Origin of the sequence: Streptomyces bicolor (assembly GCF_000719285.1) — a bacterium.
Lineage (GTDB): Bacteria > Actinomycetota > Actinomycetes > Streptomycetales > Streptomycetaceae > Streptomyces > Streptomyces bicolor.
Window position 1 is genome coordinate 57672 of sequence record NZ_JOFS01000002.1, and the last position, 227685, is coordinate 285356.

At 69.9% G+C, this 227685-nt stretch carries 210 protein-coding genes, 7 tRNA genes, 7 pseudogenes and 1 riboswitch (2 of these 225 running past the window's edge); of the genes and pseudogenes, 116 read left to right on the forward strand and 108 right to left on the reverse strand.

The window, feature by feature from the left end; all coding sequences use genetic code 11:
• A protein-coding gene (locus tag IF78_RS49405) for a hypothetical protein (protein WP_234439751.1) crosses the window boundary here: on the forward strand, nt 1-106 show its 3' portion. The gene continues 131 nt to the left of window position 1, outside the view; the window shows 106 of its 237 coding nt (coding positions 132-237); its start codon lies beyond the left edge, outside the window; it ends in the stop codon at nt 104-106.
• A 49-nt stretch (nt 107-155) separates the two neighbouring features.
• On the opposite strand, the gene IF78_RS48235 is transcribed toward IF78_RS49405, so the two are convergent.
• From IF78_RS48235 to IF78_RS0102400, 5 genes and pseudogenes are all read right to left on the reverse strand, one after another.
• Nucleotides 156-237, reverse strand: a tRNA-OTHER gene (locus IF78_RS48235).
• A 68-nt stretch (nt 238-305) separates the two neighbouring features.
• Entirely contained in the window at nt 306-572 is a 267-nt protein-coding gene (locus IF78_RS0102390) for a transposase (RefSeq protein ID WP_158751248.1), read from the reverse strand.
• 15 nt (nt 573-587) lie between these two features.
• Nucleotides 588-1065, reverse strand: a pseudogene (locus IF78_RS49410) (hypothetical protein).
• A 238-nt stretch (nt 1066-1303) separates the two neighbouring features.
• Nucleotides 1304-1486: a DUF397 domain-containing protein gene (locus tag IF78_RS45635; protein ID WP_078662278.1), complete on the reverse strand. Its 183-nt coding sequence runs from the start codon at nt 1484-1486 to the stop codon at nt 1304-1306.
• Between the two features lie 7 nt (nt 1487-1493).
• Nucleotides 1494-2345 carry a helix-turn-helix domain-containing protein gene (locus IF78_RS0102400; RefSeq protein WP_031478263.1) on the reverse strand — a complete coding sequence of 284 codons (852 nt, stop codon included), beginning with the start codon at nt 2343-2345 and terminating at the stop codon, nt 1494-1496.
• Between the two features lie 232 nt (nt 2346-2577).
• Here IF78_RS0102400 and IF78_RS0102405 point away from each other — a divergent pair, with 232 nt between their 5' ends.
• The 4 genes from IF78_RS0102405 to IF78_RS0102420 all read left to right on the forward strand — a co-directional run bounded on the left by IF78_RS0102405 (nt 2578) and on the right by IF78_RS0102420 (nt 7123).
• Nucleotides 2578-3045, forward strand: coding sequence for an ATP-binding protein (locus IF78_RS0102405; protein WP_037639496.1), 468 nt, complete (start codon nt 2578-2580; stop codon nt 3043-3045).
• A gap of 172 nt (nt 3046-3217) precedes the next feature.
• Entirely contained in the window at nt 3218-4192 is a 975-nt protein-coding gene (locus IF78_RS0102410; RefSeq protein ID WP_031478266.1) for a hypothetical protein, read from the forward strand.
• 248 nt (nt 4193-4440) lie between these two features.
• Nucleotides 4441-5823 (forward strand): nitrate/nitrite transporter, encoded by a 1383-nt coding sequence (locus IF78_RS0102415; RefSeq protein WP_031478267.1) that lies wholly within the window; start codon nt 4441-4443, stop codon nt 5821-5823.
• A gap of 148 nt (nt 5824-5971) precedes the next feature.
• The gene (locus IF78_RS0102420) at nt 5972-7123 is read left to right on the forward strand and encodes a uroporphyrinogen-III synthase (RefSeq protein ID WP_031478269.1); all 1152 of its coding nucleotides are present in this window, start codon (nt 5972-5974) and stop codon (nt 7121-7123) included.
• Between the two features lie 81 nt (nt 7124-7204).
• Here the strand turns inward: IF78_RS0102420 and IF78_RS0102425 are convergent, their stop codons facing one another.
• Nucleotides 7205-7735 carry an anthrone oxygenase family protein gene (locus tag IF78_RS0102425; RefSeq protein WP_078662279.1) on the reverse strand — a complete coding sequence of 177 codons (531 nt, stop codon included), beginning with the start codon at nt 7733-7735 and terminating at the stop codon, nt 7205-7207.
• 207 nt (nt 7736-7942) lie between these two features.
• Here IF78_RS0102425 and IF78_RS0102430 point away from each other — a divergent pair, with 207 nt between their 5' ends.
• From IF78_RS0102430 to IF78_RS0102455, 6 genes are all read left to right on the forward strand, one after another.
• Entirely contained in the window at nt 7943-8539 is a 597-nt protein-coding gene (locus tag IF78_RS0102430; protein WP_031478272.1) for a CGNR zinc finger domain-containing protein, read from the forward strand.
• Between the two features lie 319 nt (nt 8540-8858).
• A complete protein-coding gene (locus IF78_RS0102435) occupies nt 8859-9380 on the forward strand; it encodes a sigma-70 family RNA polymerase sigma factor (protein ID WP_010039908.1) in 522 nt (173 codons plus the stop codon).
• Nucleotides 9381-9439: 59 nt separating this feature from the next.
• Complete coding sequence (locus tag IF78_RS0102440; RefSeq protein ID WP_031478274.1) at nt 9440-10210, forward strand: zf-HC2 domain-containing protein; 771 nt, start codon at nt 9440-9442, stop codon at nt 10208-10210.
• Nucleotides 10211-10280: 70 nt separating this feature from the next.
• Entirely contained in the window at nt 10281-12668 is a 2388-nt protein-coding gene (locus IF78_RS0102445) for a HelD family protein (RefSeq protein ID WP_031478276.1), read from the forward strand.
• A gap of 345 nt (nt 12669-13013) precedes the next feature.
• Nucleotides 13014-14438: an NAD-dependent malic enzyme gene (locus IF78_RS0102450; RefSeq protein ID WP_031478279.1), complete on the forward strand. Its 1425-nt coding sequence runs from the start codon at nt 13014-13016 to the stop codon at nt 14436-14438.
• 360 nt (nt 14439-14798) lie between these two features.
• Nucleotides 14799-15080 (forward strand): HU family DNA-binding protein, encoded by a 282-nt coding sequence (locus tag IF78_RS0102455; RefSeq protein ID WP_004000874.1) that lies wholly within the window; start codon nt 14799-14801, stop codon nt 15078-15080.
• A gap of 314 nt (nt 15081-15394) precedes the next feature.
• Here the strand turns inward: IF78_RS0102455 and murA are convergent, their stop codons facing one another.
• The gene (gene murA / locus IF78_RS0102460; RefSeq protein ID WP_031478280.1) at nt 15395-16735 is read right to left on the reverse strand and encodes a UDP-N-acetylglucosamine 1-carboxyvinyltransferase; all 1341 of its coding nucleotides are present in this window, start codon (nt 16733-16735) and stop codon (nt 15395-15397) included.
• Nucleotides 16736-16987: 252 nt separating this feature from the next.
• Here murA and IF78_RS0102465 point away from each other — a divergent pair, with 252 nt between their 5' ends.
• The 13 genes and pseudogenes from IF78_RS0102465 to IF78_RS0102525 all read left to right on the forward strand — a co-directional run bounded on the left by IF78_RS0102465 (nt 16988) and on the right by IF78_RS0102525 (nt 30431).
• Entirely contained in the window at nt 16988-17560 is a 573-nt protein-coding gene (locus IF78_RS0102465; protein WP_031478282.1) for a YqgE/AlgH family protein, read from the forward strand.
• 29 nt (nt 17561-17589) lie between these two features.
• Nucleotides 17590-17877: a DUF3039 domain-containing protein gene (locus IF78_RS0102470; protein ID WP_031478284.1), complete on the forward strand. Its 288-nt coding sequence runs from the start codon at nt 17590-17592 to the stop codon at nt 17875-17877.
• A 186-nt stretch (nt 17878-18063) separates the two neighbouring features.
• Complete coding sequence (locus IF78_RS0102475; protein ID WP_031478285.1) at nt 18064-19356, forward strand: extracellular solute-binding protein; 1293 nt, start codon at nt 18064-18066, stop codon at nt 19354-19356.
• Nucleotides 19353-20243: a carbohydrate ABC transporter permease gene (locus tag IF78_RS0102480; protein ID WP_031478287.1), complete on the forward strand. Its 891-nt coding sequence runs from the start codon at nt 19353-19355 to the stop codon at nt 20241-20243. Before IF78_RS0102475 ends, IF78_RS0102480 begins: the two co-directional genes overlap by 4 nt.
• A 14-nt stretch (nt 20244-20257) precedes the next feature.
• Complete coding sequence (locus tag IF78_RS0102485) at nt 20258-21091, forward strand: carbohydrate ABC transporter permease (protein ID WP_425314594.1); 834 nt, start codon at nt 20258-20260, stop codon at nt 21089-21091.
• Nucleotides 21092-21106: 15 nt separating this feature from the next.
• Nucleotides 21107-22717 carry a beta-N-acetylhexosaminidase gene (locus IF78_RS0102490; protein ID WP_031478290.1) on the forward strand — a complete coding sequence of 537 codons (1611 nt, stop codon included), beginning with the start codon at nt 21107-21109 and terminating at the stop codon, nt 22715-22717.
• Nucleotides 22718-22943: 226 nt separating this feature from the next.
• Entirely contained in the window at nt 22944-23837 is an 894-nt protein-coding gene (locus tag IF78_RS0102495) for an FAD binding domain-containing protein (RefSeq protein WP_031478291.1), read from the forward strand.
• A complete protein-coding gene (locus tag IF78_RS0102500) occupies nt 23834-25495 on the forward strand; it encodes a 2Fe-2S iron-sulfur cluster-binding protein (protein WP_031478292.1) in 1662 nt (553 codons plus the stop codon). The genes IF78_RS0102495 and IF78_RS0102500 overlap by 4 nt, the downstream gene beginning before the upstream one ends.
• Nucleotides 25492-27801, forward strand: a complete 2310-nt coding sequence (locus IF78_RS0102505; RefSeq protein ID WP_031478293.1) for a xanthine dehydrogenase family protein molybdopterin-binding subunit — start codon at nt 25492-25494, stop codon at nt 27799-27801. The genes IF78_RS0102500 and IF78_RS0102505 overlap by 4 nt, the downstream gene beginning before the upstream one ends.
• The gene (locus tag IF78_RS50355) at nt 27798-27920 is read left to right on the forward strand and encodes a hypothetical protein (protein ID WP_004000885.1); all 123 of its coding nucleotides are present in this window, start codon (nt 27798-27800) and stop codon (nt 27918-27920) included. Before IF78_RS0102505 ends, IF78_RS50355 begins: the two co-directional genes overlap by 4 nt.
• Nucleotides 27921-27954: 34 nt before the next feature.
• A pseudogene (locus IF78_RS0102515) lies at nt 27955-28386 on the forward strand (phosphotransferase); the annotation flags it as partial.
• A 330-nt stretch (nt 28387-28716) separates the two neighbouring features.
• Nucleotides 28717-29922, forward strand: a complete 1206-nt coding sequence (locus IF78_RS0102520; protein WP_031478297.1) for an SUKH-4 family immunity protein — start codon at nt 28717-28719, stop codon at nt 29920-29922.
• Between the two features lie 20 nt (nt 29923-29942).
• The gene (locus tag IF78_RS0102525) at nt 29943-30431 is read left to right on the forward strand and encodes a GNAT family N-acetyltransferase (protein ID WP_031478299.1); all 489 of its coding nucleotides are present in this window, start codon (nt 29943-29945) and stop codon (nt 30429-30431) included.
• Between the two features lie 63 nt (nt 30432-30494).
• Here the strand turns inward: IF78_RS0102525 and IF78_RS0102530 are convergent, their stop codons facing one another.
• The 5 genes from IF78_RS0102530 to IF78_RS0102550 all read right to left on the reverse strand — a co-directional run bounded on the left by IF78_RS0102530 (nt 30495) and on the right by IF78_RS0102550 (nt 35233).
• Nucleotides 30495-31733, reverse strand: coding sequence for an LPXTG cell wall anchor domain-containing protein (locus IF78_RS0102530; RefSeq protein WP_031478300.1), 1239 nt, complete (start codon nt 31731-31733; stop codon nt 30495-30497).
• Nucleotides 31734-31873: 140 nt separating this feature from the next.
• On the reverse strand, nt 31874-32632 hold the full coding sequence (locus IF78_RS0102535) for a type VII secretion target (RefSeq protein WP_078662280.1): 759 nt from the start codon (nt 32630-32632) through the stop codon (nt 31874-31876).
• Between the two features lie 52 nt (nt 32633-32684).
• Nucleotides 32685-33236: a hypothetical protein gene (locus IF78_RS44845; RefSeq protein ID WP_051827467.1), complete on the reverse strand. Its 552-nt coding sequence runs from the start codon at nt 33234-33236 to the stop codon at nt 32685-32687.
• Nucleotides 33237-33254: 18 nt separating this feature from the next.
• Nucleotides 33255-34889, reverse strand: coding sequence for an alpha/beta hydrolase (locus IF78_RS0102545; RefSeq protein ID WP_051827468.1), 1635 nt, complete (start codon nt 34887-34889; stop codon nt 33255-33257).
• A gap of 272 nt (nt 34890-35161) precedes the next feature.
• Nucleotides 35162-35233: transfer RNA gene (locus IF78_RS0102550), tRNA-Cys, on the reverse strand.
• A gap of 211 nt (nt 35234-35444) precedes the next feature.
• On the opposite strand from IF78_RS0102550, the gene IF78_RS0102555 reads away from it, so the two are divergent.
• From IF78_RS0102555 to IF78_RS0102590, 8 genes are all read left to right on the forward strand, one after another.
• On the forward strand, nt 35445-36893 hold the full coding sequence (locus IF78_RS0102555) for an MFS transporter (protein ID WP_031478306.1): 1449 nt from the start codon (nt 35445-35447) through the stop codon (nt 36891-36893).
• A gap of 49 nt (nt 36894-36942) precedes the next feature.
• Entirely contained in the window at nt 36943-37140 is a 198-nt protein-coding gene (locus IF78_RS0102560; RefSeq protein ID WP_031478308.1) for an Arc family DNA-binding protein, read from the forward strand.
• Entirely contained in the window at nt 37141-37524 is a 384-nt protein-coding gene (locus IF78_RS0102565) for a type II toxin-antitoxin system death-on-curing family toxin (protein WP_031478309.1), read from the forward strand. It begins immediately after the preceding gene.
• Nucleotides 37525-37639: 115 nt separating this feature from the next.
• Nucleotides 37640-39433, forward strand: a complete 1794-nt coding sequence (locus tag IF78_RS0102570) for a DEAD/DEAH box helicase (protein WP_031478311.1) — start codon at nt 37640-37642, stop codon at nt 39431-39433.
• Between the two features lie 417 nt (nt 39434-39850).
• A complete protein-coding gene (locus IF78_RS0102575) occupies nt 39851-40492 on the forward strand; it encodes an IclR family transcriptional regulator (protein ID WP_031478313.1) in 642 nt (213 codons plus the stop codon).
• A gap of 65 nt (nt 40493-40557) precedes the next feature.
• The gene (locus IF78_RS0102580) at nt 40558-41331 is read left to right on the forward strand and encodes a chorismate synthase (RefSeq protein WP_031478314.1); all 774 of its coding nucleotides are present in this window, start codon (nt 40558-40560) and stop codon (nt 41329-41331) included.
• Complete coding sequence (gene menC / locus IF78_RS0102585; protein ID WP_031478316.1) at nt 41328-42437, forward strand: o-succinylbenzoate synthase; 1110 nt, start codon at nt 41328-41330, stop codon at nt 42435-42437. Before IF78_RS0102580 ends, menC begins: the two co-directional genes overlap by 4 nt.
• An 88-nt stretch (nt 42438-42525) precedes the next feature.
• Nucleotides 42526-43317 carry a YlbL family protein gene (locus IF78_RS0102590; protein WP_031478318.1) on the forward strand — a complete coding sequence of 264 codons (792 nt, stop codon included), beginning with the start codon at nt 42526-42528 and terminating at the stop codon, nt 43315-43317.
• Here the strand turns inward: IF78_RS0102590 and IF78_RS0102595 are convergent.
• From IF78_RS0102595 to IF78_RS0102625, 7 genes are read right to left on the reverse strand one after another with little or no spacing between them, the layout of a single operon-like run.
• Nucleotides 43314-43499, reverse strand: a complete 186-nt coding sequence (locus tag IF78_RS0102595; protein ID WP_031478320.1) for a hypothetical protein — start codon at nt 43497-43499, stop codon at nt 43314-43316. The genes IF78_RS0102590 and IF78_RS0102595 overlap by 4 nt on opposite strands.
• Nucleotides 43500-43512: 13 nt before the next feature.
• The gene (locus IF78_RS0102600) at nt 43513-44097 is read right to left on the reverse strand and encodes an ArsR/SmtB family transcription factor (protein ID WP_031478321.1); all 585 of its coding nucleotides are present in this window, start codon (nt 44095-44097) and stop codon (nt 43513-43515) included.
• A gap of 55 nt (nt 44098-44152) precedes the next feature.
• A complete protein-coding gene (locus IF78_RS0102605) occupies nt 44153-45112 on the reverse strand; it encodes a glycine betaine ABC transporter substrate-binding protein (protein WP_031478323.1) in 960 nt (319 codons plus the stop codon).
• The gene (locus IF78_RS0102610; RefSeq protein WP_051827469.1) at nt 45109-45954 is read right to left on the reverse strand and encodes an ABC transporter permease; all 846 of its coding nucleotides are present in this window, start codon (nt 45952-45954) and stop codon (nt 45109-45111) included. Before IF78_RS0102610 ends, IF78_RS0102605 begins: the two co-directional genes overlap by 4 nt.
• The gene (locus IF78_RS0102615; protein WP_031478325.1) at nt 45951-47201 is read right to left on the reverse strand and encodes a betaine/proline/choline family ABC transporter ATP-binding protein; all 1251 of its coding nucleotides are present in this window, start codon (nt 47199-47201) and stop codon (nt 45951-45953) included. Before IF78_RS0102615 ends, IF78_RS0102610 begins: the two co-directional genes overlap by 4 nt.
• Nucleotides 47194-47841, reverse strand: coding sequence for an ABC transporter permease (locus IF78_RS0102620; protein WP_031478328.1), 648 nt, complete (start codon nt 47839-47841; stop codon nt 47194-47196). Before IF78_RS0102620 ends, IF78_RS0102615 begins: the two co-directional genes overlap by 8 nt.
• 22 nt (nt 47842-47863) lie before the next feature.
• Complete coding sequence (locus IF78_RS0102625) at nt 47864-48346, reverse strand: Lrp/AsnC family transcriptional regulator (protein WP_031478330.1); 483 nt, start codon at nt 48344-48346, stop codon at nt 47864-47866.
• 128 nt (nt 48347-48474) lie between these two features.
• Between IF78_RS0102625 and hppD the strand changes: the two genes are divergently transcribed.
• A complete protein-coding gene (gene hppD / locus IF78_RS0102630; protein ID WP_031478332.1) occupies nt 48475-49620 on the forward strand; it encodes a 4-hydroxyphenylpyruvate dioxygenase in 1146 nt (381 codons plus the stop codon).
• A gap of 144 nt (nt 49621-49764) precedes the next feature.
• On the opposite strand, the gene IF78_RS0102635 is transcribed toward hppD, so the two are convergent.
• Nucleotides 49765-51204 carry a tetratricopeptide repeat protein gene (locus tag IF78_RS0102635; RefSeq protein ID WP_037639504.1) on the reverse strand — a complete coding sequence of 480 codons (1440 nt, stop codon included), beginning with the start codon at nt 51202-51204 and terminating at the stop codon, nt 49765-49767.
• A gap of 103 nt (nt 51205-51307) precedes the next feature.
• On the opposite strand from IF78_RS0102635, the gene IF78_RS0102640 reads away from it, so the two are divergent.
• Nucleotides 51308-52714 carry an FAD-binding oxidoreductase gene (locus IF78_RS0102640; protein WP_031478335.1) on the forward strand — a complete coding sequence of 469 codons (1407 nt, stop codon included), beginning with the start codon at nt 51308-51310 and terminating at the stop codon, nt 52712-52714.
• A 23-nt stretch (nt 52715-52737) separates the two neighbouring features.
• Here IF78_RS0102640 and IF78_RS0102645 read toward each other — a convergent pair whose 3' ends face one another.
• Nucleotides 52738-53151, reverse strand: a complete 414-nt coding sequence (locus IF78_RS0102645; protein WP_031478336.1) for an SsgA family sporulation/cell division regulator — start codon at nt 53149-53151, stop codon at nt 52738-52740.
• 274 nt (nt 53152-53425) lie between these two features.
• On the opposite strand from IF78_RS0102645, the gene IF78_RS0102650 reads away from it, so the two are divergent.
• Both IF78_RS0102650 and IF78_RS0102655 read left to right on the forward strand, forming a co-directional pair.
• Nucleotides 53426-55036: an RDD family protein gene (locus IF78_RS0102650; RefSeq protein ID WP_031478337.1), complete on the forward strand. Its 1611-nt coding sequence runs from the start codon at nt 53426-53428 to the stop codon at nt 55034-55036.
• A 153-nt stretch (nt 55037-55189) separates the two neighbouring features.
• On the forward strand, nt 55190-55837 hold the full coding sequence (locus IF78_RS0102655; RefSeq protein ID WP_031478339.1) for an RDD family protein: 648 nt from the start codon (nt 55190-55192) through the stop codon (nt 55835-55837).
• A gap of 28 nt (nt 55838-55865) precedes the next feature.
• On the opposite strand, the gene IF78_RS0102660 is transcribed toward IF78_RS0102655, so the two are convergent.
• Entirely contained in the window at nt 55866-56120 is a 255-nt protein-coding gene (locus IF78_RS0102660) for a hypothetical protein (protein WP_031478341.1), read from the reverse strand.
• A 392-nt stretch (nt 56121-56512) separates the two neighbouring features.
• On the opposite strand from IF78_RS0102660, the gene IF78_RS0102665 reads away from it, so the two are divergent.
• Nucleotides 56513-58861: an immune inhibitor A domain-containing protein gene (locus tag IF78_RS0102665; RefSeq protein ID WP_031478342.1), complete on the forward strand. Its 2349-nt coding sequence runs from the start codon at nt 56513-56515 to the stop codon at nt 58859-58861.
• A 158-nt stretch (nt 58862-59019) separates the two neighbouring features.
• On the forward strand, nt 59020-59364 hold the full coding sequence (locus IF78_RS0102670) for a hypothetical protein (protein ID WP_031478343.1): 345 nt from the start codon (nt 59020-59022) through the stop codon (nt 59362-59364).
• A 102-nt stretch (nt 59365-59466) separates the two neighbouring features.
• On the opposite strand, the gene IF78_RS0102675 is transcribed toward IF78_RS0102670, so the two are convergent.
• Together IF78_RS0102675 and IF78_RS0102680 are read right to left on the reverse strand one after the other, a co-directional pair.
• Complete coding sequence (locus IF78_RS0102675; RefSeq protein WP_031478345.1) at nt 59467-60057, reverse strand: isochorismatase family protein; 591 nt, start codon at nt 60055-60057, stop codon at nt 59467-59469.
• 136 nt (nt 60058-60193) lie between these two features.
• Nucleotides 60194-61552 (reverse strand): nicotinate phosphoribosyltransferase, encoded by a 1359-nt coding sequence (locus tag IF78_RS0102680; protein ID WP_031478347.1) that lies wholly within the window; start codon nt 61550-61552, stop codon nt 60194-60196.
• 103 nt (nt 61553-61655) lie between these two features.
• Between IF78_RS0102680 and clpS the strand changes: the two genes are divergently transcribed.
• From clpS to IF78_RS0102715, 7 genes are all read left to right on the forward strand, one after another.
• Entirely contained in the window at nt 61656-61973 is a 318-nt protein-coding gene (gene clpS / locus IF78_RS0102685) for an ATP-dependent Clp protease adapter ClpS (protein WP_031478349.1), read from the forward strand.
• 12 nt (nt 61974-61985) lie between these two features.
• Nucleotides 61986-62594 carry a DUF2017 domain-containing protein gene (locus tag IF78_RS0102690; protein ID WP_031478350.1) on the forward strand — a complete coding sequence of 203 codons (609 nt, stop codon included), beginning with the start codon at nt 61986-61988 and terminating at the stop codon, nt 62592-62594.
• A gap of 374 nt (nt 62595-62968) precedes the next feature.
• Nucleotides 62969-64405, forward strand: a complete 1437-nt coding sequence (locus tag IF78_RS0102695; protein ID WP_031478351.1) for an amino acid permease — start codon at nt 62969-62971, stop codon at nt 64403-64405.
• Between the two features lie 136 nt (nt 64406-64541).
• A complete protein-coding gene (locus IF78_RS0102700; RefSeq protein ID WP_031478352.1) occupies nt 64542-64964 on the forward strand; it encodes a M67 family metallopeptidase in 423 nt (140 codons plus the stop codon).
• Nucleotides 64965-65075: 111 nt separating this feature from the next.
• Entirely contained in the window at nt 65076-65171 is a 96-nt protein-coding gene (locus IF78_RS50610; RefSeq protein ID WP_324617258.1) for a putative leader peptide, read from the forward strand.
• A 113-nt stretch (nt 65172-65284) separates the two neighbouring features.
• On the forward strand, nt 65285-65563 hold the full coding sequence (locus IF78_RS0102710; RefSeq protein ID WP_031478354.1) for a MoaD/ThiS family protein: 279 nt from the start codon (nt 65285-65287) through the stop codon (nt 65561-65563).
• Between the two features lie 5 nt (nt 65564-65568).
• Nucleotides 65569-66519 carry a PLP-dependent cysteine synthase family protein gene (locus IF78_RS0102715; protein WP_031478356.1) on the forward strand — a complete coding sequence of 317 codons (951 nt, stop codon included), beginning with the start codon at nt 65569-65571 and terminating at the stop codon, nt 66517-66519.
• A gap of 28 nt (nt 66520-66547) precedes the next feature.
• Here the strand turns inward: IF78_RS0102715 and IF78_RS0102720 are convergent, their stop codons facing one another.
• The gene (locus IF78_RS0102720; protein ID WP_031478357.1) at nt 66548-67000 is read right to left on the reverse strand and encodes a type II toxin-antitoxin system PemK/MazF family toxin; all 453 of its coding nucleotides are present in this window, start codon (nt 66998-67000) and stop codon (nt 66548-66550) included.
• A gap of 262 nt (nt 67001-67262) precedes the next feature.
• On the opposite strand from IF78_RS0102720, the gene IF78_RS0102725 reads away from it, so the two are divergent.
• On the forward strand, nt 67263-68015 hold the full coding sequence (locus IF78_RS0102725; protein ID WP_031478359.1) for an MBL fold metallo-hydrolase: 753 nt from the start codon (nt 67263-67265) through the stop codon (nt 68013-68015).
• Nucleotides 68016-68095: 80 nt separating this feature from the next.
• Here the strand turns inward: IF78_RS0102725 and IF78_RS0102730 are convergent, their stop codons facing one another.
• Nucleotides 68096-69349 (reverse strand): PTS transporter subunit EIIC, encoded by a 1254-nt coding sequence (locus IF78_RS0102730; protein ID WP_031478360.1) that lies wholly within the window; start codon nt 69347-69349, stop codon nt 68096-68098.
• A gap of 124 nt (nt 69350-69473) precedes the next feature.
• Nucleotides 69474-70766, reverse strand: a complete 1293-nt coding sequence (locus tag IF78_RS0102735; RefSeq protein WP_031478362.1) for a PTS transporter subunit EIIC — start codon at nt 70764-70766, stop codon at nt 69474-69476.
• Between the two features lie 150 nt (nt 70767-70916).
• Here IF78_RS0102735 and IF78_RS0102740 point away from each other — a divergent pair, with 150 nt between their 5' ends.
• From IF78_RS0102740 to rdgB, 4 genes are all read left to right on the forward strand, one after another.
• Entirely contained in the window at nt 70917-71150 is a 234-nt protein-coding gene (locus IF78_RS0102740; protein WP_031478364.1) for a PTS sugar transporter subunit IIB, read from the forward strand.
• A gap of 83 nt (nt 71151-71233) precedes the next feature.
• On the forward strand, nt 71234-71971 hold the full coding sequence (rph, locus tag IF78_RS0102745) for a ribonuclease PH (RefSeq protein ID WP_031478366.1): 738 nt from the start codon (nt 71234-71236) through the stop codon (nt 71969-71971).
• Nucleotides 71972-72117: 146 nt separating this feature from the next.
• Nucleotides 72118-72522 (forward strand): hypothetical protein, encoded by a 405-nt coding sequence (locus IF78_RS0102750; RefSeq protein WP_031478367.1) that lies wholly within the window; start codon nt 72118-72120, stop codon nt 72520-72522.
• Nucleotides 72523-72571: 49 nt separating this feature from the next.
• Entirely contained in the window at nt 72572-73174 is a 603-nt protein-coding gene (gene rdgB, locus IF78_RS0102755) for an RdgB/HAM1 family non-canonical purine NTP pyrophosphatase (protein ID WP_031478369.1), read from the forward strand.
• A 50-nt stretch (nt 73175-73224) separates the two neighbouring features.
• Here the strand turns inward: rdgB and IF78_RS0102760 are convergent.
• The 3 genes and pseudogenes from IF78_RS0102760 to IF78_RS45640 form a co-directional block, all read right to left on the reverse strand.
• Nucleotides 73225-73308, reverse strand: a tRNA-Leu gene (locus tag IF78_RS0102760).
• 44 nt (nt 73309-73352) lie between these two features.
• Nucleotides 73353-73481, reverse strand: a complete 129-nt coding sequence (locus IF78_RS50775; protein ID WP_425314595.1) for an HNH endonuclease — start codon at nt 73479-73481, stop codon at nt 73353-73355.
• 201 nt (nt 73482-73682) lie between these two features.
• Nucleotides 73683-74295: pseudogene (locus tag IF78_RS45640) on the reverse strand (HNH endonuclease signature motif containing protein); the annotation flags it as partial.
• A 148-nt stretch (nt 74296-74443) separates the two neighbouring features.
• On the opposite strand from IF78_RS45640, the gene IF78_RS0102765 reads away from it, so the two are divergent.
• Nucleotides 74444-74956 (forward strand): GNAT family N-acetyltransferase, encoded by a 513-nt coding sequence (locus IF78_RS0102765; RefSeq protein WP_031478370.1) that lies wholly within the window; start codon nt 74444-74446, stop codon nt 74954-74956.
• On the opposite strand, the gene bcp is transcribed toward IF78_RS0102765, so the two are convergent.
• A complete protein-coding gene (bcp, locus tag IF78_RS0102770; protein WP_031478372.1) occupies nt 74937-75404 on the reverse strand; it encodes a thioredoxin-dependent thiol peroxidase in 468 nt (155 codons plus the stop codon). The genes IF78_RS0102765 and bcp overlap by 20 nt on opposite strands.
• Nucleotides 75405-75499: 95 nt before the next feature.
• On the opposite strand from bcp, the gene IF78_RS0102775 reads away from it, so the two are divergent.
• From IF78_RS0102775 to IF78_RS0102785, 3 genes are all read left to right on the forward strand, one after another.
• A complete protein-coding gene (locus tag IF78_RS0102775) occupies nt 75500-75829 on the forward strand; it encodes a DUF3618 domain-containing protein (protein WP_031478374.1) in 330 nt (109 codons plus the stop codon).
• 67 nt (nt 75830-75896) lie between these two features.
• The gene (locus IF78_RS0102780) at nt 75897-76253 is read left to right on the forward strand and encodes a GroES family chaperonin (protein ID WP_031478376.1); all 357 of its coding nucleotides are present in this window, start codon (nt 75897-75899) and stop codon (nt 76251-76253) included.
• Between the two features lie 54 nt (nt 76254-76307).
• Nucleotides 76308-76370: riboswitch (guanidine-III (ykkC-III) riboswitch) on the forward strand.
• A 33-nt stretch (nt 76371-76403) separates the two neighbouring features.
• Complete coding sequence (locus IF78_RS0102785; protein ID WP_031478377.1) at nt 76404-76724, forward strand: DMT family transporter; 321 nt, start codon at nt 76404-76406, stop codon at nt 76722-76724.
• A 16-nt stretch (nt 76725-76740) separates the two neighbouring features.
• Here the strand turns inward: IF78_RS0102785 and IF78_RS0102790 are convergent, their stop codons facing one another.
• Nucleotides 76741-79122, reverse strand: coding sequence for a transglycosylase domain-containing protein (locus IF78_RS0102790; RefSeq protein ID WP_031478379.1), 2382 nt, complete (start codon nt 79120-79122; stop codon nt 76741-76743).
• Nucleotides 79123-79378: 256 nt separating this feature from the next.
• On the opposite strand from IF78_RS0102790, the gene IF78_RS0102795 reads away from it, so the two are divergent.
• Genes IF78_RS0102795 through IF78_RS0102810 form a run of 4 tightly spaced genes read left to right on the forward strand, consistent with a single transcriptional unit; the run spans nt 79379 to nt 82740 of the window.
• A complete protein-coding gene (locus IF78_RS0102795) occupies nt 79379-80179 on the forward strand; it encodes an ABC transporter permease (RefSeq protein ID WP_037639512.1) in 801 nt (266 codons plus the stop codon).
• On the forward strand, nt 80172-80993 hold the full coding sequence (locus IF78_RS0102800; protein ID WP_031478382.1) for an ABC transporter permease: 822 nt from the start codon (nt 80172-80174) through the stop codon (nt 80991-80993). The genes IF78_RS0102795 and IF78_RS0102800 overlap by 8 nt, the downstream gene beginning before the upstream one ends.
• Before the next feature lie 9 nt (nt 80994-81002).
• Entirely contained in the window at nt 81003-81989 is a 987-nt protein-coding gene (locus tag IF78_RS0102805) for an ABC transporter ATP-binding protein (protein ID WP_031478384.1), read from the forward strand.
• Between the two features lie 58 nt (nt 81990-82047).
• Entirely contained in the window at nt 82048-82740 is a 693-nt protein-coding gene (locus IF78_RS0102810) for a DUF1707 SHOCT-like domain-containing protein (protein WP_031478386.1), read from the forward strand.
• A gap of 99 nt (nt 82741-82839) precedes the next feature.
• Here IF78_RS0102810 and IF78_RS0102815 read toward each other — a convergent pair whose 3' ends face one another.
• Nucleotides 82840-84177, reverse strand: a complete 1338-nt coding sequence (locus IF78_RS0102815) for an SGNH/GDSL hydrolase family protein (protein WP_031478387.1) — start codon at nt 84175-84177, stop codon at nt 82840-82842.
• Between the two features lie 244 nt (nt 84178-84421).
• Between IF78_RS0102815 and IF78_RS0102820 the strand changes: the two genes are divergently transcribed.
• Nucleotides 84422-85789, forward strand: coding sequence for a DUF445 domain-containing protein (locus tag IF78_RS0102820; RefSeq protein WP_037639515.1), 1368 nt, complete (start codon nt 84422-84424; stop codon nt 85787-85789).
• Between the two features lie 88 nt (nt 85790-85877).
• Here the strand turns inward: IF78_RS0102820 and IF78_RS0102825 are convergent, their stop codons facing one another.
• Nucleotides 85878-87356: an alginate lyase family protein gene (locus tag IF78_RS0102825; protein WP_031478389.1), complete on the reverse strand. Its 1479-nt coding sequence runs from the start codon at nt 87354-87356 to the stop codon at nt 85878-85880.
• 136 nt (nt 87357-87492) lie between these two features.
• On the opposite strand from IF78_RS0102825, the gene IF78_RS0102830 reads away from it, so the two are divergent.
• The gene (locus IF78_RS0102830; RefSeq protein WP_031478391.1) at nt 87493-87855 is read left to right on the forward strand and encodes a VOC family protein; all 363 of its coding nucleotides are present in this window, start codon (nt 87493-87495) and stop codon (nt 87853-87855) included.
• A 1-nt stretch (nt 87856) separates the two neighbouring features.
• Here IF78_RS0102830 and IF78_RS0102835 read toward each other — a convergent pair whose 3' ends face one another.
• The 5 genes from IF78_RS0102835 to IF78_RS0102855 form a co-directional block, all read right to left on the reverse strand.
• Nucleotides 87857-88159, reverse strand: coding sequence for a hypothetical protein (locus tag IF78_RS0102835; RefSeq protein ID WP_031478392.1), 303 nt, complete (start codon nt 88157-88159; stop codon nt 87857-87859).
• Nucleotides 88160-88220: 61 nt separating this feature from the next.
• Nucleotides 88221-89138: an LLM class flavin-dependent oxidoreductase gene (locus tag IF78_RS0102840; RefSeq protein WP_031478394.1), complete on the reverse strand. Its 918-nt coding sequence runs from the start codon at nt 89136-89138 to the stop codon at nt 88221-88223.
• A gap of 206 nt (nt 89139-89344) precedes the next feature.
• On the reverse strand, nt 89345-89572 hold the full coding sequence (locus tag IF78_RS0102845; protein WP_031478395.1) for a hypothetical protein: 228 nt from the start codon (nt 89570-89572) through the stop codon (nt 89345-89347).
• A 133-nt stretch (nt 89573-89705) separates the two neighbouring features.
• On the reverse strand, nt 89706-90491 hold the full coding sequence (locus IF78_RS0102850) for a DUF6585 family protein (protein WP_234439752.1): 786 nt from the start codon (nt 90489-90491) through the stop codon (nt 89706-89708).
• Nucleotides 90488-91633 (reverse strand): AfsR/SARP family transcriptional regulator, encoded by a 1146-nt coding sequence (locus tag IF78_RS0102855; RefSeq protein ID WP_063762142.1) that lies wholly within the window; start codon nt 91631-91633, stop codon nt 90488-90490. The genes IF78_RS0102850 and IF78_RS0102855 overlap by 4 nt, the downstream gene beginning before the upstream one ends.
• Nucleotides 91634-91818: 185 nt before the next feature.
• Here IF78_RS0102855 and IF78_RS0102860 point away from each other — a divergent pair, with 185 nt between their 5' ends.
• Nucleotides 91819-94350, forward strand: a complete 2532-nt coding sequence (locus IF78_RS0102860) for a helix-turn-helix domain-containing protein (protein ID WP_037639519.1) — start codon at nt 91819-91821, stop codon at nt 94348-94350.
• Nucleotides 94351-94482: 132 nt separating this feature from the next.
• A complete protein-coding gene (locus tag IF78_RS0102865; protein WP_051827471.1) occupies nt 94483-95250 on the forward strand; it encodes a PE-PPE domain-containing protein in 768 nt (255 codons plus the stop codon).
• Nucleotides 95251-95349: 99 nt separating this feature from the next.
• Here the strand turns inward: IF78_RS0102865 and IF78_RS0102870 are convergent, their stop codons facing one another.
• Nucleotides 95350-96231: a class I SAM-dependent methyltransferase gene (locus tag IF78_RS0102870; protein WP_078662281.1), complete on the reverse strand. Its 882-nt coding sequence runs from the start codon at nt 96229-96231 to the stop codon at nt 95350-95352.
• Between the two features lie 107 nt (nt 96232-96338).
• On the opposite strand from IF78_RS0102870, the gene IF78_RS0102875 reads away from it, so the two are divergent.
• Complete coding sequence (locus IF78_RS0102875; protein ID WP_031478403.1) at nt 96339-96806, forward strand: Lrp/AsnC family transcriptional regulator; 468 nt, start codon at nt 96339-96341, stop codon at nt 96804-96806.
• 56 nt (nt 96807-96862) lie between these two features.
• Here the strand turns inward: IF78_RS0102875 and IF78_RS0102880 are convergent, their stop codons facing one another.
• Nucleotides 96863-97282 (reverse strand): SsgA family sporulation/cell division regulator, encoded by a 420-nt coding sequence (locus IF78_RS0102880; protein WP_031478405.1) that lies wholly within the window; start codon nt 97280-97282, stop codon nt 96863-96865.
• A gap of 255 nt (nt 97283-97537) precedes the next feature.
• On the opposite strand from IF78_RS0102880, the gene IF78_RS0102885 reads away from it, so the two are divergent.
• Nucleotides 97538-99262, forward strand: a complete 1725-nt coding sequence (locus IF78_RS0102885; RefSeq protein WP_051827472.1) for a sigma-70 family RNA polymerase sigma factor — start codon at nt 97538-97540, stop codon at nt 99260-99262.
• A gap of 339 nt (nt 99263-99601) precedes the next feature.
• A complete protein-coding gene (locus IF78_RS0102890) occupies nt 99602-101122 on the forward strand; it encodes a hypothetical protein (RefSeq protein ID WP_031478407.1) in 1521 nt (506 codons plus the stop codon).
• Nucleotides 101123-101307: 185 nt separating this feature from the next.
• Here the strand turns inward: IF78_RS0102890 and IF78_RS49420 are convergent, their stop codons facing one another.
• The 6 genes from IF78_RS49420 to IF78_RS44855 form a co-directional block, all read right to left on the reverse strand.
• Nucleotides 101308-101514, reverse strand: a complete 207-nt coding sequence (locus IF78_RS49420) for a hypothetical protein (protein WP_031498010.1) — start codon at nt 101512-101514, stop codon at nt 101308-101310.
• A gap of 336 nt (nt 101515-101850) precedes the next feature.
• Nucleotides 101851-102579 carry a YqeB family protein gene (locus IF78_RS0102900; protein ID WP_051827473.1) on the reverse strand — a complete coding sequence of 243 codons (729 nt, stop codon included), beginning with the start codon at nt 102577-102579 and terminating at the stop codon, nt 101851-101853.
• 313 nt (nt 102580-102892) lie between these two features.
• Nucleotides 102893-103138, reverse strand: coding sequence for a hypothetical protein (locus IF78_RS0102905; RefSeq protein WP_031478411.1), 246 nt, complete (start codon nt 103136-103138; stop codon nt 102893-102895).
• A 527-nt stretch (nt 103139-103665) separates the two neighbouring features.
• Nucleotides 103666-104079 (reverse strand): hypothetical protein, encoded by a 414-nt coding sequence (locus tag IF78_RS44850; protein ID WP_051827474.1) that lies wholly within the window; start codon nt 104077-104079, stop codon nt 103666-103668.
• An 88-nt stretch (nt 104080-104167) separates the two neighbouring features.
• Nucleotides 104168-104605 carry a glycine-rich domain-containing protein gene (locus IF78_RS0102915; protein ID WP_031478414.1) on the reverse strand — a complete coding sequence of 146 codons (438 nt, stop codon included), beginning with the start codon at nt 104603-104605 and terminating at the stop codon, nt 104168-104170.
• 229 nt (nt 104606-104834) lie between these two features.
• The gene (locus tag IF78_RS44855; protein WP_051827475.1) at nt 104835-105326 is read right to left on the reverse strand and encodes a hypothetical protein; all 492 of its coding nucleotides are present in this window, start codon (nt 105324-105326) and stop codon (nt 104835-104837) included.
• A gap of 189 nt (nt 105327-105515) precedes the next feature.
• Here IF78_RS44855 and IF78_RS0102925 point away from each other — a divergent pair, with 189 nt between their 5' ends.
• On the forward strand, nt 105516-106790 hold the full coding sequence (locus IF78_RS0102925; RefSeq protein ID WP_031478417.1) for an NsdA family TPR-like regulatory protein: 1275 nt from the start codon (nt 105516-105518) through the stop codon (nt 106788-106790).
• On the opposite strand, the gene IF78_RS0102930 is transcribed toward IF78_RS0102925, so the two are convergent.
• The 3 genes and pseudogenes from IF78_RS0102930 to IF78_RS50780 form a co-directional block, all read right to left on the reverse strand.
• Entirely contained in the window at nt 106771-107433 is a 663-nt protein-coding gene (locus IF78_RS0102930) for an HAD family hydrolase (RefSeq protein WP_031478419.1), read from the reverse strand. The genes IF78_RS0102925 and IF78_RS0102930 overlap by 20 nt on opposite strands.
• A 182-nt stretch (nt 107434-107615) precedes the next feature.
• Entirely contained in the window at nt 107616-107753 is a 138-nt protein-coding gene (locus IF78_RS48240) for a hypothetical protein (RefSeq protein ID WP_158751251.1), read from the reverse strand.
• A gap of 110 nt (nt 107754-107863) precedes the next feature.
• Nucleotides 107864-107976 (reverse strand): annotated as a pseudogene (locus IF78_RS50780) (transposase); the annotation flags it as partial.
• 370 nt (nt 107977-108346) lie between these two features.
• Here IF78_RS50780 and IF78_RS0102940 point away from each other — a divergent pair.
• Genes IF78_RS0102940 through drmB form a run of 4 tightly spaced genes read left to right on the forward strand, consistent with a single transcriptional unit; the run spans nt 108347 to nt 119538 of the window.
• On the forward strand, nt 108347-113065 hold the full coding sequence (locus IF78_RS0102940; protein WP_031478421.1) for a DEAD/DEAH box helicase: 4719 nt from the start codon (nt 108347-108349) through the stop codon (nt 113063-113065).
• On the forward strand, nt 113062-114579 hold the full coding sequence (locus IF78_RS0102945; protein ID WP_031478422.1) for a nuclease-related domain-containing DEAD/DEAH box helicase: 1518 nt from the start codon (nt 113062-113064) through the stop codon (nt 114577-114579). The genes IF78_RS0102940 and IF78_RS0102945 overlap by 4 nt, the downstream gene beginning before the upstream one ends.
• Nucleotides 114576-117755: a helicase-related protein gene (locus IF78_RS0102950; RefSeq protein WP_031478424.1), complete on the forward strand. Its 3180-nt coding sequence runs from the start codon at nt 114576-114578 to the stop codon at nt 117753-117755. The genes IF78_RS0102945 and IF78_RS0102950 overlap by 4 nt, the downstream gene beginning before the upstream one ends.
• The gene (gene drmB, locus IF78_RS0102955) at nt 117736-119538 is read left to right on the forward strand and encodes a DUF1998 domain-containing protein (protein ID WP_031478425.1); all 1803 of its coding nucleotides are present in this window, start codon (nt 117736-117738) and stop codon (nt 119536-119538) included. The genes IF78_RS0102950 and drmB overlap by 20 nt, the downstream gene beginning before the upstream one ends.
• A gap of 171 nt (nt 119539-119709) precedes the next feature.
• Here drmB and IF78_RS45645 read toward each other — a convergent pair whose 3' ends face one another.
• From IF78_RS45645 to IF78_RS0102970, 3 genes are all read right to left on the reverse strand, one after another.
• The gene (locus IF78_RS45645; protein ID WP_234439753.1) at nt 119710-120876 is read right to left on the reverse strand and encodes a DNA cytosine methyltransferase; all 1167 of its coding nucleotides are present in this window, start codon (nt 120874-120876) and stop codon (nt 119710-119712) included.
• Between the two features lie 78 nt (nt 120877-120954).
• Entirely contained in the window at nt 120955-121926 is a 972-nt protein-coding gene (locus IF78_RS0102965) for a DNA cytosine methyltransferase (RefSeq protein ID WP_031478428.1), read from the reverse strand.
• Between the two features lie 91 nt (nt 121927-122017).
• Nucleotides 122018-122413 carry a very short patch repair endonuclease gene (locus tag IF78_RS0102970; protein ID WP_031478429.1) on the reverse strand — a complete coding sequence of 132 codons (396 nt, stop codon included), beginning with the start codon at nt 122411-122413 and terminating at the stop codon, nt 122018-122020.
• A gap of 835 nt (nt 122414-123248) precedes the next feature.
• On the opposite strand from IF78_RS0102970, the gene IF78_RS0102975 reads away from it, so the two are divergent.
• Complete coding sequence (locus IF78_RS0102975; RefSeq protein ID WP_234439754.1) at nt 123249-124577, forward strand: HNH endonuclease signature motif containing protein; 1329 nt, start codon at nt 123249-123251, stop codon at nt 124575-124577.
• A gap of 136 nt (nt 124578-124713) precedes the next feature.
• On the opposite strand, the gene IF78_RS0102980 is transcribed toward IF78_RS0102975, so the two are convergent.
• The 3 genes from IF78_RS0102980 to IF78_RS0102990 all read right to left on the reverse strand — a co-directional run bounded on the left by IF78_RS0102980 (nt 124714) and on the right by IF78_RS0102990 (nt 127884).
• The gene (locus IF78_RS0102980; protein ID WP_031478433.1) at nt 124714-125736 is read right to left on the reverse strand and encodes an SEC-C domain-containing protein; all 1023 of its coding nucleotides are present in this window, start codon (nt 125734-125736) and stop codon (nt 124714-124716) included.
• Between the two features lie 155 nt (nt 125737-125891).
• On the reverse strand, nt 125892-126362 hold the full coding sequence (locus tag IF78_RS48245; protein WP_078662282.1) for a hypothetical protein: 471 nt from the start codon (nt 126360-126362) through the stop codon (nt 125892-125894).
• Between the two features lie 49 nt (nt 126363-126411).
• On the reverse strand, nt 126412-127884 hold the full coding sequence (locus tag IF78_RS0102990; protein ID WP_031478436.1) for a glycoside hydrolase: 1473 nt from the start codon (nt 127882-127884) through the stop codon (nt 126412-126414).
• Between the two features lie 307 nt (nt 127885-128191).
• On the opposite strand from IF78_RS0102990, the gene IF78_RS0103000 reads away from it, so the two are divergent.
• The 4 genes from IF78_RS0103000 (at nt 128192) to IF78_RS0103015 (ending at nt 131345) form a co-directional block, all read left to right on the forward strand.
• The gene (locus IF78_RS0103000; RefSeq protein ID WP_031478438.1) at nt 128192-128989 is read left to right on the forward strand and encodes a class E sortase; all 798 of its coding nucleotides are present in this window, start codon (nt 128192-128194) and stop codon (nt 128987-128989) included.
• A gap of 82 nt (nt 128990-129071) precedes the next feature.
• The gene (locus tag IF78_RS0103005) at nt 129072-129383 is read left to right on the forward strand and encodes a DUF6412 domain-containing protein (RefSeq protein ID WP_031478440.1); all 312 of its coding nucleotides are present in this window, start codon (nt 129072-129074) and stop codon (nt 129381-129383) included.
• Between the two features lie 230 nt (nt 129384-129613).
• Nucleotides 129614-130327 carry a YidC/Oxa1 family membrane protein insertase gene (locus IF78_RS0103010; RefSeq protein ID WP_031478441.1) on the forward strand — a complete coding sequence of 238 codons (714 nt, stop codon included), beginning with the start codon at nt 129614-129616 and terminating at the stop codon, nt 130325-130327.
• A 160-nt stretch (nt 130328-130487) separates the two neighbouring features.
• Entirely contained in the window at nt 130488-131345 is an 858-nt protein-coding gene (locus IF78_RS0103015; protein ID WP_031478443.1) for a fumarylacetoacetate hydrolase family protein, read from the forward strand.
• Nucleotides 131346-131429: 84 nt separating this feature from the next.
• Here the strand turns inward: IF78_RS0103015 and IF78_RS0103020 are convergent, their stop codons facing one another.
• Nucleotides 131430-131945 (reverse strand): heme-degrading domain-containing protein, encoded by a 516-nt coding sequence (locus IF78_RS0103020; RefSeq protein ID WP_031478444.1) that lies wholly within the window; start codon nt 131943-131945, stop codon nt 131430-131432.
• A complete protein-coding gene (locus IF78_RS0103025) occupies nt 131945-133018 on the reverse strand; it encodes a Gfo/Idh/MocA family protein (RefSeq protein WP_031478445.1) in 1074 nt (357 codons plus the stop codon). Before IF78_RS0103025 ends, IF78_RS0103020 begins: the two co-directional genes overlap by 1 nt.
• A gap of 77 nt (nt 133019-133095) precedes the next feature.
• Here IF78_RS0103025 and IF78_RS0103030 point away from each other — a divergent pair, with 77 nt between their 5' ends.
• The 11 genes and pseudogenes from IF78_RS0103030 (at nt 133096) to IF78_RS0103075 (ending at nt 142968) form a co-directional block, all read left to right on the forward strand.
• The gene (locus tag IF78_RS0103030; protein WP_425314591.1) at nt 133096-134391 is read left to right on the forward strand and encodes an ROK family transcriptional regulator; all 1296 of its coding nucleotides are present in this window, start codon (nt 133096-133098) and stop codon (nt 134389-134391) included.
• Between the two features lie 140 nt (nt 134392-134531).
• The gene (locus IF78_RS0103035) at nt 134532-135335 is read left to right on the forward strand and encodes an LPXTG cell wall anchor domain-containing protein (RefSeq protein WP_037639526.1); all 804 of its coding nucleotides are present in this window, start codon (nt 134532-134534) and stop codon (nt 135333-135335) included.
• Between the two features lie 65 nt (nt 135336-135400).
• Complete coding sequence (locus IF78_RS0103040) at nt 135401-136156, forward strand: GntR family transcriptional regulator (RefSeq protein ID WP_031478451.1); 756 nt, start codon at nt 135401-135403, stop codon at nt 136154-136156.
• 192 nt (nt 136157-136348) lie between these two features.
• Complete coding sequence (locus IF78_RS0103045) at nt 136349-137473, forward strand: TIGR03364 family FAD-dependent oxidoreductase (RefSeq protein ID WP_031478452.1); 1125 nt, start codon at nt 136349-136351, stop codon at nt 137471-137473.
• Between the two features lie 5 nt (nt 137474-137478).
• Nucleotides 137479-138183, forward strand: a complete 705-nt coding sequence (locus tag IF78_RS0103050; protein ID WP_031478454.1) for a phosphonatase-like hydrolase — start codon at nt 137479-137481, stop codon at nt 138181-138183.
• Nucleotides 138180-138413, forward strand: a pseudogene (locus tag IF78_RS45650) (ATP-binding cassette domain-containing protein); the annotation flags it as partial. The gene IF78_RS0103050 and the pseudogene IF78_RS45650, both read left to right, overlap by 4 nt.
• A pseudogene (locus IF78_RS0103055) lies at nt 138397-139014 on the forward strand (extracellular solute-binding protein); the annotation flags it as partial. The pseudogenes IF78_RS45650 and IF78_RS0103055, both read left to right, overlap by 17 nt.
• A 127-nt stretch (nt 139015-139141) precedes the next feature.
• Entirely contained in the window at nt 139142-140671 is a 1530-nt protein-coding gene (locus tag IF78_RS0103060; protein WP_031478458.1) for an alkaline phosphatase family protein, read from the forward strand.
• A gap of 81 nt (nt 140672-140752) precedes the next feature.
• Nucleotides 140753-141532 (forward strand): HAD-IIA family hydrolase, encoded by a 780-nt coding sequence (locus tag IF78_RS0103065; protein WP_031478459.1) that lies wholly within the window; start codon nt 140753-140755, stop codon nt 141530-141532.
• A 133-nt stretch (nt 141533-141665) separates the two neighbouring features.
• Nucleotides 141666-142253, forward strand: a complete 588-nt coding sequence (locus tag IF78_RS0103070; RefSeq protein WP_051827478.1) for a hypothetical protein — start codon at nt 141666-141668, stop codon at nt 142251-142253.
• Nucleotides 142254-142302: 49 nt separating this feature from the next.
• Nucleotides 142303-142968, forward strand: a complete 666-nt coding sequence (locus tag IF78_RS0103075) for a class F sortase (RefSeq protein ID WP_031478462.1) — start codon at nt 142303-142305, stop codon at nt 142966-142968.
• Nucleotides 142969-143226: 258 nt separating this feature from the next.
• Here IF78_RS0103075 and IF78_RS0103080 read toward each other — a convergent pair whose 3' ends face one another.
• Entirely contained in the window at nt 143227-144006 is a 780-nt protein-coding gene (locus IF78_RS0103080; RefSeq protein ID WP_031478464.1) for a GAF and ANTAR domain-containing protein, read from the reverse strand.
• 181 nt (nt 144007-144187) lie between these two features.
• Here IF78_RS0103080 and IF78_RS0103085 point away from each other — a divergent pair, with 181 nt between their 5' ends.
• The gene (locus IF78_RS0103085; protein ID WP_031478466.1) at nt 144188-145219 is read left to right on the forward strand and encodes a glycoside hydrolase family 6 protein; all 1032 of its coding nucleotides are present in this window, start codon (nt 144188-144190) and stop codon (nt 145217-145219) included.
• Nucleotides 145220-145306: 87 nt separating this feature from the next.
• Here IF78_RS0103085 and glxA read toward each other — a convergent pair whose 3' ends face one another.
• From glxA to IF78_RS0103105, 4 genes are all read right to left on the reverse strand, one after another.
• On the reverse strand, nt 145307-147244 hold the full coding sequence (gene glxA, locus IF78_RS0103090; RefSeq protein WP_031478468.1) for a radical copper oxidase GlxA: 1938 nt from the start codon (nt 147242-147244) through the stop codon (nt 145307-145309).
• On the reverse strand, nt 147241-149253 hold the full coding sequence (locus tag IF78_RS0103095; protein WP_031478469.1) for a glycosyltransferase family 2 protein: 2013 nt from the start codon (nt 149251-149253) through the stop codon (nt 147241-147243). Before IF78_RS0103095 ends, glxA begins: the two co-directional genes overlap by 4 nt.
• Before the next feature lie 324 nt (nt 149254-149577).
• Nucleotides 149578-150294, reverse strand: coding sequence for a FadR/GntR family transcriptional regulator (locus IF78_RS0103100; RefSeq protein ID WP_031478470.1), 717 nt, complete (start codon nt 150292-150294; stop codon nt 149578-149580).
• Nucleotides 150295-150428: 134 nt separating this feature from the next.
• Nucleotides 150429-150502: transfer RNA gene (locus IF78_RS0103105), tRNA-Lys, on the reverse strand.
• Between the two features lie 185 nt (nt 150503-150687).
• Here IF78_RS0103105 and IF78_RS0103110 point away from each other — a divergent pair.
• The 5 genes from IF78_RS0103110 (at nt 150688) to IF78_RS0103130 (ending at nt 156317) form a co-directional block, all read left to right on the forward strand.
• Nucleotides 150688-152037 (forward strand): peptidoglycan-binding protein, encoded by a 1350-nt coding sequence (locus tag IF78_RS0103110; protein WP_031478472.1) that lies wholly within the window; start codon nt 150688-150690, stop codon nt 152035-152037.
• A 115-nt stretch (nt 152038-152152) separates the two neighbouring features.
• On the forward strand, nt 152153-153277 hold the full coding sequence (locus tag IF78_RS0103115) for an SPFH domain-containing protein (protein ID WP_031478473.1): 1125 nt from the start codon (nt 152153-152155) through the stop codon (nt 153275-153277).
• A 119-nt stretch (nt 153278-153396) separates the two neighbouring features.
• Nucleotides 153397-154002, forward strand: coding sequence for a lytic polysaccharide monooxygenase auxiliary activity family 9 protein (locus IF78_RS0103120; protein ID WP_031478475.1), 606 nt, complete (start codon nt 153397-153399; stop codon nt 154000-154002).
• A gap of 97 nt (nt 154003-154099) precedes the next feature.
• A complete protein-coding gene (locus IF78_RS0103125; protein ID WP_063762144.1) occupies nt 154100-154615 on the forward strand; it encodes a DUF3592 domain-containing protein in 516 nt (171 codons plus the stop codon).
• A 40-nt stretch (nt 154616-154655) separates the two neighbouring features.
• The gene (locus tag IF78_RS0103130; RefSeq protein ID WP_031478478.1) at nt 154656-156317 is read left to right on the forward strand and encodes an AMP-binding protein; all 1662 of its coding nucleotides are present in this window, start codon (nt 154656-154658) and stop codon (nt 156315-156317) included.
• A gap of 101 nt (nt 156318-156418) precedes the next feature.
• On the opposite strand, the gene IF78_RS0103135 is transcribed toward IF78_RS0103130, so the two are convergent.
• The 6 genes from IF78_RS0103135 to ehuB all read right to left on the reverse strand — a co-directional run bounded on the left by IF78_RS0103135 (nt 156419) and on the right by ehuB (nt 160664).
• Nucleotides 156419-156492: transfer RNA gene (locus IF78_RS0103135), tRNA-Lys, on the reverse strand.
• A 119-nt stretch (nt 156493-156611) separates the two neighbouring features.
• Nucleotides 156612-157370, reverse strand: coding sequence for an IclR family transcriptional regulator (locus IF78_RS0103140; protein WP_031478480.1), 759 nt, complete (start codon nt 157368-157370; stop codon nt 156612-156614).
• A 208-nt stretch (nt 157371-157578) separates the two neighbouring features.
• Complete coding sequence (gene ehuA / locus IF78_RS0103145; protein ID WP_031478481.1) at nt 157579-158370, reverse strand: ectoine/hydroxyectoine ABC transporter ATP-binding protein EhuA; 792 nt, start codon at nt 158368-158370, stop codon at nt 157579-157581.
• The gene (ehuD, locus tag IF78_RS0103150) at nt 158360-159010 is read right to left on the reverse strand and encodes an ectoine/hydroxyectoine ABC transporter permease subunit EhuD (RefSeq protein ID WP_031478483.1); all 651 of its coding nucleotides are present in this window, start codon (nt 159008-159010) and stop codon (nt 158360-158362) included. Before ehuD ends, ehuA begins: the two co-directional genes overlap by 11 nt.
• Nucleotides 159007-159726 carry an ectoine/hydroxyectoine ABC transporter permease subunit EhuC gene (gene ehuC, locus IF78_RS0103155; protein WP_031478484.1) on the reverse strand — a complete coding sequence of 240 codons (720 nt, stop codon included), beginning with the start codon at nt 159724-159726 and terminating at the stop codon, nt 159007-159009. The genes ehuD and ehuC overlap by 4 nt, the downstream gene beginning before the upstream one ends.
• Nucleotides 159723-160664 (reverse strand): ectoine/hydroxyectoine ABC transporter substrate-binding protein EhuB, encoded by a 942-nt coding sequence (ehuB, locus tag IF78_RS0103160; protein WP_425314592.1) that lies wholly within the window; start codon nt 160662-160664, stop codon nt 159723-159725. The genes ehuC and ehuB overlap by 4 nt, the downstream gene beginning before the upstream one ends.
• Before the next feature lie 23 nt (nt 160665-160687).
• Between ehuB and IF78_RS0103165 the strand changes: the two genes are divergently transcribed.
• The gene (locus IF78_RS0103165) at nt 160688-161182 is read left to right on the forward strand and encodes a DUF3830 family protein (RefSeq protein WP_031478487.1); all 495 of its coding nucleotides are present in this window, start codon (nt 160688-160690) and stop codon (nt 161180-161182) included.
• Here the strand turns inward: IF78_RS0103165 and IF78_RS0103170 are convergent.
• Nucleotides 161163-162563, reverse strand: coding sequence for an amidase (locus tag IF78_RS0103170; RefSeq protein ID WP_031478488.1), 1401 nt, complete (start codon nt 162561-162563; stop codon nt 161163-161165). The two genes, IF78_RS0103165 and IF78_RS0103170, sit on opposite strands and share 20 nt — an antisense overlap.
• A 23-nt stretch (nt 162564-162586) precedes the next feature.
• A complete protein-coding gene (locus tag IF78_RS0103175) occupies nt 162587-163546 on the reverse strand; it encodes a D-2-hydroxyacid dehydrogenase (RefSeq protein ID WP_031478489.1) in 960 nt (319 codons plus the stop codon).
• A 182-nt stretch (nt 163547-163728) separates the two neighbouring features.
• Here IF78_RS0103175 and IF78_RS0103180 point away from each other — a divergent pair, with 182 nt between their 5' ends.
• The 3 genes from IF78_RS0103180 (at nt 163729) to IF78_RS0103190 (ending at nt 166701) form a co-directional block, all read left to right on the forward strand.
• The gene (locus tag IF78_RS0103180) at nt 163729-164565 is read left to right on the forward strand and encodes a maleate cis-trans isomerase family protein (RefSeq protein ID WP_031478491.1); all 837 of its coding nucleotides are present in this window, start codon (nt 163729-163731) and stop codon (nt 164563-164565) included.
• A complete protein-coding gene (locus IF78_RS0103185) occupies nt 164562-165293 on the forward strand; it encodes a maleate cis-trans isomerase family protein (RefSeq protein ID WP_031478492.1) in 732 nt (243 codons plus the stop codon). Before IF78_RS0103180 ends, IF78_RS0103185 begins: the two co-directional genes overlap by 4 nt.
• A 304-nt stretch (nt 165294-165597) precedes the next feature.
• On the forward strand, nt 165598-166701 hold the full coding sequence (locus tag IF78_RS0103190; RefSeq protein ID WP_031478494.1) for an LLM class flavin-dependent oxidoreductase: 1104 nt from the start codon (nt 165598-165600) through the stop codon (nt 166699-166701).
• A 21-nt stretch (nt 166702-166722) separates the two neighbouring features.
• On the opposite strand, the gene IF78_RS0103195 is transcribed toward IF78_RS0103190, so the two are convergent.
• The gene (locus IF78_RS0103195) at nt 166723-168543 is read right to left on the reverse strand and encodes a putative bifunctional diguanylate cyclase/phosphodiesterase (RefSeq protein ID WP_037639532.1); all 1821 of its coding nucleotides are present in this window, start codon (nt 168541-168543) and stop codon (nt 166723-166725) included.
• Between the two features lie 345 nt (nt 168544-168888).
• Here IF78_RS0103195 and IF78_RS0103200 point away from each other — a divergent pair, with 345 nt between their 5' ends.
• On the forward strand, nt 168889-170295 hold the full coding sequence (locus tag IF78_RS0103200) for a M6 family metalloprotease domain-containing protein (RefSeq protein WP_031478496.1): 1407 nt from the start codon (nt 168889-168891) through the stop codon (nt 170293-170295).
• A gap of 150 nt (nt 170296-170445) precedes the next feature.
• Here the strand turns inward: IF78_RS0103200 and IF78_RS0103205 are convergent.
• The 7 genes from IF78_RS0103205 to IF78_RS0103235 form a co-directional block, all read right to left on the reverse strand.
• A tRNA-Lys gene (locus IF78_RS0103205) sits at nt 170446-170519 on the reverse strand.
• Entirely contained in the window at nt 170510-171202 is a 693-nt protein-coding gene (locus IF78_RS45380) for a bifunctional DNA primase/polymerase (protein WP_078662283.1), read from the reverse strand. The genes IF78_RS0103205 and IF78_RS45380 overlap by 10 nt, the downstream gene beginning before the upstream one ends.
• A 132-nt stretch (nt 171203-171334) precedes the next feature.
• Nucleotides 171335-171700, reverse strand: coding sequence for a hypothetical protein (locus IF78_RS0103215; RefSeq protein ID WP_031478499.1), 366 nt, complete (start codon nt 171698-171700; stop codon nt 171335-171337).
• Nucleotides 171701-172142: 442 nt separating this feature from the next.
• Nucleotides 172143-173477 (reverse strand): AAA domain-containing protein, encoded by a 1335-nt coding sequence (locus tag IF78_RS0103220; protein ID WP_031478500.1) that lies wholly within the window; start codon nt 173475-173477, stop codon nt 172143-172145.
• Entirely contained in the window at nt 173474-175123 is a 1650-nt protein-coding gene (locus tag IF78_RS0103225) for a hypothetical protein (protein ID WP_031478502.1), read from the reverse strand. Before IF78_RS0103225 ends, IF78_RS0103220 begins: the two co-directional genes overlap by 4 nt.
• Entirely contained in the window at nt 175114-176256 is a 1143-nt protein-coding gene (locus tag IF78_RS0103230; RefSeq protein ID WP_031478504.1) for a hypothetical protein, read from the reverse strand. The genes IF78_RS0103225 and IF78_RS0103230 overlap by 10 nt, the downstream gene beginning before the upstream one ends.
• Entirely contained in the window at nt 176207-177277 is a 1071-nt protein-coding gene (locus IF78_RS0103235; RefSeq protein ID WP_031478505.1) for a phosphatase PAP2 family protein, read from the reverse strand. Before IF78_RS0103235 ends, IF78_RS0103230 begins: the two co-directional genes overlap by 50 nt.
• A 185-nt stretch (nt 177278-177462) precedes the next feature.
• Between IF78_RS0103235 and IF78_RS0103240 the strand changes: the two genes are divergently transcribed.
• Nucleotides 177463-178059 carry a histidine phosphatase family protein gene (locus IF78_RS0103240; protein WP_031478507.1) on the forward strand — a complete coding sequence of 199 codons (597 nt, stop codon included), beginning with the start codon at nt 177463-177465 and terminating at the stop codon, nt 178057-178059.
• A gap of 139 nt (nt 178060-178198) precedes the next feature.
• Here IF78_RS0103240 and IF78_RS0103245 read toward each other — a convergent pair whose 3' ends face one another.
• Nucleotides 178199-179686 carry an NsdA family TPR-like regulatory protein gene (locus IF78_RS0103245; RefSeq protein WP_031478509.1) on the reverse strand — a complete coding sequence of 496 codons (1488 nt, stop codon included), beginning with the start codon at nt 179684-179686 and terminating at the stop codon, nt 178199-178201.
• Nucleotides 179687-179964: 278 nt separating this feature from the next.
• On the opposite strand from IF78_RS0103245, the gene IF78_RS43285 reads away from it, so the two are divergent.
• Together IF78_RS43285 and IF78_RS0103255 are read left to right on the forward strand one after the other, a co-directional pair.
• Nucleotides 179965-180402: a hypothetical protein gene (locus IF78_RS43285; protein ID WP_234439755.1), complete on the forward strand. Its 438-nt coding sequence runs from the start codon at nt 179965-179967 to the stop codon at nt 180400-180402.
• A 46-nt stretch (nt 180403-180448) separates the two neighbouring features.
• Entirely contained in the window at nt 180449-181318 is an 870-nt protein-coding gene (locus IF78_RS0103255; protein ID WP_031478512.1) for a spermidine synthase, read from the forward strand.
• 30 nt (nt 181319-181348) lie between these two features.
• On the opposite strand, the gene IF78_RS0103260 is transcribed toward IF78_RS0103255, so the two are convergent.
• On the reverse strand, nt 181349-181879 hold the full coding sequence (locus IF78_RS0103260; RefSeq protein WP_031478514.1) for a hypothetical protein: 531 nt from the start codon (nt 181877-181879) through the stop codon (nt 181349-181351).
• A 146-nt stretch (nt 181880-182025) separates the two neighbouring features.
• Here IF78_RS0103260 and IF78_RS0103265 point away from each other — a divergent pair, with 146 nt between their 5' ends.
• From IF78_RS0103265 to IF78_RS0103275, 3 genes are all read left to right on the forward strand, one after another.
• Complete coding sequence (locus IF78_RS0103265; RefSeq protein ID WP_031478516.1) at nt 182026-182730, forward strand: response regulator transcription factor; 705 nt, start codon at nt 182026-182028, stop codon at nt 182728-182730.
• Nucleotides 182727-184130, forward strand: coding sequence for a sensor histidine kinase (locus tag IF78_RS0103270; protein ID WP_031478517.1), 1404 nt, complete (start codon nt 182727-182729; stop codon nt 184128-184130). Before IF78_RS0103265 ends, IF78_RS0103270 begins: the two co-directional genes overlap by 4 nt.
• 116 nt (nt 184131-184246) lie before the next feature.
• On the forward strand, nt 184247-185731 hold the full coding sequence (locus IF78_RS0103275; RefSeq protein ID WP_031478519.1) for a glycoside hydrolase family 18 protein: 1485 nt from the start codon (nt 184247-184249) through the stop codon (nt 185729-185731).
• Between the two features lie 118 nt (nt 185732-185849).
• Here the strand turns inward: IF78_RS0103275 and IF78_RS0103280 are convergent, their stop codons facing one another.
• The 4 genes from IF78_RS0103280 to IF78_RS0103295 form a co-directional block, all read right to left on the reverse strand.
• A complete protein-coding gene (locus IF78_RS0103280) occupies nt 185850-187280 on the reverse strand; it encodes a GH1 family beta-glucosidase (RefSeq protein ID WP_037639536.1) in 1431 nt (476 codons plus the stop codon).
• A gap of 162 nt (nt 187281-187442) precedes the next feature.
• Nucleotides 187443-188339, reverse strand: coding sequence for a carbohydrate ABC transporter permease (locus tag IF78_RS0103285; protein ID WP_031478522.1), 897 nt, complete (start codon nt 188337-188339; stop codon nt 187443-187445).
• Entirely contained in the window at nt 188336-189364 is a 1029-nt protein-coding gene (locus tag IF78_RS0103290) for a carbohydrate ABC transporter permease (protein WP_031478523.1), read from the reverse strand. The genes IF78_RS0103285 and IF78_RS0103290 overlap by 4 nt, the downstream gene beginning before the upstream one ends.
• Nucleotides 189361-190683 carry an ABC transporter substrate-binding protein gene (locus tag IF78_RS0103295; protein WP_031478524.1) on the reverse strand — a complete coding sequence of 441 codons (1323 nt, stop codon included), beginning with the start codon at nt 190681-190683 and terminating at the stop codon, nt 189361-189363. The genes IF78_RS0103290 and IF78_RS0103295 overlap by 4 nt, the downstream gene beginning before the upstream one ends.
• A gap of 379 nt (nt 190684-191062) precedes the next feature.
• Between IF78_RS0103295 and IF78_RS0103300 the strand changes: the two genes are divergently transcribed.
• Nucleotides 191063-192118, forward strand: coding sequence for a LacI family DNA-binding transcriptional regulator (locus IF78_RS0103300; RefSeq protein ID WP_031478526.1), 1056 nt, complete (start codon nt 191063-191065; stop codon nt 192116-192118).
• A gap of 70 nt (nt 192119-192188) precedes the next feature.
• Here the strand turns inward: IF78_RS0103300 and IF78_RS0103305 are convergent, their stop codons facing one another.
• Nucleotides 192189-192989, reverse strand: a complete 801-nt coding sequence (locus IF78_RS0103305) for an alpha/beta fold hydrolase (RefSeq protein ID WP_031478527.1) — start codon at nt 192987-192989, stop codon at nt 192189-192191.
• A gap of 137 nt (nt 192990-193126) precedes the next feature.
• Between IF78_RS0103305 and IF78_RS0103310 the strand changes: the two genes are divergently transcribed.
• Nucleotides 193127-194161, forward strand: a complete 1035-nt coding sequence (locus tag IF78_RS0103310; RefSeq protein WP_031478528.1) for a sulfotransferase family protein — start codon at nt 193127-193129, stop codon at nt 194159-194161.
• Between the two features lie 59 nt (nt 194162-194220).
• On the opposite strand, the pseudogene IF78_RS0103315 reads toward IF78_RS0103310, so the two are convergent.
• From IF78_RS0103315 to IF78_RS0103335, 5 genes and pseudogenes are all read right to left on the reverse strand, one after another.
• Nucleotides 194221-194559 (reverse strand): annotated as a pseudogene (locus IF78_RS0103315) (GNAT family N-acetyltransferase); the annotation flags it as partial.
• A 144-nt stretch (nt 194560-194703) separates the two neighbouring features.
• Nucleotides 194704-194776 (reverse strand) — tRNA-His (locus tag IF78_RS0103320).
• Between the two features lie 116 nt (nt 194777-194892).
• Nucleotides 194893-195495, reverse strand: a complete 603-nt coding sequence (gene orn, locus IF78_RS0103325) for an oligoribonuclease (protein WP_031478531.1) — start codon at nt 195493-195495, stop codon at nt 194893-194895.
• Nucleotides 195496-195653: 158 nt separating this feature from the next.
• The gene (locus tag IF78_RS0103330) at nt 195654-196892 is read right to left on the reverse strand and encodes a helix-turn-helix domain-containing protein (protein WP_031478532.1); all 1239 of its coding nucleotides are present in this window, start codon (nt 196890-196892) and stop codon (nt 195654-195656) included.
• Between the two features lie 377 nt (nt 196893-197269).
• The gene (locus tag IF78_RS0103335; RefSeq protein ID WP_031478534.1) at nt 197270-197605 is read right to left on the reverse strand and encodes a hypothetical protein; all 336 of its coding nucleotides are present in this window, start codon (nt 197603-197605) and stop codon (nt 197270-197272) included.
• A 338-nt stretch (nt 197606-197943) separates the two neighbouring features.
• On the opposite strand from IF78_RS0103335, the gene IF78_RS0103340 reads away from it, so the two are divergent.
• Both IF78_RS0103340 and IF78_RS0103345 read left to right on the forward strand, forming a co-directional pair.
• Entirely contained in the window at nt 197944-198471 is a 528-nt protein-coding gene (locus IF78_RS0103340) for a universal stress protein (RefSeq protein ID WP_031478535.1), read from the forward strand.
• Between the two features lie 150 nt (nt 198472-198621).
• Nucleotides 198622-199188: a GPR1/FUN34/YaaH family transporter gene (locus IF78_RS0103345; protein WP_031478536.1), complete on the forward strand. Its 567-nt coding sequence runs from the start codon at nt 198622-198624 to the stop codon at nt 199186-199188.
• Nucleotides 199189-199339: 151 nt separating this feature from the next.
• Here the strand turns inward: IF78_RS0103345 and glmS are convergent, their stop codons facing one another.
• Both glmS and IF78_RS0103355 read right to left on the reverse strand, forming a co-directional pair.
• Nucleotides 199340-201157: a glutamine--fructose-6-phosphate transaminase (isomerizing) gene (gene glmS / locus IF78_RS0103350; RefSeq protein ID WP_031498015.1), complete on the reverse strand. Its 1818-nt coding sequence runs from the start codon at nt 201155-201157 to the stop codon at nt 199340-199342.
• A 46-nt stretch (nt 201158-201203) separates the two neighbouring features.
• Nucleotides 201204-201461, reverse strand: a complete 258-nt coding sequence (locus IF78_RS0103355) for a hypothetical protein (RefSeq protein ID WP_031478539.1) — start codon at nt 201459-201461, stop codon at nt 201204-201206.
• A 196-nt stretch (nt 201462-201657) separates the two neighbouring features.
• Between IF78_RS0103355 and IF78_RS0103360 the strand changes: the two genes are divergently transcribed.
• Nucleotides 201658-203253 (forward strand): purple acid phosphatase family protein, encoded by a 1596-nt coding sequence (locus IF78_RS0103360; protein WP_031478540.1) that lies wholly within the window; start codon nt 201658-201660, stop codon nt 203251-203253.
• An 18-nt stretch (nt 203254-203271) separates the two neighbouring features.
• Here the strand turns inward: IF78_RS0103360 and IF78_RS0103365 are convergent, their stop codons facing one another.
• Entirely contained in the window at nt 203272-204126 is an 855-nt protein-coding gene (locus IF78_RS0103365; protein ID WP_031478542.1) for a DUF4429 domain-containing protein, read from the reverse strand.
• Nucleotides 204127-204221: 95 nt separating this feature from the next.
• Between IF78_RS0103365 and IF78_RS0103370 the strand changes: the two genes are divergently transcribed.
• Nucleotides 204222-205808: a beta-N-acetylhexosaminidase gene (locus IF78_RS0103370; RefSeq protein ID WP_031478544.1), complete on the forward strand. Its 1587-nt coding sequence runs from the start codon at nt 204222-204224 to the stop codon at nt 205806-205808.
• A gap of 75 nt (nt 205809-205883) precedes the next feature.
• On the opposite strand, the gene IF78_RS0103375 is transcribed toward IF78_RS0103370, so the two are convergent.
• The 6 genes from IF78_RS0103375 to IF78_RS0103400 all read right to left on the reverse strand — a co-directional run bounded on the left by IF78_RS0103375 (nt 205884) and on the right by IF78_RS0103400 (nt 212970).
• Entirely contained in the window at nt 205884-207656 is a 1773-nt protein-coding gene (locus IF78_RS0103375; RefSeq protein WP_031478546.1) for an IucA/IucC family protein, read from the reverse strand.
• Nucleotides 207653-208195, reverse strand: coding sequence for a GNAT family N-acetyltransferase (locus IF78_RS0103380; protein ID WP_031478547.1), 543 nt, complete (start codon nt 208193-208195; stop codon nt 207653-207655). The genes IF78_RS0103375 and IF78_RS0103380 overlap by 4 nt, the downstream gene beginning before the upstream one ends.
• A complete protein-coding gene (locus tag IF78_RS0103385; RefSeq protein WP_031478548.1) occupies nt 208192-209469 on the reverse strand; it encodes a lysine N(6)-hydroxylase/L-ornithine N(5)-oxygenase family protein in 1278 nt (425 codons plus the stop codon). The genes IF78_RS0103380 and IF78_RS0103385 overlap by 4 nt, the downstream gene beginning before the upstream one ends.
• Complete coding sequence (gene desA, locus IF78_RS0103390; protein ID WP_031478549.1) at nt 209453-210895, reverse strand: lysine decarboxylase DesA; 1443 nt, start codon at nt 210893-210895, stop codon at nt 209453-209455. Before desA ends, IF78_RS0103385 begins: the two co-directional genes overlap by 17 nt.
• Nucleotides 210896-211003: 108 nt before the next feature.
• Nucleotides 211004-211813, reverse strand: a complete 810-nt coding sequence (locus tag IF78_RS0103395) for a siderophore-interacting protein (RefSeq protein WP_031478550.1) — start codon at nt 211811-211813, stop codon at nt 211004-211006.
• A gap of 110 nt (nt 211814-211923) precedes the next feature.
• Nucleotides 211924-212970, reverse strand: coding sequence for an ABC transporter substrate-binding protein (locus IF78_RS0103400; RefSeq protein ID WP_031478552.1), 1047 nt, complete (start codon nt 212968-212970; stop codon nt 211924-211926).
• Nucleotides 212971-213328: 358 nt separating this feature from the next.
• Here IF78_RS0103400 and IF78_RS0103405 point away from each other — a divergent pair, with 358 nt between their 5' ends.
• Together IF78_RS0103405 and IF78_RS49095 are read left to right on the forward strand one after the other, a co-directional pair.
• Nucleotides 213329-213517, forward strand: coding sequence for a hypothetical protein (locus IF78_RS0103405; RefSeq protein WP_158751254.1), 189 nt, complete (start codon nt 213329-213331; stop codon nt 213515-213517).
• A gap of 279 nt (nt 213518-213796) precedes the next feature.
• Nucleotides 213797-213970 carry a hypothetical protein gene (locus IF78_RS49095; protein WP_244889787.1) on the forward strand — a complete coding sequence of 58 codons (174 nt, stop codon included), beginning with the start codon at nt 213797-213799 and terminating at the stop codon, nt 213968-213970.
• Nucleotides 213971-214284: 314 nt separating this feature from the next.
• Here the strand turns inward: IF78_RS49095 and IF78_RS0103415 are convergent, their stop codons facing one another.
• Genes IF78_RS0103415 through IF78_RS0103430 form a run of 4 tightly spaced genes read right to left on the reverse strand, consistent with a single transcriptional unit; the run spans nt 214285 to nt 219967 of the window.
• Complete coding sequence (locus IF78_RS0103415; protein ID WP_031478556.1) at nt 214285-215445, reverse strand: acyl-CoA dehydrogenase family protein; 1161 nt, start codon at nt 215443-215445, stop codon at nt 214285-214287.
• Nucleotides 215446-215451: 6 nt separating this feature from the next.
• The gene (locus tag IF78_RS0103420; protein WP_031478557.1) at nt 215452-216399 is read right to left on the reverse strand and encodes a hydroxymethylglutaryl-CoA lyase; all 948 of its coding nucleotides are present in this window, start codon (nt 216397-216399) and stop codon (nt 215452-215454) included.
• Nucleotides 216396-218339, reverse strand: a complete 1944-nt coding sequence (locus tag IF78_RS0103425; protein WP_031478559.1) for an acetyl/propionyl/methylcrotonyl-CoA carboxylase subunit alpha — start codon at nt 218337-218339, stop codon at nt 216396-216398. The genes IF78_RS0103420 and IF78_RS0103425 overlap by 4 nt, the downstream gene beginning before the upstream one ends.
• Before the next feature lie 11 nt (nt 218340-218350).
• A complete protein-coding gene (locus tag IF78_RS0103430) occupies nt 218351-219967 on the reverse strand; it encodes a carboxyl transferase domain-containing protein (RefSeq protein WP_031478561.1) in 1617 nt (538 codons plus the stop codon).
• A 95-nt stretch (nt 219968-220062) separates the two neighbouring features.
• Between IF78_RS0103430 and IF78_RS0103435 the strand changes: the two genes are divergently transcribed.
• The 5 genes from IF78_RS0103435 (at nt 220063) to IF78_RS0103450 (ending at nt 223355) form a co-directional block, all read left to right on the forward strand.
• Entirely contained in the window at nt 220063-220656 is a 594-nt protein-coding gene (locus IF78_RS0103435) for an SACE_7040 family transcriptional regulator (RefSeq protein ID WP_031478563.1), read from the forward strand.
• Nucleotides 220657-220707: 51 nt separating this feature from the next.
• Complete coding sequence (locus IF78_RS50615; RefSeq protein WP_324617259.1) at nt 220708-221025, forward strand: hypothetical protein; 318 nt, start codon at nt 220708-220710, stop codon at nt 221023-221025.
• Nucleotides 221022-221183: a hypothetical protein gene (locus tag IF78_RS50620; protein ID WP_324617260.1), complete on the forward strand. Its 162-nt coding sequence runs from the start codon at nt 221022-221024 to the stop codon at nt 221181-221183. Before IF78_RS50615 ends, IF78_RS50620 begins: the two co-directional genes overlap by 4 nt.
• A gap of 101 nt (nt 221184-221284) precedes the next feature.
• Nucleotides 221285-222442 carry an acyl-CoA dehydrogenase family protein gene (locus IF78_RS0103445; protein ID WP_031478564.1) on the forward strand — a complete coding sequence of 386 codons (1158 nt, stop codon included), beginning with the start codon at nt 221285-221287 and terminating at the stop codon, nt 222440-222442.
• Nucleotides 222443-222488: 46 nt separating this feature from the next.
• Nucleotides 222489-223355 carry an acyl-CoA thioesterase gene (locus IF78_RS0103450; protein WP_031478565.1) on the forward strand — a complete coding sequence of 289 codons (867 nt, stop codon included), beginning with the start codon at nt 222489-222491 and terminating at the stop codon, nt 223353-223355.
• A 61-nt stretch (nt 223356-223416) separates the two neighbouring features.
• Here the strand turns inward: IF78_RS0103450 and IF78_RS0103455 are convergent, their stop codons facing one another.
• The 4 genes from IF78_RS0103455 to IF78_RS0103470 all read right to left on the reverse strand — a co-directional run.
• Nucleotides 223417-224082 (reverse strand): DedA family protein, encoded by a 666-nt coding sequence (locus IF78_RS0103455; RefSeq protein WP_031478567.1) that lies wholly within the window; start codon nt 224080-224082, stop codon nt 223417-223419.
• Nucleotides 224083-224139: 57 nt separating this feature from the next.
• Nucleotides 224140-225258 (reverse strand): acyltransferase family protein, encoded by a 1119-nt coding sequence (locus IF78_RS0103460; RefSeq protein WP_037639541.1) that lies wholly within the window; start codon nt 225256-225258, stop codon nt 224140-224142.
• A 58-nt stretch (nt 225259-225316) separates the two neighbouring features.
• Nucleotides 225317-226108 (reverse strand): phosphatase, encoded by a 792-nt coding sequence (locus IF78_RS0103465; RefSeq protein WP_031478570.1) that lies wholly within the window; start codon nt 226106-226108, stop codon nt 225317-225319.
• Between the two features lie 102 nt (nt 226109-226210).
• On the reverse strand, nt 226211-227685 hold the 3' portion of the coding sequence (locus IF78_RS0103470) for a helix-turn-helix domain-containing protein (protein WP_031478572.1). The gene runs 28 nt beyond the window's last position; 1475 of the gene's 1503 nt are visible here — the last part of the coding sequence; its start codon lies beyond the right edge, outside the window — the gene reads right to left on this strand; the stop codon is at nt 226211-226213.

A 227685-nucleotide genomic window follows, 5' to 3' on the forward strand; every position in this document is an offset into this window, starting at 1 on the left:
TGTGCGCTCGCGGGTGCGGCGGCTGGCCGCGCGGGGCTGGGCCCCGGAGGTGCGGCAGAACGTGTTCGCGGCGGTAAGGGAGACGGTGCCGGTCACTGAGATGTGAGGCCCCGTCTCAGCCGTGCCTGTGGGGCAGCGCCAACCCCGTGATAGATAGCCATCGCCCGGATTTGAACCGGGGTTTCCTCGTCGGGGCGAACCCGAGCGCGGTGTCCTGGGCCGCTGGACGACGAAGGCCAGGCGGAGCGTACCTCCCGAGCACTTGTTCCGCCTTCTGTTTCTCCCGCGGCGGCCCCGGCGCAAGGTCAGTGAGGGTTCAAGGGCGTGCTCTGAAGGCGCCCGGGTGGCGTCCGGGCGAGACGGCCGCTCATGAGCATGGTCATGGACCACAACACCATGGCCTCGTGCATGGTGGGGAGCGTCTCGTAGTCGCGCACCAGACGGCGCGAGCGCACCAGCCAGCTCAGCGTTCTCTCCAGCACCCAGCGCCTCGGCAGCACCACGAACATCTTGCGCAGCCGCGCCTGCCGCGTCCAACTCCCGTGTGCCGCCCTTGGGGGTTCCTCCTTCAAGACGTGTCGTGCACCCTACGGGCCGCCACTGACAACGCAGGGATGGTCGACTTCGGGGATTCTCGGGGTATCCGGACAGGCCAGTTCGGGCTTCGAGCGGTTCGGGGAGCACGTCACCAGTGCCAAGGACAGGTACGAGGGACGCTCGAGGTAGAAGCCCAGTGACACATCCGCGCCTGACTCCAGCCGCTTGGCAACGGAGTTGAGCAGCACGGCCAGACGGCTGGGACCACGGTCCCTCTCCGAGGCGAACCGGGGCGCGTACTCCGCCAACCGTTCGCCGAGCCAGGTCGCCGCGTCCTTCGGTTCATCCCACGTGCCACGAACCAGTGAGCGCGGCTTGATGAGCCAGTACGCGGTTTCCAGCGGCGGCAGATCACCGGTCGGAAACTCAGCTGCTACTTCCCGGTAGCGCTGGATCAGTTCTGGCTTGCTTCCAGCCGGCGGCGGTTCGGGACTCCTGATCGAAGCACTCTCTCGTCCCGGTCCACAGCTAGCCGTGATGGTGCACCAGTCGTTCCCATTCGGGATGTTGGGAGTTGAAGGGGAGGCCGGTCGGCCCACCCGGTGGAGAAAGGGGAGGGGGAGGTTGACCGGAGGGGGAGGTCAGACGGACACGCCGAACCGCGCCGGGTCGATGACAGCCGGGTCCAGCTCCGCCGTGGTGAACCGCAGCGGTGTTGCGTCCGACCGCTTGCTGTCACCTTCACTCGAGCGAGTGTGCCTCGTGCTCAGAGCCTCGCGTGCACCGCGTGCGCGAGGAAGTCCGCCCAGGTGGTGGGTGGGAATGTGAGGTGGGGTCCGGTGGGCGTTTTGGAGTCGCGGATGTGGATGGTGGTGGGGGTGGTGGCTATCTCGACGCAGTTCGAGGCGTCGGGGCTGTAAGTGGACTTCTTCCAGTGGAGTTCGGACACGGTTACCTCAGACGGTCTGGGCGATGCGGTGGATCAGGTCACGGGACTCTGCGGGTTTGAGGGCGTTCGCCTCCATGCGGTCGAGTACGAGGCGGTACTTCTCCAACTGGGCCTCCGCGTCCAGGAACTCGCAGCCGTGGTGGGTGTCCAGTTGAACAGTGTCGAGCTGTGGAACCGGCCCCGCCAGATAGTCGACGGACTGTCCGGTGCCGGGAAAGGAGCCCTTGCCGAACGGGATGACCCTTACGGTGATGTGGTCCAGCTCGCTCATGTCCAGGAGGTGCTGGAGCTGAGCGCGCACGGTGGCGGGGCCGCCGTACCCCATGTGCAGCGCGCACTCGTGGATCACTGCCGTGTACGGGGGCGGGTCTTCGCGGTGGAGGATCCCCTGTCGCTTGATCCGGTGGCTGACGCGATGTTCGATCTCGTACTGCCGCAGTTCAGGCACCGCCTCTTTGAAGAGGGCACGGGCGTGGTCGGTCGTCTGGAGCAGAGCAGGGATGTGAATGACCAGGGCGACGCGCAGGGCCGTGGCGTGGTGTTCCAGCTCGGCGAGGTCGATGAGGCCGACCGGCAGGTGATCGCGGTAGCTGTCCCACCAGCCGCGCGTCTGGCGTTGCGCCATAGCGGCAAGGGCATCCACGAGGCGGGGATCTCCGCAGTCGTAGGCACGTGCGAGTGAGCGGACGCGGTCGGCACTGAGGGGGCTGCGCCCTGTCTCGATCATGCTGACCCGCCCTTGGTTGACGCCGAGCTTTGCGGCTGCGCCGGTGGCCGTCAGCCCCCCTCGCTCGCGAAGCTTGCGCAGCTCAGCACCCAGACGCCGTTGTCGCAGGGTGAGTGTGCTGACGGGTGGCACGGGGCCTCCTTTCCGGCCGCGGCGCGGCGTTCGGGTACCTCACACGAGGTAATCGCTGATGCATTTCCCAGGATTCGCTGAGAAGTATCTCAGTAGCGCGCTAGCGTAGCGCTGCATCGCCCAACTCCCCGCGCCCATAAGCCGGAAGCGCACCACCCCAGGCAATGCCACCGCCGAGCACGGCAGTTGAGCGAACCCCACCCCCCTCCCTGTGAGACTCCTGGAGGTTTCCATGCGCACCGTATCCCCGGCCGACACCTGGGTGTACGCCCTCCGTCTGCCCCACGACCCCCGCGCGGCACGGGTCGCACGTATGACCGTGCGGTCGGTGCTGAGCGGCCACGGGAGACTTGAAGTCCTGGACGTCGTCGAGCTGCTGGTCTCCGAGATGGTCTCGAATGCCTACCGGCACACCAACGGCCCCGCGTCCCTACGCCTGACCGCCCTGAGCGACGGGCGACTGCGGGTGGGCGTCTGGGACACGAGCCCCTACATCCCCGCCCCTTTCGATCAGCCGCCCGGCATTCGCCGCCCGCCCGCACCTGCGGACGCCCTCGGTGGGCGTGGGCTTCTCCTCATCCAGGAGTACGCCGACTGCTGGGGCGGCGTAGCCCTCGGTGAAGGACTTCTCGACCGGGGTGCTGGGAAGCTGCTCTGGTTCGAGGTGGGTGGGAAGCGGGTGCGGGACGTGGCCGCATGATCCGCAAACCGGCACAGCATCCCCCGTGGCAAGGTTCCACCAAGATCCTGTGAAGCACGCCCACCCAGGTACCGACTGTCAGACCCCCATGGAACACTGACCGAGTTGCGCAAGTGAACGGGGTGGCCCAACGGGCGGAGCGGCCCAAGTGGTCGGTGGGGAGCGGACGGCGATGAGCAAGCGGCAAGTGCAGAAGATGCTGCAGTTGATGGCGAGCGGGGAACCGGTCGAACTCACCAGCCCCCTGGCCTCGGTGAAGAAGCTCGCCACGCTCGCCTTCATCGCCCAGCAGTTCGGGTACGAGTACGTGGACGTACGGCAGAGCGCCGGGCGCAACAACGCCCTCGTCATGCTGATCGCGCCCGACCCCAGCCCCCACGCCCGCGCCCGTGCCGCGCAGAACTGGGCGCAGTACCCGAACGCCGGCGATGGGGTGTCCGTACCGCCCCTCGTGCCCGACGCCTTCGAGCTCCTCAAGGCTCGCATCAACTTCGATCTCACCGGCAAGAGCGCCGAGAAGCGGATGGGCTACGGGGCCATCGGCCTCACCATCGGCGCCGGCATCATCGGAGTGCGGCTCGGCGGGGACGCCGGTGCCTGGCTCGCGGCGTTCATCACGTGGGCGCTCTTCATGGCGATCATCGGCTTCGGCTTCGCCTTCAACCGCAAGCGCAACGCCAAGTTCGCGGCCCGCCTGCAGGCCGCCGGGTTCACGCCGGTCACCGACGAGACCGGGCGGGTGCGCTACCTGCCGCCCGGCGCACAGCTGCCGGGACACGGCAACCCCTTCGCGTCCGGACCCTACGGTCACCAGGCCGCCGGGCCGTACGGCCAGCCCGCGGCGCCGGGTGCGTATCCAGCGCAGCCCGCGGCGCCGGGTGCCTATCCGGCTCAGCCCGCCGCCCCGGCCCCTGGTCCGTACGGCAATCAGCCCGCTCCGGCTCCCTACGGCGCTCCCCAGAACCCGGACCCGTACGCCCCGCCGCAGCAGCCCCAGCCTTCGTACGGCCAGCCGCAGCCCCAGCCGCCGTACGGCCAGCCGCAGCCCCCCTACCAGCCACAGCCCCACCCCCAGCAGCAGAACCCCCAGCAGCCTCAGCGGCCCCACCCCCAGCAAAACCCCCACTGGCAGCCCCCACAGCGCTGACCTAGGGGCGTTCCCTTCGCCCCATATATCCTTCCTTCCTGGGGCACCTCCATCCGTCCCCACATCCCGCCCTCATACAGCGACGTATATAGGGACGGCCAACCCAACCTCTCATCGGCCCTCCCCGCCGGGTGAGAGCAAAGTTCCTTTCCGGTCACCCGGTGCCACAGACCGGAAACGCGCCCTCCCTACCTTCGGGATCAGCCACTCGAAAAGCGCGACCGAGCCCCGAAGACCGTGGAGGCGTCATGACAGCCCCTAGCACAGCCCCCGCCTCGAGCAGGGGAGGCCGCTGGATAGACCACTGGGACCCCGAGAGCGAGACCTTCTGGAACGAGACCGGTGAGAAGGTAGCCCGCCGGAACCTGTTCTTCTCCGTCCTCTCCGAGCACATCGGGTTCTCGATCTGGACCCTGTGGTCCGTGATGGTGCTCTTCATGGGACCGGAGTACGGGCTCACCCCGGCCGACAAGTTCACGATCGTCTCGATGGCCACGCTGGTCGGCGCCATCGTCCGCGTGCCCTACACCTTCGCCGTCGCCGTGTTCGGCGGCCGGATGTGGACGGTGATCTCGGCGAGCCTGCTGCTCCTGCCGACGGTCGCCGCGTTCGCCGTGATGGAGCCGGGGACGTCGTTCACCACGTTCCTGCTGTGCGCGATGCTGGCCGGTGTCGGCGGCGGAAACTTCGCCTCCAGCATGACCAACATCAACGCCTTCTTCCCCCTCCGTAAGAAGGGGTGGGCGCTCGGGCTCAACGCCGGCGGCGGCAACATCGGTGTGCCCGTGGTGCAGCTCGTCGGTCTCGCGGTCATCGGCGCCAGCGGGGGCCCGCGCGTGCTGCTCGGGATCTACATCCCGTTCATCGTGATCGCCGCCGTCCTCGCGTGGTTCAAGATGGACAGCATCTCGTCCGTCAAGAACGACACCGGCGCGGCCAAGGACGCCGTGAAGGACGCCCACACCTGGATCATGTCCTTCCTCTACATCGGTACCTTCGGATCCTTCATCGGGTACAGCTTCGCCTTCGGCCTCGTCCTCCAGACCCAGTTCGGCCGTACGCCGCTGGAGTCCGCGTACGTCACCTTCATCGGCCCGCTGCTCGGCTCCCTGATCCGCCCCCTGGGCGGCTCGCTCGCCGACCGGTTCGGCGGCGCGAAGATCACGCTGTGGAACTACGTCGCCATGGCCGCCGCGACCGCGGTCATCATCGTGGCCTCGATGGAGAAGTCGCTGGCCCTGTTCACCACCGCGTTCATCGCCCTGTTCGTCCTGTCCGGCCTCGGCAACGGCTCGACGTTCAAGATGATCCCCGGCATCTTCCACAACAAGGCCCTCGCCAAGGGACTCACCGGTGACGAGGCCGCCGCGTACGGCCGCCGCCTCTCCGGCGCCTCCATGGGTCTCATCGGCGCGGTGGGCGCGCTCGGCGGACTCGGCATCAACCTCGCCTTCCGCCAGTCCTTCCTCACCGTGGGCTCCGGCACCGGCGCCTTCGTCGCCTTCCTCGCCTTCTACGGCGCCTGCTTCGCGGTCACCTGGGCCGTATACCTTCGCCGCCCGGCGGCCTCCGAGACCCACGCCACATCGGCGACCGAGGCAAAGCCGCAGCTCAGCTACGCCGAGGTGTGACGTAACACTGCCGACATGAAGCCGAACCGAGCCTGTCACGCACCGTTGACAGGCTCGATCGGCATGCAGGTGCGAGCACCATCGGAAATAGCCACCCGGTATGCGATCACCTGGGCAAGCACCACAACTCGAGTGCGGGACGAGAGTTATGTACGACGAACAGCAGCAACCGGAACACGGGCCGCTCGCGGGGTTCACCGTGGGCGTGACCGCCGCGCGCCGGGCCGACGAGCTCGGGGCGCTGCTTCAGCGTCGCGGCGCCGCCGTTCTGCACGCCCCTGCCCTGCGCATCGTGCCGCTCGCCGACGACAGCGAGCTGCTCGCCGCCACCAAGGAGATCATCCAGCGGACGCCGGACGTCGTGGTCGCCACGACCGCGATCGGCTTCCGGGGCTGGATCGAGGCCGCCGACGGGTGGGGACTGGGCGAGGACCTGCTGGCCAGGCTGCGCGAGGTCGAAATGCTCGCGCGCGGGCCGAAGGTCAAGGGCGCGGTACGGGCCGCCGGGCTGACCGAGGACTGGTCGCCGTCCAGCGAGTCCATGGCCGAGGTGCTGGACCGGCTGCTGGAGGAGGGCGTCGACGGACGCCGTATCGCCGTACAGCTGCACGGTGAGCCGCTGCCCGGGTTCGTGGAGGCGCTGCGGGAAGGGGGAGCCGAGGTGCTCGGGGTGCCGGTCTACCGGTGGCTGCCGCCGGAGGACATCGGGCCGGTCGACCGCCTGCTGGACGCCACCGTCTCCCGCGGCCTGGACGCCCTCACCTTCACCAGCGCCCCGGCCGCGGCGTCCCTGCTGTCGCGGGCCGAGGAACGCGGGTTGCTGCCCGAAGTGATCTCCGCCCTTCACCACGACGTCCTTCCGGCCTGCGTCGGTCCGGTCACCGCGCTGCCGCTGCAGGCCCACGGAGTCGACACGGTCCAGCCCGCGCGCTTCCGGCTCGGGCCGCTGGTCCAGCTGCTGTGCCAGGAGCTGCCCGGCCGGGCCCGGTCGCTCCCGATCGCCGGGCACCAGGTGGAGATCCGGGGTCATGCGGTTCTGGTCGACGGGGTGCTGCGGCCCGTGCCGCCCGCCGGTATGTCACTGCTGCGGGCGCTGTCCCGGCGGCCGGGGTGGGTGGTGGCTCGGGCGGATCTGCTGCGGGCGCTGCCGGGCGCCGGGCGCGATGAGCATGCGGTGGAGACGGCGATGGCTCGGCTGCGGACGGCTCTCGGGGCGCCGAAGTTGATCCAGACGGTGGTGAAGCGGGGGTATCGGCTGGCGCTGGATCCGGCGGCCGACAGCAAGTACGCGGACGTGTGAGTCAGGCACCCGGCGTTGGTGCCGCCCTCGCTGGGGGCTCGCAGCCCCCAGACCCCCGCTTCGGCCTGAACGGCCTCGTCCTCAAACTCCCCCAGATGGGGTGCCCCCAGACGGGCCGGAGCTGCTCGACCGGCGCTGACTACCCCCGTATCCCACCAGCGCCCTCGCCAAGCACCCCAACGCAACCGTCGACAACACCCCCCGCACCACATTCCACGCCACCCACGGACCCTCGAACTCCTCCCGCTGCGCCCCCGGATCACCACCCCCCTCAAGCCCGTCGTTCAGCGGGATGTTGAAGGCGACCGTGACCAGGAAGGCCAGGCCGTACGCCACCGCCGCCGCCCACACCCACCGCCGGTACGGCGTCCCGCGCAGCCGCCATGCCGAGACCCCCGTCAGCACCAGCGCCCCGAGGAAGCCCAGGAGGAACACCGGGTTCTGGATCACGTCGTTGATGTCGCGCATGACCTCGACGTACACCCGGTCCTCGCTCCGCGCGAGCCCCGGCATCACCGCGCAGGCGAACACGTAGAAGGCCCCGGCGATCAGGCCCATCGCGACGGTGGCCGCGCCCAGTACTGCTCCGGCGACTGTGTTGTTCCGTGTCATGCCGTCCAGTCAACGGGCCAGACCGCGCCCCGAACATGGCCGTCACGCGCAGGCCCATATGCGGTCGTCCAGGGCCCGCCGACCGGTACGAGGGGTTCCGGCCCCGGGAGCGGGCAGGCACTGTTAGAGGGAACGGTTCCCCAGCCCTCCTCACGGCACCTCACCGACCCCTCCTGACCGGGGTGACTCCTAGGCGGTGACAGGCACATGGCACTGGGTACGGCCACGGACGCGTACGAGCTGCGGTTCGACGCCGGGCGGATCTGTCTGGATCTTCTCGCGACCACGCATCCCGAGGAACACCTCGACTCCCTCGAGGTGTTGTGCGCCTGGATCACCGGCGCCGGCCTCGTCCCACCGGGCACCTCGCTCGCTCACGCCGACGCCTCCTGGCTCGTCGCCTTCCGTGAACTGCGCGGACGCCTAGGGCAGTTGGTGCGGGGAGGTCTCGCCCCCGAGCCCTGGCCGTCGTACGACATCGCGCTCGCCCGGGTGAACGACATCGCCCTCGCCGCACCACCGGCACCCCGCGCCGTACGGAGTGAAGACGGCACCCTCGTACGGGAGTTGGACCGCCCACCCGAGTGCTGTGCCCTGCTCGGTGCCGTCGCCCGGGACGCCGTGGAACTGCTCACCGACCCCGTCGCGCGGGCCGCGCTGAGGGAGTGCGAGGGCGACAACTGCCCGATCGTCTATCTCGACACCTCCCGGGGGCGCAGGAGGCGCTGGTGCTCCAGTGAGGTCTGCGGGAACCGCGAAAGGGTCGCCCGGCATCGCCGGCGCGCGGCTCTCTCGCGCGCCTGACAGTCCGTTATGTGGCTTCTGTGGGTTGGCTGTCGAAGTGATTTCGATTACATCTCGTTTACCTACGCACCCGTAGGGAAGCAGCGAATCGATCTTGCCGATGTGGTGGAAATGTAAAGATCGCACGGTGGGAATGTGCTGTCATGTCCCGCTCGTCACGTCACTCCGCAGAAAACTGTCGCCTCACTTTGAACATCCAACGCGCCGCTTGCGTACGGGTGGTCGAGCGACCGACTGGGGGAACCCCCGGACATCGGAGGTGGGCGTGCGCAAGGATTCCGTCGTGGCCAATGAACGTGGATCGAGGGCCCGACATCGCATGTCCCAGCCCTCGGAACCTGATGAGGAGCTGATGCGTGCGCTGTACAGAGAGCACGCCGGACCTCTCCTTGCGTATGTCCTTCGGCTGGTCGCCGGTGATCGGCAACGAGCAGAGGACGTCGTGCAGGAGACGCTCATCCGTGCCTGGAAGAACGCCGGACAGCTCAATCGAGCGACCGGATCGGTACGCCCCTGGCTGGTGACGGTCGCGAGGCGCATCGTCATCGACGGCCACCGCAGCCGGCAGGCCCGGCCGCAGGAGGTCGATCCGTCGCCGCTGGAGGTCATCCCCGCGGAGGACGAGATCGACAAGGCGCTGTGGCTGATGACGCTGTCGGACGCACTCGACGACCTGACCCCCGCACACCGGGAGGTGCTGGTCGAGACGTACTTCAAGGGGCGTACGGTCAATGAGGCGGCGGAGACGCTGGGCATACCCAGTGGCACCGTCCGCTCCAGGGTCTTCTATGCCCTGCGGTCGATGAAGCTGGCTCTGGAGGAGCGGGGGGTGACGGCGTGATGAGTGTTTACGGGGGAAACCAGGGATTCGGGATGGGCGGTTCGGGTATGTCTGGACCCATGACGGGACATCCGGTTCCGAGCGAGCACGAGACCGTCGGCGCCTACGCCCTCGGGATTCTCGACGACGCCGAGGCAACCGCTTTCGAAGCCCACCTCGCGACCTGCGAGTGGTGCGCCCAGCAGCTGGACGAGCTCGCCGGGATGGAGCCGATGCTGGCCGCGCTCGCGGACCTGCCCGGTTCCGGCTCACCCGCCATCGGCGAGTCCCTCTCGGCGAAGCCCAGCCCGCGGCTGGTGAACAAGCTCGTCGACGAGGTCGCCGAGCGCCGCGCCCAGAAGCGCCGGCGCAGCTTCTACATGGTGGCCGCGGCGGCCGCGCTGATCGTCGGCGGTCCGTTCGCCGCGATCGCGACGACCGGTGACGACAGCGGGGGCGGCCGGACGAACCAGGCGACCACGCTGACCAACTCCGCCAAGGACCTGTTCACCAGCATGAAGACCAAGGTCTCGGGGACCGACTCGACGACCGGGGTCACCGCCACCGTCGGCATGGAAGAGAAGCTCTGGGGCATCGAAACGGGCCTTGAGCTCAAGGGGGTCAAGGGTCCGCTCAAGTGCTCCCTGATCTTCGTCAGCAAGGACGGCGAGCGTGAGACGGCCGCCTCCTGGTCCGTCGGCAAGTGGGGCTACGGCATTCCGGACGCCAAGACCGAGCAGGCCCGGAACCCGCTCTACATCACCGGCGGTGTGTCCATGTCCATGGACGAGGTCGACCACGTCGAGGTCATGGACTTCGACGGAAACAAGCTCGCCGAGGTCGACGTATAGCGAGCCGTAGCTTTTCCGGGTCCCCTTCGCGTACGGTTGACGGCTGCCCAGCACGTCAGAAGGGGGCCCGGTGGCCGCTCAGGCTCAACAGGAAACCGCGCTCGAAGACTCTCTGAGAGACCGAGAGATCAGCGTCGAACAGGAACACCTGGACCGGGTGTACAGGCGCCTCGAGGAGAAGATCCACGAGGCCGAGTTCCTGATGAACGACGCGGCCAAGCGCGGCCAGGTCGGCACGCCCGGCGCGCTCGCCGAGCGGGACGCACAGGTCTTCCGGGCGGGCGTCCACCTCAACCGGCTCAACAACGAGTTCGAGGACTTCCTCTTCGGCCGTATCGACCTGCTGCTCGGCAAGGACGGCAAGAAGGGGCCGGACGGCGCCTACACCGCGGTCGAACCCGCCGAGGGCGCGGTGCGCGACGACAACACCGCCGACATCGCCGAGACCCTGCACATCGGCCGCATCGGTGTGCTCGACCAGGACTACGCCCCGCTCGTCATCGACTGGCGGGCCCCGGCCGCGGCGCCCTTCTACCGCTCCACCCCGGTCGATCCGGGGCGGGTCGTACGGCGCCGGGTCATCCGCTCCAAGGGCCGCAAGGTGCTCGGCGTCGAGGACGACCTGATGCGCCCCGAGCTCAAGGCCTTCCTCGACGGCGACGAGCTGCCCGTCATCGGCGACGGCGCCCTCATGGCCGCCCTCGGCCAGGCCCGCACCCACACCATGCGGGACATCGTCGCGTCCATCCAGGCCGAGCAGGACCTGGTCATCCGCGCCCCCGCCGCCTCGGTGACCTACGTCGAGGGCGGCCCCGGCACCGGCAAGACCGCCGTCGCCCTGCACCGCGCCGCCTACCTCCTCTACCAGGACCGGCGCCGCTACGCGGGCGGCATCCTGATCGTCTCGCCGACCCCGCTGCTGGTGGCGTACACCGAGGGCGTGCTCCCGTCGCTGGGCGAGGAGGGCCAGGTCGCCATCCGTGCGATCGGCTCGCTCGTCGACGGCGCCGAGGCCACGCTGTACGACTCCCCGGCCACGGCCCGCGCCAAGGGCTCGTACCGCATGCTCAAGGTGCTGCGGAAGGCGGCGCGGGGCGCGCTGGAGCTGGGGCCGGGCGACGGAGCCGCTGCTGGGCGGCCGGTCTCCGGTGACACGGGGCAGCTCGCCTTCGGCGGCGACGACGCCGACGCGCCCGCCCGGACCCCCGCCGGACCTCCCACCCGTCTGCGCGTGGTCGCCTTCGGCCGCCGGCTCGAACTGGAGGCCGGTGAGCTGGAGCGGATCCGCCGCACCGCCCTCAGCGGCACCGCCCCCGTGAACCTGCTGCGCCCGCGCGCCCGCAAGCTGCTGCTCGACGCCCTGTGGGCGAAGTCGGGCGGCGCCTCCCGGCACACCGACCCGGAACTCGCCGCCGAGCTGCGCTCCTCCTTCGACGAGGACGTCACCTCGGAGGACAGCTTCATCGCCTTCCTCGACGCCTGGTGGCCGGAGCTGACCCCGAAGGCCGTTCTGGCGGCGATGGCCGACGAGCGCCGCCTCGGCCGCTGGGCCCGCCGGATCCTCAACCCCGGCGAGATCCGCAAGGTGGCCCGCTCCCTCAAGCGGGACGGCCTCTCCGTGCACGACATCGCCATGCTCGACGAGCTCCAGGCGATCCTCGGCGTCCCGGCCCGCCCGAAGAAGAAGCGCGAACTGGACCCGCTCGACCAGCTCACCGGCCTGGAGGAGCTGATGCCGGTGCGCGAGGAGTCGCAGCGCGAGCGCGCCGAGCGGCTGGCGGCCGAGCGTGTCGAGTACGCCCACGTCATCGTCGACGAGGCCCAGGACCTCACGCCGATGCAGTGGCGGATGGTCGGCCGCCGGGGTCGCCACGCGACCTGGACGATCGTCGGCGACCCGGCCCAGTCGTCCTGGTCCGACGTGGACGAGGCGGCCGAGGCGCGCGACGAGGCCCTCGGCACCCGCCCGCGCCGCCGCTTCCAGCTCACCGTGAACTACCGCAACCCGGCCGAGATCGCCGAGCTCGCGGCGAAGGTGCTGGCCCTCGCCATGCCGGGATCCACGGCCCCGTCGGCGGTCCGCTCCACCGGCGTACAGCCCCGCTTCGGTGTCGTACGGGACTCCCTGGCACAGACCGTCCGCGAGGAGGCAGCCCGGCTGCTCGACCAGGTCGACGGGACGGTCGGCGTCGTCGTCGCCATGCAGCGGCGCGAGGAGGCGGCCAAGTGGCTCGCCGGACTCGGCGACCGGGTCGTGGCGCTCGGCAGCCTGGAGGCGAAGGGCCTGGAGTACGACGCGACGGTCGTCGTCTCCCCGGCGGAGATCGCGGACGAGTCGCCGGCCGGACTGCGGGTGCTGTACGTCGCCCTGACCCGGGCCACCCAGCAGCTGACGGTGGTCTCGACGGAGCGCGACGAGCCGGACGCGACCGGGGTGCCGGACCTGCTGAGGGACTGACCGGGGCCGAACGGGGGCACTGTGGACGGCCCGGAAACGAACTCGCGGTACGGGAATGGCCCTACGGGATCTGTTTGTTAGCCTGGGTGTGACACCGGCTCGATCCAAGCCCCCGGGCCCAACCTTCGTCGCTACGAGCGACCACTTGCCGCGAGGCGAGCATGGCGGGTCGGTGTCATGAACGTAAGAGAGGCCCACGTCACGATGTGACGTGGGCCTCTCTTCTTGCACAGACGTGGCGAACAATACGTTCGCAATTCAAGCCCGGCTAACTCCTACTCAGCGGTAGGTGCGACGATCGGACGGCATACCAGCGACACACGGTGAAAGCAGAGGAAGTCGGCCATGGCAACGGCGCCCAGCGTCTCCTACTCGATGACGGTCCGGCTGGAGGTGCCCGCGAGCGGAACCGCGGTCTCCCAGCTCACCACGGCCGTCGAGTCCCACGGAGGCTCGGTCACCGGCCTCGACGTCACCGCATCCGGGCACGAGAAGCTCCGGATCGACGTCACCATCGCCGCCACCTCCACCGCGCACGCCGACGAGATCGTCGAGCAGCTGCGCACCATCGAGGGCGTCACGCTCGGCAAGGTCTCCGACCGTACGTTCCTCATGCACCTCGGCGGCAAGATCGAGATGGCGTCGAAGCACCCCATCCGCAACCGTGACGACCTGTCCATGGTCTACACGCCGGGTGTGGCCCGCGTCTGCATGGCGATCGCCGAGAACCCCGAGGACGCGCGGCGTCTGACGATCAAGCGGAACTCCGTTGCGGTTGTGACGGACGGTTCGGCCGTGCTGGGCCTCGGCAACATCGGCCCGAAGGCCGCCCTTCCCGTCATGGAGGGCAAGGCGGCCCTCTTCAAGCGGTTCGCCGGCATCGACGCCTGGCCGATCTGCCTCGACACCCAGGACACCGACGCGATCGTCGAGATCGTCAAGGCGATCGCCCCCGGGTTCGCCGGCATCAACCTCGAGGACATCTCCGCCCCCCGCTGCTTCGAGATCGAGGCACGCCTGCGCGAGGCCCTCGACATCCCCGTCTTCCACGACGACCAGCACGGCACGGCGATCGTCGTCCTCGCCGCCCTGACCAACGCACTTCGCGTCGCGAGCAAGGCGATCGAGAACATCCGCGTCGTCATGTCCGGCGCCGGCGCGGCCGGTACGGCCATCCTCAAGCTGCTGCTCGCGGCGGGCGTGAAGAACGCCGTAGTCGCCGACATCCACGGTGTCGTGCACGCCGGCCGTGAGGACCTGCGGGAGGCCCCCGCCGACTCGCCGCTGCGCTGGATCGCCGACAACACCAACCCCGAGGGCCTGACCGGCACGCTGAAGGAGGCCGTGCGCGGCGCCGACGTCTTCATCGGCGTCTCGGCCCCGAACGTGCTCGACGGCGACGACGTGGCCGCCATGGCCGACGACGCGATCGTGTTCGCGCTCGCGAACCCGGACCCCGAGGTCGACCCGGCAATCGCCCGTCAGACGGCGGCAGTTGTGGCCACGGGCCGCTCCGACTTCCCGAACCAGATCAACAACGTGCTGGTCTTCCCGGGCGTCTTCCGCGGTCTGCTGGACGCGCAGTCCCGCACGGTCAACACCGACATGATGCTCGCGGCCGCGAAGGCGCTGGCGGACGTGGTGACCGAGGACGAGCTGAACGCGAACTACATCATCCCGAGCGTGTTCAACGACAAGGTCGCGGGCGCGGTCGCGGGTGCGGTGCGGGAGGCGGCGAAGGCGGCGTCCGCGGTGACGACGGCCGAGTAATCACCTGGAATCGGTGCCTCACAGCCCCGAGATGTGTGTGTGGGCTGTGAGGATCGCCACGGCAAGCCCTTGTAACGGCGCGTCGTGGAACCAAGGGCCTGTGACCGCCGTTTATGGTGACGGCCAAGTTCAGGCCCTCTCTTCGTGTGACTCCCAAGGGTGTTCTCACGACTCCTCCGGGTGCCGGATTGGCTTTCCCGCCGCAGGTAGGGGCAGGATGCGTCTCTGGGCGCGAGGGTCTGACGACGGACCCGGGTCCCGGGTCTCACCGAGGACCCTGGCAGCATCGACATCGCTGTGCCCGACATGCGGCTCCGCCGCGTGGCACGCCTCAAGGCAAATGAACACGGGAGTAACAACATGAACCGCAGTGAGCTGGTGGCCGCGCTGGCCGACCGCGCCGAGGTGACCCGCAAGGACGCCGACGCTGTGCTGGCCGCTTTCGCCGAGGTCGTCGGCGACATCGTCTCCAAGGGCGACGAGAAGGTCACGATCCCCGGCTTCCTGACCTTCGAGCGCACCCACCGTGCCGCTCGCACCGCGCGCAACCCGCAGACCGGCGACCCGATCCAGATCCCGGCCGGCTACAGCGTGAAGGTCTCCGCGGGCTCCAAGCTCAAGGAAGCCGCGAAGGGCAAGTAAGCGCTCCGCTTTGAGCGCCGGGGACTGAGCGCCGTCGGTGTCTGAGCGCCGTTCGTGTCCGCCGGTCCGTTGTGGCTGGTCGCGCACAGTTCCCCGCGCCCCTTTGGGGCGCTGCACCAACGCCGCTGGGGCGGCCACCCGAACTCGGGTGGCCGCCCCAGCGGCGTTTCGGCAACGTCAGCCGAGTGCCTTCCCGGGCAACTCCACCTTCGCGCCCAGCTCGACGAGCTTCTCCATGCTGTGTCTATCCGGGGGATAACCCCCGGACCCCCAGCCGGAGGGCGTTGTCGCTGGCCCGGGCCGGGAGCCTGGCGTCAGCCGAGTGCCTTTCCGGGCAACTCCACCTTCGCGCCCAGCTCCACGAGCTTCTCCATGAAGTTCTCGTAGCCGCGGTTGATCAGGTCGATGCCGTGGACCCGGGACGTGCCCTGGGCCGCCAGGGCCGCGATGAGGTACGAGAAGCCGCCGCGCAGGTCGGGGATGACGAGGTCGGCGCCCTGGAGCTTCGTGGGGCCCGAGACGACCGCGGAGTGCAGGAAGTTGCGCTGACCGAAGCGGCAGTCGGAGCTGCCGAGGCACTCGCGGTAGAGCTGGATGTGGGCGCCCATCTGGTTCAGCGCGGAGGTGAAGCCGAGGCGGGACTCGTAGACCGTCTCGTGGATGATGGAGAGGCCCGTCGCCTGCGTCAGGGCCACCACCAGCGGCTGCTGCCAGTCGGTCTGGAAGCCGGGGTGCACGTCCGTCTCGAGCGCGATGGACTTCAACTGGCCACCGGGGTGCCAGAAACGGATGCCCTCGTCGTCGATCTGGAAGGCACCGCCCACCTTCCGGTAGGTGTTGAGGAACGTCATCATCGAGCGCTGCTGGGCGCCACGGACGTAGATGTTGCCCTCGGTCGCGAGCGCCGCGGACGCCCAGGAGGCGGCCTCCAGGCGGTCCGGAAGCGCGCGGTGGGTGTAACCGCCGAGCTTGTCCACACCGGTGATGCGGATCGTGCGGTCGGTGTCCATCGCGATGATGGCGCCCATCTTCTGCAGGACGCAGATCAGGTCCTCGATCTCCGGCTCCACGGCCGCGTTCGAGAGCTCGGTGACACCTTCGGCGAGGACGGCCGTCAGCAGCACCTGCTCGGTCGCGCCCACGGACGGGTACGGCAGCCGGATCTTCGTGCCGCGCAGCCGCTGCGGGGCCTCCAGGTACTGCCCGTCGGCCCGCTTCTCGATCGTCGCGCCGAACTGGCGCAGCACCTCGAAGTGGAAGTCGATGGGCCGGCCGCCGATGTCGCAGCCGCCGAGGCCGGGGATGAACGCGTGCCCGAGGCGGTGCAGCAGCGGACCGCACAGGAGGATCGGGATACGGCTGGAACCCGCGTGGGCATCGATGTCAGCGACGTTCGCGCTCTCCACATGCGAGGGGTCCATCACCAACTCCCCAGGTTCCTCACCCGGGCGGACCGTCACCCCGTGCAGCTGCAGCAGACCGCGTACGACACGCACGTCACGGATGTCCGGCACGTTGCGCAGTCGACTTGGCTCGCCGCCCAGCAGAGCGGCGACCATTGCCTTCGGTACGAGGTTCTTCGCACCGCGGACACGGATCTCGCCCTCCAGCGGGGTTCCGCCGTGGACAAGCAGGACATCGTCGTTGACGGTCATGTATCTCGCGTTCCGATGAGTTGGGCAGGGGCCAGGAGGGAAAGGGTAATCGCCGCCGACCCCCCTTCTGTAAGCCCGAGTACGGCTCAGGAACGTCATAGCTCTGTCACAACACGAACGGTTCTCCGCCGGGCACGAACGGTCACCACGGCGCCAGTGCGCCGGGGGCGCTCCTTTCTGCCCTGAGCTGCATTCACTCCCGAACCCGCATTGCCTCCCCACACGAAGGGAAGATGCGGGATCATGTCTGGCATGACCGAGGTGTCCTCGCTCACAGGGCGGCTGCTCGTGGCAACGCCCGCCCTGGCGGACCCGAACTTCGACCGCGCGGTGGTGCTCCTTCTCGACCACGACGAGGAGGGCTCCCTCGGTGTCGTCCTCAACCGTCCGACCCCCGTGGAGGTGGGCGACATCCTGGAGGGCTGGGCGGATCTCGCCGGTGAGCCCGGCGTCGTCTTCCAGGGCGGCCCGGTGTCCCTCGACTCGGCGCTCGGCGTCGCCGTCATCCCCGGCGACGCGAACGGCGAGAGCGCCCCGCTGGGCTGGCGCCGGGTGCACGGCGCGATCGGGCTCGTGGACCTGGAGGCGCCGCCGGAGCTGCTCGCCTCGGCCGTCGGCAGTCTGAGAATCTTCGCCGGGTACGCCGGCTGGGGCCCCGGCCAGCTGGAGGACGAGCTGGTGGAGGGCGCCTGGTACGTCGTCGAGTCGGAGCCGGGGGACGTCTCCTCGCCGTCCCCGGAACGCCTGTGGCGCGAGGTGCTGCGCCGCCAGCGCAACGAGCTCGCGATGGTGGCGACGTATCCGGACGACCCGTCGCTCAACTGAAACATGTGAGCTTCAGTACTCTTGGCGTTATGAGCACTCTCGAGCCCGAGCGCGGGACTGGTACGGGGACCCTCGTAGAGCCGACGCCACAGGTGTCCCACGGCGACGGCGACCACGAGCGCTTCGCCCACTACGTCCAGAAGGACAAGATCATGGCGAGCGCCCTCGACGGCACCCCCGTCGTGGCGCTCTGCGGCAAGGTCTGGGTGCCTGGTCGCGACCCGAAGAAGTACCCCGTGTGTCCCATGTGCAAGGAGATCTACGAGTCCATGGGCGCGGGCGGTGACGACAAGGGCAAGGGCGGCGACAAGAAGTAGTCCTGCCTTCGGTCTGAGCTTCTCACCGAGGCCCCCTGGGCGCGTTCCAGCGCGCCCCGGGGGCCTTTGTTGTGTCACGAAGTGGTTGAGACCTCTTGTCGGCATGTTCATGTAGTCCATAGCCTCCGTTGTGCACAGCGAAACAGTCATTGCATATTCTGCAACGCACTCTCGGAGGGCCCCTCCATGAAGCTGTCCCCGCGTCTCGCCGTCCTGCTCTCGGCCCTGGTCGTCACGGCCTGCGCCCCTCAGACGTCCACCAACTCCTCCTCCGACAAGGACGACAAGACCGGCACCCTGCGGGTCTGGCTCTTCCAGGAAGTCGGCAACAAGCCGAAGGAGAAGGCCGTCGACTCCGTCGTCGCCGCCTTCGAGAAGGAGCACGAGGGCACGAAGGTCGAAGTCGAGTACATCCCGATCGAGACCCGCGCCCAGCGCGTCAAGGCCGCCTTCAACGACCCCGAGTCCGCGCCCGACGTGATGGAGTACGGCAACACCGACACCGCCGGCTATGTGAAGGACGGCGGACTCCTCGACGTCACCGAGGAGTTCGGCGACTGGAGCGAGACGAAGGACACCGACCCCACGGCCAAGCAGTCCGTCACCGTGGACGGCAAGATCTACGGTGCGCCCTTCTACGTCGGCGTCCGCGCCCTGTACTACCGGACCGACGTCTTCGAGGAGCTCGGCCTCGAAGTCCCGAAGACCATGGACGAGTTGGCGACGACGGCCCGCGAGATCCGCGCCGCCAAGCCGGAGTTGTACGGGCTCGTGGTGGGCGGTGCCTACACGTACGGCGCGATGCCCTTCGTATGGGCCAACGGCGGTGAGATCGCCACGGGCAAGGGCGGCTCGTACGCCTCGGCGATCGACAGCGCGGCCGCCCAGAAGGGCATCAAGGCGTACACGTCCCTCTTCTCCGACGACAACTGTCCCGCCGCCAAGTGCGCGGGCATGGGCGGCAATGACACGGTGACCGCGTTCGCGGCCGGCAAGGCGGGCATGGCCATCGGCGGCGACTTCAGCCACACCGCGGTGGAGGCCGGGAAGGTGAAGGGCAAGTACGCGGTCGTCCCGCTGCCGGGGGTGAAGGCGGGGTCCATCGCACCGGCGTTCGCCGGGGGCAACAACATCGGGGTGCTGAAGAGCACGTCGCACCGGACGCTGGCGGTCGAGTTGATGGAGCAGCTGGCCTCGAAGAAGACGCAGGCGTCGATGTTCGAGGCGATGGGGTTCCTGCCGACGTTCTCCGACGTCAGGCAGCAGGTTGCGGCTGAGGAGCCGTATGTGAAGCCCTTCGCGGAGACCCTCGCCGCGGGGACCAAGTTCGTCCCTGCCTCGCCCGCATGGGCGCAGATCGACTCGTCGCTGGTGCTGCCGACGATGTTCCAGGAGGTCATCAGCGGCAAGAAGGACGTGGCGGCGGCCTCCAAGGAGGCTGCGAAGAAGATGGACGACGCGTTCGGATCCATCGGGTGACCTCAGTGACCAACCGCACCACCTGGACCCCCTGGCTCTATCTCGCCCCCGCTCTCGTCGTTCTCGGCGGGCTGCTCGTCTACCCCGTCTATCAGCTCGGGCTGATCTCGTTCTTCGAGTACACCCAGGCTCAGGTCAGCGGCGGGGAACCGACGACGTTCCAGGGGTTCGGGAACTACTCGGAGCTGTTCTCGGACGCCCAGTTCTGGCAGGTACTGCTCGCCACCGTCGTCTTCGCGGCGGCCTGCGTCGTGTCCACCCTCGCCGTCGGCTGCGCTCTCGCCGTGCTGCTCACGCGCGTGCGTGCCGTGCCGCGGCTGGCGCTGATGCTGGCCGCGCTGGGGGCGTGGGCGACCCCCGCCATCACCGGGTCGACGGTGTGGCTGTTCCTGTTCGACCCGGACTTCGGGCCGGTGAACCGGGTGCTGGGCCTCGGCGACCACTCGTGGACGTACGGGCGGTTCAGCGCCTTCTTCCTCGTCCTGCTCGAAGTGGTGTGGTGCTCCTTTCCGTTCGTCATGGTGACGGTCTACGCCGGCATCCGCGCCGTGCCGGCCGAGGTGCTGGAGGCCGCCGCGCTGGACGGTGCCTCGCAGTGGCGGATCTGGCGGTCGGTGCTGGCGCCGATGCTGCGGCCGATCCTGGTGGTCGTCACCATCCAGTCGGTGATCTGGGACTTCAAGGTCTTCACACAGATCTACGTCATGACGAACGGCGGCGGCATCGCGGGACAGAACCTCGTGCTGAACGTGTACGCCTACCAGAAGGCCTTCGCGTCCTCCCAGTACAGCCTCGGCTCGGCGATCGGCGTGGTGATGCTGCTGATCCTGCTGGCCGTGACGCTCGTGTACCTGCGGCTGTTGCGCAGGCAGGGGGAGGAGCTGTGAGGTCCGTGAGTTCCGTGACGTTCGTACGGCGGCCCTGGCGGCTGCTCGCGGAGGCGTCCGCGTTGCTGATCGCCGTCGTGGTCGCGTTTCCGCTGTACTGGATGGTGCTCAGCGCCTTCAAACCGGCCGGGGAGATCGAGTCGAGCGAGCCGCGGCCGTGGACTCTGGCGCCTTCCCTGGATTCCTTCCGGCGGGTCTTCGAGCAGAACGAATTCGGCCGTTACTTCCTCAACAGCCTTGTCGTCGCGTGCACCGTCGTGATCGCCTCGGCGTTGATCGCGTTTCTCGCGGCGACCGCGGTGACACGCTTCCGCTTCCGCTTCCGGACCACGCTCCTGATCATGTTTCTGGTGGCCCAGATGGTGCCCGTGGAAGCCCTCACGATCCCCCTGTTCTTCCTCATGCGGGACTTCGGCCAACTGAACACGCTGGGCTCGCTGATCCTGCCGCACATCGCCTTCTCGCTGCCCTTCGCGATCTGGATGCTGCGGGGGTTTGTGAAGGCCGTTCCTCAGGCCCTGGAGGAGGCCGCGTACATCGACGGGGCGAGCCGGTCGCGATTCCTGTGGCAGATCCTTTTCCCGCTGGTCTTCCCGGGGCTCGTGGCCACCAGCGTTTTCTCCTTCATCTCCGCCTGGAACGACTTCCTGTTCGCCAAGTCCTTCATCATCAGCGACACCTCCCAGTCGACCCTCCCGATGGCCCTGCTCGTCTTCTACAAGCCGGACGAGCCGGACTGGGGCGGGGTGATGGCGGCGTCTACGGTGATGACGATTCCGGTGCTGATCTTCTTCGTACTCGTGCAGCGGCGCCTGGTGTCCGGGCTCGGCGGCGCGGTCAAGGACTGAAAGGTCTGATCATTCATGGATCTCATTCCGGCACCTGACCGGATGGAGCGGGCCGAGGGCTTCCTCGACCTCGGCGACGGCTTCGGGATCGAGGCCGGGCCGGGCACCGAGGACGCCGTGCGATGGCTGCGCACGACGCTCGGCGCGGCGACCGGGCTCGCGCTGCCGCCCAAGAAGGGGAGCGAGTACGACGTCCTCCATCTGTCCGTCCGGCCCGGACTCGACGCCGAGGCCTACCGCCTCGTCATCGCCCCCCATGGCGTCCACATCCAGGGCGGCTCGCCCGCCGGTGTCTTCTGGGGCGCCCAGACGCTGCGCCAGCTTCTCGGCCCCGACGCCTTCCGGCGCGCACCCCTTCCCGGCCGCACGTGGCGGCTGCCCCTGACGGAGATCCAGGACTCCCCGCGATTTGGCTGGCGCGGCCTCATGCTCGACGTGGCCCGGCACTTCATGCCCAAGGACGGAGTCCTGCGCTACCTCGACCTGATGGCCGCCCACAAACTCAACGTCTTCCACTTCCACCTGACGGACGACCAGGGCTGGCGCATCGAGATCGAGAAGTACCCCCGGCTCACCGAGGTCGGCTCCTGGAGGGCGCGTACGAAATTCGGCCATCGGGCCTCCCCGCTGTGGGACGAGAAGCCGCACGGTGGCTACTACACCCAGGACGACATCCGCGAGATCGTCGCGTACGCCGCCGAGCGGCATATCACCGTCGTCCCCGAAATCGACGTACCCGGCCACTCGCAGGCGGCCATCGCCGCGTACCCGGAACTCGGCAACACCGACGTCATCGATACCTCCGCCCTCTCCGTATGGGACACCTGGGGGATCAATCCGAACGTACTCGCCCCCACTGACAACACCCTGCGGTTCTACGAGGGCGTCTTCGAGGAAGTCCTGGAGCTGTTCCCCTCGGAGTTCATTCATGTCGGGGGTGACGAATGCCTCAAGGACCAGTGGCGGCAGTCACCCACCGCGCAACAGCGCATCAGGGAACTCGGGCTGAAGGACGAGGACGAGCTACAGGCGTGGTTCATCGGCCACTTCGACACCTGGCTCTCCGCGCGCGGGCGCCGGCTCATCGGCTGGGACGAGATCCTGGAGGGCGGGCTCGCGCCGGGCGCGACGGTGTCGTCCTGGCGTGGATACGCGGGGGGCATCGCGGCGGCCCGCGCGGGCCACGACGTCGTCATGTGCCCCGAGCAGCAGGTGTACCTGGACCACCGTCAGGACCCGGGCGCGGACGAGCCGGTCCCCATCGGCTACGTCCGCACCCTGGAGGACGTCTATCGGTTCGAGCCCGTTCCCACGGAGTTGACGCCGGACGAGGCCCGGCACGTGCTCGGCACCCAGGCCAACGTGTGGACCGAGGTGATGGAGGACCACGCGCGCGTGGACTACCAGACGTTCCCGCGCCTCGCCGCCTTCGCCGAGGTGGCCTGGAGCAGCCTGCCCGCCCCGGACCAACGGGACTTCGCCGGCTTCGAGCGGCGGATGGCCGCCCATTACGGGCGACTTGACGCCCTGGGAGTCGCATACCGCCCGCCGGCCGGACCGCGGCCCTGGCAGCGGCGCCCCGGTGTGCTCGGCTGCCCGATCCAGGGCCCGCCCCCGAACAGGTAATGGAAAAAAACCGGCAAGGTGTCACCGAAGAGTGTCAATCGGAACGCACAGGTGATGCCGTACGAAAACGGACCATCTACGCGATGAGGTGGGCGAATGCCTCCTAGCGGACCCCCGTCCTCGGGTCCTGCGAAGATGTGCCAGAGTTGCCACGTCCGCCCTGTCAGCACGTACCGTACGGCAACACAGGTGGGACCAGGTGGGGCAGCGGGAAGGGGCAGCCGGTTTGACCACGAGCGCACCGCAGACGGCGCAGGCCGTCACGCTGCCCACGACGCTGGACGAGGCCGTGGCGGCACTCACCGCCATGCCCGCCGCCGTACCGGTCGCGGGCGGCACCGACCTCATGGCCGCCGTCAACTCCGGACAGCTCAGGCCCGCCGCGCTGGTCGGCCTCGGCCGGATCAGCGAGATCCGCGGCTGGCAGTACCAGGACGGTCACGCCCTGCTCGGAGCCGGCCTCACGCACGCGCGTATGGGCCGCCCCGACTTCGCCGCGCTGATCCCGGCGCTCGCGGCCGCCGCCCGTGCCGCGGGCCCGCCGCAGATCCGCAACGCGGGCACCCTCGGCGGCAACATCGCCTCGGCCTCCCCGAACGGTGACGCGCTGCCGGTCCTCGCCGCCCTCGAAGCGACCCTGATCATCGCGGGCCCGGGCGGAGCCCGCCGGGAGATCCCGGTGTCGCATCTGCTGGCCGGCATGGAGATGCTGCGCGCCGGCGAACTCATCGGCTACGTGCGCGTGCCGCTGCTGCACGCCCCGCAGGTCTTCCTCAAGGCCACCGGCCGCACCGGCCCGGGGCGTTCGATGGCGTCCGTCGCCGTCGTCCTCGACCCCGCGCGGCGCGGAGTCAGGTGCGCCGTGGGTGCCATAGCGCCGATGCCGCTGCGGCCCCTGGAGGCCGAGCACTGGGTCGCCCAGCTGATCGACTGGGACAACAGCCGCGCGATCGTCCCCGAGGCGCTGCACGCCTTCGGGGAGTACGTCGCCGCGGCCTGCATCCCCGATCCGGTCCCGGCCGAGGACGGCTCCGTGACCCAGCATCCGCCCGCCGTACTGCACCTGCGGCGCACCGTCGCCGCGCTGGCCCGACGAGCACTCGGGAGGGCGCTGTCGTGACCGACGACCAGCACGGAGAGAGCACGCCTCAGGGCGCGGGCCGTTGGGACCCGCTGCCCCAGGGCGAGTACGACGACGGCGCCACCGCCTTCGTCAAGCTCCCCGAAGGGGGCATCGACGCCCTCCTGGCCTCCTCCGACAGCCCGCTCGCCGCGCCCGGGCACGGGTATGTGCCGCCGCAGATAACGTTCGCGCCCGGCTCGGCCGCGGGCACCGACCCCGCGGCCGCCGGTGGCTGGCCGGTCGCGGGCGCGCCCGCCGAGGGCGCCCAGTGGCCCGACCCGAACGCCGCCCCGCAGGACACGGGCGGCGACCAGTTCGCGTACCACCCCGGGGCCACCCAGCAGTGGAACTTCTCGGAGACCGCGGCGGGTCAGCCGGGCCACGATGTCGCCGCGGGTCCCGGTCAGGACGTCACCGGACAGTGGTCGATTCCCGTCGCCGACGGTGACCTTCCGGACGAATCAGGCGAGTTCACGACATCGTCGCTGGTCGAGCAGTGGGGCGGAACCCCTCCGGCCACCCTGCCGGGCGGCGCACCCGCACCGTGGGCGACGCAGGCCACGGGGCAGCCGTGGGGCCAGCAGGCCGCCGCGCTGACCGAGGAGACGGCCGGGTCCGGGCACGCGCCCGGGCAGCACGGAGCGCATGCCGACGACCAGTCCGCCGTAGCCGCCGAACAGCCCGACCCGAACCCGCATGAGCAGCCCGCCGAGGCCGCGCCCGGGCCGGACGCACACGCACGCGTGCCCGGTTCCGCCGCGCCCGCCTCCGAGCGGCCGGCCGAGATCTCCGTCGAAGCCGCATCACGGCCCCCGCAGGCCGCTCGTGAGCCGGGCGCGCCCGGCGAGGCCGCCACAGACGCCCAAGGCGCCCCAGAGGCCGCCGAGCGCCCCGCAGAGGATCCCGCCGAGCCCACCCCGGCCGAGGGCGACTCCGGCCCCGAGACCGCCGCGGAACCCACGCAGGCCGCCGCCTCCGACGACGCGCCGCCGCCCCCCGGTGAGGAACACCCCCTCGCTTCCTACGTCCTGCGCGTCAACGGCGTCGACCGGCCCGTCTCGGATGCCTGGATCGGCGAGTCGCTGCTCTACGTGCTGCGCGAGCGGCTCGGTCTCGCGGGTGCCAAGGACGGCTGCTCGCAGGGCGAGTGCGGCGCCTGCAACGTGCAGGTCGACGGACGGCTCGTCGCCTCCTGCCTGGTGCCCGCCGTGACCGCCGCCGGCGCCGAGGTCCGCACGGTCGAGGGCCTCGCCGAGGACGGGCAGCCGTCGGACGTGCAGCGCGCGCTCGCGCGGTGCGGCGCCGTGCAGTGCGGCTTCTGCGTGCCGGGCATGGCGATGACCGTGCACGACCTGCTGGAGGGCAACCCGGCGCCCACCGAGCTGGAGACCCGCCAGGCTCTGTGCGGCAACCTGTGCCGCTGCTCCGGTTACCGGGGCGTGGTGGACGCCGTCAAGGAGGTCGTCGCCGAGCGCGCGGCGCAGACGGCGGCCGACGAGCCCGAACAGGACGGCGACGAGCCGCGTATCCCTCACCAGGCGGGCCCGGGGGCCGGCGGGGTCAACCCGTCGGCGTTCGAGGCGCCCGGGGCCATGAACCCGAGGCCTGCGGGACCGCATGACCAGGCGTACGGCCAGGACGGAGGCCAGGCGTGAGCAACGAAGCCGCCACCGCGACCACAGCCGCGGAGGCAGCACCCGCCCCCGAGCCGATCCCGCACGGCATCGGCGCCTCCCTGCCGGCCGCCGACGCCCGCGCCAAGACCGAGGGCACCTTCCCGTACGCGGCCGACCTGTGGGCCGAGGGCCTGCTGTGGGCTGCCGTACTGCGCTCGCCGCACCCGCACGCGCGCATCACGTCCATCGACACGTCCCACGCGCGTGAGATGCCCGGCGTACGGGCCGTCGTCACCCACGAGGACGTGCCGGGCAGCCCGCTGTTCGGCCGCGGCAAGGCCGACCGCCCGGTCTTCGCCTCCGAGGTCGTACGCCACCACGGCGAGCCCATCGCCGCCGTCGCCGCCGACCACCCCGACACCGCGCGCCTGGCCGCCGCTGCCGTCATCGTCGAGTACGAGGTGCTCGACCCGGTGACCGACCCCGAGCAGGCCTTCGAGGCGGAGCCGCTGCACCCCGACGGCAACCTGATCCGCCACATCCCGCTGCGCCACGGCGACCCCGACGCGGCCGGCGACATCGTCGTGGAGGGCCTGTACCGCATCGGCCGCCAGGACCCGGCCCCCATCGGCGCCGAGGCGGGCCTCGCGGTACCGCGCCCCGACGGCGGCGTGGAGCTCTACCTGGCCTCGACCGACCCGCACACCGACCGCGACCGGGCCGCCGCCTGCTACGGCCTGGAACCCGAGCGCGTCAAGGTCGTCGTCACCGGCGTCCCGGGCGCCACCGCCGACCGCGAGGACCAGGGCTTCCAGCTCCCGCTCGGACTGCTGGCGCTGAAGACCGGCTGCCCGGTGAAGCTGACGGCCACGCGCGAGGAGTCCTTCCTCGGCCACACCCACCGCCACCCCACCCTGCTCCGGTACCGCCACCACGCGGACGCCGACGGCAAGCTGGTCAAGGTCGAGGCGCAGATCCTGCTGGACGCGGGCGCCTACGCCGACACGTCCTCCGACGCCCTGGCCGCCGCGGTCGCCTTCGCCTGCGGCCCGTACGTCGTACCGAACGCCTTCATCGAGGGCTGGGCCGTACGCACCAACAACCCGCCCTCCGGTCATGTACGCGGCGAGGGCGCCATGCAGGTCTGCGCCGCCTACGAGGCGCAGATGGACAAGCTGGCCAAGAAGCTCGGCGTGGACCCGGCGGAGCTGCGCCTGCGCAACGCCATGGCGACGGGCGACGTACTCCCGACGGGCCAGACGGTGACCTGCCCGGCCCCCGTGGCCGAGCTCTTGCAGGCCGTACGGGACTACCCGCTTCCGCCCCTCCCCAAGGACACACCCGAGGACGAGTGGCTGCTGCCCGGCGGCCCCGAGGGCGCGGGCGAACCGGGTGCCGTGCGGCGGGGCGTCGGCTACGGCCTGGGCATGGTGCACATGCTCGGCGCCGAGGGCGCGGACGAGGTCTCCACGGCGACGGTGAAGGTCCACGACGGCGTCGCGACGGTGCTCTGCGCGGCCGTCGAGACGGGCCAGGGCTTCACCACCCTCGCCCGGCAGATCGTCCAGGAGACGCTGGGCGTCGACGAGGTGCACGTGGCGCCCGTCGACACCGACCAGCCCCCGGCGGGCGCGGGCTGCCGCGGCCGCCACACCTGGGTGTCGGGCGGCGCGGTGGAACGGGCCGCCAAGATGGTCCGCACGCAACTGCTGCAGCCCCTGGCGCACAAGTTCGGCATGTCCACGGAGCTGCTCCAGATCACCGACGGCAAGATCACGTCGTACGACGGCGTCCTGTCGACCACCGTCACCGAGGCGCTGGACGGCAAGGAGCTGTGGGCGACGGCCCAGTGCCGCCCGCATCCGACCGAGCCGCTGAACGAGACCGGCCAGGGCGACGCCTTCGTCGGCATGGCCTTCTGCGCGATCCGCGCGGTGGTGGACGTCGACATCGAGCTGGGCTCCGTGCGTGTGGTCGAGCTGGCGCTCGCCCAGGACGTCGGCCGGGTGCTGAACCCGGCCCAGCTGGAGGCGCGCATCGAGGCGGGCGTGACCCAGGGCGTCGGCATAGCGCTCACGGAGAACCTGCGCTCCGCGCGCGGTCTGATCCGCCACCCGGACCTGACGGGCTACTCGCTGCCGACGGCCCTGGACGCCCCCGACATCCGGATCGTGAAGCTGGTCGAGGAGCGGGACGTGGTCGCGCCGTTCGGCGCGAAGGCGGTGAGCGCGGTGCCGGTGGTGACCTCGCCGGCGGCGGTCGCGTCGGCCGTGCGCGCGGCGACGGGCCGCCCGGTGAACCGCCTGCCGATCCGGCCGCAGGCGGCGGTGGTGACGGGGCAGTGACCGAGCCGGATCCGCCGCGCTACGAACCCGCCCCCGGCGTGGGCAGGCCGGCGCTGTGGATCCTGCTGTTCCTGCTTGCCGCGATCGCCGTCGTCCTGGGCGGCGTGTACCTCACGTGATGCGCGGGGTCGTGCTCCTCACCGGGGTCATGGCGGCCGGGACGTCTTCCGGCGCATGATCGTCTCTGGACGCGAGGAGTACGAACCTGGCGCCGGGGGCGAGGGCGAGGCCCAGCTCCGGCTGCGGTACCGGCTGTCGGCGGCGACGGCGGACGCGTACGCGGAGGCCGGGTCCACCGCGGTCGTGCAGGACGTGGTGCTGGGCGCGGACCTGGCGGAGTACGTACGGCTGGTGCGCACGCGTCCGCTGTACGTGGTCGTCCTGGCGCCGAGCGCCGCGGCCGTGGCGGCGCGGGAGGCCGGGCGGGCGAAGACGGGGTACGGGGCCTGGACGGTCGAGCGGTTGGACGGGGAGCTGCGGTCGCGGACGCCGCGGATCGGGCTGTGGGTGGACTCCTCGGAGCTCACCGTGGGGGAGACCGTGGAGGCGATTCTGGCGGGGCGGGAACGCGCGAGGGTTGTCTGACGTCTTCTCTGGTGAAGCGGTTTCTGCGGGGGAGCGGTTTCCTCTGGAGCGGCTTTCCCGCGGGAGTGGTTTCCCTGTGGGAGCGGTTTCCCTGCGGGAGAGGTGTCCAAGGCGGCTCGCACTCAAATGAGTTGCCGGTGGCGGTGTGGGCCCGGAAGAGTTGCCGGTGGTGGTGCCGTTCGCGGCGTGTCCGGCGTTGTCGCTGGTCCGGGGCGTTGTCAGTGGTGGCGCGTAGTGTTCTGAGCAGTGGGACGGCCGCCGAGCCCGGTGGGTCGGCCGATCGGCTGTGTCCTGCCCGGGGGCTGTGAGCGAGCACATGCGGGGGAGTTCATGAGCACGACCATTACGACCTACGCCGGTGACACGGCGATCGTCCTGACCGAGACCGAGCTGGATCCGTACGTCACGCACGCGTCGACGCGGCGATGGCTGACGGGACCCGGACTGCCGTGCGACAGCGGCGTGTTGAGCTTCGCCGAACTGTGCCGCGAGGGCCTGCGGACGGTGGCCGACTCGACGGGAGGCCCGGTCGACCGGCTGGCCGCGGAGCTGCGGGACCAGTTGGTGATAGGCGGACTGCTGGGCCCCGGCGCCCTGACGACGGAGTCGGTCCTGCTGGACGGCACGACGGGCGAGATCTCGACGACGCACTTCCTGCACGACCGCCCCGACCTGATGGACCGCCGCCCGCTGGCCCCGTCACTGCGCACACTGGTCCGCTTCGCGGAGGCCACGGACGAACTGGCGGGCCTGCGCGGCCAGTTCGCCTCCCATGTCGGCCGCTACGGCCCGAAGGCGGTCGCGGAGGCGTCCCGGCACCTGCTGGCGGTGTTCGAGGAGGGCACGGACGGCCGGCCGGCGCCGTTCTGGAAGATGGCGGCCCTGATCCGCCCGCTCGCGCTCGTGGCGGGCCGGGCCGGAGAGTCGGGCCTCGCCCTGGACCTGCCGCGGCGCCTCCTGGACCAGGAGTTCGGCCCGCGCAAGGTGGTGCGCTTCGAGGAGGTCGACTTCCCCGCCACGCTCACCCACGAGCCGACCCGCCGTTTCCTGCGCGAGATCGGGCTGCCGGAGGGCGCCCACCTTTTCTCCCTGGACCTCGACACGGACGTCCCTCTGCCGACGCTGACCGAGCACTACGCCGACGTCGACCCTTCGGCAGAACTCCCCTACCGCGCCGACCACTTGATACGCCTCGGCCGCCTCGACGAGGACAACAGCCTGGTCGTCGACGGCGCGACGGGCGCGGTCCTGAACTGGAACGAGCCCGAGGCGAGGCTGTTCCCCCTGAACACCGACGTCTCGACCCTCGCCTTCACGCTCTGGCTGCTCCACCGCGAGCAGGCGATCGACGCGGAGTCGGGCCACGAGCTGACGACCGACACCTACGACCAACTGGCCATGACGATGCTCCAGGTCCTGTCGACGGTCGACCCGACCGGCGTCGCCGCGGCGGGCAGGGACGGCCGGCACTACTGGACGGAGGTGTTCCAGGACACGGCGAGCGGGGTGCTGGAGTCGGTGGGCGGCGGGCGGTGAGCCTGATCGACGATGCCCACGTGGACGACGTGATCGTCCGCCCCGCTGAACCGGGGGAGTTGTCGACCGTCGCGGAACTGCGGTGGCAATGGATCCTCGAGAACGACGGCACCGCACCGACGGCCGTCGACCGCGAGGACTTCGTACGCCACTTCGTCGCCTGGGCCGAGCGGAACGTCTCCTCGCACCGCTGCATGGTCCTCGTCAGCGGTGGCCTGGGGATCATTGGCATGGCCTGGCTGGCCGTAGTCCACCGTGTCCCGACGCCGCACGCGCTGCACCGGGCGTCCGGTGACCTCCAGTGCGTGTACGTCGTCCCCGAGTCGCGCGACGCGGGGCTGGGCGGCCGGCTGATCACCGAGACGCTGGCCAGGGCGAGGGACCTCGGACTGGAGCGGGTCACCGTCCACTCCTCGCCCCGGGCGATCCCCGCGTATGCCCGTCAGGGCTTCGAAAACTCGCCGCGACTGCTCCAGACGCATGTCGCGAGGGCGACACCGCGTCCCTGAGACCGGTCGGGCACATCCGCCCGACGGGCAGCTGTACCGGGAGGGCCTCAGGGACGCGTGCCGTCAGGAGGACTCGGCGCTCGCGCGGCGACGGCGTACGGCGATGACCAGGACGCCGCCGAGGGCCGCCGTGGCGGCTGCGGCGCCGGCGATGAGCGGGGTGCCGTCGGAACCGGTGCTGGCGAGGTTGCCGTCGACGGAGCCGGTTCCGGAGCCGCCGGTCGTGGCGCCAGCCGAGGTGCCGGACGAGGTGGAGCCGGTGCTGCCCGTGCCGCCGGTGGACTGGCCGTCGGGGTCGTTGCCGTTCCCGCCGTCCGTCGAGCCGCCGCCGGTGCCGGAGCCGCCGGAGGGGGAGGGGCCGGGTTCGTAGTCGGTGGGGATGGCGATGCGGATCTGGGCCTTGTCGTTGGCGGGGTTCTTGTCGAAGGCCGGGTGGATGTCGTAGACGGAGGTCGCCTTCACCTCACCGGTGGTGGTCTTCGCGTCGTCCTTGATCTCCAGCATGAAGGTGAAGGAGAGGGACTCGCCGACGTCGATGGTGTGGTCGGCGGGCCAGCAGACGTACTTGGCCTTGCGCGGCGTCCCACCGGGCCCGGACGGGCCGTCGATCCCGAACGGCGCGCATTCCTCGGGCACTTCGGCGGCGACCGTGCCCGGCGGGATCTGCACCATGAGCGCCGTCTGGTCGTCGCTCTCCTGGTTCTGGATCCAGCCGGGTCCGTCGTTGCGGAGCGTCGCCGTGACGGACTGCTTGTCGCCCGCGAGCGCCTCGGTGTCGTCACCGACGGCGACGAGGTCGGCGGAGTTGTCCGCGGTCAGGGTCAGCCGCCGGTGACTGTCGCCGAATCCCTCGCCCGGGGCCTCGCCGGTCGGGCCGGTGCCGTACTCGATGGCCTCCATCAGCGCGTTGGGCAGCGCCTTGAACCGCACGGGCGTCTCGATGGACGCGCCGGGTTCGATGACCGTGTCGAGTTCGCAGAGCGCCTGCCTGACCTGGTCCTCGATGGTCGAGTAGGTGCAGCCCTGCACGGCCTCGGGGAAGTCGAGCCCCCGGGTCAGCCGGACCCGGAAGGTGACGCCGTCCGCGGCCGCGGTGCCCTTGTTGGTGACGACGACGGACTCGTCGTACACCTCACCGGGTTTGGGAGACGTACCCGGCAGATTCGAGATCACCAGGGAGGGCTCGCCCTCCTCGGCGAACGCCGAGGGCGCGACGGCCACGGGAACGGCCGCGACGACCGCGGCGGCGGCCACGAGGGCCGCCGAGTGACGGATGTGCGAGGGGCGGATGCGCTGGCGCACGGATGGATCTCCTCGTCGGGACAGAAGCACGGCGACTGGAGTTTTCCTTCCAGTCATGTTCTGGACAGCCGGAGGGTGCCCAGGGTTGTGCCGCCGTTTGGGGAGATCCTGTGACCGCACCCACGAAGCAGCCAGGGAGGTCAGCCGAACGGATTCGCCCCGGGAGTCGGCCGCGTCCCTATCTCCGGCTCGCCCGGAGTACTGCCCTCCTGCCCGACCGTGGGCCCCGCCGGACGCTGCTCCCCGGGAGCCGGCAGATCAGTCGAGTCGGGCTCGGGGAACTGATGCGTCGGAGACTCGTCGATCGGAGTGCGCTGACCGTCCGGAAGCAGATGGGGCCCGCCCTGGATGTTCTCTCCCGGGAACGGGGACGCGAAGCCCGGGTCCCGCGCGACGGGTGGCTGGAATCCCCGGTCGAACGGGGTGATGCCGTTGTCGACCGGATGCGGGCCCAGCGGGCGCACGTCCCCGCCGACGCTGCCCGGGAACCTGGGGTCGAGGCCGGTGTTGGGGTACGGACCCGATCCCACCGCACCGCCGCCCGCCATGGGGGCCGACATGACCCCGACCCCGACTCCCCTCGCCGACGCGGTCTGCAGGCCCAGCTTCTCGAAGTCCTGGGAGACCAGGTCGTCGTTCCACTCGTGACCGTCCGCGGACTTGCGCAGGTTGGTCGCGCCCGCCTTCGTACGGTCGTGGAGCCCCTTCAGAGCCTTGCCCCAACTGCTGGAGATTTCCTGGAGGGCCGGGCCTATCGACCATCCCGTCATCGTGGAGCCGGCCGTCGCCGCCTCCTTGACCGCCTTGTCCGACGGCTCCTTCATGTCATCGGCTATGCCGTCGGCCGCACCTGCCGAGCCGCGCAGCTCGTTGGGGCTGACCGTCAAATTCCCTGCCATGGAGTGGTTTTCCTTCCTGAGGGAGAGATATTGGACCGAGCGCGGGCCGGTGCTAGAACTTCTGCTGTTTCACACCGGGTGGGAGGAAGCAGGTGGTGTCGACACTGAATTGCAGTTCGTCGGGTTCCTTGCCCTGCGCACCGTCCAGGCTGTGCACGTCGAGGTCGTACCACTCGCCTCCGTCCTCGGCCTCGAAGTTCCAGATGATGGGGCGCTCGTCGCCCGGCCGCTCGTTGCCACCGAGATCCTTGAATCCCTGCTTCTCGAGGGCCTTGCGGAGCTTTCTCACAGTCTGGATGTGCTGATCGCGCGGAAGGTCCGCCCTTACGCGGTACCTGAGGTAGAAACGGCCGTCGTCCGCGACTTCGTCATGCTCGCCGACACAGTCGTAGAAGTGGACGATTTCTTCTTTGGGCTTGAGCTTCACGTCGGCAGGGCCCGCCATTTGCTCGGTGAAATCGCGGGCGAGCCCCAGTGCGGCGTCCCGCGTCTTGCGGGGCAGTGGATCGTTGATGTCCCTGCCACCGTCGGATCCGCAGGCCGTGACCGCGAACAGGAGCAAGGCGCCGAGCGCGCACAGAGGTGTGCGGATAGTGATCATCATCGTCTTCCTCATCGCGGTCTACCAGGGCACCATCGGTATGTCGTTGTCCTGCTTGGGCTCTGTCTCCGGCTGCCTGCCGGCGATGATCAGGCCTTGGTTGGTCAGGGCGTCGCCCTTCCAGTAATCGCTGTGCCCGCCGTTGTGGTCGACCTTGAAGTTGTTGCCTCCGAAGGGCTCCTCGGTGGGGTTGTCGCCGAGGTTGAAGTCGGCGAACCCGTTGGCGACGCCGTCGCCCTGGGACGTTCCGATCCAGACGTGGTCGGGGTCGATGTTGAGGTCCTCGGCCTTGTTGACGTGCATACCGGGACTGCCGACAGCCACGATGTCGTCCGCGCCCAGGCCACCGTCCATGGACGCCGCGTTGCCGACCACGGTGGATCCATAGCTGTGCCCAAGCACGGTCAGGTGGGAGGGCTCTCCCTCGTGCGAGGCCCGGACCCCTTGGACGAAGTCCCGCAGCCGCGGAGCCGCCTCCTGGGCCCTGTCCTCGTCGGTCACACCGCCGCCGGCCAGTCCCATGCCGTTCTCGAACTCAGGTGCGTCGTAACCCAGCCAGAAGATGGTGGAGACGTCTCCGTTCGGCTTGCCATCGGCGTACGCGGAATCCTGCAGGTCACCGATGCGGCCCAACTGGCCGGGGACGCTGTCCATCGTGGTGTCGGTGCCCGGAACCTGGATGGCGGTGTGCGCGGCCGTGTCCGGGTTGCCCATCGCGATGACGGCCCTGCCGTTGCCGCTGCCGTCGAAGTCGAGCAGATAGAGCTGCTTTCTCTCCTCGGTCTGGCCGTCGTTCTTTTCCAGCTCGTCGCGGAGCAACGCCAGCTGGTTCTGCCGGTTGTTGAGCTCGTCGTTGCTCGCGCCGGGGTTCTCCGCGCGGGCGTCACCGTTCACCAGCGCGTCGTACTCCTGGTCCAGGGCGATGCGGTTGGCTTCGTTCCGTACGAAGGAGGGGAGGCCATTCGTCGACCCGATCTCCTTCGGGTACATGGTCATGTACTCGCGCTGTTCCGTCGGGCTCAGCGCGTCCCACCACTTGGCGGCGTCCTTGGGGTCTTCCGGTATCTGCGGCCCCTGGATGCCGAGGGCCTTCATGGCGGCCTTCGCGTCGTCGCCGGACTCGTCGACCGCCCCGGCCCGGAAGCGGTCCATGATGTCGCCGTTCAGCCCGGACAGGGCCTTGGTTCCCTGGTCGCTGGCTTCACGGGCGTCCTTGAGGGCCTGGTCTATCCACTGCCGGTACTCACCGAGCGGGCCGCTGCGCTCGCGAACGAGGTCCTGGTAGTCCGGGTCGTGCCGCGCTCCCTGATCGGTGGGGAGGCTGGCGTCGGTGACGTTGCCCTCGTCGTCGACCGCGTAGCCGTTCTCCTCGGCCCTGCGAACCGCGTTGCGCAGAGCGTTCTGCGCCTGCTCCATCCGGAAGCGGGTCTCGTCCATGACCTCCGCGATGGTCACGGCCTCGGTGCGGGCGATGCCGATACGGGACTCGACGTCCTCGAGGTAGAAGAGTGCGGAATCCGCGTCCTTGCCCGTCCATTGGCCGTGCAGCGGACCCGTGACGTTACGCCGGTGTCGCTGCTGCAGGGACTCCATCGTGCCGCCGAGCTTCTCCCACGCCTTGGCCGCGCCCTCGAAGTCCGAAAAGTCCTGCTTCATCAAGCGTGCGAAATCTGACGCCACGCCAACTCCCCCGATATGCCCGATTTGAACTTATATAACTGATCATCAGCTGAACGCGATCATGTTAGCGGGCATGTGAGCACAGGGGATGAGTCGAGATACTCAGAAGCGTGCCCGGGAAGGGGAGATGGAAGGGGAGGCCGTGGCGGGATTCGAACCCGCGTAACTCCCCGCGAGCGGAGCTCGCTGATGGGTGCAGTGCAGGCGAGCCCCTGAACCACTCGGGCACACCTGCGCGCATTGATGAGAGGCCGTGGCGGGATTCGAACCCACGTAACTCGCTTTGCAGGCGAGCCCCTGAACCACTCGGGCACACGGCCGTCGACAAGTCCGGTGGATCGAGCTTGATCGGGCTTGGTCGGTGCATTGAACGTACGGGCCGGCGGGTGGGCCGCTCAAGGGAATCGTCGGCCCTGCAACGGGACTGCCACACCGCGTTCATGAAACGCGGCGGTCGTACGACCAAGGTCCCAGCGCGGGGCCGTCTCTCGACAGGGGTAAAAGTCGGTTGTGGCCCTTACGCTGGCGTGCATGAGTGTCCTTGAGCCGCGTGACGCCGATGTGGCGAAGAGAGCCGATGTCTCCTCGGGCGACGGGTCCGGGGTGAGCGTGCTGAGCCGGTCCTATCGGGCCCTCAGTATCGGGATCGTCTCCGTCGTGCTGCTCATCGCCTTCGAGGCGACCGCCGTCGGGACGGCCATGCCGGTCGCCGCGCGGGAGCTGGACGGGGTGTCGTTGTACGCCTTCGCGTTCTCGGGGTACTTCACCACCAGTCTGTTCGGGATGGTGCTCGCGGGACAGTGGTCGGACCGGCGGGGGCCGCTGGGGGCGCTGACGAGCGGGATCGCCGCCTTCGGGGCCGGGTTGCTGCTGTCGGGGACCGCCGGGGTCATGTGGCTGTTCATTCTCGGGCGGGCCGTGCAGGGGTTCGGGGGCGGGCTGGTGATCGTCGCCTTGTACGTCGTCGTGGGGCGGGCCTATCCGGAGCGGCTCCGGCCGGCGATCATGGCGGCGTTCGCGGCGAGCTGGGTCGTGCCGTCGATCGTGGGGCCGCTGGCCTCCGGGGCGGTGACCGAGCATCTGGGGTGGCGCTGGGTGTTCGTCGGGATTCCGGTGCTCGTCGTCTTTCCGCTCGCGCTCGCGCTGCCGCAGATACGGCGCCGAGCGGGGGGACCGCTCGATGACTCGGCCGGCAGCGCCTCCTTCGACCGGCGGCGCATCCGGCTCGCCCTCGGCATCTCCCTCGGCGCGGGGTTGCTCCAGTACGCCGCCCAGGACCTGCGGTGGCTCTCCCTCCTCCCCGGCGCCGTCGGTGCCGCGTTCCTCGTGCCGGCCGTGCTCGGGCTGCTCCCGCGCGGCACGTACCGGGCGGCGCGCGGGCTGCCGTCCGTGGTGCTGTTGCGCGGCGTCGCCGCGGGGTCCTTCATCGCCGCCGAGTCCTTCGTGCCGCTGATGCTGGTCACCCAGCGGGGGCTGTCGCCGACGCTCGCCGGGTTCTCGCTCGCGGCCGGTGGCGTGACGTGGGCGCTGGGGTCGTGGGTGCAGTCGCGGCCGCGGGTGGAGCCGTACCGGGAGCGTCTGATGACGGTGGGGATGGTGCTGGTGGCGGCTTCCATCGCCGCCGCGCCGAGTGTGCTGATCGACTCGGTGCCCGCCTGGACCCTCGCCGTTGCGTGGGCGTTCGGCTGCTTCGGGATGGGGCTGGTGATCGCCTCCAGCAGCGTGCTCCTGCTCCAGCTCTCCGCTCCGGAGGAGGCCGGCACCAACTCCGCCGCCCTGCAGATCTCCGATGCCCTCTCCAACGTGATCCTGCTGGCCGCGGGCGGCGCGGCCTTCGCCGCGCTGGGCGGGGGTGCGGTGAGCCATACGGCCACGGCGGCGTCCGGGTCGCATCCGGCGGCGTTCGCGGCGGTGTTCCTGCCGATGGCGGGGGTGGCGTTGGTAGGGGCCTGGGTGACTACGCGGTTGCGGACCAGATGACCATTCGGTACCACGATGGCCCCATGAGTGGTACCGTTTCGGTATGGCTATGAACCTTCGTCTGCGTGACGACCAGCAGGAAGCTCTGAAGCTGCGGGCCGAGGAGGAGGGACGCAGCATGCACGCCATAGTGCTTCAGGCGATCGACAGGTATCTGGAGCAGGAGGCGGACCGCGCCACGGTGCGCCGTCTCGGGGCGAAGTACGCAGCGGCTCACGCCGACCTGCTGCGGAGGCTGGGGGAGTAGATGAAGTACCTCACGGTCCAGGAGGTCCTGGACCTGGCGGAGCTGGCGTGCGGGGGGCAGCAGGTCGCGGTGCGTGACCTGGGGCTGCTCAGCTCCGCCGTCCATCGTCCCCAGTCCCAGATGTTCGGTGTCGAGGCGTACACCGACTTGTTCGAGAAGGCCGCCGCGTTGCTTCAGTCGCTCGCCGTCAATCACCCCCTGGTGGACGGCAACAAGCGCATGGCGTGGATGTCCACGGTCGTGTTCCTCGACTTCAACGGAAGTGAGATGGTCGGCGTCGATCAGGACGAGGCGTACAAACTCGTCGTCGAAGTGGCGTCCGGCGGCTTGGAGGATGTGGGGATGATCGCTCGGCGTCTGAGGGCGCTCCATGAGGCGATGTGAGCTGAGTCCCATCCCTGGGTGACTCGGCATAGTCCGCGCGTTGACACCGCCGGCCCGCCGGTAGGGTGGCCCGGTTGTCATACGTAGCCGAGCCGCCCGACCCCCTACGGAGACCGTGACTACCACCGCCGCCTCCTCCTCGCACCACCTCTCACCCGCCTTCCCCGGCCGCGCCCCCTGGGGCACCGCCAGCAAGCTGCGTGCCTGGCAGCAGGGGGCGATGGAGAAGTACATCCAGGAGCAGCCGCGTGACTTCCTCGCGGTCGCCACGCCCGGCGCCGGGAAGACCACGTTCGCGCTCACCCTCGCCTCCTGGCTGCTGCACCACCATGTCGTGCAGCAGGTCACCGTGGTCGCGCCGACCGAGCACCTGAAGAAGCAGTGGGCGGAGGCCGCCGCGCGCATAGGCATCAAGCTGGACCCCGAGTACAGCGCCGGACCGCTCGGCAAGGACTACCAGGGCGTCGCCGTGACGTACGCGGGTGTCGGCGTGCGGCCCATGCTGCACCGCAACCGGGTCGAGCAGCGCAAGACCCTCGTCATCCTCGACGAGATCCATCACGCCGGTGACTCCAAGTCCTGGGGCGAGGCCTGCCTGGAGGCCTTCGAGCCCGCCACGCGCCGGCTCGCCCTCACCGGTACGCCCTTCCGGTCCGACACCAACCCCATCCCCTTCGTCACGTACGAGGAGGACAACGCGGGCATCCGGCGGTCCGCCGCCGACTACACCTACGGCTACGGCTCCGCGCTCTCCGACGGCGTGGTGCGGCCCGTCATCTTCCTCTCCTACAGCGGCAACATGCGCTGGCGGACCAAGGCGGGGGACGAGATCGCCGCGCGTCTCGGCGAGCCCATGACCAAGGACGCCGTCTCGCAGGCCTGGCGTACCGCCCTCGATCCGCGGGGCGAGTGGATGCCCAGCGTGCTGCGCGCCGCCGACCAGCGGCTGACCGAGGTGCGCAAGGCCATCCCGGACGCGGGTGCGCTCGTGATCGCCTCGGACCAGGACTCCGCGCGCGCGTACGCCAAGCTGATCCGTGAGATCACGGGCAACAAGGCGACCCTCGTGCTCTCCGACGACGCCGGCGCGTCCGGCCGTATCGACGAGTTCAGCAACAACAACGACCGGTGGATGGTCGCCGTCCGGATGGTGTCCGAGGGCGTCGACGTGCCCCGGCTCGCCGTCGGGGTGTACGCCACCACCATCTCCACACCCCTCTTCTTCGCCCAGGCCGTCGGCCGTTTCGTACGGTCCCGGCGGCGCGGCGAGACCGCGTCCGTCTTCCTGCCGACCGTCCCCGACCTGCTCACCTTCGCCAACGAGATGGAGGTCGAGCGCGACCACGCCCTCGACAAGCCGAAGAAGGAGGGCGAGGAGGACCCGTACGCCGAATCCGAGAAGGAGATGGAGGAGGCGAACAAGGAGCAGGACGAGGACACCGGCGAACAGGACATGCTGCCGTTCGAGGCGCTGGAGTCCGACGCCGTCTTCGACCGGGTCCTCTACGACGGCGCCGAGTTCGGCATGCAGGCCCACCCGGGCAGCGAGGAGGAGCAGGACTACCTCGGGATTCCCGGGCTGTTGGAGCCCGATCAGGTCCAACTCCTGCTCCAGAAGCGGCAGGCGCGGCAGATCGCACACAGCCGCAAGAAGCCGGACTCCGAGGCCGACCTCCTGGAACTGCCTGCCGAGCGGCGGCCCGTCGTCTCGCACAAGGAGATGATGGAGCTGCGCAAGCAGCTCAACACGATGGTCAGCGCGTACGTCCATCAGAGCGGCAAGCCGCACGGTGTGATCCACACCGAGCTGCGGCGCGTGTGCGGCGGGCCGCCGAGTGCGGAGGCGACGGCGGGGCAGTTGCGGCAGCGCATTGCCAAGGTGCAGGAGTGGGCCACCCGCATGCGGTGACGGACGCTGGGCGCTGTGCCTGGGCCGGGTTTGCTCTGGGGGTGCTCGTGGTGCGAAGGCCGCGGGCCGGTGGGGGCTGGGCGCGCCCACGCGGGGGAGCCGCATATCGACACAGCCCCGCGCCCCTTCAGGGGCGCCCCGCGCGCCGTACGTTCCAGGGCAAACCGGAGCCGTCCGCACCCGCCGCTGCCCGGATTCTGGACGGAGCCTTCCGCTCAGCGAACCGTCTTCGCTAATGTCCGCCTACGCACACGCCCCGTGGCAGCGCCGCCGCGGAGCGCAGCCGTGAAGCGACGCGGTCCGGTACAGGCCGGGCCGCCGGCCGATCGGCGGCCTCTGAAGCGCGTCACTGGACGGGACTCCGTGACGCACCCGCCGCGAGGGGGCTGCCGACCTCACCACTAAGGAGTGGGCGTCGTGACCGCGGAGACCTCTCAGACGCTCGACCGAGGACTGCGCGTCCTCAAGCTGCTGGCCGATACGGACCACGGGCTGACCGTCACCGAGCTTTCCAACAAACTGGGCGTGAACCGGACCGTCGTGTACCGGCTGCTCGCCACGCTCGAACAGCACGCACTCGTACGCCGTGACCTGGGCGGCCGTGCCCGGGTGGGGCTCGGGGTGCTGCGACTGGGGCGGCAGGTACACCCCCTGGTCCGCGAGGCCGCGCTGCCGGCGCTGCGTTCGCTGGCCGAGGACATAGGTGCGACGGCCCATCTGACGCTGGTGGACGGCACCGAGGCGCTGGCCGTCGCCGTCGTCGAGCCGACCTGGACCGACTACCACGTGGCCTACCGGGCGGGGTTCCGGCACCCCTTGGACCGTGGGGCCGCGGGGCGGGCGATCCTCGCCGCCCGGCAGCAGACGACGGAGGAGCCCGGGTACACCCTGACCCACGGTGAGCTGGAGGCTGGGGCCAGCGGGGCGGCCGCGCCGTTGATCGGCGTCACGGGCGTCGAGGGCAGCGTGGGCGTGGTGATGCTGGCGGACGCGGTGCCGGAGCGGGTGGGGCCGCGGGTCGTCGACGCGGCGCGGGAGGTCGCGGACGCGTTGCGCTGACGCGGGTGAGCCGGTGGCGGTGCGGCACCCTAGGCAGGGCGGGCACCGGCTCCGACACTCGGTACATGACCTTACTCACCATCCGCACCGTCCACGACGTCGCCGGGTTCGCCGCGGTCGCCGACTACTTCAGTGACGTATGGCAGACACCCCGCACGGCGCCGCCGTTACTGCCGGAGACGCTGCACAGCCTCGCCCACGCGGGCGGGGCCGTGCACGCGGCGTACGACGGGGAACGGCTCGCCGGTGCCTGCGTCGCCGTGTTCGGGCCGCCCGCGGCGAGAGAGATCTACTCCCTGCTGGCCGCCGCCGAGCAGGGGCTCGGGGTGCGCCTCAAGCAGGCGCAGCGGGCCTGGGCGGTGGAGCACGGTGCGCGCACCATGCGCTGGACCTTCGACCCGCTGGTCGGCCGCAACGCCCGGTTCAACTTCGTCAAGCTGGGCGCCGAGGGCACCGAGTACCTCGTCGACTTCTACGGCCCCATGGCGGACGGCGTGAACGACGGCGACGAGACGGACCGGCTGGCGGTGACCTGGGACCTGATCGCGCCCGGGAGCGCCCATGACAGCGCAGACACCCGCGATCGCGACGCCGCGCCCACCACGGACACCGCGCCCGACGGCGGACCGCTCGCCAGAAGGGACCCGCGGGGCCGGTACGTCTGGTGCCGAGTCCCCGACGACATCGTGGCGCTGCGGGCCGCCGATCCCGCGCCGGCGCTGGCCTGGCGGCGGGCCGTACGGGACGTCTTCACCAAGGCCTTCGCCGACGGGTTCACGGCGACGGGCATGTCCCGGGACGGCTGGTACACGCTCACCCGCCGGGAGGCCTCCGCATGAAGCTCGAACGCGTCGAGATCGTGCACGTCGCGATTCCGCTGGTCACCCCCTTCCGTACCTCCTTCGGCACGATGACGACGAAGGACACCTTCCTGCTGCACGTCGTCACCGACTCGGCCGAGGGCTGGTCGGAGTTCGCCGGCGACCCCGAGCCGCTGTACTGCTCCGAGTTCGTGGCCGGCGCGGAGATCGTGCTGCGGGACCTCTTGGTGCCGCGGATCGCCGCGCTCCCTGTGCTCGCTACGGCCTACCTCGCCCCGGCGACGGAGAAGATCAAGGGGCACGAGCTGGCGAAGGCGGCGCTGGAGACGGCCGTCCTCGACGCGGAGCTGCGGTCGTACGGGATGCCGCTGGCCACGTATCTCGGGGCGGTGCGGGAGCGGGTGCCGGCCGGGGTGTCGGTGGGGATCAGGGAAAGCGTCGGCGAGCTGCTGAACGACGTGGAGCGGTATCTCGCCGAGGGCTACGTCCGGATCAAGCTGAAGATCGAGCCCGGCCGGGACCTGGAACCCGTACGGGCCGTGCGCGACCGCTTCGGGCCGGACCTGCCGCTCCAGGTCGACGCCAACACGGCGTACACGCTCGCGGACGCCGAGCATCTGCGGCGGCTGGACGAGTTCGGGCTGCTACTGATCGAGGAGCCGCTCGCGGAGAACAACCTGTACGCCCACGCCCGCCTGCAGCAGCGCCTCGCGACCCCCGTCTGCCTCGACGAGTCCCTGCACAACGCCCGCGACACCGCGTCCGCGATCGCGATGGACGCCTGCCGGGTGGTGAACGTGAAGCCGGCGCGGGTCGGGGGATACCTGGAGGCCCGGCGGGTACATGACGTGGCGCACGCCCACGGGGTGCCGGTGTGGTGCGGGGGCATGCTGGAGACCGGCATCGGCCGGGCCGCGAACCTGGCACTCGCCGCCCTGCCCGGTTTCACGCTGCCCGGGGACACCTCGGCGTCCAGCCGCTACTTCGCCGAGGACATCACCGAGCCGTTCGTGCTGGTGGACGGCCACCTTCCGGTCCCGCGGTCGCCGGGGATCGGGGTGGAGCCGCTGCCGGAGGTGCTGCGCCGCTTCACGAAGGAGCGGCGAGACCTCCACGTGACCTGACCAGGTCTCGTACGTGACCTTGGTGGGGCAGCCTTGGCAGCTCCGACCTGCGCCTGGCCGGAACTCACCGTCACGTTAGATTGATCCCGTGTTCTCTCGTCTCACGCGCCCCCGGGCCGTCGCCGTCTGCGCCCTGCCGGTCGTGGCCCTGCTCGCCACGGCGGCCTTCGCGCCGCTGCCGTTCTCGCTGACGCAGCCCGGGCTGACGGCCGATGTGCTCGGCGAGAACAAGGGGGAGCCGGTGATCACGATCTCCGGTGCGCCGACCCGGGACACCAGCGGCGAGCTGCGCATGACGACCATCGAGGCCACCTCCCCGGACACGGACGTGCGGCTCGGCGATGTGATCGACGCCTGGTTCCGTACGGACAAGGCGGTCATGCCGCGCGACTCGGTCTATCCGAGCGGCCGCAGCACCCGGGAGATCGAGCAGTACAACACCGAGCAGATGAAGGAGTCCCAGGACGACGCGACGCAGGCCGCGCTGAACCACCTGGACCTGACCGGCAAGAACATCAAGGTCACCCTGAAGCTCGCGGATGTGGGCGGCCCCAGTGCCGGTCTGCTCTTCTCCCTGGGGATCATCGACAAGCTGAACGGCGACGGCGAGGGCGGCGACCTCACCGGCGGCCGCACCATCGCCGGCACGGGCACGATCGACGCCGCCGGCAAGGTCGGCGCGGTCGGCGGGGTGTCCCTGAAGACCCAGGCGGCCAAGCGGGACGGGGCGACGGTCTTCCTGGTCCCCGAGGCGGAATGCTCGGACGCGAAGGCGGAACTGCCGAAGGGACTGCGACTGATCCCGGTGACCACGCTCAAGGGCGCGGTGAGCGCGCTGGAGGCGCTGGAGAGCGGGAAGGGCTCCGTCCCGAGCTGCTAGGGATTGAACACCGGCCTCGGGGCGGTGAGGCGCAGGCCCACTTCTATGAGGGTCCAGCCGAGGCGGGTTCGGATGTCGTACGGCTGCCTGGCCTGTTCGGTGAGGCGGTGGGCCGAGGCCTGGGCGCGGAGCTCGGCGGCGCGGGCGTGGTGCAGGGCGAGGCGGGTCTCGGGATGCTGCATCGGCTGCTGCCTTTCAGTCCGTGCTGATGGGGAAGGTGCGGCTCTGGACGCGAACGGTGCTCGCCTCGGGGTGGTTCTCGACGTCGGTCCGGTCGCGGTAGCTGTCGACCAACTCGTGCATTTTGTGGGCCAGTTCGCCGGCGAGCTGCGGAGTGAGGCGGAGCGTGAAGCTGCTCATGTCCGTGCTGCGGTTCCATGCGTCCGACCACTCCGCGCGGGTGCCGAGCCAGGTCGACAGCTCCTGGGTCTGCGCGGTGGCGACCTCGTGCAGATACAGGTCGGCGGCCCCGCGCACATCAGGACTGGGATCGCGTAGGAGGGCGTCGTCGAACCGCAGCCCCTGCACCGCCGCCTTCCACCAGCGCTCCCGCCCCTTGCCCCGCTCGGGGTCGTCCTCGACAAAGCCGTGCGCCGCGAGCTGCCGTAGGTGATAGCTGGTGGCTCCGCTGGACTCGCCCAGTTTCTCGGCGAGCTGGGAGGCGGTGGCCGGTCCGCCGAAGCGCAGGGCGTCGAGCAACCGCATGCGCAGGGGATGGGCGAGCCCGCGAAGGGAACGGGCGTCGAGGTCGTGAACCTTGGGCTGGTCGGGCTCCGTCATGCATGCAAAGATAGCGTTGCAAAGAATCCTTTGCAACAAGTTCTTTGTAAGCCTCCTACTCCACGAACCCTTCCCCCTTCATCCAGTCCAACGCCACCTGATGCGGATCCTCCCCGTCCACATCCACCTTCGCGTTCAGGTCCTGCGCCACCGTGTTGTTCAGCTTCCTGGTGATCGGGTCGAGGACCTCGCGGATGGCCGGCCACTTCTCCAGCGTCTTGGTGTTGATCACCGGGGCGGCGTTGTAGTTGGGGAAGAAGTGCTTGTCGTCGTTCATGACCACGAGGTTCATGGACTTGATGCGTCCGTCCGTCGTGAAGACCTCGCCGTAGGTGCAACTCCCCTTCGCGACCTGCGTGTAGATGATCCCGGTGTCCATCTGGGTGATGTTCCTGGTCGGCACGTTCATGCCGTACGCCTTCTGCATGCCCGGCAGCCCGTCCGCCCGGTTGGCGAACTCGACCTCCACGCACAGCGTCACCGCGGCGGGGTCGGACTTGGACAGGGCGGCGACCTCGGAGAGGTCGTTCGTGCGGTACTTCCTGTGGTTCTCCTGGTTCATCGCCAGGGCGTAGGTGTTGTCCAGCGCGGACGGCGGAAGCCAGGTCAGGCCGTTCTTCGCGTCCTCCTTGCGCACCGCCTCCCACTGCTCGTGCGGGTCGGTGATGGGATCGCTGTGCCCCAGGTACGTGATCCAGGCCGTGCCCGTGTACTCGTACCCGGCGTCCGCGTCGCCCTTGCGGACCGCCTCGCGGCTGCCGATGGACCCCTGGATGCCGGTGCGGTCGAGCACCTCCGCGCCGGCCGCCTCGAACGCGATGCCCATGATCGCGCCGAGGATGAGCTGCTCGGTGAACGACTTCGACGTCACCGTCAGTTCGGCGCCCTTCAGGGGCTCGCCCCGTCCGATCGTGCCGGGCCGTACGTCGTCGACCATCGGGGAGCCGCTCGTCAGGCCGCACCCCGAGGCCGCCACCAGCAGCCCCGCGGCCAGCAGGGCCGCACCCCGCCTCATGTCTCCAACCCCCGCGGCCGCAGCAGCAGTTCGGCCAGCGACGCCAGCCAGTCCACCAGCAGGGCGAGGGCGACCGTGAGGATCGAGCCCAGCACCAGCACCGGCATCCGCTGGTTGGTGATGCCGGCCGTGATCAGCACGCCCAGGCCGCCGCCCCCGCCGAAGACCGCCAGGGTCGCCGTACCGACGTTCAGGACCAGGGCCGTACGGACGCCCGCAAGGATCAGCGGGACCGCCAGCGGCAGCTCCACCCGCGTCAGCGCCCCCGTCGGGGACATGCCGATGCCGCGCGCGGCCTCCAGCAGGGTCGGGTCGTTCGCCTTGAGGCCGGCGATGGTGTTGGACAGTACGGGCAGGACGGCGTAGGCGATCATGCCGATCAGGGCGGCCCGGCGGCCGATGCCCAGCCAGATCACCAGCAGGGCGAGGAGACCGATCGCCGGGGTCGCCTGGCCCATGTTGGCGATCGCCATGGCCACGGGGGTGAACTTCCGGAACGCCCGCCTGGTGAGCAGGATGCCCAGCGGGATCGCGATGATCAGCACGAAGAACGTGGAGATCGCCGTGAGTTCGATGTGCTCCCACAGCGCCTGGGAGACCTGCCCGTTCGACAACGCGTTCTCGGAGACCGAGTCGAGGTCGGCCTGCTGGAACCACAGCCAGGTGGCGAGCAGCATGGCGACCAGGAAGGCCGGCACGAAGGTCAGCTTCTGCGGGCTCACCCTGCGGGCAGGGGGCTTCACCGGAGCGGGTGCGGTCTCCTGCTCCATACCCTCCTGCGCCGTACCCTCCTGCGTCCCCTCCGCCGTCTCCTCCAGGTCGGGAGCCTCGGGAGCGCTCACGCCTTCCGCCCCCCTCCCTCGCCCTCCTGCTCGGCGTGCGTGCGGTCGGACCGGGCGACCTCCAGCTCGTGCTGGGCCTCCAGCGCCTCCAGCCGGTCGGCCTCCAGCAGCTCGTGCACGGAGTTCATGAGCGTCTCCATGTCGACGACGCCCGTGTACTCGCCGCGCCGCCCGGTCACCGCCACCCGGCCCGCGCTGTCCGTCAGCACCGCCTCCAGCGCGTCCCGCAGGGTCGCGTCCCGGGTCACCGTGTCGTGCACGAGCGTGCCCGCCCGCGCCAGCGAACCCTTGGCCCGCATCATGTCGCCGCGCCTGAGCCACTTGTACGGCCGCCGGCGCCGGTCGAGCAGCAGGACCTCGTTCGTCCCGCTCGCCCGCAGCCGGTTGAAGATCTCCTGGAGCGGGTCGTCGACGCCGGCCGTCGGATAGTCGGTGATCTCCACATCCCGTACCCGGGTCAGGTTCAGCCGCTTCAGCGCCGCACCGGCCCCGACGAACCCCGAGACGAAGTCGTCCGCCGGGTTGGTCAGGATCGCTTCCGGGGTGTCGAACTGCGCGATGTGCGACCGCTCGCGCAACACGGCGATACGGTCACCGAGCTTGATCGCCTCGTCGAAGTCGTGCGTGACGAAGACGATCGTCTTGTGCAGCTCGTGCTGGAGTCTGATCAACTCGTCCTGGAGATGATCGCGGGTGATCGGGTCGACCGCCCCGAACGGCTCGTCCATCAGCAGGACCGGGGGATCCGCCGCCAACGCCCGCGCCACCCCCACCCGTTGCTGCTGACCGCCGGAGAGCTGGCGCGGATAGCGGCCGTGGAACTCGCCCGGGTCGAGGCCGACCAGGTCGAGCAGCTCCTCCACCCGGGAGCGGATCCGCGGCTTCGGCCAGCCGATCATCTTCGGTACGAGTGCGATGTTCTGCGCGACCGTCATGTGCGGGAAGAGCCCGGCGGACTGGATCGCGTAGCCGACCTTGCGGCGCAGCTTCACCGGGTCGATGTCGGTGACGTCCTCGCCGCCGATGCGGATGCGGCCACCGGTCGGCTCGATCAGCCGGTTGATCATCTTGAGCGTGGTCGACTTCCCGCAGCCCGACGGTCCGACGAAGATGACCACCTCGCCCGCCTTGATCTCCATGCTCACGTTGTCCACGGCCGGCTGCGGATTGCCGGGATACCGCTTGGTCAGGTTCTCCAGCTCGATGGAGGCGCCGTGATCGCCGTCCTCATGGCTTGTCTCAGACACGGATCCCCCTGGGAATGGTCAGCCGTCCGAGCAGGACGTACGCCGCGTCGAACAGCAGCGCCAGGACGATGATCCCGAGCGTGCCCGCGAGCACCTGGTTGAGCGCGTTCGCGCTGCCCAGCGAGGCGAGGCCGCGGAAGATCACATTGCCGAGGCCGGGTCCGGAGGCGTACGCCGCGATCGCCGCGATGCCCATCAGCATCTGCGTCGAGACCCGGATGCCGGTCAGGATCGGCGGCCAGGCCAGCGGCAGCTCCACCCTCAGCAGCCGGACCAGGCGGGACATCCCGATGCCCCGGGCCGCGTCCACCAGCGACGGGTCGACCCCGCGCAGGCCGACGATCGCGTTGCGCACGATCGGCAGCAGCCCGTACAGCGTCAGCGCGATCACCGTGGGCGGTACGCCGAGGCCCACGACCGGGATGAGCAGACCGATCATGGCGAGCGACGGAATGGTCAGAATGGTCGACGTCGACAGGGTGGCGAGATTGCCGGCCCACCCGCTCTGATAGGTGGAGACACCGATCAGCACCCCGAGCAGGGTCGCCACGACCATGCACTGGAAGACGGCGCCGGCATGTTGGTAGGCGTCGGCGAGCAGCTGCTGGTGACGGTTGCCCAGGTACTCCCAGAAGTTCACAAGCGCACCAACCCCGGGTCGGCTAGGTCGTCCTCTCCCTGTCCTCGGCCGCCTGCTCCACCAGCGGGATGATCCGCAGCGGAACGGGGTTCTCCATCACGATGGCGGTGGAGGCCCGGACGATTCCATCGAAACCGACAACCCGGTCGATCACACGCTGGAGATCGGCGTTGGAACGCGCCACGAGACGGCACATCATGTCCCCGGTCCCGGTGGTCGTGTGCAGTTCCAGCACCTCCGGCACGGTCGCCAAGTGCGCCCGTACGTCGGCCCCTTGCCCCTGCCGGATCTGCAGCGTGGCGAAGGCGGTGACCGGATACCCGAGGGCCGCCGGGTCCACCTCCGGGCCGAATCCCCGGATGACTCCGTTCGACTGAAGCCGGTCCAGCCGCGCCTGCACCGTCCCCCGGGCCACCCCCAGCCGCCGGGACATCTCCAGCACCCCGATCCGCGGCTCGCGCGCCAGCAGCACGATGATCCGCCCGTCCAGATGATCGATCGCCACAGCAGCCTCCCTGGTGGGGTGGTCATCCTGTACAGACAGCCCGCAGAAACGGACACTTCACTGAACATATTGCCCAGCGAAAGAGCCAACTATTGCGCACCTTGCCGCATCGGAGTGAGGCTGCGCCTATGACGCAGACCACACACCACACTCCCGACACCGCCCGGCAGGCCGACCCCTTCCCGGTCAAGGGAATGGACGCGGTCGTCTTCGCCGTGGGCAACGCCAAGCAGGCGGCGCACTACTACTCCACCGCCTTCGGCATGCGGCTGGTCGCCTACTCCGGACCGGAGAACGGCAGCCGCGAGACCGCGAGCTACGTGCTGGAGAACGGCTCCGCCCGGTTCGTCCTCACCTCGGTGATCAAGCCCGTCACCACCTGGGGCCACTTCCTCGCCCAGCACGTGGCCGAGCACGGCGACGGCGTCATCGACCTCGCCATCGAGGTCCCGGACGCCCGGCGCGCGTACGCCTACGCCCTGGAACACGGCGCCCGCTCGGTGGCCGAGCCGTACGAGCTGAAGGACGAGCACGGCACCGTCGTCCTGGCCGCCATCGCGACGTACGGCGAGACCCGCCACACCCTCGTCGAGCGCACCGGCTACGAGGGCCCCTACCTGCCTGGCTATGTCGCCGCTGCGCCGATGGTCGAACCGCCCGCCCAGCGCACCTTCCAGGCCATCGACCACTGCGTCGGCAACGTCGAGCTCGGCCGGATGAACGAATGGGTCGGCTTCTACAACAAGGTCATGGGCTTCACGAACATGAAGGAGTTCGTGGGCGACGACATCGCGACCGAGTACAGCGCGCTGATGTCGAAGGTCGTCGCGGACGGGACCCTGAAGGTCAAATTCCCGATCAACGAGCCCGCCATCGCCAAGAAGAAGTCCCAGATCGACGAGTACCTGGAGTTCTACGGCGGCGCCGGCGTCCAGCACATCGCGCTGAACACCAACGACATCGTGGCCACGGTCCGCACCATGCGCGCGGCCGGCGTCCAGTTCCTCGACACCCCGGACTCGTACTACGACACCCTCGGCGAGTGGGTCGGCGACACCCGCGTGCCCGTCGAGACCCTGCGCGAGCTGAAGATCCTCGCCGACCGCGACGAGGACGGCTACCTGCTGCAGATCTTCACCAAGCCGGTCCAGGACCGTCCGACCGTGTTCTTCGAACTCATCGAGCGGCACGGCTCGATGGGCTTCGGCAAGGGCAACTTCAAGGCGCTGTTCGAGGCGATCGAGCGGGAGCAGGCGAAGCGCGGCAACCTCTGAGGCTGGTGCGCGACCTGTGAATTCGTAGAAAGCGTGCGGGCGCCACGGGGGCGCCCGCACGCGGCTCACGGAGGGGATGGGTGAGGAGAAACTGGCGGGGCGGTGACACGCAACGCGCTGATCGGTACGGCGGTGCTGTAGCGCTCACTCCCGCCCGGTCCTGCCATCCGTCTTCGGCACGTCCACCGCCGGCGGCTCCCCCAGCCCGCGCAACACCGCCTCGGCCACCGGCGCCCGCACCGGCGAGAAATGCGGATTGATCCGCAGCGCCTCCTGCAGATGGCGGCGCGCGGGCCACACCATCCCCAACTCCCGCTCGATCATGCCCCGGTGGTACACGTACAGCGCGTTGCGCACCTTCCCCCCACGCTCCCGGTCGGTCGCCGCCCTGGCGAATTTCAGGGCCTCCTCGTCCTTGCCGGCCCGGTGCAGCGCCCAGCCCAGCGCGTCGGCCACCGCGGTGCCCGGCTGGCGGCGCCACTCGGCCCGCAGGCGGCGTACGGCGGACTCCGCGTCGCCGTGGTCGGCCTCGAAGAGGCCCAGGACGAGCTCGTCGTCGACCCCGGCGGCCGAGGCCCGCGCCACCCGCTCCCGCAGCAGGTCGTACTGCACCCGTGCCGCCTGCCCCAGCCCCAGCGACTCGTACAACTCGCCCAGTTCCAGGGCGTACTCGGGACGCGGCTGCTTGGCGAGCGCCACCCGGTACGCGTTCAGCGCCTCCGTCGTGCGGCCCAGCGCCGCCAGCGTCCGCCCCTGCCCGGCGAGCGCGGCCCGCTGGTCGGGGTCGAGGCGTACGGCTTCCTGGAAGTACCGCAGGGCGACGTCCAAGTCGCCGCGCTCCCAGGCGAGTTGCCCGGCACGTTCGAGGTACGCCGCCCGCTCGGCGGGGGTTTGCGCCGCGGCCGCCGCGTCGGACAGCGCGGCCGCCGCGTCCTCCCGCCGGCCCCGGTCCCGGTAGACGGCCGCCGCCCACGCCTGCACCGCCGGACCGGAGTTCAGCGCGAGGAGCCGGTCCAGGGTGCGCTTGGCCGCCTTGTGGGCACCCAGTCCCGTGTACGCGTCGATCAGCTGCGGATACGTCGTCCACCGCTTGCGGTCCGTCTTCAGCGCCGCCTCGCCCCAGGTCCGCGCCGCCAGGAAGTCGCGCCGCGCGTTCGCCAGCGCCGCCATCCCGTCCAGCGCCGCGGCGTTCCTCGACCGCACCCTCAGCGACGCACGCAACGCCTTCTCCGCCTTCGGGTAGTTCTCCGGCTCCGCGGTCCGCCGCCCCAGTTCCACATACGCCGCCCCCAGCACCGCCCACGCCTTCGCGTCCCGGGGATGCGTCCGCAGGTGGGCCTCGTGTTCGTCGATCAGCACCGCCAGATCGGGCAGCGCGGCCGGCACCCCCGTCGTGACCGCGGTGAGCGCCTGCGACCCCGGCGCCGACGCGGGCGCCCGCCCCCCGCCCGACCCCCACGGCAGCAGCGTCAGCAGACCGCCGAGCACGGCACACCCCGCCACCGAGGCGATCAGCACGCGTCGCCGGACGCGCGGGCGGCGGTCCGGCGTGCCCTGTTCGTTGCGCGAGGCGTCGTTCTCCATGGCGCTCACTGTGCGTGAAAGGCGGCGTCAATACGACGACCACACCCGCCTTACTGCGGCTGCCGTACACGGGGTTCACACCGATGGCCCCGGGTGTCACGCTGTGATCATGAGCCGTATCGAAGCCGCACCCGACCAGGCCCGGGGTGACCTCACCGAGCGGCTGCTCGCGGGCCTGCCCGCCGAGGCCGTCCTGACCGACCCCGACGTCACCGCCTCCTACGCCAACGACATGGCGAGCTTCTGCCCGGCCGGCGCCCCCGCCGTGGTCGTGCTGCCGCGCACCGTCGAAGAGGTCCAGCACGTCATGCGCACCGCCACCGAACTGCGCGTCCCGGTCGTGCCGCAGGGCGCCCGCACGGGCCTGTCGGGCGGCGCCAACGCCTCCGACGGCTGCATCGTGCTGTCCCTGACCAGGATGGACCGCATCCTGGAGATCAACCCGGTCGACCGGATCGCGGTCGTCGAACCCGGCGTGATCAACGCGGCCCTGTCCCGCGCGGTGACCGAACTGGGCCTGTACTACCCGCCGGACCCGTCCAGCTGGGAGATGTGCACGATCGGCGGCAACATCGGCACCGCCTCCGGCGGCCTGTGCTGTGTGAAGTACGGGGTGACGGCCGAGTACGTCCTCGGCCTCGACGTCGTCCTCGCCGACGGACGCCTGATGTCCACCGGCCGCCGTACCGCCAAGGGCGTCGCCGGATACGACATGACGCGCCTCTTCGTCGGCTCCGAGGGCTCGCTCGGCATCGTCGTACGGGCCGTCCTGGCGCTCAAGCCGCAGCCGCCGCGGCAACTGGTCCTGGCCGCCGAGTTCGCGTCCGCGGCCGAAGCCTGCGACGCGGTGTGCCGGATCATGGCCGGCGGGCACGTCCCGTCACTGCTCGAACTGATGGACCGTACGACGGTCAAGGCCGTCAACGACATGGCGAACATGGGACTGCCGGAGACGACCGAGGCCCTCCTCCTGGCCGCCTTCGACACCCCGGACCCCGCTTCCGACCTCGCCGCCGTGGGCGCGCTGTGCGAGACGGCCGGCGCCACCCAGGTGGTCCCGGCGGACGACGCGGCCGAGTCCGAACTCCTCCTCCAGGCACGGCGGTTGTCCCTGACCGCGCTGGAGGCGGTGCGCGGCGTGACGATGATCGACGACGTGTGCGTGCCCCGGTCCCGGCTCGGCGACCTCATCGAGGGCGTCGAGCGGATCGCCGAGAAGCACCAGCTCACCATCGGCGTCGTCGCCCACGCCGGCGACGGCAACACCCACCCGACCGTGTGCTTCGACGCGACCGACCCCGACGAGTCCCGGCGCGCCCGCGAGTCCTTCGACGAGATCATGGCCCTCGGCCTGGAACTCGGCGGCACGATCACCGGCGAGCACGGCGTGGGCGTGCTGAAGAAGGAGTGGCTGGCGCGCGAGATCGGCCCGGTCGGGATCGAGATGCAGCGGGGGATCAAGCAGGTCTTCGACCCGCTGGGCATTCTCAACCCGGGCAAGCTGTTCTGACCCGGCCTTCCGTCCCGTACGGCTCACTGGGCGAGCAACTGGTCGAGCGCGTCGTCGATCCCCAGCTGCTCGCCCTCGGTCCCCGGGGGCACCATCCGCAACGTCCGCTCCAGCCAGGCCGACACCGGGGCCGCCGGTGCCTCCAGCAGCGCGTCCCCGTCCGGCGAACTCAGCGCCATCAGCACGACGCTGCGCCCCTCGACCTTCGTCGGCCACACCCGCACGTCCCCGTGCCCGCACGGCCGGAACACGCCCTCGACGAGCAGGTCGCGGGAGAAGGTCCAGTACACGGGGTGCTCGGAGTTGATGTGGAACGTGATGTGCACGGCGTACGGATCGTCGCTGTGATAGCTCAGCCGAGCCGGCACGGCGACACCGCGCTCCGGCGACAGGACGAGCCTCAGCTCCAGTTCGCGCTCGATGACGGTGCAGTGCATGGCGTGGATGTCCTCTCCCGTGTCGTGTGCGGGCCCTGGGGCGGGCCCGTACGAGTGGAGAGGGCATAGGGGGACGGATCATTACGCGGGTTCGCGAAGATTTTTTCCGGGCCTGTTCCCGCACCTGCTTTCGCGGCGTTCCGTTCCTTGTGAAGTACGTGTACGAGGTTGCCCGGAAAGGGGTGGGTCCTGCGGGACCGGCGGTGCTTGTTGCGTGCGTCTGATAGATGTGGAGGCCCCCAATAGACCCTCGAGCAGATACCGGACGACGGACATGAGCGCCCCAACCCCGGCCCCCGGTGACGACAGGCCCCGCGAAGGGTATTACCCGGACCCGTCCATTCCTGGATATGTCCGGTACTGGAACGGCGCCTCCTGGGTGCCGGGCACCAGCCGTCCGGCACCGACGGACGGCGAAACGCTCGCCCCGCCGCCGGGCACGCAGCCGGACCGGCCCGCGGCCGCCGCGGTCACCCCTGCCACCCCGGACACGCCTGCCGCCCCGGCCGCCTCGGTCGAGGAGACGGGCCCGCACTTCTTCGACGAGGAGCCGGCCCAGGAACCCGCATCGGACGGCGGCCCGCACGGCAACCGTCCCGAGCCGGCGTCCGCCTGGGGCGCCGACCCCTCGCGCCAGTCCGGCTTCGGCGGCGACCAGGACCACCGCGTCTCCTGGGGCGCCCCGCAGGGCGCCGACCCGCGCGCGGCGGCCGCCCGGCCGGAGGGCCACGCCGCCCGTACGGACGGCACGGCGGGGAACCCGCCCGCCGGGCCGGACACGGATTCCGCAAGCCTCGCCTCCGGCGACACGTTCATGATCCGCCGGCCCGTCGCGGGGGCCGCGGGAGCACCGTCCGCCGGCACGTCCGGGCAGGCCACTCCGCACATCCCGAACCCCGCGGGCCCCGCGCCCGTCGACGGCACCATGGCCATCCGCGCGCTGTCCCCGCGCACGGGGCAGCAGGGCGGGGCGGCCGGGGCGCAGGCCGGGAGCACGGGCGCGTCCGCCGGCCCGGGCGCCGCGCGTCCGGACGCGGACCGCCCCCCGGCGGCCGGCGCCCCGCAGGGCCCCGGCTTCGGCGCCGGGAAGGCCGCCGCCGAGCGTGCCGCGGGGGCCGAGGCGCAGGCTCAGGCGGGCGCTCAGGCCTCTGCCGGCACCGCGGGGGCGGCCGCCCCCGCGACGGGTCCCGCGGGCCCGCAGCAGGCCTCCCCGGGCGTCCCCCAGCAGGGCGGCCGGCAGCCCGTGGCCGCCGCGTCCCAGGCGCCCATGACGGCCGGGCCCGGTGGCGGCCAGTCGTCCTGGGCCCAGCAGGTCCACCGGCTCGCGGGTGACGACCAGCCGGTCGCCCCCTGGAAGCCCCCGGTCGAGGACCTCTTCCAGGCCGCCGCGCGGCGTCAGGCCTCCGCCCGGCCCGCGAACCTCGGCAAGCGGCTGGCGGCCCGGATGCTGGACAACTTCGTGGTGGCCGCCGTCACCTCGGCCGCCGCCGTGCCGTTCGGCATCAAGGCGATCGACCATGTCAACGGGAAGATCGACGAGGCCAGGCTCTCCGGCGAGACGGTCACCGTGTGGCTGCTGGACGGCACGACGTCGGTGTACCTGGGCATCATCCTGGCCGTCCTGCTGCTGGTCGGGCTCGTCTACGAGGTCCTGCCCACCGCCAAGTGGGGCCGCACGCTGGGCAAGAAGCTGCTCGGCCTGGAGGTGCGGGACATCGAGGCCCACGAGCCCCCGGAGTTCGGCGCGGCCCTGCGCCGCTGGCTCGTCTTCACCATCCCCAACCTGCTCGTCATCGGCGTGGTCGGCGTGGCGTGGTGCCTGTTCGACCGGCCCTGGCACCAGTGCCTGCACGACAAGGCGGCACGCACGTTCGTCGCCGGCTGAGCCGTCGGCCGGACGGCATCCCGGGGGGCTGCCGTACGTCCGTCCTACGCCTGTCGTGGGGTCGGCCCATGAGGCGAACGGCCCGGACGATTCCGTACTCCGGACGGCCCCGTGCCGGATGCGATGCCGCGGGGTTCGCGGTCGACTCGGGCCATGAGCAGTGAACCGCCTCCCGGCTCCGGTCAGCCGCCCCCGGAAGACGACCCGTTCAGGAAGCAGCCCCCGCCGCCCGGGGGCTCGGGTTCGCCGTACGGCGATCAGCCGCCGTACGGCAGCCAGCCACCGCCGCCCTACGGCGGTGGCGGTGATCCGTACGGCGGCGGCGGTTATCCCACCGACCCGCTCGCCGGGATGCCGCCGCTCGCCGACAGCGGCAAGCGCACGCTGGCGCGCATCATCGACATGATCCTCGTGGGCGTCGTCGTCTGGCTGCTCACATGGGGATTCGGCGTCACCGAGTACGACATGAACACCGACGAGGTGGAGTACGGCAAGTCCGTCGTGCAGTCGGTGGTCGCCGCCGTGCTCTTCATGGGCTACGACACCGTCCTGACCGCCAGGACGGGGCAGACGCTCGGCAAGAAGCTGCTCAACATGCGGGTGGCCAACCTCGACAACGGCGCCACACCGTCCGTGCAGGCCTCGCTGACCCGGGCAGCGGTGCTGTGGATCCCGTTCGCGTTCTGCTGCGCCTGTTTCTGGACCGCGATCTGCGGCGGCTGGAGCTTCTTCGACAAGCCCTACAAGCAGGGCCTGCACGACAAGTCGGCGAAGACGGTGGTGGTCAGCACCAGCGGCTGACGCACGCCGGGACCGCGCAACAGGTGCGTCAGGACTGGGTCAGCACGGGTTCCTCGGTCTGTTCCCGGTCCACGGCGGGCTTGCGCACCGTCACCACGCGGGACTTCTTCGGCATGGGCACCGTCATGGCGACCAGCAGCCCGAGCAGGAGCGCCGCGACGGCGATGACCGCGATCCCCACGCCCGAACTCGTCTGGGACAGCAGCAGCATGGCGAGCGTCGAGAAGATCACGGTGCACGAGCCGTAGGCGAGCTGTGCGGCAGTCGGACGAGGCATGATCATCGTGTCCTCGGATTCGGGGGTGCACGGGGGGCTTCGGCCTGGCTTTCCGCCGACGTCCGGGCGTTCCGCCATCCGACTCTAACCGCGTGCATGCCCGAGGGGAACAAACCGTAAGCGTGACCTAACCAACAGTGCCGGAGCATGGGGGGCGCACTGGTTCATACCGTCCACCAAGTGGACGGGAGCACGCGCCCGTTGGGGGAGAGTGGTTGTCCGTTAAATGAACATTGACTCCGCATAGTGCACTTGACCTGTTCAAGTCAAGGTCTGTTTTTTCTGGTTAACCTCTAGTCAAATGTCGTCACTTGACTACACGCGTTGATCAGGCGCGCGCGGACCCTCCATGACCAGGACCCTTCATTCCGCGCGCCCAAACGCGGGGGAGGAAGCAAGTGACCAGTAGACCCTGGACGTTCAGAGCGGCGGCAACAACCGTCGCGCTCGCGACGGCAGCGGCGACGTTCTCGACCTTCGCGGTGGCTCAGGCCGACGAAGGCGAGCCGGCGCCGGCCGTGGAGCGGCACGACCCGGCGGAGCACACTCACGTCGACCACGACCTGGAAGGCCCCCTGACCAAGACCCGGGAGGCCCAGCGTGAAGAAGCCCTGAACCAGGTCATATCCGGCAAGGCCAAGGTGCAGGAGCGCGACGGCTCGCAGGTCGTCCAGCTCAAGAGCAAGAAGGGCGACAGCAAGTACGTCGAGCTGGGCCGCGAGAAGACCGACAAGATATTCACGATCCTGGTCGAGTTCGGTGACCAGATCAGCGAGTTCGGCGGCACGGCCGGCCCGGCCCACAACCAGATAGCCGAGCCCGACCGCGCCAAGGACAACTCCACGGCCTGGCAGGCGGACTACAACCGCAAGCACTACCAGGACCTCTACTTCGGCACCGGCAGCAAGACCGAGTCGCTGAAGAAGTACTACGAGAAGCAGTCCTCGGGCCGCTACTCGGTCGAGGGCGAGGTCACCGACTGGGTCAAGGTCCCGTACAACGAGGCCCGGTACGGCAACAACGCCTGCGGCCAGACCAACTGCTCCAGCGTCTGGAACATCGTCAGCGACGGTCTGAACGCGTGGGTCTCCCAGCAGAAGGCGGCTGGGAAGACCGACGCCGAGATCAAGGCCGACGTCACGCGGTTCGACCAGTGGGACCGCAACGACTTCGACGGCGACGGCGACTTCAACGAGGCCGACGGCTACATCGACCACTTCCAGGTCGTGCACGCCGGTGAGGACGAGTCCGCGGGCGGCGGCGCGCAGGGCACCGACGCCATCTGGGCGCACCGCTGGTACGCGTTCGGCACCGACGCCGGCGCCACCGGCCCCGCGAACAACAAGATGGGCGGCGCCCAGATCGGCTCCACCGGCATCTGGGTCGGCGACTACACCGTCCAGCCGGAGAACGGCGGCCTCGGCGTCTTCGCCCACGAGTACGGCCACGACCTCGGTCTGCCGGACCACTACGACACCGCGGGCGGCGAGAACTCCACCGGCTTCTGGACCCTGATGTCCTCCGGTTCCTGGCTCGGCACCGGCAAGGGTGAGATCGGTGACCTGCCCGGCGACATGACCGCCTGGGACAAGCTCCAGCTGGGCTGGCTGAACTACGACCGGGCCAAGGCCGCGACGGTGTCCGAGCACAAGCTGGGCGTCGCCGAGTACAACACCCGGCACAAGCAGGCCCTCGTGGTCGAGCTGCCCAAGAAGAAGGTCACCACCGAGATCGTGGTCCCGGCCCAGGGCGCGAACCAGTGGTGGAGCGGCAGCGGCGACAACCTCGCCAACACGCTGACCCGTTCCGTGGACCTCACCGGCAAGTCCAAGGCGTCGCTCACCCTCGACGGCTGGTACGACATCGAGGCCGAGTACGACTACCTCTACACCGAGGTCTCCACCGACGGCGGCGCCAACTGGACCGCGGTCGACGGCACCGTCGACGGCGCGGCCCTGCCGAAGGACGCCAGCGGCAAGCCCGCGCTGACCGGCACGGTGGACGCGTACAAGAAGCTGGTCTTCCCGCTCGACGCCTACGCCGGCAAGAAGATCGACCTGCGCTTCCGCTACCAGACCGACGGCGGCGTGGCCCAGAAGGGCTTCGCGGCCGACCAGATCACCGTGACCGCCGACGGCACGGCCCTGTTCTCCGACAACGCCGAGAGCGCGGACGCCGCTTGGGCGACGAAGGGCTTCAAGCGCATCGGCGCGTCCATCACGGACGACTACGCGCAGTACTACATCGCCGAGAACCGCCAGTACGTCTCGTACGACAAGGTCTTGAAGACCGGCCCGTACAACTTCGGCTTCTCGGGGACCCGTCCGGACTGGGTGGAGCACTACGCGTACCAGAACGGCCTGTTGATCTGGAAGTGGGACACCTCCCAGGCCGACAACAACACCAGCAAGCACCCCGGTGTGGGCCTGGTCCTGCCGGTCGACTCCCACCCGACCCCGCTGAAGTGGGCCGACGGCACGCTGATGCGCAACCGCATCCAGTCCTACGACGCGCCGTTCAGCCGGTATCGCACGGACGGCATGACGCTGCACAACGCGGACGTCGCGATGAGGATCCCGTCGCGTGCGGGGGTGCCGGTCTTCAACGACCACACCAACACGTACTACGACGCGGCGACCCCGGCGGCGGGTGTCAAGATCACTGACACCAACACCAAGATCAAGATCATCAAGGAGGCCTCGAACGGCTCCACGATCACGGTCGAGGTTGCTCCCGCGGTGAAGTAATTCTCGTTTTCGCAGGTCAGAGCAGTATCGGCGGCAGCCCCCTGGCGGGGTTGCCGCCGGTCGTGTTTAGGTGCACCCTGTGCTTCCGTTATTGACACCGGTGCCGGCCAAGGCACCGGCCCCGACCCTGACACCGACTCGCACGGGGGTGTGACCGCATGGCCGCAGGAGGTTTCTGCAAGCTGCCGACCGGCAGCGTGGTGGTGGCGCTGAACCTGCCCAGACCCACCGCCGACGGCACGGGCTGCGTCCGTGTCCTCGTCCACGCCCAGAACCGCGCCCGAGCCCTGACCAGGCTCCGCAACCTGGGCATGCGCGCCGTCTACCTGCGGGGCAACGCCGCCCCGCCGACCCCGGACGAGATCACGGCGGTCCTGCACCACCCGGACGGCCTGATATGGCGTACGGCACCCGACAACGGTGTCGTCGCGGGACCGGAGCTGGCGCAGGAGCTTTGGCATCCGATCAGAGCGCTGCTGAGGAGGCCGGCGGCAACGCCGTAAAGGGGCGCGGGGCCGTATCGATATGCGGCTCCGCCGCGCGGGCGCGGCCAGCCACGACGGCGTCGCAGCCGCCGACGGTCAATCGCGGCACCCCGCGGAGCGCTACGCCACGACCGGCTTCCCGGCCAGCTCGACCCCGGCGTCCCGCATCTCCTCCAGCGCCCGCTCGGTGGTCTCCGTGGCCACCCCCGCGGTCAGGTCCAGCAGCACCTGCGTACGGAAGCCTTCCCGCACGGCATCCACGGCAGTGGCTCGCACACAGTGGTCCGTGGCGATGCCCACCACGTCCACCTCCGAGACCTGCCGGGCCCGCAGCCAGTCGGCCAGCTTCACCCCGTTCTCGTCGGCCCCCTCGAACCCGCTGTACGCCGCCGCGTACGCCCCCTTGTCGAACACGGCGTCGATCGCGCCCGAGGCGACCGCCGGGGCGAAGTTCGGGTGGAAGCCGACGCCCTCCGTGCCGGCGACGCAGTGCGCGGGCCAGGAGTGGGCGAAGTCGGGGTTGGTGGAGAAGTGGCCGCCGGGGGCGATGTGGTGGTCGCGGGTGGCTACGACGTGCTGGTAGCCGGAGCCGGCCGCCTGCCCGATCAGCTCGGTGACGGCGGCGGCCACATCGGCACCGCCGGCCACCGCGAGGCTGCCCCCCTCGCAGAAGTCGTTCTGCACGTCTACGACGATCAAGGCGCGGCGCATGGTCGGTGTCCTTCGGTTATGGACGCTGAGGTCGGGACGGTGAAAGCGTGCGGGCCCGGCCGTGAACTTCCGAGCCTAGAGACTTCGAGCACGGTGCGGGAGGGGGCATGGAGTGAGCGCGCCGGGCGCACTCGCTTCACGACCCCGTCCGGCTCCCCGAGCGCCCGTTGACATACTCCGTCGGAATGACCGGTTCCCCGCGCGAGAGCTGTGTCGCGGACATCGGCAGCTTCGCCCGGGCGGCCTCATGCCGGTCCCGTACGACGTCCAGCGGCTCACGGGCCACCACGTCACCGCCCTTGATCAGCTCGACCAGCAGCTGCCGTTCGGCGAGCTCCGCCGGAACCGCCCCCGTGCCGACGACCTCGGCCTCCGCGACGCCGTACTCGTCGAGGCGCCGCGCCGCCCACTTGCGGCCGCCGATGGAGGTCTTGCCGCCGCTGGACTTCTTCGCCACCGGCACCAGCGGGGCCTGCGGGTCGGCGGACTCGGCGCGGGCGACCAGCTTGTAGACCATCGAGCAGGTCGGATGCCCGGACCCGGTCACCAGCTGGGTGCCGACGCCGTACGCGTCCACCGGGGCCGCCGCCAGCGAGGCGATGGCGTACTCGTCCAGGTCGGAGGTCACGATGATCCTCGTGCCGGTGGCGCCCAGCTCGTCCAGCTGCTGGCGGACCCGGTGCGCGACCAGCAGCAGGTCGCCCGAGTCGATCCGGACGGCGCCCAGCTCGGGCCCGGCGACCTCCACGGCCGTACGGACCGCCTCGGCGACGTCGTAGGTGTCCACGAGCAGCGTGGTGCCGCGGCCCATGGTGTCCACCTGGGCCTGGAAGGCGTCCCGCTCGCGGTCGTGCAGGAGGGTGAAGGCGTGGGCGCTGGTGCCGACCGTGGGGATGCCGTAACGGAAGCCGGCGGCCAGGTCGGAGGTGGAGGTGAAGCCGCCGACGTACGCGGCCCTGGAGGCGGCCACCGCGGCCAGCTCGTGGGTGCGCCGGGCGCCCATCTCGATGAGGGGGCGCTCCCCGGCGGCCGCCGACATGCGGGAGGCGGCCGCGGCGATCGCGGAGTCGTGGTTGAGGATGGAGAGGACCACCGTCTCCAGCAGCACGCACTCGGCGAAGGTGCCCTCGACCCGCATGATCGGCGAGCCCGGGAAGTAGACCTCGCCCTCGGGGTAGCCCCAGACGTCGCCGGAGAAGCGGTAGCCGGCGAGCCACTGAAGGGTCTCCTCGTCGACGATCCTCCGCTCGCGCAGGAAGCCGAGGACGCCCGAGTCGAAGCGGAAGTTCTCCACGGCGTCCAGCACCCGGCCGGTGCCCGCGACCACGCCGTACCGGCGTCCGTTCGGCAGCCGCCGCGTGAAGACCTCGAACACGCTCCGCCGCTCGGCGGTGCCCGCCTTCAGGGCGGCCTGCAGCATCGTCAGCTCGTACTGGTCCGTGAAGAGCGCCGTCGAGGGAACGTCCACCGGCAGCCCAAGGTCCGCTGTGTTCATGACTGGAGATCGTACCCCCATTTCGTCAGTTTGACGATTTACTCCCGAGGTCTGCTCCGGGGTTCGACGAGGATTTGTGCGACCACCCCCCTCCGGTGGCAGCATGGGCACTGTGACGTCACCCGCTCCCGTAGAGATCGAACGTACCGAAGCGGCGGAGGAGGCCTTCGCCGTCCCCGAGCCGGACGTCCCCTGGGTCACGATCGTCCACAACGACCCGGTCAACCTCATGAGCTATGTGACCTATGTCTTCCAGGCGTACTTCGGGTACAGCAAGGACAAGGCCACCAAGCTCATGCTCGACGTCCACCACAAGGGCCGGGCGGTCGTCTCCAGCGGGTCTCGCGAGGAGATGGAGCGCGACGTGCAGGCGATGCACGGCTACGGGCTGTGGGCCACCCTCCAACAGGACCGGAAGTAGCGAATCGTCTCCATGCCAGGAACCTTCGAACCGCTCCCCGGCGGCGGCGCGGCCGTCGCCCTCGACGACGTCGAGATCTCCATCATCCGGTCGCTGGCCGTCCAGCTCCTGGAACTCATCGGGCCCGGCCCCGCCGAGGACGCCCCCGACGACCCGCTCGCCGAGCTCTTCGCCGAGGGTCCGAGCGAACCGCCGGCCGACCCGGTGCTCAAGCGCCTGTTCCCGGACGCCTACAGCGACCCCGAAGGCGCCCCGCAGGCCAAGGAGGCCGAGGAGCAGCGGGCGTACTCCGCGGAGTTCCGGCGCTACACCGAGAACGACCTGCGCGCCGGCAAGCGGGACAACGCGCTCGCGGTGGTCCGTTCCCTGGACGAGCTCAGCTCCGCCTCGGCCGGGGAGGGCGGCGCGGTGCTCAAGCTCTCCGCCGAGGAGTCCCAGCAGTGGCTGCGCGCCCTCAACGACCTGCGCCTGGCCATCGGCTCCCGTCTGGAGATCACCGACGAGGACGACACCGACCTGCTCTACCGGCTCCCGGACGAGGACCCGCGCAAGCCGATGGTGATGGCGTATCTGTGGCTGGGCGGGCTCCAGGAGACGCTGGTCGCGACGCTGATGCCGTAGCTCGCAACCGTACTTGCGACCATTCTGTGCCGGAATGTGACGGATTCGTGTTCGCTCAGCGGACGCTCAAATCCGGATAACGATCGTGTCACCGCCGCCGCCCCCTCTGGGCGGCGGCGATTCGTTTGTCCGGTTCTTCCTGTGTGATGCGCCACATGTTCCGTACCCGATCACTATGAACGCCGTGATAAATCTTCACGACGCCCGGCGAGCACCACCCGAATGTTCGGCCGGGTGCGCCACGCGGCCGGCGGATCGCCGGTCAGGCACGAGCGGGCTCGCGAGCTCGCTCAACTCCAGCAATCCGGGGGGATCGAGACCCGATCCGAGGCCGACGAAGGGCCCGGGTCGGCATGGAGAAAGGCGCACTACACATGACCTCTTCGAAGGTCACTGACGCGAAGGCCACGGACGCTCCCGAAGAGGGCTATGAGCGCGGCCTCGGCAGCCGTCAGGTCCAGATGATCGCGATCGGCGGTGCCATCGGCGTCGGTCTGTTCATGGGTGCCGGAGCGAACATCGCCAAGGCCGGCCCGAGCATCATCCTCATGTACGCCCTCGCGGGCGTCGTCATCTTCTTCATCATGCGGGCCCTGGGCGAACTGCTCCTCTACCGGCCCGTCTCCGGCTCCTTCGCCGAGTACGCCCGCGAATTCCTCGGCCCGTTCTTCGGTTTCGTCACGGGCTGGACGTACTGGCTCATGTGGGTGGTCACCGGCATGGCCGAACTCACGGCCGCCGCGATCTACATCCACTTCTGGTTCCCCGAGATCCCGCAGTGGGTCAGCGCCCTGGTGTTCCTGGTGGTGCTCTTCGGGGTCAACCTGATCTCGGTCAAGATCTTCGGCGAGGTCGAGTTCTGGTTCTCGATGATCAAGGTCACGGCCATCATCGGCATGATCGTCATCGGCCTCGGCGTGCTCACCCTCGGCTTCTCCGGCGCCGGTGACACCGCCACCGTCTCCAACCTCTGGGCGCACGACGGCTTCTTCCCGAACGGCATCGGCTCCAGCCTGATGACGCTCCAGGGCGTCATGTTCGCCTACCTCGCCGTCGAGCTCGTCGGCGTCACCGCGGGCGAGTCCGAGAACCCCGAGAAGACCCTGCCCAAGGCCATCAACACGCTGCCCTGGCGCATCATCGTCTTCTACGTCGGTTCGCTCCTGGTGATCCTCTCCGTCGTCAAGTGGACCGAGTTCTCCGCCGGCGAGAGCCCGTTCGTCCACGCCTTCGGCAAGATCGGCATCCCGCTCGCCGCCGGCATCGTCAACTTCGTGGTGCTCACCGCGGCCCTGTCGTCCTGCAACTCGGGCATGTACTCGACCGGCCGGATGCTGCGCGACCTCGCCGCCAACAGCGAGGCACCGCAGGCCTTCGGCAAGCTGAACTCCCGCAAGACGCCCGCTGTCGGCATCACGGTCTCCGTGGCGCTCATGGGCATCGGCGTCGTCCTGAACTACGTCGTCCCGGAGAAGGCGTTCCTCTACGTCACCTCCGTCGCCACCGCGGCCGGCATCTGGACCTGGATGATGATCCTCGTCAGCCACATCCGCTACCGCGCCGCGGTCGACGCCGGCCGACTGCGTGCCTCGTCCTTCCCCGCTCCCGGCGGGGCGCTCTTCAGCTGGGTCGCACTGCTCTTCCTCATCGGCGTGACCTGCATGATCGCGTACGACAAGGACGCGCGGGTCTGCCTGTACGTCGCGGCCGGCTGGGCCGTCGCCCTGGGCATCGGCTGGGCGATCCTCAAGAGCCGCAACCCGCAGATCACCGACCGCGGCGGCGAGCCGGAGCTCGAAAAGGTCGGCTGAACGCTTCACCGCAGGGACGCCCAGTGGCAGGGAGCTCTCGTGGTGCCCCCTGCCGCTGCCGCTCAGGGCGTCCGGCATATGGGCCGTCCCGTACCACCCTTCGGTACGGGGCGGCCCTCTGCTTATCCTGACCGACATGCTGACCATCACCCAGGCCCTCGTCGACCAGATCGTCGCCCACGCGCGCAAGGACCACCCCGACGAGGCCTGCGGCGTCATCGCGGGCCCGGCGGGCTCGGACCGCCCCGAGCGCTTCATCCCCATGCTGAACGCGGCGATGTCGCCCACCTTCTACGAGTTCGACTCCGGCGACCTGCTCAAGCTCTACCGCGAGATGGACGACCGCGACGAGGACCCCGTGGTCATCTACCACTCCCACACGGCCACCGAGGCCTACCCCTCCCGCACCGACATCTCCTACGCCAACGAGCCCGGCGCGCACTACGTCCTGGTCTCCACCGCCGACACCGACGGCCTCGGCGAGTTCCAGTTCCGCTCCTTCCGGATCGTGGAGGGGGAGGTCACGGAAGAGGAGGTCAAGGTCGTCGAGGCGTACTGATTCGTCGTACGGAGTCGGCCTGAACAGCGCGGTCTCACTCCCCGGCCCTCATCCGTCCGCGATGTGGGATCACATTCCAAAAGCCGGACCGGGAATCGATACGATGACCCCATGGTTTCCCACGACGTGAGCGAAAAGACGCCGGGCTTGCTGCTCGTGGCGCGGCTGCACGTCGATCTGTGCAGGCTCGCCAGCGCCATCTGTTGACGCGACACCCTGCCGCCGTACGGCCGTGAGCCGCGGCGCCTCACACGCACCACCCCGCTGCACTGCGCTGCCGCGCGCCCCCGACTGACTACTCCCGACAGGAGCCCTGAGCCATGGCCATCGAGGTCCGCATCCCGACCATCCTCCGCCAGTACACCGACGGTCAGAAGGCGGTGGAGGGCAGCGGTGACACCCTCGCCGAGCTGTTCGCCGACCTCGAGACGCGGCACGCGGGCATCCACGCCCGCATCGTGGACGGCGAGCAGCTGCGCCGCTTCGTCAACGTCTACCTGAACGACGAGGACGTCCGCTTCCTCGACGGCATCAACACCAAGCTCTCCGACGGCGACAGCGTCACGATCCTGCCGGCCGTGGCCGGCGGTATGGCCTGATCCAGATGCGCTACGACTCCCCGCTCGCCGCGGTCGGCAACACCCCCCTGGTGTGCCTGCCGCGGTTGTCGCCGTCCGAGGACGTCCGCATCTGGGCCAAGCTGGAGGACCGCAACCCCACCGGCTCGGTCAAGGACCGCCCCGCCCTGCACATGATCGAGCAGGCGGAGAAGGACGGCCGGCTGACCCCGGGCTGCACGATCCTGGAGCCGACCAGCGGCAACACCGGCATCTCGCTCGCGATGGCGGCCAAGCTCAAGGGCTACCGCATCGTGTGCGTGATGCCCGAGAACACCTCGCAGGAGCGCAGGGACCTGCTCGCCATGTGGGGCGCGGAGATCATCTCGTCCCCGGCCGCGGGCGGCTCCAACACCGCCGTACGCGTCGCCAAGGAGCTGGCGGCCGAACACCCCGACTGGGTGATGCTCTACCAGTACGGCAACCCGGACAACGCCGGCGCCCACTACGCCACGACCGGCCCGGAGATCCTCGCCGACCTCCCCTCGGTCACCCACTTCGTCGCGGGCCTCGGCACCACCGGCACCCTGATGGGCGTCGGCCGCTTCCTGCGCGAGCACAAGCCGGACGTCAAGATCGTCGCGGCGGAACCGCGCTACGACGACCTGGTCTACGGCCTGCGCAACCTCGACGAGGGCTTCGTCCCCGAGCTGTACGACGCCTCCGTCCTGACCACCCGCTTCTCGGTCGGCTCGGCCGACGCGGTCACCCGCACCCGCGAACTCCTGCAGCAGGAGGGCATCTTCGCGGGCATCTCCACCGGCGCCGCGCTGCACGCGGCGATCGGTGTCGGCAAGAAGGCGCTGAAGGCGGGAGAGCCCGCCGACATCGTGTTCGTCGTCGCCGACGGCGGCTGGAAGTACCTCTCGACGGGTGTCTACACGGCGCCCACGACAGAGGAAGCGATCGAGACCTTGCAGGGTCAACTCTGGGCCTGAGCGGCGCCCGCCCCGCCCGGCGGAGCGCTTACGTCGAGAGGTGACGGACCTGGTCCCACACGACCGGGTCCATCACCCCCACCCGCCGCCGGAAGTCCCACACCGGTACGTCCCGCAGCTCATCCGTCTCCAGAAAGCTCGCCCGCCCACGGGCGTCCCCGACCGCCCCCGGCGGCAGCGGAATCACCCCGTACCGCTCGTCCCGGTACTTGCTGGTGATCTTGGCGACCGTGACCCGCTGCCCCCGCACCGCGAGCACCAGACAGGGCCGGTCCTTGGCCCCCGGCCCGTCCTCGTACGGCACCCGCGCCCACCAGATCTCCGCGGGCTCCGGACGGCGCCCCTCACCCCGCCCCCGGGGCCTCCCGGGCGGCCGAGTCCGCCGCCCCTCGGGGCGTCGCCGCCCCCAGCCGTCCACGAGCACGGCGACCAGCGCGAGCAGTACCACCGCCGCGAGCGCGAGCCACCAGGACGTGTCCATACGCACGAAGGTACCGGCGCACACCCACCCCCGCGCGCCTTCGCACCCGCCTCACGCTTCCCCACAGTCCGAAACACGTGCGAGTTCCCCCGCCGCGTCCAGCCGAACGCGTGACACCACAGGTGAGTTCGCCCACAACAGCCCTTGGCGGAGGAGCGACCGGAGGTTTTGCGCCTTACGCTCGACAAACCGCACGACCCCCGACGCCCCATTCCCGATCTTCTGGATTCTCTGGATATCCGCCAGCGGAGGTTTCTGTTTCATGAAGCTCACCGTCGTCGGCTGCTCGGGGTCGTTCCCGTCCGCGGAATCGGCCTGCTCGAGCTACCTCGTCGAGGCCGACGGCTTCCGGCTGCTTCTCGACCTGGGCAACGGCGCCCTGGGCGAGCTGCAGCGCCACTGCGGTCTCTACGACCTCGACGCGATCTTCCTCAGCCATCTGCACGCCGACCACTGCATCGACATGTGCGCGTACTTCGTGGCGCGCTACTACCGGCACGACGGCGGCCGGTGCGACCCGATCCCGGTCTACGGACCCGAGGGCACGGAACATCGCCTGACCACCGCCTACGCCGACACCCCCACCGCCTCGTCCATGAGCGAGGTCTTCGACTTCCACACGGTCAAGCCGTCCACCTTCGAGATCGGCCCGTTCACGGTGCACACGGAGCGCGTGGCCCATCCCGTGGAGGCGTACGGCATCCGGATCGAGCACGGTGGCAAGGTCCTGACCTACTCCGGCGACACGGGCATCAGCACGGCCCTGGACGAACTCGCCCGCGACGCCGACCTGTTCCTGTGCGAGGCCGCGTTCACGCACGGCAAGGAGAACATCCCCGACCTGCACCTCAACGGCCGCGAAGCGGGCCAGACGGCGTCCCGCGCGAACGCCCGCCGCCTGGTCCTCACCCACATCCCCCCGTGGACCGACCCCCAGGTCAACCTGGCCGACGCGCGTGAGGTCTACGACGGTCCGGTGGAGCTGGCGGCGCCGAGGCAGACGTACGAGATCTAGCCCGTACGGGGTTCAGGCCCGTATGCGCGCGAAGGCCCCGGAACCTTCCCGGTTCCGGGGCCTTCGTCCTGTCGTCGGGCCTACGCCTTGGTGAGGTCCTCGACCTCCTCCTCGGGCTCGCGGCCCGGGGTGGTGAGGTTGAACCTGATGATCGCGAAGCGGAAGACCGAGTAGTAGATCGCCGCGAAGACCAGGCCGATCGGAATGATCAGCCATGGCTTGGTCGCGAGGTTCCAGTTCAGCGCGTAGTCGATGAAGCCCGCGGAGAAGTTGAAGCCCGCGTGGACGCCCAGACCCCAGGTGACGGCCATCGACACGGCGGTCAGGACCGCGTGGATGACGTACAGCAGCGGGGCGATGAACATGAACGAGAACTCGATCGGCTCGGTCACACCGGTCACGAAGGAGGTCAGCGCGAGGGAGATCATCATGCCCATCACGGCCTTGCGGCGCTCGGGCCGGGCGCAGTGGGCGATGGCGATCGCGGCGGCCGGCAGGCCGAACATCATGATCGGGAAGAAGCCGGACATGAACATACCGGCGGTCGGATCGCCGGCCAGGAAGCGGCTGTAGTCGCCGTGGACGACCTCGCCAGCGGCGTCCTTGAAGTCGCCGAGCTGGAACCACGCCACCGTGTTCACGAACTGGTGCATGCCGATCGGGATGAGCGCGCGGTTGATCGCACCGAAGAGGGCGGCGCCGACGGAGCCGAGGCCCGTCATCCACTCGCCGAAGTCGCCGATGGCCTCACCGATGGGCTCCCAGACCAGCCCGAAGAAGACGCCGACGGCGACGCCGACGAAGGCCATGATGATCGGGACGAGACGCCGGCCGTTGAAGAAGCCGAGCCAGTCCACCAGCTTCTTGCGGTGGTACCGCTGCCACAGGACCGCCGAGAGCAGACCCATGATGATGCCGCCGAGGACACCGGGGTTGTTGTACGTCGCGGCTATGTCCTCGCCGGCCTGGATCTTGGCCTCGGTGACCGGGAACGACTCAAGGACCTTGCTGTAGACCAGGAAGCCCACGAGTGCGGCCAGGGCGGTCGAGCCGTCGGACTTCTTCGCGAAGCCGATGGCGACGCCGATGCAGAAGAGCATCGGCAGTGCGCCGGTGATGGCGCCGCCCGCGTTGCTGAACACCGAGGCGACCTTGTCCCAGCCGAGGCCGTCCTTGCCGAACACGTCGTCCTGGCCGAGGCGGACCATCAGTCCCGCCGCCGGCAGCACGGCGATGGGCAGCTGCAGGCTGCGGCCGACCTTCTGCAAACCTTGGAAAAGACCGGATCCCCACTTCTTCGTGGGGGCCGCCGTTGGCGCGGTGGCGGTGCTCATAGACTTCCTCCATCGGGTGGTGGTCTACACCACTCAGTGGTGTAGACCTGTTGTAGCACGATGAAGGCGAGATAAGGAACCCGCGATTCCCGGGGATTTACCGGACCCGTTTCAAGGCCTTTTGTCAGACCTTTGTGACGTCCTCGACCTCTTCCTCCGGCTCCCTACCCGGCGTCTTGAGATCGAACTTCGTGATCGCGAAACGGAAGATCGCGTAATAGACGACGGCGAAGCACAGGCCGATCGGAATGATCGCCCAGGGTCTCGTCGCCAGGTTCCAGTTGATGATGTAGTCGATCAGCCCGGCCGAGAAGCTGAAGCCGTCGTGCACCCCCAGCCCCCACGTCACCGCCATCGAGACGCCCGTCAGCAGCGCATGCACCACGTACAGCAGCGGGGCGACGAAGAGGAACGAGTACTCGATCGGTTCCGTGATGCCGGTGACGAAGGACGTCAGCGCCACCGAGAGCATCAGGCCGCCGACCTCCGCCCGCCGACTCGGCCGCGCGCAGTGCGTGATGGCGAGGGCCGCCGCCGGCAGGGCGAACATCATGATCGGGAAGAAGCCCGAGGTGAACTGGCCGGCGTCCGGGTCGCCCGCGAGGAACATGTTGATGTCGCCGTGCACCACCTCGCCGTCCGGCGTGGTGTAGCTGCCGAACTGGAACCAGATGGGCACGTTGAGGAACTGGTGCAACCCCACGACCAGCAGCGCACGGTTGGCGACGCCGAACACGCCGGCGCCCCAGGCGTCCAGGCCGTCCATCCAGTCGCTGAAGCTCTCCAGCGCGTCACCGATCGGCGGCCAGACCCATAGGCACAGCACCGCGAACACGATCGCCACGAACGCCATGATGATCGGCACGAGACGCCGGCCGTTGAAGAAGCCCAGCCAGTCCACCAGCTTCGTCCGGTGGTAGCGCTGCCAGAAGAAGGCCGCCAGCAGGCCGATGACGATGCCGCCGAAGACCCCCGGATTCTGGTACGTGTACGCGCTCACCGCCCCTTCGGCCGCGGCGCAGCCGATGTCGGGGATCTCCTTCGTCCCCTCCGGGCAGCCCTCCGGGAACTCCCGCAGCACGTTGTAGTAGACGAGGAACCCCGCCACCGCCGCGAGCGCCGTCGAACCGTCCGCCTTCCTCGCCATGCCGATGGCCACCCCGACGCAGAACAGCAGGGGCAGCCCGAGCGAACCGTCCAGCAGCGCCCCGCCCGCGCCGTCCATCACCTTCGAGACGTTGTCCCAGCCCAGCCCTTCGTCCCCGAACACATCAGGCTGCCCAAGCCGGTTGAGGATGCCGGCGGCGGGCAGGACGGCGATCGGGAGCTGAAGGCTGCGGCCCATCTTCTGCAGGCCCTGGAAGAGGTTGTTCCAGCGAACCCGCACGGGGCCGGCGGCAGCGCTGTCGGCACTCATGGACGCCCCTCGGTAGGGTGGTGTAGACCAGTTGGCGGACGGTTCCGCTGTCGTGAACGCCATCCTTCGGTACGCACGACATGACCGCTCGCAAAGATGGGCCAACTGTGGGTTACTGCGACAAAGCGGTTCGGATCAGGGAGTGGGAACATGGCCAGCAAGGCTGAGAAGATCGTCGCCGGACTCGGTGGCATCGACAACATCGAGGAGATCGAGGGCTGCATCACCCGGCTCCGCACCGAGGTCAGCGACCCCTCGCTGGTCGACGAGTCCGCCCTGAAGGCCGCCGGCGCCCACGGCGTCGTGAAGATGGGCACGGCCATCCAGGTCGTCATCGGCACCGACGCCGACCCGATCGCGGCGGAAATCGAAGACATGATGTGAGGCCGGGCCACCGCGCCAGGCCCCTGAGGGCCCCTTCCCACCGGGGGAGGGGCCTCTTCCCTTTCTGCGGCTAGGCTCTCGGCATGTCTCGATTCGACGGCCGCACCCCCGAACAGCTCCGCCCGATCACCATCGAACGCGCCTGGAGCAAGCACGCAGAGGGCTCCGTCCTCGTCTCCTTCGGCGACACCAAGGTCCTGTGCACCGCCTCCTTCACCGAAGGCGTCCCGCGCTGGCGCAAGGGCAGTGGCGAGGGCTGGGTCACCGCGGAGTACGCCATGCTGCCCCGCGCCACCAACACCCGCGGCGACCGCGAGTCCGTGCGCGGCAAGATCGGCGGCCGCACCCACGAGATCAGCCGCCTCATCGGCCGCTCCCTGCGCGCGGTCATCGACTACAAGGCGCTCGGCGAGAACACCATCGTCCTCGACTGCGACGTCCTCCAGGCCGACGGCGGCACCCGTACGGCAGCCATCACCGGCGCGTATGTGGCGTTGGCCGATGCCGTCTCCTGGGCCCAGGGCAAGAAGCTGATCAAGCCCGGCCGCAAGCCGCTCACCGGCACGGTCAGCGCCGTCTCGGTCGGCATCGTCGGCGGCGTCCCGCTCCTCGACCTCTGCTACGAGGAGGACGTGAAGGCCGAGACCGACATGAACGTCGTCTGCACCGGCGACGGCCGCTTCGTCGAGGTCCAGGGCACCGCCGAGGCCGAACCCTTCGCCCGCGAAGAGCTCAACTCCCTTCTGGACCTTGCCGTTTCCGGCTGCGGGGAGCTGGCCGAACTCCAGCGCAAGGCACTTGATACGGTCCTCGAAAGGTAAAGGACACACCAAGAGAAGCCGCAGCTTCGGGCAACCGCGCCACCATCCCCGGCGTCCCTAGGAGTACGGGCGTACAGCACACCGCTGTACGCCCGGCCAGTGCACAACGGGGGCCCGCGGGCCTGAGGCAGGGAGGAACGTCAACCATGGCCACGAGCCGACGCCGCCGGAGCCGTATCGCCATAGCCGCCGCGACCATCGCGGCAGTCGGGCTGACGGCCGGGTTGACCACCGGCTGCGACGCCGTCAACACGGCGCTGGACTGCGTCCAGACCGCCGAGACCATCGCCGACAGCGTGACCGAACTCCAGCAGGCCGTGGAGAACGCGTCGAACGACCCGACGCAGATCGAGGAGTCCGTCCAGTCCATCGGGGACAACCTCGACAAGATCGGCAGCAAGACGGACAACGCCGACCTCGACAAGGCGACCGAGGACATGCGCAAGGCCTTGACCGAGGTCCAGACGGCCGTCGAGAACGGCGACGAGACCCCCGACATCAGCGGGGTCACGGACGCGGCCGGCGAACTGACCAAGGTCTGCACGCCGTAACGACCAGGACAGCGAACCGGGGCGGGCGGGGGCCGGGATACTGGACCCCATGACCCGCCTCATCCTCGCCACCCGCAACGCCGGAAAGATCACCGAGCTCCGGGCGATCCTCGCCGACGCAGGTCTCGGTCACGATCTCGTCGGCGCGGACGCCTACCCGGACATCCCCGACGTCAAGGAAACCGGCGTCACCTTCGCCGAGAACGCCCTGCTGAAGGCCCACGCCCTGGCTCAGGCCACCGGTCTGCCCGCCGTCGCCGACGACTCCGGCCTGTGCGTCGACGTCCTCAACGGCGCCCCCGGCATCTTCTCGGCCCGCTGGGCGGGGCGGCATGGGGATGACCGGGCGAACCTGGAGCTGCTGCTGGCCCAGCTGTCCGACATCGACGACGCGCATCGGGGGGCGCACTTCGCGTGCGCAGCGGCGCTCGCCCTGCCGGATGGGACCGAGCGCGTGGTCGAGGGGCAGCTGCGGGGTGTCCTGCGGCACGCCCCCGTGGGCACGAACGGCTTCGGATACGACCCGATCCTCCAGCCGGAGGGGGAGACACGGACGTGCGCCGAGCTGAGCGCCGAGGAGAAGAACGCGATCAGCCATCGGGGGGAGGCATTTCGGGCGCTGGTGCCGGTGGTGCGGGAGCTGTTGGGCTGACAATTGACGAAGGTCCACCCGAACTCGGGTGGACCTTCGAATCAAAGATGTGCGGCCGGAGGGACTCGAACCCTCAAGGGATTTCTCCCACAGCATCCTAAGTGCTGCGCGTAGGCCAGTTCCGCCACGGCCGCCCGCGCGCTCATGCTACCCGGCTGGGCGGCTGCTTAGTCGACGCCTATCGGGCTCTGCGGCCGCCTCGGCACCAGGTGCTCGTAACCGCGTGGCAGTTGGGACACAGCAACCGCAGGTTCTCCCGTCGGTCGTCGCCCCAGTCCCCGTTGATGTGATCGACCTCCAGCGTCATCGGCTTGCCGAGCCACTCGGGGCCTGTTCCGCACTCGCTGCACTCCTCGGGCACGCCCACTTCCAAGAGTGCCCGGCGTAGCAGGTGGGTTCTGGTCCGACGGGTGCCGTCATGCCGGACCAGGATGTCCTGTGCCCGCCGGAGCGGCGTGGTGCCCGGCCCGCCGCGAGATGGCGGCGCAGTTGGCCGTATGGCCGGGTTTCGGTAACTGTCCGTCGTCGAATGGCAGTTGGGGCACAGGAACCGCAAGTTCTCGATCCGGTTGTCCCGCCAGTTGCCGTCGATGTGGTCGACCTCCAGGGGGGAGCGGGTGCCCTCGCCACACCGCTTCCGTGCCGCACATCGCACACCGCTCTGGCATGCCTGTGGTCGTCATCGCCCACCGGAGCCGATCACTTGGGATGCGCCGAGCCCGGCCGCTCGGCTGCTCGACGAGCAGGGCCTCTGGCGTTCGAGGCCTCCAGACCCTGCCCCGCTGGGTCGGCACCTGGAAGTGTGACGTGTCGATCCCGTGCGCCTTGATCCGGCGGCTGATGTGGGTGTGGTGACCGCCGACCACCTCAAGCCCAAGGCGCCGAAGTACCTCGCACATGTTCGTCGACGCCGAAACCGCCTCCTGGAGGATCTCACGCGTCCACTTCACACCCTCCCGTTCGAAGTGCGAGACATCAACCCCCAGCTTCTTCATCCGCCCCAGCACATACCGCCGCGTCGAACTCCCCGGATCCACCCCCAACCTCCCCAACGCCTCCGACGTGCGCGCCCCCCGAGCCGCCTCCTCCAGCCGCTCCTTGGTGTACGCGCTGGCCCCCATCGAGCCCCCTCCGTCTCCGGCCGCACGTTCGCAGTACGCACAGAGCAACGAACCGCTTATCGGACGGTCACGGCGCGGCTGATATGGTCTGGATCACCAGGCAAGCCTTCCGGGCTCGGGCGACCGAGCACCCCGGGAGGCTTTTTTCATGACCATTCACAGTGCCGTGCATGTGCGACCGGCCACCCCCGACGACCGTCCCACCATCGAACGCCTCTGGCTTCTGTTCCGGCACGACATGTCCGAGTTCGGCGGGCAGTTGCCCAACCCGGACGGGACGTTTCGGAAGGAGTGGCTGGAGGCGGCTTTCGCCGGTGGTGGCGGCTGGGTGCCGTATCTCTTCAGCAGGGGGGAGCAGCCCGTCGGGTTCGCCTTTGTGCGGGCGGTCGGTGGCCCTGTCCGTGTGCTCAACAGCTTCTTCGTCGTGCGGGGAGCGCGACGGGCCGGAGTCGGGTTGTGGGCCGTGCGGGAGGTGGTGCGGCGGCACCCCGGGGATTGGGAGGTCGCTTTTCAGGACGGCAATCCGGGCGCCGTACGTTTTTGGCGGCGGGTCGCCGAGGAGCTTGCCCCGGGGTGCTGGACCGAGGAGCGCAGGGCGGTGCCGGACCGGCCCGACCTGGCCCCTGACGTCTGGCTCTCGTTCAGATACCCAAGTCCTTGATGATCTTCGCCACGTGCCCCGTCGCCCGCACGTTGTACAGGGCGCGCTCGACCTTGCCCTCCTCGTCCACGACGATCGTGGAGCGGATGACGCCCATGTAGGTCTTGCCGTAGTTCTTCTTCTCGCCGTAGGCCCCGTAGGCCTCGGTGACGGACTTCTCCGGGTCCGCGAGCAGGGTGATCTTCAGGGACTCCTTGTCGCGGAACTTGGCGAGCTTCTCCGGCTTGTCTGGGGAGACGCCGATGACGTCGTAGCCGGCGCCGGCCAGGAGCTCCAGGTTGTCCGTGAAGTCGCAGGCCTGCTTGGTGCAGCCGGGGGTCAGGGCGGCCGGGTAGAAGTAGACGATGACCTTGCGGCCCTTGTGGTCCGACAGGGACACCTCGTTGCCGTCGGCGTCGGGCAAAGTGAAGGCGGGGGCCACGTCCCCCGGCTGGAGTCGCTCGCTCATCGAACCAGCGTAACCGGGGAGCCTGACGGTGCGGTTCGGCGTGGAGCTGACAGACTGTCCGGAAACAGCATCAGCTTCACTTCGGAGGCCGTACGGTGGCGGACACGTCGGACACCAGAACCCCGGCGCAGATCGAGGCGGACATCAGGGCCCGCCGCGCAGCGCTGGCCGAGACGCTCGACGAGATCGGGGTGCGGGTGCACCCGAAGACGATCGTCGGCGACGCCAAGGCCAAGGTCGTGTCGAACATCGACCACACGCTCGGACGGGCCTACGTCGGGGTCAACCGGGCCGTGAGCGATGTCAAGGGAAAGTTCATCCACGAGGACGGGGCGCCCCGCCTGGAGCGGATCGTGCCCGTCGCGCTCGTCGCCGTCGGCCTCGTGGGGCTGCTGGCGCTCGGCACCCGGCGCCGCAGGGGCTGAGGGCTGTGTCCGAGTGACGGCGGACCCGGCGGCGTACGGACGCGGCGAAGGCAGGTAAGTTCGAGGCGTGAGCGCCAACAGAAACGAGCACAGCACCCACCACGACAAGCTGCCCATTCGGATGCTGCACGACCGTGTACTCGTGCGGCAGGACACCAGCGAGGGCGAGCGGCGTTCCGGTGGCGGCATCCTGATCCCCGCCACGGCGGCGGTCGGCCGTCGGCTGGCCTGGGCCGAGGTCGTCGCGGTGGGGCAGAACGTACGGACGGTGGAGCCCGGCGACCGGGTCCTGTTCGACCCCGAGGACCGTGCCGAGGTCGAGGTGCGCGGGGTCGCGTACGTGCTCATGCGCGAGCGCGATCTGCATGCCGTGGCCGCAGACAGGTTCGAGGGGTCGGAGGACTCGACCGGCCTCTACCTCTGAACGACGGTTCGAAAGGGCTGGTGAGCCTTGTCACCAGCCCTTTTCGTTGTTCTTTGCTACCTTTGCAAGGAACCCGACGAGACGCGCCGTACCGGGTGAAGGCAAAGACGACGCACCGCCAGGTTTCCGTCTTTGCGAAAGGTGCTCGTCATGGCCTGGGTTCTGCTCGTCGTCGCCGGTCTGCTGGAAGTCGGCTGGTCGATCGGGATGAAGTACACGGACGGCTTCACCCGGCTCGTCCCCAGCCTGTTCACCGGCGTCGGCATCGTCGCCAGCATGCTGCTGCTGTCGTACGCCGCGAAGTCCCTGCCCATCGGTACCGCCTACGGCGTCTGGGTGGGCATCGGCGCGGCCGGCGCGGCGGTGGTCGGTATGGCGGTGCTGGGGGAGCCGGTCACCGCCGCGCGGATCTTCTTCGTCTGTCTGCTGCTGGTCGCCGTGGTGGGGCTGAAGGCGACCAGCGGTCACTGATGCGGTCGGCCGGCGGTCACTGATCCTCCCCGCCCCCGGTTCCCGAGGACCCTCCTCCGCCGCTGTCCGTGCCGCCGGAGGAGGTGTCTCCGCCCGTGCTGCCGCCGGTGTCCATCCCGCCGATGATCTCGCCGGTCGTGCCGCCGCCGGAGGTCGTGCCGCCGTCGTCGCTGCCGCCGGTCGTCGTGTCGCCCGTGGTGCCGCCGTCGGTGGTGGTCCCTGCGTCGGTGGTGCCGCCGGTGGTCGTGTCGCCGGTGGTGCCGCCGTCCGTCTGGCCCGGGGTCTCGCCGCCGGTCTGGCCCTCGCTGTCCTGGCCGCCGGTGGTCGTGTCCCCGGTGGTGCCGCCGTTGTCCTGGCCGCCGGTTTCGGGGTCGCCCTTGGTCGGGTCGGTCGTCGGGTACTGGGGCACCTCCGCTCCCTCCTGGAGTTCCAGGTCGAAGTCGGTGACCGGCTTGCCCTTCAGGGCCTCCTCGGTGAACTGGGCCCAGATCGCGGTGGGCGGGCCGCTGCCGTTCATGCGCTCCGCGCCCAGCGCGCCGTACAGGGGCTTCTGTTCGGCCGTGTCGGGGTCCTGGCCCATGACGGCGACGACGGTGGCGAGCTCGGGGGTGTATCCGGCGAACCAGGCGGCCTTGTCGTTCTCCGCCGTGCCCGTCTTGCCGGCCGCCGGACGGCCCGCGGCCTGGGCGGGGGTGCCGGTGCCGTTCTCGACGACGCTCTGCAGGACCGAGGTGGTGGTGTCGGCGGCCTCGCGGCTGATGACCTGGGTGGTCTTGCGCTTCGGCAGTTCGATGACGTCGGCGCCGTCCTTGGTGACCCGCTCGATCATGGTGTACGTGCCGTGCCTGCCGTGGTTGGCGAGGGTCGCGTAGGCCTCCGCCATGTCCAGGACGCTGGCGGTGGCGGTGCCGAGTGCGACGGACGGGACGCCCTGGAGTTCGGGGGTGTCGGTGGGCAGGCCGAGCTCGATCGCGGTGTCCTTCACCTTTTCCGGGCCCACGTCCACGGCCATCTGCGCGTACACCGAGTTGACGGACTTGTCGGTGGCCGTGCGGACGCTGATGTCGCCGTAGGAGACCTGGTCCTCGTTCTCGGGGGCGTAACTGCCGCCCGACCAGCCCTGGACGGGGCGCTTGTTGGTGCCGTCGTAGATCGTGTTCGGGGTGATCGGGCGGCCGTCCTGCGTGGTGGAGTCGTTCTCCACGGCAGAGGTGAACACGAACGGCTTGAAGGTGGAGCCGACCTGGTAGTCGCGGCGGGTGGCGTTCGGGGTGTACTGCTTCACGTAGTCGATGCCGTTGTACATCGCGACGACCTTGCCGGTCTTCGGGTCGACGGAGGCGCCGCCCGCGCGGACGTAGGTGTCGACCTTGTTGTTCTTCTTGTCCAGCTTGGAGATCAGCTGGTCGTTGACGGCGTCGACGAAGGCGTCCTGCTTGTCCTTCTGCAGCGTGGTGGTGATGCGGTAGCCGCCGGCCTCCAGGTCCTCCTCGGTGGCGATCTTGTTCTGGATCAGGTAGTCCTTCACGATCCGCACGATGTACCCGCGCTGCCCGGACAGGTTGGTGGAGACCGTGGCCTCCTTGGGCATCGGGAACTTCATGCCCGCCCGTTCCTTCTCGGGCAGCCAGCCCTTGGTCACCATGCCGTCCAGGACGTAGTTCCAGCGGGCCACGGCCGCGGCCTTGTTCTCCGGGTGGGCGACGACGTCGTACTCGCTGGGCGCGTTGACCAGCGCGGCCAGATAGGCGGCGCGGGCCGGGTCGAGGTCCGCCGCGTCGATGCCGTAGTAGGCCTGGGCGGCGGCCTGGATGCCGTAGGCGTTGCGGCCGAAGAAGCTGGTGTTGAGGTAGCCCTCGAGGATCTCGTCCTTGCTCTTCTCGCGGTCCAGCTTGATCGAGATGAAGAACTCCTTCACCTTGCGGGTGACGGTCTGTTCCTGGCGCAGGTAGTAGTTCTTCACGTACTGCTGGGTGATCGTGGAGCCGGACTGCTTGCCCTTGCCGGTGGCCGTGTTCCAGGCGGCACGGAGCATCGCCTTGGGGTCGATCGCGGACTCGGTGTAGAAGTCGCGGTCCTCGGCGGCGAGGATCGCGTGCCGGCCGTCCTTGGAGATCTGCCCGAGGGTGACGTTCTCCCGGTTGACCTGGCCGTCGCGGGCGATCACGGAGCCGTCGGCGTACAGATAGACGTTGGCCTGCTTGGTGGCGAGGGCGTTGGCCGGCGGGATCTTGACCATGGAGTAGCCGAGGAAGAACAACCCGAACAGCAGCAGCGCGCCGATGACGAACGTGCCGAGCACCGTCCGCCAGGTCGGGATGATCCGCCGCCAGCCGGTCCGTTTCGACCGCCCTGATCGCTGGGCCGGCTGCTGTGGCGGCTGCTGCTCGTCGCTCATGTCGTGCACAGACTCCTGTTATACGTCTTTACGGACGTACGTTCCCGTACGCCTCGTACGCCTACTGCGCCCCCATTGAAGACTCTCGCACCGGTCGTTCCGTTCCCGGAAACCGGCGGGCGTCCGCGGAAAGTGAGCGGACTCTCTCGCCGGCGTCCCCGGAGATCCCGTCCCGGAAATCCGCTGGCAGCTCTCCTCGTGCGCGCACTAGGCTCCTGCGCTTCGGTGTCGGGCGCGGGCGAGGAGGGCCGTGGATGTGGGATCGGGGCGGTTGTACTTAGCCGTCGCGGTGGGCGGGTTCAGACGATACGCGACATATCGGGCGGCTACGGCGGCCGGTGTGTTCACCAACACCGTCTTCGGCGTGATCCTCGTCTACACGTATCTGGCGCTGTGGGACGAGAAGCCGCACCTCGGGGGCTACGACCAGGCGCAGGCGGTCACTTATGTGTGGCTGGGGCAGTGCCTCTACGCCACCTTGGCCATCCAGGGCGGCGGCGCGGAAAAAGACCTGATGGAGCGTATCCGCACCGGGGAGATCGCCGTCGACCTGTACCGGCCGGCCGACCTCCAACTGTGGTGGCTGGCGGGCGACATGGGGCGGGCGCTGTTCCAGATGCTGGGGCGGGGCGTGATCCCGTTCGCGTTCGGCGCGCTGTTCTTCCCGATGGCCCTGCCGACGGAGTTCACCGCCTGGGCGGCCTGTCTGGTCGCGCTCCTGCTGGCGATGCTCGTCAGCTTCGCGATCCGCTATCTGGCGGCGCTGAGCGTGTTCTGGCTGCTGGACGGCATGGGCGTCAACCAGGTCATGATGATCACCGGAATCTTCTTCTCGGGCATGGTGCTGCCCCTGAACGCCTTCCCCGGCGTCTTCGGCGACATCGTGCGGGTACTGCCCTGGGCGGCGCAGATCCAGATGCCGGCGGACGTGCTGATGGGGGAGACCGATCCGCTCGCGGCGTTCGCCTTCCAGGCGGCGTGGGCGGTGGTGCTGCTGGCGGCGGGGCGGCTGCTGCAGTCGGCGGCGACCCGGCGGGTGGTGGTGCAGGGTGGCTGAGCGGAACGCTCTGCTCGACGGGCTGCGGGCCTACCGGCTGATCGCCGGGATGTGGGTGCGGTCCAGCATGACCTACCGCACCTCCTTCGTGGTCACGGTGTTCGGCAACCTGCTGGTGACCGGCCTGGACTTCGTGGCGATCCTGCTGATGTTCTCGCAGGTCGACTCGCTGGGCGGCTGGTCGCTGGCCGAAGTCGCCTTCCTGTACGGGCTGTCGGTGACGGCGTTCGGGATCGCCGACCTGGTGCTCGGCTCGATGGACGTCCTGGGCGCCCGGATGCGCGACGGCTCGTTCGACACGCTGCTCGTGCGTCCCGCACCGGTGCTCGCCCAGGTCGGCGCGGACCACTTCGCGCTGCGCCGACTGGGCCGGATCACCCAGGGCGCGGTCGTCCTCGGGTACGCGCTGGTCGCGGTGGACGTCGACTGGAGCGCGCCGAAGGTGGTGCTGGTGCCGGTGATGGTGGTCAGCGGTGCGGCGATCTTCTCGGCGGTGTTCGTGGCGGGCGCGGCCTTCCAGATCTTCGCGCAGGACGCCGCCGAGGTGCAGAACGCGTTCACGTACGGCGGGACCACGCTGCTGCAGTATCCGCCGACCGTGTTCGGCAAGGACCTGGTGCGCGGGGTGACCTTCATGCTGCCGCTCGCCTTCGTCAACTGGGTGCCCGCCGCCTATGTGTTGGGGCGGCCGTACCCGATCGGCCTGCCCGAGTGGACGGCCTTCGCCTCGCCGCTGGTGGCGGCGGTGTGCTGTGCGCTGGCCGGTCTGGCGTGGCGGACCGGGCTGCGCTCGTATCGGAGTACGGGGAGTTAGGGGCAGCTCATGCAGGACGACGCGTTCATCGAACTCGACGGTGTCGAGAAGGTCTTCGACGTGCGTAAGAAGACGGGGTTTCTGAAGCGGGAGCGGCGGCAGGTGCGGGCCGTCGACTCGATCTCCTTCACCGTCGCGCGCGGTGAGATGGTCGGCTACATCGGCCCGAACGGCGCCGGCAAGTCGACCACGATCAAGATGCTCACGGGGATTCTGACGCCGAGCGCGGGCCGGCTCCGCGTGGCCGGCATCGACCCCTCCCGCGAGCGCAAACGGCTCGCGCACCGTATCGGGGTGGTGTTCGGGCAGCGTACGACGCTGTGGTGGGACCTGCCGCTGATCGACTCGTACAAGCTGATGCACCGCATGTACCGCATTCCGGACGGGCGTTACCGCGAGAACCTGGAGCGCCTGGTGGAACTCCTGGACCTGGGCCCGCTGTTGGACGTCCCGGTGCGTCAGCTCTCCCTCGGCCAGCGGATGCGCGGGGACATCGCGGCGGCGCTGCTGCACGATCCCGAGGTGCTCTACCTGGACGAGCCGACGATCGGGCTCGACGTCATCTCCAAGGCGAAGGTGCGGGAGTTCCTGCGGGAGGTGAACGCCGAGCGCGGCACGACGGTGCTGCTGACCACGCACGACCTGCAGGACGTCGAGCAGTTGTGCTCACGGGTGATGGTCATCGACCACGGGCGGCTGATGTACGACGGTCCGCTCGCCGGGCTGCACGAGGTGGGGGAGAGCGAGCGCACCCTCGTGGTCGACCTGGAGCGCGAGCTGCCGCCGATCGAGGCGGCGCCGGCGCGGGTGGTGAAGGTGGAGGGGCCGCGGCAGTGGCTGGCGTTTCCGGCGGGCGAGTCGGCGGCGGTGCTGGTGGCGCGGATCGCGGCGGAGTATCCGCTGGTGGACCTGTCGGTGCGGGAGCCGGACATCGAGGCGGTGATCGCGAAGATGTACGGGGAACAGGCGGAGAAGGCTCAGCGGGCGGTCTCGTAGAGACTCGTGGAGAACGCTCTCGTAGCCCCCGGGCAGGGTTGCTCGTAGGCTGCTGTACATGACCGACGATGCCCCGGAGCTGCGTGCCTCCGACGCCGATCGTGAACGAGTCGCCGAGGTCCTGCGGGACGCCCTCGCGGAGGGGCGTCTCGACATGGAGGAGTTCGAGGAACGCCTGGACGCGACGTACAAGGCTCGGACGTACGGTGAGCTGGCGCCGATCACCCGGGACCTGCCGGTCGGGACGGTGGCCGTGCCGAAGGCCGACATGATGAAGAAGCCCGGTTCCCTGGAGGGGAGTTGGGGTGATCGGATCGTCGGCGGCGAGGGGTCGTCGACGTGGGGTGTCGCCGTGATGGCGGGGTTCCAGCGCAAGGGGCGGTGGACGGCGCCGAGGCGGTTCAACTGCTTCGCCTTCTGGGGCGGCGGGGAGATCGATCTGCGGGAGGCGAACTTCGCGGACCGGGAGATCGAGATCAACTGCGTCGCGATCATGGGCGGGGTGCAGGTGATCGTGCCGCCCGGGGTCGAGGTGGTGGTGCGGGGGATCGGGATCATGGGGGGCTTCGATCACCGTGAGGACGGGGTGCCGGGGGATCCCGGGGCGCCTCGGGTGATCGTGACCGGGTTCGCCTTCTGGGGTGGGGTCGGGGTCGAGCGGAAGATGACGCGGGCGCAGCGGCAGGAGCTTCGCGAGGAGCGGCGGCGGGAGAAGCTGGAGCGGAAGGCTGGGCGGCGGGAGCTTGACTGAGGTGCCGTTGGCTGTGTGCTGCCCGGCGTTGCGGCCGGGCGGTGGGTCGCGCAGCCCGGCGCTGCGGGGTGCCGCCAGGTCAGGCCGCCGCCCGTGCCTCTACAGCTCCGCCGGAGCCGCCCCCTTCAGGTCCTCCAGGTCGAAGGCTTCCGCCATCCGCTCGTAGCCCTTGTCGCTCGGGTGGAGGTGGTCGCCCGAGTCGTAGTCGGGGCGGAACTTTCGGGGGTTGTACGGGTCGCGGACGGCCGCGTCGAAGTCGGCGACCGCGTCGAAGACCTTGCCCGCGCGGATCTCGGCGTTGATCTGCTGGCGTACGCCCTCGCGGGCGTCGGTGTAGCCGCGGTGGCCCTGGAACGGCATCAGGGTCGCGCCGATGACCTTCAGGCCGCGGGCGTGGGCCTGGCGGACCAGGGTGCGCAGGCCGTCGAGGATGCGGTCGGGGTCGGCCAGGTTCGGGTTGCGCAGGATGTCGTTGACGCCGAGGTCGATGACGACGACCTTGACGTTCGTACGGGAGAGGACGTCGCGGTGGAAGCGGCCGACGCCCGCCTGGTTGTCCGCGGGGCGCCCGGAGCCGCTGGCGAGGATCTGGTTGCCGCTGATCCCCTGGTTGACGACGCTGTAGCGCGGCACGTCCGCGCCGGTCGCGACCGCCTCGCGCAGCCGGCGTGACAGGAAGTCCGTCCAGCGGCGGTTGGCGTTCTCGGTGGACGTGATGCCGTCGGTCAGCGAGTCGCCGAAGACCACGACGGTGCCGTCGGACTCGTTGCTGAGCACGTCCAGCGCGGTCAGGTACCGCCAGGACTCGACCTGCCCGGTGTACGCCACGCCGGTCGCGTCCTCGGTGAGGTCGCCCTCGGCCACGTAGCTGATCTGGCGGGAGTGGGGGTGGTAGGTCACCGGGCCGGACGGCGTGGGGGAGTAGGTGGTGACCAGGACGTCGGCGTCCGCCTGGATCGCCAGGCGCACGGCGTCGCTCAGTACCTGTTGCCCCGGCGGGATGACGACCGTGGTGTTGCTGCCGAAGGTCAGCCGCCGCATGGTGTCCGCGACGGCGGCCGCGGTGCCGGTTCCGGCGGCCACGGCGATCGACGCGTGCGTGATCGTCAGCGGCGACTGGCCGTACAGGTTGGACAGCGTGATGCGGGCACTCGTACCGCCGACGCTCGTGTGCACGACGTTGCGCACCGAGCGGCCCGCCAGGCCCTCGACCTCGGTGCCGGGCTCGGCGCCGACGGGGGAGGCGGACCAGGCGCCGACCCAGATGCCGGTGGAGGCGGGGGCGGCGGGGCCGCGCTGGGTGCCTTCCCTGGTGGGGGCGCTCTGCGCGGTGGTCGTTCCACCGTCGGAGGCGACTCCGACGTATATGGCGACCGAAACCGCCACGATCAGGGCGATAATCCCAGAAAGCAGGGCATAACCGTTTCGCCTGGTCATGCGGTGCGTGTCTCCTCGGGCGGATGGGAGCCCGAGGCTCCGTTGTGATCACCTCATGATGCGTCATAAGGCAGAGGGGAGTTGCACAGACCCCCCGTTGGGCCGCCGAAGTTCATCCGGAGTTCGGAGTTCGGAGTTCACCATCGACCTCCCCCACCGGACAGACGCCGGGAACTCCTGATTCGTTCCAGGAGTCGGTCAGGTAGGGACAATGTGAGCGGGGGATCCTGGACGGGTGGAGCGGATGGAACGTACGAATCCGGATGAAACGGGTGCGAGCGTCGTAGAGCAGCATGCCCGGCCCGATGCCGCCGATAACCGGCGCGTCCCCGCGTCGGCCGTACGTGCGATGACGACGTTCAGCGCCGCCGACGAGGAGAAGCAGCGTGGCGTACGGCGGATGAAGATCACCGCGACCGGGCTGCTGCTGTTCGTGGCGCTGGTGTACGTCCTCGCCAAGGTGGCGTCGAACCAGGGCGCCGGCGAATGGGCGAACTATGTCGCCGCGGCGGCCGAGGCCGGCATGGTCGGCGCGCTCGCCGACTGGTTCGCGGTCACGGCTCTGTTCCGCCATCCGCTGGGCATCCCCATCCCGCACACCGCGATCATCCCGAACAAGAAGGACCAGCTGGGGGTGTCGCTGGGCGAGTTCGTCGGCGAGAACTTCCTCTCCGAGGACGTCGTACGGCAGCGGCTGCGCTCCGTCGGCATCGGCAGCCGGCTCGGCGCCTGGCTGGCGGAACCGGAGCACGCCGACCGGGTGACCGCCGAACTGGCGACGGCGCTCAGGGGCGCCCTGACGGTGCTGCGCGACTCCGACGTCCAGGCCGTGGTCGGCGAGGCGATCACCCGGCGGGCCGACGCCCGCGAGATCGCGCCCGGCATAGGCAAGATGCTGGAGGGGATCGTCGCCGACGGCGGCCACAAGCGGGCCGTCGACCTGATCGTGACCAAGGCGCACGACTGGCTGATCCTGCACGACGACGAGATCATGGGCGCGGTTCAGGGCGGCGCGCCCGGCTGGACGCCGAAGTTCGTGGACCGCAAGGTCGGCGAGCGCGTCTACAAGGAACTGGTCCGTTTCTGCGCCGAGATGCGCGACATGCCCTCCCACCCGGCCCGCGGCGCCCTCGACCGGTTCCTCATCGACTTCGCCTCCGACCTGCAGTCCGACACCGACACACGCGCGCGCGTGGAGCGGCTGAAGGGCGAGGTGCTGGCCCGGGGCGAGGTGCAGGACCTGATCGCGTCCGCCTGGACCGCCGTCCGCGCCATGATCGTGTCGGCGGCCGAGGACGAGCGCAGCGAGCTGCGGCTGCGCGTGCGGTCCTCCCTGCTGTCCCTGGGCGCCCGCATGGCCGCCGAGACCGCGATGCAGAACAAGGTGGACCGCTGGGTCGAGGACGCGGCGGTGCACGTCGTGACGACGTACCGCAAGGAGATCACCCTGCTGATCACCGACACGGTGGCGAGCTGGGACCCCTCGCACACGACGCGGAAGATCGAGGCGCACATCGGGCGTGACCTGCAGTTCATCCGGATCAACGGCACCGTGGTGGGTTCGCTGGCCGGGCTGCTGATCTACACCGTGTCGCGGGCGCTGGGGGCATAGAGAGCGCAGGGGGCATAGGAGGAGGGCCGGTCCCGGCGCCCTCGTGGCGGGAGCCGGGACCGGAGATCATGCCCCTTTCGCGCGTCCCCTACTGCGACTCGCGCCGGGCCCGGTCGCGGCCGCGCAGCAGGAGCAGGCCGCCCGCGAGGGCGGTGACACCGGTGGCGGCGGTCCAGCCGAGGATCTCGTTTGAGCCGGTGGCGGCGAGGTCACCGCCGGCGGGGGAGGAAGCGGCGGACGCGGAGGGAGCGGCCGTGCTCCCGGTCTGCGGCCGGGCATCCGACCCCGAGCCAGACCCCGACCCCGAACCGGCCCCCGTGGACGCCGACCCAGACGCCGCCGGACTGGGCGAGCCGCCCGTGCCCGTCCCCGCGGCCTTGTCCCGCGTGAACGCCAGCGTGCCGAAGCCCAGCTGGTCGTAGCCGCCGCTGTTCGGGCCGTAGTCCCCGCCGCCGCCCTCCGGTGCGGACTTCGCGGCGATCTGCGTGAGGTACGACGCCGACAGGCCCCGGCGTTTGGTGTAGTGGTTGGCGATCATCGCCCAGATCGGGCGGGTCATCGCCGGGTCCACGGGCGCGGCCTCGGTCACGGTCTCCGAGCCCGACCAGCCGTTGATCGCGCCCTTCTTACGGGTGTTGGCGGTGAACGGCACGTCCCCGCCCATGGCCCACTTGGCGACGTACTGGGCGCCCTTGAGGAAGCGGTTGTCGTCGTAGCCGTAGAGGTCGATGCCCTGGTTCCAGGCCATCTCGCAGAACGTGCCCATCAGGCCGACGCCGAGCAGGGCGTGCCCCTGGTCGCGGCCGGCCTCCAGCCACTCGGCGAGCCCGTCCTCGTGCACGACGGGGATGGCGTTCCTGATGGAGCCCAGCCCCTCGCCGTGCTTGAAGTACTCCACGGCACGCGCGACCTGGGCCCTGTCGTCGCAGAAGATGCCGGCCGCCAGAACGCAGCACATGGCGGCGAGGTCCCAGTTGGTCCAGTAGTTGGAGACGACCGCACCGTTGTGCCGGACCAGGAAGTCGTCGCCGGCCGCCGCGAAGACCTTGGTCAGCATCTCCTGGAACCGGCCGAGCTCGAAGTCGGGGTGGTCGCGGACGAGCTCGGCGGCGTTGGCGATCTGGTAGCCCTGCAGGCCGGCGGCCAGGAAGCGGTCGGCGTTGCCGCCGATCGTGGTCAGCTCGGCCGACCAGGCGTTGAGGATCGCCACGGCGGTGTCGAGATGCGCACCCTCACCGCTGACGTGTCCGCGCAGGGCGTTCTGGTAGGCGGCGTGCACGTCTCGGAAGAGGATCCCGTAGTTCTGGCCGTCTCCTCCCCGGATGACGGTCGTCTGCGGGTTGGCCGTCCAACTGCTCTGCGCGTGCCGGTTGGCGGTCAGCTTGGCGAACCCGGTCGTGTAGGGAGCGGCGCCCGCCTTCACCTTCGCGGCCATACGGTCCAGGTCGGCGCCGGTGTGCAGAAGGCCGGGGTGCGCGTAGGCGCCGGCCGCCACGGCAGGGGCGGCGGGCAACACGGCCGTACCGATTCCGACGGCTCCGGCTGCCGCGCCCGCGGCCTTGAGCATGCTCCGGCGGCTGATCTGTCGTGTCACGTCGTCAATTCCTCGCGTGCCTGCGGCTGGGGACGGTGAGGAGACGGGGGGACACTGCGGGGGATAACAAAAAGTCCGCGTGCCGATCAGCCGATCAGGAGCCGTGCCCATGACCATCCGCAGGATCGTCCCCAACATCCAGATCGAGTCGGCGGAGGGGATGGGTACGAGCAAGGACTTCTACGGTCTGCTCGGCTTCGAGGAGGCGATGGACATGGGCTGGGTGGTGACCATGGCGTCCCCGGCCAACCCCACCGCCCAGATCAGCTTCTTCACGGAGGAACGCACCGCCCCCGTCGTCCCCGACCTCAGCGTGGAGGTCGAGGACGTCGACGCCGTGTACGCGCGGGTGGTGGCGTCGGGCGCGGAGGTCGTACGGGAGCTTCGGGACGAGGAGTGGGGCGTACGGCGTTTCTTCGTACGGGATCCGAACGGGCGGGTGGTGAATGTCCTGACCCACCGCCCGGCGTAGCTCACCCCCGCCGGTCAGCCACCGCCCAGGACGCCAGGGCGACCGCCCCCGCCACCCCGAACACGGCGGGCCAGGCGCCCACCTTCTTGGCCAGCGGATGAGACCCGGCGAAGGCGGCGACATACGCGGCGGTCAGCGCCCCCGCCGCCGTACCGCCCGCCTGCTGCCGCCACCGCTGCGCGGCCGCGGCCCCAGCGACGGCCAGTACGGCACCGCCGAGCGGCCGCTTCTTCGTCCAGCGGGCCACGCTGTACCCGCCGACGAGGCCGCCTGCCGCGACCGCGGCGCTGGGGATCCTGGCCATGTCTGCCTCCAACCACTTCTGCCGAGCCTTGGAACACCGAGGCTAACCGGCCCGCCCGGCGTCACACGACGTCGGCCAACCGGTCCACCTGGTCCGGATCGAGGCCGTAGCAGTAGAGCATGACCTCGTCGGCGCCCAGGTCGGCGAACCCGGTGAGCGCGGCGCGGATCTCGGCGGGGGTGGTCAGCAGGCCGGCCACCATGCGGTCGGGCATGCCGGTGAAGGCGTAGTACGCGTGCATGCGGGCCCGGGCGTCGTCGAGCACGTGCCGCGGGCCGAGCGCGACGTTCACCTGGGCCACCAGACGGGGCTCGCCGTCGCGGCCGTACTCCTTCCAGAAGCCGCGGACGGTGTCGAACAGGCCGCCCGCCCAGGAGGGCGCCGCCGCCGCGAGGAAGCCGTCACCCCAGCGGGCGACGCGCTCGAGGGCGGCGGGTTTGAAGCCGCCGAAGAGGATCTCGGGACCGCCGAGACGGGCGGGCACGGGGCCGATGGGACCGACGCCGACGCCGACGCCGACGCCGACGCCGACGCCGACGCCGATGCCGTCGCCGTCGTCATCGCCGTCGTCGAAGGGCTCGCCGTGCCACAGGCGGCACATCGTCGCCATCTGCCCGTCCAGGCGGCGGCCCCGGGTACGCGGGTCGGTGCCCGTGGCACGGTGGTCGTCGTCCCGGCCGCCGATGCCCAGGCCGAGGGTGAGGCGGCCGCCGGTCATCCGGTCCAGGGTGGCGGCCTGCTTGGCCAGCAGGGCGGTGTCGCGCAGCGGGGCGAGCAGCACCTCGGTCTGGACGCGGATGCGGGTGGTGGCGCCCGCGAGGACGGACAGGGCGACCAGCGGCTCGGGGTTGTCGTACACGAGCCGGTCGAGCAGCCCGAGCGTGCTGAAGGGACCGGCGTCGGCGCGTCGGGCCCAGGTGAGCAGGGCGGCCGGGTCGCCGATGGGCAGACCGAGGCCCACGTTCGTACCGACGTTCATGGAGGGAACCTCCGAAATGAGGGGTCGACAAGGACAGTTGCCGCCCCTCCCGCACCTCGGTGAGGTGGGACGCTCCCGCTCTGCGGCGTGTTTCCGGGGGAACGTCTCTTCGAAGTCGGCTCACTGTAGGGCGAGCCGACTTCGCGGGACAAACCATTTCCTGCTGCGGCTGACGGGTCTTGGGGTTGGGGTGCTCAAGGGGTTCGTCAGTTGCGGGAAGCGATGATCAGCAGCAGGACCACGATGGCCAGAGCGATCAGGCATCCGGTGCCGCCGCCCGAGGAGCCCTTGCGGAACTCGACCATCCCGCCGGGGGCGATGCGCGGATGGCGTCGGGCGTAGTGGTTCTCGATCGACTGCTCGCCCTGGGACTCGCTCGCCCAGGCGGTGCGGTGCCCGCACTCGCCGCAGCGGAATCGGTAGCTGTCGGCCATGTCGGTGTCTCCTTCTGTGGTCAGTGGGTGTTGCGGTCAGTGGGTGTTGCGGTCAGTGGGTGTTGCGGTCAGTGGGTGTTGTGCTCAGTGAAGGGCAGGGTGGTACGCCGGTCGTCGAACCCGGCGCCGTACGTCAGCCCTCGTCCCGCTCAGCAGCCACCAGCCGCTCCGCGAGGGCATGGAGGACATCGAGGTTCGGGATCCCGGACGAGACGGTTCCCCACACCTGCCAGCGGTCGGCGGAGCGGACGGCGACCGAGCCGTTGAGGATCTCGATCCGCTGGACCCGCGCCCACCGCAGGGACGTCCCCCGGGAGCCGATCTCGGCCCGGTTGATCCACACCGGGCCGAAGTCGAGCCGCGCCCCCTGCGCCAGCGCGGCCAGGGCCCGGGGCACCTGGGCGTCGGTGACGGCCCGGCGGATCTCGGGCGCCCACACCTCCGCCCGGCCGAAGTCGCCGCAGCGCAGCACGATCCGCTCACCGTCGACGTCGACGAGCTCGAGGGCGCGGACGATGCCCGGCGGGGACAGCACCCGGCGACGGCGCACCACCGTCGCGTCGTAGCGGACGACACGGATCTGCCCGGCGCCGGCGGCCGTGAGCCCGTGTTCGTACAGGTCCAGCCGTGCCCGGCCCGCGCCCGCCCCCGGTCCTCCGCCGGTCCGCAGCAGGTGACGTACGCCCGCCACGGCCGCCCGCCACACCCCGGGTTCGGCGACAGGCGCCCGATACATGGCGCGCCGCCTGCCCAGCCGCGCCCGGCCCGCGGCTTCGGAGACCCTCGCCAGCAGCAGCTCGTCGGCGCGGTGGCTGTCGGTGGAGCGGTCGTCGCCGCGGTGGCTGTCGGCGCGGTGGCTGTCCGTGTGGTGTTCGTCGGCGCGGCGGTCCCGGCGACTCCCGTCGCTCCCGTCGCTCACGCCGCACCCGCCCGACCGCGGTCGCCACCCGCATCGTCCCCGCGAAGGACCGACCACCGTGCCCGCCGCAGCAGTTCACCCGGAGCCACGCCCAGGTCGTCGTCGAGCCGTCTGGCGGTGCGCTCGAACACGGCCAGTGCCTCGGCCCGTCGGCCACAGCGGTGCAGCGCGTGCATCAGCAGTGCGGCGACCGGTTCGTTCAGAGGTTGCTCCAAGGCGAGGACGGACAGGTCCGTGGCCGCCTCGGCGACCCGGCCGAGCCGCAGCTGCCACTGCGCCTTCCGCTGTGCCAGGGCGACCCGCCGCTCGACCAGCCGCAGCCGCTCCAACTCGGCCAACGGACCGGGCAGTCCGGCCAGCGGCTCACCACGGAACAGCTCCAGCGCCCGCGCGCACAGCCGTACCGCCTCGCCCGGATCCCCGGCCCGCTCGGCGGCACCGGCCGCGGTCACGAGTTCCTCCATGTACGTGACGTCGACCTCGACCAGGCCGGGCATCAGCCGATAGCCGTACCGGTCACGCCCGATCACCGAGTCCGGGCACTCCCCGAGCGGCAGGCCCTTGCGGAGCCGGTAGACATAGACCGGTACGACGTTCGCGCCGGGTGACTCCATCCCCCATACGCCGTCCAGCAGTTCCTGCCGGCTGACCGACCGTTCCTGGCTCAGCGCCAGCGCCGCAAGCACGGCCTGCTGCCGGACCGGTCCGACGTCCACGGGCCGCCCGTCGAACCGGGCCCGCAACGGGCCGAGCAGGGAGACCCGGAGCCGTGCGCCGGGCGAGGGGCCGGTCCGTCCGCGGGGGGTGGTCCCCGAGGTCGCGGCCTGCCTGCGCGGCCCCTGTCCCGGCATGACCAGACCGCAGTCGAAGGCGTGCACGATGGCGGCCGCGCGGTCCGGCAGCCCCAACTTCAGCAGGATGCACCCCAATTGCACGGCCACATCGCGCTCGGGCAGCGCGAGGGCCTCGGCGATCTCGGCGTCCTCCAGGCCGCAGCCGAGCGCGGCGAGCACCTCGCGCTCCTGAGGGGTGAGGGCGGTGGCGCCCGTGAGTCCCTGGCTGCCCTGGCTGCCTTGGTGGCCTTGGCGTCCCTGGCGTCCTTGGCGTCCCTGTGGTCCAAGGGGTGCGGTCGTCGTCGGCATGGTGGTTCCCCGTTCTCCGGACCGGTCGGCGTGAGTCGTCCCGGTCGATCACCTCGATGGCTTCGAAGCTGGCCGACGTGGAGGAAACGTGGACAGGGCATTGAACCGGTCATATGTGACCGGTGACCCGGCTAAAGTCCCTCACCTGCGGAAAGACCACAACTGAAGGGGAAGGGCCGTGACTTGTGGCCAGTGAGTTCGGCACGGTCCTGCGGCGGCTGCGCGTCCGGCAGGGGATGACCCAGGACGAGCTGGAGCGGCGTTCCGACGTCAGCGTGAGCACCATCCGCGGCCTGGAGACCGGCAAGCGGTCCAACCCGCGCATGACGACCGTCCAGTCGCTGGCCGACGCGCTCGGTCTGGGGCCGGAGGACCGCGAGGAGTTAATGCGCGCCGCTGTTCCCGGCCCGCGGGAACCGGCCCGGGAACAGTCGGCTCTGGAACATCCGGCTCCGGAACATCCGGCTCCGGAACATCCGGCTCCGGAACAGCCGCCCGCGGAGCAGCAGCCAACCCCTAATCAGCCGCCCCCGGAGCAACCGCCCCCGAAGCAACCGGCCCCGAAGCAACCGGCCCCCGAAAAGCCGCCGTCCCCCGCCCATGACGCCCTCGCCGACGCGACCGAACAACTCGCGAAGGAGGTGGCTGCCCGCTGGCAGCGCGAGGAGGAACAACGGCAGATCCAGGACCCGTACCCCCTGCCCGTCCGCTGGAAGGTGGCGGACGACGGACTCATCGACCACTGGACCAACATCCGCCGCCTCCCACCGGGAGCCGCGAACGACCCCCTGGACCTGAGCGGGCGGCTGGAGCACATCGCGGAGAAGTACCGGGACATCCCCTCCCGACGGCTGGTGGTGCTGGGCCGGTCGGGCTCCGGCAAGACCATCCTGACCCTGCGCTTCGTCCTCGACCACGTGAAGACGCGCACCCCCGACGAGCCCGTCCCGGTGATCTTCAGCATCGGCGCCTGGGACCCCACCGCCATCACCCTGCGCGACTGGCTGACCGAACAGCTGGTGCGCGACCACCCCGGTACGGCCGCCCGGGCTCCCGGCAGCGCGAACCTGGCCTCCGCACTGGTCGACTCCGGCGGCGTCCTCCCGGTACTGGACGGCTTCGACGAGATCGCCGACCGCCTGCGCCGCCCCGCGCTGGAGGCCCTCAACGCCACCACCCTGCCCCTGGTCCTCACCAGCCGCCCCGGCGAATACGCCGCCGCGGTCAAGGAGACCGACGTACTGACCGCGGCGGCCGCGCTCGAACTCACCGACCTCACCCTCGACGACCTGGCCGCCTACCTGCCCCGCACCACCCGCAAGCCCGCCCGCGCGAACCCCGCCCAGGGTGCGTGGGACCCCGTACTGGACGAACTGACCGAACGGACTCAGCGGGCCGAACGGATCGAACGGACCGAACGGACCGAACGGACCGAAGGGAGCGAAGGGAGCGACCCGGGGGAGCAGCCGGCGGACGGGCCCACGTCCCCGCTCGCCACGGTCCTCACCACCCCCCTGATGGTGTCGCTCGCCCGCACCATCTACAGCGACACCCCCGACCGTGACCCGGCCGACCTCCTCGACACCCAACGCTTCGGTACCCCCGAGGAGTTGGAGGACCACCTCCTCGACAACTTCATCCCCACCGTCTACCACCACCACCGCCACCGCCCCCGCCCCCCCAAAGGCCCCCGCGACTGCGACCCCGACCGCGCCCGCCACTGGCTCGGCTACCTCGCCGATCACCTGACCCGGCAGAAGACACCCGACCTCGCGTGGTGGCGACTCGGCAACGGACCGAGCCGCACGTCCCGCGCGTTCGTCACCGCCCTCGTGACGGGACTCGCCATCGGTCTCATCGACGGCGCCGCGAGTGTCGTCTTCCAAGGCCGGCTCGCCGGCTCCCTTGTGGACGGGCTCCTCGTCGGGCTCCTCGCCGGGCTCATGTTCGGGCTCGTGCACTGGCTGACGTACACGGCCAAGGGCAAGGACGTCACCCCGTCCGCGGTACGCCTGCGGATCCGGGGCAGGCCGGAGGCCACCGCGTGGACGGCCGGCCCCCGCCTGGTGATCGGCACATTCGGCGGGGGGATGTTCGGGTTCGCGTACGGATTCCTGGTCGGCTTGGTCAAGTCGTACGCCTGGACGGACGACACCTCGGCCATGCTGCGCATCGGGTTCGTCGACGGGCTCGTCTACGGCCTGGTCTTCAGCGCCGGCGCCGGCCTGACCTTCTGCCTCCTCGGCCTCCTCGAAACCCCCCTCGACCTCGGCTCCGCCGTCAACCCACGCACCCTCCTGACCACCAACCGCCGCACCGTGACCACCCAACTGCTCGTCTGGGCACCCACCTTCGGGGTCGTGGTAGGCGTCGGCAGCGGACTGGCGGTCGACCTGCTGCAAGGACCGCTGGGCCCCCTCACCTGGCCCTCCGGCGCCAGCCTGCTGCTCGGCGTCATCAGCGGCCTGGGCGGTGCCCTCGGCTACGCCCTCACCCTGACCGCCTGGGGCCAGTGGCTCGTCCTCGCCCGGATCTGGCTGCCGTTGACCGGACGCCTGCCCTGGGCCGTGGTCACGTTCCTGGAGGACGCCTACCAGCGCGGCGTACTGCGCCAGGCCGGCGCGGTCTACCAGTTCCGGCACGCCCGGCTGCAGCACCATCTCGCCCGGCACCACCGCCGCTCCGGCTTTCACGACGATTTCATCGCTCCTCCCTAGCGTCCGAACCACAGCAACACACAAGGAGCAACAGACCAGCGCGTGCCTACGCGTCATCGACGTCTCGACGGACGTCATCGAGTCGTCGAGCCATCGACGCCATCGGCACCATCGGACCCAGGGGGAACACCCATGCCGTACAAGAACCGACTCCTGCGCCGCGCCAAAACCGTCGCCCTCACGGCGGCGATGGCGGCCGCCGCCGCCCTCACACCCACCGTCGCGCAGGCCGACGAAGCCCCACGCCACTACTACATCGAGATCGGCGGCACCGGCTCCGCGCTGCCCGCGCCCCACTGCACCAAGACATACGGCTACGCCAACCAGTACCTGGAGCCGGGCGCCGAGGTCGTCCCGGTCTGCTACCCGGCCAGCGCCGGCCCCTGGCTCAACGGCCAGAACGCGCCGGACCTGACCGCGCCGAGCTACGACAGCAGCGTCGCGCAGGGCTACCGGAACCTCCTGGCCGCCGCCGAGGAGACCCACCGCAAGGACCCGGCCGCACGTCTCACGATCGTCGGCTACTCCCAGGGCGCACAGGCCGCCGACGCCGTACTGGAGACGATCGCGAACGGCGGCACCGACATCCCGCGCGAGCAGGTCGACGGCAAGCTGTACGCCGACCCGAAGCAGCCCGACACCGGCATGTGGGCGAAGGTCCCCCGGGGCCTGGGCGCCCTCGGCTTCACCTCCACCGGGCCCGGCCCGAGGGAGTTCCCGGGCATCCCGGTCGCCCGCTTCTGCATCCGCGGTGACCTCGCCTGCGACGCCACGACGCCCGTGGCCGCCCTCGACTTCTTCCTCACCGACGTCCACCGGCGCTACGCGCTGGACGGAAACGTCATGGCCAAGACCATCGCCCAGGACGGCCTCAACGGCGTCTACTGGTACGACGCCTGACCTCACCGTGATCTGAGAAAGCCCAGGCCGGACAGTGGCCGTACACGTCCACCTCCCGGCCTGGGCTTTCGCCGACCGCGGCCCCTTTCGTCCCTTTCGTCACGCTCCCGGTCGCGCGCAGGCCCGCTCGAGTACTACCGTCCGCATGCCCCCCGGCCCGCTCTCCTCGTGCCTCACCCGCAGCCCGGCGATGCGGAGTTGCTCCAGCACCCAGGCGTGGGAGAGCCGCAGTTTGCGGTAACTGTGCGCGGTGAGGGCCCAGTCGGCGTCGGCACGGTCCCGGGTGTGGATCAGGTCGTGCACGACGACCGTGTAGTCGTTGTAGTCGTCCGGGTACTCCAGGAAGCAGGTCATGATCCGGTTCTCGGTGGCCCGCACCGGGAGGAAGCGGTCGGTGCCGGTGAGCGGGACGGTCAGGTCGCGGTAGCCGAACACGGCCGTCCCGCCGGGCGCGAGCGCGGCGGCGGCATCGGCGAAGAGGGCGGCCACGTCACCACGCGTCGGCAGATGCGTCAGCGTGTCCCCCAGACATACGACGGCTGCCGCCGACCCCGGCCGCACCAGCTCCCGCAGAGCCGTCCGCATATCCGCCCGCACGGGCCGCACGCCGGGCAAGTTGACGGCGTGCCCGGCGAGTTCGTCCAGCAACGGCCGACTCAGGTCGACCGCGAGCACCGAGTCGAAGCCCAGCCCGGCCAGCGCGAGGCTGGCTTGCCCCGGCCCGCACCCCAGATCCACCGCGAGCGCCCCGCCGGCCGGCCCGGCCGCCGACTCCGCGGTCACACCCCACGCCGAGAGGGAGGCACGCTGCACCGCGGCGAGCGCGTCGAGATCGCCGCCGAGCATCCAGGTGTAGTGCTCGGCGAGGAAGCGGTCGTAGTGGTGGACGGCCTGGTCCACGGGCAGCTCGGCACCGGTAGTGGCAGTGGCAGTGGCAGTGGTAGCGGTAACTGTGGCGGCAGCGGCGGCGGCGGTCGTCATGGGGCGGGGCTCCCTTCGGTCCGGAGGACGAGGGAAATCTAGGGCGTGGTACGGAAGTTGAGCGGTCGGCCCGAACTAAATTCGGCGCCCTGGGAAAGATGACGGCCATGGACGACATTGATTCGGCGATCCTCACCCATCTCCAGCGCGATGCACGGCTCACCAACCGCGAACTCGCCCGCAGGACCGGCATCGCACCCTCCACCTGCCTGGAACGGGTCCGCGCCCTGCGCGCCCGCGGTGTGATCACCGGCTACCACGCGGCCGTACAGCCACGCCTGCTGGGCCGCTCGCTCCAGGCGCTGGTCTTCGCCCGCCTGCGCCCGCTCAGCCGGGAGGTGATCTACGACTTCGAGGGCTATCTGACCCAACTCCCGGAGGTCGTCTCGGTCTTCGTGGTCTCCGGCGACGACGACTTCCTCGTCCATGTGGCCGTCCCGGACATCGAGCACCTGCACGCCTTCCTCATGGACCGCTTCAGCGCCCGCCGCGAGGTGGTGAGCTTCCGCAGCTCGGTGATCTACCGGCAGTCGGGGACGCGCGTGCTGACGCCGATGGACGGGGAGGCCGACTGAGCCCCGGTCCCCTCCGGGCGACCGACCGGGCGGGCGACCGGGCGACCGACGGTGCCTCAGACTCCGTCGAGCAGGGACATGAGGCCGTGGTCCAGTTCCGGTCCGAGGTCCTCTCTCCCCGGTTCGACGACGGCGTACGACCGTTGCAGAAACCGCCGGAGAGAGGCCGTACCGAACCGCACCGCGGCCATGCCGTGCGGCGCGTGGAACTCCACGACCGTCCGGGACCGCCCGCACGGCACAACCCGGACGTCCCCGATCCCGGCCGACGACCCGGCGAGCCCCTCCTCCAGCAGCGAGCGGGCGAACGTCCACGTGACCCGCCGCCCGTCGTCCGAGACATGGGCGGGGAAACCGATGCGCACGGCGAAGGGCTCGTCGGCGGCGTAGCGCAGGGTGGGGCGTATCGGCAGCTGCGGGTGGCCCGGGGTGACGAGGCGGGCGCGGACGGGCTGTTCGAGGGCGGTGAGGCGCATCGTGATCTTCCCTGCTTTCTCCGGAGTTCTCAGGCTCTGGACTGATCGGCTCCGGACTGATCGGCTCCGGACTTCGCCGGCGTAGGTGTGGCTGTGCGCCTTCTCGACCGGGCGGCGGCCCCATTGATTACGCCGAACCGGAGCCCGCTCCCTGTGATCTAACTCACCCGAACCATTTAGTTGAGATTTTAGTCATCTACGCTGACAAACTCGCTCGGCCCCACCAGCCCCGCAGGCAACTGGAGCGTTCCTGCCATGTCCGACGGTTTCCCCAAGGTGCCCGCCCAGGCGTCACCTCCCGCGTCTGCGACCGCGTCCACCACCGCCTCGTACGCCCGCATCTACGAGGAACAGCAGCCGCGCCTGGTCGCCTACGCGCGCTCGCTCACCCGCAACAACACCTGGGCCGCCGAGGACCTGGTCGCCGAGGCGCATTTCCGGGTCTGGCGGCGGCTGTCGGAGGGGCACGAGATCGAGAACGTCCCGGCGTACCTGATGACCACGGTGCGGCATCTGGCGGCGTCGGCCGTGGGCGAGGCGCGCGAGACCCCGCACGACCCGAGCTCCGCCGAGCGGACGGACATCGCCGTACACGCGGCGGACTCGGCGGACCCGGCCGAACAGGTCTCCTCCGTCGACCTGTTGGTGCGCGTGCTGGGCCAACTCCCCGAGCGCTGGGTGCGGGCCCTGTGGCTCGCGGAGGCCGAGGGGCAGCCGCTGGAGACGGTCGGGCAGCGCATCGGCGCCAAGCAGGGCGCGACGGCCGTACTCCTGCACCGGGCCCGCGAGGGCATGCGCCAGGCCTTCCTGCGCAACCAGACCGGCGCCCCCGACGACCCCGCCTGCGAGGTCCACTGGGTGCGCATGCCGGCGTACGTGCGCGGCAGCGCGACGCCCCGCCAGTCGGAACGCCTGCTCGCCCATGTGGACGCCTGCGACGACTGCCGCGGCCGGCTCGCGGTGCTCATGCGCGCCAACGACCGCCTGCCCGCACTGGTCGGCCCGGCTCTGCTGGTCTTCGCCGTCGGCGGCGCGGGCAAGTTCCTGCTGCCCTTCGCCGCCGGGTCCGCCGCCGCTACGACCGCCCTGAGCGGCCAGCTCGGCAGCGCACTGCACACGGCCCGCCAGGCGGTGACCGGCGGGGGCGGCGCGAAGGTGCCGACGGCGATCGCGGCGGGGGCGACGGTCGCCGGCGCGGCCCTCGCGATGATGATCGCGCTGGGCGTGAACGACCCTTCTCCTACGCCGCTTTCACCACGGGTACCGCTCGCGGAGACGCCGGTGGCCGCACGGCCGTCGGAGGGGCCTGTCGCGGCGGCGCAGGCGCCGGAAAGGTCGGGGGGCGTGGCCGCGGTGGAGGCCCGGGCTGAGCAGGACGGGCAGCGCGGGGTGGATGGCGGGGCTGGTGACGCGGGTGATGGAGGCGGCGGGGACGGAGGTGATGGGGGCGGCGGTGCGGCTTTGGCTGTCGATGCCGCGGGTTCGGATACGGCGGTGAGCGGGCCGGTGGCTGCGGGTGGGTCGGCCCCTGAGCCGGTGGCGGATGCGGAAGGGGAGGCGGATGCGGAAACGGATGCGCCTGACGTGAACGAGCCCGCACCACCCGTCGCCGAGCCGGCGCCTGAGCCTCCGGCTGCCGAGCCGCCCTCGCAGGAGGAGCCGGCGCCGGGAGGTGATGAACCGTCACCGTCCGTGCCTGTGCCTGTGCCGGCCGATCCGGTGGGTGAGCAGCCGGGGGAGCCGGCGCCGGAGAATCCTGGGTACGAGGAGCCTGGGCAGGAGGAGCCGGGTCAGGTGGAGCCCGGGGCTGAGGCCCCCTCAACTCCCATAGGCCCGGGGCCGGTTGAGGAGACGCCGGGGACGACCCAGCCCGCACCGGAGCCGGTACCCGCACCTGTCCCCGAGCCCACACCCGCCCCCGACCCCGCACCGGCCCCGCAGCCGGCGCCGGGAGACCCGGGGAACGACTGCGGCAACTGACCCCAGAGGCCGGGCGGAAAATTCACCCGCCCGGCCCTGCCCCCACCGCGTGTCCCTGTTGGACACCGGTGTGACTCACGTCACCGGGATCACGCGAAAAGAAAGCGGATGCTGCGCCTGCGGTGCTGGCATGCTCATGCATGACTACTGGGGAGTAACCACCGTCTGCGCAGAGCGCCGGAACGGCCGTATCAACACACCTCGAAAAGCCGCGAAGCTGCGAAGCCTCGAAGGCTGACCTCGGCATGCCCCGATACGCCCGTCCGCGCCGCAGCACGCCTGCTCCCCATCTGTCACCTCATGTAGCGCACCCCCATACACCGCTCCCGAGGAACAAGCGTGCACAGACCCACCCTGAAGAGACATGCCTTACTGACGGCAGCCACCATCGCGGCCCTCCTGGCCACCGGCTGCTCCACCAGCCCCCCGGCCACCCCCACCGAACCATCGACCACAAGGGCGGCCGAGACCCCGGGGGCCGCCGCCGTCCAGGAACAACTCGCCGTCGTGTCGGCCCCGTCCGGTACGGCCACCCCCACCGCGGTGGCCGACGGAGACGAGGGAGCCACGGCGAGGAAGTCCTCCCTCAAGGTCGCCTCGTACGACCGAAAGAGCGGACGGGCCGTCATAAAGGCGCCCTCGGTCGCGAACCCCACCACGGCCCCTTCGCCGACTCCCTCAGCCAGCTCATCAGACGGCCCCTCAGCCGACCCGGCCACGAGCAGCCCAGCAACCGATTCCTCCCCAAGCCCCACGAAGCACCCGTCGGTGGCCGTCGGTGACATCATCGCCAGCGCTCCCGCCCCCGGTGCCCCCGACGGCGTACTGGCCGAGGTCACGCAGGTGGTGGGCACCACGGCGGACGGCGACACGACCGTCACCACCGAACCGGCGAAGCTCAACTCCGTGCTCGGCGAGAGCAAGGCCGAGGGCACCGTGCCCGTGGACCCGTCGGCCATGCAGATCGAGCCGCTCGTCCAGGGAGTGAAGGTCTCCTGGGCCAAGACGGGTGACCTCCGCTTCGGCCCCGAGGGCGCGAAACTCCCGCTCGGCAGCCTGCGTATCGACGTGGGCGCGGCGATCGCCACGGCCGAGGGCGCCCCGGCCTCGCCGGCGGCTTCGGCTTCGGTGGAGGGCTTCGTCCAGCTCGCCCCCGAGGTCGCGTTCTCATACGACGGTGCCGGCGGCACGGGCTCATCACCGGGCGCCGCCTTCCTGGGCCTGTCCGGCGACTGGGCCTCCCGGTGGTCCCTGAAGGGCCGCGCGGCCGGCTCGACCGGCGGACAGCCGATCCGTATCCCGTTCGCCAAGCTCCACGCCGACCCGGTGATCCAGGTCGGCCCCGTCCCGGTCGTCGTAAACCTTGACCTGACCTGCTACATCCAGGTGAACGCGGACGGCCGCGTCACCGTCGACGTCGAACAGGACCTCAAGGGCGACTTCCGCGTCGGCGGCACCTTCTCCTGGGCCAAGGGCTGGACCCCGGTCAGCGAGTCCGACATGACGGGCGAGCCCCTGAGGGCCCGTGTCACGGCGGCCGGCGACGTCAAGGCGGCCCTGGGCGCCGAGGCCACCGTGGGCCTTTACGGCACGGTGGGCGTCACCGCCGACCTCGCCCCCTACATCCGCGCCCACGCGAACGCCTCGGCCGAGGGTTCCGCTGACGGCACCGGAACGGCGACCGGCACCTACGCCCTCTACGGCGGAGTGGACCTGACCGGCTCACTCCAGTTCCAACTGACCATTTTCGGCACGCCCGTACTCCAGAAGAAGATCCCGCTGGGCGCACTCCACCGCGAGTGGCTGCTGACGGAGGGAGAAGGAACGGTGACGGCGAGCCCCGCGAGGACGACCGGGTAACCCGAGCCATGGCCCGCGTTCCGCGTTCCGCGATGCGGACCGCGGGCTATGGACTACAGCCGGGGCCTACGGCCTACGGGCTACACGCCGGGGGCTGCGGGCTACGGGCTACATGCCGGAGGGTACGGGCTACGGGCTACAGCCGGGCAAGGTCAACCGTTGATGGCAGTCAGCGCCCCGAGTAGTCAGCCGTCCCCGTCCGAGCTCGACCCCGAGCCCGACCGCGATGTGCGACTCGAACGCGCCAGCCCGCGCACCACCCGGCTCAGTCCGATGGTCACAGCGGCCACCCCCCGCACCCAGCGCGGCCCGCCCCGCGCCGCCCACACGACGCAGACACACCCGCCGATGACGAGCGCGAGAACGCACGACAGAACGACAAGCTCGAACACGCGGGTCCCCCTTCTTCCAGGTCCGCGCAATCCTCTCAGCCCGCACAACAGTTCCCCGAACCGCACCCCACTCTCGGCGCCGACCGCGCACATGGCCGGTCGAGCTCGGGTGGGACCGCCGGCGACCTGCTCGACCGAATAGGTGAGCGGAGGGCGCTGCTCCGGCGGAGGGACATCAGGCGTCGGCCTGTCAGATGTCGCCCCATCAGGTATCGGCGCGTCAGGTAGCGGTACGTCAGCTACCGGCCTGTCAGCTTCCTTGCCGTCAGCTGACCGGAGCCATCCGGAGGAGCCGGAGCAAGCCGCCACCCGTACCCACCCGGAGCTGTCTGGACGTCAGGGCCGCCGAGACATACGCCAGTACTGCCGCTTCTTCTCATCCCGTACGACGACACCGAGCCTCAGCAGCTCCCTGCGCAGCTCCCGGGCGTCCTCAGCGCTCGTGTCCTTCTCCCGCGCCGCCGCACGGGCCCTGAGCAGCGCGTCCGCCCCCTCGGGCAGACCCGGCATACCGGGAACCCAGCGCCGGAACTCCTCCCGGTACGGATCCTCGTCCGCCCAGCGGTAGCCATGCCCCACGAAGGCGTCGGAAAGCCGCTGCCACGTCAGATGGCAGTCGTCCCGCGCGATCTCCATACCGTCCGGACCGAGCAGCACGAGCTGCTTCCCGTCCCGCACCACCAGGTCGACCTCATCGCACCCGAACTCCTGCGCCGTGTCCCTGACGGTGAGAACCACGCGGCCGCGGGAGACGCTGACCGTCAGCGACTCATGCACCGCGAGGAACCCGACGACCAGCCCCAGCAGTACCCCCACTCCAAGGGCCCCGATGGTGCGCCCCGGCTCGGGGACGGAACTCAGCAGCTCGGCCGGCCCGTCCAACGGCGCCCAAGGCAGCGTCACGAGCCAGTCCGCGAGCAGCGGGGCCAGCCAGCCGACCACGACCCCGCACCCAACCCAGAAGAGCACAAGAACCCAGGCCGACTCCGCGACCACGACGGCGGCGTCGCGTTCCGACGCACCGGCCGACGCACCGGCCGACGCACCGGCCGACTCACCGGCCACCGGACGGCCCTTCCTCGAAAGATCCCCCGTACCCCTCATATCCCCCATGCCCATGCTTCCGGCCTACGCTTGCCGTCTCCGCTTCCGGCCCGTGTTTCCGGGCTCCCCGAAGACGTTCACCCCGGCCGCAGCCCGCGACCAGGCGCCAATTCTGCAGGCAGACCCCCGCCCCCTGCCATCGGCCGATGGTCTACGACACCTGCAACTTTGGTTGTCCGCCCACAACGAAGACAGGGCCCGGCGCCCGAGTCGAAGACCCGGGCGCCGAGACCCATATCGGCGAGCTAGGCCACACAATTCCTGTTGGTCAGTGTCAGCAGGTGCCGCCGAAATCGGTGACTTGCCCACCGGCATTGCCCTCGCCGTTGAGCGCGTTGCCCAGAAGGCCGTTGAGGATGCCGACCTGGCCGAGGATGTCGACGTTCAAGTCGTGAGACTTGCAGTGACCGCCTCCGTGGCCGTGGCCACCCGAAGGCTGGGCGTTGGCGGTGCCGCTGGCTATGAGGGTCAGACCACCGAGCATGGCGGCCGCGACAGCGGCCTTCTGAAGCTTACGCATTTCTCCTCCTTAGTTGAGTAGAGCGCGTACCACCAAAGATCCACATCGCGCTCATTTCGGAGGCTATGCCGATATCTCCCACACCGCTCATCGGAGCCGCCATCCGGGGCCGTGGGCCGAACCGGTTACGGCGACTCGCCCCGCAGCGGACAGGGACCGGAAACCACAGCGCCACCCTGCACCACGATCGGCTGACGACGGGTGCAGGAGTAACGAAGGCAACCGCTCCTCCTCCCGTGCTGCACGCCAAACCGACGATAGGCACCCCCCAAGCCGAACTCGGCGCTCAACCGCTCCGCGCGCAAGGACAGTTCACGGGTTGGCTGACGCGAGGCCGAAGAACCAGTGACAGCCGCACTACATCGGCCCGGCCGTCACGCATGGTTCCAAAGGGCCACAGCTTTACTGATCAATGCCTTGGCGGCGGCTCCGTAACGCGCGGCACTGCTCAAGGCGTTGAATGCTTTGCCATACAGACTGGCACCTGCTGACGCTCCATCCACCGTCGCGACGGGATGAACCGGGGCTCAACTTCCCCTTGGAGCAGTCATTTCCACTGCCAACACTGCCCGCAGGCTGGACAAGGCAATCCGGCCGGTCAGCACAACGCCGTGGTTGGCGAAGAGCGCGTCGAGTTCGAGGCGGCGGCGAATGTACGCCGTCCAAGTCGCGTCGGGCAGGTTGGCATAGGCGTTGACCATGCGTGCCCGACTGGCCTGGGTGAGGATCCAGCGGGCCTGGTCTCCCTCGGCGGTACGCCCACCCAGATCACGGGCCAGCCGCCACAACTCCTCGCCGTCGCTGTACTCGTCGACAACGGCAACGAGGCCGATGTCGCCAAGGCCGCGCTTGTCGCTGGACTGGGTGGTGTAGGCGACGGAGAGGTCTTCGAGGGGGAAGAGGGTCACGCGGCTGGTTGCGGTCAGCTCGGTGAGGGACACGGATGCGTTCCGTTCCTGGGATGCCGAGGGGCGGACCGGCGCTCGAAGGCAGGTCCGCCCTCTCGGAGAAGCGGATGAGATCGCTGGATCAGCAGCAGGGACCGTCGCCGCAGCAGGCGGGCGGATTGCAGTCGGCTGCCGTGCCCCACAGACGGTCGTCGACCTCGAAGCCGGCGGCCCGGATCTTGGCGACGACGTCCGTCATCAGACCGCGGGTGCGGACCTTGGAGTTGGGCTGGTGGTGCAGGAAGTAACCGAAGTGCTGCTGACACCAGCCGGCGTACCAGCCGGTGTGCAGAATGAGCGTGTGCCAGCCGGGGTCGACCAACTGGGAGGGGGCCATGGAGGCTCCCTCGCCCGTCGTTCCCATCACGTAGACCAAGGCGAGCGCTTGGTCGATCACGCGGTCGGCGACACAGCGCTCCGGGCCGTATTCGTCGGCGCAGAATGCGGCGAGCATCTCGAAGTCGGCGTCCGTGACCAGGGAGCGGCCGGTGCGGGTGTCGGGAGCGACGGCGGTTGTCATCGCGCGGCCTCCTGGACGAAAGAGCCGCTGACGGGCCGCGTCGGGGTCAGAGGCCGGGCGAGGCCGAACAGGGTTGTGCAGGGCACGATTTCACCTCACAGTTGGAGGACCTTTGGGTAGCCCTCTCCCGGAGTGCCGAATGCCAGTCGTGTGCTCGGGGGAGGGGGATTTTTCGGCCTGCCGCGCGACGAGCGAAGGCCCGTGGCGGCGGGAGCCGGAGGCAACGACGTCAGACCGACGCGTGCGAGGCGATCTGCCGACGTCCGGCGTCGATCAGCTCGCGCACCGCTTGAGGTCTGCACAGGTCGCCCTCAAAGCGCGGCGGAACCACCCAGTAGGTGCCGGGAGGCTCCCGCCGGTCGATACGCGGGACACCCAGGTAGGTGTCGCCGTGCAGACACGGCGCGTGCTCGCCGTAATCCCAGACGAGGCCGGCATGCCACTGGATGAGGGCGTAATACGTCGGGCCCACGCTGCGGTGGTCGTGGATGACGGGGCCGCGCAGCCACATCCTCAGGATGTCGGCAACCTGCGCTGAGTCCTCGCTGCCGACAGCTGCGTACACGAGGTCAGCGGGGACGCGAATCGCGGCGAACAACCTGCCGAGGGGGAGTAAGGCGACGCCCTGGTCCGACCATTCCGAGCACGCTTGTTGGGGTGCCGGGTGTGCCCGGGCGAGCCACTCGCTGATCGTTCTGTCCAAAGCAGCTTGCGCGTCCACAGCCTGCTCCTGTCGTCGGCGCGGTCAGTGCGTCTCACAGGGTTCATGAACAGATGCGCCGATTCGAGGACTTCTGACGGCCTTCAAGCGGACTTTTGTAGGGCCTAGTTGGCATCTTGAGGGTGAACGGCTGCTTCATAGAGGACGTTCTATGGGATGGTGGGAGCAGTCACCATCAGGAGGCGTCCCATGCCACGGCCCACAGGCAACGTACGACTCAAATCCGCCCGCGTAGCAGCGGGCTTCAATTCACAGCAGGACCTGGCCGACGCCCTGACGGAAAGCGCCAGGGAGTTGGGCATCCGTGGTCTGTCCGTGGGAGTAAGGCAGGTCCGACGCTGGGAGTCGGACAATCCGCCATGGCCGCAACCTGACTGCCAGCGCGTACTTGTGCACCTACTCGGCCAGAGCATGGAAGCACTCGGCTTCACGCCTCCCTGGGGATCGGACGCACCCCAGCCCAACCACACGCGTCGCATGCTCGTGACCGGAGGCGCGGCAGCACTCGGAATGGCAGTCGTGTCCGGACGGGCTGTCGCGACACCACAACCAGCGACCGCCGCCTTGGACTTCGAGGCCGTGACTCGCTCCCACCGTCGGCTCTACTGGTCTGTAGCGCCGACCACACTGCACCCCGCCGTCATGGCACACGCGGCGCTTGGTTGCGCCTTGCTCCCTGAGACCTCGGATTCCACACGCGGCAGGATCGCGGCATCGTTGGCAGAGGCGTACCTCCTCGCCGGTCGGATCGAGTTCTTCGATCTCCGTGAGCCGAGCACGGCGAACGACACCTTCCTCCTCGCTCTTCAAGCCGCAAGCGAAGCCGACGACGCCTTGCTCGGATCGGCGATCATCGCGCACATGGCGTTCATCCCGGGCTGGGTCGGCGATCGCGACGCGGCTCAGGAGCGCATGACCGCAGCCCGCACATATGCGCGTCGAGCACCGGCGTCAGCCGAGTTCCTCGCCTGGCTCGACGCCGTGGAGGCCGAATGCGAGACCCGATGCAGTAACACCCGCACTGCACTGCATCTGATCGGGCACGCCGAGGACATCCTCAAGACCGGCAACGATCAGCCCTCGCCCGAGTGGATGGACTGGTTCTCCCCGGCCCGACTCGCGGCCTTCAAGGGCAACACCCAGTTGATCGCGGGCCACCTCCCACAGGCGCGCGAGACCCTGCTTTGCGCTCTGGACGCGATGTCACCGGGCGAGGACAAGCAGCACACGGTCGTGTACGGCGACTTGGCCGCCGTCGAGGCAGCGTCCGGCAACCCGGAGAAGGCCTGCGAGTACGCGAGCCAGGCCCTCGACCAACTGGCCGTCACCTGGTACGCCACGGGCATGGACCGTGTCCGGGAGGTTCGCCGCGCACTCGCCCCTCACCAGCACGAGCGTTGCGTCCGAGACCTCGACGATCGGCTTTACGACTGGTCCACGACCGTCAGCGCGCTGAGCCGTTGAACTCACGGATGAGCCCAGGCAGTTCAAGCAAGCTGTCCACACGGAAGGTCGGCAGTTCCCTGGCCTCGGGAGTGCTCCACAGGATGGAGGCCCAGGGCCCACGATGTACGAGCGCGGTCTCCATCCCGGCCTCTCGCGCTGGTTGGATGTCGTTGTCGCACCGATCCCCGACGTAGAGGATCTCATTGACATCGAAGGGCACGGAGGCGGCAACCCGTTTGAAGAACTCGGGATCAGGCTTGCTGGCTCCCCAGTCGTCTGAGGTACCGATCAGATCGACGTCGTTGGAGAAGAGGCTCCGCAGAATCCGCCCCGCCCGCACGGTTTGATTGCCCGCGATACCGAGCCACAGCCCGCCGGCTCGGAGCTCGGCGAGGGCCGGCCGCACGTCCGGGTACAGATCCTCTTCGCCGAATGTCTCGGGCTGCCCGGATGCCGCCCGCTTCTCGCGCTCCTCGTAGAGATCGAACCCTGGGCGGAACTCCTGGAACGTCTCCCGGTAGTCGCGCCCCTGTGCGATGACAGCACCGAACATGGCGTGGAAGGTGTGCCGCGGTACGCCCAGCCAGTCGGCCCATGTGCCGTACTCGCGCGTCTCGTCCACGAGGCATTCACCGACGTCGAAGACCACTGCACGAATCATGAGGACAGGCTAGTAGTGCTTCGTCGGGTTCTGTCTCTGAATGCGGGGCGGCCGCAGGTACTGAAGGTGCTGGTCCAGCACCGCAGCAGGTCTTGGAGGGCATTGACGTACCACTCGTGTGAGCAGAGCGGCATCCCCTTCGATTCGGTCGTCGACTCCGGATCAGCGAGCCGGATGAACGCCTATGGGGCACGCACCTCGCGGAGCTTCGTGACCAGCATCGGGCCGGTGACGCCGAACGGCCCAAGCACGCTCTGGTCGCCCAGTGGGGTTTCGCAGACGATCCACTCCTCGTCGGAGCGCTCGTGGCCGTCGGTCACCGGCCTGACCATCTCTCTACGCGCGGTCTCGCGTTCCCGCTGGCGCTGACGGGCAAGGCGATCAGCGCAAGGCAGCCGTCGGCCGTCGGGATCGGTGGTCTCGCCCCCGAGGCGGACTCGAGGGCCGTCTTCGTCAGCTGCTGCAGCAATCCGCCCTCGCCGGCCAGCTCGATCCCGTCGGCCTGGCTCGCTCCACCGACTGGCTGATCAACAGGACATCCAGCGGTTGTTACGCCCTGTTCGAAGATCCACCGTCGATGGTAAAACCCCTTCATGGGCCACAGAGCGCGCCATGAATCATCGAGCCAGTGGTATCGCCACTCCTCGCCGAGCGGTCGTTGATCACTACCTAGATCCGCCTATGCCTGACAGAACATGAACGTTCGTCGTATGTTCCTATCTCCTGCCTCGAAGGACCGATCTGGAGGTAAGGGGCCGATCTGTCGGTGCCTGCGTCTACAGTCCGTGGCAGGTCGACGGTGCGTGACGTGACGCACTATCGAGGAACATGGCGATCGATGTGCAGGAGCCACGTACGTGCGGGTCTGGCAGTGGTGCATCGCGGTGTCGGCAGCCGAGGCGGTGCAGTCGTGATGATGAAGAGTGTCGAGTGGGTCCCCGACGCGGGGTTGGTCCGTGAGGTTGACGACCTCTTCAGGCGGGCGATCGAGTCGTATCGTGCGAATCCGAACTTGATCACCGAGCACGCCAATCACGAGGAGTCCATACGCGTCGGTGGTTACTCCAACCGCACGCTTCTGGAACTGGTACAGAATGCGGCTGACGCAATGTCGGGGGCGTCCGAGCAGGAGGACGGCGCCGGACGTGTCGAAATCGTCCTCGACCTCGATCGCCAGACTCTGTACTGCGCGAACGCCGGACGTCCCTTCTCGCAAAGTGGCCTCACGGCGATCGCTCACGCGCACCTCAGCGGCAAGAGGGGCGACGAGATCGGACGCTTCGGGCTCGGGTTCAAGTCGGTGCTGGCCGTCACCGATGCCCCTCAGGTCTTCAGCCGATCGATCTCCTTCGAGTTCAACTCCGCGAAGGCAAAGGCGGCGTTCGGCTCGATCGGGTCGACGGCCAAGAGGTTGCCGATCCTACGGACGATTACTCGAGTCGACGCCGAGTCCGAGTTCGACAAGGATCCGATTCTCGGAGAGCTCGGTCAGTGGGCGACGACCATCGTCAGGTTGCCGCATGCCTCCAAGTTGGAGAGCCTCAGGAAGGAGATCGAGGAGTTCCGCTCCGAGTTTCTACTCTTCGTCAAGGCGGTCCGCGAGGTCCGGCTCCGAGTGATCGGAGCGGACGACGACTTCGACACAAGCCATGTGTCACGCCGCCTGGGTGACGGCCGGTTCCGCATCGAGCGTCCAGAAGGCAGCCACGACGACTGGTACGTCGAGGACCGGATGCACACCCCCAGTCCCGAGGCCCGCACCGAGGTCGGTGAGGCGGTGTCGCGTGGCCAGGTGAAGGTCACAGTTGCCATGCCCGCGCGCATCACCCAGCTGCGGTTGGGCGAGTTCTGGTCGTACTTCCCGCTCCAGGACAGGACTTCTGCGTCCGCCCTCTTCAACGCGCCCTGGAGCGTGAACGACGACCGAACCACCCTGCTGGAGAACGACTACAACCGGGAGATCCTCGTGGCTCTCTCGAAGATGTTCGTCGACATGTTGCCCAAGGTCTCCTCCGGTGACGATCCGGCCGCGCATCTGGACTACATGCCGGCGCGTGGTCGTGAGACCCACTCGTTGGGCGACGACGTTCTCTGCGCTCATGTACCGCACCTCGGCGCCAAGGAAGCACTGGTACCCGACGCTACCGGCACCCTGCGCATGGCTCTGGATCTCCGTCCACTGGACTTTGGAGTCAGCGCCTCGGACGCGGACCACGAGCAGTGGATCAAATCACCCAATACCGATGAGAACGTTCCCCATTGGCGTTGCTACACCAACAGTCAGCGTGTGACTCGTCTACGGCAGCTGTATATCAACAGCGTGGACCCCGATTTCACCGATCGGCGGTCCAGGGACGAGATGAGGGCTCTGGAACAGATCCCCAGAAGGGGAGTTCTGACGTGGCTGCGTGAGTGGGCCGACGGGAATGACTCACTGGCGGCTGCCCAGGCACTCGAGTTCGTCGTGCAGAACCCAAAGGTTGAGGGGATCAGCTCCGCGAAGGTCATTCCAACGACCGCCGGGATGTGCTCCATCAAGGACCGTGGCAACGTCTTCCTCAGGGGCATCGAGGGCGATGTCGAGGGAGCGAGCTTCGTTCACCCGGACTTCCTCGCACTCCCCGGCGTCGAGAAGAAGCTGACCGAGAGGGGCTTCCGGGAGCTCGACCCGATGGCGATCTTCGAGGCCAGGATCGCCAAGCTGTCGCCGGAGCCGGAAGGCGACGAGCTTCCGAAGTTCTGGGAGGCCGCCAAGGAAGTGCCCGTGGCGCAGGCGCAGAAGGTTGTCGCCGCCAGAAAGGCGGGAGGCTTCAGGGTCCCGACCTGCGACGGCGGTTGGGCGCTGCCCGAGCAGGTGATGGACATCGACGGTCTTGGCGACAGCATCCCAGAGCGGACGCTGGACCGGTCGCGATGTGTTGTGCAGCTCGCGCACGAGGCAGGAGTTGTCCACGCTCCACGGAAGTCCTATTCAGTCGATGACGAGATCTATTTCCAGGAGTATGGCAACTACGTCCTGGACGGGCTCAACAGGCGACTCGGGCCCGGTGAGCGCGCTGTCGAGCGGGTGGAGTTCGACAAGAACGACGGACCCGGTCCGTTCTCGGTCCTCTTCATGTTGAAGGAGGCGCAGGCATCCCTCAGCATTCGGGAGACGTGGTCGATCCAGCTGCTCGGTTTCGAGGAGGACGGCTACTGGACCTGTGAAGACAGCGACACGGGCAACAGGTACCGGGTGATTTCCCCCGTCCGGTGGGCCGTGGAACGGGCGGGCCTGCTCAATTCGACTCGCGGCCACCGAGAACCTCGCAACGTGGCGTCGGCCTCGCTCGTCACGTTCGAGGCCCTGTTGCCCCTCTTCCGGGGACCGCGGCGCGTCGAGGATCTCCTGGAACTGCCTAAGGTGCTGAAGGACGTCCCGGCCGAGGTGCTGCGTGAGGCGCTCAACGCTGAATTCGTCAATCCAGCAATCAAGGATCCGACACTAACGGCGTTCGTCCTCACCGCCGGCGAGATCGGTTACCCCAATTCTCATCCTCCGCTGATCCCTGCCCGAGTGGGGCGCACGGTCGAGGCTAGACGACCCGACGCGGTGTACCTGGCGACGACCGAGGAGGAGCGGGCACTTCTCCGTGACAGGCACAAGCCGTTTCTGTGGGCGGCCCAGGACGAGGTGGAGCTGCTGGTCGAGGCGATCGGATGTCGCCGTTTCGAGGACAGTTTCTCCTTCTCGTTGTTGGTCGACGGTCGGCAGGACGCGGAGCGCGTCATCGACGTGTACACGGGGCTCCGTTCGATGTTCGTCGACGACAAGGTCATGAACGCGTCAGTGGCCAAGGCTGTGCACATTGCAAAGCGCGTGACCATGGAAGACGGAGTCGAGGACAAGTCGCTCGATTGGCATCTTGACGGTTTGACGCTGGTCGTTCGTGCGGACCTCGATGAACTACGTGTCCTAAACATCTTCAACGAGGCATTCGGTCTCCAGCTCACGAACGCCGAGATGAGCAATGTCCTTCAAGAAGGCATCGAGCAGCGACTCGAGGAGGATCGGCAGTCGGCACGTGCGGCGTCCAGTGATGCAGAACGTCTCGAGATCCTTCTGGGCGAGGACACGTTGAGGGACAACCTGCCGAAGGGACTCTGGCAGGCGCTGGAGGGTCAGGGCCTGGTGGACGAGACGACGTCCGTCGGCGACCTCTTCCTGACCGTCTACGGAAGTGACTCCATCAAGCACCTCGCAGCTGAGTTCAGGGCCGTGGAGTACCCGGACGTTCCCACGACATGGGCCGGCGGGGGATCGACGATCGCTTGGCTCCGCAAGATGGGGTTCGGAGCCAAGTACGCCGGGCGCCGAACCCACCGCCAGGACGAGGAATTCGTCGTGCCCGGCGCGGTGAAGCTCAACTCCCTGCACGACTTCCAGAAGGACATCAGTCGCCAACTGCGAGAGGTCCTGACGTCTCCATACGCGGACGGGCGCGCCCGCAAGGGCATGGTGGAACTACCGACGGGAGCGGGGAAGACGCGCGTCGCCACGGAAACCGTGTTGCGGCTCTTCATTGAGGGCGTAATGCGCGGAACTGTCCTGTGGATCGCGCAGTCGGAGGAACTCTGCGAGCAGGCGGTGCAGACGTTCAGCACCGTTTGGCGTGGGCTCGGCGACGAGCGTCCCTTGACCATCGGAAGACTGTGGCACACCAACGTCGTCCATGAGCCCGACACCGAGTTCAGTGTGGTTGTGGCCACGGATGCCAAGCTCAACAAGCTGGTCGACTCCGCTGAGTACGAGTGGCTGAGTCGGGCCGCCGCTGTCTTCGTCGATGAGGCACATCGGACTGGCGGGTCGACGATGTACACGAGGATTTTCCGATGGCTCGGGGTCGACGGCCGCAATTGGAAGCGCCCGCTCGTGGGCATCTCAGCAACGCCGTTCAAGGGCAGGCCCGATGTCCACTCCGGGCAGACGGATGAATTGGCTGCCCGTTTCGACCGGCACAAGATGGCAACGTTCGATGGCAGTCCTTACGACGAACTGTCGAAAATCGGCGTACTCGCTCGGGTCGAACACGAGGTGCTGCTGACCGGCGTGAAGGTGACGCTCGAGCCGGACGAGCTCGCCCAGGTGGAGTCCACGCGCAAGCTGGAGCCCAAGGTGCTCGACCGCATTGGGCGTGACCAGGCACGCATGAGAATTCTCGTCGACCACATTCTGAGCCAGGACCCGAAGTGGCCCATCCTCGTCTTCACCCCCAATGTGTTGTCCGCCCAAGTGCTTGCGGCGACGCTTCGCTATCGAGACGTGGCAGCCGAAGCGGTCAGCGGTCAGACCGGACGGCAGGAGCGGCGCGACATCATCCAGAAATTCAAGGACCAAGAGATCCGGGTTCTTGCGAACTGCGACCTACTGATTCAGGGTTTCGACGCCCCCGGTGTCCGGGCCCTGTACATCGCGAGGCCGACGTTCAGCCCCAACGCCTACATCCAGATGGCTGGCCGTGGCCTGCGCGGTCCCGCAAACGGTGGCGAGCCCAAGTGCCTGATCGTGGACGTCGCCGACAACTTCGGAGCAGCCAACAACTTCCTCGCATACAGGGACTACGAGGACCTCTGGCGAAAGCAGGGCGCGTGATACTCATACCGGATCTCTCCGACATAGAGGCGACAGCAACCAGCAACGCCGAACGACGGGTCGCCCGGCTCCTTCGGGCCGTCGAGGGACCCCAGGATGCGGTCGCCTTCTACTCCGTCAAGCTGCGCAGTCACGAGGTCAAGCAGCAGGCGGAAGCCGACTTCGTCGTGCTCTGGGGCGGGGTCGTGATTGTCATCGAGGTCAAGGGCGGGGGCGTCGGGAAGCACAACGGGCTCTGGTACACGATCGACCGCCGTGGCGACTGGAACAGGTTGCGCGAGTCCCCGATGGACCAGGCGCAGTCGGCCATGTACGCGTTGCGCAAGATACTTCAGGAAGAACGGGTCGGTTGGTTCCCGGCCGAGGCGGTTGCTCTTACTCCGGACATCGAATCCCCTCCTGCAGCCGTCGAGTGGCAGGAGAGCCATTGGTGGGCCAAAAACCGGATGAGCATCGCCGGGATGACAGAGGCCTTTCAAATAGTTACCGGCAATGCCAGGACCGCTCCTCGGGGGATCAGAATCGCGACTCCCGAGGCTCTACGGGCTCGGCTGTTCGGTGAGTTCACGCGCATGCCGGTGATCGATGCGCAGCGGGGTGCGGTGATAGAGGAGCAGAACCTGGCGACGGAGGGCCAGGCCCGTGTCTTGGCGGCGCTTTCCCGCAATCCGAGGATGCTTGTCTTCGGCGGCGCGGGGACCGGAAAGTCCCTCGTGCTCGCGGAAGGCGCGAAGCAGGAGGCCGGGCAGGGGAGGTCGGTTCTCATTACCTTCCACTCGCCCGCGCTCGTCGACTTCTTCGGGCCGCGCATCGAGGGACGGGACATCGATCTCCTTCCCTTCGCCGATCTGTCCGGTGACAAGCAGTACGACGTTGTCTTCGTCGATGAGGCACAGGACCTCATGAACGCCGAAGGCATGGACGCACTCGACTCCGTGATCCGCGGTGGCCGTGAACGCGGTCGGTGGCGGATGTTCCTTGACCCCAACAACCAGGCGCGTGTGGACGGCGAATTCGATCCGGATGTCTGCGAGCTGGTGCAGCAGGAGGCACTCCAATACGACTTGGACCGCAACGTGCGCAACACACGGGCGATCGTCCATGTCGTGCAGGAGTACCTGGGCGCAGATGTCGGGGACCCGGCGATAGTCAACGGCGAGCGGGTGGCATGGCGGTGGTCGGCCGGACCGGCCGATGTCTCCGAGGCCGAGGCTGTGGCCCGGGAACTCGTGGCGAACGGGGCCAGCCGGAACGACATCTGGATCGTCAGCGTCTCGTCGGACGGTGAACCGTTCAGGAGCAAGGCGGGATTCCTGGTGACGAACCCACGGTTCGCCAAGGGCTTGGAGGCGGAACACGTGATCGTCTGCGGGCTGCCGCAGAAATACGACGACCGCGGAGTGGCCGCCTTCTACGTGGCCATCACAAGAGCCCGCGTCACGCTCCACGTAGTCGCGTCCAAGGAAGACAAGAAGCGCCTCCAGGACCTTCTCCGAAAGCAGGTTGGCAAGTGAACCTCACAGAGGCCCAGAAGGAGGCCCTGAGACACCTCCGTGCGTCCTACGTCGGGCCGGAGGGAGGAGCCGAGGAGGTCACGACAAACCTCCCTCACCGGCAGTACGCCGTCGGCATGCTCTTCCCCGTCGATGAGTCGGCCGAGCGCTCTGACGGCAGGGGCACGGACGACGAGGAAGTCGCCCCTGACGTGCCCGAGGGCGACGTCGAGGAGGACGCTGCTCAGGTGCCTCTGGCGGAGCCTTGGAAGCCGTCTTCTGTCGCGATCTCATTCGTCACCGATGGCAACTCGGTCGATGTCGATTTCTCATGCGGTACGTATGCATCCGTCGGTGGGGACGGTCCGCCGAGGTGGCAGCGCGGTCGGTTCTCAAAGGGCGACCTCGTACTGTCGCGGGCTAACGCGCGCGTCGAGTTGGTCGTCGGTGGGGCCGAGGTCGAGGTCGGAGCACGTTGGCGTGACTTTGGAAGCAACTCGTTGGTCACCGTGCACGTTCGCAACCTGGCCGAGTCCACCGGTGACGACCGGCTCGACGTACCTCTGACTCTGTTCCAGGTCCGGTTGCAGGTCGCGCCGTCTGCCGAGGCGCACATCCTGGAGTACGACACGACGCGTTCTTTCGACTCCGATCAGGAAGCCGCCGAGCTGCGTTTGCGGTACCGGAACAGGAAGGTCTACGCGGTCGGGCACGGAATGGCCGCGGACTGGAACTTTGCGGACGGCCGTTGTACCCGGGTCTTTCTCGAGCCCGTGCCCGCATTCGTGGTTCCTACCGTCGAGACCACGGGCTTCGACAACGGAACGGCGGAGGCCAAGTCTCTGGTGTTGGCTCACCTCGAGAAGATCGACACGGATCCTGACGTGGTGCTGCGGGCTTTGGGCGCTTTCGTCGATGCCTTCGCTGGCTGGGCCGATCGGCAGATGGAAAGAGCCGGGACCTTCGGCGGCGACGAAGACGTGGCAGTCCGAATCGCCAGGCGTTCCCAGGACGCCGTCGACAGGATGAGGGAGGGCGTGGACCTCCTCAGAGCGCCGAAAGGGCAGGAATTCCGAAGGGCCTTCTCGCTCGGCATGGCCGCCATGCGCCTTCAGATGCGGCAGGCGAAAATCACCCGTGGACTCCCCGAGGAGGAGGTGCCGGAGCCGGAATGGCGCCCGTTCCAACTTGGCTTTCTCCTTGTCTCGTTGGCGTCCACCGTGGACGCCGAGCACGAGCAACGGGATCTCGTGGATCTCATCTGGTTCCCGACAGGCGGTGGCAAGACCGAGGCATATTTGGGCCTTGCCGCGATTGAGATCTTCCGGCGAAGGCTCGCCCACGGCCTGGCCGGCGGAGGGACCGCCGTCATCACTCGGTACACCTTGCGATTGCTGACCGCCCAGCAGTTCCAGCGTGCAGCCGCGTTGATCTGCGCCATGGAGATACTGCGTGCCACGGACGAGCGCGCGAAGGGAATGGCACCGTTCTCGATCGGCCTCTGGGTCGGCAACGAGGTCACCCCCGGCACCCGTGGAGATGCGCGGGACGCCCTCAAGAGGCTTCAGAAGGCCGCGCGTCCGGAGGAGGCGAACGAGTTCCAGATCGAGAGCTGCCCGTGGTGCCTGAAGCCGATGGTGCCGGAGCTCAGAAGCGACAAGCCGCAGGACTACGGCATGCGTCTGGAGGGCAGGGATGTCGTGCTGCACTGCGTCGACGGGTCGTGCGAGTTCGCCGGCGAACTTCCGCTCGCCGTCGTCGACGAGGTGCTGTACGAGGAACCGCCCACGATCCTCCTTGCGACGGTCGACAAGTTCGCGCGTCTGCAGTTCAGGCCCGAAGCAGGAAGGCTTCTGGGCCTGGGGACCAACTACAGGCAGCCGTCCATGGTCATCCAGGACGAGCTGCACCTGCTCTCGGGACCGCTCGGTACCACCGTCGCCGTGTTCGACGCGGTGATCCAGCTCCTGCTCACCCGGACTGGATCCAGCCCCAAGATCGTCGCGTCGACGGCCACTATCCGTGCGTCCGAGGAACAGGTGCAAGGGCTTTACGGCCGGCACGTTGCTCTGTATCCCCCCTCCGGACTCGATGACGATCGAACCTTCTTCTCCCGCCCGGTAGAGAGCGGAGAAGGACGCCTCTACGTTGGCCTGATGCCCCAGTCGGTCTCGCAGCCGTCGGCTGTCATTGCCGCGGTCACCCCCATGGTGGAGATGCCGGAGGCGCTGGCCGCCCGCGCCCCGTCCGCCGCCTCGCGGGACGCCTACTGGACGCTGGTCATGTACCACAACAGTCTTCGTGAGCTCGGGCGTACCGGGACGTTGGTCGTCGACGACGTCAACGGCCGGCTCGAGCCTCGCGCGGAGCGACTCGGCTTCCCCCTTCGGCCTGTCAGGGCGGGAAAAGTCCTCGAACTCACGAGTCGCCGCGGCGCGGAGGAACTGCCGAACGATCTTCGTGCGCTGCGTGTCAGGGTCGACGAGTCGCCGGACGCCGTCGATGTGGTTCTCTCGTCGAACATGCTCTCCGTCGGCATCGACATCCCGAGGCTCGCGTTGATGCTCATGGTGGGCCAGCCGAAGACCACAGCCGAGTACATCCAGGCCACCAGCCGGGTCGGACGTGGCGATATCAACGGGGTAGTCGTCACGCTCTTCAGGTCGAGTCGAGCCCGGGACCGGTCCCACTTCGAGACCTTCCGCGGCTACCACGAGGCGCTGTACCGCAGCGTGGAGCCCACGAGTGTCACCCCGTGGTCGTTGTCCTCACGCGACAGGTCCCTCGCCGGCGCACTCGTCGCACTGCTGAGGCAGTCGTTCACTCCGCTCGCCCGCAATGACGAGGCGGGTCAACTCGACCTGGACGACGTCAGGCTTCGCAAAGCAGTCGAAGGGATCGTGGACCGGTTCCTGGGCTACGTGCACCGTTCCGATGGGGCGGAAGCGACCGACACGAGGCATGCGGTGTGGAGCCTTCTGAAGGACTGGGATCGTCGGGCGGCACTGGCACGGGACTCGAACGAGCCCCTGAACTACCAGCGGACGAAGAAGGAACAGGCAGCTCTGTTGAAGAGGTTCGGACAGCCCGGAGAAGGATGGCTCGTCGCAGATTCGATGAGATCGGTCGAGCCCAGCGTGGCAGTTGAGGTCCAGGAACCGCAGGAGGAGGTGCTCGATGGAGAAGATCAGGCATGACCTGCGGCTCTCGGAGACGATCTCGCCCTTCGGCGTAGGTGCGATTGTCGACATCCGAGGCGAGTCCCTCATGGCGCCGGACACATCCTGGTGGGACACGAAATTTGCCCCGGAGATCAGCTGTGAGCGCCTTATGGCAAGGCTCGGAGCCGGAAAGCTGAGGCAACCTCCGGCGCATGCGGGCCGTGCCGGCAAGGAAACACCCGCGTTGCCCTACTGGCGCTTTCCGGCATGGAGGTTCTGCGAGCGCTGCGACAAGCTCACGAAGCTGACTGGGAAGAAGAAGGGCAAGTGGAGCAACACCTGCGAGTGCGGCGGCATGCTCGTGCCCATGCGATACATCGCCATCTGCGAGAAGGGCAGCCACGTCCGGGACATTCCCTGGTTCAAGTGGGCGCACCGGGGACCTGCGGCCAGTAAGAACGAAGCAGTTCGCTTCTGTCGTGACTACAAGGCGCTCCGGTTCCACAAGCTGGCCAAGCGCGGTGAAGGCCTCGCGTCACTCGTGGTCAAGTGCTACGGGTGTGGCAATACACGCTCCTTCGCGGAACTGGTGGCCAAGGAGGCCCTGAAGCGAGACGGGATCCGCTGCGAGGGACGTCAGCCCTGGGAGCCGAAGAGTGCGGTCAAGGAGCCCTGTCCCCACGAACTGGTCGCCGTGCAGCGCGGCGCCACGGGCAACTACCTCGCCCAGACCATCTCGGCGCTCGATATACCGGAGGAACGCCCCCCGTCCGTGGACGCGGCCGACAAGATCCGTGGACATGCCTTGTTCGCAAAGGTCGTTGCCGACAACGGCGGACCCCTGGCGGAGACGGGGGCTCAGTGGATTGCCCAAGATCTCGGCGTGACACCGGAGACCGTCCTGGCCGTCGCTGCGGGGGAGGAGAACACCGCCGGAGAGATGTTGCTCGACCTCAAGGACGGTGAGTGGGCGGCGTTCCTGAAGAAAGTTGAGGCAGGACGCGACGGCAGCGGCGGCGACTTCGTCGTCGACGGGCGAACCCTCGAAGGTGTGCCAGGGCCTACGAGTCTGATCAGCATGATCGGCAGAATCGGACAGGTACGTCGGGTGCGGGAAGTCCGTGCTCTGCGAGGATTCCGACGCCATGACGCGGAAGCGGCGTTGATAGGCGTCGACCTTGGGGCGAACCAGAAATACGAGCCCGTCTATCCGGCGATCGAGCTGTTCGGAGAGGGCATCTTTCTACGGTTCGACGAGGCGAAGCTGGCCGCTTGGGAGGCGCAGGCAGGGGTGCAGGCACGTGCCGGCATCCTCATGGCGCGCAGGGCCGACTCTCCGCTGGCCGGTCGCCTCGACGTGCCGGAGCCCAGGTTCCTGGCCCTTCACACGCTGGCGCACCTGCTCATCCGACGATTGGCGTTCGCGAGTGGCTATGCGTCTGCCGCGCTGCAGGAGCGCATCTACGCCAACTCCGACCGTACCGATAAGACTGCGGGGATCCTGATCTACACCGCGGCAGGGGATGCGCAGGGAACGCTGGGCGGGCTCGTCAGACTCGGGGCCCCGGACAAACTGATCCCCCTTCTGGTGGCGGCGCTTGAGGATGCGGACTTCTGTTCCAACGACCCGGTCTGCATCGAGAGTGACCGGCAGGGAGCCTCGCATCTCAACCTTTCGGCCTGCCATGGTTGTTCGCTCGTAAGTGAGACCTCGTGCGAAACGGGGAACCGGCTGCTGGATCGCCAACTGGTCCTCGGCGGAGGCAACGTGACGGGACTGCTGGACGACGTGCTGGCGGAAGTCCGGCGACCCGGGTGACACGTCTCAAGTCTCAAGTGGCCGTTCTGGAACCCGGAGGGGGACGCTTGAGCAGAGGAACGGCCACCGCGGCTGCCAGCATGATGTCGTGGCCTGCTTTGTTGTGTTTAGGGTGCGGCGAGAGAACGCAACGAGGAGGCTTTCATACAGGCAGCGAAGGCGCAGAGGACATTACGAGTGGGAGGATGGAGCATCCTTCTCGTTCTCGCTCTTGCCTTCCTCTGGCACCGTTGGCTCCCACGATGCGAGCCGGTTCAAAGCCTCCTGCGATGGACGTCCGAGACCAAGGGCTGCGCTGATGATGTGCATTCCGAGCCGTGGCGGTACGGCGTTGCCAATCTGTTGTGAGACGTCCTTGCCGCTCCACGGGTAAGCCGCGGGAAACGTCTGGAGGCGGCCTGCCTCGGAGAATGAGAAACGATCGGTGCCGGTGGGCCCTATCACGCGGTTTCGCGAGATCTTGCCCGTGACGGTGGCCGAAGGTTGGTCGGACCGACGCTCACCACGTGCTTTGGGGTCGCCGCCCGTCCCGTAGTTGGAGATTACGGTGAATGGGGCCGGACGTTCCGGCAGTGCCTGAGCCATGCTCACCCATTTCTCCGGCACAGCGTCGGCGAAGGCGAAACCCTCGTTCTCCACCTGCCTACTTCCGCGGTAGCGCTGGTGTGTGGGGGTGGGCAGCTTGAGGGGCTGGGGACTGTGCAGACGGTCATCATCATTGCGACGGCGCGCGATCAGCACGGCGCGTCGACGGGTCTGTGGGACTCCAAATTCTTCGGTGTGAAGGACACCGAAGTCGGTTTCGTATTCGTCGCTAAGTGCTTTTGCGTACGCCTCCCACACCGGGAGCACCGCAGGGACCTGTTCCAGCACAATGGCGTGGTATGGATCGAGGTCAGGATTGTCGAGGGCCTCAAGAGCCCAGTGGAGAGGCTGCAACACCAACCCGGTGCGCTCGTCCTCCAATTCGGCCAGTTCCGCCTCAATATTGGACCATTTGTCCCGGTCGACGAGACGCTGCACGAACTTCAACACGGTGTCCAGGGCTCGCCGTCCTGCGCCGTTGCCCGCGACGGTGAACGTCTGGCACGGCGGTCCTCCTGCCAGGACGTTGGCCTCCTGGAAGGCGAGGTCGGTCGGCTTGCACTTGCGGACATCCTCATGAACGGTGCGCAGGCCCGCCTTTGTTCGGGTGGCGTACGCGCCCGCGTCCCATTCGACTCCGACGCTCGGCACCCCCAGTGCCTCTGCTGCGATGTCCAGTCCGCCAGGACCGGCAAACAAGTCCACCATGCGGAAAAGTGCAGGCTGAGGAGATTGAGGCTGTACGGGGGTCATGGCATCGAAGTGTAGCCGGCGGCACGCGGTGCTCTTGTCCATACCGCAGATGCGGGCGCAGCCGTCCTATGCGTGCGGTCAGCTTCGAAGCGCCTCGGCGAGCGCTCTGCCCAGCGCCTCACCGACCGGTGGCGGTGACGCGTGGCCGATCTGGCGGTACCGCGCCGTTTTCTTGCCCGCAAAGATCCAGTCTTGTGGAAAGGACTGAAGTCTGGCTGTCTGCTCCACGGTCAGCTTCTTGAGCGGAGAGCCCGACGTGTCCGATTCCTGGATGCCGTCCGACCCCGGCACCTCGTCGCTCAACGCGGCACCGTTGATGCCCATCTGTGCCCAGGCCCTCTTGGTGCCCGTCAGTCCGAGGTCGGCGCCCCCGCGGTTGTCGGATCCGCCCACGAGAGTTGGAGCCACGCGATTGGCCCGTGCCGCCCATTCGTCGGCACCGGTCCAGCCGCGTGCCGACATCGATGGAAGTAGAGCCTCGCCTACAGTCACGGGCCGGGACACTGTGGGGGCGGGGGACTCGAACCGATCGAAGTATCGATCCTTCAAAGCGACCAGCACACCCTGTTTGCGGTCCTGTGGTACGCCGAAATCGGCGGCATTGAGGACGAACCAGTGAAACCCATATTCGAGGCAGGCGACTTGACTCTGCAGGTAGTCCCGGACCTCCCCGAACTCAGGGCTGGCTACGAGCTCCGGAACGTTTTCGATTAGTAGGGCCTTCGGCTGGATAGTATGAGCCAACCGGACCGTCGCCTTCATCAAGCGCAGTTCAAGGCCCGTTTCCACACGCTTTGTCGTCGCCGACGATTTCACGCGCGGCAGACCTGCGGAGAGCAGGTCGACACCGTAGACCTGCCGATGCTTGAGGGGATCGAAGTCCACGAGGTCCATCTCGAGGATGTTCCACGACGGTCGGTTGCGCCGCAGCGTCTCACAGGCGATCGGCTTGTTGTCCAGGAGGAGCACTGGATCGAAGCCGGCGCGTTCCAGGCCCAGTGCAAGTCCCCCTGCACCCGAGCACACGTCGACCGATACCAGTTTCCCCATGGAGGTCTCCCCGCCCTAGTGGATCAACGAATATGCCACGACGATAGGCTCGATCGCTGGCATTGTCGATGGCGACCGCCAGGGCCGGATTTCATGGCCGGTTCTGTTTCACGGGCTTGTGTCTGAGGATGGCGGCCTTGACATCCTCGGCCACCCTGTCCGGTACTTCGTGCTCCCAATAACGGAGAACCGTCCATCCTTCTGCCCGCAAGTGCTCGGTGGTCTCTTGGTCGCGCGTCATGTTCTTGCCCAGCTTGGTGCGCCACCACTCCGCGTTTGCCTTCGGTTGCGTGGCGTGCTCGGGGCAGCCGTGCCAGAAGCAACCGTCCAGGAAGATCGCGACCTTGGCCTTGGGAAAGACGATGTCGATCGTGCGACGAGGCATGCCAGGCACAGGCACGTTTACTCGGTAACGCAACCCCGCGGCGTGCAGGATCTTCCGGACCGCCACCTCGGGAGTCGTGTCGCGGGAGTTCTGGCGGCTCATGCGGGCGGAGACACCGGGAGAGGATGGGACAGCACCTACCACATGAGCATTCTGCCGGCGGAAGATAGGCGTTGGGGCAGTGGTTGTGCATCCTCGTCTCCGCCGGCTGGGCGGCCTGCTGTGTGGAGCCACAGAATCCTGGCGAGTGGAGGTTCCCGTGTGACTGTCGGGGCCTGGCCCCCTGGACGGAGTTCACCCGCACTGCTGAGGCCGCCCGCTTCTTCGCAGTGTCGTGCCTCCGCAGCCCGCGTCAAGGGCGCTTCACTCCGCTGCGCTGCGTTCCGCGTCGGCTGCGCCGATGGCCCTTCGGGTCACCCTTGACCCGGCCCGCTCCAGCACGGGGGAGAAGCGAGCGGGTGGCCCGGGGAGGCGGGTGGCCCCAGGTTGGTGGCGGTGAGGTCGGCTGGGTAGCGGGGCGGGGTGGGGGCGCGTTCGCGTCTCGTGGCACGCCGGGTGGGTTTAGCGGCGTCCGGCCGGTGGGTGGGCGCCGGCGCGGGATGGCGGCGTGCCGGGTGGGGTGGCGGCTTTCCGTTGAGGGTGGGCGGTGGTGCCTCTCGATGGTCCGGCGGGGTCTGTCCGGTCTTCTGTTTGGGGGTGGTTCACTCTTTCGAGTATTGGATTGACCTGGCGTTATTACTCTCCGTAAGTGATAATTGGTGGGGTCGGCCGGCTCGGGATCGTCGCGAGTTCGGTGTGCTGGTGGTGGTTTGCGAGGGGGTGGGTGGGCGTGTCCGTGGCCGGGGGTGTTTCCGAGCTGGCGAGTGCTGGGGGTGCGTCGTCATCCGCCTTGGGGCTGGGGGGTCTGGAGGACGCCGCGTCAGCTGAGGGTGTGGTGTTGGCCGGTTCGTTGGATGAGTGGGTGGCGGGGGTGCGGGAGCGGGGACCCGGGGCGGAGAGTGCGGGGCTGCTCGATGGGCTTGATGTGGCGCAGTTGTCGGCCCGGGGGCGGATTAATGCCCTGGTGGTGTTGGAGCAGCATCTGTCCTGGCTGCAGGCCAAGCAGGTTGAGGTGCTGGCCGCGGTCGCCGCGTACACCGATACCCCTGAGGAGATGATTCTGGCGGCGGGTGGCAGCCTGAGCGATGTCTTCGCCGCCGGATGGGATACGGCCGTGGAGGAGGTTGCCTGCGCGCTGCGGCTGGCCAACGTCACTGCCGCGCAGCGGTTGCAGGCGGCCACCTTGCTGGCCGAGCGGCACGAGACGACCACCAAGCTGCTTGCCGCCGGGCAGATCACCTATATCCAGGCGCAGACGCTCGCCGAGCAGTTGCGTGTCGTCGATGACAGTGCTGCCGCGCAGGTTGAGCAGGTCATGGCCGTGAAGATGCCCAGCCAGGCGGCCGGGCAGACCCGGGCCGCGCTGCGGCAGGAAGTCCAGAAGGCCGATCCCGAGGGGGCCGAGCGGCGGCATCAGCAGCGGGTGCGGGAACGCAGGGTGGTCAGCAATCCCGATGATGACGGCATGGCGCTGTTCGGGGCCGTGCTGCCTGCCGAACAGGCCGCGCTCATGGAGGTGGCCGTCGACCGCCGGGCCCAGGGCTATGCCGATGACGGGCGCAGCCTGGAGCAGAAGCGGGTTGATGCGCTCTTCGATCTTGTGGTCAATCAGCCCGGGGTGGTGGGTGGTTCAGGTGTGAGTGGGGGGAGTGGGGCGGGGCGGTCGAGTGGTGTTGTGGTGCAGCTGACCGTGCCGTTCGACATTCTCGTCGGGGAGGAGGATGGGCCTGGTGAGCTGAAGGGGTACGGGCCCATCACCGCCTCGCAGGCCCGGGCGCTTGCCTTTGCGCCGGGTACCGTCTGGCGGCGGTTGCTCACCGCGCCCGAGAGCGGGCTGCTCATCAAGACCGACCCCACCACCTATCGGCCGACCGCCGAGACCGAGCGGCATGTGGTTGCTCGGGATCAGTACTGCGCCTTTCCCAGCTGTCGGATGCCTGCCCATCGTTGCGATCTTGACCATGTGCGGCCGTTCAATCATCGGGATCCGGAGAGGGGCGGGCCGACCGTTCCCGACAATCTGCAGCCGCTGTGCCGACGGCATCATCGGCTCAAGACCCACCATCCCGGCTGGAAGGTCACCCGGGATGCGCACACCGGCACCAGCACCTGGACCGCGCCGACCGGGCATACGTACACCAACAACCCGCCCGTCTACCGGGAGTGAGCCAGCTCAGTTGCTTGTTGCCCAGCGCCTGTGCAGTCGAGCCGAGCGGCGAACCGCCGCCTCGGCTGACAGGCATGGGCGGGTGCCAGCAGGCTGGGGGGTGGGGGCCAAGGGGCCGGCTGCTGCAGCCGCTCCGTCAGGCCTGCAGCTCCGCCCCGTGGCAGTCGCCGTACTGCTGTCCCGAACCGCACCAGCAAACCGCCCCCCGCTGCGGCGGCCAAGCCACAGCCCGCCCCCGCGCCGCCAGCGTCGTCGCGTACTGCGGTAGCAACGCCGCGTCCTCCGGAGACGCGCCCTCCGAAGCCGCGAAGGCCTCGTACGACGGGACCGTGCCCGTCACGATGCCCAGGTTCGGGGTGCCCGAAGCCGACAGTTCCCGCAGTGACGCCTCTATCGTCGCCAGGTGTTCCCCATGCGTGGGGTACTCCACCGCCAGCGACGGATACGCGGCCACCAGTTCCGTCAGCTCGTCAGCCGTCCAGTGCAGCACCGCCACCGGGAACGGACGGGACAGTGCCTCCCGATACGCGCCCAGTTCCGCTCGGAGGCGGTCGATCTCAGCCTCCAGTTCCGCCGGGTTTTCCGAGCCCAGGGACCAGACGCGCTTGGGGTCGTGGAGTTCGTCCAGGGAGACCGGCATGGAGTGGAGCGTGTCCGCCAGGGCGTCCCACTCGTCGTGGGCCACGCCCAGCATCCGCCGGACCCTGTGGCGGCCGAACAGCAGGGGATGGGTGGAGTACGGCGGCTCCGGTACGTCCGTCAGGAGCAGGCGGGCTCCCTCCGTGAAGGTGTCGTGCGCCGCGTCCAGCTCGTCGTGGGACTCCAGGGCCTCCGCGACGATCACCCAGGGGGCCGGGTCCCTCGGGGCCGCTGCCCGGACGCCGTCGATGATCGCCCTCGCCTCTGCCTCGTGGCCGTACTCCCAGAGGTTCGACGCCTTGAGGGCCCGTACCAGGTACGGGTTGTCCAAGGTGACGGAGGACGACAGCAGGCGGTCGTAGAGCGCTGTCGCGGCGGGGCGGTCGCCGGCCAGTTCCAGGTGGGCCGCGGCCTGGACGAGCAGGGCCTCGGCGTCCTCGGGGTAGAGGCCGGCGGTTCGCTCCAGGCGTGCCGCTTCGGCGGGGTGGTCGACGTTTTCGGCAGGCGTGTCGGGGCGCATGGGGGACACCGTACTGCCCATGGCTGACGGAGGAGAGAACGGAGGGGAGAAGAGGGTGCAGATATTGCCTGGTCGAGGACGTCGCCGAGGTGAGCGGTTGGGGGGTGGGGGGCCGGGGTGGGGCCGGGGTCGGGTCGCCGTTGTCGTCGCTGCTTTTACGCCTTCGCCAGGCACAGCAGTGTCAGGAACGGGACCAGGAACAGTGGTGCCGTCGTCAGCCATCTGCGGGGGCCGTCGTCCTCGCGGCCGCGTGGGGTCAGGACGTTCACCGCCGTCAGGGCCATCAGCAGCAGCGCCCCGGTCACCGCCAGCAGGAACATCATCACCGGCGCGTGATCGAGCGTGTGGTAGTCGCAGTTCGAGAGGGCCGGGTCGGGCGCGAAGGCGTCGCAGGGCGAGGGCAGGTAGTCCGTCAGCAGCCAGTACGTCAGGTAGAGCGGGATGATCGCGGGCACCCCGATGGCCAGGTTCGCCAGCGCGGGCGCCACCAGGCCGCGCCGGCGCCCGCGCTCATCCGTTCCTGTCTCCGCTTCCGCTTCCGCTTCCGCTTCCGCTTCCGCTTCTGCTTCTGCTTCTGCTTCCGCTTCCTTCGCGTCCGCCACTTCTCCTGCGGCTGAGTCCGTCATGTGACACGCGACGGTCCTGGAGCGCTTCCGGTTGCGTCAGCCGGTCCCGTCAGATCACCACCCCGTCGATCTGCAGCGTCTGCACCGCCTTCGCCGCGAACGGCACCGCCACCGACTTTCCGCTCAGGAACGTGTTCGAGTACGACCGGTATTGGTCGCCGCCCGTCGTCACCGTGTTCCAGCGGGGGACCAGGCCGCCCGAGCCGCCGGAGACCGTTGTGAAACGAGACAGGTCGAAGGTCAAGGTCTGGGCAGAGGCCGAGGTGTTGACCGCGACTATCACCAAGCGGCGCGCCGACGCGTCGTACGCCGCTGCCGCGTAGCTCACGCCCGTGTCCAGGATGCGCATGCCCGGGCGGATATGGCGGCTGAACTGCGCCATCACGTAGTACTTGGTCTGGACGGTGGTCGGCTGGAGGGTGTTCGCGTCGTACGCGATCATCGCCCAGCCCGTCGTCGGGTCCATGACCTGCCAGTAGCACCAGGCCGTGGGGTGCAGCCAGCGGAAGTCGTAGCAGAGGTTGGAGGCCATGGTGAGGCCCGTGCCGTCGCCGTCGCCCGTCTCCGAGTTCCACAGCTTCTTGCCGGATGTGGTGACCACGTCCGTGTAGAGGAGGTCCCGGCGGCCGCCCGAACCCTGGTAGCCGTGCACGTTGACCTGGCTGACCAGGGCCTTGGTGGAGGAGTTGAAGGAGGACCACGTCGAGCGGGCCGTGTCGTAGTTCGTCTCGTCGGAGGCGGAGATGCGGATGCCTGTCAGGCCGCGCTTGTCCAACTCGCTGCGCATGTACGGGAGTACGGCCGCCTGGACCGCCGGGTCCATGTGGCAGCCCTCCTGGGTGCCGGTGGCGGTCCACCAGGTGGAGGCCGGCTCGTTGAAGGGGTCGACCGTCGCGAAGTTCACGCCCCAGTTGTTCCTGGCGTACAGGGCCGTGGCCGCCAGATGGGAGGCGTGCTGGCGGTAGTTCCAGGTCTGGAGGTTGTTGCCGCCGTCCGCCGCGCCCGAGGGGTTGTGGTTGTTGCACATCCACCACATGGGGGAGTTGGCGAAGAGTTCGGTGATCGCGCCGCGCTGTGTCGCCTTCTGCAGCATCGCGCGCTGGTTCGCGTCCGCCGTCCACTTCCAGGCCGAGGAGGTGGGGTCCTCGTTGTTCCAGTCCTGCCAGAAGCCCTCGATCTGTTTGAAGGCGGGGATGTTCGCCGACTCGACCATCGACTCGCCGTTCACGCTGTTCCAGCTGCACGCGCCGAGGTTGTAGCGGGCGATGTTGAGGCCGAGGCCGGGCAGTGTCGTGCCGTTGTAGGTCACCGGGTTGGTGGTGAAGAAGAGGTCGGCGAAGTCGTTCCGGTTGCCGAAGACGTTGGCCCACCAGGCCAGGGAGGTGCCCCAGCCCTCCCAGGTGCCGTACGACGTGCCGGGGTTGACGGCGATGGTCGCGTCCGCGTGTGCGGTGCCCGTCGCCAGGGCGCTGCCGAGGAATGCGCCGCCTGTCGCCGCCAGCAGAGTTCTGCGTCGGATCATGACTTCTCCGATTCGTTCAGCGCAGCCGATGAAGTGCCTGCTCCAACCAGTTCGTGAGGCGGAGCCCGAAGAGGAGGGCGGTCGTCGTCGAACCGGCGTCGTGGCCTGTCCCGTTCATGCCGACAGGAAGCATCGGGTGTGGCGTATGAGGTTGTCGAGGGTTCCGACAGCCCTTTCTCAAAGCTGTGGAGGAAGTGTTCGGGGTGCCGGACGGAGACGGTTCTGACGGACCGGGCGCGCATGGGTCTGGAGACCTCGCGGGCCTGCCCCTATCGTGCGGGCGGCCCCGGTTTCAGGAGGCTTGCGGATGGTGCGGGTTCGCGTCGTGCAGCACAGCGGGCTTCGGCGGCGTGCCCTGCGGCGGCGGGTGCTGTGGGGTGGCGGGGAGGTGCTCGTCACCGTCGGGGTGGTGCTTCTGCTGCTGGTCGTTCATCAGGTGTGGTGGACCAACCGGGAGGCCAGGGAGGGCGCCGAGCGGGAGGTCCGGGCGCTGGAGCGGACTTGGGACGAGGGAGGCGGTGACTCCCGTACGGCCGTACCGGCGGCGTCGGCGGCCGCGCCCGAGTCCGGGAACGAGCTCCCGCCCGCGTCCACCGGCTCGCCCGAGCGGTCCGCCGGCTCCCGGCAGTCCGCGGCCGCCCCCGCCGCCGACTGGTCCCAGGCCTACGCCATCCTCACCATCCCCCGACTCCACCTCCGCGTCCCCGTCGCCGAGGGCGTCAGCAAGAGCGGTGTGCTCAACAAGGGCTACGCCGGCCACTACCCCGGCACCCAACAGCCGGGCCAGGCGGGCAACTTCGCCCTCGCCGGGCACCGCAACACCCACGGTGAGCCCTTCCGGTACATCAACCGGCTCGCGCGCGGGGACACCGTCCGGGTCGAGACGCGGAGCGCGACGTACACGTACGCCGTCGACAGGACCCTGGCGCGGACCGCCGCCCACGACGGAAGCGTCATCCGGCCGGTCCCGCGCTCCACGGTCAGGCCGGGCCACGGCTACACCGAACCCGGCTACTACCTCACGCTCACCACCTGCACGCCGGAGTACACGTCGAAGTACCGGCTGGTGGTGTGGGGCAAGCTCGTCTCGATGCGGCCTCGGTAGCTCCGCGCCGCCCCGGTAACATCAGGAACGTCAGGACGAGCGCCGTGCGCGATGAACGAGCCGTACGAGGGGAGGGGCGCCGATGATGCGGAGTCGGGCGAGTCTGCGTCCCACCGCCGTGATGGTGCTGCTCTTCCTCGAGATCGCGCTGCTCGACACCGGCAGCCTCTCGGCGACCGTCGCGCTCGCCGCGACCGCCGCCGCGAGCTCCGCGTTCGCCGTCTGCTCCCTGCTCGCCTCGCGTGCCGCGCCCGCCGTGGCGCCCACCCGGGTGCGTACGGCCATCCGCGACCGGGCCCGCCGTACGGCCTTCCTGCCACAACGCGATCCCGACGCCTCAGGCCGGCCACGGCCCAGGGCACCTGGTCACGCCCTCCTGGCGACCGTCGCGTAGGGCACACACCGACTCGGACACGTCGATTCGGACACGTCGATTCGGACAAACTGACTCGGACCCACCGATTCGGGCACCGACTCGGACCCACCGACTTGGACACGCTGTCATCGGACGCGCTGTCCTCGAAGACGTGTGACCCGCGCGGGTCGTCATGCCGCATGCCGGAATTTCCCATCCCGGCATTTCCCCATCACTCCGGCACGACGAGACCCTCGGAGGGCTCACCCATGTCCGTTTTCGCCGACCTTGTTCAGCGGCTGGCCGATCTGCTCGCCCCGCTGTTCGGCGCCTCCGCGGCCGCCGCCGCGATCGTCCTGTTCACCGCGTTCGTACGGCTGCTCGTGCATCCGCTGTCCCGGGCCGCGGCGCGCGGGCAGAAGGCGCGGGCCGAGCTGCAGCCGAAGATCGCCGAGCTGCGCAAGAAGCACGGCAGGAATCCCGAGAAGCTCCAGCGGGCCGTCATGGAGCTGCACGCCGAGGAGAAGGTGTCGCCGCTGTCCGGGTGCCTGCCCAGCCTGTTCCAGCTGCCCGCTTTCTTCCTCCTCTACCACCTGTTCTCGAACACGACGATCGGCGGGCAGGCCAACGAACTGCTCACGCACCAGTTGCTCGCCGCTCCCCTCGGGGACCGGTGGGCGGACGCGCTCGGTGACGGTGGGGTATTCGGTGGTGCGGGGCTCGTGTACGTCGCGCTGTTCGTGGTCGTCGCCTGCGTCGCCGCGTTCAACTACCGCCGTACGAAGCTGATGATGGCGGCGAATCCGGCGGTGCCGGTGAGCGACGGGGAGTCGGTGCCGGGGATGGGGGCCATGACCAAGGTCATGCCGTTCATGTCCTTCTTCACGCTCTTCACGGTGGCGGTGGTGCCGCTGGCCGCCGCCTTGTACGTGGTGACCAGCACGACGTGGAGCGCGGTGGAGCGGGCTGTGCTCTATCGCTGAGGGCTGTGTTCCGGCGTCGAGCGGCAGGTGTGCGGTCGCGGCCTACGGTCCAGTACGTGAACCGGGTATTGCGGACTGGCCGTGGACCTTGGAGGATCGACCAGTCCTCCGATGGCTGCACACATCGGCGGGCGCCCCGCGATCGAGGGAGATTGTGATCATGAAGCTGCTGCGAGTCGGTACGGCGGGAGCGGAGACGCCTGCGCTGCTCGACGCCGAGAGGGTTTTGCGGGACCTCTCCGGTGTGGTGCCGGACATCGATGGAGCGATGCTCGCCGACGGCGCGGCGCTGGGGCGGATTCGTGCCGCCGCGGACGCCGGTGAGCTGCCCGCGCTGGACGCGACCGGGCTGCGGATCGGGCCGCCCCTCGCGCGCATCGGCAAGATCGTGTGCATCGGGCTGAACTACCACGACCACGCCCGCGAGACCGGCGCCGAGCCGCCCGCCGAGCCGGTCATCTTCTTCAAGGCCGCGGACACGGTCGTCGGGCCGAACGACACGGTGCTCGTTCCTCGTGGGTCGGTGAAGACCGACTGGGAGGTGGAGCTCGCCGTCGTCATCGGGCGTACGGCCCGTTATGTGGAGTCCGCCGAGGAAGCGCTCGCGCATGTCGCCGGGTACGCGGTGGCGCACGACGTGTCCGAGCGGGAGTTCCAGATCGAGCGGGGCGGGACCTGGGACAAGGGCAAGAACTGCGAGACGTTCAACCCGCTGGGGCCGTGGCTGGTGACGGCGGACGAGGTTCCGGATCCGCAGAACCTCGCGCTGAAGCTGTGGGTCAACGGTGAGCTGAAGCAGGACGGGACGACCGCGGAGCAGATCTTTCCGGTGGGGGAGGTCGTGCGGTACGTCAGCCAGTTCATGACGCTGTATCCCGGTGACGTCATCAACACGGGTACGCCGGCGGGGGTTGCGTTGGGGCAGCCTGAGCCGAAGCCGTTCCTGCGGGCCGGGGATGTGGTTGAGCTGGAGATCGAGGGGCTGGGTCGTCAGCGGCAGGAGTTCAAAGACGCCTAAGGGGTGGGGGCTGCGCGCAGTACGGCGGGTGCGAGTCCGTCGTGGCTTGTCGCGCAGTTCCCCGCGCTCCTTGTCGGCGTTGCCCTACTGCTTCTCCAAGAAGCGCTCCAGCGCCTCCACCACGAACCTGTGGTCCTCCAGCTGCGGCAGCCCGCTCACCGTCACCGACCCGATGACTCCGACCCCCTCCACATTGATCGGGAACGAGCCCCCATGGGCCGCGTATGTGTCCGGGTCCAGGCGGGAGGACTCCTCGAACGTCGTGCCCTTGGCCCGGAAGCGGGCGCCGACGACGTACGAGGAGGTGGCGTAGCGCTCCACCACCCGGCGCTTGCGCTCGATCCAGGCGTCGTTGTCGGGGGTGGAGCCGGGGAGGGCGGCGTGGAAGAGCTGCTGGCCGGCGCGGCGGATGTCGATGGCGACCGGGGCCTGGCGTTCGCGGGCCATCTCGACCAGCAGGGAGCCGAGGGCCCAGGCGTCGTCTTGGGTGAACTGGCGGAAGACCAGTCGGCGTTCCTGGGCCTCCAGCTCCTCCAAGGGCGGGGTGAGCTCCGGGTGGAACTTCGGGGTGATCTCCGGGTTGTGAGTCTTGTGCGTCATCACAGCTTCACCGCCGATCCGTCATGTGCCGAACGGCGCGCCGCCTCCAGTACGTCGAGGGCGGCGGCGGCCTCCAGGGCCGTCACCGGGTTGGGGCCGCCGTCCAGCAGTGCCTTTGCCACGGCCGCATAGTAGGCGGGGTAGTCGCCGGGGAGGGTCGGTTCGGCGCGGCCGCCGCCCGTCAGGGGGGACTCGCCGGAGCCCACTCGGCCCCACAGCGACTCGGGTTCCGTGCCCCAGTCGGCCGCCGTGCCCGGGCGCTGCCCCTCCCGCAGCGCCGCCTCCTGCGGGTCCAGGCCGTACTTGACGTAGCCCGCCTTCGAGCCCAGCACCCGGAAGCGGGGGCCGAGTTGGGCGGTCGTAGCGGAGACGTAGAGGTGGGAGCGGACGCCGCTCGCGTGTGTGAGGGCGATGAACGTGTCGTCGTCCGTCTCGGCGCCGGGGCGGCGGATGTCGGCCTCGGCGTACACCTGCGTCACGGGGCCGAAGAGGACCAGTGCCTGGTCGACGACATGGCTGCCGAGGTCGTACAGCAGACCTCCGATCTCTTCCGGGGCGCCGGATTCCCGCCAGCCGCCCTTGAGTTGCGGCCGCCAGCGTTCGAAGCGGGACTCGAAGCGCCATACGTCGCCCAGCTCGTCCTCGGCCAGGAGCCGGCGGAGCGTCAGGAAATCGTTGTCCCAGCGGCGGTTCTGGAAGACGGAGAGGAGCAGGCCGCGCTCCTCGGCCAGCGCCGCCAGCTCGCGCGCCTCGGCCGCCGTGCCGGCGATCGGCTTGTCCACGACTACCGGCAGGCCCGCCTTCAGGGCGGCGGTCGCGAGCGGGACATGCGTCTTGTTCGGGGAGGCGATGACGACCAGGTCGAGGTCGGCGGCGCGGGCGAGGAGGTCCTCGGGGGTGGCGGCGAGGTGTGCGTCCGGGTGCTCGGCGCGGGCCTGCCTCTGCCGTTCGAGGTTCGACGTGACCACCGTGTCCAGGGTGAGCCCCTCGGTGGTGGCGATCAGCGGGGCGTGGAAGACGGAGCCTGCGAGGCCGTAGCCGATCAGGCCGACGCGGAGGGGAGTAGCAGTCATGCGTCCCACTTTCGCAACGCTGTTGCCAAAGTGCAAGCGCGGGGGAGAATGGCCGTGTGGATGGTGTGGGTGGTGGCTTGAACAGGGCGAAGGGCCGGGGCGGCGGTGGGGTGGCGGGTGCCGTCGCCGGTGGCGCCGACGGCAGCGTCGGCGGCGGTGCTGGTGGTGGTGTCGCGGGCGGTGCCGGTGGTGGGGTGAATCTGGGGGCCCTGCGCAGTCACAACACCGCGCTCGTGCTCGACCTGCTGCGCACGGCCGGCCCTGAGGGCATCAGTCGGCTCGAACTCGCCGAGCGCACCGGTCTCACCCCGCAGGCGGTCAGCAAGATCACCGCGCGGCTGCGGGAGAACGGGCTGGCGGCGGAGGCGGGGCGGCGGGCGTCGACCGGGGGCAAGCCGCGTACGGTGCTGCGGCTGGTGCCGGAGGCCGGGTATGCGGTGGGGGTGCATCTGGACCGGGACGAGCTGACGGCCGTGCTCTGCGATCTGACCGGTGCCGTGGTGGCCCGGCGCAGGACGCCGCTGGATCTCGGGGCCGGTGCGGAGACGGTCGTCGAGCGGGCCGTGCGCGAGGTGGGGGAACTGGTGGTCGAGGGCGATCGAGGCGGCCGGGGGGATCGGGATGGTCAGGGCGTCGGGGGTGGTCAGGGTGGTCGAGGTGGCCCGGGTGGTCGACCCGGGGCCGTGCTCGGTGTCGGCGTCGCGCTGCCCGGGCCGCTCGACCATCGGCGCGGTGTGCTGCACCGGGTCACCGGGTTCCCGGAGTGGAACGGTTTTCCGCTGCGGGACGTGCTCGCGCGGCGGCTCTCGCTGCCGGTCGTCGTCGACAAGGACACCAACGCCGCCGCCCTCGGACTCGCGGTCGGGGGAGCGGCCGCGCCCGTCTCGTCGTTCGCGTATCTGCACTTCGGGGCGGGACTCGGCGGGGGGCTCGTGATCGGGGGAGCGGTGCACCGGGGGACCCGTACGGGGGCGGGGGAGTTCGGGCACCAGGTCGTCCAGCTGGACGGTCCGCCCTGCGGATGCGGCAACCGTGGCTGTGTCGAGGCGCTGTGCCTGGCCGCGGTGGCGCGGGGCGACCTGGCGGAGGCGGCCCGGGTGCTCGGCACCGCGGCCGGCAACCTGGTCGCGCTGCTCGACGTCGACCTGGTCCTGCTGGGTGGCCGTACGGTCGCCGCCGCCCCGGAGACCTTCGTACGCGGGGTCGCCGCCGTCCTCGACGAACGCGCCCGGCGCGCGGGCGGGGACGCGGTGCCGGTGCGGGTTGCCTCCGGCGGGGGGCCGGGGGAGCGCGGCGAGCAGGGGGAGCACGGGGTTGCCGAAGGAGCGGCCCAGCTGCTGCTGGCGCCGCTGTTCGGGCGGGCCGACGCGTGAGATTCGGGCCGACGCGGGGAGGGCGGGCCGGGCGCGTGAGAGTGGTCCGGGTGGGCTGACCGGCGTCCGCTGATCGAGGGGACTTGCGTCGCCGTACGGAATGGCGTCCTCCGGAAGCCGTACCGACCCGGCATGGTCATGTGATTATGCGACTGCACTCATCTGCCGCCCTCTGCCTCGCAGCAGCCGCCCTCCTCGCCGCAGCGCCCCCGGTGCGTGCGGAACCCCCGGCGGAGCTGCCCAGCTGCGCCACCGGCGACCGGGACTTCCCCCTCGCCACCCGCCTCCACGGCGGCCCCGGCTCCTACGTGGCCGGCGGCGGATTCGGCACCTGGTACCTGGAGCTCACCAACACCACCGGGCGGACCTGTACCGGCATCCACCCCGTGGTCGTCCTTGTCGACGGCAAACGCGCCCTCAAGCCGTCCCAGCCCCGCCTGGAGTTCTACGGCGCCCGGAACGACACCCGCCCCCACCCGGTCCGCTTCGAGACCACCGACCAGCACGAACTCGTCGGCGCCTTCGACGGCTTCCCCGGCTTCACGGTCGGCCCTCGCGGGACCGTCACCGTCAAGGTCCGGCTCGCCATCACCTCGGACGCCGTACCGAACGAGGTCATCGCCAACGCGGCCGTCGTCCAGCGCCACGAAGGCGACGGCGACTGGGTCGGCCAGTCCAACGACTACCGCTTCACCATCGACGCCGACCCGACCGACGCGGCGACCGAGCCCTCCGGCACGGCAGCCCCGAGCGCCCCCGCCGACCAGAACGCCACGGCCGACCCGAACGCCTCGCCCGGCACCGACACCGCCCGCAACCACCTCACCTTCGCCGACGAACTCGCCCGCACGGGTCTCACCTCAACTCCCGGAGCCGCCCTCGCCGCCACCATCTCCCTCGTCCTGATCGGCGCGGGGTTCCTCCTGGCCCGGAGGCGCCGCTGAGAGGCGCCGCACACCGCCCGGGAGGCGCCACCCCAGCCCACCGCCCCGTCTGCGACGATCCCTGCGTGGACTACCCGAACGACCAGGCCCCCGGCGACCCCGTGCGCCACGGCATCCCCGAGCACGGCCGTATCCCCAAGTACTACGCGGTGAAGGCCCGGCTCGACGGCCTCATCGGTGAACTCGGCGAGGGAGACGCGCTTCCGACCGAACGCGATCTCTCCGAGCAGTACGAGGTCGCTCGCGAGACCGTCCGGCAGGCGATCCGCGAGCTGGTGCTGGAGGGCAAGCTGCGGCGGCAGGGGCGGGGCACGGTCGTCGCCGGGCCGAAGCTCGAACAGCCTCTCTCCCTCGCCAGCTACACCGAGGGCGTACGCCGCCAGGGGCGCACCCCCGGCCGTAGCCTCGTCACCCTCGACCGCTTCCCCTGCCCCGCGTCCCTCGCCGCCGAGACCGGCCTCGAACGCGGCGAACCCGTCTGGCACCTGGAGCGCGTACTGCTCGCCGACGACGAGCGGGTCGGCCTGGAGAGCACCTACGTCGCCGTGGCCCGGGTCCCGCGGCTCGACGCCGACTTCGACCCCGACTCCTCCTTCTACGCCTTCCTCCACGGCCAGGGCATCACCTTCGGTGACGCCGACGAGCGCATCGAGACGGTGCTGGCCACCCCGCGCGAGGCGCTCCTCATCGGAACCCCGCCAGCCCTCCCGATGCTGTTGATCCACCGGGTGTCGCGGGACTCGGAGGGACGGCCGCTGGAGCGGGTGCGGTCGCTCTACCGCGGCGACCGGTTCTCCTTCACCACGCATCTGCGCGGCTGAGGCCCTCGCACCTCCGCGGCTGAGCTCCAGCATCTGCAAGCGGCTCAGCTGAAAGTCCCGATATGCACCCATTCCGCACCCTCACTCGCGTCACGAAGGGATAACGGGTCTAGCCCAAACGTGATGGCCGGTTCACGCTCTCGTTGTCAGCCGGACCCTTCCGGTTCCCCGATCCCGAGGAGCGTGGCCGTCGTGAGAGTGATAGTCGTCGGAGCCGGCGTGGTGGGCACCATGCACGCCTGGCAGGCAGTGGAACGCGGCCACGAGGTCGTCCAGATCGAGCGCGAGGCGGAGGCTCGCGGCGCCTCGCTGCGCAACTTCGGCCAGATCTGGGTGAGTGGCCGGGCAGGTGGTGAGGAACTGCGGACCGCGCTGCGGGCGCGCGAGCTGTGGGAGGAGATCGGCCGCCGCGTGCCCGCGCTGGGCTTCCGGCCGAACGGCTCACTCACCCCCGTGCGCGGCGACCTCGAACTCGCCGTCGCCGAGGCCGCCGTGGCCCGGGAGGACGCCGCAGCCCGCGGCCACAAGCTGCTGACCCGCGACGAGGCCCGCGCCCTGAACCCCGCCCTGCGCGGCGAGTTCACCGCCGCCCTGTACTGCGAGCGCGACGCGGCCGTCGAGCCGCGCACCGCACAGCTCGCCCTGCGCGCCGAGCTGTCGAAGTCGCCCGACTACACCTTCCGGCCCGGCAGGGAGGTCCGCGAGGTCATCGGTCACGGTGCCGTCCGCGACGACCACGGCGATGTGCACAGCGGGGACGTCGTCGTCCTGTGCACGGGCGCCTGGCTCGGCGGCCTGGTCCGTGAGCTGGCCGGGCCCGAACTCCCCGTCCGTCGGGTACGCCTGCAGATGATGCAGACCGACCCGCTCGGCGAACCGCTCACCACATCGGTCGCCGACGCGGACAGCTTCCGCTACTACCCGGCGTACGCCTCCGCCGCACTGGACGAGCTCAACGCCGGTCAGCCGCAGTCCGAGACCGCCGCGGCGCACCGTATGCAACTGCTGATGGTGCAGCGCGCCGACGGCGGCCTGACCATCGGCGACACCCACGAGTACGAGCACCCCTTCGCCTTCGACACCGTCGAGGACCCCTACGACCACCTCACCGAGGTCGTCGAATCCCTCCTCGGCCGCCCGCTGCCGAAGATCCGGCGCCGCTGGGCGGGGGTGTACGCGCAGTGCAGCGATCCGGGACGGGTCGTGCACCGGCAGCAGGTGCGCGACGGGGTGTGGCTGGTGACCGGGCCCGGCGGGCGCGGCATGACCTGCTCGCCCGCGATAGCCGAGACGACCGCGAACGAACTGGGCTGGTGAGGAAATTGACGAGCGATCAGCAGAGCGTGGCGAGCGATCAGCAGCACGATCCGCAGTCGCGGCTGGTCGTGCTCGACATGGCCGGTACGACCGTCGCCGACGGCGGTCTCGTCGAGCGTGCCTTCGCGGCGGCCGCGCGCCACCTCGGCGCCGACCCCGCCCCGATGCTGGACTACGTCCGAGCCACCATGGGCGAGTCCAAGATCTCCGTCTTCCGGCATCTGTTCGGCGAGGAGGCGAGGGCCCAGGAGGCCAACAAGGCCTTCGAGGCGGCGTACGCCGAACTCGTCGACGGCGGCCGGGTCGCGGCCCTGCCCGGCGCGCGCGAGACCATCGAGGAGCTGACGTCCCAGGGCCGTACGGTCGTGTTGACCACCGGCTTCTCCCGCCCCACCCAGGACGCGATCCTGGCCGCACTCGGCTGGCAGGACCTGGTGCCCCTCACCCTGTGCCCCGCCGATGCCGGGGGCCGGGGGCGGCCGTACCCGGACATGGTCCTCACCGCGTTCCTGCGGACGGCGGCGGCCCAGGACGTCCGGCAGATCGCCGTCGTCGGCGACACCTCGTACGACATGCTCAGCGGGGTCCGCTCGGGTGCGGGCTTCGTCGGCGGCGTCCTTACCGGCGCCCACGACGAGGACGCGCTGTGGGCGGCGGGCGCGACCCATGTCCTCGGCTCCGTCGCGGAGTTGCCCGGAGTGCTCGCATGAGTGGCGGCATCCGCTTCGACTCCGTCACCGTCGCCTACGACGGCAACGTCGTCCTCGACGCCCTCGACCTCACCGTCGAACCCGGCGAGGTCATGGCGCTGCTCGGGCCGTCCGGATCCGGCAAGACCACCGCGCTGCGGGCGGTCGCCGGGTTCGTGCGGCCCGCCCCCGGGCGGGTGTACCTCGGCGGGCGGGACGTGACGGACCTGGAACGAGCTGAAGCAGGCGCCCACGACGTGGGAGGAACTGCTGGACGGTTCGTACAGGAACAAGCTCCAGTACTCCACCCCGGGCGTCGCCGGCGACGGAACCGCCGTCCTCATCAAGGCGATGCACGACTTCGGCGGAGAGAAGGCGGCTATGGACTACCTCGGCAGGCTCCAGTCCAACAACGTCGGCCCCTCCGCCTCCACCGGCAAGCTCGCCCCCAAGGTCGACAAGGGCGAACTGCTCGTCGCCAACGGTGATGTCCAGATGAACCACGCCCAGTCCCAGACCATGCCGAACCCCGGCATCTGGTTCCCCGCCCGCGAAGGCGGCAAGCCCACCACCTTCGCCCTGCCCTACGCCGCCGGCCTTCTCACCGGCGCCCCGCACGGCGGGAACGGCAGGAAGCTGCTCGACTTCATGCTGAGCCAGGGCGCCCAGCAGCAGGTCAGCGAGATCGGCGGCGGCTTCAGCGCCCGCCAGGACGTCAAGGCCACCGACGCCAACGCCGTCGCCCTCACGAAGATCATGGAGGGCGTCGAGGTCTTCGAGCCCGACTGGGACGACATCGACGAGAACCTGACGTCGTACGTCGACGCCTGGAAGCCGGCCACCGGCAGCTGACACCCGCGGAACTTCTCCCTCCCTTCCCGCCGGCAACTCCCCCGCTTCGCCACCCCGCAACGCCCCTGGGCAGCACCACCAGGGGCGCTTGCCATGCCCGCGCGCACACTTGTCCCAGGAGGATCACGTGACGTCACCCCTGTCCCGCCGCACCGTCCTCACCACCACCGCGGCGACCGCCGCCACCATGGCGCTGGGCGCCTCCACCGCCCCCGGCGCCCATGCCGTCCCCACCCTCCCGAGCGGCACCAGCAAGGACAAGGTGCTGGTCATCGGCATGGACGGGCTTCGCCACGACCGCATCGACGCGGCGAACGCCCCGCACCTGAAGGCCATGATGAGCGAGGGCACGTACGGCACCTCGCTGCTGTACGCGGGCCCGATGGCCGCCACCTCCTCGGGCCCCGGCTGGTCCACGATCTCCACCGGAGTCTGGCCCGACAAGCACGGCGTCAAGGACAACACCTTCGTCGGCAAGAGGTACGACCGCTACCCCGGCTTCCTCGCCCGCCTCGCCCGGATCCGGCCCGCGCTGGCCACCTACGCGGCCGTCGACTGGAAGCCCCTGGACACCCAGGGCACCGTCACCCCGGGCGCCGATGTGAAGCTCGTCCTCGACGGCGACGCCGACGGCTACACCGGGCACGACGCCACCATCGCCGGCGATGCCGAGACGATCATCCGCGACCAGAACCCGGACGTCCTGTTCGTCTACTTCGGCCAGTCCGACATCGTCGGCCACGACTCCGGCGCCGGGAGCCAGGCCTACCTCGACCAGATCGCCGTCCAGGACGCCTACCTCGGCCGGCTGCGCGCCGCGATCAAGGCCCGGCCCAGCCGTGCCACGGAGCGCTGGACGGTCATCGTCACCACCGACCACGGCCACCTGGACGCGGGCGGCCACGGCGGTTCGGCGATCGAGGAACGGCGCACCTTCGTCCTCGCCACCGGCCCTGGCATCGCCGCGGGCGCGCGCCCCATCGACACCCGCCTCGTCGACGTCGTCCCCACGGTCTTCAAGCAGCTCGGCATCCCCGTCGACCCCGCCTGGGGCCTGGACGGCAAGCCGGTCCAGGAGCGGACCACCGACCCCTTCGACGCGCTCACCCTGTCCGCCCGCACGGACGAGGCGGGCATCCCGTCGACCGTCCTCGGCTACACCCACACCCCGCCCAGCGGCTGGTCCGTCATCAACAACGCCATGGGCGGCGGAGGGATGACCGAGTGGCGCGGCTGGGCCTTCGCCACCGAGTTCTGGTCCCGCACCCAACGCGACCAGTGGCGTGAGCTCAACGTCCGCGCGCGGGGCGTCTTCGCCGTCGCCGACTCCGACGAGTGGGCGGACAGGTCCTTCTCCGGCACCTACGACTCGACCCTGGTCACGCCCGCGTACGACGTCACGGGGAGCGCGAAGGTCCGGCTGGACTTCACGACCCTCTACCGGCAGGAGGGCTCCCAGACCGCCCAGGTCCTCGTGTCCTTCAACGGCAACACCCCCGCCGTCGTCAAGAGCTACACCTCCGACGTCGTCTCGCAGCCCCAGTCGCTGACCGTCGGCGTCCCCTCCGGGGCCACCACCGTTCACTTCCGGTTCCGCTACACCGGGTCCAACAACTGGTTCTGGGTGATCGACGGGGTCAGGATCAGCCACTCCTGACTACCCTGGGGGCGTCGGCACGGCGTGGTTCCGGCGCCCCTCCCGCTCATCCCGTACGCAGGCCAGGAGAGACCCAGCACCATGGCAGACCGCAAGCCCATCGAGTCATGGCTCACCGACATGGACGGTGTGCTCATCCACGAGGGCATCCCGATCCCCGGCGCCGACGCCTTCATCAAGAAGCTGCGCGAGTCCGGCAAGCCCTTCCTCGTCCTCACCAACAACTCGATCTACACCCCGCGCGACCTGCACGCCCGGCTGAACCGCATGGGCCTGGAGGTGCCGATCGAGAACATCTGGACGTCGGCGCTGGCCACCGCGCAGTTCCTGGACGACCAGCGCCCGGGCGGCTCGGCGTACGTCCTCGGCGAGGCGGGCCTGACGACCGCGCTGCACGACATCGGCTACATCCTCACCGACCACGCCCCGGACTACGTCGTTCTCGGTGAGACCCGCACCTACTCCTTCGAGGCCATGACCAAGGCGGTCCGGCTCATCAACGACGGCGCCCGCTTCATCTGCACCAACCCCGACGAGACGGGCCCGTCGGCCGAGGGCCCGCTGCCCGCGACGGGCGCCGTCGCCGCGCTGATCACCAAGGCGACCGGCAAGCAGCCGTACTTCGCGGGCAAGCCGAACCCGCTGATGATGCGGACCGGCCTGAACGCGATCGGCGCCCACTCCGAGACCAGCGCGATGATCGGCGACCGCATGGACACCGACGTGCTGGCCGGCATGGAGGCCGGGATGCAGACGTTCCTGGTGCTCACCGGCCTGACCAGGCCCGAGCAGATCGAGAACTTCCCGTACCGGCCGTCCAGGGTCGTGGACTCGATCGCGGACCTCGTCGACCGGATCTGACTGGACCCGGTCAGATCTGACCGGATTCGAAACCCCGTATGCCCGAAACACGACCCATACGGAGCATTACGGACCGGTTTGAGGTGCAGGGCCGGTGCTCCGGAGGGAATCTCCAGGTATCTGGAGGTTCACGATGGGATCACTGCGAGTCACTCTCTGTGCGATCGCCGCTCTGGGGGCGGTGGCCGTCGCCCCGGCGGCACACGCGGCGGACGGGGGTGTCTCGGTCAGTCCGTCGTCCCCGCACCCCGGCAGCGACATCGCGCTGCGGGTGAGCGGATGCCCGGGGAAGACCGCCACGGCCGTCTCCGCGGCGTTCGTCGCCGACGCCCGCCTCACCGTCGGTGACGACGGCGCGCTCGTCGGCGAGAGCCGCGTCCGCTCCACGCTGACGGCGGGGACCTACGACGTGCGGGTCGCCTGCGGGGGCACGGCCGCCAAGGGCGCCGTCACCGTCGTACGAAAGGGCGCGGAACGGTCCGGACGGCAGGGACCGCAGCCGTCGGCGCCCGCCTCTCCCGTGGCCCCGGTCCGGGCGGGCGGCGGCGGCACCGCACAACTCGCCGTCGTCGACGCCCGCGCGGCCGGCCCCGGCACGGCGCACACCGTGACCGGGCTGGTCCTCGCCGGCGTCGCGGCCACCGCTGTGGCGCTCAGGAGCGCGCGCCGGAGCCGACAGCAGCGCGAGGCGTTCGGCCGGGAGGCGGGTGGGCCGCGGTGAGCGGGGGTCGGCCGGGGGGCGGTCGGCGGCGAGACGGGTCGCGCTGACCATGTCCGGCGACGAACGCACCTCCCACCGCGGCCGCCTCCTCATGGGCGTGACCTGGGCCGTCCTGCTGGTCGGGCTGTGGCTGTGGGGGTGGGAGGTCACCGACGTACGGCAGGCCGTGTCCGCGCCGGTGTCCGGCGACGTCGCCGCCGTCGGACGGCCCCAGCAGGTGCGGCTGCCGATCGCAGCACGGCCGATGGGCGACGCGCTGCCGCAGCGCCTCGACATCCCAGGGCTCGGCGTGCAGGCACCCGTCGTCGCCCGGGGGCTCGACTCGCGGGGCGCCATCGATCCGCCGCCCTACGACCGGGCCGACGCCGTCGGCTGGTACGCGGCCGGGGTGAAACCGGGGGCCGCCGGGGCCGCGCTGATCGTGGGGCACGTCGACACCGAGACCCGGCCGGCCGTCTTCCACCGGATCGGCGCGCTGAGGCCGGGCGCGACGCTACGGGTGCTCCGCGACGACGGCAGGGTCGCCGAGTTCACCGTGGAGAACGTACGCGTCGTGGCCCGCGACCGCTTCGACGCCCACCAGGCGTACGGCGCCCACCACACCGGCCGGGCCGAACTCCGCCTGATCACCTGCGGCGGCACCTTCGACCGCACGACCCGCAGCTACACGGCGAACGTGATCGTGTCGGCGTACCTCACGGGCACGGGGCTGTGACACGGCACACGACGTGGGACCGTGCGCCCGCACCTGCCCGGTCGACGACCGCTCCCCCGAAGCCGCCGACCGGGCTGGTCCTCAACCGCGCGCGCACGGGCTGCGGGAGTAACCCGGCGACCGGCGCGGGAGGTCTCGTGTGACCAGTGGGGATGGTCCGACCGGGGGCTGGGGTCGGCCGGAAACGACTCTAGAACGGATGGCCGCCGGGGCCTAGAGGGTCAGGCGGCAGGGGACGCCCGCCCCTGGCGCGGCGTGCTACGCGCGTCCCTCGCCGTCTCCGCCCCCGGCCTCCCGGCGCAGCTCGGCGTCGTCCGCGACCCGGTCGATGACCGCCTGCGCGACCCGGTCCAGGGGGAGTTGGTGGCGGCGCGCGTACTGGCGCAGCGCCACGAAGGCGTGGTCGGCCGGGGTGTTCCAGCGCTCGGCGAGCATGCCCTTGGCCTGCTCGATGCGCACCCTGCTGGACAGCGCCCGCTGCAACTGACCGGCGAGGGTGCGGCATTGGGCGTACGCCGCGTGGTTCTGCAGCCCGAGGGCGGCGCAGTCGGCGATGACCTGGGCCAGCCGCAGCTGGGTGCCGTCGTCCGGCGCGGCTTCCCCGGGCAGCGTGGCCACAAAGACGTTGAGCGCCCCCAGCAGCCGCTCCTGACGGCGCAGCGGGACCGCGAAGGTGCCGGCGATGTCGTGGGCCAGCGCCCGCTGCGTGAACTCCGGCCAGCGCGCGGCGGCCCGGGCCGCCCCGATCGAGACCGGCGGCACCGGCCGGCCGGAGCTGTAGCTGTCCAGGCAGGGCCCGCCACCCCGCTGAGCCCGCAGCAGATCGAGCGCGACCTCCCGATGCGCGTCGCTCGCCGTCAGCGACACCGTCCCGTCGTCGTCGATCAGCATGAACCCGGCCGCCCGCGCGGCCAGTAACCGCACACAGTGATCCGCGACGCGAGGTAAGTAGTGCGCGGCCTCGAACCCGTCGACGAGGGTGTCCGCCGTCTCCACCAACGCCTCCGCCAGCCGTATGTCCCGGGTGGACCGGTGCATGACGCGCCCCTTCCCCTGTATCCCCTGTCGACCGAGCCTTACGGACGCGCAAACCTACTCTGCTCATCGGAGCCGTACAGATGGCTGTAACAGCTCTCCGACAAGGCTCGGCGACCTCGTGTGCCCCACGGCGGGTATGTCAGGATTGAGTCTTGGAACAGTGCACCCAAGGGGGAGTTGGATGTACCTGAAGAGGGGGGCCCGGAGGGGGGCTCGCGCTCGGACGTCCGCGGTGGTGCTTGGGGCGGCACTGCTGGTCGCGGGCTGTTCGTCCGACGGGGGCGGCGACGAGCCGGAGGACGGCACCGGTGCCGGGATCAGTCAGCAGCCCAAGGACACCGACCCGTTCTGGGTGAACCCGGACGGGAACGCGGCGCAGCAGGTCGTGGCCTACCAGAAGGCCGGCCAGAAGGAGGACGCCGAGCAGATCCGCAAGATAGCCCAGCAGCCGACGGGCGAGTGGATCAGCCCCGAGAGCCCGGAGGAACAGGCACGCGGCTTCACCGAGGCCGCAGACAAGGCGGGCCGCACGGCGCTGCTCGTCCTCTACAACATCCCGCACCGCGACTGCGGCCAGTTCTCGGAGGGCGGCGCCGCGGACGGCAACGCGTACCGGGCGTTCGTCGACAGCGTCGCCAAGGGAATCGGCGACCGTCCGGCGACGGTGATCCTGGAGCCGGACGCGGTGCTGCACATGGTGGACAACTGCACGGCCCCGGAGTATCACGAGGAGCGCTACGACCTCCTCAACGGCGCCGTCACCAAGCTCAAGTCCCTGAAGAACACCAAGGTCTACCTGGACGCGGGCAACGCCGGCTGGGGCCACCCGGACCAGATCTTCGAGCCGCTGAAGCGGGCCGGCATCGACCAGGCCGACGGCTTCTCGGTCAACGTCTCCAACTTCTACACGACCAAGGACTCGATCGCGTACGGCAAGGAACTCTCCGCCAAGGTGGGCAACAAGCCGTTCGTGATCGACACCAGCCGCAACGGCAACGGCCCCTACACCGAGGGCAACCCGGACGAGCGCTGGTGCAACCCGCCCGGCCGCGCGCTGGGCGAGACCCCGACCACGAAGACGACGGACCCGCTGGTCGACGCGTACGTGTGGGTCAAGCGCCCGGGAGAGTCGGACGGCGAGTGCAAGGGCGGCCCGAAGGCGGGGGAGTGGTGGGCGGAGTACGCCCTGAACCTGGCGAAGGCCAGCAAGTAGCTGCTACGTGCATCGGGGGTGCCCTTCATGACGAAGGGCACCCCCGATCGCTTGTCCGCCGGACAGGCGGGAATTTGACGACAGGGCCTAGGGGACCTTGACCCACTGCGCCTTGCTCGGCGTCCCCTGATCGTCCGTGACGAACAGCATGTACCACCCCGACGGAACCAGATTCCGATTCGTCGGCACCGTCACCGTGATCTTGTCGCCGGACTTCTTGAAGTCCAGCGCCACCGACCGCTGATCCACATCCGTGACGTGCGTCGACGCACTCGGCCGGATCAGCCGTACGTTCTCGATGGACGAGGCGTGCTGCGAGGTGAACGTGCCCGCCCCGCCGCGTTTGATGGTCTGCGGGCCGCCCGACAGCGTCGGCTGTGCGTCCCCGTAGAGATAGGGCGGCGTGTAGATCTCGATCCGCTGCTCGAACTTGCCCGGCTTGGTGTTGGCCTTGTCGCTGAACAGCGAGTCGGAGCCGAAGAACATCACCCGGCCGTCGGGCAGCAGGATCGACCCGGAGTGGTAGTTGCGGCCCACCAGCGGGTCGGCGACCCGGTCCAGGTCGTTCGAGTCCGGGTGGTACAGGTGCGCCTGCAGGATGTTGGAGTCGCCGCGACCCCGGTAGTCCTCGGAACCGCCCGACACCAGCACGGAGTCGTCCGGCAGCACCGACGCCTGCGGATACCGCGTGCCCTTCTCCAGCGACGGCCCGTCCACGAACTTCGGGTCGTTCGCCTTCAGATCGATGATCCGCGTCTTCTCGCTGGACTCCTTGGACTCGCCGACGCCACCGCCGCCGATCACCATGTACTTCTCGTCCTGCGCCGGCGGCAGCAGCACGGTGCCCGAGGTCTCCATCAGCTTGGGATCGCTCAGCCCGGGCAGCTTGGTGAACTTGTCGGTGTCGACGTCCCAGATGCCCGGGTCGCGGCCCACGTCGTCAGGGCCGTAGCCCGCGTTGGAACCCGAGTAGAAGATCTTGCCGTTCTGCATCGGGAACAGCGCCGGATACGTCGGGAACTGCCGCTCCTTCGCCGTGTACGTCCACTTCTTGGTCTTCGGGTCGTACACCTCGTTCTTGCCCGGCACCAGCTGGCCGATGTCGTCGAGGCCGGAGACGCTGAGGATCTTGCCGTCGCTCAGGGTGGTGAGCGTCGGGTACCAGCGGGCCTCCTTCATCGGGTCGACCTTGATGTACTTCTCGGCGACCGGGTCGAACTCGTAGGCGTCCCGGATGCCCTGGAAGTCCTTCTTGTCGAGGGCCAGCTTCTGCGCGATGCCGTACGTGTTGCGCGCGTCGGCGCCGGTCAGGCCCTGGACGCGGTAGTTGTCCTGGGTGCCGGTCTCGTGCTGGCGGCCCTTCTTCTGCGCCTCGACGTAGATCCGGCCGAGACCGGGGTCGTTGCGCAGGAACTTGCCGGTCGCCTTGTCGAAGACCTTCTTGGCGCGCGGCACCAGCACCGGGTCCTTGGAGACGAACGTCTTGCCGTTCTCCTTGCCGGTGAACTTGGTGCCCGCGGGCAGCGTGATCGGCTTGTCCGGGTTCTCGTTGTGGACGATCATCAGGCCGCCGGCCTTGGTGACGTCACCCTTCAGCTTCTCGTACCGCTTCGTACCGCCCGCGATCAGCAGATTGCCGTTGGCGAGCTGGGTGTGGCCGGTGCAGAACAGGTCGTTCGGTGTCGGCACCTTCTTGATCGTGCCCTTGACCGGGTCCCAGATCCGGGTGTCGTACTTCTTCGCGTCGAAGTTGTCCTGATTGTTGCCCGAGCCCGCGATCAACAGCACCTTGCCGGTGTGCAGGAGCGCCGCGTGGATGGTGTTCTGGCGGTACTCCTCGGGGAACTCGACGATCTCCCACTTGCCGTTCTCGGCTTTGTACTCGGGTCTGTTGATTTGGTACTGGTGGTATTTCTCGGTGCCGACGCGATACAGCCACGGCCCGTTCATTCCGGCCAGCGCGAGTACCACCGCCGTACCTATCGCGAGTCGACGGGCGCGGCGGCGGCCTGCACGGTCGTTCATTCCTTACGTCCCCCAAGTCCACCAAGGGCGATCTGCATTGTCTGGTCGTTACCTCCGCTGCCGCCGCCACTGCCACCGCCACTGTTCGACGCGGCCCAGCTCGGCTTGTGCTGCGGGGCATGCGGCGCGTGTGCGTGCGGCGTGTGCGCCTGCTGAGTGGGCAGCGGCTGCGGCGCCGGCTGGTACGACGTCGGCTGGGCAGGCACCGTCGCGGACGGCCCCTTCTTCTCCTGCCGCAGCATGTAGCGCCAGGCGAAGATCGGCGTCGCGGTGATCAGCATGGCGAAGGTCGCCCAGATGATCATCGCGGGGTGCGAGTGCCCGTACACGAATCCGGCGGCGATCGACGCACCGAAGATCACGATGAAGTACCAGTGGTACCGGAAGGTCCCGAACCACCGGTCGGGGCTCGCGGAATCGCCCTTGGGCGTCACCACGAACTTGCTCTTCTTGCGCAGCACCGAGTCGATCAGCGCCTTCGCGTACAGCGGCGCCGACAGCGCGGACATCACCATGCCGGCCACACCGCCGGAGCCCTCGGGCTCGTGCGGCGAGACGTTGTGGCGGCGGTTCCAGACGTACAGGCCGATCTGGAGCGCGGAGGCGTTGCCGTACAGCATCAGCCAGATCGTGGGGTCGATGTTCACACCCGAGGCACCCAGGCCCAGGAACAGCGCACAACTAAGCGCCGCCAGGATCCAGTTGAGGGCGGACATCGGGTAGAAGATGATCATCATCGTGTAGTTGAAGAGCTTGCTCGGCGGCAGCGAGTACCAGCCCTTCCAGTACTGCTTGAGGATCGTCTCGTACGTCCCTCGCGACCAGCGCATCTGCTGGGTGAAGAAGTCCGTCCAGGCGCTGGGCCCTTCACCGACGGCGAGCACGTCCGGCGTGTACACGGACCGCCACTTCTTGCCCGTCGCCGGGTTCTTGTGGCGGTGGATCTCGAAGCCGGTCGCCATGTCCTCGGTGATCGAGTCGTACAGGCCGCCGATCTGCTTGAGCGCCTTGATGCGTACGGCGTTCGACGTACCCACGAACATCGGGGAGCCGTACTTGTTGCCCGCCCGCTGGATCAGGGCGTGGAAGAGGAACTGCTGGGATTCGGCGGCCTTGGTGACGAAGTTGTCGTAGTTGCCGTACACCTGCGGGCCGATGACGAAGCCGACGTTCGGGTCGCGGAAGAAGCCGAGCATCCGCTCCAGGTAGTTCGGCAGCGGCACGTGGTCGGTGTCGACCGAGGCGAAGAAGTCGTAGTCGTCGCCGTGGGCGTCGAGCCAGGCGTTGTAGTTGCCGTGCTTGGTCTTGGCGCGGTGCGGGCCCTTGGCCTGGTTCCACTTGGCGACGCCCTTGCGGGAGAAGTGGTGCACGCCGAGCCGCTTGCAGACCTCCTTGACCTCCGGGTCGTCGCCCTCGTCCAGGAGCCAGACGTGCAGAAGGCCCCGGTGGCGCAGCTTGACGGCCGCCTCCAGGGTCTTCGTCACCATCTCCAGCGGCTCCTTGCCGGGCACGAAGGAGGTGAGGAAGGCGACTCTCGTGCCGGTCTCCGGCACCACCGGGATCGGGTCCCGGGCGACCAGCGTGGCGTGCGCGTTGGACAGCACGTTCATACAGCGGAAGAACTCGATCAGACCGATCGAGACGAGCATGACCATGTCGAGCGCCGGCAGGAAGTCATAGGCGGGATAGTCCCGTTCGGTCCAGTGCTCGGGCTGCAGCAGCCAGAACAGCAGGACCAGGGAGAGCACCGGGGCGGCGGCCAGCATCAGTGCGACCCTGATGCGGTGCGGCTCCTGGGAGATCAGCGAGCGGTACTCGACCCGGTACGGCTTGTTCGGGTCGGGCTGCGTGAGGGGGCCGGCCAACCGGCTGTAGTGCTCGTAGTCGTACTTCGGCAGCGTCTTCTTGATCCTGCGGAAGGCCCCGGTCCGGGTCAGCGAAGGCACCCTTAGCTGGGCGGTCTGAGACGGGTCGAAGTTCTGCCGGGCGCCCGTCGGCGTCGACGTCATGAGTCATCCCCCCACACGCGGTTCAACCGCGTGTCTGTCGGTTCCTTTACAGCCGCTCCGGTCCCCCTCGACCGTCACAGCCGTATCAGTGGTGGGCCGCAGTCACCACATCTTCTCCACCTTAGACATGGAACAGCGACCTTCCGGTTGCATCATGCCCCCCTCGGCATGCGGTCATGAACAGGGCCCCCTACTCCCCGTCGAAAACCGGCAACCGGCTCCTTGCCCCCCAACTGCCGCGAATCCGCAGCATCTTGAAAAACCAATCACCAGGGTCTCCGTCGTTCCACATGATCGCAAGATGCGAAACGAGGTGTTTACCGGTCATACGCGCTCATTGTGGCACCTGTGGGGGTGTTGTGTACCCGTTGTGGATACGCGGACGCGGATGTTGCCGAAGTGCTCGCTTATGGCCTTCTCCGCTCGTATCGCATCGCCCGACCGCACCGCGTCCACGATCTCCCGGTGCTGCCGGCAGGTGACCAGCGGATCCTGCGGCGCGCCGCCGAGATCGGTGTGGACGCGGTGGAAGGTGTCCCAGAACGCCTCCATCACCTCGCCCAGCAGTGCGTTGTCCAACCCCCGGTAGAGGGTGGCGTGAAACGCCCGGTCGGTCTCGGCGATCCCGTCGCCGCCCCGCGCGGCCTGCTCTTCCATACGGTCGACGAGCGCGTCCAGTTCAACGAGGTCGGCGTCCGGTATTCGCCCCGCGAGCCGCGAGACCAGCCCCGTCTCCACGGCCTCTCGCAGCTGCAGCAGCTGGAGCAGGGTGTCCTCGCCCCGGTGGTGCCCGGCGACCGTCCGGAAGGCGAGGCCCTCGACCATCGGGGCGAGCGACATCGTGCCGACGTACGTCCCGAACCCGTGCCGGATCTCCACGATGCCCATCGCCTGCAGCCCCTTGAGTGCCTCGCGCACGGAGTTCCGGCTGGCACCGAGGTGCGCCATCAACTCCGGCTCCGTCGGCAGCGGGGCCCCGGAGGCCAGCCGGCGGTCGATGATGAGCTTCTTGATCCGCTCCTGCAGGTCACGAGCTGCCATGGCCAGAGGGTATCCGGCCAAACACACCGGAAGCCCCTCGCTTGCACGAGGGGCTTCCGGGCTGAAGCCGCGCAGAACCGACGATGGCGAGCCAGGATCGCGGTTTTTGCGATCATGGCTCGCCATCGTCATCGTGCGCCGCCAGGGACTCGAACCCCGGACCCGCTGATTAAGAGTCAGCTGCTCTAACCAACTGAGCTAGCGGCGCGTGCTGACGGCGTTAACTCTACATGACCTGCGGGGGTGCTCCTGACCACGGGCCGGGGATGACCGGAGGCCGCGGCGGCCCCGTAAACCATTCGGACCGTCAACATGCGCGTCGTGATGACAGTTGTGAAACTGGCGGTGTGTACAGCCGCGGACATTTTCCATCTGGAGTGTGAGGGGAATCGCATGGAGACTCAGGCTCCGGTATTCGAGGAATTCGATCCGGAGAGTGGCTGCGACTGCCCCGGATGTGTTCACTGGCGCCGCGTCCTGCCGCATTCCACGACCGCCCGCCACCCGGCGGCCGGCCGGGCGCTGATCGTCGCCGCAGCCGCCTCCACCACTCTCGCCGTCGGCCACGCGGCTCCGGCCCTCGCCGCCGCCCACGCCCCCGACCGGCCGGGTGTTCCCGCAGGTGACGAGCCCGCTTCGCCCCAGGGCGGCAAGGCTCCGCTGTACGGCCCAGGCGGGCAGGCGACGGAGCCGGGCCACGTGAAGACGCCCGCGACCACCCGCGCGGAGATCATCAGGCGGGCCAAGAAATGGGTCGCGGCGAGGGTGCCGTACAGCATGTCCGAGTACTGGTCCGACGGATACCGGCAGGACTGCTCCGGCTTCGTCTCGATGGCCTGGAATCTGCCCGGAAACGAATGGACCGGCAGCCTCGACCAGTACGGCGTGCGAATCTCCAGGGAGGATCTGCAGCCCGGCGACATTCTGCTGTTCCACAATCCGGATGACCCCGAGCAGGGCTCGCACGTCGTTATCTTCGGCGGCTGGACCGACTACACGCGCACCTACTACGTCGCCTATGAGTCGACCCGCCCCCACGCCCGCCGACTGGTCACCCCCTACGCCTACTGGAGCCACTCCGACCGCTACCTGGCCTACCGCTACAAGGGACTGGTGAGCGGCGCGACGGGCGCGAAACCGGACACCGGGCGCGCCGACGCGGAGCACGCGGTGCCGTATCCGGGACGGGCGTATTTCGGCCCCGGGGCCAACAACAAGCACGTCGCCCGACTGGGCCGCATGCTCGTCGAGCGCGGCGCCGGCCGGTTCTACCCCAACGGCCCAGGCCCCCGCTGGACCGACGCCGACCGCAGGGCCACCCGGGCCTTCCAACTGGCGCAGGGCTGGCGGGGCCGGGACGCGGACGGGCTGCCGGGGGCGCGGACGTGGGCGCTGCTGGTGACGGGAAAGGGCAAGGACGTCCCGGCGCCGGTGGAGGAGGCCGGGACGGGCGGGGCGGGTGGCCATGGGGCTCCGGCGGTCGTGGCGCCGGCGTCGCACGGGGTGCCGGGGTATCCGGGACGGGCGATGTTCCGGCCGGGCGTCGGCAACGAGTACGTCACCCAGCTCCGCGGACAACTGGTGAAGAAGGGTTTCGGCAAGCACTACAAGAACGCGCCGGGACCGAGCTGGGGCGAGGCGGACCGGCGTGGCGTCGAGGACTTCCAGCGCGCCCAGGGCTGGCGGGGCGGCGCGGCGGACGGCTGTCCGGGGCCGGAGACATGGCGGCGGTTGTTCTCGTAGCGGACTCGCAGAGCTGCGAGGACCGCGGGGGCTGCGGGCTGCGGGGAGTACTGGGCGCACCAACGGCTGTACGACCTTCCTGTGACGCATCTGGCGCGGAGGCTGGAGGCAACGCATGAGCACGACCACTTCTCCCACGCCCGAGCCCGAGGGGCTCGCGGAGCCGGCCGAGGGGCCCGCCCGCCCCGCCCGGCTGATCCAGAACGAGGCGACCACCGAGATCCCCGTCCACCTGCTGTTCCGCGACGGCCCCGACCCGGTGTCCGTGCCGCTCAGGCCGACGGTCGTGGCGCGCCGGCAGGGCACGGGGGAGCAGCCGCGCCTGCGCCGCCCGGTGCCGGAGAAGCCGCACCCCCTGGCCGAGGTCGACCCCGACCTGGTGGAGCGGCCGGCGCGGGTGCTGCCCGGGGCGGCGGGTGTGTTCGCGGGGACCTGTGGGGCGGCCGGGTGCCTGGTCACCTCGTGGTGGGCCGGGGTGCTGCCGGCGCCCGCGGTGGAGGTGTTGTGGTTGCCGGCGTCCGCGGGGCTGGGGCCGGCGCAGTGGGCGGCGTACACGGGGGCGGGGGCGCTGGGGCTCTTCGGGTTCGGCGGGCTGGCCCGGGGGCGGACCGGGCGGGCCTGGGTGCTCGAGCTGTTCGGCCGCTACCGGGGGACGGTCCGGCGCACCGGCCTGTTGTGGGTCAACCCGCTGACGCTGCGGCGCCGGGTCGACGTACGGCTGCGGCACTGGCGCAGTGGGGAGATGCCGGCGGCGGACGGCAACGGGGTCGCGCTGCGCACCGTGGTCCTGGTGGTGTGGCGGGTCAAGGACACGGCGCGGGCGACGCTCGGGGTGGAGGACCACGAGGCATATCTGCGCGAGTGCGTCGAGGCTGCGCTGGCCCGGGTACCGGTGGAGGTGCCGGGTGCCGCGCGGGGTTCCGTGGAGGCGGCCGCGGACACCCTGACCCGGCTGGTGGTGCGGGACGCGGGGGCGGTCGGGCTGGAGGTGTTCTCGGTGCGGCCGGTGCGGGTGGAGTACGCGCCCGAGGTCGCCGCCGCCATGCACCGCCGCCGTATCGCCGCGCTGGACGCGCAGAACCGGACGACCGTGCTCACCTCGGTCGTCGACTCGGTGGAGGACACGGTGACCCAGCTGACCCTGCGGGGTCTGGTCGAGCTGGACGACTACGAACGCAAGGCGCTGGTCAAGGACTTGACGGTGGCGTTCTGCGTGGGCAACGGCGAGAGCGCTCCCTGACGGCCCGTCGAACATGTTCCTCGATTGGTATGGACATGTTCAACAGTCAGCAATAATCTGGGACTTGGTCTAGACCTGCAAGCTCACTGAACATCCCCCACGTTCCCAGGAGCAGCAGCATGCGCAGAAAGGCCAAGTGGTACGCCGCCGCACTCGGACTCACCACGGCCGGGGCCCTCGTGCTCTCGACCGGAGGCGCGAGCAGCCACGGCTACACCGACCTCCCCATAAGCCGGCAGAAGCTCTGCCAGAACGGCACCGTGACCAACTGCGGCTCCATCCAGTGGGAGCCGCAGAGCGTGGAGGGCCCGAAGGGCTTCCCGGGCGCAGGCCCGGCCGACGGGCAGATCTGCAACGCCGGGCTGGGTCAGTTCGCCCAGCTCAGCGCGCCCAGGACGCCGTCCGGCGCCGCCTGGCCCACCACCAGGGTGACGGGCGGCCAGAGCTACACCTTCCGCTGGCAGTTCACGGCCATGCACGCCACGACCGACTTCAAGTACTACGTCACCAAGCCGGGCTGGAACCAGAACCACAACCTGGCCCGCTCCGACCTCAACCTCACCCCGTTCCTGACGATCCCGTACAACGGGCAGCGGCCACCGGCCACGCTCTCCCACAGCGGCACCCTGCCGTCCGGGCTGAGCGGTCACCACGTCATCCTCGCGGTGTGGACGATCGCCGACACGGGCAACGCGTTCTACGCCTGCTCCGACGTCACCTTCTGATCGCGCCTCGGATCTCTGAGCGTTACTTGAGGCCGGCGTGCTTCCCCCGGGGGTAGGTTCCCCACAATCAGCGGTACCTGACCTCGGGGGAAGCGCAATGGACCTCATCTTCTACTTCGTGCCCGGCCTCATCCTGGCCGTCGTCCTCTTCGGCGCGTACCGCGTGGTGCGCCGCTCGCTGCAGATCCGCAGTGCCTGGAACAGCGGGTTGACGGCCGAGGCCCGCTGTCTGCGGATGTTCACGACGACCCATGGCGGCGGCAACGACACTTCCGTGAGCACCACGCTGCACCACGTCTACGAGTTCACCACGCGCGACGGCCGCGTCGTCCGCTTCGAGGAGGAGGACGGCCCGGCGACGACGATCGAGGGTGACATCGTCACCGTCCACTACGCCGAGGGCCCGGACGTGGTCGCCACGGCCAAGGCCCCGGGCCGCGCCAGGCTGGCGGCGTCCACCGTCCTCCCCCTGGCTTTCCTCGGTGTGGTCGCGGCGGTCTGTGTCGTCTTCATGGTCACGTTCCAGCAGATGTCGGCGGAATTCGGCTTCGGCGAGGACAGCGGTGACACCGTCGACACCGTCGTCGTCGACGGCGTGACGATGACCCCGTGACCCTCCACATCTGACGGACCATCAACTACCGTGCCCCGCCATGGAGTCCAACAGGCCTACGGTCGCGGAGCTCGTGGCGGCGCGGTGGGGCGACCACCGGCCGGGACTGTGGTTCGAGGGGCGGACGCTCACCCACGACCAGATGGCGGCGGGCGCCGCGGCCCGGGCGGCGCTGCTGGCCGACCTGGTGCCGCCCCGCTCGCACATCGGGGTACTCCTGGACAACACCCCTGAATACCCCCTGTGGTTGAGCGCGGCGTCCCTCGCCCGAGCCGCCGTCGCCGGCATCAACCCCACCCGCCGGGGCCCCGAACTCGCCCGCGACATCCTGCACACCGAGTGCCGGATCCTGATCACCGAGCGGGCGCACCTGCCGTTGCTCGACGGCCTCGACCTGCCCGGCGTCCGCCTGCTGCTGACCGGCACCCAGGAATACGACGCCCTGCTCGCGCCCTACGCCGACGCCCGCCCCGACCCCTCCCGCGCCACCCCGCACGACCGTCTCCTGCTCTACTTCACCTCCGGCTCGACCGGCGCCCCCAAGGCCGCGATCTGCACCCAGGGCAGGCTGGCGGCGGCCGGGCGCTCGCTGGCCGGCCAGTTCGGTGTCCGCCCCGACGACGTGCACTACATCTGCATGCCGATGTTCCACGGCAACGCGGTCATCGCCGACTGGGCACCCGCCCTCGCGGCCGGAGCAGGGGTGGCGCTGCGGCGGCGGTTCTCGGCGTCGGGGTTCCTGACGGACGTACGGCGGTGTCGGGCGACGTACTTCACCTACGTCGGCCGCGCGATCCAGTACCTCCTCGCCACCGAGCCGCGCCCCGACGACCGGGACCACGCACTGCGGCTCGGCTTCGGCACCGAGGCGGGCGCCGTGGACGCGGCCGCCTTCGAGCGGCGGTTCGGGGTGCGGCTGGTGGAGGGGTACGGCTCGTCCGAGGGCGGGGCCGCCGTGCAGTGGTCGCCGGGGACGCCGCCGGGAGCCGTCGGGCGGGCGGCGCCCGGGCTCGTCGTACTCGATCCGGAGACCTGCGCGGAGTGTCCGCCGGCCGTCTTCGACGGGGGCGGGCGGCTGCTCAACGGGGACGAGGCCATCGGGGAGCTGGTCAACCGGGGGCCGAACCCCTTCGAGGGGTACTGGCGCAACCCCGAGGCGGAGGCGGAGCGGCGGCGGGAGGGCTGGTACTGGACGGGGGACCTGTTCTGCCGGGACGCCGACGGCTATCTGTACTTCGCGGGGCGTGCTGACGACCGGCTCCGGGTGGACGGGGAGAACCTGTCCGCCGCGATGATCGAGAACATCCTCGCCCGGTACGAGGGCGCGGTCGCCGTGGCCGTGTACGCGGTGCCGGATCCGGTGACCGGGGACCAGGTGATGGCGACGATCGCGGGGCAGTTCGATCCGGACGGCTTCGCCGGGTTCCTGCTCGCCCAGCCCGATCTCGGGACGAAGATGGCACCCCGGTTCGTGCGGGTCGTGGAGCGGATGCCGGTGACCGCCACGAACAAGATCCATCGGGCGGGGCTCAGGCGCGAGGGGCTGCGGTGTGCCGACCCGGTGTGGTGGCGGCCGGACGGGGAGCGGGCGTACCGGAGGATGACCGACGCGGATGCCCTGACCTACGTCGAAGGGCCCCTCGCTCCCACGAGAGGCCCTTCGCAAGTGCGCCGCCAGGGACTCGAACCCCGGACCCGCTGATGCTGCATCTCCTGGGGGATAACCCCCAGACCCCCAGCCGCCCTCGCGGCACCCGGAAAACTTTGAGGGGCCTCTCGCTCCCACGAAAGGCCCCTCAGAAGTGCGCCGCCAGGGACTCGAACCCCGGACCCGCTGATTAAGAGTCAGCTGCTCTAACCAACTGAGCTAGCGGCGCATGACTCCCGCCGACCGCGTTCACTGTGCTCCCGCAGCTGGCGACAGAGAAAATACTACCTGGTCCGGAGGGGTGCTTCTGACCACCCCGGACCAGGTCCCTTGGTGCTGGGCGGAGACCTAGATCGCCAGCGACAGCAGCACCGGCGCCGCGTTCCGGTTCAGTGTGTCCGCCGCCTGCTTCAGGCGGTGGGCGTGCTCGACCGGGAGGGACAGGGCGAGGCAGCCCACCGATGACCCGGCCGTGATCGGGACGGCCGCGCACACCGTGCCCACCGCGTACTCCTGGAGGTCGAGGTGGGGGACCGTCGGCGGCTGGGACTCCAGGCGGGAGAGCAGGACCTTGTCGCTGGTGATCGTGCGCGAGGTGAGGCGGGCCATCTTGTGCCGGGAGAGGTGGTCGCGCCGGCCGTTGTGGTCGAGCTGGCCGAGCAGGCTCTTGCCGATCGCGGTGGCGTGGGCGGAGAAGCGGAAGTCGACCCACTCGTTGACCACGGGCATGGTCGGACCGGCGGCGTACTGGTCGATCTTGACCTCGCCGTCGACGTACCGGCTGATGTAGACGGCGGCGCCGACCGAGTCGCGCAGCCGGTCCAGGGCGCGCTGGAGGTTCTCGCGCAGGGCCTGCTCGCGGCCCCGCGCGGAACCGAGACGGTTCAGGGCGTCGCCGGTGACGTACGCCCCGTCGGCGACCTGCTCGACGTAGCCCTCCCGGCGCAGCATCCGCAGGAGGCTGGTCAGGCGCTCCGGGCCGATGCGGGTGTGCCGGGCGAGCTCGGCGTCGGTGATTCCGGTGCTGTGCCGTGCCACGGTCTCCAGGACGCGCAGGGCGTCCTGGGCCGAGTGGTACGGCGTCGTCGGCTCGTGCTGCAGCGCCACGGTTCCCCCTGCGGTCGCACGTCGCTCTTCCGAGCTCTGCTGAGCTCGTCGGATTGGGCCCGATTCCAGTCAGCCAATCCCCTCCACGATAACCGCCAAGAGGCTTGTAGTGAGCGGTTGTTGACGAGATTACGATGCCCTCAACTGCGGTGATAGCCCATTGGCATATGTCCAGGACATGCTCCGGCGACCGGGGCCGTGGCCGACGTCACAGCACCGCGCTGAGGAACTCCCGGGTCCGGTCGTTCTCGGGGTCGTTGAAGATCTTCTCCGGGGAGCCGGACTCGATGACCCGGCCGGAGTCGAACATCAGGACCTGGTCCGAGATGTCCCGGGCGAAATTCATCTCGTGGGTCACACAGAGCATGGTGATGTCGGTGGTGCGGGCGATGTCCCGCAGCAGGTCGAGGACGCCCGCGACCAGCTCCGGGTCCAGCGCGGACGTCACCTCGTCGAGCAGCAGCACCTTGGGCCGCATGGCCAGCGCCCGCGCGATCGCCACCCGCTGCTGCTGCCCGCCGGACAGCTGGGACGGATAGGCGTCGCACTTGTCGGCCAGGCCCACCAGATCGAGCAGTTCCCGGGCGCGTGCCTCCGCCTCGTCCTTCGGCAGGCCGAGGACGGTGACCGGGGCCTCCGTGATGTTCCGCAGCACCGACATGTTCGGGAACAGGTTGAACTGCTGGAACACCATCCCGATCTTCTTGCGGACCTCACGGATCTGCTTCTCGGTGGCGGGAAACAGCTGCTCCCCGTCCACGGTGATCCGGCCCTCGTCCGGCTTGGTCAGCGTCATCAGCAGTCGCAGGATCGTCGTCTTGCCCGAGCCGGACGGCCCGATCAGCGTCACGTGCTTGCCGGCCTCGACGGAGAAGTCCAGGTGGTCGAGGACGGTGTTGTCGCCGAACCGCTTGGTGATCTGCTCGAGTCTGATCAGCTCGCCGCCCGGGCGGTTGTCGGCGGGGTTCTTCTCGGGGTTGTGCTGGATGTCAGTGGACAAGACGTCGCTCCAGGGCTCGCAGAAGGAGGGAGGCCAGGTAGGAGATGAGGATGAAGGCCACGCCGATCACGGTCAGGGGCTCGGTGAACTGGAAGTTCTGCTGCGAGAACAGCCGTGCCTGGCCCAGCATGTCCAGGACGGTGATCGCCATCAGCATCGGCGTGTCCTTGAGCATCGCGATCACGTAGTTGCCGAGCGCCGGCACGACCCGGCGGATCGCCTGCGGCAGGATCACCACCCGCCAGGTCCTCGCGACCGGCAGGTTCAGCGCCGTCGCGGCCTCCCACTGGCCGACGGGGACCGCCTCGATGCCGGCGCGGTAGACCTGCATCGTGTACGTCGAGTAGTGCAGGCCGATGCCGATGACCCCGGTGGTCAGCGCGGACATGGTCAGGCCCCACTCGGGCATCACATAGAACAGGAAGAACAGCTGCACCAGCAGCGGGGTGTTGCGCACGAACTCGGTGACCACCCCGACCGGCCAGCGCACCCAGCGCGTCGGCGTGCGCATCAGCAGCGCCCACACCAGACCCAGCACGAACGAGATCAGCGAGCCGAGGGCGAGAGCCTGCAGGGTGACCAGCAGACCGTCCCAGAACAGCGGCATGAAGTCGGCGACCGCTCCCCAGTCCCACTTCACGAGCCACCACCTCCGATGACACCGACGCCCTGGCCCACCGGATCGGGCACCACGACCTTGCGCTCCGGCTTCTTGCCCACGTTCGCCTTCAGCTTCTGCTCCAGCCCGCGCATCACCCGGGTGAGAGCGAAGGCGATCACGAAGTAGATGAGCAGGATGTACGTGTAGATCTCCGCGCTCTCCTGCAGCGCCAGCCGCACCAGGTTGCCGCTGAAGGCGAGGTCGCCCATGCCCATGATCGACACCAGGGCAGTGCCCTTGAGCAGCTCGATCAGCAGGTTGGAGAACGGCGGGATCATCTCCGGCACCGCCTGCGGCAGCAGGATCAGCCGCATCCGCTGCCACGGCGTGAAGCTGAGCGCGATCCCGCCCTCCTTCTGCGCCGGGTCGACCGCACCCAGCGCACCGCGCACGATCTCCGAGCCGTACGCCCCGTAGGTCAGCCCGAGCGCCAGCGTGCCCGCCCACAGGGGCACCAGCTGCCAGCCGAAGGCCGGGGGCAGCACGAAGAACACCCAGAAGATCATGACGAGGGCGGAGGTCCCGCGGAACACCTCGGTGTAGAAGCCCGCGAGGAAGCGGACGATCCACAGTCGATGGGTCCGCGCGATCCCGACCACGAACGACACGGCCGCGGCCAGCAGCGCGCTGAGGACGAGGAGCTGGACGGTGGTCCAGACCCCCTTGAGTACGAGTTCCCAGAGTCCCGGGGTCATCCGCCTGTCCCCCCTCCGCACAGCTCCTTCGCGGTGAGGTCGGTCATCTCGGCCTCGGTGAAGCCGAAGGGCTTGAGGATGCGGAACAGCTCGCCGCTCTTCTTCAGCTTGTGCAGCTCGACGTTGAAGGCGTCCCGCAGCTTCGTCTCGGTGGGCCGGAAGGCGAAGGCGCCGCCGTCGACGTGCGGTTCGCCGCCGACGAGGGGCGCGAAGGCCTTGGTGGCCTCCGCCTTGGCCGACTTCTTCACCACCTCACGGGTGGTGAGCGCCGTACCGGCGAAGACGTCCACGCGTCCCGCCTCGACGGCGTTCAGCCCCGCGACCTGGTCCGGCACGATGAGGATGTCGCTCTCCTTGTACCCCGCCTCGACGGCGTACTGGATCTCGGCGTAGCCGGTCCCGGTCGCGAACTTGGCCCCCTTCTCGACGACATCCTTGTAGTCGTGCAGCCCTTTGGGGTTGCCCTTCCTGACGATGAAGGAGTCGAGCATCTGATAGTCGGGGTCGGAGAAGATGACCTGTTCACAGCGCTCGGGATTGACGTACATCCCGGCCGCGACGACATCGAACTGCTGAGAGTTCAGCCCGGGTATCAGTGACCCGAACTCGGTCGGCACCGGCTGGACCCGGTCGACGCCCAGCCGTTTGAAGATGGCCTTGCCCAGTTCCGGCGCCTCGCCGGTCAACTCGCCGTTCTTGTCGATGTAGCCGAAGGGGATCTCCCCGGCGATGCCCAGCCGTACGACGCCCGCCGCGCGCAGCCGGTCGAGCAGGTCGCCGCCGTCCTCCGTCGATGCCGTCGCCACACGAGTGCAGCCGGCCGCTCCCAGCGCACCGAGAGCCGCCACCCCCGCGAGCAGCGACCGGCGCGTGGGCCCAGGTGTGTCTCTGTCGTTCCCATTAGGTGGAGCCATGGCGGCGCGGCTACCCGAGACCATGCGATGTATGCACCCTGGAAGGCATGACAGATCGGTTCATCGAGGTGTCACTGGTCAAGCGAGGCATCCACTGCACGGCCAAACTCCTGGACGACCGCGCCCCGCTCACCTGCGCGGCCGTCTGGGATGCCCTGCCCCTGACCGGCGACGTCTATCACGCCAAATACGCCCGTAACGAGATCTACGCCCTCTTCCCGCCGTTCGCGCGGTCGGAGCCGCCGCTGGAGAACCCGACAGTCACCCCCATCCCGGGGGATCTCTGCTACTTCTCCTTCGCCGGCACGGAACTGGGCACCAAGTCCTACGGCTACGACCGCGAGGTCCGCCCCGGCACGACAGTGGTCGATCTGGCCCTGTTCTACGAGCGCAACAACCTGCTCCTCAACGGCGACGTGGGCTGGGTGCCCGGCATCGTCTGGGGCCAGGTGACCGAGGGCCTCGACGCGATGGCCGAGGCCTGCAACGACCTGTGGCGGTCGGGAGCGTTGGGGGAGACGCTCAGCTTCCGGAGGGTGTGAGCCCGGCGATACCGGCCTCGTACAGCGCGTGCGCCGCCCGCAGCACCAGTTCGTCCCGGTGCCGGGCGGCCACGAGTTGCAGGCCGATCGGTAGGCCGTCGCCGTCCGTGCCGACGGGGACGGTGGCGGCCGGCTGCTGGGTGAGGTTGAAGGGGTACGTGAACGGGGTCCAGCCCGTCCACCTGCGGTGCCCCGAGCCCTTGGGGACCTCCGTGCCCGCCTCGAAGGCGGTGATCGGGAGGGTCGGGGTGACCAGGAGGTCGTAGGTGTCGTGGAAGCGGCCCATGCGGCGGCCGAGTTCCATGCGGGTGTCGACCGCGGCCAGATAGTCGAGCGCGGAGAGGCGGGCGCCCACGCCGCAGATCTCGCGCAGGCCGGGGTCGAGCAACTCCCGCTGGTGCGGTCCGAGATGCTGGGTCACCCGGGCGGCCCCGGTGAACCACAGGGTGTGGAAGGCGTCCACCGGGTCGGTGAAGTCGGGGTCGGTCTCCTCGACGTACGCCCCAAGACCCGCCAGCCGCTCCACCGCCCGCCGCACGGCCGCCGCGACCGCCGGCCGCACCGCCACCTGGCCGCCCAGGGACGGCGAATAGGCGACGCGCAGGCCGTGCACGCCACCCGACAGGGCCGTGGCGAAGGAGTCCGGCGCCGGCGGGAGCGCCGACCAGTCGCGGGAGTCGGGCGTGCCGATGACGTCGAGGAGCAGTGCCGCGTCGGCCACGTCGCGGGTCATCGGGCCGACATGGGCCAGGGTGCCGAAGGCGCTCGCGGGATACAGCGGGACACGGCCGTACGTCGGTTTCAGGCCGAAGATGCCGCAGAAGGCCGCCGGGATACGGACACTGCCGCCGCCGTCCGTGCCGAGGGCGAGCGGTCCCGCGCCGAGGGCCACGGCCGCCGCCGCGCCGCCGCTGGAGCCGCCCGCGGTGCGGGTCGGGTCGTACGGGTTGCGGGTGACGCCGGACAGGGGCGAGTCGGTGACGCCCTTCCAGCCGAACTCGGGCGTCGTGGTCTTGCCGAGGAACACGGCGCCGTGCGCGCGCAGACGGGCCACGGAGGGGGCGTCCTCGTCCCAGCTCCCCTCCTGCGAAATGGCTTTCGAGCCCTTGAGGGTCGGTGCGCCACGCATCAGCAGGATGTCCTTGACGGTGACCGGGACGCCGTCCAGCAGGCCGGCCGGTTCGCCGCGCCGCCACCGGTCGGCCGACTCGCCGGCCCGCGCGAGCGCCTCGTCGGCGGTGATGTGTACGAAGGCGTTGACCTCCGGCTGGATCCGCTCGGCCCGCTCCAGGGCGGCACGGGTGGCGTCGACGGGGCTGAACTCCCCTGCTCGGTAGCCGTCGAGGAGTTGTACGGCGGTCAGTTCGGTGAGTTCCGTCATGCGTCGCCCTCCAGCCGTAGACCTCAGCGTCCGGGTACGTACCCACGCTGCTTGTCGACCACGTTCAGCAGCGGTCTGCCCGCCTCCCACCTCTCGTACAACTCCACGAACTGCGCACCGAGTTGATCGCGCCAGCCGACGGTGTCCCCGCTCATGTGCGGCGAGACGATCAGCCCCGGCAGTCCCCACAGCGGGCTGTCGGGAGCGAGGGGCTCGTGCTCGAAGACGTCGAGGGCGGCACCCGCGATCCAGCGCTTGGTGAGCGCCTCGGCCAGGGCGTCCTCCACCACAAGCTGCCCGCGCCCGACGTTGATGAACCGGGCGGAGGGCTGCATGACGCCGAAGCGGCGCAGGTCGAACATGCCGTGCGTCTGCTCGGTGAGCGGCGCGGCCGCGATCACCCAGTCGGCGCGGGACATCAGCCGGTCGAGGTCGTCGGGGCCGTGGATGCCGGTGCGCGGGACCCGGCCGACCAGCGCGGTGGTGACGTCGAGGGCCTTGAGCGTGCGGGCGATCGTACGGCCGATGGGCCCGGACCCCACCACGCACGCGCGCGTGCCCGCCACGCGCTGCCCCTCGCGGTGCCGCCACTCCCGGGCGCGCTGGAACTCCAGGGTCCTCGGCAGGTCCTTGGCCATCGCCAGCACCAGCGCGGCCACGTACTCGGCGATCGGCTGGTCGAAGATCCCGCGCGCGTTGGTGACCACGGTGCCGGACTCGGTCAGCTCCGGGCACATCAGATGGTCCACACCCGCGCTCGCCGTGTGCACCCAGCGCGGCCGCGGGCCCTCGCCGGGCCAGGCGTCGCGTACGGCGTGCGAGGTGAAGTCCCAGACCAGCAGGACGTCGGCGTGCGGCAGCCGCTCGGCGAGCGTCGACTCGTCCGCGTGCTCGACACGGGCGCGGCCGGTGAGACGGCCGAGGCGGGGCAGGGGGTCCGCGTCGAGGACGAGAAGGGTGGGCGGGGTGTCGGGAGAGGTCATACGGGGTCGCTTCTCCGGGGGGTGCGGGGGCCGTTTCGCGGAGTTCTACTGGAAGGGCGGGCCGTCTGACATGCGAGGTTTGACCACGCTCGCACCCGAACCTACCTTCGTCAACACGGGCGTGCGTACGGTCCGTTGCTCACCTGTTTCTCGTAGTGAGGACGGTGCCTGCCATGGACGCCATGGACATCTCCTTCCTCGGCGGCCCCCGCCCGCAGCGCGGTGTGGGAGTCGTCGCCCCGTTCGACTTCGCGCTGGACCGGGAGCTGTGGCGCTGGGTGCCGGACGAGGTGTCCCTCCACCTCACTCGCACCCCGTACGTCCCGGTCGAGGTCAGCCTCGACCTGGCCCGCCTGGTCAGCGAGCACGAGACGCTGAGCGACGGCGTCCGCACCCTGACCGCGATCGCGCCCGAGGTGGTCGCCTACGCCTGTACCTCCGGCAGTTTCGTCGGCGGCATCGCGGGCGAGCGGGCGATGTGCGAGGCGATGACGCGGGCCGGCGCGGTGCCGTCCGTCACGACCTCGGGCGCGCTGCTGGAGGCGCTGACCGAGCTGGGCGTACGGCGGGTGGCGCTGGTGACGCCGTACACCGTGTCGGTGACGCGGGCGCTGGAGGAGTACGTGGCGCAGGCGGGGGTCCTGGTCACCGGGTGCGCGTTCATGGGGCTGACCCGGCACATCTGGAAGGTGCCGTACCGCGATGTGGCGGACATGGCCCGCAGGGCGGTGCGGGGCGCCACCGACGCGTTGTTCATCAGCTGCACCAACCTCCCCACCTACGACGTGATCCCCCAACTGGAGGCCGAACTGCGCATCCCGGTGCTCTCGGCCAACCAGGTCACGATGTGGGCGGCGCTGCGTCGGCTGGGTACCCGAGCGGTGGGGCCGTATCAGGCGCTGATCGATCCGGCGGCACGGATCGATCCGGCGGGCGGCGGTCCCGTGCTTCCCGGAGCACTGCCGGAAGCACTGCCGAACGTGCCGGGCGAAGAACAGCAGCAGGAAGGGCCGACATGACCGCACTGGGATTCCTCTACCCGGGCCACTCCGCCGAGGACGACTACCCACGCATCGAGCAGTTGCTCGCCAGCGACATCCGGGTCGACGTGGTGCACACCGACATCGGTGAGGACGCGCACCGGGTGGACGCGCTGCGCCGGATGGGCTCGGCCGAGCGGCTCGCGGCGGGCGTGGAGGCGCTGCGGCTGACGGGGGCCGAGGCGGTGGTGTGGGCGTGCACGTCCGGCAGTTTCGTCTACGGCTGGGAGGGCGCCCATGAGCAGGTGCGCACCCTCGCCGTGACGGCGGGCATGCCGGCGTCGTCGACGTCCTTCGCCTTCGTGCACGCGGTGCGGGAGCTCGGGGTGCGGCGGGTGGCGATCGGGGCGACGTACCCCGACGACGTGGCGGACCTCTTCGCGGACTTCCTGCGTGCCGCGGGCGTGGAGGTGGTGGCGGTCCGCGGTTCCGGGATCATCACCGCGGCGGAGGTCGGGAGCTGGGGCGACGCGGAGCTGTTCGCCCTGGCGGAGGAGGCGGACCACCCCGACGCCGAGGCGATTCTCCTCCCGGACACGGCCCTGCACACGGCGTCCCACCTCACGGCCCTGGAACAACGCCTGTCCAAGCCGGTCCTCACCGCCAACCAGGTCACGGTCTGGGAGGCCCTGAGGCTGACGGACCGCCGGGTGAACGCGCCGGAGCTGGGGGTGCTCTTCACGAGGGAGCCGATCGTGCAGGTGTAGGGCCGTCCCATCCCTGGGGGCTGCCGCCCCCAGACCCCCGCTTCGGCCCTGAAGGGCCTCGTCCTCAAACTCCCCCAGAGGGGGCACCCCCAGACGGGCTGAAAACCAGCCCCTCCGGCGTTTGAGGAGCGGGGGTCCAGGGGGCAGAGCCCCCGGGGAACGGGGTCGAAGGGGCAGCGCCCCTGGAGGACGGGACGGGTAGGGGCGGCGGGGGCGAAGAAAACTCCCCACCCGGAATAAACCGGAGCCCCCCTCCTGTTAACGCCGGGCAGGACAGCGCACGGCATCACCACAGGAGGCACCCGTGGCGGCAGACGACCCCCAACCCCACGAGATCCGGGGCACAGCACACGGCACCGCCCCGGTCCCCCTCTCCGTACTGGACCTGGTCACGGTCAGCTCAGGCCACACCGCCACCGACGCCCTCCGCACCAGCGTCGACCTCTCCCGCCTCGCGGAGTCCCGCGGCTTCCACCGCTACTGGGTCGCCGAACACCACTCCATGCCGGGCGTGGCCTCCTCGTCCCCCGCCGTGATCCTCGCCCACCTCGCCGCCCACACGACCCGCATCCGCCTCGGCTCCGGCGGCGTCATGCTCCCCAACCACGCCCCGCTCGTCATCGCGGAGCAGTTCGGCACCTTGGAGGCCATGGCCCCCGGCCGCATAGACCTCGGCCTCGGCCGAGCCCCCGGCACGGACGGCGCCACGGCAGCCGCCCTCCGCCGTACGGATCACCTCAACGAGGGCGCCGACGACTTCCCCGAGCAGCTCGCGGAGCTCACCCGTTTCCTCGACGCCGACTTCCCGGACGGCCACCCCTACCGCCGTATCCACGCCGTCCCCGGCCCCGTCCAGGCGACCTCGCCCGGCGGCGTCCAGTCCCCGCACCGCCCGCCGGTCTGGCTGCTCGGCTCCTCCGGCTTCAGCGCCCGCCTCGCTGCCGTCCTCGGCCTGCCCTTCGCCTTCGCGCACCACTTCTCGGCGCGCAACACCGTCCCCGCCCTGGACCTGTACCGGGAGTCCTTCCAGCCCTCCGCCGTCCTCGACGAGCCGTACGCCCTCATCGGCGTCTCCGCCCTCGCCACCGACGACGAGAAGGAGGCCCGCCGCCAGATCAGGGCCGCCGCCCTCAGCATGATCCGCCTGCGCACCGGCCGCCCCGGCCTCATCCCCACCCCCGAGGAGGCCGAGGCCCGCGAGTTCACCCCGCTGGAGCGCGAGTTCGCCGACTCCTGGAACGCCAACGTCGTCCACGGCACCGCCGACGAGGTCCGCGCCGGCCTCGACGACCTCCAGAAGCGCACCGGCGCCGACGAGTTGATGATCACGAGCAACGCGCCCGGCATGGACGTACGCCTGCGCTCGTACGAACTCATCGCCGACGCCTACGGGTTGCCGACGATCTGACCGCACGCCTTTCAGCGCGCGTCAGACCCGCACCCCCAGCAACTCGGAGATACGATCCGGCGGCACCGGCCGCGAGTACAGCCACCCCTGTCCGGTGTCGCAGCCGATCCGCCGCAGTCGCGAGGCCTGCGCCAGCGTCTCCACGCACTCCGCGGTGACCGTCAGGCCCAGCCGGTGGGCCAGTTGGATCATCGCCTCGACCACGACCTCGTCGGCCGGGTTCGGCGGGACGGCCGCGCTGTTGTCGCTCTCGTACTGGAAGCCCCGTACGAAGGAACCGTCCAGCTTCAGGACCGAGACCGGCAGCCGGCTGAGGTAGGCCAGGTTCGAGTAGCCGGTGCCGAAGTCGTCGATGGCGATGCGTACGCCCATGTCGCTGAGCGCCTGGAGGTCCTGGAGCGGTCTGCCCGCCGAGCCCATCACCGCCGACTCGGTGAGCTCCAACTGGAGCAGGTGCGGGGCGAGTTCCGTCTCGTCGAGGATGCGGGCCACGTCCGCCACCAGGTCGGAGTCCCAGACCTGCCGTACCGCCACGTTCACGCTGACGAAGATCGGCGGCTCGTCGGGGTGTGTCAGCTGCCAGGCGCGGGCCTGACGGCAGGCGGTCTCCAGGATCCAGCGGCCGAGGGGAACGATAGAGCCGTCCTCCTCCGCCAGTCCGATGAACCGATTCGGCGCCAGTACGCCGAACTGAGGATGATTCCAGCGGACAAGCGCCTCGACCCCGCGCAGCCGGCCGTCCTCCATGCTCACCAACGGCTGGTACTCCAGGGCGAACTCACCCCGCTCGATGGCCGGGCGGAGGGTGGCGGCGAGGGCCTGGCGGGTGATGAGGTGGGCGTTGCGTTCGGGGTCGAAGAGCGTCCAGCGGTCCTTGCCGTCGGCCTTCGCCCAGTACAGCGTCGTGTCCGCGGCCTGCATCAGGGCGTTGGGCGTGGTGCCGGCCGCCTGGCGTTCCACCACGCCGATCGACGCCGACACCGAAAGGCGGCGGCCGGAGAGGTCGAAGGGGGCTCGCAGGGCCTCCAGCACCGACTCGGCCAGGTCGGCCAGTTGCTCGGTGCCGGTCGAGTCCTCCACGAGGAGGGCGAACTCGTCGCCGCCGAGCCGGGCCACCAGGGGCGGGCTCGATCTGGCGTACCCCGCCTCCTCGGCGCAGCGCGTGAGCCGTTCGGCCACGGCGGCCAGCAGGCCGTCGCCGATCCGGTTGCCCAGGGTGTCGTTGATCGCCTTGAAGCCGTCAAGGTCCAGATAACACAGGCCGATTCGGCCGGTGGTGCCGCTCTCGTCGTACGACTCCGCCTCCAGGGCGGCCGACAGGCGCTCGAAGAACAGGGTGCGGTTGGGTAGCCGGGTCACCGGGTCGTGCATCTGCAAGTGCCGCAGCCGGGCCTGGAGTTCGCGGTGGCCGCTGACGTCGGCGACGGAGAGCAGGACACCGCCCCGCTCGACACCGGGCAGGGGTGCGACCGTGACCTGGGCCCACAGGGAGTGCCCGTCCGGGTGTTTGAGGCGTCGCGTGCAGCGCAGCCGGGCCTGGCGGCCGCGCAGCACCTCGAGGTACGCGTGCCAGGTGCGGGCGTCGGAGGCCAGGTCCACCAGGTCGGCGGCGACGGAACCGGCCAGTTCGCCGGGTGGCGTGCCGAGCAGGTCGGCGAGGGCGGGGTTGGCGCCCGCGACCAGGCCCTCGCGGTCGACCACGGCCATCCCCAGGGGCGCGGCGGAGAAGGCGGCGGAGTAGGGCGGCTCCCCGGTACCGGGTGATGGCTCTGAGTTACTCTCTGTTACGGCCAACCGGATGAGGTCTGCCGCGGGCGTCGGCCCTTCGGACGTTCCGCTCACCGCTCGCTCCCGCAGTGCACTCGATCTTCGGATGGGTCTCATCGGAATGGCCGGCCGTGGGCGGTCGGCCGCCGGGCCGTGTCCGTGCAGGAAAGTGTTGGAAAGTGTGCCGATCATAGAGGCTGGCCCCGGGCCCTTCCACCTACTGTCCAGTGTTCCCACGCGGCCCGCTCATCCGACAGATCGTTTCTGCCCGCGACTGGACACCTTCTTGGGGCACGCGACCGGTTGTGACGTTCCGTGAGCGATTCGGGGGTGTCGGTTTTGATGCCCTCCGGGCCCCACTCACCCATCCGGTGCAGGCAAACAGGACGTAGTACGACAATCTGACTGAGGCTGGGAGCGGTGTCCCGCGAACCGCTCCCGGAGGTCCACGTGCCGCGTCAGCTCCCCCTGCTCCCCGGCATGGGTTGGCTGTGGGAATGGCCCCGACTGCGCACTGCCGCCGCCCTGTTCACCACGATGTCGGCGCTCGCCGCGACCTCCCTGGTCGCGGGCCCCTCGGTCGCCGAACCGTTCGACACGGCTGCCTGTGCCCTGGAACGCACCGAGGCGCACCACTCCGAAGGACTGAACACCTGGAACACCGCCTATCCGCGCCCGACCCGCGAACTCGACGCGGTCATGGTCTTCCTGTCCTTCCCGGACGCGGCACCCCGGACGACACCCGCCGAACTGACGGCCGACCATTTCCCTGCTACCACCCACTTCTTCGAACGCGCCTCCTACGGCAGATTCACCCTGCGCCCGCATCCGGTCCGGAACTGGCTCCGGATGCCGCGGCCGTCGACCGCGTACGCCATACAGCGCGACTGGAACGTGGACGACCGGGCCGCGTATCTGCGGGACGCGCTCGCCGTGGCGGACCGGCAGGTGGACTTCTCCCGCTACGACATCGTCTACTTCGTCGCCGACCCGGACGCGCCCGGAGTCGACTCGGACGCCACGAAGGTCGTCAACCTGGAGACCCCGTTGCGCGCCGACGGCACGGACATCCGGCGTGTCGTCACGGTGTTCGAGAACCATCCGCCGGACCGGCTGGTCCTCGCGCACGAGACCGGCCACGTCTTCGACCTGCCCGACCTCTACCACCGCCCGATGGACGGCAAGGGTGACTGGGACACCTACGTCGGCGACTGGGACCTGATGGGCAGCCAGTTCGGGTTGGCGCCGGATCTGTTCGGCTGGCACAAGTGGAAGCTCGGGTGGCTGGAGCCGCGGCAGGTGGTGTGTGTGCAGGGGGCGCGGGCCGCCGGGGCGCGGCTGACGCTGGAGCCGCTGTCGGTCGGGCCCGGTATGCCGGTGCAGGCGGGGGCTGCCGGGGCGCCCGGCGGGCTCGGCTCGTTCGGGGCGGCGCCCGGCGGGCTCGGCGCCGTACCGGGCTTCGGCCTGGGCAACGGCATCAAGCTCGCCGTCGTCCGCACCGGCCCCGAGAGCGCCCTCGCCTTCGAGGTGCGCGGCCCCGTGGGCAACGACAGGCAGGTCTGCCGGCAGGGCGTGCTGGTGTACCGGGTGCGCAGCCAGACCGAGTCCGGCGGCGGCCCGGTCGAGGTGATCGACGCCCATCCGCGCACCGAGGCCTGCTGGGAGGAGTCGGTGTATCCGCCGCTCGCGGACGCGCCGGTCGGGCTGGGCGAGAGTTTCACGGTGCTGGAGGAGGGCGTGCGGGTGGAGGTGGAGGGGCGCACGGCTTCGGGGGCGTGGACGGTGAAGATCGCGCCGACGGGACCGCGGGCGCGCGCGACGGGATAGCGCCCGCGCCGGGGCGTGGGGCGTGGTCGGTGGGGGATGCGCCGGTAGTGACAGGCGTACGGGGTGGGTGCAGGCGTACACGGGTAGTGACGGGTGTACGCCGGGGCATGCGAAAAGCCCCTCGCATCCGCGAGGGGCTTTCACTGTCTGTGCGCCGCCAGGGACTCGAACCCCGGACCCGCTGATTAAGAGTCAGCTGCTCTAACCAACTGAGCTAGCGGCGCCTGCTGACGTCGTAGACCTTAGCATCCTGGTCGGCGTGGGGAAAAATCGAAATCCGAACGGCCGCGCGAGCCGCCCGCACGGCCGCCCAGAGCAGCACCTCCGGGCCCGGTAACCAGGGGTTACGGCTGTCCGGGGCGACCAGCCAGCGGGTTCCGGAGGCCGTCGGGGACGCCGCGTACGTGTCCGCCGGAGCCGGGACGGTCACCGCGTCGCCGGTGCCGTGGCAGAGGAGCGGCGGGATGCCGTCCGTGCGGCTGAACTCCTCCCAGCGCAGCAGTGAGGGCAGTCGCTGGGCGGTGCCGGGGGCGGCGAACAGCAGGATCCGCCCCCGGAAGGCGGCCACGGGGCCGGCACCCGGGCCCTCGTCCCACAGCCGGTCCAGCATGCGGCGCCCGAAGATCGCGGGGGCGCTGACCACGTCGAAGACGGAGCCGCAGGGCAGGACCACCGGGGCGTGCGGGCGTTCGGCCCAGAGGGCGAGCATGCTGCGGGGATACGTTCCTGCCGAGGCGAGCCAGGCGGCTCCGTCGGGGGTGACGCCGGTGACTCCGAAGGTGTCGACGGGGGCGTCGGAGTGGTCTGGGGAGAGGTGGGAGGAGGGGTGGGAGGGGAGGTGGGCGGAGAAGTTGTGGGAGGAGCTGGAGGAGAGGTCGGCGAAGAGGTCGTCCCGTGTGCGGCTCATGCACCTACATCTACCGACGGTGAGAGCTCGGTTTCCGAGGGTTGCCGAAAAGCCGGACAGGGGAGGGAGAAGCGGGTATCTTGCCCGCCTGGCATATGCCGTAGGGGTGATCAGGCGCTGACTACGCCGTAATCACACGGGGTCGACGTGCCCCGGCCCCTCGACCCCCCGCATCAGATCACGGCCGAACTCCACCATCTTCTTGGCGTAGTCCTCGGTCCACTCGGCCCGTGCGGCGATGTCGGCGGGCGTCAGCCGGTCGAACCGCCGGGGGTCCGCCAGCTGGGCCGCCGCGATGGCCTGGAACTCCACCGCACGATCAGTCGCCGCCCGGAAGGCCTGCGTCAGCTCGGTCGCCCGCGCCAGCAGCACACGGGGGTCGTCGATCGACTCCAGGTCGAAGAAGTGCTCAGGGTCGGCGGCCACCTGCGCGGGCTCGAAGAGCAGGGGCGCGGGGCGTAGCCGCGGTTCGTTCCTGCGCGGCGTGGGCTCCGCCATGCGTTCTCCTCCTAGTACGTCACCGATCCAGTACGTCACCGATCTCGTGGGACACCGGCGAACCCCCGGCGGACCGGTCCACCGTCCATTGTCCCGCGCCCGCGCAAGTAGGCGTATGACGCGGGCCCATGCGCCTTCCGGTCAACCGGGCCGCGAGGCCACGCGATGGCGGCGGCGGAGGCGGTTCCGGGTGGGTGGGTGCCGTTCGATTCATGGCCGCCAGGCCACGCGATGGCGGCGGGGGAGGCGGTCCCGGGTGGGTGGGTGCCGTTCGATTCACGGCCGCCAGGCCACCCGATGCTCTGCGAGTCGCGCCAGGACCGCGTGGTTCGCCTCCCAGCCGTCAGGGCTGTGTTCATTGGCCGCCTCCGGCGGCGTGCCGGACTCCGTCCGGCGGGTGGCGGCGGCGGAGCTGGTCCCGGGTGGGTGGGTGCCGTTCGATTCATGGCCGCCAGGCCACCCGATGCTCTGCGAGTCGCGCCAGGACCGCGTGGTTCGCCTCCCAGCCGTCAGGAAACTTCACCAGCGTCCCCAGCTGTACCGGCTCCGTCGACGGATAGTCGTCCAGCAGGTCGCTCACCCCGGCCCGGCACACCACGATGCACGCGTGGCGGTGGCGGGAGGCGAGGACGCAGAGGCGGCCCGTTTCCAGGTGGAACGCGGTGGCGTCGGGGCGGCCGGACAGGGGGTGGAGGACCACCGTGACGTCGTACTCGCGGCCTTGCAGGCGATTCGCCGTGTCTACGGTGATTTCCGTCACGCCCAGCTCGGCCAGCGCCGCCCGGACCGCCGCTGCCTGGTCCCGGTGGGCCGTGCCGACCGCGATCCGGTCGGCGGTGAGGGGCGCGGCGTCGGAAGAGCGTTCCGACGTCGCCGCGCCGCCCCGGTCCAGGAGGCGCCGTACGACCGTCGCGACCGCCCGGACCGCCTCCGGGTCCGTACGCGGGGTATGCCGGGCGGGCAGTTCCAGCAGGCCCCAGCCCGACTCGGCCGCCTCGTCGATCACCCGATCGGGGCCGGAGCCGTCCGACGGGACCGCGAAGGCGAGTCGGCGGTCGTCGTGACCGGTGCCGCTGCGGAAGGGCGTGTACGGGTAGAAGGCGTCGGAGATGAGGGGCGCGGCGGACGCGGGGAGGCGCCAGGAGACCGGCAGGCGGTGCTGGGGCAGGTCCGGGTTGTGGGCCAGGAGAGTGGTGACGGCGGACGCCGACGGGTCGTACGACAGGCCCGCCCACTGCTCACTGCCCACGGTCGCGAACGGGTCGAGTTGACCCGGGTCGCCCACGAACAGCGCCCGCTCGAAGAGGCCGGCCACGGCGAGCAGCGAGTCCGAGCGCATCTGGTACGCCTCGTCGACGATCGCGTGCCGCCAGGGCTCGTCGACCTTGACGTGCCCCCACTTGGCCGCCGTGGAGATGACGACCGAGAGTCCCGCGAGCTCGGCGGCCTTCGCCGACTTGCGTACGTTCGGCAGGTCGTCCAGCGCCTTGTCGTACGGGTCGGCGTCGCTGCTGTGCAGGCGGCCCACCGGCAGCTCGGGGCTCTTCTCGGCGAGCCGCAGCACCAGATCGTCGACCTGGGCGTTGGTCTGCGCGACGATCATCAACGGGCGTCCCGCGTCGGCGAGTTCCAGAGCGGCGCGGACGACGAGCGTGGACTTGCCGGCGCCGGGCGGGGAGTCGACGACGACACCGCGCGCGGTGCCGTGCAGGGTGTCGGCGAGGATCGCGTCGGTGGCCTGCGCCGCCGCGGCACCGGGGTCGAACACGGCGGTCACAGGACGTCCTCCTCGGTCAGCGGATCGGCGGCCTCGGGCACCTGCTCCCCGGGCGGCCCGCCGTGTGTCCACGGCGTCTCCTCCGGTTCGGGCAGCTTCGCGCCGCCCCGCTGCTCGTGCTCGAACAGGGTGAAGCAGACCCGGTCGCCCTTCTCCGGCACGGATCCCGCCTCCGGTTCCTTGCCGCGGCCCATCTTGTCCAGCACCCGCAGCACGAGCAGCACGCCGCCGTCCTCGCCGCCGGGCCCGTTCTCGCCGTCGTTGCCGTCCTTGCCGAGGGTCTCCTCGTAGCCGACGAACTCAGCCGCCTGCGGCTTTCCGCCCAGCGACCGGAACACCTTGGCCCGCTCGCCCAGATGCGGCCGGTCATCGGTGCGGACGGTGACCAGCGGGCGCGGGCTCGGCCGCTTGCCCTCGCTGTACGCCATCACGACCTCGGTGACCTCGCCCGCGAACGCCTCCCCGGCCAGCCTCCGCCCCGCCATCACCAGCGGGTCGTCGAGCGCCTCCTGCGCCTCCAGGCGGGCCTGTTCGCGCTCGCGCGCCGAGAGCTTGTTGGCGGCGGTGACCGCGTCGTCGCGGCGCGGCTGCGGGGGCTCACCGGCGAGGACGCGGTCGCGGTGGCCGGTGAACGACCAGCGGTCGCGCGTCCATCGCTCCTCGACGTGCCGACCGGCCTCGGGCAGGTGTGACCGCAGCAGGTCGAGGCCGTGCCACACCGCGTCCCAAGTGGGGCGGGTCCGGCTCTCGACGAGGGCGCGGATCTCCCGCTCGGCGGCGGTGAGGTCACCGAGCCGGTCGTCGGCCTCCAGACCGTCCTCGGCGGCGGCGAGGGCCGTACGCGCGCGGTCGTAGCGATCGATGGCGGGGGCGAGCAGTTTGTTGTCGAACGCCGGGTCGGTGGCGGGGCCCGCCGGCGGCCACAGCAACTGGCCCTCCCGGTCCCGCGCGAGCTCCGCGCGCAGCGCCGCCTCGGCGCCCGTCTCGCCCTCCGGCGGGGCGATCCACGCCAGCAGCGCGCCCAGGTGCTGGTCCTCCAGCGTGGACTGGCCGGTCGCCCAGTGCCGGGACAGTACGTCGGTCATGGCGAGCAGGAGGGACGAGCCGGGCACGCGGGCGCGCTCGCCGAAGTGGGTCAGCCAGCGGCCGAGCAGCGGCACGCGCGGGGGCGCGGGGTAGGGGGTCTCCGGGTCCTGGTCCGCCGTACGCCTGAAGCGCATGGAGCGGCCGAGGAGCCGTACGTAATCGACGCCCGCGCGGCTCGGCACGATCAACTGCGGGGCGTCCGCGCACAGTTCGACCTCGACCTTGACCCGCTTGCCGGTCTCGGGGTCGGTCTCGTTGCGCTCGGCGGCCTCCACGGCATCGGCGTGGGTGTCGATGTACGGCAGGACGACGTCCGCCAGCTCGGCCAGGAACGCGAACCTGAGGTCCCGGTCGCGCGGCTGCGGTACGACCAGCAGGTGCGGAGCGTCCCGGTCCGTGCCGACCAGCGCGCCGAGCGGGGCGCCGGCCTCACCGGCGGTGGTGAGGGGCACGAAGACCAGCGGGCGGTCGGACAGATGCCGGTGGCGGACGGTGGCGGCGGGCTGGGCGCGGCCGGTGTGGACGGCTTCGAGGCGGGCGAGCGTGGCGATCAACGACATGCCGCCACCTCCACACCCAGGGCCTCGGCACGCAGCCGTGCCGCCCTGCGCAGGGCAGCCACCGCCGGATCGTCCGGGTCGCCGGTCTCGCCGCGGGCCGCCGACAGGACGTCCTCGACCGTGGTCAGGCCGCCCAGTTCGGCCCGCACCGAACGGCCCAGCGACGTCACCGCGCCGGACGCGCGGGAGCGGGCCCGACAGTGGAAGGCGAGCTCGCAGGCGGACAGGCACTCGGGCGCGTACGTCGCCGGGACCGACTCGACGGCGGTCGTGAGGTCGGCGGCGGGCAGGTCGGGGGAGAAGCAGGTGCCGTCGGGGAGCGTGTCGGCGATGTCCTCGATGCGGGTGAGGCGGGCCAGTTGGCGGGCGGTCACCGCGCGCTGTTTGCGGACGTCGACGGCGGAGGCTGTGGGGAGGTTCGAGAAGTCCTTGGGGCAGACCAGGAGGACGCGGTGGCGCACGCGCGGGGCGGGGGCGCTGTCCGAGGCGAGCCGGGCGGCGATCCGCTCCAGCGCCAGCACGTACACCGCCGCCTGACGAGCCGCGGCACCCACCTTCGCCGGATCCGCCGAACCGTCCAGCATCGGGAACGACTTGATCTCCACGACCGTCCAGCTGCCGTCCGGGTGCACGACCACCGCGTCCGGCTCCAGGAAGGCGGGCGAGCCGGCGACGTCCAGCGCGAGCATCGGGTGGTCGAACAGGGTCCACTCGCCGCGGGCCTCGGTGGCCTCGCGCAGCGCCAGTGCCGTACGGGCCGTGCGGCCCTCGGGGCCCGTCGCGGTGAGTTCGGGCACGCGTGCGTGGGCGGGCGGTTCGGCGGTGCGGTCGAGCTTCTCGTGGACCAGGCGCAGCAGCTCCGCGCCGCCGTCCGCCTTGACCTTGGCTTCGAAGGTGTTCCCGCGCGTGAAGGCGAACTGCGACTGCCCGAAGACCGACGGCGAGCCCAGTGCGTTCGCCAGCGCCGCCTTGTTCACCCCGGCGCCGTCCAGGATCGCGCGCCGCTTGCAGCCGGGGTTGGCGGCGAGAGCGGCCAAGGCGCGTGCGTCCAACGCCTTGGCCGGTACGTCGGGACCGCGCAGCTCAGCGAGCCGGTGCCGGAGCGCCGTCCCCCGCGTCCTGGGGAGAGGCACTCGGCTCGGCTCCGGCTCCGAACCGGGACTCGCGCTGCCGTGGAATTCGCTCACCCGCGGAAGTCTGGCATCCGCCACTGACAATTGAGGAAGCCGCGTCACCGGAGCCCACAGGGACGGGGGTGCCGGAGCCGGCCGAGAGGCTGTCGCCCGAGCCGACCGGGACCGTGTCGCGGGAGCCCTGTGCGACGGTCGCGGTGGAGGTGGCAGCGGCGGCGGAGTCGGCGTTCGCGGCGGTGGCGGCCCGCGTCCCGAACCGGGCCCGCGCCCGGTCCATGGTCCGCATCACATACGGCGCCAGCAGCAGTCCGACGCCCATCACGGCGGCGCCCGCGACCGCGTCGAGGAAGTAGTGGTTCGCGGTGCCCATCACCACGATCGTGGTGATCAGGGGGTAGGCGATCGCCGCGACCTTCGCCAGGCGCGTCCCGCCGTACCGCCACAGGATCACGCCGCACCACAGCGCCCAGCCGACGTGCAGGCTCGGCATGGCCGCGTACTGGTTGGTCAGGCCGCCGAGGCCCTTGGGCGCGCTCGCCTCGCCGCCCCACCAGCCGTACGAGCTGTAGTGGGCCATCGTGTCCACGAAACCGTGGCTCGCGTCGAGCAGCCGGGGCGGGCAGGTGGGAAGCAGGGTGAAGCCGATCAGGCCGATGAAGGTCGACGTCATCAGCCAGGTGCGGGCCGCCCGATACTGCACGGTGCGCGATCTGAAGAGCCAGACCAGGAGCACGGGCGTGACCAGGTAGTGCAGCGACGCGTACCAGAAGTCGGCCGGGACGCCGAGCCAGGGCTCGCGGGTGAAGAGGCGGTTGAGGGGGTGCTCCGCTTTGAGGTACAGGGCCTTCTCGATGTCCAGGATCGCGAGCCCGTGGTCCACGGCGCCGCTGACATCGCCCCGGGCGAGGAGTCGCCCCGCCGAGTAGCAGGCGTAGACCAGCAGTATCAGCGGCAGCTCGGTCCACCAGCGCAGGCGGGTCCGCGGCGTCGCCTCCACGCCAGCTATGTCGGCGTGCGGCATCCGATCGCCTCCCCCTTCTCGTCGCGGCGCCCGGTCGACCGGTCGTACCACTTTACGGTGTATGCGTGCGCCCCCTTCGGGCGCCTCGGCCCTCTAGACGCAGAGATCGCCCGGCGGGTTGCCCCGGCACAGCGTGCGCGATGATGGAGGGGTTCCGCCTCTCATTTCTCCCGGAAGGCCTCCGCATGGCACCGCGCATCCTGCTGGCCCGGCACGGACAGACCGAATGGTCGCTGGCCGGCAAGCACACGGGCAGGACCGATGTGCCGCTCCTCGAGGAGGGCCGCAGGGGCGCGAAGCTCCTCGGCGAACGTCTGCACAGGGCGCCGTACGACGGGCTGGCGGGCGTAGAGGTCCGCACCAGCCCTCTCTCACGCGCGCGTGAGACGTGCGAACTCGCCGGCTTCGGGGAACGCGCGCGTGCCTGGGACACGCTCATGGAGTGGGACTACGGCGCGTACGAGGGCATGACCCCCGCGGACATCCAGGCCGTCCGGCCCGGCTGGCTCATCTGGCGCGACGGCGTGCCCGAGGGCGAGACCCTGACCGAGGTGACCGCGCGGGCCGACGAGGTGGTGGCGTGGGCGCGCGAGGAGGACCGGGACGTGCTGGTGTTCGCGCACGGGCACATACTCCGGTCCATAGGCGCGCGGTGGTTGGGGATGCCGCTCGATTTCGCGGCACGGATCCGGCTGAACCCGACGTCGCTGTCGGTGCTGGGGTGGGCTTACGGGGAGCCGGCGATCGAGAGCTGGAACGACTTGGGGCACTTGGCGGGCTAGCGCGGTTCTGCCAAGCTGCGGGCATTCGTGCCGCCTAGGGCGGCACGGGTGGGCGCAGGCGGCACCCTGTCAGCGCCGGGCTGCGCGACCCACCCCCGCCCAGCACCGACGCCGGGCAACCTTGCTCACGCCGGATCGTTCACGCCGTACGCGGCGCGCTCGCGTGCCTCTCCAGAAACGCCGACACGCCCGAAGCCCGCCGATGCGGCAGCAACACCCGCGCAGTCCCCGCCAACATCGTCTGCACCCGCGACGACTGCACCTGATCCAGCAGATCCAGCACCCGCATCCCGGCGGCCGCCGCCTCGTCGGGCCGCCCACCCCGGGCCAGGTCGTCCGCCAGCTCCGCCGTGTACAGCGCGATGTTGCGCGTGAAGTGCGGATCCTGCAGCTGCGCCGCCCGCCCCGCATGCCGCGCCGCCCGCCGCCAGTTGCCCAGCGTCGACCAGCACTGCGCCTCCAGGACCTCCAGCTCCGCCTCGCCGTAGAAGCTCATCCACTCCGGGTCGGAGTCCGAACGGCCCCGCTCGAAGAGGGCCTGCGCGCGGGCGAGGGCCTGCTCGCACCCGGTGCGGTCGGCGAGCCCCGCCCAGCCGCCCGCCTCGCGCAGCGCGAGCAGGGACATCAGGCGGGAGGAGCCCAGCGGGCGCGCGACACGTTGCGCGGCCTGCGCCGCACGCACGGCCTCACGGGGCCGGCCCGCGTCCCGCGCCAGGAAGGACGTATTGCAGAAGGCGTGCGCCTCGAGGGCCGGGTCCCCGGCCATCCGGGCCGTCGCCAGCGCCTCCGCGTAGTGCGAGCGCGCGTCGTCGAACCGCCCCGAGTCGTGCGCCAGCCACCCCACCGAGATGGCCAGTTCACCCGCGCCCGAGTGGAGCCGGTCGCCGACCGCCTGCCGGGTCGTGCCGGCGTCGAGCAGCTCGTAGGCGGCCCGCAGCGGGGCGGCCGCGCGCCGGTAGAGGCCGTCGGCGCCGTGCCGGTCGTCGAGCAGCCGGATACGGCGTACGGCTTCCTCGAGCGCGTCCGCCTCGCGCCCCCCGGCACGTCGGACGGGACGCTCCGCGGCGGCGGCGTCGATGGCGAGCCCCAGGGGGCTCAGTGAGGCGGCGGCCACCGTGGCACCGCCGCCGGTCATGAATGCGCGACGCAGCACGTCGCTCTCCTCGTGGATCTCGTGGTTCTGGTGGTTCTGCTGTGCGCCGTACGGGTCGTGGGGGTCGTACGGGTCCTGAGGGTTCAGCGGGTCATACGGCTCCTGGGCTCCCCGCGTCTCACTCGGCGCGTGCACCGGGATCGTGGTGCGCATGGGGAGCGCCTCCTCGTCCGCGCACGCCCGGCGTCCGCGTACGGACGAGCGGGGCGCGAAGCCGAGGTCGGTGAGCGTCCGGCCGGGGAACATGTGCAGGAACACCCGTTCGTAGGCGTAGTTGGGGCATCGGATCTCGCCGGCCTCGACCCGCCCGACGTAACGCGCGTCACAGCTGACCCGCTCGCCGATCTCGCGGGCGGCCCGTCGCACCGCGGCGGCGAACTCGGCCGGCGAGCGCTGTCCGCGCAACTGCCGGAACGCGAGATTCGGCCGTGGTGGCCTGGGGGGCTGGGACGAGGTCAGCTCTGACGACGTCATGGCCGGGTCCTCTCGTGCGAACCGTCGAACCATGCCGGAGTGAGGACGAGTTGAGACGAGTCGAACCGAAATAATCCGTCTGGTGCCCTTGTCTCCGGCGGGCAAGAACGTACCTGCTGTGTCGGACCCGCAACGCAGGGTTTGGCTACAAACCGGATATCTCATACGGGATCTGCCATGAACTGCCATCCTTTGCGGCGGACTTCCGCCGTAGCCGTTGACGGCGCCCCGCGTTGAACTCTTCGGACTGCAAAAGGGGTTCCGTGGTGGAGGTCGGGATGGAGACCAGCCAGAGCATCGTTCCTCGTACGCCGTCGACCACGGCGGCGCACGCGCCGACCGCTGAGTGCAGCGAGCCGCCGGGGTCGGGCTGCGACGTGGTCACCGTTCCGGCGCGGCAGGGGCTGGAGGCGGTCGACATCCTGCGGCGCGGGGCCGGGGACGGGGTGGGCCCCGTGCTGCACGACGACGGTGGCGACACGCTCGGCTTCGTGGTCCCGCCGGGCACGGCGGCCGCCTGGGACGTGCCGGGCAGCACCTGTACGGAGACCGACGGCCGGGGGCTGAGCCTCGACCTGGACCCCGAGCCGCCGGTCGAGGGCTCGGACTGGCTGCTGCCGCCCGGCGAGGCGGACCTGGCGACCGATCCCGCGGCGCTGCGGGCGGCGCTGGGGGAGGCGGCGCGGTTGATCGAGGCGGCCGACAACTGCCGGTGACTCGGCCGGCCGGGCGGTGGCGCCTCTCACCTGCGACAATGGCCCAATGCGGAAGTCCAGGAACGCCCGGCGCCGGCCGGCCGCGGCCGAAGCGGTCGTCGAACACGTCGACGGTGGGCTCGCCGAGCTGATCCCCGACCGGGACCGTGCCCGCGCCTGGACGCTCCTCATCGACGGGGCTCCGCAGTCACACGTCGATCTGGACGACCCGGCATACCTCTCCTTCGAGTACCAGCGGCGCCTGGGGCACGTCATCGACCTCGTCGCGCCGCAGGGCAAGCCCCTCCACGTCGTGCACCTCGGCGGTGGCGCGTTCACGCTCGCCCGGTATGTGGCCGCCACCCGCCCCCGCTCCACCCAGCAGGTCGTCGAACGGGACGCCACCCTCGTCCAACTGGTCAGGCGAGAGCTGCCGTTGGATCCGAACGCCCGGATCCGGGTGCGGTCGGTGGACGCACGGGACGGGCTCGCCAAGGTGCCCGACGCATGGGCCGACCTCGTCATCGCCGACGTGTTCAGCGGGGCCCGTACGCCCGCCCACCTGACCTCCACGGAGTTCCTCGACGACGTACGCAGGGCCCTGCGGCCCAGCGGCGTGTACACCGCCAACCTCGCCGACGGTCCGCCGCTCGCGCATCTGCGCGGTCAGATCGCCACCGCCGCCGCCCGGTTCGCCGAGCTGGCGCTGGTCGCCGACCCGACGGTGCTGCGCGGGAAGCGCTTCGGCAACGCCGTCCTCGTCGCCGCCGACCAGCCGCTCCCGGTCGCCGAACTGACCCGCCGCGCCGCCTCCGACCCGCACCCAGGTCGCGTCGAGCACGGCAAGGCGCTCACCGACTTCACCGGCGGGGCCGTACCCGTGACCGACATCGCGGCGGTGGCCTCTCCGGCGCCGCCCCCGTCCGTGTTCCGATGACCGCGGCAGGACGGCCGTCGCGCCGGTGACTCAGTAGTTCCCGATCTCCACCCGCGGCGGCCCGTCGTGCCAGGTGCAGAACACCGACACCCGGTCCGCGCCCGCGCTGAACTCCACCCGGATCCACGTCTCCGTCTTCCACACCTGCATCGACCAGCCCGAGCCCGGGGTGGCCGAGACGAGGGTCGCGGAGCTCTCGCCGATGTCGAAGACCACGCGGCCGCCGTCGGTGTCGTAGCTCTTGACCCGGCCGGACGTGGTGGTCGTGGGACTGGGGCTCTGCGGAGGCTTCGTCGAGGGCGTCGGCGTACGGGGCGTCCCGGTCGGTTTCGGAGAGGGGGCCGGGGAGTTCGAAGGGTTCTTCGACGGCGTCGGCCGGTTCGTCGACGACGCCAGCGGCTTCGACTCCTGTGTGGTCGCGTCGGCCGCGGTGATGGGCAGGGCGCGCGGACGGTCGTACACCGTGCCCGCCATCACCGTGTGGACACCCCACCACGACAGCGTGACCGCCGCGCCCGTGGCGAGCGACCAAGCGAGTACGTGTACGAGTCCTCTGCGCATCGCGGGCCATACTGCCTCACGCGTCCCGGACGTGTCGCGCGGTTGTCCACAGGGGTGAAGTTGCCCACGGGGACGGAGTTGTCCACAGCGGGCGAGTTGTCCACAGGCCCCGACCCGGCTCGGCGGCATGGCGTACGGTGCGGCGCATGGCAAGTGTGCTCGTGGTCGAGGACGACCAGTTCGTACGCTCGGCGCTCATCCGGCACCTGACCGACGCCGCCCACACGGTGCGCAGCGTCGGGACGGCACTGGAGGCGCTGCGCGAGGTCGCCCATTTCCGCTTCGACGTGGTGATCCTGGACCTCGGTCTGCCCGATCTGGACGGCTCCGAGGCCCTGAAGATGCTGCGCGGCATCACGGACGTGCCGGTGATCATCGCCACGGCACGGGACGACGAGGCGGAGATCGTCCGGCTGCTGAACGCGGGGGCGGACGACTACCTCACCAAGCCGTTCTCGGTCGAGCACCTGTCGGCCCGGATGGCCGCCGTCCTGCGCCGCGCCCGGTCGGGCAGCGCGGAGGCCGCACCGTCCAGCGTGCTCCGCGTCGGCGGCCTGACCGTGGACCCGCTGCGCCGCCAGGCCGAGCTGGACGGTGTACGCCTTGACCTCACCCGCCGCGAGTTCGACCTGCTCGCCTTCCTGGCCGGACGGCCCGGCGTCGTCGTACCCCGCAAGGAACTGCTCGCCGAGGTGTGGCAGCAGTCCTACGGCGACGACCAGACCATCGACGTCCATCTGTCCTGGCTGCGCCGGAAACTGGGCGAAACGGCCGCCAACCCCCGCTATCTGCACACCTTGCGGGGCGTCGGCGTGAAGCTGGAGCCGCCGGGTGGAGGGCCGCTGCGATGAGATGGGCACTGGTCAAGGTCTGCCTGGCGGTCACCACCATGGTCGTGGTCGCCTTCGCCGTCCCCCTGGGGCTCGTCATCCGGGAGATGGCCCGCGACCGCGCCTTCTCCAACGCCGAGCGGGAGGCCGCGGCCGTCGCCCCCGCCCTGTCCATCACCACCGACCGGGACCAGCTGGAGCGCGTCGTCGCCTCGGCCGGGTCGGACGCGGGCATGGCCGTGCACATACCGGCGTCCGGTGACACGGCCGCCGTGGATCTCGGCCGGCAGCGCGCCGCCGCCGACGACATCGCGACCGTGCGACGGCTGGGCCGCGCCTCCACCACCGAGGTGCCCGGCGGGTCCACGCTGCTCCAGCCTGTCGCGCTGAGCTCGGGCGAGATCGCCGTCGTCGAGGTGTACATCCCCGAGGCGGAGGTCACCAATGGCCTCACCACGGCCTGGGCGGTGCTCGCCGGGGTCGGCATCGCCCTGATCGTCGGGTCGGTGGCGGTCGCCGACCGGCTGGGCGTGCGGATGGTGCGGCCCGCGCAGCGCCTGGTAGAGGGCGCGCACGAGCTGGGGGAGGGCAAGCTGGGTGCCCGGGTGCCCGAGGAGGGGCCGAACGAACTGCGGCTGGCGGCGGTCGCGTTCAACTCGATGGCCGACCAGGTCGTGCAACTCCTCGCGAACGAGCGCGAGTTGGCGGCCGATCTGTCCCACCGGCTGCGCACCCCGCTGACCGTGCTGCGGCTGAACGCGGCCTCGCTCGGGGACGGTCCGGCCGCCGAGCAGACCCGGGCGGCGGTCGCGCAGCTGGAGCACGAGGTCGACACCATCATCCGTACGGCGCGGGAGGCCAAGCCGCAGACGGTGGCCGCCGGTCCGGGTGCCGGGTGCGACGCCGCCGAGGTGGTGCGCGAGCGCATGGCGTTCTGGTCGGCGCTGGCGGAGGACGAGGGCCGCAAGGTGCGGGTGGCCGGGGTGGACCGGCCGGTGCGCATACCCGTGGCCCGGGCGGATCTGGCGGCCGCGCTGGACGCCCTGCTCGGCAACGTCTTCCGGCACACGGCCGAGGGCACGGCGTTCGCGGTCGACGTGCACAACGGCGAGGACGCGGTGATCGTGCTCGTCTCGGACGCGGGGCCCGGCATATCCGACCCCGAGGCGGCGATGGCGCGCGGGCGGGGTTCGGGCAGTGCCGGGTCGACCGGGCTCGGGCTGGACATCGTGCGCCGGCTCGCGGAGTCGACGGGCGGGGACGTACGGATCGGGTCGTCGGTGCTGGGCGGGACCGAGGTGCGGATCTGGATCCAGCTGGACGGGAGGGAGCCGGTGCGCAGGGGGCATCGGGGGTCGGTGCGACGCCGTCGGCCCGGCAGATTGGTCTCGACCTTTAACCGGCCCCGATCCCTTCCTTAAGCGCGCCCTAAGGTCGCCAACCCCCGTCCGGATCAGGCACTTTGCCCGATTCCGAATCGCTAGCGTGCTGCCGCACCCACCCCCGCGAACCCCGTGAACAGTGAGGCAGGCACGTGATGAGGACCCACCGGCGCAAGGTCAGCCGCAGGAACAAGGCGATAGGCGGCCTGGTCGCCGCGGCCGTGGTCGGCGGCGGCGCGATCCTGTTCACCGGTACTGCCCAGGCGGCCGGAGTCGGGGCGGCGTACACGAAGACCAGTGACTGGTCGACGGGTTACACCGCGCAGTACGTCGTCACGAACACCAGCGGTCAGGCGGAGAAGGCCTGGAAGCTCGAGTTCGACCTGCCGGCGGGCTCGAAGCTCAGCTCCCTGTGGAACGCGGAGTCGAGCGTGCGCGGGCAGCACGTCACCGTGACGCCGCCGAAGTGGGACACGGACGGCCTGGCGGCCCGTGAGTCGGTGACGGTCGGCTTCGTGGTCAACGGCACGGGCGCGCCGACGGGTTGTCTGATCGACGGCGCGAAGTGCTCGACGGACGCCGGCGCGACGCCGGAGCCGAGCGGCCGCCCGACGTCCACACCGTCCACGACGCCGAACCCGACGGCCACCCCCACGCAGTCCGCAACCCCCACCCGGCCCGCGTCCCCGACGCAGAGCCCGACCCCCACCGCCAAGCCCTCGGAGAGCCCCGGCACCGGAACGGGAACCACCGCCGGCTTCGCCCCGTACATCGACACATCGCTCTACCCGGCGTTCGACCTGACGGCGAGCGCGGAGGCGACCGGCGTCAAGGACTACAACCTCGCCTTCGTCACCGACGGCGGCGGCTGCACCCCGAAGTGGGGCGGCGTCACGGACCTCGGCAGTGACGCGGTGGCCGCGCAGATCGGCGACCTGCGTGCGAAGGGCGGCGACGTCCGTGTCTCCTTCGGCGGCGCGGCGGGCAGCGAGCTGGCGACGACCTGCTCCTCGGCGGACGCGCTCGCGGCGGCCTACGGCAAGGTCGTGGAGGCGTACAAGCTGACCAAGGTCGACTTCGACGTGGAGGGCGGCGCGCTGCCGGACAAGGCGGCCAACACCCGCCGCGCCCAGGCGATAGCCGAGCTCCAGCGGCAGCACCCGGACCTGGACGTCTCCTTCACCCTCCCCGTCATGCCCGAGGGCCTGACCCAGCCGGGCGTCGACCTCCTCGCCGACGCCAAGCGCAACGGCGTGAAGATCGACACCGTCAACATCATGGCGATGGACTACGGCCCCGCGTACAGCGGCGACATGGGCACCTACGCCGAACAGGCGGCCACCGCCACCCAGGCCCAGGTCAAGAGCGTGCTCGGCCTCTCCGACAGCGCCGCCTGGAAGACGGTCGCCGTCACCCCGATGATCGGCGTCAACGACGTCACCACCGAGATCTTCAAGGTCGACGACGCCACCCAGCTGGTCAACTTCGCCAAGTCCAAGGGCCTCGGCTGGCTGTCGATGTGGTCGGCGACCCGTGACAAGCAGTGCCCGGGCGGTGAGAAGCCGGCGGCCGACGCGACGTGCAGCTCGATCCTCCAGGACAAGTTCGCGTTCACCAAGGCGTTCGCGGCCTACAACTGACGCGGACCGCCACTGAACCACGGGGGCGCGCCCCGGCCGGTCTCCCCCCATCCGGCCGGGGCGCGGCACGTCCCCTCCCCGTGCCGCGCCCCGCCCACCCGGTCCGATCCCCCGCTCCCTAGAACACCTCGTCCACCTCGGGCAACGTCCCCGTCCGAGCCGCCTTCCCGTACCAGTACGCGCTCGACTTCGGCGTCCGCTCGAGCGTCGAGTAGTCGACGTACACCGCCCCGAACCGCTTCTCGTACCCGTACGCCCACTCGAAGTTGTCCAGCAGGGACCACAGGTAGTAGCCCCGGACGTCGGCGCCGTCGGCGATCGCGCGGCGGACCTCGCCGAGGTGGCCGTGCAGGTAGGCGATGCGCTCCGGGTCGTGGACGCGGCCCTCGGGGTCCGGCTTGTCGTCGTAGGCCGCGCCGTTCTCCGTGATGTAGAGCGGCAGACCGGGCGCCTCGCGCGAATAGCGCATGATCAGCTCGTGCAGGCCGGTCGGGTCGATGCTCCAGCCCATCTCCGTGCGCTCACCGGGGGTCTGGTGGAACAGCACGTCGTCCGCGGCGGGCCACGGCGAGTGCTCGCTTGCCCCGTGGCCGTCGGCGCGCGGGCCGCTCGGCTCGGCTTCGGCCGCCGAGACCAGCGTCGGGGTGTAGTAGTTCAGCCCCAGGGCGTCGAGCGGCTGGTTGATCGCGGCCAGGTCGCCGTCCAGGACGTACGACCAGTCCGTCAGCAGCTCCGTCGCCGTGTACAGCGTCTCCGGATAGGCGCCGTGCAGGATGGGGCCGTGGAAGACACCGTTGGCCAGGTCGTCGATCTTCCGTGCCGCCGCCAGGTCCGCAGGGTCCTGCGAGAGCGGCCGTACCGGGCAGGAGTTGAGGCTGAGCGCCACCGAGTTGCGGGCCGGCATCACCGAGCGCAGGGCCGAAGTGCCCAGCCCGTGGGCCAGGTTGAGATGGTGGGCGGCCCGTAGCGTGGCCGCCGGCTCGGTGCGGCCCGGCGCGTGCACACCCGAGCCGTAGCCCAGGAACGCGCTGCACCACGGCTCGTTGAGCGTGATCCACTGCTCCACGCGGTCACCGAGCGCCTCGCCGACGATCTGCGCGTACTCGGCGAACCGGTACGCCGTGTCGCGCTCCGGCCAGCCGCCCGCGTCCTCCAGCTCCTGGGGCAGGTCCCAGTGGTAGAGGGTGACGGCGGGCTTGATGTCGTGCGCCAGCAGCTCGTCCACCAGACGGCGGTAGAAGTCCAGGCCCACCTGCACGGCCGGGCCCCGGCCCGTCGGCTGCACGCGCGACCAGGAGATCGAGAAGCGGTACGCGGTCAGGCCGAGCTCGGCCATCAGCGCCACGTCCTCGCGGTAGCGGTGGTAGTGGTCGACAGCGATGTCACCGTGCTCGCCGCCGGCGGTCTTGCCCGGGGTGTGGCTGAAGGTGTCCCAGATGGACGGCGTACGGCCGCCCTCCCGCACCGCTCCCTCGATCTGGTACGCGGACGTGGCGGCGCCCCAGAGGAAGGCGGGGGGAAAGGACACGGGGGACATGGGCTCAGGCATGGAAGCGCTCCCATTGGAGGTCGTGGAGACCGACGGGTACGGGTAGGTGGGGAGAGGGAGAGGGAGAGGGAGAGGGAGAGGAGGGGAGGGGAGGAGTCCGGGGGCCGAGGCGGCGGTGGCGCGGCCCCCGAGGTCGTACGAAGGGAGGGACGGGACCGGGCGTCAGCCCTTGATCGCGCCCTGCATGATGCCGCCCACGATCTGCTTGCCGAACAGCAGGAAGGCGATCAGCAGCGGCAGCGTGCCGAGCAGGGCGCCCGCCATGATGACCGCTTCGTCGGGGACATAGCCGGTGCCGAGCGAGTTGAGGGCGACCTGCACGGTCGGGTTCTCCTGGTTCAGGGCGATGATCGGCCACAGGAAGTCGTTCCAGGCGAACACGAAGGTCAGCAGGCCGAGTACGGCCATCGCGGGCCGCGCGGCCGGGAACACCACGTGCCAGACGACCCGCAGACTGCTCGCGCCGTCCACCCGCGCCGCCTCGATCAGCTCGGTCGGCAGCGCCTGCACCAGGTACTGCCGCATGAAGAACGTACCGAAGGCGGTCACCAGCGTCGGCAGGATGACGGTCTGCAGCTGGTTGGACCAGCCGAGGTCGCTCATCCACAGGTACAGCGGTACGACGGCCAGCTGCGGCGGGACCATCATCGTGCCGATGGTCAGCATCAGCAGAACGTTGGAGAACCTGAACCGCAGTTTGGCGAAGGCGAATCCGGCGAGCGTGGAGAACACCACCGTGCTGACGGTGATCGCGCCGGCGACGATCGTGGTGTTGAACATCGCCGAGCCGAGCCCGGCCTCCTCCCACGCCCGCTCCATGTTCTTGAACAGGTTCCCGCCGAACCACAGCGGCGGCGGGGTCTCGGCCAGCCGCTGACCGGTGCGCGAGGCCGCGATCGCCGTCCACACCAGCGGGGCCAGCGAGACCAGCGCGAACAGGCTCAGTACGACATAAGTGAGCGGGCCGGCGTGCAGCTGCTTGCCGGCGCCCATCACCCGCGGGCGTTCCCGCCCGGGCTTCTTCTCCGTCTGCGGAAGTGTCAGTTCGCTCGCGGTCATTGGGACTTCCTCAGCCGTCGGGAGATCAGCAGGTTGATCGCGGCGACGATCAGCAGGATCAGGAACATCGACCAGGCGATCGCGGACGCCTTGCCGAGGTTGCCGATGATCCAGCCCTGGTCGTACATGTACAGGCCGAGCGTCTGGTACTGGTGCTCGGAGCCGCCCTTCGAGCCGCTCACCCCGCCGAACAGCAGGGGCTCACCGAAGAGCTGGGTCGCGCCGATCGTGGAGACGACCACCGTGAACAGGATCGTCGGCCGCAGCTGCGGGATCGTCACATGGATGAACTGCTGCCAGCGGTTGGCACCGTCGATCGCCGCCGACTCGTAGAGGTCGGCCGGGATCGCCTGCATCGCAGCCAGATAGATCAGCGCGTTGTACCCCGTCCAGCGCCAGATCACGATCGACGAGACCGCGAACTGCGAACCCCAGTCGGATTCACGCCAGTTGACGGGATCGATCCCGACGAAGTCCAGCAGCCAGTTGATCATGCCGCCGTCGTAGGAGTACAGCAGCACGAACACCAGCGTCGCCGCCGCCACCGAGGTCGCGTACGGGGTGAGCATCACGACCCGCCAGACGGTCGAGCCGCGCAGCTTGTAGTTGAGCAGGTGCGCCAGTCCGATCGCCATCAGCAGCTGCGGCACCGTCGAGATCACACCGATGGTGAAGGTGTTCCACAGCGCGTTCCAGAAGAAGTCCGAGGACAGCAGGTTCTCGTAGTTCTGCAGGCCGGCCCAGGACTGGCCGTCCAGGTTGGACAGTTGCACGTTGTGCAGCGAGTACCAGGCCGTGTACAGCAGCGGTACCAGCGAGAACGCGCCGAAGACGATGAAGAAGGGGGCGATGAACGCGTACGGCGACGCCTTCATGTCCCAGCGGTAGAGCCGGCTCCGCCAGGAACTCGTGCCCGGCGGAGGCGGCGTACCGCGACCGTGAGCGCGGCCGGCCGCGCCCGGCTGGTCACCGGGCGCGGCGTCGGCGCTCGACGCGGGATGCGCGAGGGCCTTGGAGTTGCTCACTGGCCGAGCACGTCCTTGATCTCCTCGGTGGCCGCGTCCCAGCCCTCTTCAGGGCTCTTGCCCTTCTGCTCGACCTGGAGGATGCCGATGTCGGTGATGGAGGTGCCGATCGGCTGGTCCTTCGGGCCGTGGTACTGGGACGGGATGGTCTCCGCGGAGGCGGAGAAGATCTCCGTGATCGGCGCGTCGGAGAAGTACTCCGTCGTGGCGGCCGCCGGCTTCAGGCTCGAGTACGCCGACGGGGTCGACGGGAAGCTGGCCTGCTTGGCGAAGACCTTCGCCTGCTGCTCGGGTGCGGTCAGCCACTTCGCCAGCGCGACGGCCTCCTTCTGGTGCTTGCTCGCCGTCGGCACACCGAGGAACGAACCGCCCCAGTTGGCCGCGGTCGGCGCCGCCGCCACATCCCACTTGCCCTTGCCCGCGTCGCCGGACTTCTCCAGGATGTAGCCGATCATCCAGGCCGGGCAGGCCACCGTGGCGAAGGTGCCGTTGGCGTAGCCCTGGTCCCACGGCTTGTCGAACTGCTTCAGCTTCGCCGACATGTCGCTGGTCGCCACCTCCATGGCGACGTCCCAGGCCTTCTTGACACCCTCGGACTTGTCCCAGACGACGTTGCCGTCCTTGTCGTAGTACGCCGTGGTCTCGCCACCGAGGGCCGCGTTGTAGACGGAGGAGGCGGAGTCCACGAACTTGGTGCCGCTGGGCGCCTTCTTCATGTACTGCTTGCCCAGGTCGACGTACTTGCCCCAGTCGCCCTTCCACTGCTCCGCGAGCTTGGTGCGGTCGGTCTCCAGGCCGGCCTTCTCGAACAGGTCCTTGCGGTAGCAGATCGCCATCGGGCCGATGTCGGTGCCGAGCCCGATCAGCTTGCCGTCCTTGGTGGTGGCCTGGGCGTTCTTCCAGTCCAGCCACTGGGACTTGTCGACCTCCTTGCCGAGGTCGACGAACTTGTCGGCCTGCGTCTGCACGGCCTCGGTGACGTTGCCGACCTCGATCGCCTGGATGTCGTCGGTACCGGAGCCGGCCTGGAGGCGGGTGAGGACCTTGGGCCAGTAGACGTCGGTACGGGTGGTGACGTTCTCCTTGATGGTGATGTCGGGGTTGAGCTTCATGTACTCGTCGTAGAGGCCGGCCTGCTTGTAGCCGAAGGTGCCGAAGGTGCCGACGGTGAGGGTGGTCTTGCCACCGCCGCCGTTGCCACCGCCCTCGTTCGAGGGGTCGTCCGAGTCCTCGGCGCAGCCGGCGAGCAGCCCTGTCGTCAGCGCGGCCGCGGCCGCGAGGGCCACCAGCCTGCGGGACCCGCGGGTACTCGTGCGCATTGCGTCCTCCTGTTGCCTGACGTGCCGACCCCCCGGCCAACGGCATTGTTGGGCCCGTTGAAACCTCATATTGCATCGCTGCGGCTCGGGCGGGGAACGTGCGGGATGTGTATGTGTCAGGTACTGTGGGAGCGCTCCCACAAGTGATGTGTTGAAGGTTCGTCGGTCCGGCCGGGGGTGTCAAGGGCGTCGACGCGGAGAGATGCGTTCAGTTATCGGGCCGTTAACTGGAACCCGGTCAGCCCGTCCGGCGTGTGAGGACGAGGCGGTTCAGGCCGAAGCGGGGGTCTGGGGCGGCGGCCCACGGGGGCGATCAGTGCGGTGGGCGGGGCTGTTACATTCCAGGCCAGGCAAGGAACACGGCGGGAGGGCGGAGCCCATGGCAAGCCACGGAGCGCGGGGCCGCAGCGGTGGTCGGCCCACCCTCGAAGAGGTGGCGGCCCGCGCGGGCGTCGGCCGCGGCACCGTCTCCCGGGTGATCAACGGTTCGCCCCGGGTCAGCGACGCGACCCGCGCGGCGGTGGAAGCGGCGGTGGCGGAGCTCGGCTACGTCCCCAACACGGCCGCCCGGGCGCTGGCGGCCAACCGCACGGACGCGATCGCGCTGGTGGTCCCCGAGCCGGAGACACGCTTCTTCGCGGAGCCGTACTTCTCGGACATGCTCAAGGGTGTGGGCGCCGGGCTCGCGGACACGGAGATGCAGCTCCTGCTGATCTTCGCGGGCAGCGACCGGGAGCGGCGCAGGCTCGCCCAGTACCTGGCGGCGCACCGAGTGGACGGCGTACTGCTCGTCTCGGTCCACGCCGACGACCCCCTGCCGGACCTGCTGGCCCAGCTGGAGATCCCGGCGGTGATCAGCGGCCCGAGGTCGGCCGCGGAGACCCTGACCTCGGTGGACTCCGACAACTACGGCGGCGCCCGCTCGGCCGTGGAGCACCTGCTGTCCCGCGGCCGCACCCGCATCGCCCACATCACCGGCCGCCTCGACGTCTACGGCGCCCAGCGCCGCGTCGACGGCTACCGCGAAGCCCTGCGTGACGCGGGGCACGAGGTGGACGAGCGGCTGATCGAGCCCGGCGACTTCACGGAGGAGGGCGGGGCCCGGGCGATGCGGAACCTGCTCGCACGCCGCCCCGACCTGGACGCGGTCTTCGCGGCGTCGGACGTGACGGCGGCGGGCGCCCGCCAGGCGCTGCGCGAGGAGGGCCGCCGTATCCCCGACGACGTGGCCCTCGTCGGCTACGACGACTCGGCCATCGCCCGCCACCTGGACCCGCCCCTCACCAGCGTCCGCCAGCCCATCGAGGACATGGGCCGCCGGATGCTGGACCTCCTCCTCGCCGAGATCGCGGATCGCCGGCCGGCGGTGTCGCGGGGGCTGGAGAGATCGCAGGTGGTGCTGCCGACGGAGTTGGTGACGAGGGCGTCGTCCTGAGGGCGGGCCGATGGTCGGCGACACATGCCAGGTGTCGACGTCACCGTCATGAAGGTGGTCGCCCCGATTCTCAGGCGAGGCCCCCGAGGAACTCCGAGAGCGCCGCGTGCAGGATTCCGGGCTGTTCCAGGTGCAGGTCGTGGCCGGTGCCGGGGATGCTCATGGCGTGGGTGTCGGGGCGCAGCCGGAGCATCTCGTCGGCTTCCGGCCCGGAGATGATGCCGGACTGGGCCAGCACGACCAGGGTGGGGCACGCGATCCGCCCCCACTCACGGTGGAAGGAACGCCGGGCGTTCTCCGCCAGTGAGCGGACCATCACGTCCCGGTCGAAGCGAGGCCACCATCCGTCCGCGCGTTCCTCCAGCCCGGCCGCCCAGCCCGCGCCGACCGTTCCGCCGCCGAGGAACGCGGCCGCCGCCTCGCGTGAGGGGAACGGCGTCGGCCATGAGTCGAGCCATGCGCCGATGTCCGCCGGTGCGTCGGGATTCGGGCCGCCGGGGCCGGCCTCGACGAGCACGAGGGCGTGGACCAGGGCGGGATGGGCGGCGGCGGTGAGCATGGCGGTGTGCCCGCCCAGTGACTGGCCGACGAGGACCGGCCGCCGCAGCGCCAGCCGTTCGGCCAGGGCGACGACATCGGCGACGTACGCGGCCCGGGAGACGTCCCCCGGACGGCGCTCACTGGAGCCGTGCCCACGCTGGTCGACCGCCACGACCCGGTACCGGGAGCTCAAGTCCCGTGCGAGCGCGTCCCATTCACCCGCGTGACCGGCCAGACCGTGCAGCAGCACGACGGGTCGCCCCGGCCCGCCCCAATCCCGGCAGACAAGCCGCACACCGTCTCGCACGACCAGGTGCTCGGACCACGTCACGTCGTTCCTCCCCAGGGATCGGCAGATGTCGATCATGCCGCACCGGATCACCCGGATCACCGTCGTTCGCCCGCCCGGCGCGACGGGTACGCAGCCTGATGGACCGGGCAGAGCCGTACAGCACATGGAGGATGACCATGCGTTCCTTGACCTTCGTCTTCGGTACGGGACGCAGCGGCTCGACCGCGCTGTCACGCATCCTCAACGCCCACCCGGACGTACTGAGCCTCAACGAGTACATGGCCTCCGTGGGCGACGCCGCCTTCCCCGAAGGGACGCTGTCCGGTGCGCAGTTCTGGCAGGCGCTCTTCCGGCCCGCCCCGCACTTCGAGCGGATGATCCGCAGCGGGCTCCCGCTGCCCGAGTTCCTCTACACCCGCCGCCCCGGCAGATACTCGGCGCGGACCACCGGAATCCCCGCGCTGTCCCTGATGGTGCTGCCCCACCTCACCGACGACCCGGACGGGCTACTCGACGAACTCGGCGCGGACGTGGTCCGGTGGCCCGAGCGCATCGCCGCCGAGCACCACCGGGCACTGTTCGGCCTCCTGTGCGGGCGGTTCGGACGGACCGCCGTCGTGGAGCGGTCCGGTTACTCGACCGGCTGGGCACCGGGGCTCCGGGACGCCTTCCCGGACGCCAGGTTCGTGCACATGTTCAGGGACGGGCCGGACTGCGCCCTGTCCATGAGCCGGCACCCCGGATACCGGACGATCCTGTTGCTGCGCGAGATCAAGGAACGAGCCGGCATCGACAGCTTCTCGGAACTGACCCCCGAGCACGTGCGCGAGCTGCCCGCCCACCTGTCCCCGCTGCTCGCCGACCGTTTCGACCCCGCTCTCGTACGCGACCGGGACCTGCCGCTGCGCAGGTTCGGCGCCCTGTGGTCCGAACTGGTCACCGACGGCACGGAGTTCCTCGCCCGACTCCCCGCCGACCGGGGCACCACCCTCGCCTACGAGGACCTCCTCGACAAGCCGGCCGGCGAACTGACCCGCCTGGCCGAGTTCATCGGCGTCGACCCCGAGCCGCGGTGGCTGCGCACCGCGTCCGCCCTGCTCGACCACACCCGACGCGGCTCGGCCCGGAGCCTGCCGGCCGGCGAACTCGCCGAACTGACGGAGAGTTGCGCCGCGGGTATGCGCGTGCTGCGGGAGCGGCCGATCCGGTGACCGCTGCCGGACCGCCGCCCGGGTCCGCACTCGCCCTGCCGTGGATCGTGCCGGACGCTTCAGGGCCCCGGCACGAGCCGCCACCGCGTCTCACCGTCCTGCTCCTCCTCGGTGGCGGTCAGCCCGGCCGCCGCGGCGACCGCCGCCGAGGCCAGGTGGCCGGGGTGGATGTGCGCGACGACCGTACGCACCGACCGCCGCCCCAGCCAGGCGACCAGCCCCCCCGCCGCCTCGGACGCCAACCCGCGCCCCTGCCACGGCGTACCGACCACCCAGGCGATCTCGGCGCTGTGGTCCTCGGTGACCGTGGCCTGGACCGTGCCCACGAGACACGACTCGCCCCGTTCCGATCCGCGCAGCCGCAGCACCCAGTTGCACCAGGAGACGGCCGGGTCGGGGCAGGATGAGGTCGAGGCGGGCGGTGGGGATGGGCTCGGCGGCGACGCGGGGCTGGGACATCGCCCGCAGCCTACGGCCTACCTACCCCCGGAAACGGACTCAGCCGGTGGCTTCTGTTCCGAAGCCACCGGCTGACCAGTGAGGGTGAGTGACGGGACTCGAACCCGCGGCATCCTGGACCACAACCAGGTGCTCTACCAGCTGAGCTACACCCACCATGCCCGGCGATCGACTTTGTGGAGTCCCCGACCGGCCGAGAAAAAGTGTACAGGGTCCGAAGGGGTGCTCGCGCACAGCTTTTGCGGCGCCCCTGGGTGACCCCCCTCACCCGCCTACTGAGCAGGCAGAACGTGCTTGGCGGCGATCGCCTTCGCGGTGTCCGAGTCCGGGCCCGGCTGGGGTACGAAGACGGCCTCGCGGTAGTAACGGAGTTCGGCGATGGACTCGCGGATGTCGGCGAGGGCGCGGTGGTTGCCGTTCTTCTCGGGGCTGTTGAAGTAGGCGCGCGGGTACCAGCGCCGGGCCAGCTCCTTGATCGACGAGACGTCGACGATGCGGTAGTGGAGGTAGTCCTCCAGCGTCGGCATGTCGCGCAGCAGGAAGCCGCGGTCGGTGCCGACGGAGTTGCCGCACAGCGGGGCCTTGCCGGGTTCCTTCACGTGTTCGCGTACATATGCGAGGACCTGCTTCTCGGCGTCCGCCAGCGTCGTGCCGCCGGCGAGCTCGTCGAGCAGTCCGGACGCGGTGTGCATCTGACGCACCACCTCCGGCATCGTCTCCAGCGCCGCGTCCGGCGGGCGGATGACGATGTCCACACCGTCGCCGAGGACGTTCAGCTCGGAGTCGGTGACGAGGGCGGCAACCTCGATGAGCGCGTCGTCGGACAGCGAGAGGCCGGTCATCTCGCAGTCGATCCACACCATGCGATCGTTCATGCGAACACCCTACGGCTGACGTCCGTCTTTGGGATGCCCGGTGTCGCAGGCGGCGTACCAGGGGCTGCCGCCCCTCGGACCCCCGCTTCGGCCTGGACGGCCTCGTCCTCAAACGCCGGACGGGCTGAAACGCGCCCGTCCGGCGTCACAAGGTCACGTCACGACCCGCTGCGCTGGCCCGGCAGGCTGGCCCGGCTGGTCGCGTAGGCCTCGCGGCCGTTCTCCGACGCCACCGACAGGGGCGCGGAGGTGCCCAGTGGTGCCGGGGTGCGGCGGGTCTGGAGCGGGACCGGGCCGCCCTCGGGGTACGGGGCGGGCGGTGGGCCCGGTGGCGGGGGTGGGCCGACCGTGGGCTCCGGGTCCGCCGGGCGGTCGGCCTGGGGGCGCCGGGCCCGGTACGCCGCCCGGTACGCGGCCGGCGACGACCCGAGCTGGCGGCGGAAGTGCCCGCGCAGCGCCACCGGTGAGCGGAAGCCGCAGCGGCCCGCGACCTCGTCCACCGAGTAGTCCGACGTCTCCAGCAGCCGCTGAGCCTGCAGGACCCGCTGAGTGATCAGCCACTGCAGCGGGGCGCTGCCGGTCAGCGAGCGGAAGCGGCGGTCGAAGGTGCGGCGCGACATGTACGCCCGCGCCGCCAGCGTCTCGACGTCGAACTGCTCGTGGAGGTGCTCCAGCGCCCAGGCGACGACCTCGGCGAGCGGGTCGGCGCCGATCTCCTCCGGTAAAGACCGATCGAGGTAGCGCTCCTGACCGCCGGATCGGCGCGGGGGGACCACCAGACGGCGGGCCAGAGCCCCGGCCGCCTCGTTGCCGTGGTCCGTCCGCACGATGTGGAGACAGAGATCGATTCCGGCCGCCGTGCCCGCCGACGTCAGGACGTCCCCGTCGTCCACGAAGAGCTCTCGCGGATCCACGTGCACCGACGGGTAGCGCTTGGCCAGCGTCGGTGCGTACATCCAGTGCGTCGTCGCGGGGCGGCCGTCCAGCAGGCCCGCCGCGGCGAGGACGAAGGCGCCGGTGCACAGCCCGACTATGCGGGCGCCTTCCTCGTGTGCCCGGCGCAGTGCGTCGAGCGCGTCCTCGGGCGGCGGCGAGGTGATCGAGCGCCAGGCCGGTACGACGACCGTGCCCGCCCTCGAGATCGCCTCCAGGCCATGTGGTGCGGAGAGTTCCAGGCCCCCTGTGGTCCGCAGCGGGCCGTCCTCGCCGGCACACACCAGAAGGCGGTAGCGCGGCACGCCGGCGTCCTGGCGGTCAATCCCGAACACCGACAGCGGTATGGAACTCTCGAAGATGGGGCCGCCGCTGAACAGCAGCACCGCGACGATCTCCTTGCGGCGTCGCCCGGACAGCTTCCGGGCCGCAGCTTCCGGCGCGGCAGTGGAGTCGTGGCTCATCCTGCTAAGCCCCCCTCGGTGGTCGCGGCTCCTCGGTTGTGTCGCTCCTGCACGTTTCCCCTCGGTCCTGCACGAGTCCCCCGCCGTAGACAGTCAAGATCGAATCTACTGTGTCGCGTCGCGCCGCAGTGGCCGGTTCGGCACTCGGCACATTGTCGACTTGGCAACTTGGCGTGAAGCATTCGATCACGAAGCGTTGCACTCACGGGCCGTGCAGGGAAGTGCGCCTTGTCGCAGTGGCTAATCCACGTAGGGTGCGCAGGGCCCTTGAGGCCCTTTCCGTGCAGGTGGAACGGGGGTTGGGGGGTGTTCTGGGCGGGGGATGCTTGCACGCCAGAAGTTGGCTGAAAACCAACGTGCCCGTGCGCGGAAACCGGTCAGCCGACCGGTGTATTTCCCCCACTGTGACGTCCGCCTCTATGGGCACCGGTTCCGGTCCTGTGGTGGCGGCCGCGACGCGACGGCGACGGGCCGGTGCGTTCCTCGTCCTTCATGCGTGCCGCGTCGTCCCGCATGCGCGCCGCGCCGCGTTCCGATTCGCGCAGCAGTACGCGGCAGACCGCGGTCACGGCCGCGAGGCCCAGGGCGGTGCCGGTGGCGCCGGCCAGGGAGGTGCCGTACCAGAGGAGGACCACCGGGACCAGGGCACAGCTGAACACCGCCCACCGGACGAGGGTGGCGGTGTCCTCGGAGGGGATGCGGGGTCCGGGCATGGGTGCGTGCTCCCTGTGCTCCATGGGGGCGGATCACGGTGATCAACGCCGGTTCGGGCGGCGGGTCACTGGTCCGGGGCGTCCCGCGCAAGTGAATCCTGTGCAAACCGCCTGTACACCGCAGCAACCATTGCGTTACGGGCTCCCCCTCGTGCATGCTCCCTGGAACCCGCACCGACCGTGAGCGGGGATCTGGGTTAAGGAGGCGTGCCGCCGTACCCTTGGGGTATGGGGTTGGGAAGACCATTCCCGGACACAGCTCCGCCGCACACTGCTGGATCCGTCAGCGAGCTTCGCTCGCGGGCCCACCCATAAAGGATCACTACGCCGAGACAGCCATGGCCGGTCACGAATTCTTCGAACCCGCGGACCGCAAGCGGCCGGTAGCCGACCCCACGGCGTCCGAGCCCCTGGCGGCGGAAGAGTCACGCCATTCCTGCGACCCCGCCTTCAAGCACGGCGTCGTCGTCGGCTTCGACGGCTCCACCTCCAGTGAGCGCGCCCTCGCGTATGCCATCGGCATGGCCCATCGCTCCGGGTCGGGCCTGATCATCGTGCACGTCGCCAACCGGCTGCCCACCACGGTGTGGGCAGGCTGCGAGCCGCCGGTCTTCGTGGACGTGCCGGACCACCGCACCGAGGTGCTCGGCCTCGAACTCGCCTGCGCCGACTATCTCGCCGAGGTGCCGTGGATCCTCGTCGAGCGCGGCGGCGACATCTGCCACGAACTCGAAGAGGTCGGGCGGGAGTACGAGGCGGACGCGATCGTCGTCGGCTCGACGCACGGCATCGTCGGGCGGATCTTCGGCTCCGTCGCGGGGCGGCTCGCCAAGCGGGCCAAGCGTCCCGTCGTTGTCATTCCGTAACTCGCCGTTGTCCCAGGTGAGATGAGCCGTTCGGGACGCCGGTCTCCTTCTTGCGATGCGTGAATTTACTCGCGCGTAGAGGTGTTTGTGCCTTTGTGAAGGGCATATATCGGTCACCGCACAACTGCACATGCATGAAGGGAGCCCGCCGTGGACAACGACGTCTCTGCGGGAAGCGGAATCACCACCGTGGTCGGCCGACTCGCCCTGGGCATCACCCTGTTGGCCTTCGGGCTGGGGTACACCGGCGTGATCGACGGTGTGTCGGCTGCTGACGCCGTATCAATCGCCCAGTACGTGGGCGGCATAGCCCTCTTCGTCGCCGGTCTCATGGCTTTGCGTGACCGTGACTCCGCGAACGGGACCGCGTTCGTGGTGCTCGGCGCCCTGTGGTTCACCTGGGCCGTCTCCGCGGACGCCCAAGTCTCCGCCAACGCGGCCGGGTTGTTCCTGCTGCTGTTCGCCCTTGTGGCGCTGTCTCTGACGCTCGCGGGTGGGGACCAGCTGGGTCAGGGTGCGTACGGGCTGTTCTTCGTGTCGCTGCTGCTCATGGCTGTCGCCAACTTTGCCGACAGTGACGGGCTCAGCAAGGTCGGCGGATGGTTCGCCGTCGCCGCGGGTGCGGTGGCTTGGTACGCGGCTACTGCGGCTCTTGCCCACTGGCCGGCTGCCCTTCCGCGACGCGCTGCAGACCGGGGAGTGACGGCCACCGGTTAGCTGCGCAGGCCGGGGGTTGGGCGGCCCCCGGCGTTGATAACGGACCCCCCGTGTCTGGTGGCAACACGTGGGGGTCCGTTCTCTTCGTCGGCCTCTGCGGGTGAGTGGGGGGGGGGGGCTGGTCGCGCAGTTCCCCGCGCCCCTAGGGGCGCTACTCCACCGTCACCGACTTGGCGAGGTTCCTCGGCTTGTCGATGTCGCGGCCCAGGGTCAATGCCGTGTGGTAGGCGAGGAGTTGGAGCGGGATGCCCATCAGGATCGGGTCCAGTTCGTCCTCGTTCTTCGGGACCACGATCGTCTGGTCGGCCTTCTCCTGGGGCTGGTGGGCCACCGCGAGGATCTTGCCGCTGCGGGCCTTGATCTCCTCCATGGCGGCGCGGTTCTTCTCCAGGAGGTCGTCGTCGGGGACGATCGCGACCGTGGGGAGGGCGGGCTCGATCAGGGCCAGGGGGCCGTGCTTGAGCTCGGAGGCGGGGTAGGCCTCGGCGTGGATGTAGGAGACCTCCTTGAGCTTCAGGGAGGCCTCGCGGGCGACGGGGTAGCCCCGGACGCGGCCGATGAACAGCATCGAGCGGGCCTCGGCGTACTGCTGGGCCAGCTTCTCGATCTCCGCCTCCTGCTCCATGATCTCGGCGATCTGGCCGGGCAGCTTGCGCAGGCCCTCGATGATCCGCTTGCCGTCGCGGACGGAGAGGTCGCGGGTGCGGCCCAGGTGGAGCGCGAGCAGGGCGAAGGCCACGGTCGTGTTCGTGAAGCATTTCGTCGAGACCACGCACACCTCGGGGCCCGCGTGGACGTAGATGCCGCCGTCGGCCTCGCGGGCGATCGCGGAGCCGACCACGTTCACCACGCCCAGCACCCGCGCGCCCTTGCGCTTCAGCTCCTGCACGGCGGCGAGGACGTCGTACGTCTCACCGGACTGGGATACGGCGATGTAGAGGGTGTCGGGGTCGACGACCGCGTTGCGGTAGCGGAACTCCGACGCCGGCTCGGCGTCCGCGGGGATACGGGCCAGCTCCTCGATCATCTGGGCGCCGATCATGCCCGCGTGGTACGAGGTGCCGCAGCCGAGGATCTTCACGCGGCGGATCTGGCGGGCCTCGCGGGCGTCCAGGTTGAGGCCGCCGAGGTGCACGGTGGAGAAGCGGTCGTCGATGCGGCCGCGCAGGACGCGGTCCACGGCGTCGGCCTGCTCGTGGATCTCCTTGTGCATGTAGGTGTCGTGGCCGCCCATGTCGTACGAGGCCGCCTCCCACTCCACGGTGGTGGGCTCGGCCGTGGTGCGGGTGCCCTCCGTGGTGTACGTGCGGAAGTCGTCGGCCTTCAGGGTGGCCATCTCGCCGTCGTCCAGCGTCACTATCTGCCGCGTGTGGGCGACCAGCGCGGCGATGTCCGAGGCGACGAACATCTCCTTCTCGCCGATGCCGAGGACGACCGGGGAGCCGTTGCGGGCCACGACGATGCGGTCCGGGAAGTCGGCGTGCAGGACGGCGATGCCGTATGTGCCCTCGATGAGCCGGAGGGTCTCGCGGACCTTGTCCTCCAGCTTCTCCTGCTGCGAGCGGGCGATGAGGTGGACCAGGACCTCGGTGTCGGTCTCGGAGAGGAACTCGACGCCGTCCGCCTCCAGCTTGCGGCGCAGGTCGGAGGCGTTGTCGATGATGCCGTTGTGGACGACGGCGACCTTGCCCTCGGCGTCCAGGTGCGGGTGGGCGTTCACGTCGGAGGGGGCGCCGTGGGTGGCCCAGCGGGTGTGGGCGATGCCGGTCGTGCCCTTGAAGCGGGCCGGGACCTTGGCCTCCAGGTCGCGGACCCGGCCCTTGGCCTTGACCGTCTTCAGGCCCGACGCCTTCGGGGAGGTGACGGCGATGCCCGCCGAGTCGTAGCCGCGGTACTCCAGGCGCTGGAGGCCTTCGAGCAGCAGGGGAGCTACGTCACGCTTCCCGATGTATCCGACGATTCCACACATATATACGTATCCCTCAAGTTCCGTGAGTGGCGGCTCGGCGGTGGACTCAGCCGTAGACGATCCGGCGAAGTTGCCTGAGCGTGAGCTCCGGCGGGGCCACCGCCCGGTATTTCAGGTCCGCCTCGATCCGTTCGAAGATCGTCGCGTTCACCAGGCCCTGGGCCTGGAGCTCGCGGTGGCGGCGACGGACGTAGTCCTCGGTCGTCTCGTCGAAGTAGGCGAGCACGTCCTGGATCACCCGCAGCGCCTCGCCCCGGTTCAGGGGGGTGGTGCGGGTCAGGTGATCAACAAGGTCGTCGTGCACTCGGTAGATCCTGGGTTATCGGCGACTGGTACGCAAGAATCCTGCCCGATTTCGGGCACGAGCGTGTCAAAGGGCTTTGGGACAGTCATGGGACACCCATGGACAGTTATGGGAGACCCATGGGTGTTCGTTGATCGGTTGTTTCGCGGGGGGATGTGTGCGGCGAGCAGCTTGTGTGGCCATGGACATTCCTCGCATGGGAGTACCCCAGCAGCTGGCCGAGCGTATGAGCATGGCCGAGCAGCACGAGTACCTGCGCGCCAGGTTCTCGCGGCGCAACATGATCAGAGGCGGCGCCGTCACGCTCGGCGCCGTCGCGGGTGGCGCGTTCGTGCCGGGCGCCACCGCACAGGCCGCCGTACCGACACAGCGGACCGCCACCGAGACCGTCGACGGCGCCCTCGTCGCCCCCTTCGGCCGCCACCTCGCCTACGGCAACGACCCGCGCACCGAGATGACCATCTCGTGGCAGGTGCCGGTCGCGGTGAAGAAGCCGTTCGTGCGCATCGGCGCCCACCCCTGGGACCTCTCCCGCAGGATCGAGGCCGAGGTGCGCACCCTCTACACCCCGGCCGGCGTCGGAGCGAGCGCCGATCACACGCAGTACTACGTCCACGCCCGACTGGCTCACCTGCGCCCCGGCCGTACGTACTACTACGGCGTCGGCCACGAGGGCTTCGACCCCGCCGAACGCCACCTCCTGGGTACCCTCGGCACCTTCACCACCGCCCCCGCCCTCCCCCACTCTCGGCTTCGCTCGAGCGGGGGGACCCCCATGCCGCCGTTCACCTTCACCGCCTTCGGCGACCAGGGTGTCAGCTACCACGCGCTGGCCAACGACAGCCTGATCCTCGGCCAGAACCCGGTCTTCCACCTGCACGCCGGCGACATCGCGTACGGCGACCCGGCCGGCCAGGGCAAGGCCTCCGACACGGGCTTCGACTCGCGCACCTGGGACCAGTTCCTCTACCAGACCGAGTCGGTCGCCAAGTCCGTCCCGTGGATGGTGTCGTACGGCAACCACGACATGGAGGCCTGGTACTCGCCCAACGGCTACGGCGGCGAGGAGGCCCGCTTCACGCTCCCCGACAACGGGCCGGACCGGAAGAACCTGCCGGGCGTGTACTCCTTCGTCTACGGCAACACGGCGGTCGTCTCGCTCGACCCCAACGACGTGTCGTACGAGATCCCCGCCAACCTGGGCATATCTGGCGGTACCCAGACCACATGGTTCGAGGGGCAGCTGAAGAAGTTCCGCGCGGCCCCCGACATCGACTTCGTCGTCGTGTTCTTCCACCACTGCGCGTACTGCACGTCCACGGCGCACGCCTCGGAAGGCGGTGTGCGACAGGAGTGGGTGCCGCTGTTCGAGAAGTACCAGGTGGATCTGGTCATCAACGGCCACAACCACCAGTACGAGCGCACGGACGTGATCAAGGGGAACGAGGTCACCAAGAAGCTGCCGATCGGCGGCACGGCCTACCCCGAGACCGACGGTGTCGTCTATGTCACGGCGGGCGCGGCCGGTCGCAGTCTCTACGCGTTCAGCGCGCCGGACTCCTACGAGGGGCACGAGAACGAGGTCGACTCCGTGGCGTCCTTCGTCAACCTCAAGGACGGCAAGCAGAACGAGACGGTCGCCTGGTCGCGCGTGCGCTACCTGAACTACTCGTTCCTGCGCGTGGACGTGAACCCCGCACCGAGGGGCCGGTACGCGACCCTGAAGGTGCAGGGCATCGCCGAGACGGGGGACCGGATCGACCACTTCACGGTGGCCCGCCGGGCCAAGTAGGCCGGACGGCTAGGCGCACTACATCCGTTTGAGCACCGCCTGCTTGGCCATGGTGAACTCCTCGTCCGTCAGCACGCCCGTGCGATGGAGCTCGCCCAGTTCGCGCAGGCGGCGCAGGAGGGCGTCGTGGTCCTGCGTCACGGCGTCCGGTGGCGCCTGAGCGGCGGCCGTGGTGGCCGGGTGCGGCAGGCGGGCCTGGACCGCCGCCGCGACCAGGGCCATCAGCGGGTCCTTCTTGAAGCCCCACAGCTCCACCGAGTTGGGGTCGTACTTGGGCGGGGCCTTGGTGGGCGCATTCCTGACGGTGAAGCGGAGGTAGCCGTTCTCCAGGCCCGCCGCCGGATGCCACTCCACCGCCGTGATGTCGGTGAGCGTGAGGGTGCGGCTGCCGGCGGCGGCCTTGGCGTCCTCCGTCTTCCAGTTCCACTCCAGCCGGATGTGCTCGCCGTCGAAGCTCGCGGTGCCGTCCCCGGCCGAGACGGACAGGGGCACGGAGGGCCCCGGCACCAGATACTCGTCGACCGGGTCGGCGGGGACCTGGTCCAGGAACAGGGCGCCCCGGACCTCGTCCACGAAGTACTCGGCGACTCCGTAGCGGTCGGAATCGACGATCAGCTGGTACGGGTCGTTGGGCTCGGTGAGGCGGCCGCCCGTGGCGTGCAGCAGCGGGTCGGCGCCGTCGCGCAGACGCAGGCGCAGCCGCCCGGCCTTCTTGCCCTGCTCGAAGGAGACGCCCGCCAACGCCCCCAGGGGGACGACCAGTTCACCCAGCGTCTTGCGGAACAGGCTGACGTTCTTGTCCCGCCCTGGGGTCAGCCGCAGGGCGTCGCCGTCGAAGACCCACGTGCCGTCCTTCTGGATGATTTCCGCCATGGGGTGGATTGTTCCACCGGTTTCACGGGAGAGTGGTCCAGACCTCTTGGAGCTCAACGGCTCATGGAAGGGACACGCTTGTGAGAGCTCGCCGTGTGAGACAGCACCACAGAACGCTGCGCCTTCTCGGTTCCCTGCTGCTGGTCGCGATGGGTGTCTCCGTGACAGGAGCCGCTCCCGCGCAGGCGGCCTCGCCCACCCCGCTCGACCGCGTGGTCCCCGCGCCCGCGTCGGTCGCCCCGAGCGGATCCCCCTACCGGATCACCCCCGACACGCGCATCCGTGTCGACGACTCCCGTGAGGCCCGCCGCACGGGCGAGTACCTCGCGACCGTCCTCCGCCCCTCCACCGGCTACCGCCTCCCCGTCACCGCCCACGGCGCCGGAGGCATCCGACTCCGCCTCGCCGAGGGCCCCTTCGGCGCCGAGGGCTACCGCCTCGACAGCGGCCGCAAGGGCGTCACCATCACCGCCGCCAAGCCCGCCGGCCTCTTCCACGGAGTGCAGACCCTGCGCCAGCTGCTCCCGCCGGCCGTCGAGAAGGACTCCGTCCAGCCCGGCCCCTGGCTGGTCGCGGGCGGCACGATCCAGGACACCCCGCGCTACGGCTGGCGCGGCGCGATGCTCGACGTCTCCCGGCACTTCTTCACCGTCGACCAGGTCAAGCGGTACATCGACCAGCTCGCCCTCTACAAGATCAACAAGCTGCATCTGCACCTCAGCGACGACCAGGGCTGGCGCATCGCCATCGACTCCTGGCCACGCCTCGCGACCTACGGCGGCTCCACCCAGGTCGGCGGCGGCCCCGGCGGCCACTACACCAAGGCCGACTACAAGGAGATCGTCCGCTATGCCGCCTCCCGCTATCTGGAGGTCGTCCCCGAGATCGACATGCCCGGCCACACCAACGCGGCGCTGGCGTCCTACGCCGAGCTGAACTGCGACGGGGTGGCGCCGCCGCTCTACACCGGCACGGACGTCGGCTTCAGCTCGCTGTGCGTCGGCAAGGAGATCACGTACGACTTCGTGGACGACGTGATCCGGGAGCTGGCCGCGCTCACGCCGGGCAGGTACCTCCACATCGGCGGTGACGAGGCGCACTCCACCAGCCACGCGGACTACGTGAAGTTCATGGACCGGGTGCAGCCGATCGTCGCCGAGTACGGCAAGACCGTGATCGGCTGGCACCAGCTCACCGGGGCGAACCCCTCGCGGGGGGCTCTGGCGCAGTACTGGGGGCTGGACGGTACGAGTGCGGAGGAGAAGGCGCAGGTCGCTGCGGCGGCGCGGGGCGGGACCGGGATCATTCTCTCGCCCGCCGACCGGATCTACCTCGACATGAAGTACACCGCCGACACTCCGCTGGGGCTGGACTGGGCGGGGCTGGTGGAGGTGAAGCGGTCGTACGACTGGGATCCGGGCACCTACCTTCCGGGGGCGCCCGCTTCGGCGATCCGGGGTGTCGAGGCGCCGCTGTGGACGGAGACGATCGCCAAGTCCGCCGACATCGAGTACATGGCCTTCCCGAGGCTCGCGGGTGCCGCGGAGCTGGGCTGGTCGCCGGCTTCCACGCATGAGTGGGAGGCTTACAAGGTGCGGCTTGCGGCGCAGGGGCCTCGGTGGGAGGCGCTGGGGATCGGGTACTACCGGTCGCCGCAGGTTCCCTGGCAGACGGCTGAGTAAGAGGAGCCGACGGGAAAAGGCTGACGGGCACCTCGGAGGACCGTACTCCGAGGTGCCCGCCCGTCTTCGGGGGCCTTACAGCCCTGCGATGGGGTTCTTCAGGTTGCCGACCAGTTGCAGTGCGCCCGCCGGGTCCGCGAGGTCCACCATCTGCTTGTTGTTGCGCAGCTGGAGCCGGTTGAGGCAGGACAGTGCGAACTCGGGCGCGAACATGTCGTACTGCTTGAACTTGTCGGCGAGTTCCGGCACCGAGTGCTGGTAGTCCCGGGTGACCTCGGCGACCGTGCGCCAGAAGTCGTCCTCCTCCAGGATCCCCTCGGACGCGAGGTTCGCGGCGAGGAAGCGGAAGAAGCAGTCGAAGACGTCCGTGAAGATGGACAGGAGCTTCTTCTCCTCCGGCACCTCCACGCGCAGCCGCTCGACCGTGGGCGGCAGCACCGCGTCCACGTCCATGACGGCGATCTCCTCGGCGATGTCCTTGTAGATCGCGCGCTGGACCACGCCGTCCTTCAGCGCCAGGATGACGTTCTCGCCGTGCGGCATGAACACCAGGTCGTAGGCGTAGAAGCTGTGCAGGAGCGGGGTGAAGTAGGCCTTCAGGTAGCGGCGCAGCCACTCCGTCGGCGTCAGCCCCGACTGCTCGATCAGCGCGCCCGCGAAGGAGGCGCCCTCGTGGTCGACGTGGACGAGGGAGGCCATGGTGGCCAGCGACTCGCCGTCCTGGAGGGACGCGACCGGGCTCTCCCGCCACAGGGCCGCCAGCATCTTGCGGTACGGCGAATAGCGGTCGGTCGCCTTCTCGTACTCCAGGTGCCGGTAGCCGACGGCGGCCCGCTCGCGGATGATCGACAGGCCGGTCGACTTCAGCACCGGGTCGCCCTCGATGAGCTGGGCGAGCCAGTCGTTGATGGCGGGCGTGGCCTCCATGTAGGCGGCCGACAGTCCGCGCATGAAGCCCATGTTGAGGACGGACAGGGCCGTCTTCACGTAGTGCTTCTCGGGGCTGGACTGGTTGAAGAAGGTCCGGATGGACTGCTGGGCCAGGTACTCGTCGTCGCCCTCGCCGAGGCAGACCAGGTGCTTCTGCGCCACCTCGGCGGCGAAGGTCACGGTCAGCTTGTTCCACCACTGCCAGGGGTGGACGGGGATGAGGAGGTAGTCGGCGGGGTCGAGGTCCTGGTCGCGCAGGACGGTGTGGAAGCGCTCGACGGTGTCCTCGCCCAGTTCCTGCCGTACGAAGGTCTCGTACTCGATGCCGACACCGGCCGTGAACGCGGCGCGCGAGCGGTGGGCCGCGAGCCAGACCAGCCGGACCGGGCTGGCGGTCTCGGGGGCGTACGACAGGTACTCGTGGATGCCGAAGCCGAGCCGCCCGTTGTTGGCGACGAAGCACGGGTGGCCCTCGGTCATGCCGGTCTCGATGGCCTGGAAGCCGGACTTCACCAGCGCGGCGACCGGGATCTGCGGCTTGGTGAGCTTGTAGCAGGTGCCGGAGAGGGTGGAGGAGATCTCCTCCAGGTAGACCGGCAGCACCTCGTCGCTCAGACCCAGGGACTTCTGCAGCTCGATGAAGAAGTCCAGGGCGGCGAGCGGGAGTTCGGCGCCGTCGCGGGTGCGGGTGATCGAGTCGGCGTTGACCTGCCAGTGGTCGAGGGCGCGGAGCACCGCGGTGAAGGTGTAGCGGGTCAGGCCGTCGTCGCTGCGGACGACGTAGGTGCCGTCGCCGGTGGCCTCCGGCGTGATGAGGCGCTCGTGGGCGAACTCGGCGAGCGCCTTGCGGATCAGGAGGCGGTTGGCCCGCGCCCAGCGGTGGGGGGACAGATGCGCTACGGCGTCGGACAGGGTCATACGGCTACTCCTATGGCGGCCACGAACTGCTCACGCGTGCAGAAGCTGAGCAGCGCCTTCTTCTCCGGCTTCTCGATCTCGCGCTCGGGCACGAACCCGACGGCTTCGTTGAGGGCGTGGACGGCCTTGTTGGAGACGTCCGGCTCCACGACGACGCGCCGCACCGCCGGGTCCTCGAAGAGGTGCGCCATGACGGCGGTGATGACGGACCGGGTGAAGCCGTGGACGGGCCTGTCGGTCGCGGGGGTGAGGAAGTGCATGCCGACGTCGCCCGGCTGAGGCTCGTACAGGCCGACCAGTTCCCGGTAGGCCGGGTCGTACTTCTCCATCAGGAAGGCGGGTTCGCCGTGCTCGTCGAGACCCAGCAGCGCGTGGTGGTGTTCGTCGGCCGCGATCTCCATGTAGGCGCGCTCGACGTCCTCCAGTTTCGCGTCCTGCATCATCCAGAAGGCGGCCTTGGGGTGGGTGACCCAGGCGTGGAGCAGCTCGGCGTCCTTCAGGGGGTCGAGGGGGCGGAACGTGAAGGTACCGGTGCTCATACGGCGAACTCCTGGAACGCGATGGTCTTCTCGACCGGGTAGTACTCGGTGCCGAGCAGCTCACGGATGATGTAGCTGTTGCGGTACGCGCCCATGCCCAGGTCGGGGCTGGTGATGCTGTGGGTGTGGACACCGGCGTTCTGCAGGAAGACGCCGCGGCCCGTGACGTCGATCGTGTAGTTGCGGGCGACGTCGAAGTTGCCCTGGGAGTCGCGGACCAGGCGGTCGCGGATCGGTGCCAGGAACTCGGGCTCGGCGTAGTGGTAGCCGGTGGCCAGGACCAGGCCCTGGGTGTCGATCTCGTAGTCCTTCTCCTGCTCCTCCTGGCGGAAGGACAGCGTGTACGTGCCGTTCTCGTAACGGGCGCCGCTGAGAGAGGAGTTGGTGAGCAGACGCGTGGGCACCGGCCCGCCGAGGTTCTTCTGGTAGAGCAGGTCGAAGATCTCGTTGACGAGGTCGCCGTCGATGCCCTTGAACAGGCCCTTCTGCTGGGCCGTGAGCCGGTAGCGGGTGGCCTCGGGCAGCGCGCGGAAGTAGTCGATGTACTCCGGCGAGGTCATCTCCAGCGTGAGCTTGGTGTACTCCAGCGGGAAGAAGCGCGGGGAACGGGTCACCCAGTTCAGCCGGTAGCCGTGGACGTCGATCTCGCTGAGGAGGTCGTAGTAGATCTCGGCGGCGGACTGGCCGGAGCCGACGATCGTGATCGACTCCTTCTTCTGCAGCTCCGCCTTGTTCTGCATGTAGCGGGAGTTGTGGAAGAGGTCGCCGCCCAGACCGCGCACCGCCTCCGGGTAGTGCGGGGAGGTGCCGGTGCCGAGGACGAGGTGCCGGGCGCGGAAGACCTCGCCGGCCTCGGTGCGTACGACGTACAGGCCGTCCTCGTACGTCACCTCCGTCACCGTCGTGCTGAAGCGGACGCTGCTCAGCCTGTTCGCGGCCCAGCGGCAGTAGTCGTCGTACTCGACCCGCAGCGGGTAGAAGTTCTCGCGGATGTAGAACGAGTACAGCCGGCCCTTCTCCTTCAGGTAGTTCAGGAAGGAGTACGGCGAGGTCGGGTCGGCGAGCGTGACCAGGTCCGACATGAACGGGGTCTGGAGGTGGGCGCCGTCCAGGAACATGCCCGCGTGCCACTCGAAGTCCGGCTTCGACTCCAGGAACACGCCGTCGAGCTCGTCGATCGGCTCCGTCAGGCAGGCGAGGCCGAGGTTGAACGGGCCGAGCCCGATCCCCACGAAGTCATGGGTTCTGGTCGGGTTTTCAGGACGCGCGGTCAAGGGACTCTCCCAGGTACTGCTCGGCGTGGCCGGCGATCAGGTCGAGGACGGCGGCGATGTCATCGGCCGTCGTCTCGGGGTTGAGCAAGGTGAACTTCAGGTAGTGGCGGCCCTGGACCTTCGTGCCCGCGACCACCGCGTCGCCGGAGGCGAACAGAGCCTTGCGGGCGTAGAGGTTGGCGCGGTCGATCTCGGCGGGATCGGTGACGGCGGCCGGGATGTAACGGAAGACGAGGGTGGAGAGCGTGGGCTCCACGACCACGTCGAAGCGGGGGTCGGCGGCCAGCAGGTTCCAGCCCTCCACGGCCAGGTCGCAGACCTCGTCGAAGAGCTGCCCGATGCCGTCGGCGCCCATCACGCGCAGGGTCACCCACAGCTTGAGGGCGTCGAAGCGGCGGGTGGTCTGGAGGGACTTGTCGACCTGGTTGGGGATGCGCTCCTGCACCATGCGCTTCGGGTTGAGGTACTCGGCGTGATAGGTCGCGTGCCGCAGCGTCGAGGCGTCCCGGACCAGCACGGCCGACGAACTCACCGGCTGGAAGAAGGACTTGTGGTAGTCGACGGTGACCGAGTCGGCACGCTCGATGCCGTCGATGCGGTCCCGGTACTTCACGGAGGCGAGCAGGCCGCAGCCGTAGGCGGCGTCGACGTGCATCCAGGTGCCGAACTGCTCGCACAGCTCGGCGATCTCCGGCAGCGGGTCGATGGAGCCGAAGTCGGTGGTGCCGGCGGTGGCGACGACGGCCATCGGGATCAGACCGTCGTTCTTGCAGCGCTCGAGCTCGTGGGCGAGGGCGACGGTCTGCATGCGCTTGTCGTGGTCGACGGGGATGGACACGACCGCGTCCTGACCCAGCCCGAGCAGTTTCGCCGACTTCTTCACGCTGAAGTGGCTGACCTCGGAGGCGAAGATGCGCAGTTTGGCGAACGAGTCGGTCTTGGCCTCCTCACGGGCGAGGAGAAGCGCCTGGAGGTTGGACTGCGTGCCACCCGAGGTGAACACCCCGTCGGCGTTCTCGCCGAGGCCTATTCGGGCCGTCGTCCAGTCGATGAGCTTGCGCTCGATCAGGGTGCCGCCGGCCGACTGGTCCCAGGTGTCCAGGGAGGAGTTGACGGCGGAGAGGATCGCCTCGCCGAGCACGGCCGGGATGACGACCGGGCAGTTGAGGTGCGCGAGGTAGCGGGGGTGGTGGAAGTAGATCGCGTCCCGGAGGTAGACGTCCTCCAGCTCGTCGAGCACCGCGGCGGTGTCGAGCAGCGGCTTGTCGAGGTCGATCGCGTCGATGGTGGGGGCGAGGGCGTCGACCGTGACGCCGGTGAACGGACGGTCGGTGGCGGCGAGTTTGGCGGCCACCCGCTCGATACCTTCGGTCACGGAGCGGCGGTACTGCTCCGCGGTCGTGTCATTGAGCAGGTGCGAGCGCATGGGGAGTGTCCTCCGATGGGGAGCATCAACTTAGGTTAGCCTAGCCTAAGTAACTTGGAATGAGGGCAGCCTCGACCGTGACCGTGATCACTTCGGTCCCAGCGGTGACTACTCGGCTGCGCGCAGCTGTTCCTCGGTCATGCCGTGCCGCCAGTAGCCGACGAACGTCACCCGGCGCCGGTCGATCCCGCGTTCGCCGACGAAGTGCCGGCGCAGCGCCTTCACGCAGCCGGACTCACCGGCGATCCAGACGTACGGGCGTTCGGCGGCCGGGAGTTGGGCGGTACGAACGGCGTCGAGGCCGTCTTCCCGGACCAGCCAGGTGATCTCGGCGTCCGCCTCGGTTGCCAGGTCCTGGATGGTCCCGGCGTCGTGCACCTCCAGCCATACACGGGCACGGGTTCCGGCGGGCAGGGACTCGAGGATGGCGGAGACGGCGGGTACGGCGGTCTCGTCGCCCCAGATCACCACCAGGTCGGTGTCCTCGGCCGGCCGGAAGCGGATCGCCCGGTTGTCGGCGATCGCCGGGCCGAGCAGCAGGACGCGGTCACCGGCGGCGGCCCGAGAGGCCCAGTCGGAGGCGGGGCCGGCCGGGGTGTGCAGGACGAAGTCGATGTCGATCTCGTCGGGGTTCCGGCGCAGCGAGCGGAGCGTGTACGACCGCATCACGGCCCGTACGTCATCCGGGAGTTCCCGCCATCCCTGCCACCAGCCGTCACCGAGCTCGAGGGGAACCTGCGGCTCGGTCTGACCGGGGTGTGGCAGGAAGAGCGAGAGGCTCTGGTCACGCCCGTCGGAGAAGAAGTACTGCAGGTCCTCGCCGGAGAAGGTGACCCGGACCGTGGACGGCCCGAGCCGCTCGGTCCGTACAACTTGCAGGGAGAAGAAGCGGAACGGGGCGGCCACGGCCGTAGTCATGCGGGTAACTCCTGAATCGACGTCAGGTATGCCTACCTCAGGGGCGCGGGGAACTGCGCGACCAGCCACAACGGCCCCGCAGTCGCCCCACAACCTCAAGTGGCCCTTGATCAGGCGACCTTCTTGGCCTTCTCGATGGCCTCGGCAAGGCTGGTCAGCAGCGGCGTGCACTTGTCGTACGACGGAATCGGCTCGGGCGAACGCGCGATGACCTGCCCCGCCTTCACCGCGGGCAGCTTCTTCCAGGTCGCCTCGGTGATGTCGGCCGGCTGGATCGTCGAGGAACGGTCGTCCATCATGATGACGTCGGCCGGGTACTTGTCGACGTTCTCCCAGCTCAGCGACTCGAACCAGCCGCCGCCCTCCTTCTTGGCGCTCTCCGGCGGCTCGACGAAGTTCACGCCGAGGGCCTTGAAGTACTCAAGGTCGATGGAGAGGTTGGTGCCGGAGACGTAGAAGATGTCCTGGCTGGCGGAACCGGCCATCACCTTGATCTCGGGGCGCGCCTTGGCGGCCTTGCGCAGGCGCTCGGCGGCCGCCTCGAAGTCCTTCTTGGACTGGGCGACCTTGTCGGCCTTCATGTCCGCGCCGAGGGACTCGGCCAGCTCCCAGACCCGCTCCAGCGGCTGGGTCAGCTGACGGTCGTAGACGGAGATCGCGACGCTCGGGGCGAGCTTGGCGATTTTGTCCTTGGACGCCTCGGGGACGTACCAGAGGGTGCCGGCGCTGTCGAAGGTCGTGGAGATGAGGACCTCGGGGGCGAACGCGGCGTACTTCTCGACGTTGAACTGGTCCCAGACGTTGCCGAAGACCGTCAGCTTGCTGACGTCCATGTCGCCGGCCTGGACGTCGGCCTTGCCGTCCTGCGTCATGGTCGGGCCGAACACGCCCTTGACCTCGATGCCGTAGTCGTACAGCGCGGCCGCGACACCGACGAAGGCGACGATCTTCGTCGGGACCTTGTCGAGCTTCACGGTGGTGCCGCGGTCGTCCTTGAACGTCCAGGGGCCGGACTTGGCAGCGGTCGTGGCCTCGCTGGAGCCACCGCTTTTCGCGTCCTCGTCCCCGCAGGCCGCGAGGACGGCTCCGAGGCCGAGGGCACCGCCGGCGGCGAGGATGCCGCGGCGGGAGAGGTGGGTGGCTCTGGCGTTGGGCATGGCTACGCTGCTTTCGAACAGGGCGGATCACCCGCCGGACAATTCGAAGGTAGGTTAGCCTAACCTGAGCTGATGTCCAGGGCGGGGGGCCTGTGATCGAAACCTGTGGGGCGGCTGTGCGTTGCGCTGGTGGGGTTGCTGAAGATAACTCCCTTGCATTTGGCGCTTGTTGAGGTCCAAGGGCGCCCTGTGGCAGCGTCCAGTCGCCGAGCCGGAGTTCGCCGCGCGGTAGAGGGTGGCGGCCCGTGGCCCCTCGGGGGTGCCCACGACATGTGTGGCAGCCTTGCCGGACACGTCGGGGGGCCCGCTTGCTGCCGATGCGGGCCTCAATCCCTATAGGTAAGCCACGGGAGACATGATGAACGCCGAGCTGGGGGAGCCGAAGCGTGAGTACGTCGGCTTTATTCAGATCGTTGGGCAACCGGAAATTCAATTGCGGCTGATGGCTTCGTCGTTGAGCGAAGCCCGAGCAATCGTCATCGAGCAGTATGGCGAGGGGCACGTGATCTCGATATGGAACGAAGAAGACGCCAGACGCCCCAGGTAGACGCACCTCGAGTCCTTCGAGGTTCTCTCGACGGCGCGACTGAACGGCTCGGCTTCCTGGCGCACGAAGGCCTGCGCGTGGGGCCGCCGGCCTGGAGGTTCATGCTGGTGGATAACAGGGGCAGCGGTGCCTGATTGGTCGGCGCTTTTTGCGGAAATGGAAACGGCTAAGCGCAGGTTGGCAGTGAGTGATCGAGACGGGCTCTGGCGTCATGAGCCCCGTCGACCTCCAGCCGCCCCTGAGCGGATCGCAGAGATTGCTACGGTGACGCACTGTCCTGTGGACCTTGAGTATGCCGACTTCCTACTCCACGCGGATGGCTGGCCAGCCATCTTGCAGGACATCGACCAGTTGGGGACAGCAGACTTCGGTACTGCCGCTTACGTGGAGGCCGAGGACTTCTTTCGCGGGATGATCGCCGAGAACCACGCGGAGGCGGACTCGCTGGCGTGAACCCGCCAGGGGACGCGCGCTGACCTGAGCGGTAACTGCAAACTTGAAGCCCCGTCAGGCATGTCCTGACGGGGCTTCAGCGTGGGGTAACGGCAGCAATTGACGGGCTGCTCCTGGTGCGCGGCATCGTCGAAGCCCGCTGCGTAGCCAGTACGCGGAGGACCTCGCGAGAAGCTCGGGGGAGAACAGACATGCTTCCTGCTGTTCGAGCCCCGCTCGGGCCAGGCATTGGAGATTGGCCGTGGGCTCCCCGAGCTTCTCGAAGCGAATTCATCGAGGATCCGGACCTCGGGGACTCGGAGCGATGGCGGAGCTCAGCCCACCAGTCCCAGCTCCCGAGCGATCAGCATCCGCTGCACCTCGCTCGTGCCCTCCCCGATCTCCAGGATCTTGGAGTCCCGCCACATGCGGGCGACCGGGTACTCGTTCATGAAGCCGTAGCCGCCGTGGATCTGTGTCGCGTCGCGGGCGTTGTCCACCGCGATCGTCGACGAGTACAGCTTCGCCAGCGCCGCCTCCTTCTTGAAGGGCTCCCCGGCCACCAGGCGGGAGGCCGCGTCGCGCCAGGCGAGGCGGGCCGTGTGGGCCTTCATCTCCATGTCGGCGATCTTGAACTGGATGGCCTGGTTGGCGCCGATGGGGCGGCCGAAGGCGTGGCGTTCCTTGGCGTACTTCACCGACTCGTCGACGCAGCCCTGCGCCAGACCCGTCGCCAGCGCCGCGATGGCGATGCGGCCCTCGTCCAGGATGCGCAGGAACTGGGCGTAGCCGCGGCCCTCTTCGCCGAGGAGGTTGGCCGCCGGGACCCGGACGTCGGCGAAGGACAGCTCGCGGGTGTCGGAGGCGTTCCAGCCGACCTTGGAGTACGGGGCGGCGACCGTGAAGCCCGGGGTGCCGGACGGGACGATGATGGACGAGATGTGCGGCTTGCCGTCCGGCTTGCGGCCGGTGACCGCCGTGACCGTGACCAGGCCCGTGATGTCCGTACCCGAGTTGGTGATGAAGCACTTGGTTCCGTTGATCACCCACTCGCCGGTGTCCGGGTCGAGGCGGGCCGTCGTGCGCGTCGCGCCCGCGTCCGAGCCGCCGTCGGGTTCGGTCAGCCCGAACGCGCCCAGGATCTCGCCGGAGCACAGGCGGGGGAGCCACTCCTGCTTCTGGGCCTCCGTGCCGAAGAGATGGATCGGCATCGCGCCCAGCGAGACGCCCGCTTCGAGGGTGATGGCGACCGAGGAGTCCACCCGGGCCAGCTCCTCGAGGGCCACGCCCAGCGCCAGATAGTCGCCGCCCATACCGCCGTACTCCTCCGGGAACGGCAGCCCGAACAGGCCCATGCGGCCCATCTCGCGGACGATCTCGTAGGGGAACTCGTGGTGCTCGTAGTACTCGCCGATCTTGGGCGCTACGACGTCGTGCGCGAACGCCTCCACCGTACGGCGGAGTTCTTCGAGTTCGGGGGAGAGTCGGTGGTCCATCGCGGGTCACTGCTCCTTGTGGGACAGGGCTCGTACGGTGCGGGACGGGCTGGGTCGGCCCAGTTGTTCGGCCATCCACGCGCTCGTGGCGACGAGGCGGTCGAGGTGGACTCCGGTGTCGATGCCGAGACCCCGCAGCATCCACACGAGGTCTTCGGTGGCGAGGTTGCCGGTGGCGGACTTGGCGTACGGGCAGCCGCCGAGGCCGCCGGCGGAGGCGTCGACGGTGGTGACGCCGTGTTCCAGGGCGGCGTAGGTGTTGGCGAGCGCCTGGCCGTAGGTGTCGTGGAAGTGGACGCCGAGCACGTCCGTGGGGATCCGTGCCTCGTTCAGGGCTCTCAGGAGCTCGCTCACGTGCCCCGGCGTCGCCACCCCGATCGTGTCGCCCAGGCTCAGTTCGTCGCAGCCCATGTCCAGCAGCGCCCCGCAGACCCGCACCACCTGCGGGACCGGGACCGCGCCCTCCCACGGGTCGCCGAAGCACATGGAGAGGTAGCCGCGGACATGGACGTCGGACGCCTTCGCCCGGGCCACGACCGGCTCGAACATCGCCAGCGCCTCGTCGACCGTGCGGTTGAGGTTGGCCTCGGCGAAGGACTCGGTGGCGCTGGCGAACACGGCGACGCGCCGGGCGCCGAGGGCGAGCGCGCGGTCCAGTCCGCGGTCGTTGGGCACCAGGACCGGGAGTGCCACCGGGAGGTCGCCGATGAGCGGGAACAGCTGCTCGGCGTCCGCGAGTTGGGGCACCCACTTGGGGTGGACGAAGCTGGTGGCCTCGATCGTCGTCAGTCCCGCGTCGGCGAGGCGGCGGACGAACTCCGCCTTGACCTCCGTAGGGACCGTGCCCTTCTCGTTCTGCAGGCCGTCGCGTGCGCCGACCTCGTGGATGCGGACGCGGTCGGGCAGGCCCGGCGCCGGCGCGACCATGGGGAGGCCGAGTTCGGGAGTGCTCATTCCGCCACCTCCTCGTGGGGTGCGATCACCGCGAGCACCTGGTCCATGGCGACCGTCGTGCCCGGCGTGACCTCCAGCTCGGCGACCGTGCCGGCGTGCGGGGCGGAGATGACATGCTCCATCTTCATCGCCTCCACGACCAGCAGGCTCTGGCCCGCGGTCACTTCGTCCCCGACGGCGACCTTCACCACCGTCACCGTCCCCGGCATGGGCGCGGTGAGCGAGTCGGCGCCCGCGTGGGCGGCTCCGGTGAGCGAGGCGGCCACCGGGTCGTGGTCGCGCACGTGCCAGGTGTCGCCGTCGCGGCCCAGCCAGGTGCCGTCCGGCAGGGCGGCGCGGTGGAAGGTGTGGCGGACGCCGTCGAGGGTGACGGTCACACGGTCGTCGCTGACGGTGTGGGTTCCGCGCGGGACGTACTCCACGGGGTCGGTGATGCGCAGCGGGAAGCCGACGGGCCTGGGCTCGCCGCCCAGCCGCCACCCGCTCGGCACGGAGAACGGATCGGTCCACCCGTCACCACGGGGCCGCAGAGCTTCCAGGCGCACGGCCGCCGCGGCCTCGTACACCTCGTCCGGTACGTCGGTGGAGACGAGGTCGTCCACCACGCGCTCGACCAGCCCCGTGTCCAACTCGCCCGCCACGACCGCCGGATGTGCGAGCAGCCGCCGCAGGAACCCGGCGTTGGTCTGCACGCCCAGCGTGACCGTCTCCGCGAGCGCCGCCCGGAGCTTGCGGAGCGCGGTGGCGCGGTCGGGGCCGTACGCGATCACCTTGGAGAGCATCGGGTCGTACAGGCTGCCGACCTCGGTGCCCTCGCTGAGCCCGGAGTCGGTGCGGATGCCGTCGCCCTGGGGTTCGTGCAGCTTGAGCACCGTGCCGCCCGAGGGGAGGAACCCGCGGGACGGGTCTTCGGCGCAGATGCGGGCCTCGACGGCGTGCCCGGTCAGCCGGATCTCGTCCTGCGTGAATCCGAGTCGCTCGCCCGCGGCCACCCTGAGCTGCCACTCCACCAGGTCCAGCCCCGTGATCAGTTCGGTGACCGGGTGCTCCACCTGGAGGCGGGTGTTCATCTCCATGAAGTAGTACGACGACGGGTCGCCGCCCGGCACGATGAACTCCACCGTGCCCGCGCCCCGGTACCCGCAGGAGCGGGCCGCCTGCACGGCCGCCTCGCCCATCGCCGCGCGCGTGGACTCGTCGAGGAGCACACTCGGCGCCTCCTCGATGATCTTCTGGTGGCGGCGCTGGAGGGAGCACTCGCGCTCGCCGAGATGGACCACGTCGCCGTGACCGTCGGCCAGGACCTGGATCTCGATGTGCCGGGGGCGGTCGATCCACCGCTCGACGAGGAGCGTGTCGTCGCCGAAGGAGGCCCGGGCCTCGCGGCGGGCGGCGGCGATCTCGTCGGCGAGCTTCTCGGTGTCCCGCACCAGCCGCATGCCCTTGCCGCCCCCGCCGGCCGACGGCTTCAGCAGCACCGGCATGCCGATCTCGCGGGCGGCGTCGGCGAGTTGGGCATCGGTGAGCCCGGTGCCCGACGATCCGGGGACCACCGGCACCCCGGCTTCCCGCACCGTCTCCTTGGCGCGGATCTTGTCGCCCATCAGGGCGATGGACTCGGCCGTCGGCCCGATGAACACGAGCCCCGCCTCGGCGCACGCGCGCGCGAAGGCGGCGTTCTCCGCGAGGAAGCCGTATCCGGGATGGACGGCCTGCGCGCCGGTGCGGGCGGCCGCCTCCAGCAGCCGCTCCACCGACAGATAGCTCTCGGCGGCCGGGGCCGGACCGATCCGGACTGCGGTGTCGGCCTCCCCGACGTGCCGCGCATCGGCGTCCGCGTCGGAGAAGACGGCCACGGAGCGCACGCCCATCGACCGCAGCGTCCGGATCACGCGCACGGCGATCTCGCCCCGGTTGGCCACGAGCACGGTGTCAAACATGGGTCCCCTCCTCACATCCGGAAGACGCCGAACTGGGGCTCACCCAGGGGCGCGTTGGCACAGGCGGTCAGGGCGAGGCCCAGCACCTGACGGGTCTCCAGGGGGTCGATGACCCCGTCGTCCCACAGGCGGGCCGTCGCGTAGTAGGCGTTCCCCTGGCGCTCGTACTGCTCCCGGATCGGCGCCTTGAATGCGTCCTCCTCCTCGGCCGGCCAGGCCTCCCCGCGCGCCTCCAACTGGTCGCGCTTGACCGTCGCGAGGACCGAGGCGGCCTGCTCGCCGCCCATGACCGAGATCTTGGCGTTCGGCCACATCCACAGGAAGCGGGGGGAGTAGGCCCGGCCGCACATCGAGTAGTTGCCCGCGCCGTACGACCCGCCGACGACCACGGTGAGCTTCGGGACCCTCGTACAGGCGACCGCCGTGACCATCTTGGCGCCGTGCTTGGCGATGCCGCCCGCCTCGTAGTCCTTGCCGACCATGAACCCGGAGATGTTCTGCAGGAAGACCAGCGGGATGCCGCGCTGGTCGCACAGCTCGATGAAGTGGGCGCCCTTCTGGGCGGACTCGGAGAAGAGGATGCCGTTGTTGGCGACGATCCCCACCGGGTGGCCGTGGATGCGGGCGAAGCCGGTGACCAGGGTCTGCCCGAACTCCGCCTTGAACTCGGCGAAACGGGAACCGTCGACCACGCGCGCGATGATCTCGCGCACGTCATAAGGGGTGCGGGAGTCGACCGGTACGGCGCCGTAGAGCCCGTACGGGTCCACCTTCGGCTCGACCGAGGGCTCCACGGACCAGGGCAGCGGCCCGCGCGCGGGGAGCGTGGCGACGATGTTCCGCACGATGCGCAGGGCGTGGGCGTCGTCCTCGGCGAGGTGGTCGGTGACGCCGGAGATCCTGGAGTGCACCTCGCCGCCGCCCAGCTCCTCGGCAGTGACGACCTCGCCGGTGGCCGCCTTCACCAGGGGCGGCCCGCCCAGGAAGATGGTCCCCTGGTTCCGGACGATGACGGCCTCGTCGCTCATGGCCGGGACGTAGGCGCCACCGGCGGTGCACGAGCCGAGCACGGCCGCGATCTGCGGGATACCGGCGCCCGACATCCGGGCCTGGTTGTAGAAGATCCGCCCGAAGTGCTCCCGGTCCGGGAACACCTCGTCCTGCATGGGCAGGAAGGCCCCACCGGAGTCCACGAGGTAGAGGCACGGCAGCCGGTTCTCCAGGGCCACCTCCTGCGCGCGCAGGTGCTTCTTCACGGTCATCGGGTAGTACGTCCCACCCTTGACCGTGGCGTCGTTCGCGACGATCACGCACTCGCGCCCGCCGACCCGCCCGATCCCGGCGATGACACCGGCGGCCGGGGCCTGGCCGTCGTACATGCCGTCGGCGGCGAGGGGAGCGAGCTCCAGGAAGGGGGAGCCGGGGTCGAGGAGGGTGTCCACCCGGTCCCTGGGCAGCAGCTTGCCGCGCGCGGTGTGCCGGGCGCGTGCCTTCTCACCGCCGCCGAGCCGGGCTGCCGCCAGCTTGGCGCGCAGCTCCTCCCCGAGCGCCCGATGGGCCTCCTCGTTGGCCCGCCAGGCTTCCGACGCGGGATCTGCCGCGCTGTGAAGCTCCGGTGCCTCGTGCATCCTGCGGTCCCCTCACCCAGTGGTCGACTGTTAATGAGCGTTAACCATTTCCTTCAGGTTAACGACCGCTAACCTCCCTGTCTAGAATTGCTTTCATGGCCACCAGAACCGACGCCCCCACCCGCCGCGAACAGATCCTCAGGGAGGCCGCGCGGCTCTTCGCCGAGCGCGGCTTCCACGGCGTCGGTGTCGACGAGATAGGCGCCGCCGTGGGCATCAGCGGCCCCGGTCTCTACCGGCACTTCGCCGGCAAGGACGCGATGCTCGCCGAGCTGCTGGTCGGCATCAGTGGTCAGCTCCTGACGGGCGCCAAGCGGCGCCTCGCGGAGGCCGACGGGGTGCCGGCCGAGGCGCTCCTCGACTCCCTCATCGAGGGCCACATCGACTTCGCCCTCGACGACCGCCCCCTCATCACCCTGCACGACCGAGAGCTGGACCGCCTCCGCGACAGCGACCGCAAGCTCGTACGGCAGCTGCAGCGGCAGTACGTCGAGCTGTGGGTGGAGGTGGTGCGCGAGGTGTACCCGGAGCTGACGGAGCCGACGGCCCGCTCGGCGGTGCACTCGGTGTTCGGCCTCCTGAACTCGACCCCGCACCTGGGGCGGCCGGGGTCACTGCCTGGGCGGGGGGTGACGGCGGAGTTGCTGCATCGGATGGCTCGGGGGGCGTTCGGGGCGGCGGGGGGCTGAGCTGCGGCGACGACGCCGCCTTGGGGGCCTCCGGCTCACTACTGTGGGGCCGTGGGCATGGACTACGCGAGGATGCGCGTGATCGCCGAGCAGCTCTGGGCCTACGTCGAGCAGCTCGAAGGGGCCTGGAGCGTCGAGATCGGGCCGTCCGGTCTGGTGCTGGCCATGACGTGCCGACCGTTGCGCCGCGAGAGCACGCGTCGTCTTGTTCGCGAGCAGCTCGACCAGCAGGTCGCCGTCACTCATCCGGGGTACATCTGCGCAACCGGTCCCGAGATCGAGCACCCGGCGATCGGTCGCATGCGCTTGCCCGACGCGGTCGTCATCCCCGAGGCGGTCCTCGATGAGGAAGGCCTCGCCACTACATGATCGTCGACCCGCGCACCGGCACGATCGAAGTCCACTCCGATCCGTGCTGCGGGCGCTACGCCCGCAAGGACCCCTACATCTACGGCGACGAGGTGCCGTTCGGCTCCTGGACGGTCACGACGTCCGAGTTCCACCGGTACGGCAGGCTCGGGGAGTGACGAGCGTTACGGACCTTGACCCCTGGACGGCCGTTGATACTCGCCGGTACGGTTGAATGAGCAAGCGCTTAGACATGCCGACGTAAGTGGAGGTGGCGGCGGTGCGCCGTACGGTGTTCAACGAGGATCACGAGGCGTTCCGGGAGACCATCCGCGCCTTCATCGAGGCCGAGGTCGTTCCGGTCTACGACGAGTGGTTCGCGGCCGGCCAGGCGCCGCGCGACTTCTACTACAAGCTCGCCGAGCTCGGCGTCTTCGGCATCCGCGTCGATGAGGAGTACGGCGGCGCCGGCATCGACTCGTACAAGTTCGAAGCCGTCATGTACGAGGAGACCGCGCGCGCGGGCGTCCAGTTCGGCGGCTCCGGCGTGCACGTGCTGCTCGGCCTGCCGTACATCAAGATGCTCGCCACCGACGAGCAGAAGAAGCGGTTCCTGCCGAAGTTCGTCTCCGGTGAGGAGATGTGGGCGCTGGCGATGACCGAGCCGGGCACCGGCTCCGACCTCGCGGGCATGAAGACCACCGCCAAGCTGAGCGAGGACGGCACGCACTACGTCCTCAACGGCGCCAAGACCTTCATCACCGGTGGCGTGCACGCCGACCGCGTGATCGTCTGTGCCCGCACCGACGCGCCCAGCGCCGAGGACCGCCGCCACGGCATCTCCCTGTTCGCCGTGGACACCAAGTCCGAGGGCTACTCCGTCGGCCGCAAGCTCGACAAGCTCGGTCTGAAGACCTCCGACACCGCCGAGCTGGCGTTCGTCGACGTGAAGGTCCCGGTCGAGGACCTCCTCGGCGAGGAGAACAAGGGCTTCTACTACCTCGGCCACAACCTGGCCTCCGAGCGCTGGGGCATCGCCTACGGCGCCTACGCGCAGGCCAAGGCCGCCGTGCGGTTCGCCAAGCAGTACGTCCAGGAGCGCACCGTCTTCGGCAAGCCGGTCGCCCACTTCCAGAACACCAAGTTCGAGCTGGCCGCCTGCCAGGCCGAGGTCGACGCGGCCGAGGCCGTCGCCGACCGCGCGCTGGAAGCCCTGGACGCCGGTGAGCTGACGCCCGCCGAGGCCGCCTCCGCGAAGCTCTTCTGCACCGAGGTCGCGCACCGCGTGATCGACCGCTGCCTCCAGCTGCACGGCGGCTACGGGTTCATGAACGAGTACCCGATCGCCCGTCTGTACGCGGACAACCGCGTCAACCGCATCTACGGCGGCACCAGCGAGATCATGAAGTCGATCATCGCGAAGGACATGGGCCTGTAGGCGGTCTGTACGACTCCTGCAATTTCCTGCCAGTAGAAAAGGTGCCATGAACGAGGCACTACAGGGTCTCCTCGATCTGCTCGACCTGGAGCAGATCGAGGAGAACATCTTCCGCGGCCAGTCCCGCTCCGCCGTGGTCCCGCGGGTCTTCGGCGGTCAGGTCGCGGCCCAGGCGCTTGTCGCCGCCGGCCGCACGGTCCCGGCGGACCGGCCCGCCCACTCCCTCCACGCGTACTTCCTGCGCATGGGGGACCCGGGCGCGCCCATCGTCTACAACGTCGACCGCATGCGCGACGGCCGCTCCTTCACCACCCGCCGGGTGGTCGCCGTCCAGCACGGCAAGCCGATCTTCGCGCTGTCGGCGTCCTTCCAGAGGTACGAGGAGGGCCTGGACCACCAGGCCCCGATGCCGCCCTCGCCCGACCCGGCGACGCTCCCCACCTCCGAGGAGCGGCTGCGCGGCTACGACCACCTCGACCCCGCGGTCGTCGAGCGGTTCCTGGAGGCACGCCAGGCGGTCGACCTGCGTTACGTCGACGAGCCGCCGTACGGAAAGTTCGGCGAGCCGCGCGAACCGCACTCCCAGGTCTGGTTCCGCACCAACGGCAAGCTGGCCGACGACCCGCTGCTGCACGTCGTACTCGCGACCTACGTATCCGACATGACCCTGCTCGACTCGGTCCTGCTCGCGCACGGGCGTGGCGGCTGGGCCGTCGGGGACGTGGTCGGCGCCTCGCTGGACCATGCGATGTGGTTCCACCGCCCGTTCCGTGCGGACGAGTGGCTGCTGTACGACCAGGAATCGCCGTCGGCGTACGCGGGGCGGGGGCTGGGGCAGGCCCGGATCTACACGCAGGACGGGCGGCTCGCGGTGTCGGTGATCCAGGAGGGCGTCGTCCGCGTTCCGCGGTGACCGCTCACCCCCTCGTTTCACGCCTCCGTATCCGCTGCCGACGCACCCGCCCTACTGCCGCTCACCGCACCGCGCGCGAACGTCTGCGCTGCCCGCGCCCCGACCGCAGCAGCCGTACCGCGAGGAATGCGAGGACGGCCACGCCCACGATCACCAGGATCGCCTTGGAGTAGAGGCTGACCAGGTCGGTGACCTCGTGCCAGCGTGCGCCCAGGGCGTAGCCACCCGCGATGAACGCGGTGTTCCAGATCAGGCTGCCCGCCGCGGTGAGGGTGAGGAACACGGGGAGCCGCATGCGCTCGACGCCGGCCGGTATCGAGATCAGGCTGCGGAACACGGGCACGAAGCGGCCGAAGAACACGGCCTTGGTGCCGTGCCGGAGGAACCATGCCTCGGTCCGCTCCACGTCGGCGGCCTTCACCAGCGGCAGCCGCGCGGCCATCCCGATCAGCCGGTCCCGGCCGAGGAGCGCGCCGAGCAGATACAGGGCCAGTGCGCCCGCCACCGAGCCCGCCGTCGTCCAGGCGACGGCCGCGAAGACGTCCATCCGCCCCTGGCTCGCCGTGAACCCCGCCAGCGGCAGGATCACCTCGCTCGGCAGCGGCGGAAACAGGTTCTCCAGGGCGATGGCGAGTCCGGCGCCGGGCCCACCCAGCTTCTCCATCAGGTCGGCGGCCCAGCCGGCGACGCCGCCGACGGGTGCGCCGGACACTGCAGCAAAGATCATACGTGCCACTTTACGAAGTCTTGACCTAAGGGCGGCGTGAGGAGACGCCCCGGCCGGTCACCCCCGGCTCGCGTTCCGCAACCGCGCGAAGGACGTGTCCAGGACCCTCTTCATCAGCCGTGCCGCCGGGCGCTCGACGTAGCGGTGGATCAGCCAGCTCAGCACCAGGAAGGCGGCGATCACGACCATGACCAGCAGGCGGGGGTCCATGGTGTCGCGCAGGCGGTTGATCAGGGTCGTGCCGGCGAGGTAGTGCGTCAGATAGAGCGGATACGTCAGGGCTCCCGCGGTGACCAGCCACTTCCAGCGGATCCGGTCCGTGCAGCCCAGCGCCACGGCGACCATGAGCAGCAGGAAAGCGGTGAAGATCAGCGCGCTGCCCCGCCAGCCGGAGACGTGCTCGACGGCGTCGATTCGGCGCCCCAGCTCCATCTGCCCCATCAGCCAGGACATGGCCAGCATGCCCCACAGGAGCAGGTCCTGACCGAACCGGTACATGAGGTATTGCACCAGGCCGGCGATGAAGTACCAGGCCGCGACCGGGTTGACGACCAGGATCAGCAGGCGGAGCTCGGAGATCGGCGCGAGCATCGCGGCGGCGCCCCACACGCAGCAGAACACGACGACCCTGCGGTAGGTGAGCCCCATGGCGACGACCACCAGGAAGAGGAGAGAGAACCGCAGTTCCGTCCACAGGGTCCAGTAGACGCCGTCGACGTGTGGCGAGGCCGAGCCGGACTGGAGCATCGTGAGGTTGAGCAGTATCTCGCGCGCTCTCAGGCGTTCCCACACCCCGGGCAGGGCCACGATGACGGCCGTGGTGAACGCGATGGCGAACCAGTACGCCGGATAGAGCCGGATGACCCGTGAGACGAAGAACTGCCGTGGGGTACGGCCCCAGCACGACATGCAGATCACGAAGCCGCTGATGACGAAGAAGATCTCGACGCCGATCCAGCCGTAGGTGGCGAAGCGGAACACCGTGGGCATGATCTCGGACACCGGACGGTCCCAGACCGGGTTGCCCGGCTGGTCGAGCCGGTCGGTGCCCGCGTAGTGGTGCACGGCCACCAGCAGGGCGGCGAGCAGGCGGATGCCGTCGATGACGTACAGGCGGCGCCCCTCCCGGGCCGGAGGGACCGCGTGTCTGCGCGTCAGATGTGGGCCGAGGCTCAACCTCCATGAAGAAATCCCACAGGGTTCGCCGAGATTTCAACAAGGTCGAGTACAACCCCTACTCGACCAGGCCGGCCTCACCCAGCAGGTAGGCCGTCATCGGGTCGTAGAAACGCGGGCTGATCACATGGTCGTCGAGCGGGACCACCACCTGCACGGTCCCCTCCGACTCCGCGAGGAACAGCGCCGGGTCGTTGCAGTCCGCGTACCCGACGGAGTCCACCCCGTGCTGACCGGCGTATCCCGCCCAGCCGTGGTCGGCCACCACCAGGTCCGGCAGCGGACGACCCGAGCGCTCGAGCCCGGTCAGGATGGCCTTCATCGGCTCGCCGGAGTGGGTGTGCCAGAGGGTGGCACCGTGCTCCAGGACCGCGACGTCCGCGAACTGCATGACGTAGCCCTCGTCCGTCTGGAGGCCCTCCGGGATGACGACGATCTCGCAGCCCGCCGTGCGCAGGGCGGCGGCCGTCGCGCGGTGGACGTCCAGCAGGCCGCCCGGGTGGCCGGTCGCGAACAGCACCCGCTGCCCGCCGTCCGCCGCCTTGCGCAGCCGGGCCGCCATCCGCTCCAGCGCGGCCACCGTCAGCTCGGGGTCGATGGTGTCCTGGCCGTGGCGGTACTCCGGGTCGTCGTTCACGCCGACGCGCTCGGCCATCACCGCGAGTACGTCCTGCTCGTCGGTCCAGCGGTCACCGAGCTCCAGGCCGAGCCAGTAGTGGCGGTCGCCGTTCGCCAGCTTGCGGTAGTGGGAGAGGTTGTTCTCGCGGGGAGTGGCGACGTCGCCCGCGATACGGGTTCTGACGAGGTGGTCGACGAGCTCGGCGCGGCTGGGTGTCCCGGGTATCGGCATGGGTCCCATTGTGAGGCAGACAACTGTGGGGACGCCCCGAGTCCGGTGCGCGTGCGACGTGGGTCACTGTGCAGATCACGGCGCGGTGTTGCGCCTCGCCGGTCACCGCTCGATGTGCCGCAGGGCGAACCACAACTCCATGCGTACGTCCGGGTCGTCCAGGTCGGTGCCGAGGAGCGCCGCGCAACGGGCGATCCGTTGGCGGACGGTGTTGCGGTGCACGGACAGGGCCACCGCCGTGCGGTCCCAACTGCCGTGCAGGGAGAGCCAGGTGCGCAGGGTCTCGGTGAGGGGCGGGGTGAGCGGCTCGAGGAGCGCGCGGGCGTGGGCCTGCGCCTCGTCGGGGGAGAGCAGGTCGGTGAGGGCGGGGCGGCGGGTGCCGTGCCGGAACAAGGGCGTGCGGGTGGCCCTCGCCCGGGACAGGGCCCGGGCCGCCTGGGTGTCGGCCGCCGGCCAGTCCGGCGCGGACGCGGGGGCGCTCACGCCGAGGGTCCAGCCGGGCTGCGGGGACGGTTCACGGTCCGCCGGGACGAGGACGCGTACGACGTCCCGCGCCAGGTCGACCAGCGGGGAGCCGAGCGCCGCGCCCAGCGCCGAGGCCGCCACGGGGTCGCAGGGCCGGCTGTCGGGGCTGGCGTGGACCACGAGCCAGCCGCCCTCGCCCAGGAGCGGGGCAACCGCCTGCGGCTCGGCGCCCAGCAGCAGCCGTACGAGCGCCGAGGAGCGGGCCGCTCCCGAGCCGCTCTGGTGCTCGCCGGTGAGGAGGGAGAGGAGCACGGCGGCGACCGAGGCGATGGTGTGGTCGCCGGGGTCGCGGTGCGGGGCGGCGACGCCGAGGACGAAGCCCTGCCCGGCGCCGAGGGCGTAGGCGGCGAGGTGGATGCCGGCGGCGGTGTCGGTGGCGGAGGTCGGCGTCCCCGGCCCCGAGGGACGTACGACCTCCGCGAGTCCGGCCAGCGCTCCCCTCACCGTCGCCTCCGGATCCGGGCCCGCCGCCTCATCCTGCGCTCCCTCCGGCTCCCGCCCCGCCGCCGCCACCTCGGCCCCCTCCGGCCCGTACAGCACGGCCCACCCCCCGACCCGCTGCGCCAGTTGCCGCAGCACCGCGCGTACCGGATCCGGGCGCGAGGCGGCCGCCGCCAGGCTCTGCTGGGCCTCCGTCACGCGGCGCAGTTCGGCGTGGCGGGCCTGGGCCATCAGCTGCCAGACCGCGCGGGCCACGCCGGAGAAGGTCGTCCGGGGCGGGACCTCCAGGAGCGGGAGCCCGTAGGCGTCACACGCCTCCACCAGGGCGCGCGGCACCGTGTCGTGGACGGGAGCGAGCCCGAAGCCGAGCGCCGCGCCGCCCGCCGCGACGATCCGCGACACGTAGTCGTCGAAGTAGGTCCCCGAACCCGCCGCCTCCGGAACATGCACCCCGGCCGTCAGCAGCAGCTCGCCGCCCAGCAGATACGGATACGGGTCGGCCATCTCGGATGTGTGCGCCCAGTGGATCACCGTGTCCGCGTCCGGCGGCCCCGCGATCTGGCGCAGGGCCAGGTCCTCGCGGGCCAGGAGGGCCGAGAGGGGGACCGGTG

Excerpts from the sequence above, each read along its gene's own strand:
- IF78_RS0103000 (WP_031478438.1), top strand. The coding sequence starts at position 128,192 with ATGGTGCGGGTTCGCGTCGTGCAGCACAGCGGGCTTCGGCGGCGTGCC.
- IF78_RS0103270 (WP_031478517.1), top strand. The coding sequence starts at position 182,727 with ATGAGATGGGCACTGGTCAAGGTCTGCCTGGCGGTCACCACCATGGTC.
- IF78_RS0103120 (WP_031478475.1), top strand. The coding sequence starts at position 153,397 with ATGCGCAGAAAGGCCAAGTGGTACGCCGCCGCACTCGGACTCACCACG.
- IF78_RS0102915 (WP_031478414.1), bottom strand. The coding sequence starts at position 104,605 with ATGACAACCGCCGTCGCTCCCGACACCCGCACCGGCCGCTCCCTGGTC.
- IF78_RS0103110 (WP_031478472.1), top strand. The coding sequence starts at position 150,688 with ATGGAGACTCAGGCTCCGGTATTCGAGGAATTCGATCCGGAGAGTGGC.
- IF78_RS0103165 (WP_031478487.1), top strand. The coding sequence starts at position 160,688 with ATGACAGATCGGTTCATCGAGGTGTCACTGGTCAAGCGAGGCATCCAC.
- IF78_RS0102645 (WP_031478336.1), bottom strand. The coding sequence starts at position 53,151 with ATGCACTGCACCGTCATCGAGCGCGAACTGGAGCTGAGGCTCGTCCTG.
- IF78_RS0102835 (WP_031478392.1), bottom strand. The coding sequence starts at position 88,159 with ATGGCCAGGATCCCCAGCGCCGCGGTCGCGGCAGGCGGCCTCGTCGGC.
- IF78_RS0103380 (WP_031478547.1), bottom strand. The coding sequence starts at position 208,195 with ATGAGCACCGGTACCTTCACGTTCCGCCCCCTCGACCCCCTGAAGGAC.
- IF78_RS0102415 (WP_031478267.1), top strand. The coding sequence starts at position 4,441 with ATGACAGCCCCTAGCACAGCCCCCGCCTCGAGCAGGGGAGGCCGCTGG.
- IF78_RS0102830 (WP_031478391.1), top strand. The coding sequence starts at position 87,493 with ATGACCATCCGCAGGATCGTCCCCAACATCCAGATCGAGTCGGCGGAG.
- ehuB (WP_425314592.1), bottom strand. The coding sequence starts at position 160,664 with ATGGTCTCGGGTAGCCGCGCCGCCATGGCTCCACCTAATGGGAACGAC.
- IF78_RS0102565 (WP_031478309.1), top strand. The coding sequence starts at position 37,141 with ATGAAGTACCTCACGGTCCAGGAGGTCCTGGACCTGGCGGAGCTGGCG.
- orn (WP_031478531.1), bottom strand. The coding sequence starts at position 195,495 with ATGAACGATCGCATGGTGTGGATCGACTGCGAGATGACCGGCCTCTCG.
- IF78_RS0102600 (WP_031478321.1), bottom strand. The coding sequence starts at position 44,097 with ATGACGGAGCCCGACCAGCCCAAGGTTCACGACCTCGACGCCCGTTCC.
- IF78_RS0103430 (WP_031478561.1), bottom strand. The coding sequence starts at position 219,967 with ATGCACGAGGCACCGGAGCTTCACAGCGCGGCAGATCCCGCGTCGGAA.
- bcp (WP_031478372.1), bottom strand. The coding sequence starts at position 75,404 with ATGAGCGAGCGACTCCAGCCGGGGGACGTGGCCCCCGCCTTCACTTTG.
- IF78_RS0102765 (WP_031478370.1), top strand. The coding sequence starts at position 74,444 with ATGACCATTCACAGTGCCGTGCATGTGCGACCGGCCACCCCCGACGAC.
- menC (WP_031478316.1), top strand. The coding sequence starts at position 41,328 with ATGAAGCTCGAACGCGTCGAGATCGTGCACGTCGCGATTCCGCTGGTC.
- IF78_RS0103275 (WP_031478519.1), top strand. The coding sequence starts at position 184,247 with ATGAGGACCCACCGGCGCAAGGTCAGCCGCAGGAACAAGGCGATAGGC.
- IF78_RS0102430 (WP_031478272.1), top strand. The coding sequence starts at position 7,943 with ATGGCACTGGGTACGGCCACGGACGCGTACGAGCTGCGGTTCGACGCC.
- IF78_RS0102535 (WP_078662280.1), bottom strand. The coding sequence starts at position 32,632 with ATGGCAGGGAATTTGACGGTCAGCCCCAACGAGCTGCGCGGCTCGGCA.
- IF78_RS43285 (WP_234439755.1), top strand. The coding sequence starts at position 179,965 with ATGGAGACCAGCCAGAGCATCGTTCCTCGTACGCCGTCGACCACGGCG.
- IF78_RS0103225 (WP_031478502.1), bottom strand. The coding sequence starts at position 175,123 with ATGTCGTTGATCGCCACGCTCGCCCGCCTCGAAGCCGTCCACACCGGC.
- IF78_RS0102815 (WP_031478387.1), bottom strand. The coding sequence starts at position 84,177 with ATGACCAGGCGAAACGGTTATGCCCTGCTTTCTGGGATTATCGCCCTG.
- IF78_RS0102820 (WP_037639515.1), top strand. The coding sequence starts at position 84,422 with ATGGAACGTACGAATCCGGATGAAACGGGTGCGAGCGTCGTAGAGCAG.
- desA (WP_031478549.1), bottom strand. The coding sequence starts at position 210,895 with ATGCGCTCGCACCTGCTCAATGACACGACCGCGGAGCAGTACCGCCGC.
- IF78_RS0102635 (WP_037639504.1), bottom strand. The coding sequence starts at position 51,204 with ATGGAGAACGACGCCTCGCGCAACGAACAGGGCACGCCGGACCGCCGC.
- IF78_RS0102790 (WP_031478379.1), bottom strand. The coding sequence starts at position 79,122 with ATGAGCGACGAGCAGCAGCCGCCACAGCAGCCGGCCCAGCGATCAGGG.
- IF78_RS0103115 (WP_031478473.1), top strand. The coding sequence starts at position 152,153 with ATGAGCACGACCACTTCTCCCACGCCCGAGCCCGAGGGGCTCGCGGAG.
- IF78_RS0102825 (WP_031478389.1), bottom strand. The coding sequence starts at position 87,356 with ATGCTCAAGGCCGCGGGCGCGGCAGCCGGAGCCGTCGGAATCGGTACG.
- IF78_RS0103330 (WP_031478532.1), bottom strand. The coding sequence starts at position 196,892 with ATGAGCCACGACTCCACTGCCGCGCCGGAAGCTGCGGCCCGGAAGCTG.
- IF78_RS0102520 (WP_031478297.1), top strand. The coding sequence starts at position 28,717 with ATGAGCACGACCATTACGACCTACGCCGGTGACACGGCGATCGTCCTG.
- IF78_RS0103005 (WP_031478440.1), top strand. The coding sequence starts at position 129,072 with ATGATGCGGAGTCGGGCGAGTCTGCGTCCCACCGCCGTGATGGTGCTG.
- IF78_RS0103100 (WP_031478470.1), bottom strand. The coding sequence starts at position 150,294 with ATGGCAGCTCGTGACCTGCAGGAGCGGATCAAGAAGCTCATCATCGAC.
- IF78_RS45645 (WP_234439753.1), bottom strand. The coding sequence starts at position 120,876 with ATGACCCCCGTACAGCCTCAATCTCCTCAGCCTGCACTTTTCCGCATG.
- IF78_RS0102580 (WP_031478314.1), top strand. The coding sequence starts at position 40,558 with ATGACCTTACTCACCATCCGCACCGTCCACGACGTCGCCGGGTTCGCC.
- IF78_RS0102545 (WP_051827468.1), bottom strand. The coding sequence starts at position 34,889 with ATGAAGCAGGACTTTTCGGACTTCGAGGGCGCGGCCAAGGCGTGGGAG.
- IF78_RS0103310 (WP_031478528.1), top strand. The coding sequence starts at position 193,127 with ATGCGTTCCTTGACCTTCGTCTTCGGTACGGGACGCAGCGGCTCGACC.
- IF78_RS0102650 (WP_031478337.1), top strand. The coding sequence starts at position 53,426 with ATGAGCGCCCCAACCCCGGCCCCCGGTGACGACAGGCCCCGCGAAGGG.
- IF78_RS0102700 (WP_031478352.1), top strand. The coding sequence starts at position 64,542 with ATGCTGACCATCACCCAGGCCCTCGTCGACCAGATCGTCGCCCACGCG.
- IF78_RS0102725 (WP_031478359.1), top strand. The coding sequence starts at position 67,263 with ATGAAGCTCACCGTCGTCGGCTGCTCGGGGTCGTTCCCGTCCGCGGAA.
- IF78_RS0103465 (WP_031478570.1), bottom strand. The coding sequence starts at position 226,108 with ATGCCGATACCCGGGACACCCAGCCGCGCCGAGCTCGTCGACCACCTC.
- IF78_RS0103085 (WP_031478466.1), top strand. The coding sequence starts at position 144,188 with ATGTACCTGAAGAGGGGGGCCCGGAGGGGGGCTCGCGCTCGGACGTCC.
- IF78_RS0103255 (WP_031478512.1), top strand. The coding sequence starts at position 180,449 with ATGCGGAAGTCCAGGAACGCCCGGCGCCGGCCGGCCGCGGCCGAAGCG.
- ehuC (WP_031478484.1), bottom strand. The coding sequence starts at position 159,726 with ATGACCCCGGGACTCTGGGAACTCGTACTCAAGGGGGTCTGGACCACC.
- IF78_RS0103335 (WP_031478534.1), bottom strand. The coding sequence starts at position 197,605 with ATGCCCGGACCCCGCATCCCCTCCGAGGACACCGCCACCCTCGTCCGG.
- glmS (WP_031498015.1), bottom strand. The coding sequence starts at position 201,157 with ATGTGTGGAATCGTCGGATACATCGGGAAGCGTGACGTAGCTCCCCTG.
- IF78_RS0103020 (WP_031478444.1), bottom strand. The coding sequence starts at position 131,945 with ATGACGCACAAGACTCACAACCCGGAGATCACCCCGAAGTTCCACCCG.
- IF78_RS0102690 (WP_031478350.1), top strand. The coding sequence starts at position 61,986 with ATGCCAGGAACCTTCGAACCGCTCCCCGGCGGCGGCGCGGCCGTCGCC.
- IF78_RS0102730 (WP_031478360.1), bottom strand. The coding sequence starts at position 69,349 with ATGAGCACCGCCACCGCGCCAACGGCGGCCCCCACGAAGAAGTGGGGA.
- clpS (WP_031478349.1), top strand. The coding sequence starts at position 61,656 with ATGGGCACTGTGACGTCACCCGCTCCCGTAGAGATCGAACGTACCGAA.
- IF78_RS0102805 (WP_031478384.1), top strand. The coding sequence starts at position 81,003 with ATGCAGGACGACGCGTTCATCGAACTCGACGGTGTCGAGAAGGTCTTC.
- IF78_RS0103450 (WP_031478565.1), top strand. The coding sequence starts at position 222,489 with ATGAACGAGGCACTACAGGGTCTCCTCGATCTGCTCGACCTGGAGCAG.
- IF78_RS0102490 (WP_031478290.1), top strand. The coding sequence starts at position 21,107 with ATGGATCTCATTCCGGCACCTGACCGGATGGAGCGGGCCGAGGGCTTC.
- IF78_RS0102930 (WP_031478419.1), bottom strand. The coding sequence starts at position 107,433 with ATGATTCGTGCAGTGGTCTTCGACGTCGGTGAATGCCTCGTGGACGAG.
- IF78_RS0102435 (WP_010039908.1), top strand. The coding sequence starts at position 8,859 with ATGTCCCAGCCCTCGGAACCTGATGAGGAGCTGATGCGTGCGCTGTAC.
- drmB (WP_031478425.1), top strand. The coding sequence starts at position 117,736 with ATGGAGAAGATCAGGCATGACCTGCGGCTCTCGGAGACGATCTCGCCC.
- IF78_RS0102870 (WP_078662281.1), bottom strand. The coding sequence starts at position 96,231 with ATGACGACCGCCGCCGCCGCTGCCGCCACAGTTACCGCTACCACTGCC.
- IF78_RS0103280 (WP_037639536.1), bottom strand. The coding sequence starts at position 187,280 with ATGCCTGAGCCCATGTCCCCCGTGTCCTTTCCCCCCGCCTTCCTCTGG.
- IF78_RS0103170 (WP_031478488.1), bottom strand. The coding sequence starts at position 162,563 with ATGACGGAACTCACCGAACTGACCGCCGTACAACTCCTCGACGGCTAC.
- IF78_RS0102465 (WP_031478282.1), top strand. The coding sequence starts at position 16,988 with ATGACCGAGGTGTCCTCGCTCACAGGGCGGCTGCTCGTGGCAACGCCC.
- IF78_RS0103180 (WP_031478491.1), top strand. The coding sequence starts at position 163,729 with ATGGACATCTCCTTCCTCGGCGGCCCCCGCCCGCAGCGCGGTGTGGGA.
- IF78_RS0102475 (WP_031478285.1), top strand. The coding sequence starts at position 18,064 with ATGAAGCTGTCCCCGCGTCTCGCCGTCCTGCTCTCGGCCCTGGTCGTC.
- IF78_RS0103235 (WP_031478505.1), bottom strand. The coding sequence starts at position 177,277 with ATGCCGCACGCCGACATAGCTGGCGTGGAGGCGACGCCGCGGACCCGC.
- IF78_RS0102865 (WP_051827471.1), top strand. The coding sequence starts at position 94,483 with ATGCCGTACAAGAACCGACTCCTGCGCCGCGCCAAAACCGTCGCCCTC.
- IF78_RS0103435 (WP_031478563.1), top strand. The coding sequence starts at position 220,063 with ATGGCCACCAGAACCGACGCCCCCACCCGCCGCGAACAGATCCTCAGG.
- rdgB (WP_031478369.1), top strand. The coding sequence starts at position 72,572 with ATGACCCGCCTCATCCTCGCCACCCGCAACGCCGGAAAGATCACCGAG.
- IF78_RS0102810 (WP_031478386.1), top strand. The coding sequence starts at position 82,048 with ATGACCGACGATGCCCCGGAGCTGCGTGCCTCCGACGCCGATCGTGAA.
- IF78_RS0102560 (WP_031478308.1), top strand. The coding sequence starts at position 36,943 with ATGAACCTTCGTCTGCGTGACGACCAGCAGGAAGCTCTGAAGCTGCGG.
- IF78_RS0102970 (WP_031478429.1), bottom strand. The coding sequence starts at position 122,413 with ATGAGCCGCCAGAACTCCCGCGACACGACTCCCGAGGTGGCGGTCCGG.
- IF78_RS0102905 (WP_031478411.1), bottom strand. The coding sequence starts at position 103,138 with ATGCGTAAGCTTCAGAAGGCCGCTGTCGCGGCCGCCATGCTCGGTGGT.
- glxA (WP_031478468.1), bottom strand. The coding sequence starts at position 147,244 with ATGAACGACCGTGCAGGCCGCCGCCGCGCCCGTCGACTCGCGATAGGT.
- IF78_RS0102605 (WP_031478323.1), bottom strand. The coding sequence starts at position 45,112 with ATGAGGCGGGGTGCGGCCCTGCTGGCCGCGGGGCTGCTGGTGGCGGCC.
- IF78_RS0102470 (WP_031478284.1), top strand. The coding sequence starts at position 17,590 with ATGAGCACTCTCGAGCCCGAGCGCGGGACTGGTACGGGGACCCTCGTA.
- IF78_RS0102455 (WP_004000874.1), top strand. The coding sequence starts at position 14,799 with ATGAACCGCAGTGAGCTGGTGGCCGCGCTGGCCGACCGCGCCGAGGTG.
- IF78_RS0102925 (WP_031478417.1), top strand. The coding sequence starts at position 105,516 with ATGCCACGGCCCACAGGCAACGTACGACTCAAATCCGCCCGCGTAGCA.
- IF78_RS0103400 (WP_031478552.1), bottom strand. The coding sequence starts at position 212,970 with ATGCCCAACGCCAGAGCCACCCACCTCTCCCGCCGCGGCATCCTCGCC.
- IF78_RS0103295 (WP_031478524.1), bottom strand. The coding sequence starts at position 190,683 with ATGCGCACGAGTACCCGCGGGTCCCGCAGGCTGGTGGCCCTCGCGGCC.
- IF78_RS0103245 (WP_031478509.1), bottom strand. The coding sequence starts at position 179,686 with ATGACGTCGTCAGAGCTGACCTCGTCCCAGCCCCCCAGGCCACCACGG.
- IF78_RS0102670 (WP_031478343.1), top strand. The coding sequence starts at position 59,020 with ATGGCCGCAGGAGGTTTCTGCAAGCTGCCGACCGGCAGCGTGGTGGTG.
- IF78_RS0102720 (WP_031478357.1), bottom strand. The coding sequence starts at position 67,000 with ATGGACACGTCCTGGTGGCTCGCGCTCGCGGCGGTGGTACTGCTCGCG.
- IF78_RS0102855 (WP_063762142.1), bottom strand. The coding sequence starts at position 91,633 with ATGCCGACGACGACCGCACCCCTTGGACCACAGGGACGCCAAGGACGC.
- IF78_RS50610 (WP_324617258.1), top strand. The coding sequence starts at position 65,076 with ATGGTTTCCCACGACGTGAGCGAAAAGACGCCGGGCTTGCTGCTCGTG.
- IF78_RS0103185 (WP_031478492.1), top strand. The coding sequence starts at position 164,562 with ATGACCGCACTGGGATTCCTCTACCCGGGCCACTCCGCCGAGGACGAC.
- IF78_RS0102440 (WP_031478274.1), top strand. The coding sequence starts at position 9,440 with ATGACGGGACATCCGGTTCCGAGCGAGCACGAGACCGTCGGCGCCTAC.
- IF78_RS0102695 (WP_031478351.1), top strand. The coding sequence starts at position 62,969 with ATGACCTCTTCGAAGGTCACTGACGCGAAGGCCACGGACGCTCCCGAA.
- IF78_RS44845 (WP_051827467.1), bottom strand. The coding sequence starts at position 33,236 with ATGATGATCACTATCCGCACACCTCTGTGCGCGCTCGGCGCCTTGCTC.
- hppD (WP_031478332.1), top strand. The coding sequence starts at position 48,475 with ATGACGCAGACCACACACCACACTCCCGACACCGCCCGGCAGGCCGAC.
- rph (WP_031478366.1), top strand. The coding sequence starts at position 71,234 with ATGTCTCGATTCGACGGCCGCACCCCCGAACAGCTCCGCCCGATCACC.
- IF78_RS0103395 (WP_031478550.1), bottom strand. The coding sequence starts at position 211,813 with ATGACTACGGCCGTGGCCGCCCCGTTCCGCTTCTTCTCCCTGCAAGTT.
- IF78_RS0102785 (WP_031478377.1), top strand. The coding sequence starts at position 76,404 with ATGGCCTGGGTTCTGCTCGTCGTCGCCGGTCTGCTGGAAGTCGGCTGG.
- IF78_RS0102420 (WP_031478269.1), top strand. The coding sequence starts at position 5,972 with ATGTACGACGAACAGCAGCAACCGGAACACGGGCCGCTCGCGGGGTTC.
- IF78_RS0103015 (WP_031478443.1), top strand. The coding sequence starts at position 130,488 with ATGAAGCTGCTGCGAGTCGGTACGGCGGGAGCGGAGACGCCTGCGCTG.
- IF78_RS0103175 (WP_031478489.1), bottom strand. The coding sequence starts at position 163,546 with ATGACCTCTCCCGACACCCCGCCCACCCTTCTCGTCCTCGACGCGGAC.
- IF78_RS0103130 (WP_031478478.1), top strand. The coding sequence starts at position 154,656 with ATGGAGTCCAACAGGCCTACGGTCGCGGAGCTCGTGGCGGCGCGGTGG.
- IF78_RS0102740 (WP_031478364.1), top strand. The coding sequence starts at position 70,917 with ATGGCCAGCAAGGCTGAGAAGATCGTCGCCGGACTCGGTGGCATCGAC.
- IF78_RS0103265 (WP_031478516.1), top strand. The coding sequence starts at position 182,026 with ATGGCAAGTGTGCTCGTGGTCGAGGACGACCAGTTCGTACGCTCGGCG.
- IF78_RS0102845 (WP_031478395.1), bottom strand. The coding sequence starts at position 89,572 with ATGGCCGACAGCTACCGATTCCGCTGCGGCGAGTGCGGGCACCGCACC.
- IF78_RS45380 (WP_078662283.1), bottom strand. The coding sequence starts at position 171,202 with ATGAGCCGCACACGGGACGACCTCTTCGCCGACCTCTCCTCCAGCTCC.
- IF78_RS0102715 (WP_031478356.1), top strand. The coding sequence starts at position 65,569 with ATGCGCTACGACTCCCCGCTCGCCGCGGTCGGCAACACCCCCCTGGTG.
- IF78_RS0102965 (WP_031478428.1), bottom strand. The coding sequence starts at position 121,926 with ATGGGGAAACTGGTATCGGTCGACGTGTGCTCGGGTGCAGGGGGACTT.
- IF78_RS0103375 (WP_031478546.1), bottom strand. The coding sequence starts at position 207,656 with ATGACCCTGTCCGACGCCGTAGCGCATCTGTCCCCCCACCGCTGGGCG.
- IF78_RS0103405 (WP_158751254.1), top strand. The coding sequence starts at position 213,329 with ATGAACGCCGAGCTGGGGGAGCCGAAGCGTGAGTACGTCGGCTTTATT.
- IF78_RS0102735 (WP_031478362.1), bottom strand. The coding sequence starts at position 70,766 with ATGAGTGCCGACAGCGCTGCCGCCGGCCCCGTGCGGGTTCGCTGGAAC.
- IF78_RS0103070 (WP_051827478.1), top strand. The coding sequence starts at position 141,666 with ATGGGATCACTGCGAGTCACTCTCTGTGCGATCGCCGCTCTGGGGGCG.
- IF78_RS0103010 (WP_031478441.1), top strand. The coding sequence starts at position 129,614 with ATGTCCGTTTTCGCCGACCTTGTTCAGCGGCTGGCCGATCTGCTCGCC.
- IF78_RS0103125 (WP_063762144.1), top strand. The coding sequence starts at position 154,100 with ATGGACCTCATCTTCTACTTCGTGCCCGGCCTCATCCTGGCCGTCGTC.
- IF78_RS0102450 (WP_031478279.1), top strand. The coding sequence starts at position 13,014 with ATGGCAACGGCGCCCAGCGTCTCCTACTCGATGACGGTCCGGCTGGAG.
- IF78_RS0103455 (WP_031478567.1), bottom strand. The coding sequence starts at position 224,082 with ATGATCTTTGCTGCAGTGTCCGGCGCACCCGTCGGCGGCGTCGCCGGC.
- IF78_RS0102655 (WP_031478339.1), top strand. The coding sequence starts at position 55,190 with ATGAGCAGTGAACCGCCTCCCGGCTCCGGTCAGCCGCCCCCGGAAGAC.
- IF78_RS0103425 (WP_031478559.1), bottom strand. The coding sequence starts at position 218,339 with ATGTTTGACACCGTGCTCGTGGCCAACCGGGGCGAGATCGCCGTGCGC.
- IF78_RS0103095 (WP_031478469.1), bottom strand. The coding sequence starts at position 149,253 with ATGACGTCGACGCCGACGGGCGCCCGGCAGAACTTCGACCCGTCTCAG.
- IF78_RS0102990 (WP_031478436.1), bottom strand. The coding sequence starts at position 127,884 with ATGATCCGACGCAGAACTCTGCTGGCGGCGACAGGCGGCGCATTCCTC.
- IF78_RS0103300 (WP_031478526.1), top strand. The coding sequence starts at position 191,063 with ATGGCAAGCCACGGAGCGCGGGGCCGCAGCGGTGGTCGGCCCACCCTC.
- IF78_RS0103260 (WP_031478514.1), bottom strand. The coding sequence starts at position 181,879 with ATGCGCAGAGGACTCGTACACGTACTCGCTTGGTCGCTCGCCACGGGC.
- IF78_RS0102405 (WP_037639496.1), top strand. The coding sequence starts at position 2,578 with ATGCGCACCGTATCCCCGGCCGACACCTGGGTGTACGCCCTCCGTCTG.
- IF78_RS0102425 (WP_078662279.1), bottom strand. The coding sequence starts at position 7,735 with ATGACACGGAACAACACAGTCGCCGGAGCAGTACTGGGCGCGGCCACC.
- IF78_RS0103025 (WP_031478445.1), bottom strand. The coding sequence starts at position 133,018 with ATGACTGCTACTCCCCTCCGCGTCGGCCTGATCGGCTACGGCCTCGCA.
- IF78_RS0103240 (WP_031478507.1), top strand. The coding sequence starts at position 177,463 with ATGGCACCGCGCATCCTGCTGGCCCGGCACGGACAGACCGAATGGTCG.
- IF78_RS0102595 (WP_031478320.1), bottom strand. The coding sequence starts at position 43,499 with ATGCAGCATCCCGAGACCCGCCTCGCCCTGCACCACGCCCGCGCCGCC.
- IF78_RS0102940 (WP_031478421.1), top strand. The coding sequence starts at position 108,347 with ATGATGAAGAGTGTCGAGTGGGTCCCCGACGCGGGGTTGGTCCGTGAG.
- IF78_RS0102885 (WP_051827472.1), top strand. The coding sequence starts at position 97,538 with ATGTCCGACGGTTTCCCCAAGGTGCCCGCCCAGGCGTCACCTCCCGCG.
- IF78_RS0103080 (WP_031478464.1), bottom strand. The coding sequence starts at position 144,006 with ATGCACCGGTCCACCCGGGACATACGGCTGGCGGAGGCGTTGGTGGAG.
- IF78_RS0103065 (WP_031478459.1), top strand. The coding sequence starts at position 140,753 with ATGGCAGACCGCAAGCCCATCGAGTCATGGCTCACCGACATGGACGGT.
- IF78_RS48245 (WP_078662282.1), bottom strand. The coding sequence starts at position 126,362 with ATGACGGACTCAGCCGCAGGAGAAGTGGCGGACGCGAAGGAAGCGGAA.
- IF78_RS0103365 (WP_031478542.1), bottom strand. The coding sequence starts at position 204,126 with ATGGCGGAAATCATCCAGAAGGACGGCACGTGGGTCTTCGACGGCGAC.
- IF78_RS0102660 (WP_031478341.1), bottom strand. The coding sequence starts at position 56,120 with ATGATCATGCCTCGTCCGACTGCCGCACAGCTCGCCTACGGCTCGTGC.
- IF78_RS0103340 (WP_031478535.1), top strand. The coding sequence starts at position 197,944 with ATGGCCGGTCACGAATTCTTCGAACCCGCGGACCGCAAGCGGCCGGTA.
- IF78_RS0102875 (WP_031478403.1), top strand. The coding sequence starts at position 96,339 with ATGGACGACATTGATTCGGCGATCCTCACCCATCTCCAGCGCGATGCA.
- IF78_RS0103075 (WP_031478462.1), top strand. The coding sequence starts at position 142,303 with ATGTCCGGCGACGAACGCACCTCCCACCGCGGCCGCCTCCTCATGGGC.
- IF78_RS0103215 (WP_031478499.1), bottom strand. The coding sequence starts at position 171,700 with ATGGCGGAGCCCACGCCGCGCAGGAACGAACCGCGGCTACGCCCCGCG.
- IF78_RS0103285 (WP_031478522.1), bottom strand. The coding sequence starts at position 188,339 with ATGACCGCGAGCGAACTGACACTTCCGCAGACGGAGAAGAAGCCCGGG.
- IF78_RS0103415 (WP_031478556.1), bottom strand. The coding sequence starts at position 215,445 with ATGGACCACCGACTCTCCCCCGAACTCGAAGAACTCCGCCGTACGGTG.
- IF78_RS0102980 (WP_031478433.1), bottom strand. The coding sequence starts at position 125,736 with ATGCGCCCCGACACGCCTGCCGAAAACGTCGACCACCCCGCCGAAGCG.
- murA (WP_031478280.1), bottom strand. The coding sequence starts at position 16,735 with ATGACCGTCAACGACGATGTCCTGCTTGTCCACGGCGGAACCCCGCTG.
- IF78_RS50620 (WP_324617260.1), top strand. The coding sequence starts at position 221,022 with ATGATCGTCGACCCGCGCACCGGCACGATCGAAGTCCACTCCGATCCG.
- IF78_RS0102880 (WP_031478405.1), bottom strand. The coding sequence starts at position 97,282 with ATGCGCCTCACCGCCCTCGAACAGCCCGTCCGCGCCCGCCTCGTCACC.
- IF78_RS0102710 (WP_031478354.1), top strand. The coding sequence starts at position 65,285 with ATGGCCATCGAGGTCCGCATCCCGACCATCCTCCGCCAGTACACCGAC.
- IF78_RS0102675 (WP_031478345.1), bottom strand. The coding sequence starts at position 60,057 with ATGCGCCGCGCCTTGATCGTCGTAGACGTGCAGAACGACTTCTGCGAG.
- IF78_RS0102750 (WP_031478367.1), top strand. The coding sequence starts at position 72,118 with ATGGCCACGAGCCGACGCCGCCGGAGCCGTATCGCCATAGCCGCCGCG.
- IF78_RS0102680 (WP_031478347.1), bottom strand. The coding sequence starts at position 61,552 with ATGAACACAGCGGACCTTGGGCTGCCGGTGGACGTTCCCTCGACGGCG.
- IF78_RS0103360 (WP_031478540.1), top strand. The coding sequence starts at position 201,658 with ATGGGAGTACCCCAGCAGCTGGCCGAGCGTATGAGCATGGCCGAGCAG.
- IF78_RS0102555 (WP_031478306.1), top strand. The coding sequence starts at position 35,445 with ATGAGTGTCCTTGAGCCGCGTGACGCCGATGTGGCGAAGAGAGCCGAT.
- IF78_RS0102410 (WP_031478266.1), top strand. The coding sequence starts at position 3,218 with ATGAGCAAGCGGCAAGTGCAGAAGATGCTGCAGTTGATGGCGAGCGGG.
- IF78_RS0102840 (WP_031478394.1), bottom strand. The coding sequence starts at position 89,138 with ATGAACGTCGGTACGAACGTGGGCCTCGGTCTGCCCATCGGCGACCCG.
- IF78_RS50775 (WP_425314595.1), bottom strand. The coding sequence starts at position 73,481 with ATGACGCTGGAGGTCGATCACATCAACGGGGACTGGGGCGACGACCGA.
- IF78_RS0103420 (WP_031478557.1), bottom strand. The coding sequence starts at position 216,399 with ATGAGCACTCCCGAACTCGGCCTCCCCATGGTCGCGCCGGCGCCGGGC.